Annotated in this window: 198 protein-coding genes, 1 tRNA gene and 2 pseudogenes (2 of these 201 running past the window's edge); 79 read left to right on the top strand and 122 right to left on the bottom strand. The window is 65.4% G+C overall.

The genetic code is table 11. From position 1 onward, the window contains the following. The 3 genes in view from AC1RHV_RS18285 to AC1RHV_RS18275 are tightly spaced (each overlapping or abutting the next) and all read left to right on the top strand, a layout consistent with a single transcriptional unit that may run on beyond the window. Positions 1–559, top strand: partial view of an ABC transporter ATP-binding protein gene (locus AC1RHV_RS18285; RefSeq protein ID WP_054451825.1) — the 3' portion only. It extends 512 nt beyond the left edge of the window; the window shows 559 of its 1,071 coding nt (coding positions 513–1,071); the start codon falls outside the window, past its left edge; its stop codon occupies positions 557–559. Then, positions 556–1,563: an ABC transporter ATP-binding protein gene (locus tag AC1RHV_RS18280; RefSeq protein WP_175160281.1), complete on the top strand. Its 1,008-nt coding sequence runs from the start codon at positions 556–558 to the stop codon at positions 1,561–1,563. The genes AC1RHV_RS18285 and AC1RHV_RS18280 overlap by 4 nt, the downstream gene beginning before the upstream one ends. Beyond that, positions 1,560–2,945: an amidase gene (locus AC1RHV_RS18275; RefSeq protein WP_492301597.1), complete on the top strand. Its 1,386-nt coding sequence runs from the start codon at positions 1,560–1,562 to the stop codon at positions 2,943–2,945. The genes AC1RHV_RS18280 and AC1RHV_RS18275 overlap by 4 nt, the downstream gene beginning before the upstream one ends. 31 nt (positions 2,946–2,976) lie before the next feature. Here the strand turns inward: AC1RHV_RS18275 and AC1RHV_RS18270 are convergent, their stop codons facing one another. Beyond that, entirely contained in the window at positions 2,977–3,852 is an 876-nt protein-coding gene (locus AC1RHV_RS18270; RefSeq protein WP_492301596.1) for a LysR substrate-binding domain-containing protein, read from the bottom strand. A gap of 119 nt (positions 3,853–3,971) precedes the next feature. Between AC1RHV_RS18270 and AC1RHV_RS18265 the strand changes: the two genes are divergently transcribed. The 3 genes from AC1RHV_RS18265 (at position 3,972) to AC1RHV_RS18255 (ending at position 6,923) form a co-directional block, all read left to right on the top strand. Next, complete coding sequence (locus AC1RHV_RS18265) at positions 3,972–4,595, top strand: glutathione S-transferase family protein (RefSeq protein ID WP_054451831.1); 624 nt, start codon at positions 3,972–3,974, stop codon at positions 4,593–4,595. A 98-nt stretch (positions 4,596–4,693) separates the two neighbouring features. Then, positions 4,694–5,653: an LLM class oxidoreductase gene (locus AC1RHV_RS18260; RefSeq protein WP_208949719.1), complete on the top strand. Its 960-nt coding sequence runs from the start codon at positions 4,694–4,696 to the stop codon at positions 5,651–5,653. 52 nt (positions 5,654–5,705) lie between these two features. Then, positions 5,706–6,923 (top strand): hypothetical protein, encoded by a 1,218-nt coding sequence (locus AC1RHV_RS18255; RefSeq protein WP_460360778.1) that lies wholly within the window; start codon positions 5,706–5,708, stop codon positions 6,921–6,923. A 12-nt stretch (positions 6,924–6,935) separates the two neighbouring features. Here the strand turns inward: AC1RHV_RS18255 and AC1RHV_RS18250 are convergent, their stop codons facing one another. After that, a complete protein-coding gene (locus tag AC1RHV_RS18250; RefSeq protein WP_492301594.1) occupies positions 6,936–8,156 on the bottom strand; it encodes a hypothetical protein in 1,221 nt (406 codons plus the stop codon). A gap of 198 nt (positions 8,157–8,354) precedes the next feature. Further along, entirely contained in the window at positions 8,355–9,404 is a 1,050-nt protein-coding gene (locus AC1RHV_RS18245; RefSeq protein ID WP_119451893.1) for a hypothetical protein, read from the bottom strand. A gap of 325 nt (positions 9,405–9,729) precedes the next feature. Between AC1RHV_RS18245 and AC1RHV_RS18240 the strand changes: the two genes are divergently transcribed. Next, positions 9,730–10,389, top strand: a complete 660-nt coding sequence (locus AC1RHV_RS18240; protein ID WP_310534714.1) for a glutathione S-transferase family protein — start codon at positions 9,730–9,732, stop codon at positions 10,387–10,389. A 20-nt stretch (positions 10,390–10,409) separates the two neighbouring features. Here the strand turns inward: AC1RHV_RS18240 and AC1RHV_RS18235 are convergent, their stop codons facing one another. The 7 genes from AC1RHV_RS18235 to AC1RHV_RS18205 are packed head-to-tail and all read right to left on the bottom strand — an operon-like array spanning position 10,410 to position 18,301. Then, on the bottom strand, positions 10,410–11,156 hold the full coding sequence (locus AC1RHV_RS18235; RefSeq protein WP_054451836.1) for a citryl-CoA lyase: 747 nt from the start codon (positions 11,154–11,156) through the stop codon (positions 10,410–10,412). Positions 11,157–11,208: 52 nt separating this feature from the next. Beyond that, positions 11,209–13,344 (bottom strand): acetate--CoA ligase family protein, encoded by a 2,136-nt coding sequence (locus tag AC1RHV_RS18230; RefSeq protein WP_492301593.1) that lies wholly within the window; start codon positions 13,342–13,344, stop codon positions 11,209–11,211. Next, positions 13,341–13,838, bottom strand: a complete 498-nt coding sequence (locus tag AC1RHV_RS18225; protein WP_054451838.1) for a MaoC family dehydratase — start codon at positions 13,836–13,838, stop codon at positions 13,341–13,343. The genes AC1RHV_RS18230 and AC1RHV_RS18225 overlap by 4 nt, the downstream gene beginning before the upstream one ends. Continuing rightward, the gene (locus AC1RHV_RS18220; RefSeq protein ID WP_054452294.1) at positions 13,835–14,584 is read right to left on the bottom strand and encodes an SDR family oxidoreductase; all 750 of its coding nucleotides are present in this window, start codon (positions 14,582–14,584) and stop codon (positions 13,835–13,837) included. Before AC1RHV_RS18220 ends, AC1RHV_RS18225 begins: the two co-directional genes overlap by 4 nt. A gap of 60 nt (positions 14,585–14,644) precedes the next feature. After that, the gene (locus AC1RHV_RS18215) at positions 14,645–15,610 is read right to left on the bottom strand and encodes a Bug family tripartite tricarboxylate transporter substrate binding protein (RefSeq protein ID WP_054451839.1); all 966 of its coding nucleotides are present in this window, start codon (positions 15,608–15,610) and stop codon (positions 14,645–14,647) included. Between the two features lie 22 nt (positions 15,611–15,632). After that, positions 15,633–17,096, bottom strand: coding sequence for an aldehyde dehydrogenase family protein (locus AC1RHV_RS18210; RefSeq protein ID WP_054451840.1), 1,464 nt, complete (start codon positions 17,094–17,096; stop codon positions 15,633–15,635). An 11-nt stretch (positions 17,097–17,107) separates the two neighbouring features. Further along, positions 17,108–18,301 carry an iron-containing alcohol dehydrogenase family protein gene (locus AC1RHV_RS18205; RefSeq protein ID WP_175160295.1) on the bottom strand — a complete coding sequence of 398 codons (1,194 nt, stop codon included), beginning with the start codon at positions 18,299–18,301 and terminating at the stop codon, positions 17,108–17,110. An 80-nt stretch (positions 18,302–18,381) separates the two neighbouring features. Here AC1RHV_RS18205 and AC1RHV_RS18200 point away from each other — a divergent pair, with 80 nt between their 5' ends. The 4 genes from AC1RHV_RS18200 (at position 18,382) to AC1RHV_RS18185 (ending at position 22,604) form a co-directional block, all read left to right on the top strand. Beyond that, entirely contained in the window at positions 18,382–19,203 is an 822-nt protein-coding gene (locus tag AC1RHV_RS18200) for an IclR family transcriptional regulator (protein ID WP_054451842.1), read from the top strand. After that, positions 19,200–20,219 (top strand): NAD(P)H-dependent flavin oxidoreductase, encoded by a 1,020-nt coding sequence (locus AC1RHV_RS18195; RefSeq protein WP_082400790.1) that lies wholly within the window; start codon positions 19,200–19,202, stop codon positions 20,217–20,219. The genes AC1RHV_RS18200 and AC1RHV_RS18195 overlap by 4 nt, the downstream gene beginning before the upstream one ends. 257 nt (positions 20,220–20,476) lie before the next feature. Beyond that, entirely contained in the window at positions 20,477–21,448 is a 972-nt protein-coding gene (locus tag AC1RHV_RS18190) for a Bug family tripartite tricarboxylate transporter substrate binding protein (protein WP_054451843.1), read from the top strand. A gap of 4 nt (positions 21,449–21,452) precedes the next feature. Further along, positions 21,453–22,604, top strand: coding sequence for an acyl-CoA dehydrogenase family protein (locus AC1RHV_RS18185; protein WP_492301591.1), 1,152 nt, complete (start codon positions 21,453–21,455; stop codon positions 22,602–22,604). A gap of 18 nt (positions 22,605–22,622) precedes the next feature. Here the strand turns inward: AC1RHV_RS18185 and AC1RHV_RS18180 are convergent, their stop codons facing one another. The 4 genes from AC1RHV_RS18180 to AC1RHV_RS18165 form a co-directional block, all read right to left on the bottom strand. Next, positions 22,623–23,561 carry a VOC family protein gene (locus AC1RHV_RS18180; protein ID WP_492301589.1) on the bottom strand — a complete coding sequence of 313 codons (939 nt, stop codon included), beginning with the start codon at positions 23,559–23,561 and terminating at the stop codon, positions 22,623–22,625. Between the two features lie 47 nt (positions 23,562–23,608). Continuing rightward, positions 23,609–24,595: a Bug family tripartite tricarboxylate transporter substrate binding protein gene (locus AC1RHV_RS18175; protein ID WP_492301587.1), complete on the bottom strand. Its 987-nt coding sequence runs from the start codon at positions 24,593–24,595 to the stop codon at positions 23,609–23,611. 69 nt (positions 24,596–24,664) lie between these two features. Further along, positions 24,665–25,684, bottom strand: a complete 1,020-nt coding sequence (locus tag AC1RHV_RS18170) for a Bug family tripartite tricarboxylate transporter substrate binding protein (protein WP_119451885.1) — start codon at positions 25,682–25,684, stop codon at positions 24,665–24,667. An 82-nt stretch (positions 25,685–25,766) separates the two neighbouring features. Continuing rightward, complete coding sequence (locus AC1RHV_RS18165) at positions 25,767–26,621, bottom strand: fumarylacetoacetate hydrolase family protein (RefSeq protein ID WP_054451848.1); 855 nt, start codon at positions 26,619–26,621, stop codon at positions 25,767–25,769. Between the two features lie 114 nt (positions 26,622–26,735). Here AC1RHV_RS18165 and AC1RHV_RS18160 point away from each other — a divergent pair, with 114 nt between their 5' ends. The 3 genes from AC1RHV_RS18160 (at position 26,736) to AC1RHV_RS18150 (ending at position 28,804) form a co-directional block, all read left to right on the top strand. Further along, on the top strand, positions 26,736–27,443 hold the full coding sequence (locus tag AC1RHV_RS18160) for a GntR family transcriptional regulator (RefSeq protein ID WP_175180658.1): 708 nt from the start codon (positions 26,736–26,738) through the stop codon (positions 27,441–27,443). A gap of 129 nt (positions 27,444–27,572) precedes the next feature. Next, positions 27,573–28,196: an NAD(P)H-dependent oxidoreductase gene (locus AC1RHV_RS18155; protein ID WP_119451884.1), complete on the top strand. Its 624-nt coding sequence runs from the start codon at positions 27,573–27,575 to the stop codon at positions 28,194–28,196. Next, entirely contained in the window at positions 28,193–28,804 is a 612-nt protein-coding gene (locus AC1RHV_RS18150) for a TetR/AcrR family transcriptional regulator (protein ID WP_192492385.1), read from the top strand. Before AC1RHV_RS18155 ends, AC1RHV_RS18150 begins: the two co-directional genes overlap by 4 nt. Before the next feature lies 1 nt (position 28,805). Here AC1RHV_RS18150 and AC1RHV_RS18145 read toward each other — a convergent pair whose 3' ends face one another. From AC1RHV_RS18145 to AC1RHV_RS18130, 4 genes are all read right to left on the bottom strand, one after another. Next, on the bottom strand, positions 28,806–29,819 hold the full coding sequence (locus AC1RHV_RS18145; protein ID WP_492301582.1) for a cyclase family protein: 1,014 nt from the start codon (positions 29,817–29,819) through the stop codon (positions 28,806–28,808). An 85-nt stretch (positions 29,820–29,904) separates the two neighbouring features. Next, positions 29,905–30,585, bottom strand: a complete 681-nt coding sequence (locus AC1RHV_RS18140) for a DsbA family oxidoreductase (RefSeq protein ID WP_217482922.1) — start codon at positions 30,583–30,585, stop codon at positions 29,905–29,907. An 80-nt stretch (positions 30,586–30,665) separates the two neighbouring features. After that, positions 30,666–31,574 (bottom strand): LysR family transcriptional regulator, encoded by a 909-nt coding sequence (locus AC1RHV_RS18135; RefSeq protein ID WP_054451853.1) that lies wholly within the window; start codon positions 31,572–31,574, stop codon positions 30,666–30,668. 6 nt (positions 31,575–31,580) lie between these two features. Next, entirely contained in the window at positions 31,581–32,045 is a 465-nt protein-coding gene (locus AC1RHV_RS18130; RefSeq protein ID WP_054451854.1) for a MarR family winged helix-turn-helix transcriptional regulator, read from the bottom strand. Positions 32,046–32,234: 189 nt separating this feature from the next. Here AC1RHV_RS18130 and AC1RHV_RS18125 point away from each other — a divergent pair, with 189 nt between their 5' ends. The 3 genes from AC1RHV_RS18125 to AC1RHV_RS18115 are packed head-to-tail and all read left to right on the top strand — an operon-like array spanning position 32,235 to position 34,583. Next, a complete protein-coding gene (locus tag AC1RHV_RS18125) occupies positions 32,235–32,687 on the top strand; it encodes an Ohr family peroxiredoxin (protein ID WP_054451855.1) in 453 nt (150 codons plus the stop codon). Positions 32,688–32,699: 12 nt separating this feature from the next. Further along, a complete protein-coding gene (locus AC1RHV_RS18120; RefSeq protein WP_492301576.1) occupies positions 32,700–32,831 on the top strand; it encodes a hypothetical protein in 132 nt (43 codons plus the stop codon). A 39-nt stretch (positions 32,832–32,870) separates the two neighbouring features. Next, positions 32,871–34,583, top strand: coding sequence for a redoxin domain-containing protein (locus AC1RHV_RS18115; protein WP_175160306.1), 1,713 nt, complete (start codon positions 32,871–32,873; stop codon positions 34,581–34,583). On the opposite strand, the gene AC1RHV_RS18110 is transcribed toward AC1RHV_RS18115, so the two are convergent. Then, positions 34,570–35,490, bottom strand: coding sequence for a LysR family transcriptional regulator (locus tag AC1RHV_RS18110; protein WP_175212563.1), 921 nt, complete (start codon positions 35,488–35,490; stop codon positions 34,570–34,572). The two genes, AC1RHV_RS18115 and AC1RHV_RS18110, sit on opposite strands and share 14 nt — an antisense overlap. Positions 35,491–35,582: 92 nt before the next feature. Next, a complete protein-coding gene (locus AC1RHV_RS18105) occupies positions 35,583–36,332 on the bottom strand; it encodes an SDR family oxidoreductase (RefSeq protein WP_054451858.1) in 750 nt (249 codons plus the stop codon). 179 nt (positions 36,333–36,511) lie between these two features. On the opposite strand from AC1RHV_RS18105, the gene AC1RHV_RS18100 reads away from it, so the two are divergent. Beyond that, positions 36,512–38,119, top strand: a complete 1,608-nt coding sequence (locus AC1RHV_RS18100) for a winged helix-turn-helix domain-containing tetratricopeptide repeat protein (protein ID WP_054451859.1) — start codon at positions 36,512–36,514, stop codon at positions 38,117–38,119. Positions 38,120–38,143: 24 nt separating this feature from the next. Here the strand turns inward: AC1RHV_RS18100 and AC1RHV_RS18095 are convergent, their stop codons facing one another. The 3 genes from AC1RHV_RS18095 to AC1RHV_RS18085 are packed head-to-tail and all read right to left on the bottom strand — an operon-like array spanning position 38,144 to position 42,204. After that, positions 38,144–39,178: an HlyD family secretion protein gene (locus AC1RHV_RS18095; protein WP_492301571.1), complete on the bottom strand. Its 1,035-nt coding sequence runs from the start codon at positions 39,176–39,178 to the stop codon at positions 38,144–38,146. A gap of 6 nt (positions 39,179–39,184) precedes the next feature. After that, complete coding sequence (locus tag AC1RHV_RS18090; RefSeq protein WP_217472145.1) at positions 39,185–40,747, bottom strand: MFS transporter; 1,563 nt, start codon at positions 40,745–40,747, stop codon at positions 39,185–39,187. Continuing rightward, positions 40,744–42,204 (bottom strand): efflux transporter outer membrane subunit, encoded by a 1,461-nt coding sequence (locus tag AC1RHV_RS18085; RefSeq protein ID WP_175180650.1) that lies wholly within the window; start codon positions 42,202–42,204, stop codon positions 40,744–40,746. Before AC1RHV_RS18085 ends, AC1RHV_RS18090 begins: the two co-directional genes overlap by 4 nt. A gap of 368 nt (positions 42,205–42,572) precedes the next feature. On the opposite strand from AC1RHV_RS18085, the gene AC1RHV_RS18080 reads away from it, so the two are divergent. From AC1RHV_RS18080 to AC1RHV_RS18065, 4 genes are read left to right on the top strand one after another with little or no spacing between them, the layout of a single operon-like run. Then, positions 42,573–43,094 carry a Csu type fimbrial protein gene (locus AC1RHV_RS18080; RefSeq protein WP_054451863.1) on the top strand — a complete coding sequence of 174 codons (522 nt, stop codon included), beginning with the start codon at positions 42,573–42,575 and terminating at the stop codon, positions 43,092–43,094. 12 nt (positions 43,095–43,106) lie between these two features. Then, entirely contained in the window at positions 43,107–43,835 is a 729-nt protein-coding gene (locus AC1RHV_RS18075; RefSeq protein ID WP_119451876.1) for a fimbrial biogenesis chaperone, read from the top strand. A 32-nt stretch (positions 43,836–43,867) separates the two neighbouring features. Further along, the gene (locus AC1RHV_RS18070) at positions 43,868–46,147 is read left to right on the top strand and encodes a fimbria/pilus outer membrane usher protein (RefSeq protein ID WP_492301777.1); all 2,280 of its coding nucleotides are present in this window, start codon (positions 43,868–43,870) and stop codon (positions 46,145–46,147) included. Further along, positions 46,144–47,112: a Csu type fimbrial protein gene (locus AC1RHV_RS18065; RefSeq protein WP_492301567.1), complete on the top strand. Its 969-nt coding sequence runs from the start codon at positions 46,144–46,146 to the stop codon at positions 47,110–47,112. Before AC1RHV_RS18070 ends, AC1RHV_RS18065 begins: the two co-directional genes overlap by 4 nt. Positions 47,113–47,115: 3 nt before the next feature. On the opposite strand, the gene AC1RHV_RS18060 is transcribed toward AC1RHV_RS18065, so the two are convergent. After that, positions 47,116–47,349 (bottom strand): hypothetical protein, encoded by a 234-nt coding sequence (locus tag AC1RHV_RS18060; protein ID WP_119451874.1) that lies wholly within the window; start codon positions 47,347–47,349, stop codon positions 47,116–47,118. A 230-nt stretch (positions 47,350–47,579) separates the two neighbouring features. On the opposite strand from AC1RHV_RS18060, the gene AC1RHV_RS18055 reads away from it, so the two are divergent. Together AC1RHV_RS18055 and AC1RHV_RS18050 are read left to right on the top strand one after the other, a co-directional pair. Next, on the top strand, positions 47,580–49,943 hold the full coding sequence (locus AC1RHV_RS18055; protein WP_054451867.1) for a mechanosensitive ion channel domain-containing protein: 2,364 nt from the start codon (positions 47,580–47,582) through the stop codon (positions 49,941–49,943). 209 nt (positions 49,944–50,152) lie between these two features. After that, positions 50,153–50,797, top strand: coding sequence for a response regulator (locus AC1RHV_RS18050; protein WP_054451868.1), 645 nt, complete (start codon positions 50,153–50,155; stop codon positions 50,795–50,797). 8 nt (positions 50,798–50,805) lie between these two features. Here AC1RHV_RS18050 and tssA read toward each other — a convergent pair whose 3' ends face one another. The 22 genes from tssA to AC1RHV_RS17940 all read right to left on the bottom strand — a co-directional run bounded on the left by tssA (position 50,806) and on the right by AC1RHV_RS17940 (position 76,684). Then, positions 50,806–51,960 carry a type VI secretion system protein TssA gene (gene tssA / locus AC1RHV_RS18045; protein WP_225590379.1) on the bottom strand — a complete coding sequence of 385 codons (1,155 nt, stop codon included), beginning with the start codon at positions 51,958–51,960 and terminating at the stop codon, positions 50,806–50,808. After that, positions 51,957–56,087, bottom strand: coding sequence for a type VI secretion protein IcmF/TssM N-terminal domain-containing protein (locus tag AC1RHV_RS18040; RefSeq protein ID WP_492301563.1), 4,131 nt, complete (start codon positions 56,085–56,087; stop codon positions 51,957–51,959). Before AC1RHV_RS18040 ends, tssA begins: the two co-directional genes overlap by 4 nt. A 42-nt stretch (positions 56,088–56,129) precedes the next feature. Next, positions 56,130–56,873 carry a DotU family type IV/VI secretion system protein gene (locus AC1RHV_RS18035; protein ID WP_054452301.1) on the bottom strand — a complete coding sequence of 248 codons (744 nt, stop codon included), beginning with the start codon at positions 56,871–56,873 and terminating at the stop codon, positions 56,130–56,132. A gap of 22 nt (positions 56,874–56,895) precedes the next feature. Continuing rightward, positions 56,896–58,227: a type VI secretion system baseplate subunit TssK gene (gene tssK, locus AC1RHV_RS18030; protein WP_192353939.1), complete on the bottom strand. Its 1,332-nt coding sequence runs from the start codon at positions 58,225–58,227 to the stop codon at positions 56,896–56,898. 58 nt (positions 58,228–58,285) lie between these two features. Then, the gene (locus AC1RHV_RS18025) at positions 58,286–58,726 is read right to left on the bottom strand and encodes a hypothetical protein (protein ID WP_125472444.1); all 441 of its coding nucleotides are present in this window, start codon (positions 58,724–58,726) and stop codon (positions 58,286–58,288) included. Between the two features lie 47 nt (positions 58,727–58,773). Then, complete coding sequence (locus tag AC1RHV_RS18020; RefSeq protein WP_054451873.1) at positions 58,774–60,201, bottom strand: dicarboxylate/amino acid:cation symporter; 1,428 nt, start codon at positions 60,199–60,201, stop codon at positions 58,774–58,776. After that, a complete protein-coding gene (gene cuyB, locus AC1RHV_RS18015) occupies positions 60,198–60,896 on the bottom strand; it encodes a cysteate racemase (RefSeq protein ID WP_492301560.1) in 699 nt (232 codons plus the stop codon). The genes AC1RHV_RS18020 and cuyB overlap by 4 nt, the downstream gene beginning before the upstream one ends. A 9-nt stretch (positions 60,897–60,905) precedes the next feature. After that, positions 60,906–62,180 carry a dicarboxylate/amino acid:cation symporter gene (locus AC1RHV_RS18010; protein WP_054451875.1) on the bottom strand — a complete coding sequence of 425 codons (1,275 nt, stop codon included), beginning with the start codon at positions 62,178–62,180 and terminating at the stop codon, positions 60,906–60,908. Between the two features lie 22 nt (positions 62,181–62,202). Then, positions 62,203–63,075 (bottom strand): ABC transporter substrate-binding protein, encoded by an 873-nt coding sequence (locus AC1RHV_RS18005; protein ID WP_225588892.1) that lies wholly within the window; start codon positions 63,073–63,075, stop codon positions 62,203–62,205. Between the two features lie 45 nt (positions 63,076–63,120). Beyond that, positions 63,121–63,321 carry a hypothetical protein gene (locus AC1RHV_RS18000; protein ID WP_119451867.1) on the bottom strand — a complete coding sequence of 67 codons (201 nt, stop codon included), beginning with the start codon at positions 63,319–63,321 and terminating at the stop codon, positions 63,121–63,123. A 12-nt stretch (positions 63,322–63,333) separates the two neighbouring features. After that, positions 63,334–63,720 (bottom strand): DUF4280 domain-containing protein, encoded by a 387-nt coding sequence (locus AC1RHV_RS17995; protein ID WP_492301558.1) that lies wholly within the window; start codon positions 63,718–63,720, stop codon positions 63,334–63,336. Positions 63,721–63,722: 2 nt separating this feature from the next. Next, entirely contained in the window at positions 63,723–64,412 is a 690-nt protein-coding gene (locus AC1RHV_RS17990) for a toxin-antitoxin system YwqK family antitoxin (protein WP_119451865.1), read from the bottom strand. 8 nt (positions 64,413–64,420) lie between these two features. Next, entirely contained in the window at positions 64,421–66,295 is a 1,875-nt protein-coding gene (locus AC1RHV_RS17985; RefSeq protein ID WP_192352747.1) for a type VI secretion system Vgr family protein, read from the bottom strand. A 4-nt stretch (positions 66,296–66,299) separates the two neighbouring features. Then, positions 66,300–68,996 (bottom strand): type VI secretion system ATPase TssH, encoded by a 2,697-nt coding sequence (gene tssH / locus AC1RHV_RS17980; protein WP_492301556.1) that lies wholly within the window; start codon positions 68,994–68,996, stop codon positions 66,300–66,302. 12 nt (positions 68,997–69,008) lie between these two features. Next, a complete protein-coding gene (tssG, locus tag AC1RHV_RS17975; protein WP_492301555.1) occupies positions 69,009–70,076 on the bottom strand; it encodes a type VI secretion system baseplate subunit TssG in 1,068 nt (355 codons plus the stop codon). Continuing rightward, positions 70,031–71,794 (bottom strand): type VI secretion system baseplate subunit TssF, encoded by a 1,764-nt coding sequence (gene tssF / locus AC1RHV_RS17970; RefSeq protein WP_254593273.1) that lies wholly within the window; start codon positions 71,792–71,794, stop codon positions 70,031–70,033. The genes tssG and tssF overlap by 46 nt, the downstream gene beginning before the upstream one ends. After that, positions 71,791–72,234: a type VI secretion system baseplate subunit TssE gene (tssE, locus tag AC1RHV_RS17965; protein ID WP_054451881.1), complete on the bottom strand. Its 444-nt coding sequence runs from the start codon at positions 72,232–72,234 to the stop codon at positions 71,791–71,793. Before tssE ends, tssF begins: the two co-directional genes overlap by 4 nt. A 63-nt stretch (positions 72,235–72,297) precedes the next feature. After that, on the bottom strand, positions 72,298–72,792 hold the full coding sequence (locus AC1RHV_RS17960; RefSeq protein WP_054451882.1) for an Hcp family type VI secretion system effector: 495 nt from the start codon (positions 72,790–72,792) through the stop codon (positions 72,298–72,300). Between the two features lie 67 nt (positions 72,793–72,859). Further along, positions 72,860–74,371, bottom strand: a complete 1,512-nt coding sequence (gene tssC, locus AC1RHV_RS17955) for a type VI secretion system contractile sheath large subunit (RefSeq protein WP_054451883.1) — start codon at positions 74,369–74,371, stop codon at positions 72,860–72,862. An 83-nt stretch (positions 74,372–74,454) separates the two neighbouring features. Then, complete coding sequence (gene tssB, locus AC1RHV_RS17950) at positions 74,455–74,997, bottom strand: type VI secretion system contractile sheath small subunit (RefSeq protein ID WP_054451884.1); 543 nt, start codon at positions 74,995–74,997, stop codon at positions 74,455–74,457. Positions 74,998–75,187: 190 nt separating this feature from the next. Next, positions 75,188–75,817, bottom strand: a complete 630-nt coding sequence (locus tag AC1RHV_RS17945) for a hypothetical protein (protein WP_492301551.1) — start codon at positions 75,815–75,817, stop codon at positions 75,188–75,190. 162 nt (positions 75,818–75,979) lie between these two features. After that, positions 75,980–76,684, bottom strand: coding sequence for a glutathione S-transferase family protein (locus tag AC1RHV_RS17940; RefSeq protein WP_054451886.1), 705 nt, complete (start codon positions 76,682–76,684; stop codon positions 75,980–75,982). Between the two features lie 104 nt (positions 76,685–76,788). On the opposite strand from AC1RHV_RS17940, the gene AC1RHV_RS17935 reads away from it, so the two are divergent. Further along, positions 76,789–77,118: a winged helix-turn-helix transcriptional regulator gene (locus tag AC1RHV_RS17935; RefSeq protein WP_054451887.1), complete on the top strand. Its 330-nt coding sequence runs from the start codon at positions 76,789–76,791 to the stop codon at positions 77,116–77,118. 27 nt (positions 77,119–77,145) lie between these two features. On the opposite strand, the gene fes is transcribed toward AC1RHV_RS17935, so the two are convergent. The 5 genes from fes to AC1RHV_RS17910 all read right to left on the bottom strand — a co-directional run bounded on the left by fes (position 77,146) and on the right by AC1RHV_RS17910 (position 83,258). Beyond that, positions 77,146–78,741, bottom strand: coding sequence for an enterochelin esterase (fes, locus tag AC1RHV_RS17930; protein WP_346547355.1), 1,596 nt, complete (start codon positions 78,739–78,741; stop codon positions 77,146–77,148). A 42-nt stretch (positions 78,742–78,783) separates the two neighbouring features. Next, positions 78,784–80,412 carry a PepSY-associated TM helix domain-containing protein gene (locus AC1RHV_RS17925; protein ID WP_492301548.1) on the bottom strand — a complete coding sequence of 543 codons (1,629 nt, stop codon included), beginning with the start codon at positions 80,410–80,412 and terminating at the stop codon, positions 78,784–78,786. Positions 80,413–80,427: 15 nt separating this feature from the next. Further along, complete coding sequence (locus tag AC1RHV_RS17920; RefSeq protein ID WP_054451890.1) at positions 80,428–80,718, bottom strand: hypothetical protein; 291 nt, start codon at positions 80,716–80,718, stop codon at positions 80,428–80,430. Then, positions 80,705–80,992, bottom strand: a complete 288-nt coding sequence (locus AC1RHV_RS17915; protein WP_175180636.1) for a hypothetical protein — start codon at positions 80,990–80,992, stop codon at positions 80,705–80,707. The genes AC1RHV_RS17920 and AC1RHV_RS17915 overlap by 14 nt, the downstream gene beginning before the upstream one ends. A 91-nt stretch (positions 80,993–81,083) precedes the next feature. Beyond that, entirely contained in the window at positions 81,084–83,258 is a 2,175-nt protein-coding gene (locus AC1RHV_RS17910) for a TonB-dependent receptor (RefSeq protein ID WP_175180635.1), read from the bottom strand. A 333-nt stretch (positions 83,259–83,591) separates the two neighbouring features. Between AC1RHV_RS17910 and AC1RHV_RS17905 the strand changes: the two genes are divergently transcribed. Continuing rightward, a complete protein-coding gene (locus AC1RHV_RS17905; RefSeq protein WP_175160400.1) occupies positions 83,592–84,263 on the top strand; it encodes a lysozyme inhibitor LprI family protein in 672 nt (223 codons plus the stop codon). Between the two features lie 61 nt (positions 84,264–84,324). Here AC1RHV_RS17905 and AC1RHV_RS17900 read toward each other — a convergent pair whose 3' ends face one another. Further along, positions 84,325–85,224, bottom strand: coding sequence for an arginase family protein (locus AC1RHV_RS17900; RefSeq protein WP_306652389.1), 900 nt, complete (start codon positions 85,222–85,224; stop codon positions 84,325–84,327). Positions 85,225–85,371: 147 nt separating this feature from the next. Beyond that, the gene (locus tag AC1RHV_RS17895) at positions 85,372–86,553 is read right to left on the bottom strand and encodes an MFS transporter (RefSeq protein WP_460360754.1); all 1,182 of its coding nucleotides are present in this window, start codon (positions 86,551–86,553) and stop codon (positions 85,372–85,374) included. Positions 86,554–86,884: 331 nt separating this feature from the next. Here AC1RHV_RS17895 and AC1RHV_RS17890 point away from each other — a divergent pair, with 331 nt between their 5' ends. Beyond that, on the top strand, positions 86,885–88,093 hold the full coding sequence (locus AC1RHV_RS17890; protein ID WP_492301545.1) for a GGDEF domain-containing protein: 1,209 nt from the start codon (positions 86,885–86,887) through the stop codon (positions 88,091–88,093). A 71-nt stretch (positions 88,094–88,164) separates the two neighbouring features. On the opposite strand, the gene AC1RHV_RS17885 is transcribed toward AC1RHV_RS17890, so the two are convergent. From AC1RHV_RS17885 to AC1RHV_RS17860, 6 genes are all read right to left on the bottom strand, one after another. Then, entirely contained in the window at positions 88,165–89,172 is a 1,008-nt protein-coding gene (locus AC1RHV_RS17885) for a hypothetical protein (RefSeq protein ID WP_460360752.1), read from the bottom strand. 10 nt (positions 89,173–89,182) lie between these two features. Next, positions 89,183–89,764: an SMI1/KNR4 family protein gene (locus tag AC1RHV_RS17880; RefSeq protein WP_119452014.1), complete on the bottom strand. Its 582-nt coding sequence runs from the start codon at positions 89,762–89,764 to the stop codon at positions 89,183–89,185. A 142-nt stretch (positions 89,765–89,906) separates the two neighbouring features. Further along, the gene (locus tag AC1RHV_RS17875) at positions 89,907–90,515 is read right to left on the bottom strand and encodes a hypothetical protein (protein WP_125472460.1); all 609 of its coding nucleotides are present in this window, start codon (positions 90,513–90,515) and stop codon (positions 89,907–89,909) included. Between the two features lie 137 nt (positions 90,516–90,652). Continuing rightward, positions 90,653–91,051 carry a hypothetical protein gene (locus AC1RHV_RS17870; RefSeq protein ID WP_492301542.1) on the bottom strand — a complete coding sequence of 133 codons (399 nt, stop codon included), beginning with the start codon at positions 91,049–91,051 and terminating at the stop codon, positions 90,653–90,655. A gap of 11 nt (positions 91,052–91,062) precedes the next feature. Next, on the bottom strand, positions 91,063–91,992 hold the full coding sequence (locus tag AC1RHV_RS17865) for a DMT family transporter (RefSeq protein WP_492301540.1): 930 nt from the start codon (positions 91,990–91,992) through the stop codon (positions 91,063–91,065). Positions 91,993–92,144: 152 nt separating this feature from the next. Continuing rightward, positions 92,145–93,122, bottom strand: coding sequence for an alpha/beta fold hydrolase (locus AC1RHV_RS17860; RefSeq protein ID WP_492301538.1), 978 nt, complete (start codon positions 93,120–93,122; stop codon positions 92,145–92,147). Between the two features lie 71 nt (positions 93,123–93,193). On the opposite strand from AC1RHV_RS17860, the gene AC1RHV_RS17855 reads away from it, so the two are divergent. After that, entirely contained in the window at positions 93,194–93,619 is a 426-nt protein-coding gene (locus AC1RHV_RS17855) for an RrF2 family transcriptional regulator (protein WP_054451902.1), read from the top strand. Positions 93,620–93,670: 51 nt separating this feature from the next. Here AC1RHV_RS17855 and AC1RHV_RS17850 read toward each other — a convergent pair whose 3' ends face one another. Together AC1RHV_RS17850 and AC1RHV_RS17845 are read right to left on the bottom strand one after the other, a co-directional pair. Continuing rightward, positions 93,671–94,654 carry a Bug family tripartite tricarboxylate transporter substrate binding protein gene (locus AC1RHV_RS17850; protein ID WP_492301536.1) on the bottom strand — a complete coding sequence of 328 codons (984 nt, stop codon included), beginning with the start codon at positions 94,652–94,654 and terminating at the stop codon, positions 93,671–93,673. Between the two features lie 182 nt (positions 94,655–94,836). Then, a complete protein-coding gene (locus tag AC1RHV_RS17845) occupies positions 94,837–95,187 on the bottom strand; it encodes a hypothetical protein (protein ID WP_119452007.1) in 351 nt (116 codons plus the stop codon). Between the two features lie 961 nt (positions 95,188–96,148). Here AC1RHV_RS17845 and AC1RHV_RS17840 point away from each other — a divergent pair. Then, positions 96,149–96,790 carry a hypothetical protein gene (locus AC1RHV_RS17840; RefSeq protein ID WP_492301534.1) on the top strand — a complete coding sequence of 214 codons (642 nt, stop codon included), beginning with the start codon at positions 96,149–96,151 and terminating at the stop codon, positions 96,788–96,790. Between the two features lie 414 nt (positions 96,791–97,204). Here the strand turns inward: AC1RHV_RS17840 and AC1RHV_RS17835 are convergent, their stop codons facing one another. Further along, entirely contained in the window at positions 97,205–98,239 is a 1,035-nt protein-coding gene (locus AC1RHV_RS17835) for a DUF4238 domain-containing protein (RefSeq protein WP_291379418.1), read from the bottom strand. Positions 98,240–98,696: 457 nt separating this feature from the next. After that, on the bottom strand, positions 98,697–104,756 hold the full coding sequence (locus AC1RHV_RS17830; RefSeq protein WP_492301532.1) for an ATP-binding protein: 6,060 nt from the start codon (positions 104,754–104,756) through the stop codon (positions 98,697–98,699). Positions 104,757–105,173: 417 nt separating this feature from the next. On the opposite strand from AC1RHV_RS17830, the gene AC1RHV_RS17825 reads away from it, so the two are divergent. Continuing rightward, on the top strand, positions 105,174–108,020 hold the full coding sequence (locus AC1RHV_RS17825) for an HD domain-containing protein (RefSeq protein WP_492301529.1): 2,847 nt from the start codon (positions 105,174–105,176) through the stop codon (positions 108,018–108,020). A 215-nt stretch (positions 108,021–108,235) separates the two neighbouring features. Here AC1RHV_RS17825 and AC1RHV_RS17820 read toward each other — a convergent pair. From AC1RHV_RS17820 to AC1RHV_RS17795, 6 genes and pseudogenes are all read right to left on the bottom strand, one after another. Then, positions 108,236–109,395: pseudogene (locus AC1RHV_RS17820) on the bottom strand (IS30 family transposase). A 564-nt stretch (positions 109,396–109,959) separates the two neighbouring features. Further along, positions 109,960–111,294, bottom strand: a complete 1,335-nt coding sequence (locus AC1RHV_RS17815) for a thymidylate synthase (RefSeq protein WP_492301528.1) — start codon at positions 111,292–111,294, stop codon at positions 109,960–109,962. Beyond that, positions 111,291–111,632, bottom strand: coding sequence for a MazG nucleotide pyrophosphohydrolase domain-containing protein (locus AC1RHV_RS17810; RefSeq protein WP_492301526.1), 342 nt, complete (start codon positions 111,630–111,632; stop codon positions 111,291–111,293). The genes AC1RHV_RS17815 and AC1RHV_RS17810 overlap by 4 nt, the downstream gene beginning before the upstream one ends. Positions 111,633–111,641: 9 nt before the next feature. After that, positions 111,642–112,544: a hypothetical protein gene (locus tag AC1RHV_RS17805; RefSeq protein ID WP_492301524.1), complete on the bottom strand. Its 903-nt coding sequence runs from the start codon at positions 112,542–112,544 to the stop codon at positions 111,642–111,644. After that, positions 112,544–113,164 (bottom strand): dTMP kinase, encoded by a 621-nt coding sequence (tmk, locus tag AC1RHV_RS17800; protein ID WP_492301522.1) that lies wholly within the window; start codon positions 113,162–113,164, stop codon positions 112,544–112,546. The genes AC1RHV_RS17805 and tmk overlap by 1 nt, the downstream gene beginning before the upstream one ends. 12 nt (positions 113,165–113,176) lie before the next feature. Then, entirely contained in the window at positions 113,177–114,001 is an 825-nt protein-coding gene (locus tag AC1RHV_RS17795) for a metallophosphoesterase family protein (protein ID WP_492301521.1), read from the bottom strand. 1,247 nt (positions 114,002–115,248) lie between these two features. On the opposite strand from AC1RHV_RS17795, the gene groES reads away from it, so the two are divergent. From groES to AC1RHV_RS17780, 3 genes are all read left to right on the top strand, one after another. Next, entirely contained in the window at positions 115,249–115,536 is a 288-nt protein-coding gene (gene groES, locus AC1RHV_RS17790; protein ID WP_006221616.1) for a co-chaperone GroES, read from the top strand. A gap of 37 nt (positions 115,537–115,573) precedes the next feature. Then, positions 115,574–117,214, top strand: coding sequence for a chaperonin GroEL (gene groL, locus AC1RHV_RS17785; RefSeq protein ID WP_054451905.1), 1,641 nt, complete (start codon positions 115,574–115,576; stop codon positions 117,212–117,214). A gap of 198 nt (positions 117,215–117,412) precedes the next feature. Then, positions 117,413–118,330: a YihY/virulence factor BrkB family protein gene (locus AC1RHV_RS17780; protein WP_492301520.1), complete on the top strand. Its 918-nt coding sequence runs from the start codon at positions 117,413–117,415 to the stop codon at positions 118,328–118,330. Between the two features lie 11 nt (positions 118,331–118,341). Here the strand turns inward: AC1RHV_RS17780 and AC1RHV_RS17775 are convergent, their stop codons facing one another. Then, the gene (locus AC1RHV_RS17775) at positions 118,342–118,833 is read right to left on the bottom strand and encodes a MarR family winged helix-turn-helix transcriptional regulator (protein ID WP_192329326.1); all 492 of its coding nucleotides are present in this window, start codon (positions 118,831–118,833) and stop codon (positions 118,342–118,344) included. Positions 118,834–118,915: 82 nt separating this feature from the next. Then, positions 118,916–119,752: a helix-turn-helix domain-containing protein gene (locus AC1RHV_RS17770; RefSeq protein ID WP_175212584.1), complete on the bottom strand. Its 837-nt coding sequence runs from the start codon at positions 119,750–119,752 to the stop codon at positions 118,916–118,918. A 148-nt stretch (positions 119,753–119,900) separates the two neighbouring features. Here AC1RHV_RS17770 and AC1RHV_RS17765 point away from each other — a divergent pair, with 148 nt between their 5' ends. The 6 genes from AC1RHV_RS17765 (at position 119,901) to AC1RHV_RS17740 (ending at position 125,208) form a co-directional block, all read left to right on the top strand. Beyond that, positions 119,901–120,455 carry a GNAT family N-acetyltransferase gene (locus AC1RHV_RS17765; RefSeq protein ID WP_492301517.1) on the top strand — a complete coding sequence of 185 codons (555 nt, stop codon included), beginning with the start codon at positions 119,901–119,903 and terminating at the stop codon, positions 120,453–120,455. Between the two features lie 78 nt (positions 120,456–120,533). Continuing rightward, positions 120,534–121,991 (top strand): 2-hydroxymuconic semialdehyde dehydrogenase, encoded by a 1,458-nt coding sequence (locus AC1RHV_RS17760; RefSeq protein WP_492301515.1) that lies wholly within the window; start codon positions 120,534–120,536, stop codon positions 121,989–121,991. Between the two features lie 25 nt (positions 121,992–122,016). Continuing rightward, entirely contained in the window at positions 122,017–122,472 is a 456-nt protein-coding gene (locus AC1RHV_RS17755; RefSeq protein WP_492301513.1) for a RidA family protein, read from the top strand. Between the two features lie 6 nt (positions 122,473–122,478). Next, positions 122,479–123,447, top strand: a complete 969-nt coding sequence (locus AC1RHV_RS17750; protein WP_175160369.1) for a LysR substrate-binding domain-containing protein — start codon at positions 122,479–122,481, stop codon at positions 123,445–123,447. 139 nt (positions 123,448–123,586) lie between these two features. Continuing rightward, positions 123,587–124,138, top strand: a complete 552-nt coding sequence (locus AC1RHV_RS17745) for a 3-hydroxyanthranilate 3,4-dioxygenase (RefSeq protein WP_119452003.1) — start codon at positions 123,587–123,589, stop codon at positions 124,136–124,138. Between the two features lie 68 nt (positions 124,139–124,206). Next, entirely contained in the window at positions 124,207–125,208 is a 1,002-nt protein-coding gene (locus tag AC1RHV_RS17740; RefSeq protein ID WP_125472468.1) for an amidohydrolase family protein, read from the top strand. A 28-nt stretch (positions 125,209–125,236) separates the two neighbouring features. Here the strand turns inward: AC1RHV_RS17740 and AC1RHV_RS17735 are convergent, their stop codons facing one another. The 11 genes from AC1RHV_RS17735 to AC1RHV_RS17685 form a co-directional block, all read right to left on the bottom strand. Next, positions 125,237–126,301 (bottom strand): Ldh family oxidoreductase, encoded by a 1,065-nt coding sequence (locus tag AC1RHV_RS17735; protein ID WP_492301510.1) that lies wholly within the window; start codon positions 126,299–126,301, stop codon positions 125,237–125,239. Positions 126,302–126,341: 40 nt separating this feature from the next. After that, positions 126,342–127,904, bottom strand: coding sequence for a mannitol dehydrogenase family protein (locus tag AC1RHV_RS17730; protein WP_492301508.1), 1,563 nt, complete (start codon positions 127,902–127,904; stop codon positions 126,342–126,344). A 3-nt stretch (positions 127,905–127,907) separates the two neighbouring features. Beyond that, positions 127,908–129,119, bottom strand: coding sequence for a D-mannonate dehydratase ManD (manD, locus tag AC1RHV_RS17725; RefSeq protein WP_054451915.1), 1,212 nt, complete (start codon positions 129,117–129,119; stop codon positions 127,908–127,910). Positions 129,120–129,165: 46 nt separating this feature from the next. Beyond that, the gene (locus tag AC1RHV_RS17720; protein WP_119451998.1) at positions 129,166–130,701 is read right to left on the bottom strand and encodes a UxaA family hydrolase; all 1,536 of its coding nucleotides are present in this window, start codon (positions 130,699–130,701) and stop codon (positions 129,166–129,168) included. Positions 130,702–130,727: 26 nt separating this feature from the next. Continuing rightward, positions 130,728–131,594: a fumarylacetoacetate hydrolase family protein gene (locus AC1RHV_RS17715; RefSeq protein ID WP_125472472.1), complete on the bottom strand. Its 867-nt coding sequence runs from the start codon at positions 131,592–131,594 to the stop codon at positions 130,728–130,730. 31 nt (positions 131,595–131,625) lie between these two features. Beyond that, a complete protein-coding gene (locus tag AC1RHV_RS17710) occupies positions 131,626–132,372 on the bottom strand; it encodes an SDR family oxidoreductase (RefSeq protein WP_175160379.1) in 747 nt (248 codons plus the stop codon). 13 nt (positions 132,373–132,385) lie between these two features. Next, a complete protein-coding gene (locus AC1RHV_RS17705; RefSeq protein ID WP_175160381.1) occupies positions 132,386–133,792 on the bottom strand; it encodes a TRAP transporter large permease in 1,407 nt (468 codons plus the stop codon). A 44-nt stretch (positions 133,793–133,836) separates the two neighbouring features. Beyond that, positions 133,837–134,463: a TRAP transporter small permease gene (locus tag AC1RHV_RS17700; protein WP_125472475.1), complete on the bottom strand. Its 627-nt coding sequence runs from the start codon at positions 134,461–134,463 to the stop codon at positions 133,837–133,839. 63 nt (positions 134,464–134,526) lie between these two features. Next, positions 134,527–135,501: a sialic acid TRAP transporter substrate-binding protein SiaP gene (locus tag AC1RHV_RS17695; RefSeq protein ID WP_054451920.1), complete on the bottom strand. Its 975-nt coding sequence runs from the start codon at positions 135,499–135,501 to the stop codon at positions 134,527–134,529. A 62-nt stretch (positions 135,502–135,563) separates the two neighbouring features. Continuing rightward, complete coding sequence (locus AC1RHV_RS17690; RefSeq protein ID WP_342357251.1) at positions 135,564–136,634, bottom strand: L-idonate 5-dehydrogenase; 1,071 nt, start codon at positions 136,632–136,634, stop codon at positions 135,564–135,566. Between the two features lie 13 nt (positions 136,635–136,647). Next, positions 136,648–137,385 (bottom strand): FadR/GntR family transcriptional regulator, encoded by a 738-nt coding sequence (locus AC1RHV_RS17685; RefSeq protein ID WP_175160383.1) that lies wholly within the window; start codon positions 137,383–137,385, stop codon positions 136,648–136,650. A 182-nt stretch (positions 137,386–137,567) separates the two neighbouring features. Between AC1RHV_RS17685 and AC1RHV_RS17680 the strand changes: the two genes are divergently transcribed. Genes AC1RHV_RS17680 through pyrF form a run of 3 tightly spaced genes read left to right on the top strand, consistent with a single transcriptional unit; the run spans position 137,568 to position 140,160 of the window. After that, on the top strand, positions 137,568–137,966 hold the full coding sequence (locus AC1RHV_RS17680) for a diacylglycerol kinase (protein ID WP_054451923.1): 399 nt from the start codon (positions 137,568–137,570) through the stop codon (positions 137,964–137,966). 49 nt (positions 137,967–138,015) lie between these two features. Further along, positions 138,016–139,335 (top strand): NAD(P)/FAD-dependent oxidoreductase, encoded by a 1,320-nt coding sequence (locus tag AC1RHV_RS17675; protein WP_492301503.1) that lies wholly within the window; start codon positions 138,016–138,018, stop codon positions 139,333–139,335. 6 nt (positions 139,336–139,341) lie between these two features. Next, positions 139,342–140,160: an orotidine-5'-phosphate decarboxylase gene (gene pyrF / locus AC1RHV_RS17670; protein WP_054451925.1), complete on the top strand. Its 819-nt coding sequence runs from the start codon at positions 139,342–139,344 to the stop codon at positions 140,158–140,160. Between the two features lie 45 nt (positions 140,161–140,205). Here the strand turns inward: pyrF and AC1RHV_RS17665 are convergent, their stop codons facing one another. The 6 genes from AC1RHV_RS17665 to ribBA all read right to left on the bottom strand — a co-directional run bounded on the left by AC1RHV_RS17665 (position 140,206) and on the right by ribBA (position 144,706). Further along, entirely contained in the window at positions 140,206–140,772 is a 567-nt protein-coding gene (locus AC1RHV_RS17665) for a CinA family protein (RefSeq protein WP_175212592.1), read from the bottom strand. Further along, positions 140,769–141,275, bottom strand: coding sequence for a phosphatidylglycerophosphatase A family protein (locus AC1RHV_RS17660; protein ID WP_054452311.1), 507 nt, complete (start codon positions 141,273–141,275; stop codon positions 140,769–140,771). Before AC1RHV_RS17660 ends, AC1RHV_RS17665 begins: the two co-directional genes overlap by 4 nt. 56 nt (positions 141,276–141,331) lie before the next feature. Next, the gene (thiL, locus tag AC1RHV_RS17655) at positions 141,332–142,297 is read right to left on the bottom strand and encodes a thiamine-phosphate kinase (RefSeq protein WP_119451993.1); all 966 of its coding nucleotides are present in this window, start codon (positions 142,295–142,297) and stop codon (positions 141,332–141,334) included. A 229-nt stretch (positions 142,298–142,526) separates the two neighbouring features. Then, on the bottom strand, positions 142,527–143,021 hold the full coding sequence (nusB, locus tag AC1RHV_RS17650; RefSeq protein WP_492301500.1) for a transcription antitermination factor NusB: 495 nt from the start codon (positions 143,019–143,021) through the stop codon (positions 142,527–142,529). Further along, entirely contained in the window at positions 142,990–143,520 is a 531-nt protein-coding gene (ribH, locus tag AC1RHV_RS17645; RefSeq protein ID WP_006391339.1) for a 6,7-dimethyl-8-ribityllumazine synthase, read from the bottom strand. Before ribH ends, nusB begins: the two co-directional genes overlap by 32 nt. 10 nt (positions 143,521–143,530) lie before the next feature. Continuing rightward, positions 143,531–144,706, bottom strand: a complete 1,176-nt coding sequence (gene ribBA, locus AC1RHV_RS17640; RefSeq protein WP_054451929.1) for a bifunctional 3,4-dihydroxy-2-butanone-4-phosphate synthase/GTP cyclohydrolase II — start codon at positions 144,704–144,706, stop codon at positions 143,531–143,533. A 151-nt stretch (positions 144,707–144,857) separates the two neighbouring features. Between ribBA and AC1RHV_RS17635 the strand changes: the two genes are divergently transcribed. From AC1RHV_RS17635 to phnE (AC1RHV_RS17610), 6 genes are all read left to right on the top strand, one after another. Further along, entirely contained in the window at positions 144,858–145,673 is an 816-nt protein-coding gene (locus tag AC1RHV_RS17635; protein WP_192352763.1) for an HAD-IIB family hydrolase, read from the top strand. Between the two features lie 12 nt (positions 145,674–145,685). Then, a complete protein-coding gene (locus AC1RHV_RS17630) occupies positions 145,686–146,504 on the top strand; it encodes an IclR family transcriptional regulator (RefSeq protein WP_054451931.1) in 819 nt (272 codons plus the stop codon). 165 nt (positions 146,505–146,669) lie between these two features. Beyond that, positions 146,670–147,668, top strand: a complete 999-nt coding sequence (phnD, locus tag AC1RHV_RS17625; protein WP_054451932.1) for a phosphate/phosphite/phosphonate ABC transporter substrate-binding protein — start codon at positions 146,670–146,672, stop codon at positions 147,666–147,668. A 6-nt stretch (positions 147,669–147,674) separates the two neighbouring features. Next, a complete protein-coding gene (phnC, locus tag AC1RHV_RS17620) occupies positions 147,675–148,445 on the top strand; it encodes a phosphonate ABC transporter ATP-binding protein (protein WP_054451933.1) in 771 nt (256 codons plus the stop codon). Further along, entirely contained in the window at positions 148,442–149,326 is an 885-nt protein-coding gene (gene phnE / locus AC1RHV_RS17615) for a phosphonate ABC transporter, permease protein PhnE (protein ID WP_054451934.1), read from the top strand. Before phnC ends, phnE (AC1RHV_RS17615) begins: the two co-directional genes overlap by 4 nt. Further along, positions 149,323–150,147: a phosphonate ABC transporter, permease protein PhnE gene (gene phnE / locus AC1RHV_RS17610; RefSeq protein ID WP_119449618.1), complete on the top strand. Its 825-nt coding sequence runs from the start codon at positions 149,323–149,325 to the stop codon at positions 150,145–150,147. Before phnE (AC1RHV_RS17615) ends, phnE (AC1RHV_RS17610) begins: the two co-directional genes overlap by 4 nt. 69 nt (positions 150,148–150,216) lie before the next feature. On the opposite strand, the gene AC1RHV_RS17605 is transcribed toward phnE (AC1RHV_RS17610), so the two are convergent. Further along, entirely contained in the window at positions 150,217–155,886 is a 5,670-nt protein-coding gene (locus tag AC1RHV_RS17605; protein ID WP_492301776.1) for an autotransporter domain-containing protein, read from the bottom strand. A gap of 153 nt (positions 155,887–156,039) precedes the next feature. Next, positions 156,040–156,168 (bottom strand): annotated as a pseudogene (locus AC1RHV_RS17600) (ESPR domain-containing protein); the annotation flags it as partial. Between the two features lie 331 nt (positions 156,169–156,499). Between AC1RHV_RS17600 and AC1RHV_RS17595 the strand changes: the two are divergent. Next, on the top strand, positions 156,500–158,158 hold the full coding sequence (locus AC1RHV_RS17595; RefSeq protein ID WP_119449619.1) for a CYTH and CHAD domain-containing protein: 1,659 nt from the start codon (positions 156,500–156,502) through the stop codon (positions 158,156–158,158). 78 nt (positions 158,159–158,236) lie between these two features. Here the strand turns inward: AC1RHV_RS17595 and ftsY are convergent, their stop codons facing one another. Beyond that, complete coding sequence (ftsY, locus tag AC1RHV_RS17590; protein ID WP_492301496.1) at positions 158,237–159,553, bottom strand: signal recognition particle-docking protein FtsY; 1,317 nt, start codon at positions 159,551–159,553, stop codon at positions 158,237–158,239. Here ftsY and rsmD point away from each other — a divergent pair. The 4 genes from rsmD (at position 159,552) to AC1RHV_RS17570 (ending at position 162,277) form a co-directional block, all read left to right on the top strand. Then, entirely contained in the window at positions 159,552–160,118 is a 567-nt protein-coding gene (gene rsmD, locus AC1RHV_RS17585; RefSeq protein ID WP_054451938.1) for a 16S rRNA (guanine(966)-N(2))-methyltransferase RsmD, read from the top strand. The two genes, ftsY and rsmD, sit on opposite strands and share 2 nt — an antisense overlap. A gap of 58 nt (positions 160,119–160,176) precedes the next feature. Further along, positions 160,177–160,680: a pantetheine-phosphate adenylyltransferase gene (gene coaD / locus AC1RHV_RS17580; RefSeq protein ID WP_013396175.1), complete on the top strand. Its 504-nt coding sequence runs from the start codon at positions 160,177–160,179 to the stop codon at positions 160,678–160,680. Between the two features lie 125 nt (positions 160,681–160,805). Further along, a complete protein-coding gene (locus AC1RHV_RS17575; RefSeq protein ID WP_042795127.1) occupies positions 160,806–161,057 on the top strand; it encodes a YfhL family 4Fe-4S dicluster ferredoxin in 252 nt (83 codons plus the stop codon). Then, a complete protein-coding gene (locus AC1RHV_RS17570; protein WP_054451939.1) occupies positions 161,054–162,277 on the top strand; it encodes a benzoate/H(+) symporter BenE family transporter in 1,224 nt (407 codons plus the stop codon). The genes AC1RHV_RS17575 and AC1RHV_RS17570 overlap by 4 nt, the downstream gene beginning before the upstream one ends. Positions 162,278–162,299: 22 nt before the next feature. Here AC1RHV_RS17570 and AC1RHV_RS17565 read toward each other — a convergent pair whose 3' ends face one another. Both AC1RHV_RS17565 and AC1RHV_RS17560 read right to left on the bottom strand, forming a co-directional pair. Further along, positions 162,300–162,686 carry an MOSC N-terminal beta barrel domain-containing protein gene (locus tag AC1RHV_RS17565; RefSeq protein WP_054451940.1) on the bottom strand — a complete coding sequence of 129 codons (387 nt, stop codon included), beginning with the start codon at positions 162,684–162,686 and terminating at the stop codon, positions 162,300–162,302. After that, positions 162,683–165,202, bottom strand: coding sequence for an AsmA family protein (locus AC1RHV_RS17560; protein ID WP_175161368.1), 2,520 nt, complete (start codon positions 165,200–165,202; stop codon positions 162,683–162,685). The genes AC1RHV_RS17565 and AC1RHV_RS17560 overlap by 4 nt, the downstream gene beginning before the upstream one ends. A gap of 393 nt (positions 165,203–165,595) precedes the next feature. Here AC1RHV_RS17560 and AC1RHV_RS17555 point away from each other — a divergent pair, with 393 nt between their 5' ends. The 4 genes from AC1RHV_RS17555 to AC1RHV_RS17540 all read left to right on the top strand — a co-directional run bounded on the left by AC1RHV_RS17555 (position 165,596) and on the right by AC1RHV_RS17540 (position 168,930). Then, positions 165,596–167,194, top strand: coding sequence for an MDR family MFS transporter (locus tag AC1RHV_RS17555; RefSeq protein WP_306653183.1), 1,599 nt, complete (start codon positions 165,596–165,598; stop codon positions 167,192–167,194). Between the two features lie 3 nt (positions 167,195–167,197). After that, the gene (locus AC1RHV_RS17550) at positions 167,198–167,641 is read left to right on the top strand and encodes a MarR family winged helix-turn-helix transcriptional regulator (protein WP_054451943.1); all 444 of its coding nucleotides are present in this window, start codon (positions 167,198–167,200) and stop codon (positions 167,639–167,641) included. A gap of 118 nt (positions 167,642–167,759) precedes the next feature. Next, complete coding sequence (locus AC1RHV_RS17545; RefSeq protein ID WP_175161364.1) at positions 167,760–168,515, top strand: sulfite exporter TauE/SafE family protein; 756 nt, start codon at positions 167,760–167,762, stop codon at positions 168,513–168,515. 37 nt (positions 168,516–168,552) lie between these two features. Beyond that, positions 168,553–168,930 carry an SH3 domain-containing protein gene (locus AC1RHV_RS17540; protein WP_125472711.1) on the top strand — a complete coding sequence of 126 codons (378 nt, stop codon included), beginning with the start codon at positions 168,553–168,555 and terminating at the stop codon, positions 168,928–168,930. A gap of 192 nt (positions 168,931–169,122) precedes the next feature. Here the strand turns inward: AC1RHV_RS17540 and ychF are convergent, their stop codons facing one another. The 9 genes from ychF to AC1RHV_RS17495 form a co-directional block, all read right to left on the bottom strand. Further along, positions 169,123–170,214: a redox-regulated ATPase YchF gene (gene ychF, locus AC1RHV_RS17535; protein WP_054451948.1), complete on the bottom strand. Its 1,092-nt coding sequence runs from the start codon at positions 170,212–170,214 to the stop codon at positions 169,123–169,125. A 97-nt stretch (positions 170,215–170,311) separates the two neighbouring features. Further along, a complete protein-coding gene (locus AC1RHV_RS17530) occupies positions 170,312–171,097 on the bottom strand; it encodes a CPBP family glutamic-type intramembrane protease (protein ID WP_054451949.1) in 786 nt (261 codons plus the stop codon). After that, the gene (pth, locus tag AC1RHV_RS17525) at positions 171,097–171,693 is read right to left on the bottom strand and encodes an aminoacyl-tRNA hydrolase (RefSeq protein WP_054451950.1); all 597 of its coding nucleotides are present in this window, start codon (positions 171,691–171,693) and stop codon (positions 171,097–171,099) included. The genes AC1RHV_RS17530 and pth overlap by 1 nt, the downstream gene beginning before the upstream one ends. 97 nt (positions 171,694–171,790) lie before the next feature. After that, positions 171,791–172,405, bottom strand: coding sequence for a 50S ribosomal protein L25/general stress protein Ctc (locus tag AC1RHV_RS17520; RefSeq protein WP_042797362.1), 615 nt, complete (start codon positions 172,403–172,405; stop codon positions 171,791–171,793). 147 nt (positions 172,406–172,552) lie between these two features. After that, positions 172,553–173,503 (bottom strand): ribose-phosphate pyrophosphokinase, encoded by a 951-nt coding sequence (locus tag AC1RHV_RS17515; protein WP_006227587.1) that lies wholly within the window; start codon positions 173,501–173,503, stop codon positions 172,553–172,555. A 140-nt stretch (positions 173,504–173,643) separates the two neighbouring features. Continuing rightward, positions 173,644–173,720: transfer RNA gene (locus AC1RHV_RS17510), tRNA-Gln, on the bottom strand. A 1-nt stretch (position 173,721) separates the two neighbouring features. Beyond that, positions 173,722–174,633 carry a 4-(cytidine 5'-diphospho)-2-C-methyl-D-erythritol kinase gene (ispE, locus tag AC1RHV_RS17505; RefSeq protein ID WP_082400801.1) on the bottom strand — a complete coding sequence of 304 codons (912 nt, stop codon included), beginning with the start codon at positions 174,631–174,633 and terminating at the stop codon, positions 173,722–173,724. A gap of 76 nt (positions 174,634–174,709) precedes the next feature. Continuing rightward, a complete protein-coding gene (gene lolB / locus AC1RHV_RS17500) occupies positions 174,710–175,252 on the bottom strand; it encodes a lipoprotein insertase outer membrane protein LolB (RefSeq protein ID WP_119449635.1) in 543 nt (180 codons plus the stop codon). 53 nt (positions 175,253–175,305) lie between these two features. Beyond that, entirely contained in the window at positions 175,306–177,192 is a 1,887-nt protein-coding gene (locus tag AC1RHV_RS17495) for a tetratricopeptide repeat protein (protein WP_054451952.1), read from the bottom strand. On the opposite strand from AC1RHV_RS17495, the gene mutM reads away from it, so the two are divergent. The 4 genes from mutM (at position 177,191) to AC1RHV_RS17475 (ending at position 181,105) form a co-directional block, all read left to right on the top strand. Next, positions 177,191–178,018, top strand: coding sequence for a bifunctional DNA-formamidopyrimidine glycosylase/DNA-(apurinic or apyrimidinic site) lyase (gene mutM / locus AC1RHV_RS17490; RefSeq protein ID WP_054451953.1), 828 nt, complete (start codon positions 177,191–177,193; stop codon positions 178,016–178,018). The two genes, AC1RHV_RS17495 and mutM, sit on opposite strands and share 2 nt — an antisense overlap. 139 nt (positions 178,019–178,157) lie before the next feature. Continuing rightward, on the top strand, positions 178,158–179,111 hold the full coding sequence (locus AC1RHV_RS17485) for an MBL fold metallo-hydrolase (protein ID WP_119449627.1): 954 nt from the start codon (positions 178,158–178,160) through the stop codon (positions 179,109–179,111). Between the two features lie 109 nt (positions 179,112–179,220). Then, the gene (locus tag AC1RHV_RS17480; protein WP_192329345.1) at positions 179,221–180,891 is read left to right on the top strand and encodes an FAD-dependent oxidoreductase; all 1,671 of its coding nucleotides are present in this window, start codon (positions 179,221–179,223) and stop codon (positions 180,889–180,891) included. A gap of 19 nt (positions 180,892–180,910) precedes the next feature. After that, positions 180,911–181,105: a DUF2783 domain-containing protein gene (locus AC1RHV_RS17475; RefSeq protein ID WP_054451956.1), complete on the top strand. Its 195-nt coding sequence runs from the start codon at positions 180,911–180,913 to the stop codon at positions 181,103–181,105. Between the two features lie 6 nt (positions 181,106–181,111). Here AC1RHV_RS17475 and AC1RHV_RS17470 read toward each other — a convergent pair whose 3' ends face one another. Beyond that, positions 181,112–182,020, bottom strand: a complete 909-nt coding sequence (locus AC1RHV_RS17470) for a LysR family transcriptional regulator (RefSeq protein WP_054451957.1) — start codon at positions 182,018–182,020, stop codon at positions 181,112–181,114. 164 nt (positions 182,021–182,184) lie between these two features. Between AC1RHV_RS17470 and hmgA the strand changes: the two genes are divergently transcribed. Together hmgA and fahA are read left to right on the top strand one after the other, a co-directional pair. Then, entirely contained in the window at positions 182,185–183,483 is a 1,299-nt protein-coding gene (hmgA, locus tag AC1RHV_RS17465; protein ID WP_054451958.1) for a homogentisate 1,2-dioxygenase, read from the top strand. A gap of 124 nt (positions 183,484–183,607) precedes the next feature. Further along, complete coding sequence (gene fahA / locus AC1RHV_RS17460) at positions 183,608–184,924, top strand: fumarylacetoacetase (RefSeq protein WP_175180606.1); 1,317 nt, start codon at positions 183,608–183,610, stop codon at positions 184,922–184,924. A gap of 7 nt (positions 184,925–184,931) precedes the next feature. Here the strand turns inward: fahA and yihG are convergent, their stop codons facing one another. From yihG to AC1RHV_RS17420, 8 genes are all read right to left on the bottom strand, one after another. Next, complete coding sequence (gene yihG / locus AC1RHV_RS17455; RefSeq protein WP_054452317.1) at positions 184,932–185,849, bottom strand: 1-acylglycerol-3-phosphate O-acyltransferase, YihG family; 918 nt, start codon at positions 185,847–185,849, stop codon at positions 184,932–184,934. A gap of 543 nt (positions 185,850–186,392) precedes the next feature. Beyond that, on the bottom strand, positions 186,393–188,288 hold the full coding sequence (locus AC1RHV_RS17450) for an LTA synthase family protein (protein ID WP_119450302.1): 1,896 nt from the start codon (positions 188,286–188,288) through the stop codon (positions 186,393–186,395). Between the two features lie 144 nt (positions 188,289–188,432). Next, entirely contained in the window at positions 188,433–189,161 is a 729-nt protein-coding gene (locus AC1RHV_RS17445) for a FadR/GntR family transcriptional regulator (protein ID WP_054451961.1), read from the bottom strand. 155 nt (positions 189,162–189,316) lie between these two features. After that, positions 189,317–190,051: a phosphatase PAP2 family protein gene (locus AC1RHV_RS17440; protein WP_492301486.1), complete on the bottom strand. Its 735-nt coding sequence runs from the start codon at positions 190,049–190,051 to the stop codon at positions 189,317–189,319. Between the two features lie 62 nt (positions 190,052–190,113). Then, a complete protein-coding gene (locus AC1RHV_RS17435; RefSeq protein WP_175161351.1) occupies positions 190,114–191,484 on the bottom strand; it encodes a sensor histidine kinase in 1,371 nt (456 codons plus the stop codon). Continuing rightward, positions 191,481–192,197 (bottom strand): response regulator transcription factor, encoded by a 717-nt coding sequence (locus tag AC1RHV_RS17430; RefSeq protein WP_492301484.1) that lies wholly within the window; start codon positions 192,195–192,197, stop codon positions 191,481–191,483. The genes AC1RHV_RS17435 and AC1RHV_RS17430 overlap by 4 nt, the downstream gene beginning before the upstream one ends. Before the next feature lie 29 nt (positions 192,198–192,226). After that, on the bottom strand, positions 192,227–193,642 hold the full coding sequence (locus tag AC1RHV_RS17425) for an FAD-binding oxidoreductase (RefSeq protein ID WP_125470097.1): 1,416 nt from the start codon (positions 193,640–193,642) through the stop codon (positions 192,227–192,229). A 116-nt stretch (positions 193,643–193,758) separates the two neighbouring features. Next, on the bottom strand, positions 193,759–194,388 hold the full coding sequence (locus AC1RHV_RS17420; protein ID WP_119450307.1) for a BPTD_3102 family carboxylase-like protein: 630 nt from the start codon (positions 194,386–194,388) through the stop codon (positions 193,759–193,761). A gap of 332 nt (positions 194,389–194,720) precedes the next feature. Between AC1RHV_RS17420 and AC1RHV_RS17415 the strand changes: the two genes are divergently transcribed. Then, positions 194,721–196,112: a phosphomannomutase/phosphoglucomutase gene (locus AC1RHV_RS17415; protein ID WP_054451967.1), complete on the top strand. Its 1,392-nt coding sequence runs from the start codon at positions 194,721–194,723 to the stop codon at positions 196,110–196,112. A gap of 8 nt (positions 196,113–196,120) precedes the next feature. Then, positions 196,121–197,674, top strand: a complete 1,554-nt coding sequence (pgi, locus tag AC1RHV_RS17410; protein ID WP_054451968.1) for a glucose-6-phosphate isomerase — start codon at positions 196,121–196,123, stop codon at positions 197,672–197,674. Positions 197,675–197,712: 38 nt separating this feature from the next. On the opposite strand, the gene AC1RHV_RS17405 is transcribed toward pgi, so the two are convergent. The 10 genes from AC1RHV_RS17405 to coq7 form a co-directional block, all read right to left on the bottom strand. Further along, on the bottom strand, positions 197,713–198,846 hold the full coding sequence (locus tag AC1RHV_RS17405) for a glycosyltransferase family 4 protein (protein WP_492301482.1): 1,134 nt from the start codon (positions 198,844–198,846) through the stop codon (positions 197,713–197,715). Then, positions 198,843–200,000 carry a glycosyltransferase family 4 protein gene (locus tag AC1RHV_RS17400; protein ID WP_492301480.1) on the bottom strand — a complete coding sequence of 386 codons (1,158 nt, stop codon included), beginning with the start codon at positions 199,998–200,000 and terminating at the stop codon, positions 198,843–198,845. The genes AC1RHV_RS17405 and AC1RHV_RS17400 overlap by 4 nt, the downstream gene beginning before the upstream one ends. Next, positions 199,997–201,112: a glycosyltransferase family 4 protein gene (locus AC1RHV_RS17395; protein WP_492301479.1), complete on the bottom strand. Its 1,116-nt coding sequence runs from the start codon at positions 201,110–201,112 to the stop codon at positions 199,997–199,999. The genes AC1RHV_RS17400 and AC1RHV_RS17395 overlap by 4 nt, the downstream gene beginning before the upstream one ends. A 3-nt stretch (positions 201,113–201,115) precedes the next feature. Beyond that, complete coding sequence (asnB, locus tag AC1RHV_RS17390) at positions 201,116–203,047, bottom strand: asparagine synthase (glutamine-hydrolyzing) (RefSeq protein WP_175212606.1); 1,932 nt, start codon at positions 203,045–203,047, stop codon at positions 201,116–201,118. 45 nt (positions 203,048–203,092) lie between these two features. Next, positions 203,093–204,235 (bottom strand): glycosyltransferase family 4 protein, encoded by a 1,143-nt coding sequence (locus AC1RHV_RS17385; protein ID WP_119450312.1) that lies wholly within the window; start codon positions 204,233–204,235, stop codon positions 203,093–203,095. Continuing rightward, the gene (gene murJ, locus AC1RHV_RS17380) at positions 204,236–205,585 is read right to left on the bottom strand and encodes a murein biosynthesis integral membrane protein MurJ (protein ID WP_306653206.1); all 1,350 of its coding nucleotides are present in this window, start codon (positions 205,583–205,585) and stop codon (positions 204,236–204,238) included. It lies immediately after the preceding gene. A gap of 1 nt (position 205,586) precedes the next feature. Then, positions 205,587–206,612 carry an SDR family oxidoreductase gene (locus AC1RHV_RS17375; RefSeq protein WP_054451975.1) on the bottom strand — a complete coding sequence of 342 codons (1,026 nt, stop codon included), beginning with the start codon at positions 206,610–206,612 and terminating at the stop codon, positions 205,587–205,589. Positions 206,613–206,621: 9 nt separating this feature from the next. Then, positions 206,622–207,899 carry a Vi polysaccharide biosynthesis UDP-N-acetylglucosamine C-6 dehydrogenase TviB gene (tviB, locus tag AC1RHV_RS17370; protein WP_054451976.1) on the bottom strand — a complete coding sequence of 426 codons (1,278 nt, stop codon included), beginning with the start codon at positions 207,897–207,899 and terminating at the stop codon, positions 206,622–206,624. Between the two features lie 102 nt (positions 207,900–208,001). Then, on the bottom strand, positions 208,002–209,108 hold the full coding sequence (locus AC1RHV_RS17365; RefSeq protein WP_013396215.1) for an MraY family glycosyltransferase: 1,107 nt from the start codon (positions 209,106–209,108) through the stop codon (positions 208,002–208,004). Between the two features lie 779 nt (positions 209,109–209,887). Further along, a complete protein-coding gene (gene coq7, locus AC1RHV_RS17360) occupies positions 209,888–210,565 on the bottom strand; it encodes a 2-polyprenyl-3-methyl-6-methoxy-1,4-benzoquinone monooxygenase (RefSeq protein WP_013396216.1) in 678 nt (225 codons plus the stop codon). 124 nt (positions 210,566–210,689) lie between these two features. Here coq7 and AC1RHV_RS17355 point away from each other — a divergent pair, with 124 nt between their 5' ends. The 4 genes from AC1RHV_RS17355 to AC1RHV_RS17340 all read left to right on the top strand — a co-directional run bounded on the left by AC1RHV_RS17355 (position 210,690) and on the right by AC1RHV_RS17340 (position 215,208). Continuing rightward, positions 210,690–211,133, top strand: a complete 444-nt coding sequence (locus AC1RHV_RS17355) for an OsmC family protein (RefSeq protein ID WP_119450316.1) — start codon at positions 210,690–210,692, stop codon at positions 211,131–211,133. Positions 211,134–211,243: 110 nt separating this feature from the next. Next, complete coding sequence (locus tag AC1RHV_RS17350; RefSeq protein WP_054451978.1) at positions 211,244–212,215, top strand: thymidylate synthase; 972 nt, start codon at positions 211,244–211,246, stop codon at positions 212,213–212,215. Positions 212,216–212,574: 359 nt separating this feature from the next. Then, positions 212,575–214,638 (top strand): putative bifunctional diguanylate cyclase/phosphodiesterase, encoded by a 2,064-nt coding sequence (locus AC1RHV_RS17345; RefSeq protein WP_054451979.1) that lies wholly within the window; start codon positions 212,575–212,577, stop codon positions 214,636–214,638. A gap of 84 nt (positions 214,639–214,722) precedes the next feature. Beyond that, positions 214,723–215,208, top strand: coding sequence for a dihydrofolate reductase (locus tag AC1RHV_RS17340; RefSeq protein ID WP_054451980.1), 486 nt, complete (start codon positions 214,723–214,725; stop codon positions 215,206–215,208). A gap of 1 nt (position 215,209) precedes the next feature. On the opposite strand, the gene AC1RHV_RS17335 is transcribed toward AC1RHV_RS17340, so the two are convergent. Then, positions 215,210–216,631, bottom strand: coding sequence for an aminotransferase-like domain-containing protein (locus AC1RHV_RS17335; RefSeq protein ID WP_054451981.1), 1,422 nt, complete (start codon positions 216,629–216,631; stop codon positions 215,210–215,212). 161 nt (positions 216,632–216,792) lie between these two features. Between AC1RHV_RS17335 and aptA the strand changes: the two genes are divergently transcribed. The 10 genes from aptA to AC1RHV_RS17285 form a co-directional block, all read left to right on the top strand. Continuing rightward, positions 216,793–218,118: an omega-aminotransferase AptA gene (gene aptA / locus AC1RHV_RS17330; protein WP_054451982.1), complete on the top strand. Its 1,326-nt coding sequence runs from the start codon at positions 216,793–216,795 to the stop codon at positions 218,116–218,118. A gap of 91 nt (positions 218,119–218,209) precedes the next feature. Beyond that, on the top strand, positions 218,210–219,703 hold the full coding sequence (locus AC1RHV_RS17325; RefSeq protein WP_054451983.1) for a CoA-acylating methylmalonate-semialdehyde dehydrogenase: 1,494 nt from the start codon (positions 218,210–218,212) through the stop codon (positions 219,701–219,703). A 205-nt stretch (positions 219,704–219,908) separates the two neighbouring features. Continuing rightward, positions 219,909–221,417, top strand: coding sequence for a M81 family metallopeptidase (locus tag AC1RHV_RS17320; RefSeq protein WP_492301474.1), 1,509 nt, complete (start codon positions 219,909–219,911; stop codon positions 221,415–221,417). 82 nt (positions 221,418–221,499) lie between these two features. Further along, positions 221,500–223,065 carry an ABC transporter substrate-binding protein gene (locus tag AC1RHV_RS17315; protein ID WP_054451985.1) on the top strand — a complete coding sequence of 522 codons (1,566 nt, stop codon included), beginning with the start codon at positions 221,500–221,502 and terminating at the stop codon, positions 223,063–223,065. A 26-nt stretch (positions 223,066–223,091) separates the two neighbouring features. Then, positions 223,092–224,033: an ABC transporter permease gene (locus tag AC1RHV_RS17310; RefSeq protein WP_054451986.1), complete on the top strand. Its 942-nt coding sequence runs from the start codon at positions 223,092–223,094 to the stop codon at positions 224,031–224,033. 4 nt (positions 224,034–224,037) lie between these two features. Beyond that, on the top strand, positions 224,038–224,943 hold the full coding sequence (locus AC1RHV_RS17305) for an ABC transporter permease (RefSeq protein ID WP_054451987.1): 906 nt from the start codon (positions 224,038–224,040) through the stop codon (positions 224,941–224,943). Positions 224,944–224,948: 5 nt separating this feature from the next. After that, positions 224,949–226,640, top strand: a complete 1,692-nt coding sequence (locus AC1RHV_RS17300; RefSeq protein WP_054451988.1) for an ABC transporter ATP-binding protein — start codon at positions 224,949–224,951, stop codon at positions 226,638–226,640. Positions 226,641–226,672: 32 nt separating this feature from the next. Further along, the gene (locus AC1RHV_RS17295; protein WP_492301472.1) at positions 226,673–228,082 is read left to right on the top strand and encodes an amidase; all 1,410 of its coding nucleotides are present in this window, start codon (positions 226,673–226,675) and stop codon (positions 228,080–228,082) included. A 33-nt stretch (positions 228,083–228,115) separates the two neighbouring features. Next, positions 228,116–229,591 (top strand): M81 family metallopeptidase, encoded by a 1,476-nt coding sequence (locus AC1RHV_RS17290; protein WP_119450320.1) that lies wholly within the window; start codon positions 228,116–228,118, stop codon positions 229,589–229,591. 238 nt (positions 229,592–229,829) lie between these two features. Next, on the top strand, positions 229,830–230,686 hold the beginning of the coding sequence (locus tag AC1RHV_RS17285; protein WP_175180589.1) for a DUF945 family protein. Its footprint extends 1,117 nt past the window's final position; the window shows 857 of its 1,974 coding nt (coding positions 1–857); its start codon is at positions 229,830–229,832; its stop codon lies beyond the right edge, outside the window.

Genomic DNA, 230,686 nt, shown 5'->3' with positions numbered 1-230,686 from the left:
GCAGCGCGTGATGATTGCGCTGGCCCTGGCCTGTAATCCCGAAGTGCTGATCGCCGACGAACCGACCACGGCGCTGGACGTGACCATCCAGGCGCAGATCGTGGACCTGCTGCGCAGCCTGCAGCAGAGCTTGGGCATGGGCATCGTGCTGATCACCCACGACCTGGGCGTGGTGGCCGAATGCTGCGACCGCGTGGCCGTGATGTACGCAGGCCGCAAGGTGGAAGAAGCGCCCGTCACCGAACTGTTCGACCGCCCCCTGCATCCGTACACGCGGGCGCTGATGGCGTCGATGCCGTCGATGAACGCGTCGACGCAACGCCTGGCCGAGATCCCCGGCATGGTGCCCGCGCCCAGCGAGCTGGGCAAAGGCTGCAGCTTCGCGCCGCGCTGCGCCTACGCCACCGACCGCTGCCGGGCCGAAGCGCCGCAATTGCTGGAACATGGCAGCGACCACGTGGTCGCCTGCCACGAAGCGGCGCGCGTCGCCGCGCAACCGGCCCCGCAGGCGGCCGCTTCGACGCCCCCCGGCGCCGCCCTGACTGGAGTCCAAGCATGAGCGCCCGCAACCAGCCCGCCGCCCCGGCCACGCCCTTGCTGGAAGTGCGCGACCTGAAGATGCACTATCCCGGCGCGGGCGGCTGGTTCAAGCCGCGCCGCAAGGTCATCCAGGCCGTGGACGGCGTTTCCTTCTCTGTCGCCCGCGGCGAGACCCTGGCGCTGGTGGGCGAATCCGGCTGCGGCAAGACCACCACCGGCAAGTCCGTGCTGCGCCTGATCCAGCCGACCTCGGGATCCGTGCGGCTGGAAGGCGAGGAAATCCTGGCGCTGTCGGCCGAGCAGATGCGCAGCCGCCGGCGCGACATGCAGATCATCTTCCAGGATCCGTACGCGTCGCTGAATCCACGGCTGACGGCAGGCGACATCGTCGGCGAACCGCTGCAGAACTTCCCGGCCTCGGGCGGCCGGTCACGCGCCGATGAGATCGCCTGGCTGTTCTCCAAGGTCGGCCTGCGTCCGGAGGCGATGAAGAAGTTCCCGCACGAGTTCTCCGGCGGCCAGCGGCAGCGCCTGGGCATCGCGCGGGCGCTGGCCCTGCGGCCCAAGCTGATCGTGTGCGACGAACCGGTGTCCGCGCTGGACGTGTCGGTGCAGGCGCAGGTGATCAACCTGCTGATGGACCTGCAGGAAGAGATGGGCATCGCCTACCTGTTCGTCGCGCATGACCTGGCGGTGGTGCGCCACATCAGCCATCGCGTGGCGGTGATGTATCTGGGCCGCATCGTCGAGGTCGCCGACCGCGACACGCTGTTCTCGCGCCCGCTGCACCCGTACACGGAAATCCTGCTGTCGGCCGTCCCGGTTCCCGATCCGCACAAGCCCGCGCAGCGCAAGCTGCTGCAGGGCGATCCGCCCAGCCCGGCGAATCCTCCCAGCGGCTGCCGCTTCCACACGCGCTGCCCGCTGGCGCAGCCAGTGTGCAAGGAGAAGCAACCGGTCCTGACCCAGCGGCCAGACGGCTCGGACGCCGGGCAGCACTGGGTGGCGTGCCACTTCCGATGAGCGCGCCACGCCTGCTGGCGGGTCCCCTGCCGGTCGGCGATCCGGTCTTTGGCCGCGGCATCGCCGAACTGCGGGCGGCCATGGCGGCAGGCGCGCTCAGCGCCACGGACCTGGTGCGCGCCTACCTGGCGCGCATCGCGGCGTACGACCAGGCCGGGCCAGCGCTCAACGCGGTCATCGCGCTGAACAGCCAGGCGCTGGCCGAGGCCGCCGATCGGGACAGGGAAAGACAGCGCGGGGCGGCGCTGGGGCCGCTGCACGGCATTCCCCTTCTGCTCAAGGACAACATCGATACCGTGGGCATGCCCGCCACCGCTGGCTCGCTCGCGCTGGCCGGCCGCCGCCCGCAGCGCGACGCCGACGTCGTGCGCCGGCTGCGCGAAGCCGGCGCCGTGGTGCTGGGCAAGACCACGATGCACGAACTGGCCAGCGGCATCACCAACGTTTCTTCACTATCCGGCCGCACGCGCAACGCCTACGACGCCGCCCGCGTTCCCGGCGGATCCAGCGGCGGTAGCGCCGTCGCGGTGGCGTCCAGCTTCGCGGCGGCCGCGATAGGCACCGACACCAGCGGCTCGATCCGCATCCCCGCGGCCTTCAACCAGGTCTGGGGCCTGCGGCCCACGGCCGGACGCTACAGCAACGCCGGCGTGGTGCCGCTGTCGCCGACGCTCGACACGGTCGGCCCGATGGCCCGCAGCCTTGCTGATATCTCAGCCCTGTGGTCGGTGATGGCGGGACAAGGCGAAGACGCGCGCGGCGCGGACCGGGCCTGGCGCATCGGCACGCTGGAAGCATTCTTCGGCCCAGCCGGCGCGGAACTGGAGGTGTCGCGCCACGTCCGCGCGGCGCTCGCCGGCTGGCAAGCCGAGGGCGCACAGATCCAGCCAGTCGCGCTGGCGCTGGAAGACGCGCGCCTGATCGCCGCCAACGTCACCGGCCATGAATTCCGCGACGCGCTGGCCCTGTGCCTGCGCGATGCGGGTCTGCCCGTGCGCAGCCTGACCGACATCCTGGACGGCGGCTATCCCCACCCGGAAGTCGCGCCGCTGCTGCGCGAGCGCGACGCGCTGCGCGATCCCGACGGCAGCGCGCGCCTCGCGGTGCTGGCCCGCGCCCAGGCGCTGCGCGACGAATTGTTGACTGCCATGGACCAAGGCCAGCTGGACCAGCTGGCCTATCCCAGCGTGCGTGGCGCGCCGGCACTGCTGGGCCAGGCCCAGCGCGGCGGCAATGGGCTGCTCGCGGCGGTGACCGGGCTGCCGGCCTTGAGCGTGCCCATCGGCTTCACGCCCAGCGGAATACCCGTCGGCCTGGAACTGCTGGGTCGCGCGGGCAGCGAGCGCCAGCTGTTTCAGGCTGCGCGGCGCTTCCAGGCTTGAAAACTCCTTGCCGCGTAAGCAGCCGTAGCGGTCACGCTCTGGCCTCCTCGACGATCCAGTCGATGAAGGCGCGGACTTCCGGACGCTGGACCGCGCCGGGCCTGCTGACGGCGTAGTAGGCGAACCTCGCGGGCCAGGGCTTGTCCAGCGCCTGGACCAGGCGTCCGGCCGCGATCTCTTCCTGCGCGTGCGCGGCGGGCACCAGCGCAAGTCCCTGGCCCGCTTCCGCCGCCCGGATCAGCAGGAAATCGTCATCGAACGCATTGCCGCGCTGCGCCCGGGCATCCTGGGCCACGCCATGCGCGCTTAGCCACAGCGGCCAATCGGCGCGGTCCGCATCGTGCAGCAGCGGGTAATCCAGGCAGTCCGCCGGTTCGGCCAGCGCCGCTGCGAAGCCTGGCGCGGCCACCGGCACGAGCACCGGCGCCATCAGCGGCACCACATCCAGTCCCGGATAGTCGCCCAGCCCGTGGCGCAGGGCGACATCGACGTGGTCGCGCCGCAGATCGACCAGGGCAGGCGTCGCCTCTACCCGGATTTCGATGTGCGGATACCGTTCCTTGAACCGCCCCAGGCGTGGAACCAGCCAAGACGCCGCGAACGTCGCCACGGTGCTGACGGTCAGGCTTTGCCGCGCCTGCTTCGCGGCCAGCATGTCCACTGCCTTGTCGATCTGCGCGAACGCCGCGCTAAGCATCGGATACGCCTCGGCGCCCGCCTCCGTCATGCGCATGCCGTGGCGTTCGCGCACCAGCAGGGCGATGCCGAGCCGGTCCTCCAGCAGCCGGATCTGCTGGCTGACGGCGCCCGGCGTGACATGCAAGGCCTGCGCCGCCGCGGTGATGCTGCCGCGCTGGCTTACCTCGACAAAAGTGCGCAGCGCCTGCAGGGGAAGCGTTGCCGTCATTTTAGATTTCCTAAATTTAAAAGTGAGAAATGATCGCTGTACCCGATCCCGCTCAAGAAAGAAAATTTCAATGCCGCCGCGGATCCTGAATATTTAGCTAATCTTAAATGAGCAAGCCCATGCTGAATCTATACACCGATAGTTCTCCCAATGGCTACAAGGCCACCATCGCGCTGGAAGAACTGGAACTGCCCTACCGCCTGCACCATGTGCGCATCGCGCAGGGCGAGCACCGCCAGCCGGATTTTCTGGCCCTGAATCCGCACGGCCGCATTCCGGTACTGACCGATGATGAAACCGGCGTGGCGCTGTTCGAATCGGCGGCCATACTGCTGTATCTCGCGGAAAAGACCGGGAGGCTGCTGCCCACGGACATCCAAGGCCGCTGGGAAGCGATCAAGTGGCTGCAATTCCATTCCAGCAGCGTCGGTCCCATCATCGGGCAACGCGTGAACTTCGAGGTGTTCGACAAGGCGCGCAACCCCGCCGCGCTCGAACGCTACCAGCGCCTGACCGAGGATGCGCTCGCGGTGCTGGACCGCAGGCTGGCCGATCAGCCCTACCTTGCCGGCGACGCCTACTCCATCGCCGATATCGCGCATTTCGGCTGGAGCCACATCGCACGGATCATCGATTTCGATTTCAGCCATCACCGGCACCTGAGCGCATGGCACGAACGCGTGGCAGCGCGGCCCGCGGTCGCCAAAGGCATCACCCTGCCCGCGCCGGCAACGGGCGCTTGAAGGAAACAAGGACAGTCGGAATGGACACCACCCTCTCTCTCCATGGCACGACGGGAGCGTCGTACTTCGCTTTTTCCGCGCACCCCGGCTATCGGCGGATGTTCGCGCCCGACCGCCTGACGCTGGGCATCTTCCTGCCGCTGCGCTTCTATGAAGGCAGCATGGCGGTCCTTGCGGGGCAGGCCGAACTTGTGCGGCAGATCGACCGGCAGGAGTTTGCCGCCGTCTGGGTGCGCGACGTACCCTTGTACTCCCCTTCGTTCGGCGATGCCGGCCAGGTCTTCGATCCGTTCACCTACCTGGCCTTTCTGGCGGCGCAAACGAAGAAGATTGCACTGGCCACGGGCAGCGCGATCTTTTCCCTGCGCCCCCCCATCGATCTGGCCAAGGCGGCGACAACCATCGACCAATTGTCGGGCGGCCGGCTGGTGCTGGGGATTGCGTCGGGAGACCGTCCGGTCGAGTTTCCTGCCTATGGGCTGAATCACGACGAACGCGCTGCGCGTTTCGCCGAGGCGGTTTCGTACTTCCGTCAGTTGATGCGCCCAGGACGCCTGGAGATCGATTCGCCGCTGGGGCGCTTCAGCAACGCGGAATTCCTGCCCAAGCCCGCCGCGGGCGTCATTCCGCTCATCGTCACCGGTTCGTCGGGGCAGTCGCTGCCGTGGATCGCCGAACACGCCGATGGCTGGCTGACCTATCCCGACGCCACCGATACATCGACAGGACCCAAGCGCCTGGGGGCCAAGATCCGCGCCTGGCGCGCCCAGATTCCCGACGGCGGCTTCCGGCCGCACATGACCAATGAATGGCTGGACCTGGCCGAAGACCCCGACCATCCCCGCACGCCCTTGCATAACGGCTTCGTGCTGCGCACGGGCAGGAAAGGCTTGATCGCGTTGCTGGAAGAATGGCAGGAGGCCGGCGTCAATCACGCCGCGCTGGGCATCCAGTTCTCGCAACGGCCCGCGGCGGACGTGCTGCAGGAACTGGCGGAGGAAGTGCTGCCGCATTTCCCCACGCATGAAGGGCCTGGGACTTTGCCGGACGCTTGGTAGCTCACGCAGGCGGCTACGCTATCCTTGACGGTTTTCATCCTCCAACCCCGTCATGGCGCAGCCCTCCGCCCGCATACTCGAAGGAACCATCGACCAGATCCGCCTCGCGGTGCCGCTCGTGCGGCACGATGCGTTCCTGCGCGTAGGAACAGAAAGCGTGATCGCCGCCGGGCTGGAAGCGCCGCAGATCAATCAATTGCAGCGCCTGCATCAGCAGGGCATGCCGGCGCGCCTGGGTGTGATGGACGGCGAAGAGGGGCCGGCCGTCTTCTCCTGGGCGGTTCCGGCGCGTGGCGATCCCATCCCGCCGCGCTACTACCAAACCCTGAAACGGCGCGGCTGGCGCGAGGTCGTCATCGGCGGCGCGGTCTGCGCGGCGTTCGTGTGGCTGGCTTGGCTGCTCGGCATCGCCAGCCTCACACGCGTGTTCCTGATGGTCTTCTCGCTGGTCGTCGCCCTGGTGGCGCTGGTGGTGGCGGGTTCGGCCATGCACGGCCTCTGGCACAACCGCCGCCACCGCCCGCTGATCCTGGCCACCGAAGCGCTTTTCGATCCCGAGCAAAAGCCGGTTGCCGGCATACCTGCCCCGCCGCCCGAGCCGCCACGCCTGGAGCCGCTATCGACGCAGGACGAGGGCGAACCACCCATCGGGTACGTGCGGGGCCGCCTTACCGGCCTCACGCATGAGATGCGCCAGGTTCACAAAGGGCCGAACTATGGCATCTACCGCTACACGGTCAACGGCGTGGACTACGCGATGATCGCCCAGGAAGCGTTCGGCGACGCGCTGCCCTTCCTGGCCGAGGACGACCGCGTCGAATTGGCAGTGCGCACGGCCTCCGCCCACCAGGATGGCCGGCGCGCCGTCTATGCGCTGCGCAATCTGGAAGATGGCCGCTGCTATATGTGCCACCGCTACTACGGCGGCGAGCTAGGCAGGGACACGCCTATCCGCGTGGGCATGAGCCAGCGCGCGCGCCTGCTCAAGCTGATAGGCGCGTTGATGCTGACGGCCTGGCTGTTCGTGGTCGGCCTGCAGTTTTTCGCCGGACCGGACGACGGTTCGTTCCGGGACTTTCCCGAACTGGCCGTCTTCCTGCTGGCGCTCTTCTTCATCGTGTGGCTGGGCTTCGCCCTGCCCCTGCTATGGCTGGACACGCGCTGGCGCATGGGCAGGCCCACGCGGCGGCAGCGTTTCACGCAGCGGATCTACGCCATGCTGGACCTCGGTACGCCCCTTGCACCCTCGCAGCGCATCGAAGACGTGTAGCGCGCGCAGGCCTCAGTTGCCCAGCAGCTTCACCGTCTGCGGGTTGTAGCCGGAATACGCGCCGCCGCAGCCCGTATAGGCTTGCGCTGCGGCGGGCAGGCCGGTAGCGCGGACGGAGAGTTCGCCGCGCGCGCGGATCTCCCTGTAGCGTTCGGCAGCCACCGTCTCATCCGGCAGGAAGTACAGCCGCACGCGCTGCAGGCCCTTGCCTGGGTCCTTGCCGCTCGCCGCGCTGAAGGCCGGGACGTTCACTGTCGCCTCGCGCCAGGTCCCGGGTTCTTCCAGCGTCTGCCAACGCACCCGCAAGGGCTGCTCCAGATCGAGCAGGACCGGGCTACCGCCACGCACCGGATCGCAAGGCTGCCGCAGCACGCTGCGCGCCGCCTGCGAGCCCATGTCATAGGCCTGGCCGTTGATCTCCACCCGGGCGATGGTCTGCGGCGTCAAGTTCTGCAGGCCGAATATCGCCACCCCGGGCATCCCGGCCGCCTCCATCCGGTCGTCGGTGGTGCCAGCGAAGCGCGCGATGCCCGGCGCCACCTCGACGTGATCGGCATAGTGGTAATAGTGATAAACCACCAGATCCGCTTCGCCCTGCGCGGACGCCGAGGGCAGCTTGCCCATATCCGGATACGGCTGGCGTTTCAGCGGCACGGACGCGCCTGGCGTTCCGTCCTGGCTGGAGTACACGTAGCGATCCACGCCGTCCTTCAGGCGCGCGCCGTCGTAGGGGAAATTCTCGCTGGCCGCGGCCCCCTGGTTCGGATAGCGGCGAAAGCGCGAAAACATGTATTGAGCCACCGACCCGGGCTCCAGGTACGGCGACGAGCCCGACGACACGCTCCCGCCGCGCCTGTCCGTCCAGATCGTGCGCCCGCTCAGATTGACATGCGCTTCCTCGATCGCTGGGTGCGACGCCTGGAAACGGTCCCACCTGCCCTGCTCGACGGAGTCGCTGACGGGCACGATGGCAAGTGCCAACACCGTGGGCAGGAACATCAACGCGTGGACGCGCCCCGGCACCTGGCCTTTATCGCGCACCATGTAGATGATCCAGCACAGCGCCAGCACCAGGGCCAGAGGCCCGCCGAACAACACGCCATAGCTCAACAGCGCCTGCGCGCCCCAGCCCAGATTGGGGCTGGAGACGAACACGATGCCCAGGAACGCCAGCAGTCCCGCCAGCAGGAAGGAGACGATGATGCCAAACAGGTAGTGCCGGATTTGCTTCAAGTGCGCAGTCCTCGCCGGTCGCGGCATCGGCGCCATCCCGGTAGGCATGGCAGCCGACGATCTAGTCTGGCGGCAGGATAACGCTAATTCCAGTTCCGCTCTGGATCGGGAAGCGGATTTTGCCTGTCAATCCGCCAGCGCCCGCCCTGTTCTCTACGATGACGGGCGGCCCTTCCAGCGCCCCCCGAGGCTCGTCGCCTACTTGCCCTTGCGCAGCGACAGCGGCACACCCCAGATCGGGTCTTCCATGCCCTGCTTGCCCAAGGGCGTGATCTGCATCGGTGTCATCTTGGCCAGAAGCTGACGGTGTTCCGCGCTTACGTTCTCAAGCCGCTCGATGTACTTCTGCGTGAACTCCATGGGCGCTGGACGCGTATAGACGGTCAGATCTTCGAGCGGGCATTCGATCATCTTCGGATCGACCGCGCGGCAGGCGGACTGCCGGTACTTGTAGCTCGGCGTCTTCAGGTGCATGCGCTGGCTCAGCACCAGTTGGCCGCCCTTGAGCGTGAAACTTGCCAGCGCCTGCTGCGGCGGGATGCGGGCCTGCACCTTGATCGCGGGGATATCGCGGGAATCGGTCTCTTCGCGATAGCCGGCCGCACCGAGCTGCGTGGTCTCGCTGTATTGCTGCTCGCCCCAGCTCACGCAGGCGCCCGAAGCCGCGTGCACGGCGGTGCAGACCGTGCGCGTCTTGGTCTCGGTGCCATAGGTAGCGTCGCGCCAGTTGGTTTCCCGGTAGAACTCGCGATAGAGCTCGGGCGACAGATAGGCGGTGCCGTTGGCGCCGCGGCCCGAACCCTCCTTGCCGCTCGCAGCGCCGACCTGGTCAAGCAAGGCATTCAGCTTGTAGTCGTCGCCACCGGTGAGCAGATATTTGCCCGGCGGCAGGATATGCACCTCGAAGGCCTGGAACAGATAGGTCGTCTTCTTGTCCCGTTGTAGCGAGTTGGTCTGAAAGCCGCGGCTGAAAGTTATGCGCGGATCCTTTTCGTACATCCAGATGACGCGCGAGGTCCATTTGGTCATTTCCAACGCGTCGCTCAGCGAACGATGCGGCATGATGTCGGCCACCAGCACCACGGCCATATCGTCCTTCAGCGCCGCGTCGATCAGGTCCAGCAGCTGGGCATAGCGCGGATCGTTCCTGGTGCCTTCGGCGCTCAGGAACGGATGAGGCGCGCAGCCAGACAGGGCCAGCGCGAGCGCCAGGGCGGACAGGGCAAGTCGCGGACGCGTCAGGGTCATGGATCAGTCCTTGGTATGAGCGGGATCGGTCGGTTGAGCGCGCATACTACTGGCTCGGGGCCAGATCGCAATCCTTGCATAGCGGCTGAAACACACGCCGGCCGGCTCCGATCCGGCGTTCATGCGGACCCGCGCAAGCGCCCGGCCATGCATCGCAGTCGCCAGGCCAATAACGGCGGGAGCCGCGGCCCCCCGTACTGCCGCGCCGCCTCGCATGGGCGCTCGGATCGCTGACACAAAAGGTTTGAAATTATTTGTTGCGATTGTTTCTCGTCTCGGCGACGCTAGGCGTCGTCCATCGCGATTCCGCCCGGAGACCCCCGCCATGTCGCTCGCCCTTTACGGCCATCCCTTCTCCTCCTACACGCAGAAGGTGCTGATCGCGCTGTACGAAAACGGCACTCCATTCGAGTTCCGCTGCATCGGCCCCGACACGCCAGAGCACGCGGCCGAATGGCTGCGCCGCTGGCCCCTGCACAAGTTCCCGCTGCTGGAAGACGGCGGCCGCAACATCGCCGAGACCAGCATCATCATCGAGCATCTGCAGCTGGATCATCCCGGGCCGCAGCGCCTGCTGCCCGCCGATCCCAGGGCGGCGCTGCAGGTGCGCTTCCTGGATCGGTTTTTCGACCTGCACGTCATGAACTGGACGCAGCATGCGGTAGGTGGCGCGCTCTCGGGCGACGAGAACAAGCGGCGGGAAACGCTGGCCCTGGCGGTGGAAAAGCTGGAAGTCGCCTATGCATGGCTCGAAACGCATCTGGCCGGCAAGACCTGGGCGGCTGGCGAGGACTTTACCCTGGCGGACTGCGCCGCCGCGCCCTCGCTGTTCTATGGCGACTGGACGCACCGCATCGCCGAATCGTATCCGGTGCTGCGCGCTTATCGGGCGCGGCTGCTTGCGCGTCCATCGTTCGCGCGGGCCGTGGAAGAAGCGCGGCCGTACCGGCCGCTGTTCCCGCTGGGCGCGCCGGACCGGGATTGACCCCGGGGCCGGCAGACGCGTCACTCGTTGCCAGCGGCCATGTCCCACACCTTCTGGGCGATGGGATTCTTCTGTTCCTCGATGATGTGCGCCATCAGGCCCACCGAACGGCCGATCATCGTCAAGGCCTTGCCCAACTCCGGCGTCAGGCCCATATCGAGCACGATGGCGCCCTTGGCCCCGGTGGCATTCAGCGGAATCTTGCGGCCCGACTGGCGGGCGGCCGCCGCGGCCAACTCGACGGCAAAGCGCGAGTAATTGCCGTAATAGCCGCAGTCCCTGGCGATCTCGAACATCTTTTCGCAACGGGGATCGCCGTCCACGTGTATGGGATGCCCCACGCCGGGAATCTTGCGCTTGGCCGCCTTGTTGGCCGCGACGCATTCCTCGGCATAGCGGCGCAGTTCCTCGTCCGTGTAGCTATCCTGCTTGGGCAGGGCGTCGCGCAGAAAGCGCGCGGCGTATTCGATCACGCCAAGAAAGCGGCTGCCTGCGCCCAGCAATCCCGCCGCCAGGGCGCCCTGCATGGCCTCGGGCGCGCCGTGCAGGGTCAGCCGCGCCGACAAGGCGCTGGGCGTGAGGCCATGGTCGGTCGCGCTCACCAGGAACAGGTTGAGCATGGTCTTGAGCTGCGGCGTGGGGAACTCGCCCAGCAGCTCCAGGGCCAGCACGTCGATGAAATCGCGCTGGAACAGGTCCTGCACCAGGTCATGGCCTCGCACCAGGATGGTATGGGCGTCGCCGCCTCCGATCTTGCTGTCGAACATCTCAAATCTCCGTGTTTTTTTCCGGGCAGCGGACGGCCGCTGCGCCGGCCTGCTATTCGATGACGGCATCCAGCGCCACCACGCCGCGCCCTTCGTCCAATACCACAAGCGGGTTGACCTCCAGCGATTGCACGTCGTCTCCCAGCGCCGTGAACAAGGCCGCGATGCGCAGCACGGCATCCACCAGGGCCGCCCTGTCGCGCGCCGGCAGGCCGCGATGGCTGGCCAGGCGGCGCGCGATGCGCGTTTGGTCCAGCGCGCGCTCGATCTGCTTGCGGCTGGCCGGCAGGTGGCAGCGCGCCACGTCGGCCTCGACCTCCACCCACACGCCGCCCGCGCCCACGCTCAGCACCGGGCCGAAGACCTCGTCGCGATGCAGGCCCACCAGCATTTCCACGCCGTCGACCACCATCTCCGACACCAGCACGCCGCGGATGGCCGCGACGGGTACCTGATGCCGCGCCGCGTTCGCGACAATGTTCTCGAAAGCCTGCCGCACTTCGGCTTCATCGCGCAGCCGCAGCTGCACGCCGCCGATCTCGCTCTTGTGCAGCACGCCGTCGGCCACCAGCTTGAGCGCCACCGGAAAACCGATGGCGCACGCGGCTGCCGCCGCCTCTTGCGCCGTGGCCGCCTGGGATTCGCGGGGCACGCGCACGCCGTACTGCGCCAGCAGCGCCTTGGCCTGCGCTTCATTGCAGGGCAGCGTTACGACAGGCGCGGCCGCCGGCAGGCCTGCGGGTGGAGCGTCCGGCGCCTCGTCGGCCCCCAGGTCCGCGTACGCGCTGACGCGCTTGAGCGCCTGCATGGCGTTGCGCAGGCTGTAGACCGGCGCGAATCCTTCCTGGATCAGAAGGTCGTGCGCCGGCCCGCGGCGGCTGCTCATCCAGACGGGCACGAAGGCCTTGGCGCCGCCCTGTGCGACCGCCAGCATGTTGCGCACCAGCCCTTCGGTGCTGGCCGAATAATTGGAGGTGATGGGATAGAGCACGGCGTCCACGCCCGGGTCCGCAAACAGCGGCGCCAGGCAGCGCCGCGCCAGATCCGGGTCGGTCAGCGCCTTGGTGGTCAGGTCCACGGGATTGGTCAGGGCCGCGTAGGCGGGCGCGTGCCGCGCCATCTCGGCCACGGTTTCATCCGCCAGCGCGGCCATGGCCAGCCCGGCTTCGCCCACCTTGTCGGCCGATAGCACGCCCGCGCCGCCCGACGATGAATACACGCAGATGTTGCGCAGGCGGCGCACGCCCACGCGCGATATCAGGCTGGCGACGTCCAGCAGTTCGTCCAGGTCTTCGACGCGGATGACGCCGTACTGCGAGAACACCGCGTCGTTGACGGCATCCTCGCCCGCCAGCGAGGCAGTATGCGATTGCGCCGCCTTCTTGCCGAAATCCGAGCGGCCGATCTTCAGCGCGATCAGCGGCTTGCCCGCGCGGCGCGCGGCCGCCGCCGCCGCAATGAAACGCGGGCCGCTGCGTATGCCTTCCATCACGGTGCAGATCAGGTCGGTTCCCGGGTCATGCGCCAGCCAGTTGATGAAGTCCGCGCTGTCCAGGTCCAGTTCGTTGCCGGTGGAGAACCAGCGCGAAAAGCACACGCCGCGCTCGTTGCCCTGCATGAGCGAACGGCCCAGGCCGCCACCCTGCGTCACCAGGCCGATGCGCGAAAGCTTTCCCGTCCTGCCGTCGTTGCGGAATTCGGTGGAAAAGGTCAGGCCCAGGCGCGGCGCCAGCATGGTCATGCCCGCGCAGTTGGGACCGTACAGGCGCATGCCGCTGCGCTGCGCCAGCGCCAGCATCTCGGCCTCGACCGTGCGCCCCGCTACGCCCAGCTCGGCGAAACCGCCCGTGAACACGATGACGTAGCGCACGCCCTTGGCGGCGCAGGCGCGCAGCGTGGCGACGGCGGATTCGGCCGGCACCAGCAGCAAGGCCACGTCGATGCCTTGCGCCGGCACCGCGTCCACGCTGGCATGCAAGGGTTTGCCGAAGAGTTCGCCGCCCTTGGGGTTGACCAGGTGCACCTCGCCGTCGAAATCCGAGTGCTCCAGCACGTTGACCACTGTGGTGTGGCCCAGCGTGCCAGGCTTGCTGGAGGCGCCCACGATCATGACCGAGCGCGGCCGCGTCAGCTCCACCAGATCGTCGAAGCGGACGTTGGGATCAAACTGGGAAGGACTGGCGCTCATGCGGCCTCCGGGCGGCATTTCATCAGGGTGGTCCATTCCGACTCCACCACGACCTCGCCGTTCTGGTTCTTCACCGTGCGCAGCATGGTCACGCGGCCCGTGCCGGGGCGCTTCTGCGACAGCGTCTTCTCGCCTATGCTCAATTCGACATGGATGGTGTCGCCGATGAGCACGGGCTTGCGCCACACGCAGCGCAGTTCGGTCAGCGCCAGCCGGGTGCCGTCCATCAGGCGGTACACCGGCATGCGGGTGGTCAGGCCCGACGCGATGGCCAGGGTCAGCATGCCGTGCGCGGCGCGCTGGCCGAAGGGATGGCTGGCGGCGAATACGGCATCCGTGTGCAGCGCGTTGTAGTCGCCGGACAGCCCGGCGAACTGCACCACATCCGCTTCGGTGACCGTGCGGCGCGGACTTTCCCAGGACTGCCCGGACGCCAGGTCCTCGAAGTACAGGCGGCGGCCCAGGTGTTCGTCCAGATCGAATGGCGTGCTCATGCGTAACGCCCTCCCGTCACGTGCACGGTCTCGCCCGTGGTGAAGCCGGCCAGGCGCGATGCGAGGAAGGCTACCGTCGCGGCCACATCGGCCGGGTCGCCCAGCCGGCCGACCGGCGTGTTGGTCTTGGCGCGTTCGGTCAGCTCTTGGTAGTCGGGGCGCTTCTGCATGCGCGGCGTCGAAATGACGCCCGGGGCGACCGCGTTGGCGGTGATGCCGAACTTGCCGGACTCCAGCGCCAACGAACGGGTAAAGCCGATCAGCCCGGCCTTGGCGGCCGAGTAGTTGGTCTGCCCGGGATTTCCCAGATGGGCGCGCGAGGCGATGTTGATGACGCGGCCGAAGCGCTGTTCCATCATCAGCGGCAGCACTGCGCGCGAGCAATGGAATGCCCCTTGCAGCGTCACGTCCAGCACCGCGTGCCAATCTTCCTCGGACATCTTGGTCAGATAACGGTCGCGCGCGAAGCCCGCGTTGTTGACCAGGATATCCACCTTCTTCCAGCGCTCGACCGCCTGCTGCACGGCGCGGCCGACCTCGTCCTTGTTGGTCACGTCGGCGCGCACGCCCAGGACGTTCCCGCCCAAGGCAGACAGTTCGGCGCAGGCGGATTCGATCGCCTCTTCATTGGCGTCGCACACCACCACATTGCAGCCTTCCTGCACGAAGCGCCTGGCCATTGCCATGCCCAGCGTGCCCGCGCCGCCCGTGATGAAAGCGGTGCAACCCTTCAGTTCCAGATCCATGATGCCATTCCATTCGAGTTTCAATGTTCCTGCCGCGCCGGGCCCGCCCGGGCCCGGCGTTCAATCGACCTGCAGCCGCGCCTTCTCCACCAGAGCCTGGGCGCCGGCCCTCTCCTTGGCCCAGAAGACCGCGAAGGCTTCGGGCGTGCTGCCCACCAGCGGCGTGTAGATGCGCGCGAAGCGTTCCTGCACTTCGGGCATCTGCAGGGTGTCGCGCAAGGCCTTGGAGAACTTGTCGACGATGGGTTGGGGCGTGCCCGCCGGCATGACCACGGCCTGCCAGGTCGTCACTTTGAAGCCGGGCACGCCGGACTCGGCCACCGTGGGCACGTCGGGCATGTCCGCCACGCGCTGGTCGCCGCTGACGGCAAGGGCGCGCAGCGCGCCTTCCTTGATGAAGGGCGCGGTGGTGGAGCGGCTGTCCACCATGAAGGACAGGCGCCCGGCGATCAGGTCCTGCAGCGCGGGCGCGCTGCCCTTGTAAGGCACGTGCGTCATGGGCGCGTTCAGGGCCAGCGACAGCGCGGCGCCCGCCACGTGCATGGAACTGCCGTGCCCGGCGGACCCGTACGACAGCCCCGCGTCGGGCTTCTTCGCCGCCTGCACCAGGTCCTGCATGGTCTGGAATGGCGAAGACTTCGGCACCACCACAACCAGCGGCGAATCGGTCAATTGCGTGACCGGCACAAAGGCCTTGCCCGGATCGACCTGCACGCCCTTGTAGAGATAAGTGTTGATGGCCAGCGGCCCGACGTTGGCCCACAGCGCCGTGTAGCCGTCGGGTTCGGCCGTGGCCACGGCCTGGTTGGCGATGTTGCCGTTGGCGCCGGGCTTGTAGATCGGCACCACGGGCTGGCCGAGCTTTTTGGACAGCTCGTCCTGCACCATCTTGAACGCGATATCCGAAGCGCCCCCGGGCGCGAAACCGATGACCATGCGCAGCGGACGGTCGGGCCATTCCGCGTGCGCGCCGGCCGCCAGCATGCAGGCGGCCAGGCCCGAGGCCAGCTTGACGATGAACTTCATGTTGTCTCCTGTGGGCGCCACGCTAGATCGTGGTGTCGTACTTGACGTTCTTGAGCTGGGTGTTTTCGTAGATGGCTTCCAGCCCGCGTTCCTTGCCGATGCCAGACTGCTTGTAGCCGCCAAACGGCGCATCGAACGACGTCCGCAGGCCGGTGTTGATGGCCACGCTGCCCGACTGCAGGCCGCGCGCCATGCGCAGGGCGCGGCCGCCGTCGCGCGTGTACAGCACCGCGGCCAGCCCGTAGCGCGTGTCGTTGGCGATGCGCAAGGCGTCGGCTTCGTCGCGAAAGCCGATCACGGATTGCACCGGGCCGAAGATCTCGTCCTGCGCGCTCTGCATGCGCGCGTGGGAGTTCAGCAGCAGCGTGGGCGGCACGAAGTAGCCCTTGGCCGTGTCGCCTTCCAGCTTCATGTTGCCGTAATGGACGGGCTGCGCGCCCTCTTCCCGCGCCAGCGCCACGTACTTCTCGACGCGCTGCTTCTGGGCCGAGCTGACCAGTGGGCCCATCTCGGTCGCTGGGTCCGCGGGCGAGCCGATGCGCACGGCGTCCAGGCGCTGCTGCAGCAGGCCAAGGAATTCCTCGCGCACGGAATCCTGCACCAGCAGGCGCGTGCAGGCGATGCAGACCTGGCCGGAATTCTTGATGATGTCGCCCGCGGCCACGGCCGCCGCCTTGTCCAGCGGCGCGTCCTCGAACACGATCAGCGGCGACTTGCCGCCCAGCTCCAGCGTGACGCGCTTGACGTCGGCGGCCGCGGACGCCTGGATACGCGCGCCGGTCACGGTGCCGCCGGTGAACGACACCCGTGATACCAGCGGATGAGTGACCAGCCGTTCGCCCACCGTGGCGCCGGGACCGTTGACCACGTTGATCACGCCGGGCGGAAAGCCGGCTTCCTCGAACAAGCGCGCCAGCGCCATGCTGGACAGCGGCGTCACTTCCGAGGGCTTGAGGATCACCGTATTGCCCGCGGCCAGCGCCGGACCGAGCTTGTTGACGGTCAGCGTCATCGGGTAATTCCACGGCATGATGAGCGCGCACACGCCCAGCGGCTCGCGTATCGTGAAATTGAGCACGTCGGCATTGCCCACCGGTATGGTCTCGCCGCGCAGGGCCGGAATGATGCCCGCGAAGTACTCCAGCGACGCCGGCATGCCCTTGAGCGAATCCAGCGAATGCGTAATGGGCTTGCCCACGTTCAGCGTTTCGATCCAGGCGAGCTTTTCGCGGTCGCGCTCGAACAGGTCGGCCAGGCGCCGCAGCAGCTTGCCGCGCTGCGCCGGCGTGGTCTTGCGCCAGTGCGTTTCAAAGGCGGTGTGCGCAGCCTGCACGGCGGCGTCCACATCTGCCGCCGAGGCTTCATGCACGCTGGCGAGCACCTGCGCCGTGGCCGGGTTGCAGGTATCGAACGTGCGGCCTTCGGCGCCAGCGCGCCAGTTTTCCCCGATCAGCAGTTCATAGGGGCGGGAATCGATGACATCCATGCGGGCGCTCCTTACGCGGCCATTTGCAGGTATAGGGATTGGATTTCTTCCGGCGCGAGTACGCGCGGATTGATGGGCATGGACGCGCTCAGCATGGCCTGGCTGGCCAGCTGAGCGGCGTCCTGCTCAGACAGCGCCAAGCCGGAAAAGCGCAGGGGAATGCCCGCCAGCCGCGCCAGCGACTCGACCGCCTCGATCAGGGCCAGGGCGTCCTGTTGTTCGTCGCCCGTCGCGGCTATGCCCAGCGCGCGGGCGGCCTCGGCGTAAGGCGCGGCGGCGGTCTGCGCCGTGTGGCGCGCCACCACGCTGAAGATCGGACCCAGCACTTCCGCATGCGCCATGTGGACGCGCGACTCCAGCGGCGTGCACATGGCGTGCACGGCGTCCACCTTGCTCATGCCGATGGCCAGGCCCGCCATATAAGCGCCCATCTGCATGTCGGCGCGCGCGCGCAGGCTGTCCGGCGCGCGCAGCACGTCGGGCAGCGCCCGCATGCACAGGCGCAGGGCCTGCAAGGCCATGGCCTTGCCGACAGGGGAAGGATCGGTATTGATCCAGGCGCCCAGCGCATGCAGCACGGCGTCGAAGCCGCCCTGCGCGGTGGGGCGCGGCGGCAGGCTGAGCGTGAGTTCCGGTTGCAGCGCCACCAGCGCCGGACGGGCGCGCAAGGAACGGTACAGGCGCTTGCGCCCGTCGTCGCCCTGGATCAGCGCGGCCGAGCTGCTTTCGCTGCCGGTGCCCGAAGTCGTGGGCACGGCGATGAAGAGCGGATCGGCGGGCTCGGCGGCGGCGTTCAGCCAGGCTTGCCCACACGGCGCCTGCAATTCGTCGGCATCGAACCCGCCCGCCAGGCAGGCGTAGACCGCCTTGGCCACGTCGATGGCGCTGCCCCCGCCCACCGCCAGCACGCTGGCGCAGCCCTGCTCGCGCGCCACGTGAAGCGCGGCCCGCACCTGGTCCATGGCGGGATTGGGCACCACGCCGTCATAGACATGCCATTGCAGTCCCGGCATGGCGGCAAGCGCCGCTTCGACAGCGGCGCCCGTAGCGCCCCAGGTGCCGGCATCGGTCACCACCAGCGGCAGGCGCAGGCGTGCGCCCGCGGCCGCCAAGGTTCTGGCCAGGGCCTTCCCGCCCCAATGGCAAACGCCAGGCCAGGACATCACGCCCTGGGCCTGTGGCGCACAATCCTGCTGACCGCTCATTTGTCCTCCTGATCTTGCATAATTTGCTATGCGAATTTATAATTCATTTAGTGAATTGATCATAAAAAAGGAGCTTGCCCATGTCAAGAGCCTCGCCTCGCGCGCCCAAGAACGACGCCACCGAAGATTCCGCGGAACCCGACCGCCAATTCGTCACCGCGCTGGCCCGCGGGCTGGACATCCTGCGCTGCTTCAGCGCCGAACGGCGCATGCTGGGCACGACGGAACTGGCCCATCTGACCGGCCTGGCCCAGCCCACGGTCTGGCGGCTGTGCCATACCCTGCAAAAGACGGGATTCCTGGCCGCCGTGCCAGGCAAGGACAAGCTGCAACTGGGCATCGCCGCCATCGCGCTGGGCGGCGCGGCGCTGGCGGGGCAGGAAGCGCTGGACATCATCCGGCCCATGTTGCAGGCGCTGGCCGACCGCTATCAGGTCGCGGTGGCGCTGGGACGGCGCGACGGCGACAGCATCGTCTACCTGCTGCGCTGCCAGGGAAATTCGCCGCTGCTGATGAATCTGCGCGTGGGTTCGCGCATACCGCTGTTCCATAGCGCGATCGGCTGGGCCTACCTGGCCTGCTGCTCGCCCGAGGAACGCGAGGCCCTGCTGCAAGAGGCCCGCGCATCCGGCAAGGCCGGCGATGCCACGGAGCAACAGGCCATTGCCGACGCTATCGCCCGGTATCCGGAGCGCGGCTTCGTCTATCACGAGCGCCCCGCCTATCAGATCAACACCGTCGCCGCCGCCATCGAGCTGCCCGCCGGCGAACGCTACGTGGTCAGCTGCGGCGGCCCGGCGGCGCTGCTGCCCCGGCAACTGATGCTCGATGAAGCTGGGCCCACGCTACGGCAGTTGGCGCATGAACTGCAGCCCATCCTGCTGATGGGGAGGCACGTGTGACCCAGCCTCTTGCTCCGGCCATTCCGCAACGCTGGCCCACCCGCATCACCGAACTGATGGGCATACGCTGGCCGTTGCTGCTGGGCGGCATGATGTGGCTGTCGGATGCGCGGCTGGTCGCCGCCATGGTGCGCGCAGGCGGCATGGGTTTCATGACCGCGCGCAGCTCACGCACGGACCAGGACTTCCGGCAGGCGCTGCGCGATTGCGGCGAACTGACGGGCGGCCTGCCGTTCGGCGTCAACCTCACGCTGTCGCGCCGCGCGGCCAATAACGAGTCCATGCTGACGCGGCTGCGCATCGCGCTCGACGCGGGCGTGCGCCTGTTCGAAACGGCGGGCCTGCCGCCCACGCCGCTGCTGCCCGCGCTGCGCGAGGCTGGCGCCATCGTCATCCACAAGTGCGCGCATGTGCGCCATGCCGTCGCGGCGCAGAACATGGGCGTGGACGCAGTCACGCTGGTCGGCATGGAAGAAGGCGGCCACCCCGGCAGCAACCAGCTGCCCACGTTCCTCAACGGCGCCTATGCCCTGGAACAGCTGCGCATTCCGCTGGCGCTGGGCGGCGGCATCGGCCACGGCCGGCAGATCGCCGCGGCGCTGGCCCTGGGCGCCGACGCCGTGGTGATGGGCAGCGTCTTCACGCCAGCGCAGGAGACCCCGGCGCACGCCGCGTACAAGCAGCGCGTGGTCGACACCAGCGAGCACGGTACCCGCGCCGTGCTCGGCAGCCTGGGCGACACCTGGCGCATCCTCGACAACGAAAACGCCCGCAAGGTCGCCGCGCTGGAACAGGCGGGCGCCAGCAGCTACGCGGACTTCGGCGAACTGATCAGCGGCGAACGCACCCAGGCCCTCGCCTATCAGGCGGGCCAGCATGAAGAAGGCATGCTGTCCATGGGTCCGGCGGTGGGCTTTGCCCGCGGCATAGAACCCGTGGAAAGCATCGTCCTGCGGCTGCAGCGGGAATGCGTGCAGGCCAGCGCGCGCTTCATGCGCATGGTCGATTCCGCCTGATTTCCCGCCCGTGCCAACGGGCCGTTCCACACCCCTCGCATCCCTGCCCCGCCCTGCGCGCGGCAGGGATTTTTCATGCGCCTGCGCGAACAGATCTGGCATCGGGCCGCAAGCCCGTTATTGCGGCGCTCCCGAGGCCGCAGTATCATCAATTCATTAAACGAATTATTAATTCGCAATGCGAATAACAAACGGATCGCCCAAGAATCCGTCCGCGCAACGCAAGCGCGCTCAACCCAGAAAAACAGGAGACAGGAATGAAGTTCAGCAAGATGGTTGCGGCAGCCCTGCTGGCCGCGGGATTCGCGACGGCGGCCTCGGCCGCGGAATGGCCGGACAAGCCGATACGCGCGGTGATCGGTTTTGCGCCCGGGGGGCCTTCCGACATCGCGTTCAAGATGATGCAGGACGAGCTGAGCAAGAAGCTCGGCCAGCCCGTCATCCCGGAATACAAGCCTGGCGCCAACGGCAATCTCTCGCTGCTGGCCGCGGCCAGCGCGCCCGCCGACGGCTACACCATCCTCTGGACCAATGCGGCCACCATCGCCGTCAACCAGTACCTGTACAAGGACCTGAAGATCGACCCGGCCCAGGCCTTCGCGCCCGTCGCGCAACTGACCGATTCGCCGCTGGTGGTGGTGGTGCCCAAGGATTCGCCCTACCAGACCATGGCGGACCTGATCAAGGCGATCAAGGCGGACAAGCAGGCAACGATCACCTACGGATCGCCGGGCTACGGCAGTTCGGCGCACACCGCTGCGTCCTCGCTCGCGCTGGCCTTGAACACCAAGCTCACGCACGTGCCGTACAAGGGCAGCGCGCCCGCGCTGCAGGACCTGGTCGCCGGACGGTTGACCTTCATGATCGACAGCCGCTCCAGTTCCCTGCCCTACATCAAGGACGGCATGCTGCGCCCCCTGGCGGTCAGCGGCGCCACCCGCGTCAAGGATCTGCCGGACCTGCCCACCATCGCCGAGTCCGGCGTCCCCGGCTTCAAGGTCACCACCTGGCAGGCCGTGGTCGTCCCCGCCGGCACGCCCAAGCCCATCATCGACAAGCTGGCCCGGGCGCTGGAAGAAACCGCCGCCATGCCCATCGTGCAGGAACGCTTCGAACGCATCGCCACCCCGCTGGTCAGCAGTTCGCCCGAAGCGTTCGCCAAATTCTGGGCGGAGCACCGCGAGGTCACCCGCGACCTGGTGGAACGCGCCAACCTGAAGCTGGAGTAAACGCATGAGCAACATCGACCTGACGCCCGAACAACAGGAGCTGCAGCACAGCATCCGCCGCTTCATGCTGGCGGAAGTGGCGCCCATCGTCGCGCAGCACGAAAAGGTGCGGACCTTTCCGTTCGAACTCATGCCCAAGCTGGCGGAGCTGGGCTACCTGGGCGGCAACCTGCCCGAAGACCAGGGCGGACACGGCATCGACATGCCAACCTGGGCCATGATGATGGAGGAGCTGGGCTACCACTGGCTGTCGCTGCGCACCATCGTCAACATCACCAACGGCTCCATCAAGCGCCTGGCCGCCCACGGTTCGCCGGCACAGAAAGAGAAGTACCTCAAGCCGCTGATGGCCGGCCGCCTCAAGGCCTGCACCGGCCTGACGGAGCCGAACACCGGCTCCAACATCGCCGGCATCCAGACGCGGGCCGACCTGGTCGGCGACGAGTGGGTGCTGAACGGCCGCAAGCTGTGGATCACCAACGGCTGCGAGGCCGACTTCGCCATGGTGGTGGCGCGCACCTACAGCCCCACCTGCGAGGGCAGGCTGTCGACCTTCATCGTCGAACGCGCCCTGGCCAACTATGACGTGCGCAAGCTCGACACCATGGTGCTGCGCTGCACCGGCACGGCCGAACTGGGCTTCGCCGACGTGCGCATCCCCAAGGAAAACCTGGTCGGCGTCGAAGGCGCGGCCCTCGCCGGCACGCTCAAGGGCCTGGACGCCGCGCGCCTGAACATCGCCATGGGCGCCGTCGGCGCCGCGCAGGCGGCCCTGGACATGTCCATCGACTACGCGAAACAGCGCGAACAGTTCGGCCGCCCCATCGGCAGCTTCCAGCTGGTGCAGAAGCACATCGTAGACATGACGGTCCGCGTCGAAGCGGCGCGCGCCCTGGGCATGCGCGCGGCCCATGCGCTGGAAGCGGGCAAGGACGTGCGCCAGGCCTGCTCCATCGCCAAGCTCTACGCCACCGAGGCCGCCCACGAAGTGGCCAACATGGCGCTGCAAGTGCATGGCGGGCTGGGCTACTCGGAGGAATATCCGATCGAGCGCATCTTCCGGGATACGCGCGGCGGCATGATTCCCGAAGGCACGACGGAGATCCAGACGCTGATCGCGGGACGGGAGATTCTGGGGATGAATGCGATAGCCTGACGGGCGGCGCGCCAGCCCTCAGCCATCCCGCTCATGATTGGTGATGAAGTCCGGCGGCAACGCCGGGCCCCACACATACAGCGAATCCTCCGGCGGATAATCCCCCGACGGCCACTTCTGCCCCTCGGCGATGAAGTCGATGTCGTACGAATACTCGGCGTAGCTGCCCCAGGGATCGCGCACATAGCGGAAGTAGTTCGAACCCAACACGTGACGGCCCACGCCCCAGCCGTCCGCATACCCTGCCGCGCCCATCTGCTCCATGCCCTGCCCCACCGCATCGATGGACGGCACGCACCAGCTGCTGTGATGCAGGCCCAGGCCATGCGACTTGGCCAGCGCGATCAGGTGATGATCGCTGCCGTGCGGACTGTGGATGAAGGCGATGGCATCGCCCGAGGTATCCGACACGCGCAGGCCAAGCGCGTCCACGTAGAAGCGCGTGGCCCGAACCACGTCGGCGCTGAACAACAGGATGTGCGACAGATACAGCGGCCGCACCTGCCGCACCTGGCTGCGCGCCGGCGCGCGGCCGGCGCCGCCGCTGGCTTGGGGCGGATCTTGCGGCGCGGGGGCCGACGGTGAAGACTTGGCTGCAATCCGCAATTGCAGGGCCAGCCCGTCGGGCGCCTCAATCCAGAGCCCTGCGGGGTCGGCGTCCTGCGGCGCGTCGCGGCGGGCGATACCCAGGCGGTCCAGATTCACGGCGAACCGTTCCAGGTCGTCCGCGTGGACCCCCATGCTCACCCACAGCAGACGCTTGCGTACGCCCTTCAAGATGCGCGCCCAGCGGTGCGGATGGCCATGGGTGTACAACGCCAGGCAGCCGCCTTCATCCCGCACATCCAGGCCGAAACTCGAATAAAAGCGCCTGGCCTCTTCGAGATCGGGAACGCTGAACACGAACTCGTCCACCGAGTGCACGGCGAGCGGCGCTGTCTGCGCATTGGATTGCATGTCTGTCTCCAAGAATCTTGTTCTGGTTGCGGCAGGCTGCCCTGCGCTCATTGCTCGACGGCGACCTTCTGCGCCAGACCCTGGTACAGCGCCGTCTCCGTCTGGTAAAAGTCCCGCATGTCCGCCACCGAGTTCTGCGCCACCAGCTCCATACCCGTGGAAACAACATACTCGCGAAACGCGGCATCTTCCATGGCCTGGACGATCGCGCGGTTCAGGCTGGCAACGGTCGCGTCCGGCGTCTTGGCCGGCACCAGAAAGGCGATCCACGTGCCGTACACGAAATCCCGCAACTTTTCGCTGGATGCGGACAAGGGCGGCACTTGGGGCAGCCTGGGACTAGGTGCGGCGCCGGTCGTTGCGTAGGCCCGTATGCGGCCGGACTCGATCAGGTCCAGCGTCGACCCGCCCAGCGGCAGGAAGCTCAGTTCTATCTGACCGCCCATCAGGTCCTGCGTGACGGGCGGAACGCCCCGGTAGACGACGTGGTTGAACTTGAACTGGCTTTGCCGCGCCCATTGCTCGCCCAATAGGTGGATCATCGAGCCCGGACCGATATGTCCGAAGTTCAGTCCCTTGTCTCCCTGGGCCTGCGCCAGTTGGGTCAGTTCGCCCAGGTTCTTGGCCGCGACCGCGTTGCCGCCGGTCAGGATGTAGGGAAGCCGCGCCACCACCGCCACCGCGCGCAGGTTCTCCGCCCGGTACTTCACATGCTGCATCGTGGCCGGGGTCAGGATGGGTTCGGTCTGGGACGCGATCAACAGCATGCGTCCGTCCGCTGGCGCATTCAGCACCCGTTGCGTGCCGATGGAACCGCCCGCCCCGGGTTGGTTCTCGACGATGATGGTCCTGCCCAGCGCGGCCTGCAGCAGCGGCTGCAGCTTGCGCGCCACGCCGTCGGTGGGATTGCCCACCGGCTGCGGAACGACGATGGAGACGGGCGGCGCGTCGGCCTGGGCTTGCGCGTTCGCGCACGCCAGGATGCCGATCAGGAACTGCAGACTCGCGGCCACGCCGCTACGCAGTGCTTTCATTGCAGGCCTTTCTGGTTGGACTCGTTGGAAAGCCAAAGCTGCCGGGGATCTGGAATCCCCGCCACGGCATCACTCAAGTTGCAGGCGCGACACCATGGGGCCGAACTGGACGAACTGACTTTTCAGCAAAGCACTCATCTGCTCGGGACTGGAACCGCTGGCCTCGGCGCCCAGTTCGGCAAGGCGCTGGCGGATGGCGGGCTGCTGGACGGCCTTGGACACCGCCTGGCCGATACGCGCCACGACGGCGTCGGGCGTCTGCGCCGGGGCGAGCAAGCCGTTCCAGCCCTCGGTATCGATGCCGGTAAAACCCAGTTCGCTGACAGTGGGCGTGTCCGGCAGGGACGGCGAGCGTTGCGGCGAGGTGACCGCCAGCGCGGTCAAGGATCCGGCCCGGATGTCGCTCAGCGACGAAGACAATTGGTCGCCGCCCATCTGGATGCGGCCCGCCAGCATTTCGCCCTTCAAGGGCGCAGCACCCTTGAAGGGCACGTGCGTCATCGACGCGCCCGTCTGTTCCTGGAACCACATGCCGAACACGTGGATGTACGAACCGGGTCCCGTGGAACCGTAGGCGTAGTGGGTCGAAGGATTCTTTTTGAGCAGTTCCGCGAATTCCTTCAGGTTGCGGGCCGGCACCGAAGGCGTGGAAGTGATGACCAGCGGCACGTTGGCCACCACGCTCACGCTGCGCAGGTCGGCCAAGGGATCGAAGTTCAGCCGCTTCGCGCCCTGCGCCACCAGGGCGGCCAACGGATAGGAGATGTTGGCCATCAATACGGTATAGCCGTCGGGCGCCGCCTTGGCGACGGCATCGGCGCCCAGCAGCCCGCCCACGCCCGGACGGTTCTCGACCACCACCGGCTGCCCCAGCTCTTGCGACATGGGCGTTGCGATCAGCCGCGCGATCAGGTCGGTGGTTCCTCCGGCGGCAAACGGCACCACGATCTTCACCGGCCGCGCCGGCCAATCCGCCGCGCTGGCCACGCCCAGGCTGGACGCCAGGCCTGCGGCCAGCAACAGCCTGGCCCAACGACGCCGGGCGGGATTGCTCACGGACGACTTCACAAAAGCAGTTGCGATTCGCATGTCTGGAGTTCCAAGAGTAGATCGTGGCCGTGCGCCCCGGCGCGCGGATGGCGCCGGGGCCGCTGGATGCGTGGTGAGAAACCTAGGCGGACGGCGCCTCGTCGCGGATGCGGTTGCGCAGCGTACCGATGCGCTCGATGTCTACCTCTACCGTGTCGCCGTCCTTCATGTAGAGCTTGGGCGTGCGCCCGAAGCCCACGCCGGCGGGGGTGCCGGAGAAAATGATGTCGCCGGCCTGCAAGGTAATGGCCTCGCTGACGGTCGAGATCACGGTAGCCACGTCGAACAGCATGTCGCTGGTGTTGGACGATTGCATGGTTTCGCCATTGAGGCGGGTCTCGATCCGCAACCCGCTACCGCCAGCCGGCAGTTCGTCAGCCGTGACCACGTATGGCCCCCAGGTGCCCGTGCCGTCGAAGTTCTTGCCCACGGTCCACTGCGGCGACTTGAACTGGTATTCGCGCACCGAGATTTCGTTGCCCACGGCGTAGCCGAACACGTGGTCCAGCGCCTGTTCCTTGGCGATCCGGCGTCCGCCCTTGCCCAGCACCACGACCATTTCGCCCTCGTAGTCCAGCGTATCGCTGATGGCCGGACGCTCCACCACCGCGTCATGCGCGCCCAGGCTGGTCGACACGCGCAGGAACAGCGTCGGGTAATCGGGCTGGTCGTACGGGCTTTCCTTGGTGTGGTCGGCATAGTTCAGGCCGACGCACAGGATCTTGGGAGGTTCGATCGACGGCGACAGAAAGGTCGCGGCAGCCGGATCGATGAACTGCGTGGCCGCGGCTGCCATGCGCTCCAGATCGGCCAGCGTCTTGCCCTGGCGCAGCAGCGTACCCAGATCGACGCCTGGAGCGGACAGCAGCGCCAGGCGGCCCTGCACGAGTGCGGCGGCGCGAGGCGCGCCGTCGATTTGTAGGGTGGCCAGTTTCACGTGATCTCCTGATGGATGAGGGTTGAACGAAGAATATTTAATTCATAAAAATATATATATTCTGGTTTTCCCTGGATAACTTGAGCTTCATAGATAAAAACCTTATCGTTTCGCATGACCTCCGTTTCCACACCTTTCCGGACTGCGGCATCGGCCCTGGCCAATGACATCCGCGCAGACATCATCACGGGCAACCTGCCCCCGGGGGCACGCCTGCGCATCAAGGATCTCTGCGAACGCTACGACAGCGGCGCGATCCCGCTGCGAGAGGCGCTTTCGCGCCTGGCCACCAGCGGATTCGTGGTCGCGGAAGACCAGCGCGGCTTCCGCGTGGCGGACGTGTCGGCGGAAGAACTGCTGGACATCACCGAAACCCGGATCCACATCGAATGCGAAGCGCTGCGCCGCGCTATCGCGCTCGGCAGTCTGGACTGGGAAGAGCGGCTGGCCGGCGCGCACTACCGTCTGAGCCGCCTGCCCCTGCACGCTACGGACGGCTCCGGCTTGTCGGCTGAATGGGAACAAGCGCATTCCGCTTTCCATTCGGCGCTGATCAGCGGCAGCGATTCAAAGTCGCTCATCGCCATCGCCGAGCTGCTGCGCGACCAGACCGCGCGCTACCGCTACCTGTCGGTGCAGCTGAATTCCGGGACCAAAGCCGCCTCCGGCTCGAAAAAGGGCAAGGAACGCAACGTCGCCGACGAACACCGCAAGCTGCTGGAAGCCGCGCTTGCCCGCGACGCCGATACCGCCGCCAAGTTGCTGGCCCAGCACCTGCGCCAGACCACGCAGCTGGTGCTGGCCCAAATCCCCAGCCATTAGAAAGCTCCCCGCCTTGCGCCGGGCTGTCGGTCTTCCCAGGGAGCCGCCTCGCTACTCACGTCAAAATCACAACCTACCAAAGGTAAGTTACTATCGGTAGGTTAATTATTTTGATGGAGTGTAGACGCCATGCATGCGCTAATCGTTGTTGCACATCCCGATCCCGCGTCGCTGACCCACGCGGTGGCGCGACAGGTCGCTGAAGGAATTTCCGCTGCCGATGCCGGGCATACGTTCGAAGTCGCAGACCTGGCCGCCGAAGGTTTTGACCCTAGGTTCACCCAGCCGGACGTCGCGCTGGCCATGGGCAAGGGGGAGCCCCTGCCGGAAGTCGCCGCGGAACATGCGCGGCTTGAACGCGCCGATGCTCTGGTGCTGGTCTACCCCGTGTACTGGTGGTCCTTCCCGGGCTTGCTCAAGGGCTGGATCGACCGGGTGTTCACCCAAGGCTGGGCCTACGAAGATGCGGACGGCAAGCTGGTCAAGAAGCTGCAACGCCTCAACGTGCATCTGGTCGCTCTGGGCGGCGCCAACCAGCGCACCTATGCGCGGCACGGCTACTTCGGCGCCATGAAGACGCAGATCGACCACGGCATCTTCGGCTACTGCGGCGCCAACGTCGCCACCTCGGAATTGCTGCTGCCCTCCGACGCGGGCTTTCCCGCCGCCCATCTCGACGCCGCCCGGACGATAGGCCAGAAGATTTTCTCCTCGCGTGCTGTAATCCACGAGGAGGAAGTCCAACAATCATGACCGCAAAGATGCCAAGCCCCGCCAGAGCCAACCCGCAGCGCCGCCTGTCGCGCGACGAGCGCCAACGCCAGTTGCTGGACGTCGCCTGGAAGCTGATCAGCGACGAAGGCACGGACGCCCTGACCCTGGGACGGCTGGCCACGGAAGCCGGCATCACCAAGCCCGTGGCCTATGACCACTTCGGCACGCGCAATGGGCTGCTGGTGGCGCTGTACCAGGACTTCGACGTCCGCCAGACCGCGCTCATCGACGCCGCGATCGCCGCCAGCAAGCCGGCCTTGAAGGAAAAGGCCCGGGTCATCGCAGCGGGCTACATCGAATGCGTCATGACGCAGGGCCGCGAGATTCCCGGCGTGCTGGCCGCGCTGGGCGGCTCCCCGGAACTGACTGCAGTAAAGCATCAATACCAGCAGGCCTTCATCAAGAAATGCCAATCCATACTTGCGCCTTACGCCGGATCCACGGGAATATCGCCGGCCAGCATGTGGGCGATGCTGGGCGCGGCTGACGGCCTGGCGCACGCGGCCGTGGCTCAGGACATCAGCGTGGATCAGGCGCGCGACGAGTTGATGGATACCATCATGGCGATGGTCAAACGCAGCAAGTAAATCAGCGCAGCGGCATCGCCACCGGACGCAGCGGCGCCGCATCGCCGCCGCGGATCTTCAGCGGCCCGCCGATGAAGGCGAATTCATAGACCTGGTCGCGCGACAGCTCGTCCAGCGCCACCAGCTCGATGATGGGCACGCCCTTCTGCGCCAGCAGATAGGTATGCAACGGCACATAGTCGTCGGACACCTCTGAAGGGAAGGTCTCGAAACTGAGGTTGTCCGCCCCCAGAATCATGGCGCCGCCCTCCTCGACCAGATAACGCGCCGCGTCCAGGCCCATGCCCGGCGGCTTGGCCATGTAGGCCGCCGGATCGTTGTACAGCTTCATGCGGCCAGTGCGGATCAGGACGATGTCGCCTTCGCGCAGCTCGGTCTTCTGGCGCGCCAGCGCGGCTTTCAAGTCCTGCCGGGTAATGCGGTACTGATCGGGAAGCATCTCCACGCCCTTGAGCGCGGCCACGTCGATCAGCACGCCACGCGCCACCAGCGGCGGGAATTTCTCGATGCCCGTGCGCTTCCAGCCGCGGTCGCCCAGATGCTCGTCGGCCCGGAAGCCGTTCCAGATCTTGCCATGGATGCCGAAGTGGTTGAGCGCATCGATATGCGTGCCGGTGTGGCTGTACATCGAGAACGCCGTGCCGGTGTAGCTGCGCATGGCGTTCATGTCGCGGCCCACGCCCATGGGATCGTCGACTTCGGTGCCGCGCGGCGTGTGCGTCATCCAGAACTGGTAGTGCGGATCGCCCGCGTCCTGCCAGCTGGGCATGCCCACGTAGTATTCCGTGGCCAGGTCATAGACCTTGCCGCCAGCCACGCGCGACATTACCGCGGCGCGCGATTCGGGCGTGATCAGGTTGAGGCGGCCGATCTCATCGTCCGGTCCCCAGGGGCTGATGCCCACCTCCTGTCCGGAGGCCGGCGCCCGGGCGGGCGCGCCGTGCGCGAGCGCGTTGAAGCTGAGGGCGGCGCCCAGCGCCAGGCCGAGCAATTTTTGGGTGTAACGGGTAGTCATGATGCACCTTGTGCGTTTGGCTTCCGTCCCGCGGACGGAAAAATGGAAAGAAGGAAGACGTGGGCGACGCGCCGATACCCGGCGATCAGGCCTCGACCGCGGCGGGCATCAGCGCCCGCAGCCTGTCCCGCAGATCGGCCGTGGACATGGTGTGCAGACGGGCCCGGTGCGGCCCGGCTATCAACGTGGGTATGGAGTCGATGGCCAGCCGCGCGGCGGCGGCGCGATCGGCCTGCACGCGTAGCAGGGCTTCGTCGCCCTGCATGAGGGCGGCGAATTGGGCCCGGTCATGGCCCAGCCCTGCTGCGATGTCCAACAGCACGGCGTGATCGCCGACATTACGATGCTCGCTCAGGTGGGCATGCTGAATCGCGTCGAACATGTCCCAATGGCCCGCGTCGCCGGCCAGCAGATGCGCGGCCTGGCAAGCCAGCGCGCCGGCCATCCCGCTGGGGTAATCGAATGATTCGGCGCGCATGCCCTCGACGTCGATGCGGGGCAGGTCTTCATGGCGGGCGCAGGCTTCCCAATGGCCCAGGATCACCTGCTTGGCGCGCGGCATCGAGCCGAACACCTGGCACATCTGTTCAGGCGATTCCTGCAGCACGAAGCTGCGCTGGCGCACGGCAATGCCCAGTTCGGCCGCGACCTGGCGCAGGCGGGGAGACATGACATAGCACCAGCCGCAAACCACGTCATGGAAGAAGTCCACGGTGAGCGGCGCGGCGGGTGCGTAATTGGAGGTCGAAGTCATGATGGCGTCCATCTCGTTTCAATGGACGCCAGCTTAAGGACGGGCCGGCGCGGGAGTAAGGTGTCCGCCGGCAGGACTTTATTCGCTGCGCGTCAACAATCGCCGCGCATGGCCGCCGGCAGATGGTCCGCCATGAAATCCACAAAGGCCTTGACCTTGGGCTGCAAGTGGCGGCTGGTCGGATAGACCGCGTAGACATGGCGAGGCGCGGCGGGCTGTTGGGGTAAAACGCGCACCAGCCTGCCGCTGGCGATGGCGGGCGCGGCCAGGAACGACGGCAAGGCGCCTATGCCCAGCCCCTCTTCCAGCAGGTCCCGCAGCATCAGGCTGTTGTTGACCTGCACCAGCGCGGGTCCGGCCAACGGATCCGCCTGCTGGCCTGCATCCTCGTCCGCAACCGCGCCAGGGCTTTCGGCCAAGGTATAGCTGAGGATGTCATGCCCGCGCAGCGCGTCCACGCTTTCCGGAGTGCCGCGGCTGTCGAGGTAGGACGGCGCCGCGCACAGCACCTGCGTCAGCGACGCCAGCCGGCGCGCAATCAGCGAAGAATCGTCCAGTTGCGCGCGCAGCCGTATGGACACGTCAAAGCCCTGTCCCACCGCATCGACCAGCCGGTCTTCCATCGCCAGGTCCAGGCGCAGTTCCGGATATTGGCGCAGAAAGCGCGCCAGCAGCGGCGTCAGCACGCTCAAGGCAAACGAGACCGGCGCGTTCACGCGCAGCCGCCCCGACACCAGGCGGGACTCGCGCCTGACGGATTTTTCCAGGGCGTCCAGTTCGTCCAGCAGCCGGCAGCATTCGGCGTAATAGGCCGCGCCCGTGTCGGTCAGGCTCATCTTGCGGGTGGTCCGCTGGATGAGCACGGCCCCCAGGTGGGCTTCCAGCGCCCGCAACTGCTTGCTGAGCCCGGCGGACGACATATCCAGCGCCTCGGCCGCCTTGGCCAGGCTGCCCAGTTCGACGATGCGCCGGAAGGCGCGCATGTAGTTGAAGGTGTCCACCTGCGTTCAACCGCCGTCCGGCCGCGCCGCCTCGACCAGGTTGTCGCGCAGCGCGACAACCTGCTCCCTCAACGCCGCGAACTGATCGCCCGTGAGACCGCAAGCATCGCTCAGGTTGATGCTTGCGGTCTTCTCGCGCAAGCGCCGCCCTTCGTCGGTCACGCGCACCCGGACCAGCCGCTCGTCCACCGAGTCGCGCACGCGTTCCAGATAGCCCATGCCTTCGAGCTTCTTGAGTATCGGCGTGAGGGTGTTGGACTCAAGAAAGAGCTTTTCGCCCAGGCTGCCGACCGTCTGATCGTCCTCTTCGAAGAGGGCAATCATCGTCACGTACTGCGTGTACGTGAGCCCGAGCGCGTCGAGGATGGGGCGGTACACGCGGCCGAACGCCAGGTTGGTCGAATAAACCGCGAAACAGAGGAATTCCGCCAGCTTTCTCTGGGATGGATCGTTTGGGGTCTTGGGCTTCATGTGCACCTCGGTATCTGGTCTGCCTGATGGCGCCACTTTACATCGCATGCGATGCAGTCGTAAACGATTTGATACGAATTTCCTCGCTTCAGCCTCTTGACGCCGGGACTCGCGCTTCTTACCATGCGCATCAATCGCATTCGATTTAATCGAATGCGATTTAAATTCCAACTGACAAGGAAGTTCCCCATGCCCGCCCGTATCCAGAAAGTCCTTTTGACCGGCAAGACCCATACGACCCTCTCTCGCAACTATGTCTCGCAGGGCGGCGAGGAACGGCTCGATATCCGTCTTTCGACTCCCAACAACCCGGGCCTGGTCCAGGCTTTCGAAGACATCCAGCCGCATCCGACCGCCGAGCAGCTTTTCGCGGGCGCCTGGTCCGCCTGCTACACCAGTGCGCTGGACGTCATTGCCAAACAGATGAAGGTGCAACTGCCGAACGATCGCGCGGTGGACGTGGAAGTGGATCTGGGCATGGCGGGCAGCGCCTACCTGCTCCAAGCCCGCTTCAACGTGTTCCTGCCCGGACTGGACCAGGCGCTGGCCGAGCAGATTGCCCACGCGGCCGATGAAATCTGCCCGTACTCGAAAGCCACGCGGGGCAACATCGATGTGACCCTCAACGTCCATGCGGCCTGAAGGGGAACCGACATGCGCAAGCTCCTGCTCGTACTCATCCTGTTTGCCGGCGGGCTGGCGCATGAGCTGCGCAACCCGCTGAGCTGCCAGACCATCACGGCGCGCAACGACAACGGCGCGCGCCGGCAAAAGCGCGAGTCCTGACTCTCGCGCCCCTCTCTCCTTGCGTCGCGGTGCCTACCCATGCTGATCATTCTTGTAGCTTTTCTTGGCGGCGTTCTCACCATCGTGAGCCCCTGCATCCTGCCCATCCTGCCCTTCGTGTTCGCACGCGGATCAGGTTCATTCCGGACCCATGCCTTGCCGCTGCTCGCGAGCATGGCCGTCGCATTCGCGGCGGTCGCCAGCCTGGCGGCGTTCGGTGGCGCCTGGGTCGTGACGCTCAATGAGGGCGCGCGCTACGCCGCGATGGCACTGTTGGCGCTCTTCGGACTTGCGCTGCTGCTGCCCGCCGTGGGCGACTGGATGAGCCGGCCGCTGGTTGCGCTGGGCAATCGCCTGGCAGGCGCGGCTCCCGGCTCGCCGCGCGCGGCCGGGCTGCTTTCCATCGGGCTGGGCCTGGGTACCGGCCTGCTATGGGCGCCGTGCGCCGGCCCCATCCTGGGACTGCTGCTTACCAGCGCGGCGCTCAACGGCGCGAACATCCAGACTTCCTTGCTGCTGCTGTCATTCGCCTGCGGCACGGCGGTGGCGCTGGCCGCGGCGCTCTGGCTCGGACGCGGCATGGCCGCGACGTTGCACCGCTTCCTGCCTGCGGCCCAAGGCCTCCGCAGGGTGGCCGGCGCCGCCGTCATGGCCGCAGTTGCCGTGTCCGCGCTCGGATGGAACCCGGCGCTTCTCTCCAGCGCCTCTGCCTCGGGCGCAGCGCGGCTGGAGCAGCAATTGGTCGAACAGCTACGCCCGAACAATCCGGCCAAGACGTTCGCAGCCGCGAACGGTCCGCTGGCATCCCTGCAGGATGCCAACGGCTGGCTGAATTCGGGACCGTTGGGCGCCGCCGATCTCGATGGCAAGATCGTGCTGGTCGACTTCTGGACCTATTCCTGCATCAACTGCCTGCGCACGCTCCCCTATCTGAAGGCCTGGCACGACAAGTACAAGGATGCCGGGTTGGAAGTGATAGGCGTGCATTCGCCCGAATTCGCTTTCGAGAAGAGCGCCTCCAATGTGCGCCGGGCGGTCGCGGACCTGGGCATTCAGTACCCCGTCGCCCTGGACAACGGGTTCCGGATTTGGCGAGCGTTCCGCAATCAGTCCTGGCCCGCCTTCTATCTGCTCGATGGCCAGGGCCGCGTGCGGTACACGGTCGCGGGCGAGCACGATTACCAGCAGACGGAACGCGTGATCCAGCGCCTGCTTGCGGAAGCGGGCCGGACACTGCCCGACGCCGATGCCGCCCGGCCCGCGGCGCGCGGCGTGGAAGCGCCGCCGCAGTGGTCGACGCTGCGTTCGGGCGAAAGCTACCTGGGCTATGGCAAGGCCACGAGCTACGCGCCGGGCGGCACGCCGATCAGGCAGCATAAGGACGCGGTATACCAGCCCGCGGGCGAACTGGGCGCCAACCAATGGACGCTGGCCGGATCATGGCGGCTGGAGCCGGAACTTGCGGTGGCCACAGGCGCCAACGGCCGCGTCATCCAGCGCTTTCATGCGCGCGACCTGCACATGGTGCTGGGCCCTGCGGCGGACGGCCGGCCGGTGCGATTCCGCGTCACGCTGGACGGCCGGCCGCCGCTGGCGGATCACGGGGCCGACATCAATGAGCAGGGAGAGGGCGTCATCGAGGGGCACAAGCTTTATCAGCTCGTGCGGCAACAGACGCCGGACCGCGACCGCGTCTTCCAGATCGAGTTCCTGGAGCCCGGCGTTGAAGCCTACGCCTTTACTTTCGGCTGATGGCGATCTGGGGTTGCTTCGGAACGCCCTGCAGCAACCCCTTGAACGTGTCCAGGAACGCCTGGGCGCGCGCGGAAACCACGCGCGTCTGAGAGAGCGCATACAGGGTCGTGGGAGGCAGTTCCCACTCCGGCAACACACGCTCCAGCGTGCGCCGCGCTCCCCTGTGGTCCAGCAGCAGATCACACGGCATCCATGCGATGCCCGCGCCTGCCATCGCCAGCTGCACATTGAGCAAGGCGCTCTCGGTCACCACCGTCGATGAAACCGGAATGCGGCAACTCTCGCCGTTTCGGCGCAGTTCCCAGTCCGTCTCGGTCGCGACCACAAGCAACTCATGGTTGTGCAAATCCGCCGGGTCCCTGGGGCGCCCCGCGGCGTTCAGGTAGGCGCGCGATGCGATCAGGACGCGCCTGAGCTCCAGCACCGGACGCTGGATAAGCAAAGAATCGCGCTGAGGACCGCCCCGGATCGACAATTCAAAAGGCATCGGATTGTGCCCCGTTTCCCCTCCCCCCACCACGATGTCGAGCCTGACCTTCGGATAATCCCGGCGCATCGCCGCGACCAGGATAGGCAGCAATGCAGTGAGACTGGAAGGAATCGAAACGCGCAGCGTTCCTTCGGGTCGGCCGACATACGATTGAATGACCTCGTGCGCATTGAGCGCGGCCTCGACGTGGCCGACGCATTCCTCGAAGTAGCGGACACCGGCCGTCGTGGTGGACACCTTGCGCGTCGTGCGTACCAATAGCTGAGCGCCCAGCTGGCTCTCCAGTATCGACAGCCGCCTGGACACCGTGGAAACAGGCATGTCCAGCATCGCAGCGGCGGATGTGAATCCGCCGTGCTTGACCACTTCCACGAAGATGAGAATGTCCTGCAGGGATATTCCGCGATTTTCCATGAGCGTCCTCGGCGGCCCTTGATTCGAACAGCCCGACGCGCTTCCCCAGTTCGATCCCGCCTGCCTTGCGCCGCAGCTCTTTGCAGCTGCTGTCATGCTGCGGGGCGAGTGAGCCAATTCTGGAAGCGCGTCGGTCCGATGTGCGCATGCGCGCCCGCGACCAGCGAACGGTCGTCCAGCTCGCTGCCGTAGTAGCGCGCATGCACGTCGGCAACAACGGTGCGGGCATCGCCGCGCGCGGCCAGGAACTTGCGGCCCAGCTCGTCAAGTGGAAAGCGGTCCGGCCCTCCCACTTCGACCGTGCCATTGACCGGAGTCGCGACGGCCAGGTCGGCCAGCACCGCCGATACGTCGTCGGCCGCGATGGGCTGGATCAGGGCGGGAGACAGCCGGATCATGCCATTTTGCGCACCCGCGCTCACGATGCCCTCTACGAACTGGAAGAACTGGGTTGCGCGCAGGATGGTGTAGGGAATCTTCGATTCCCGGATCAGCTTTTCCTGGGCCACCTTGGCGCGCATGTAGCCGCTGTCCGGCAATCGCTCAGCGCCGACCACGGATAGCGCCAGGTAATGTTCCACGCCAGCCCGGGTTGCCGCCGCCAACAGATTGCGCCCAGCGGTTTCGAAGAACGCCATCACTGCCTGATCCTCGAACGACGGAGAATTGGACACGTCCAGCACTGCCTGCGCCCCGGCCAGGGCCTCGGCCAATCCCGCGCCGGTCAAGGTGTCCACGCCCGTCCTGGGCGATGCCGCAACGGTTTCATGACCGTTTGCGCGCAGCCGTTGCACCACATTCGACCCGATCAGGCCGGTACCGCCGATAACCACGATTTTCATGTTCCGCTCCTTGCTTGATTGCCGTCCCGTCGCACATCCCGACCGGGTGCTTGCAGTATGCTTAGCACCCGGGCGGAAGGCTTTGCGGCCGCCTTGTTTTTCCCTTGGATTTGGCTTGCGCATTCGTCCAGCCGACTGACCTGAAGCCAGGCGCACAAGAACGGCACAAGGAGTACGGAATGCAATTCTCTTTTGACAACTGCGTGCTGGACCTGGACCGGCGCGAGCTGCTGCGCGCGTCCAGCGCCGTTGCCACGGCGCCCAAGGTTTTCGACGTACTCGCGTACCTGATGGAGCACCGCGACCGCGTCGTCAGCCGCGACGACCTGGTCAACGCCGTGTGGCAAGGCCGGATCGTGTCGGAGTCGACCTTGGCCACCCACATCAACGCGGTGCGCAAGGCTGTGGGCGACGACGGGCAACAACAGCGCGTGATTCGGACCGTCGCCCGCAAGGGCTTTCGCTTCGTCGCGGCAGTGACAAGCGAACAAGCGCCGCAGGCCGCAAGCCTTCCGACGGCTTCCGCCTCCGCGAGCCAGCCGGTAATGCACGCCACGCCTGCTGAAGTTTCCGCTTCCGCGCCGGCGGTTCTCGCCAAGCCCTCCATCGCCGTGCTGCCGTTCGTCAATCTCAGCGGCGACCCGGAACAGGACTATCTGTCGGACGGCGTGATCGAGGACATCATCTCGGCCTTGTCCCAATACCGCTGGCTTTTCGTCGTCGCCAGGAACTCGAGCTTCGCGTACAAGGGGCACGGCGTGGACGCCAAACAGGTGGGCCGCGAACTGGGGGTACGCTATGTGCTGGAAGGCAGCTGGCGCAAGTCGGCAAACCGCGTGCGCACCTCGGCGCAACTGATCGACGCGACCACGGGAATACTGCATTGGGCGGGCCGCTTCGAGGGCGTGCTGGGGGACATCTTCGAACTGCAGGACCAGATCACCGAAAGCGTGGTGGGCGCCATCGCGCCGCAGCTGGAGCGGGCCGAGATCGACCGCGCCCAGCGCAAGCCTACCGGCAACCTGGACGCCTACGACTACTATCTGCGCGGCATGACCAAACTGCACCAGGGCACCCGCGAATCCGTCGACCAGGCGCTGCAACTCTTCCATACCGCTATCGCGACCGATCCGGATTACGCGTCGGCGTATGCAATGGCGGCGTGGTGCCACTGCTGGCGCAGGGTCAACAACTGGATGACGGATGTCGGGAAGGAGACCGCGGAGGGTATACGCCTGGGTCGCAAGGCCGTCGACCTGGGGCCGGACGACGCGGTTGCGCTGACTCGGGGCGGCCACGCGCTGGGCCAGCTGGGCGGGGACACCTCGGGCGCCATCGCGCTGCTCGACAAGGCGCTCAGCCTCAATCCGAATCTGGCCGCGGCGTGGTTCCTGGGTGCGTTCCTCAGGCTTTGGCGGGGAGAAGTCGAGGACGCCGTGGAGTTCTTGAAGCATGCGATGCGGCTCAGTCCCCGTGACCCGGAGCTCTACCGCATGCAGGCAGGCATGGCCACCGCGCATCTCTTCCTGAAGGATTTTGACGCGGCGGCGTCATGGGCGGAGAAGGCCTACCAGAACCTGCCGAGCTTCCAGATGGCGGTCGCGATAGGCGCGGCCAGCCACGCGTTGGCCGGACGGACGACGGACGCGCAACGCGGGCTGCAGAACCTGCGGCAGCTCAATCCCAGCCTGCGTCTGTCCACGCTTGCGGAATGGGTGCCCATCTGCGCGCCGCAGCATCTCGCAACGTTGACGGAAGGCCTGCGCGCGGCGGGCCTGCCGCAATAGCGGCGGCCGTCCCCCTCGATTCCATCAGTCATCGACCAGGATTTCGGGCGTGACCGACATGCCCACCTTCAGATTGGCGGCTGCAGGCTGATCCGCATTGATGCGAATCCGCACCGGCAGCCGCTGGACGATCTTGGTGAAGTTACCGGTGGCATTGTGCGGCGCGACTGCGGAATAGCTCACGCCGCTGGCGGGCCCCAGGCTTTCCACCGTTCCCGCCAGCACCTCGCCCGCCAGCGCATCGACCTCGATAGCCACCGCCTGGCCCGGCCGCACGCGCGCCAGCTGCGTTTCCCGGAAGTTTGCCGACACATAGACAGCGTCCAGCGGGACTATCGCGAGCAAAGGCTTGCCGACAGTGACGAAGGCGCCGACACGCACCGATTTCTGCCCCACGGTGCCGTCCACGGGCGCGGTGATGCGGGTGTACGACAACTTGAGTTCCTCCGCGGCCTGCACCGCCTGCGCCTGGGCGAAGGCGGCGCGGGCCTTTTCCAGGTCCGCCTGCAGGACATCCACCTGCTGGCGGGCAGCCAGCAGGCTGGCCTGGGCCTTTTCCAGGCTGGCCTGTTGAACGCTGGCCTGCATTTCGGCCTGCTGGCGCGCCTGGACGGTTCCCGAGCCGTCCGTCGCCAGGTTCCGATAGCGCGTCTGGTTGGCACGGGCCAGCTTCAGCGCGGCCTCGTCCACCGCCACCGCCGCCTGCGCCTGGCGGATGGAGGACTCCTGCTGGACCAGCCGGGCTTGCAGGCCGGCGACGCTGGCCTGGGCGCTGGCCGCCTGGGCCCGGGCGGCATTGGCGGCGGTGACGAAATCACGGTCGTCCACGGTGGCGAGCAGTTGCCCCTGCCTGACGGGCTGGTTGTCCTCGACCAGCACCTTGTCGATCCGGCCCGCGACCTGCGGCGCCACCATCGTGAAATCCGCGTGCACGTAGGCGTCGTCGGTGGACTGGGTGGATGCCCGGGATTCGGAACGGTTGAGATACAGGCCGCCGCCGATCAGCAGCATGAGCAGCAGCGCCGTGGTCGTGATCTTTGCTTTCTTCGGTAATGCCATGATGGACTATCCCTGAATGGAAGATGGAACTGTGGAAGGACGCGAGACCGGGCGCAGATCGGGAGGGGGTATGTAGTTCAGCCTCAACACGATGGGAATTAGCAGCAACGCCAGGACGCCCAATACGCGGTAGGCATCGGCGATCGACAGCACCAGCGACTGCTGGCTGACGATGCGCATGAGCTGCCCGGGCTCCAGGCTGTCCGGGACGTAGTTGCCGACCAGCGCCGCCTGGCCCAGCAGCATTTCCGCATGGAAGCGGCCGCGCACGGTCAACAGCTGCCCGACCACGGCGGCGCCCAGCACCGAGCCCAGCGCGCGCAGCGTATTGATTGCCCCCGAGACATAAGGCCCTTCGTGCGGTTGCACCACGCTGGTGATCAGGAACAGCATGGACACCACGGCCATGGGCTGCCCCATGGCTTGCAATGCCTGTGCCAGCACGAACTGCTCGCGGTTCCATGTGACCGTCAACTGCGCGCCTGCCAGGCAGGCGAGCGCGATCAGGACCAGCCCCGCCGAAAACACCATCCGCGCATCCACCCATTTCCGATACAGCAGCAACGCCACCGCAAAGCCCAGGACCAACTGCGGCAGCGCCACGATCAGCCCGATGGATGCCATTTGCGCGGGTCTGTAGTCCTGGATCGGCGCCAGATAGCCGGCCGGCAGCAATGAGCCGGACAACAGCACCACCAGCAGGAAAACGAACAGCGTGAAACCCAACACCAGATTCCGGCGACCCAGAACCTGCAGCTTGATGAACGGCATGGGGTGATACCACTCCGTCAGCAGATAGACGACCAAAAGAATCACGCCCGCTGCCAGCGCAAAGGTGACCAGGGGCGAGTTGAACCAGTCCAGCCGGACGCCCTGGTCCAGCGCGACGGCGATCAATCCGAACGCCGGCACGCCGCAAGCCATGCCGAACCAATTGGCCCGACGAAAGCGCCCTGCGTCCACAGGCTCGCGGTGCAGCCCCCAGCCGACCAGCGCCGCGGCGATCACGGCCAGGGGGATGATCTGCCAATACACCCAACGCCAGTCGAAGAGCGCGTCGGTCCACAGGCCGGCCAGCCAGATGGAGAGATTGGGGGCAAAAGTGGCGGTCATCGCATACAACGCCAGGCCGTACAGCCTGATGGGCGGCGGCAGGAACTTCAGCGCCGCCATCATCAGCAGGGGAATCGTGGTGCCGCTGGCGAGACCCTGCAGGAACCGCAGGGCCAGCAGCAGATGCAGGTCCTGGACAGCAGGCAGGACCAAGGCCAGCGTCGTGCACGTGCCCAGCATCCAGAGTTCGAAGCGGCGCACCGACAGCGTGATGGCGAACCACGCCGCGAACGGCATGGCAATCAGTTCTCCCGCACTGTATGCCGTCGTGAGCCAGGAACCCCCGTCAAAGCCGGCGCCCAGCGCGCCGCGCAGGTCCGCCAGCGCCAATGCGCCGACACGGTTGTTCAAGCCAGCCATCATGGCCGCGAGAAAGATGCCCAGAAGTCCGGCCATGGCGCGCATCGAAGGCTTGGGCTGGCCGTGCGCCGCTTGAGCGGATGGCGTGGCGCTCATGGCGTGGCCTGCGCTTGCGAATTCCAGCCGCCGCCCAGCGACTTGTACAGATTGACCACCGTAAGCGTGCCGTCGGTGGCGCTGGCGTTCAGACGGGTCTGGCTGGCAAGCAGGTTGCGCTGCGCGGTGAGCACGGTGAGATAGTCGGACGCCCCCTGTTCATAGCCGCGCTCGGCGGCCCGCAGCGCCTGCAGGTTCTGCTCATACGACACCAGCAGTTCATCGTGTTCGCGTTGCTGCTCGGCCCAGGCATCCAGTGCATTGTCCACCTCATGCCAGGCCTGCAGGACCGTCTGCCTGTAGGCCAGCGCCGCCGCCTTCTGCCGCGCTTCGTTGAGCGCCAGGCGCTGCACCAGCCTGCCGCCCTGGAAAATGGGCAGGTAGACCGTCGGGCCGATCGAGAAAAAGCGGGAGTCCCAGCTGGCCAGGTCGCTGCCATCGAACGCTTCCACTCCAAGTTGGCCGACCAGGGCGATGCGCGGATAGAAGTCGGCCTTGGCCACTCCTATCGCCGCCGTGGCGGCATGGAGCCGGGCCTCGGCGCGCTGGATGTCGGGCCGCCTGTGCGCCAGCTGCGAAGATACGCCGACTGGCACGCTGGCGGGCAGGGAGGGCAGCGGCATCGTGCCGCGCAACGTTTCGTCCAATGCGCGCGGCCGCTCACCCAGTAGCAGCGCCAACGCATTCAGCAGCGCGTTGCGGCGCTTGTTCAGCTCGGGCAACAAGGCCCGCACCGTCGCCAGCTGCGCGCGGGCCGTGGCGGTTTCGAAACGGGTGGCCACGCCATTGCGTTCCCGGCTCTGCGTCAAGCCCAGAACCCGCTCGGCGACCGCCAGGTTCTGCCGGGCGATGTCGAGCTGGGCCTGGGTGCCGCGCAGTTGCAGGTATGCGCGGGCCACCTCGGCCGCCAACGCCACCTTTGCGGCCTCGCGGTCGTACACGGTGGCTTCCAGGGAAGCCTCGGCGCCTTCGCGCAGGCGCCGGGCGCGGCCCCACAGGTCTATCTCCCATCTGGCGTTGAACCCCAGCCGCCAGAAGTCGTCGGGGGTGCTGGACGCGCCCAACGCGACGAACTTGCCGTTTTCGCTGAGCGCTTCGCGCGCATAACTGGCGCCCGCGTCCAAGCTGGGCAAGAGTTCCGACGAGGCGATCCCCAACTGCGCCCGGCTTTGTTCGATGCGCGCGGCGGCCATCTGCAGATCGAGGTTGCCGGCGGCGGCCTGGGCCTGAAGCCGGGCAAGCACGGGATCTTCGAACAGCAGCCACCATTGCACCGGCACCTCGGCGTCGGACAGCCGCGCGTGGCCGGCAGGCTCCTGCCTCGGCGCGAGATCCACCTCGGCCAGTCCATCGGCCGGCCGGACGAAGTCGGGCCCGACCGCGCAGCCCGCCAGCATCGCGGCGCACAACGCCGCGCTGGCGCAACGCCATAGCGGCGAACGGATCGGTGTCAACATCACGGCAGTTCCTTGTAGGTGAGCAACGCATTCGTCGGGACAAGCGACGAGGCCAGTATGCTCAGCCCCTTACGGGAACGCTTCGCGTACACCTTGGATTTCCATTGAGTTTGGCTTGGGGATTCGTCCAATCCGCCCGCAATCCTGGACAACCGCTGTCGGCCCGAAGTTGTGTCTTTTCATTTCGGTTTTGGCTAGAGAACGGAACAAAGATCCGCTATGTCTCAGCAACGGCCCAAACCGGCTTGAGCTGGCGCCGAAAATTCGCGCCTGGGACAGCAACCGAAGAAGTTAGAAATAATGCGAAATAAATTGCACTGCCCCCTCCGCTAAGGTCGAGCTAGCCATTGACTTGGAGGAGAGCGAGCATGAAGGCCATCGGTTCTGCTGCGATTCTGTCCGCGACTATCGGCTTATCCCTGCCCGCCGCGGCCCCCGCTCAGGTCTACCAGAACGGGACCGCGACGGCGACTTTCAATGTTTCCCTTACGGTGCAGGCAAACTGCACGATTGCGGCCGATCCGCTGGTGTTTCCCTCTACCGGCCTCTTGAGCGCCGCGGTGAATCAGGAAACGACAGTCAGGGTCACCTGCACCAACACCACGCCCTACAACGTAGGCCTGGACGCCGGCACGGCGGCGGGCTCGACGATCGCGAATCGCCTGCTCGTGGGCACCGCGCCAGGCAACACCACCACCAGCGTGGGCTATCAGCTCTACCAGAATGCAGGCCGCACGACGATCTGGGGCAACACGCAAGGCACGGACACGGTGGGCGGCACCGGCACGGGCGCGGCCCAGACGCTGACCGTCTACGGCAGGGTGCCGCCCCAGGCCGCCCCCAAGCCGGATACGTACCAGTCGACGGTCACGGCCACCGTCTACTTCTGACCGCGGATCGACATGACGACGCTTGGGATCGTACGCCAGGCGGCGGGGGCCTGTTTGTTCGGCATGGCGCTGCAAGCGCATGCCGCCAGCCTGCAGATCTCGCCGGTAATCCTGAACCTGGACGGCGCGGAACGCGCCGCCAGCATGACCTTGCGCAACGAAGGCGCCGAACCGATCTATGGCCAGGTCCGCGTGTACGCATGGAGCCAGACCACGACCGAAGACGTGCTGCAGGAGACCTCGGACCTGGTGGCCAGCCCCCCGATGATCCAGATCGCGCCGGGCGGCACGCAAGTCGTGCGCCTCTTGCAGCCCGAGGCCGCCAAGCGGCCCGGCGAAGCGTCGTACCGCCTGATCATCGACGAAATCGCGCCACCCGATCCTTTGCGCGCAACGGGCGTGCAAGTGCGGCTGCGCTATTCGGTGCCTGTGTTCGTGGGCGCGGCCCCGCAAACTCCCGCGCAGCGGCACCTGGCCTGGACCCTGGTGCGCAACGGTCCCGACTGGGCCCTGCGCGTCGACAACAGCGGCACGCACCGCGCGCAGCTCAGCGACGTGGCACTGGTATTCAACGGCCAGCGCCGCAGCCTGCGGGACGGCCTGCTCGGCTACGTCCTGGGCGGCAGCGCGCGCCAGTGGCCCCTGCCCTTCCAGCCCGCCGTGCACGGGGCGGTCACGGTCAACGCGCGGGTGAACAGCGTTCCCGTCCAGGCCGACGTGCAAGCCGATACAGGGAAGTGAAACATTGCACGCGCGCCATGCAGTTGACTCTGATGCTCGCCGCCGCAGCGGTCCATGGCGGTGCGCGCGCGCAATCCGCCCCTGAGACGGCCGTGGGACTGGCGGCCATCGACGTCTATCTGAACGTCAGCATCGGCGGCCAGCCCAGCCATCGGATCGCGCGATTCGAAGACGAGCATGGCCGCCTGTCGGCTCGCGGCGCGGACTTGCGCAGCCTGGGGATCGATACCCATGCCTTGGGAATAGCAGACGATGCACGGATTCCCCTGGAAGAGATCCCCGGCCTGAAGTACCGCTACGACGCGGCCGCGCAAGACGTCGATCTCGACCTGCCGGACCGGTACCGCATCGCGAACCGTATCGATGCGCGGGGCTTGAATCCCGTCGCAGCGGCCACGGCGGATCGCGGCCTGCTCATCAATTACGATCTTTATGCGCGCACCGACCGCGACAATCCGCTGGCGATCTGGAGCGAACAACGCTATTTCGACCAATATGGGGTCTTCAGCAATACAGGCACGGCTTACCTGTATCGCGACCTGCGGCGCTATGTCCGCTTCGACTCCAGCTGGACCCACTCCGACCCCGCCACATTGACGGCCACCCAGGTGGGCGACACGATTTCCGGATCGCTGGCCTGGTCGCGCTCCATACGCATGGGCGGCCTGCAATGGCGGCGCAATTTCTCATTGCGGCCCGACCTGGTCACGTTCCCCATGCCGGACTTCGCCGGCAGCGCCGTGGTGCCGTCCTCCGTCGATGTCTATATCAACAACATCCGCCGCTATTCGGGTGACGTCCCCAGCGGCCCCTTCGTGGTCGACAACGTCGCGGGCATCACGGGTTTCGGGCAGGCAAACGTCATCACGCGCGACGCCCTGGGCCGGCCCGTGTCGCAGTCGGTGCCCATCTACATCGATACGCGGCTGCTGGCGCAAGGCATGTCCAGCTATTCGGTCGAAGCGGGCTTTCTGCGCCGCGCGTATGGCTGGCGCTCGTTCGACTACAAGGACGATCCCGCCCTCAGCGGCACCTGGCAATACGGCGTCTCGAACGCACTGACCGTTGAAGCGCATGGCGAAGCCAGCGCCGGCCTGTACAACGCGGGGGCCGGCATGCTGGCCAAGCTGGGCATGGCGGGCGTCGTCAACGCGTCGCTGGCCGGCAGCCTGGGCAGGAACAGCGGCCTGCAGGTGGGCCTGGGCTATCAGTACGTGGACGAGCGCTACTCCATCGACATACAGAGCCTGCGCGCGATTTCCGACTACGCCGATCTGGCGGCCAACGACGGCATCCCCGTATCGCGCGCCAGCGACAGGGCGACGCTGGCCGTGCCCCTGGGCGGCGGGCAGACCGTATCGCTGAGCTATATCGGCCAACGCTATCCGGGCGTCGACGCCGCCCACATCGGTTCAGTGGCCTACACCACGCGGCTGGGCAACCGCGCCACGTTGAGCGTGAGCGCCTACCAGGACTTCAACGACAGCGACAGCCGGGGCGCGTTCCTCAGCCTGGGCATCACCCTGGGCGAAACCTCGTTCAATGCCATGGCCGGACGCCAGGACGGCGGCTCATACACCAACGCCAGCGCAATCCGCAGCCCCGATTACGGCGGCGGATTCGGCTGGGGCGTGCAGGCCGGCACCTACGAGGCGGGCCGCTACGAGCAAGGCTGGGGCCGCTACCTGGGACGCTACGGCGAGATCACGCTGGGCGCGCAGCGCTACGACGGACGCACCACGGGAGAGCTCGACGTGAATGGCGCCTTCGTGTTCATGGATGGCGCGGCGCAAGCGTCCCGGCGCATCGACGACGGCTTCGCGCTGGTCTCCACCGGCGAACCCGGCCTGCCCATCCTGCATCAGAACCGGGTCATCGGCCATACGGGCTCGAACGGCCGCCTGGTGGTGCCGGACCTGAACAGCTACCAGACCAACACGCTGGAACTCGACGGCATGGACCTGCCACCCAACGCGCAGGTGTCGGCCTATGCGCTCGACGTCGTGCCCCAGTCCCGATCCGGCGTGCTGGCGGAGTTCGGCATCACCCACGAGGCCGCGGCCACCGTCGATCTCGTGGACGGCAACGGCAAGCCGCTGCCGGTGGGCGCGCGGGTCGTGCACAGGGAGAGCGGGTCCGAGGGCGTGGTGGGCTACGGCAGCCAGACCTTCGTGCGCAACCTGGGCAAGCGCAATCATCTGGACGTCCAAGGTCCGGATCTTGCCTGCACGGCGCGGCTCGACTTCCAGGCCCCCGCCGACGGCAGCCTGCCGCGCCTGGGGCCGGTGGCATGCGTGGAGGCCCGGCCATGAAAACACTGATGGCCGCATTGCTGCTGGCGGCCCTGTGGCTGGGCGGGAACGGCGCGCATGCGCAAACTTGCACCGTGTCCATGACACCCATCACGTTTCCGAACTTCAATCCGGTGCTCGGCGCATCGGTAACGCAGACCGGCACGCTGACGGCGACCTGCACCTGGGGCCTGCTTACCCCGGGATATGCCCGCGTGTGCGTGAATCTGGGCATCGGCGGCGGATCGACCGTGCAAGACCCGCGGCAGATGGCCAATGGCGTCAATCGCCTGCAATACCGGCTATCGCCGAACTCCTCCATGAGCCCGCTGTGGGGCTCGGCCGCCAACGGATCCACGCCCGTCATCATCGACCTCACCCAGCCCCTGCTAGGCAGCCAGGCCACCGTCAACCAGCCCATTACCGGGCAGATCCTGTCAGGCCAATACACGGTACCCACAGCCAACAACGCCACGACCGCGTACTCGGAAACTTTCACCGGCGTGGCAACCTTCGACTACGGATTCTCCATCCTGGTCCGGCCCGCCTGCTCGTCGCTGACCACTCGCGGCAGCTATAACTTCACGGTACGCGCCAACGTGACCAACAACTGCACCATTTCCGCCTCCCCGTTGAACTTCGGGTCGATGGCTGACTTTCGCTCGGCGCGCCTGGCGAATACGACGCTGGCGGTGCGCTGCACGAACAACGACGCCTACCGGATACGCCTGAATGGCGGCCAGAACGGCACCGTAAGCCAGCGCTACCTGCGAGACGCCACCGGCACGCGGCTGGTAAGGTATGACCTGCACACGTCGGCGGACCGCACGATCCCCTGGGGCGACGGCACCGCGGGCACCGCCTTCGTCACCGGCACGGGAACCGGCAACGTCCAGCAGGTGCAAGTCTATGGACGGGTGCCCGCGCAGACGGCGCCACCCCCCGGGCAATACAGCGACGTGGTGACCGCGACCATCGAATTCTGAGGGTCAGAACACCACTGTCCAGTATTGGTCGCCCCCCGCCCGCTGCGCATGCCAGGGAGTTCCCTGGGAACATCGCACCGCGGGACGAGCCGGTCCCTGGCTGACCGTGCAGAGGCTGGGAACCGTGAAGCGCACGAGCATCGGCGCAAGCGGCGCGGACTTTGCCTGCTGGGCCGCCAGCCCGATGCTGCCTGCAAGCAAGAGTCCCAACGCCGGGAAGACAAATTTGGAGGTCATGAAAAAGCTCCAGACCAGAGTTGAGCCATCTGCACTAACGGCGACGCGCCGGATTTCTTAAGCGCGGCACGACTTCGCCCCCAATTTTTTGCCCAGATCGCACAGGAGATTCACTAGTGGTTAGATCCGCAACGACAGCATCGGTTCATTTCCCGCCTGCCGTCCTGGCAGCCCCATTGCGGCGGCGCCGACGGCCCAGGCCCTGGCTGGCGGCCCTGCTGCTGGCGACAATGCTGTGTTGCCTTGCCCTTTCCTGGCAAGCCCAGGCCGCGGGGCTGCTACAGCCGCAAGCCGCGGCGGCGTCTTCCTCGGCGCTGACTCCGGCGGCCCTGGCGGACTTGCTGGAGAATCCCGAAGCGCGCAAGGCGCTGGTGGATGAGTTGCGCGCGCAGGCCACCGGCGCAAAGCCTGCCGCTTCCCGTCCCGCAGGCGCGGCCCCTGCGTCCGCGCAGCCCGCCGAACCCGGGTTGCAGGAACGCATGGCCGACAACGTCCAGCGCTTCCTGACCGGCCTTGCGACCGACATGGGCCAGGGCGTGGAAGACATGCGCGCACTGGCCTCGGGCAGCAGCCTGCGCATGGACGGCGACGCCGCGGGCCATGCCCTGAAGCCTCTCGCCCTGGCCGCGGCCGCCACCATCCTCGCCTTCATCCTGCTACGGATGATCGCCATGTACGTCTACGGACGCATCGACCGCTGGGTCGCCGAACAGCGCCACACTCCCGAAGCGCCGCCCAAACGCGGCGCGCCTGCCTCCATGCGGGTGCTGTACCGGCGCGCCGGAGCCATCGTGGGCGCGCTGGCCATCGATGCCGGCGTGGTGGTGCTTGCCGCCATGGCAGGCGGCGCCGCAGCCCTTTGGAGCACGCCTGGCCGCGGCACGCTGGACACGCTGGCCGCGGTATTCCTGCGCGCCTTCGTCTCGGTGGAAATCGTCAAGGTGCTGGTCCGCACGGTGTTCGCCGTCAAGCATCCGCACCTGCGCCTCTTGCCCATGACGGATGACAACGCCAGGTACTGGAATGCGTGGCTGCTGCGCATCGCCACCGCGGCCGGCTACGGCACGCTGCTGATCGATCCCGTGGTCTCGGCCTCGCTGTCGCCCGCGCTGGGGCGGCTGGCCAACCTGCTGATCATGCTGGCCGTGTACGTGTATGCGGTGCGCGTCATCTGGCGCAACCGCCAGACCGTGCGCGGGCACCTCGACCGGCGCGCCGCCAGCGCGACGACGTTCATGGGCTCGCGGCTGCACATTCTGGCGCGCGTGTGGCATGTGCTGGGCATAGGCTACTTCACCATCCTGCTGGTCGTCAGCCAGGTAGACCCGACCAACGCCCTGCCCTTCATGGCCCGCGCCACCGCGCAGACCCTGCTGGTCATCGGCGTGGGCAGCCTGCTGATCCTGCTGCTGAACACCGTGCTGGCCAAGCCCATCAGGCTGCCGGACGACCTGCGCAAGCGCCTGCCGCTGCTGGAGGCGCGCGTCAACGCCTATGTGCCCGCCACCTTGAAGCTGGTCGGCCTGATCATTCGCATCGTGCTGGTGCTGCTGGTCCTGGACGCGTGGCGCGCTTTCGACCTGTCGCGCTGGCTGGCCTCGGATGCCGGCGGCGCCGCCATCCGGATGACGGTGAACATCGTCATCGTGCTGCTGATCGCGGCGCTGGCCTGGACCGTGATCGCCAGCATCATCGAGCATCGCCTCAGCCAGAGCGAAGGTCGCGGCATGCCCAGCGCGCGCGAGCGCACCCTGCTGGCGCTGTTCCGCAACGCGGCGCTGATCGTCATCGTGACGATGACGTTGATGGTGCTGCTGTCGCAGATCGGCATCGACGTCGGACCGCTGATCGCCGGCGCCGGCGTGGTCGGCCTGGCCATCGGTTTCGGCGCGCAGAAGCTGGTCCAGGACATCATCACGGGCGTCTTCATCCAGCTTGAAAACGGCATGAACGAGAACGACGTGGTGCAGGTCGCGGGCGTATTCGGCACGGTGGAGAAGATGACGATACGCTCGGTGGGCATCCGCACGCTGGACGGGGGCTACCATCTGGTGCCATTCTCGTCCGTGGACGTCGTCGCCAACCACATGCGGGACTTCTCGTACCACCTGGGCGAATACACCATCGCGCATCGCGAGAGCGTGGACGACGCCATCGTGCATCTGCGCGCGGCCTTCGCCGAGCTGATGACCGACACGGTGCTTGGGCCCGAGATCCTGGAAGACATCACGGTCGCCGGGGTCACCGCGGTCAACGAGAAGGGCGTGACCATCCGGATCCTGATCAAGACCACGCCGGGCATGCAGTGGGCCGTGCAGCGCGGCTACAACCGCCTGCTGAAGAAGCACTTCGACGCCGCCGGCATCGAACTGCCCTACCCGCACACCGTGGTGTACTTCGGCCAGGACAAGCGGGGCTATGCGCCGCCGGCGAATGTCTTCGTGCAAGCCGAGCGGCCCGACGAAGGCGAGGACGCCCGCGCCGCCGGCCACACCCGGCGCCCGCTGGAACCCGCGCCGCGTGGCGAGGACTCGGCCGAGGTGCTGGGCAACGAGCTGGAGGCGCGCGAGGAAGGCGAAGCGCCGCGCACGTAGCCATACGCCAAGAGCATCCATGGGCCCGGCCAGGCAAGGAGCGTCCGCCCCTTGTCGCGGGCGCGCTTACGCATTGACCGCGACGTCATATTTTGATAATTTCTTAACAAATTATGTCATCGCCGAATTGCCCTGCGCAGGGTGCTCCGCGGCGCTCCGGAGCCAGCACCGCCCCCGCCGGCAGCTGGCCACCCTACCCGGAGATTCCCATGACGGCTGTGCTGATGGTCGACGACCACGCAATGTTTCGCGAGGGTCTGCAACTGACCATTGCACGGCTGGCGCCCTCCCTTGAAATCTGCCTGGCATCGAACGGCAACGAGGCCATCTCGATGCTTGCAGCCCGTGCGGATATCAGTTGCGTGATCATGGATTACTACCTGCCGGACATCGGCGGCAGCGCGCTGCTCAAGCGCCTGCGCCAATTGCGCCCCGGCATACGCATCCTGGTGATGTCCGCCTCCGAAGACCAGAACGACCGCGACCGCGCGCTGATGGCAGGCGCGCGCGGCTTCCTGCACAAGTCCGCAAGCAGCCAGATGCTGCTCGCAGCGCTGGAGGAAATGCAATCGCCGCAAGGAACAGGCGCGCAGCCGCCCACCGCCGCGGCCATACCGTGCGCGGCCATGACCGATGAAATTGCCTTGCTCAGCGAATTGACTCCCAGGCAAAGCGACGTGCTGCGCCTGATATGCGCCGGCATAGGCAACCGCGAGATTGCGCTGCAACTGGACGTGGCCGAGAAAACGGTCAAAACTCACATCACCGCCATCCTGTCTGCGCTCGGCGTGCAAAACCGCACGCAGGCCACACTATTGGCGCGCCGGGGCGGCTTGCTGGGCAAACCCAAGTAACCGTTCCGCTATTCGTTCAACAGCGACAGGTACCGCGCCATTCCCCCCTCTTCCTGCGCGACTTCCTGCATCAGGTCCGCCAATGACATGCCGCCCCAGGCCACTGCCTTTCGCAACAGGTAGGGCGTGGGGCTGTGCGGTTCGATCGCCGCCAGGTAATCGGCGATGCGCGATAGCTGGCGGTAGGCTTGCGCGCGATTGGTCAGCGGACCCAACGACGCCACGACACCGGCGTCCACAGGATCATGAATGGCCGCGGCCTCCTGATCCGCATGCGCCCGGCCGGGCATTGTCAGCGCCGGCGCTTTCCTGGCATCGCCGGCGATGGTTTCGCCCTTTCCCCCTGACCGGATGCTGTGTTCGGCCAGCAGGCCGCCGGCCACGCGCGCCAGCCGGGCCAATACATCGGGAGTACGGCGCAGCCCCGGCGCGTCGCGCCCCAGCCGTTCGTCCAATCTGCGTTCCAGCCCTTCCCATGCGGCTGCGGCCGCGTCGACGAACCTCACCATGGACTGAAGTCCCGCACGGTTGGCCGGTAGCGCCGCATACGGCATCAAGGCATCCCGGCTGAGCGCAGGCTCGGCAGGTTCAGATTCAGATTCCGCATCCGTTTCGATGCCGGAAATCGCACGGGACGTATTGCAGGCGCGCTCCCAATCGTAGAGATTGATCTCGGGCGGCTCCCTGTCTTCGGCGCGCAGCAACGGCAGATGCAGCGTGCAGGCCAGCGACAGGGTGGTGTCCAGCCAGATGAACGGCGCACAACGCGCGTCGGCCGCGTCTTCGTCTTCCATCCGCGGCCAGGCGGTTTCCCAATAACGCTGCAGCAGGCCGTCCAGCACACGGATCCCCGCCGCCAGGCCTTCCAGGCCATGCAAGCGCGTCCAGGCTTCGCATAACCATGCCGCCACCTGCAGGTCCTTGCCCTGCGTTGCCAGAGCCTCCTGGCACAACGCGGCAACCAGCGGCCAATCCGCTTTTTGCAACGGACGGTCCCAGTCGCCCATCGGCAGACTGGCGTCGTCATGCCGGCGCGCATCCTGGATCTGCTGGTACACGGGTGCATAGCGCAGCGCGGCACCCGCGCCGCCTTCCAGCGGCAACGGCGCCAGCAGGGCTTCCAGTACCGCCCCCTCCAGCGGCATTGCTTCGTGCTTGCTCATTGCGCGCTCCATTCCGGCGCGCGCGCCGGAAAACTGTTCGGCCATTGCAGCGGTGTCTTCCTGCCTGCCGGCATCAGGGCGATGCGCAGGAACACCCGCCCCTCTTCCAGGTCCGGCACCCGCGCCATTCCAGCCGCGTTGGCCATTCCCAATGGAAAATCGAAGCGCAGCAGCGGGCCTGCTCCGCGTGGCCCGGCGTCGGCGGCCTGGTGGCGCTGCATCATGGAGATCAAGGCCCAAGGATCGCTGAATTGCCACGTCAGGATTCGCCCGTCGGTCGTCAGGGCGGGCTGCCGCGGGTCCGCCATCGCGATCAGCGGCGAATCCTTGGCGAACCGCAGCGTCAGCGTGACCGGCGTGCCGTAATTCCAGTGCAGGGTCCTGGACGCGTCGCCCAGAGCCAGGCTCTGCCCCCCTATGTTCAGCGTCCAGTCGATCAATTGGTTGGCGGCCAATTCATCGCTGCGGTTGGCCCGGAACTCCACATTCAGGTCATAGCCGGCCACCCCGGCATCCTCGGACGGGTACAAGGGCGCGAACAGGGCGCGGACCTGCGCGAAATTGTCGATGAACCTCATGACCGATCCGGATGGAGTCGCGCCCCTGGCTTCGCCGTCCGCATCCCGGTATGTTCCGGCCACTCCGTCATAACGCTTCAAGGTCTGGCCAAGTTGCCCGTAATCCGCCGACGCCAGCCCCGCGGAGCCTTGTGCGGCAATGGCTCCCACGCTGGCATACCGCGCAACCGCACCCACCGCGCCCGGATTGAACGGCGCGCGGCCCGCCACCAGCACGTTGAAGGTCGCGGAGAAATCCTCCCACTGCTGGCGCAGGTCGGACACATACCGTTGATTGCAACGCCCCTGCAGCGCGCTGTACAGACGTGCATACACGGCGCCGAAGTAATCGTCGCCGCCGGCCGGCGGCGGACCCGCGGGGCGCGCCCTGCAGCCGCCCGAAGCCGGGTCCGCCACTGCCTGCACGAACTGTTCCAGGCGCAGCAAGCTGCTGTTTGGATTGCGCAACCGATACCGCTCCAGATCCTGATTGATGGCGCGCCACCGTTGAGCCAGCGGCGAGGCCGCGCTGATGGGATCCAGCGCCACCAGGTACACCCCGGCCTCGGCGCCCAAGGTCAGGGCGCGCGCCGACTGATGGTCCAGATAGGGTCCGAGGCCGGCGGCGTCAGCGACGCCGAACATCGCCAGCACGGAAGTGCGCACGGCCGGCGCGGCGGCTTCCGCATCGAACCGGGTCGCGTACAGCTCCGAACGCTGCAGGCGCCGATCCACCTGGCGCAAATGCTCCATCGCGTCGCGGGACACCAGGGCATCCAGCGTGTCCGACTGCCGCGTCGCGCCCAACTCGGCCAACAAGGCGCGGATCCGCAGCAAGCGATTGCGCGCCGCCGTGAAAGCAGCGCTGTCTTCTCCCGCATCGGCCTGCGCCGGCGTGGCCGCTGCCATGGTCTGGTCGAACACCAGCCTGCCGAACTGCACGTCCAGCGTCCGTTCCACCACCGGTGACAAGGTGGGCGGCACGCTCTTCATCCCGTCCGCGAGAAAGCGCTTGCGCACCTCGCCCAACGCCAGGGCCTGATCCAGCTGCACGCGGTTCCAGACGATGACCGCGCCGCCGTCCAGAACGGGCGGCTGCAGGTCGCGTGGCGGGGCCATGAAAGGCTGCGCCAGCAGGCCCGCGAACGCGTCGCGCAACGCCAACCGGGAAGGAGACAACACATAGCGCGCCTCCTTGTCCTGCCACAGCAGGCCGCTGTCCGGCCCGTCCAGACGCAGTGCTCTTTCGCTCTTGAATCCCTCGAAGTCCGCGCGGTCGCGCTCGCGCGCCGCCGCTGCGGCCTCCGGCCCCAGCAGACGGTTCTGGGCAGCGCGAGCCATCGCGCGGTCATAGGCGGCGCCTGGCGTGAACGCGGCCTGACGCATCCATCCTCCCTTGCCGGCCGCCAGCAGATCCTGTTGAGCGGTGATCGCGGTAACCAGCCTGCGATAGCTGCCGCTCACCTGCGCCGCGTCTTCCGCGTTCATGGCGGCGTCCGTGATCTGGCGCGTGGACTGCGCCACGGCGCGCTCCGTGAGCAGCAGCGGATTATTCGCAAACAGGCGCCGGTTCAGCTGCGCCGACGCCTTCTCGAACGCGCAGCCGAATGCCTGCTGCAAGCTGGCCAAGCCCTGCTCTGCCGTCGGCGTCATGCCGTAGAGCACGTTTCGATCGTGGCCGCGGCTGAAGTACGGAAGCACGTTACCCAGATCGCCTTGCAGATCGGCGCCTAGCGCGTAGCGGACCACCTGCCGCAGCGCGTCGGCGTTGCCGCCGCCCGGCTGGCGCAGATGCTGAAACGCCCGCAGCGCCGCATCGAACTGGTCGGCGCCCGCCACGTACCGTTGCAATGCACGCAGTTCGGGCTGTTCATCGATGCTCAGACTGCCGGCGCTGCTTTCATCGCCCTCCAGACTGGCGGACGGAGCGCATATGCCGTCCGACGCCAGCAAGCCGCTCACCGGGTCCAGTCCTACCCCCGTCAGCTGCGACGCGCGCGCGGCCAGCTCACGCTGGATAGCCGTCACGGCAATTTCGCCGAACTCTCGGGCAAAGCGCGCACGCACGCGGGGAGTCAGATCGTCGATGCGCGACCAGGATCCCGGCATGAAGACGGTCCACCCGGAATCCACCTGCAGCCCCTGATCCAGCGTCAGCAAGGCCAGGGCGCGCCGCCGGTACCATTCCGCCGGCAGCTCCTGGCCCTGTTGCAACGCCACGGCGCGCTCGCGCGCATCGCGCCGGGTATCTTCCAGCGCTGCGACCAGAGGCGCGTTGTGCCGTCCCAGTTCTACCGTGGCGATGATCAATCCCCCGCCCCACACCCCGAGCAAGGCGATGCCGCCCCAACGTACCGCCCGGTGCAGCACGGGCCGGGTCAGATGTTGCGAGCGCGAAGGCCGGGTCAGTCCGTACTCCTGGAAGATCTTGCGTTCGAAAAGGTCCCGCAGGAAGGCCGGTTGGCGCAACAGGTCCGCCAGCGCCGGATTCGCGGCCTCACGGCCGTCGCCCAGGTACGGTTCGGCGTCACCGGCATCCACTCGCGGCCCCGACTCGGCTTGCCGCCCGATCGTGCGCGCCGCCAGCTCTCCGCTGTCTCCGGTCAGATAAATGCCGCGAAAGAAAAAAGGCTCGTGATAAGCGCTGGGCCGCAACAGCTCGTCCACGTATAGCTGCAGCTGCGCCTGCATAGCCTGGATGCGCGCCGGCAGCAGCAGGAAGCCGCGCGCGTCCGCGACGCCCGCGTCGACCGCGAACAGTTCCGCGCTGGCGTCCGACACGGCGCCAGTGATGGAGCGCATCGCCGTCTCCACCCAATCCGATTGATATGTGGTGGACAGGTCGTAGGGGGAAGACCAGCCCAGCATGCTGGCCCGCAGCGGTTCCGGCAAAGCTCCCGCGAACTCGCTGAAGCCCTCCAGGGCTTCGCAGTCCGTCACCACCACATAAACGGCAAACCGCATGGCGAACCGGTTCTGCGCCAACCACAGCCGCCGATGCGCCAGCTTGGCCCGCCGGGCAAGTTCCAGCTGGGAGTCCGTGTCGGCGGTCAGCAGCATGCCAGCAGGCACCGTGATCACCACCGAGTCAAAGGGCCGCTGCGGACGATAATTCCGGCACAAACCCAGGAATTCGTCCCAGGGCTTTTCGTTGCTGTCCTGCCCCGGCGCGTCCAGATAGGCCGCCTTGATATCAATGACAATGCCGCGGTCGAAGAAATTCCATGAAATCCCCTGCGTCGACGTCGGCCCCGCGGCTTCCGAGCCCAGCACGCTGGGTACGCCCGCCTGGGCTATCGGCAGTCCGCCGCTGCCGTCCCCCTCGTTGAGCACCATGATCCACGGTATGCGGTAGCGTTCGCCGCGCGCGGCGATGTTGGCCTCGATCAGCTCGACCGCCTGGCGGAAGGCATTGCGCAAGGAATCGGAGCGCAGCCGCACGACCTTGCGGTCCTGCTCGGGTTTCTTGTGGGCGCCATGCCTGGCGAAGTACAGGACTATGCCCAGCACGGAAAACACAACCAGGGTCAGCACGACGACCGACAACAGGAACAGATTGCTCGTCAGCATGGCAAGGCTCCCTGGATCACGTCACGGATGATCTGCATGGCGTCAGTCCCGGGCAACATCGGCGTGCAGCGCCTGACGCACCGGCCATGACTGCCATAGCCAGGCGATCTCCGACACGGCCAGCAGCGACGCCATGCCCAGCAGAAAGATGAAGGTCCATCGACTGACCGTCGGCAGCTTGCGCGGCGCGACGTGCGACAGGATGTTGGAGTACGCCGCCGGCGCCAGGACCCGGTCCCGGCCTCCCAGGTCCGCCCGCCGCTGATAGACGAATTCGTACAATTCCTCGCGATAGCCGCGCAGCCGTTGCGCCGCATCCGCACCGCGATAGCGGCCCTGAAACCCCACCGCCAGCGCAAACAGGTACAGGCGGGCGATGCTGCGGCGCGATGGCTCGCGCCCCGACAACAATTGCTCGATGCGCTGGAAAACCAGATCGCCCGCCACGTTGGTGCGGAACAAGTTGGATTCGAGCAGATAGGCGGTCCAGCGGTCACGCCCCGCCCACTCGGCATTCAACAGGATCTCATCGGCCAGGACCGCCTTCAGGTAGCGCGCGTCGGCCAGGTTCTCGGCGTCGAACCGGGTGCTGTCACGGCGTGCCTGCAATGTCTGGATCTCAAGCAGGCTCAGCATGTGCCGGCTGAGCTCCTGCGCCGCAGCCTCGGCCGATGGCGCCTCGCCTGCCGACACCCGCATCCGCACTCTCTCCAGTTCGTCCAGAAACCCGCGGAACTGGCTGGTCACCAGGTCGTCTTCGTCCCCATCGGGCCGATTGCGTGTCAGATTCGCCATGATTTCCCTTCCCTCAGCCCTTCACGAACAACAGCATTTCCTGGGGCCGCTGCGCACTTTCGCCCTCGTTGGAATTGGCGATCAGCAATGGCTCATCGCCCTGCACCAGGCCCGAGGCGGCCTGGATCTCGAACAACAGGTATCCCGAGCCCGAACGCAGGCCCAGTTCTTCGGCGTACTCGACATTGCGCCGTACAGCCCCCAGCACGCGACGGCTGCGCAACGATGGATAGACAGGCTGGGACCCGATGACCGCCCCTGCCATCCACGCCAGCAGGTCGCGGTCCGATTGGCCCCGCACGCCGATCACGAGCCGCTCCCCTATCCATTCCGGGCGCAGCTTCAGCGCGAAGGCGCCGTGGTCGAAGTCGAACTTGTACTGGCGGAAATCCTCGTTGATCTCGGAGCTTGCTTCCCGCAGAAAGCGCAGCATGGGCGTAAAGACGGAAAGCGGATCCGCATGGTCGTAGTCGGGTGGCGGCGGCGATATCGCGCCAGGCTTGAGCAGGCATAGCGATCCCGCCAGGGACGCCAGCGCCAGATACAAGGTCCAGGGGTGCAGATGCGGCGTGCGCAGGACGGCCTCGGCCATGGGCAAGCCTGCGAGCAGGCTGCGCAACCTGTCCCTGAGCTCCAATTGGGTCAGCCGGTCATCCACCCGGGACGATGGATTGGCCGTCTGCCGGGCGATGAAGGCAGCCTTGCCGCGCAACTGGCCCAGCAACGCCGAGGCCGCGACCCAGAGCGGGTTGTCGTGTTGCACTTCCAGCAGCGGCGGCAGGCGTTCGCCAACCCTGACGACCTCATTGTCCTTGTAGAGCGATCCCAGGCGCAGCGCCACGAACTGCGCGGCAGGCACGTCCCCGGCGGACAACGCCAGGTTGGGCAGCAGGCGCGAGATATCCGCCGCAGGGGCGTCGGACACCTGGTCCTCTACCGGCGCCCCGGCCACGGAACGGAATCGGCGGACTTGCCCTTCGCGTCGGGCCAGGGTCGCGACGGGCAAGGTCACGTAAAAGTCGATCGGACCGTCGGCCAATTGCGCCGCATGGGAATCCAGCGCCAGTTCCAGTCTTTCCGACGTGTCCGTTCGCGCGGCATAGGCAATGGCAGTGCCGTCCGGCATGATCGCTTCCAGCTCCAGAACCCGCACGATGCCGGCGGGCAACAGTCCGCTGTCCAGCACCAGCCGGCGCACGCCCCAGCTGAAGGGCGCCGCCGCCAGCGTCTGCCACGCCACCAGCGTGTCGACGCGCGAGGCCAGCAACTGGAAGTGCTGGGGCGCCAGCAGCATGCCTTCATGCCATTCCACGGCATCCGTCACCACAGTTTGAAGGCGGGTCATGCGGCGGCCCTCCTGGCATGCGCACCGGGCGCGCCGGGCAAGAATCGAAACCTATTCATCATTGGCCCGCCGTCACGGTAAATCCCTTGTTCTCCAGGCGGATCAGCAGCCGGCCGCTGAACGCGTCCACCCGCGCCCGATGAGCGCCCGGCGCCGCATAGCGCGCAAACACGAATGCCCCCGCCACGCGCGGGCCTTCGAGTTTGTCTCCGGGTACGCTCAGATGCTGGCCCGGAACCACCTCCCAACCTTCATATCGCAATCCCTGCGGATAGGTGTTGAGCAGGTCGTCCTTCCCGGCGAACCACTTGGCTGCCGTCAGTTCGGCAAAGCGCGCCAAGAGGGTTTCGTCCCTGACCAGCACCAGGTCGACCGCCACCGGACTATCGCCATTCGCGTCCGTGGCCGCGGATACCACCACCTGCTTCCACGCCGGCTTTTCGCCCTTGAAATAGTCCAACCCCAACGCGGAACATCCCGTCAGGGCCGCCATCAGCATCAATACCCCGCCTCGCGCAGCGCGCCATGCCCACCCCGTCGCTCTCATCACCTGGCTCCCAACCCGATACCCAACAATACGATCAGCAATCCCGCCAGCACCATGCAACTTCCCATCAGCATCAGCTGCATGCCGGAAAAGGCCAGTTGCAAAGGAGCGCGCCCCGCCGTCCCGTCGCGCCCGGCCGCCCGTTCGGACGAAAGGCCGTCCGACACCCAGGCCACGACCACGCACACGCATAGCAGGCTGAGCACCGTCCGCAATCCGTCGCACAACAGGTCAATGGCCACGAACAACACGCCTGCAGCTTCCACCGGCAGCTCGAGCAGCCCCAGCGTCAAGCCCGCGAACGCCACGTTCGCCGCTCCGCCATGTCCTGCCGACACGAAGGCCGCCGCCATCGACCCGGCCGCCACCAGCACAAGCTCCGCGCCGCCCAAAGGCCTGCCGTAAAGATTCGCGACGAATAGCGTCACCAGCGCGAAATACAGCGCCGCCCCGCCCCTCAGGAATACCGCACCGAAGGGCAAGGCAAGCTCAGCCACGCCGCGGCTGAATCCCAGGCGCGCGCTCATGACTTCGATGGCGTGCGGAACTGGCGCTGTCGCGCTGCCGGAGGCCAGCCCGACCAGCAGCGGTCCTTTCATCTCCGCCAACACGGACAGGAACGGCAGGCCTGCGCGGGCCGATATGACGGCCATCGCCGCGATCGACAGCACGATCGCCGACAACATGAAGCACAACAGGAAGCCGCCCATGGCGCCCAGCGTGGCCGCCTGCGCGTTCGACGTCAGATACGCGCTGGCGCCAAACGCCAGGACCGGAATCAGCAGATTTGCCCGGTCGATGATGATCCCCAACGCCCGGTACGAGCTTTCAAAGATTCCATCGAGCAACGCGGTACGCTCGCGCGACAACGAAGCGAAGGCCAACCCGAACAGCAGCGTCGCCACGAGAATTCCCAGCGTGTTCCCCTGCGCCAGCACGCGAAAGAAGTTGTCGGGCAGCAGCCCACGCATCACGCTCTCCCGCCGCGATGCGCCATCGCCCATTGCCGCGCCGGCATCCGGCGATTCCATCAGGCTGACGCTGTTCTCGGACAGCGCATTGCCCTCGCTCCAGACCAGCTCGCCCAACTGGGCATGTTCCTGCGGGCTCAGGTGCTTGCCCGGCATGACGGCCGCGCCCAGCAGGGTGCCGCTCACGGCGCACGCGCCCACCAGCGCCACCGCCAGGGCCGCGGTCAGCGCAATCCGCCTGCCCGGGCGCGGCATATCCAGCACCTGGCGCAAACCGAAGAAGATCGCCACCACCAGCAAGGGCATGGCGGCCATGTTCACCACCACCAGGTAAAGCTTGCCGACCAGGTAGGCGGCGTGCCCCAACGGCTGCGCCATGACGCCCGCCAGCGCCCCGGTCGCCATGCAGAAGGCCAGCAATACGGTGCTGCCGGAGAGGCGGTTCAAGGCGCTCATGTGGACACGTTCCAACCGCGCGTCAACGCATAGCGGACGGTTGCCGCCGCCAGCTCCTGCGTGCTGTCGATCAGCGGCATGGGCGCGTGCGCGATCGCCCCCGCAGCCAGCGGAATCTCGGTGCACCCCATCACTGCCGCCGTCGCCCCGCCGGCTTCGAGCTGCCGCAACGCCAGTTCCAGCTGGCTCGCAGCCGCCGTCAGGTCTCCCGCCTTGACCTGCGCGATGCAGGCGGTGATCCGCGCCTGCTCCACGGCGCCCGGCACCAGGAAATCGATACCTCGTTCGCTCAGGCTCGCCTGGTAGAAGCCCGACACCAGCGTGCCGCGCGTGGCCAGCACCGCGACCTTGCCGCCTTGCGGCACGGCGTCGGCGCAAACCTCGCCGATATGCAGCATGGGCGCCGCGCTGCGCCGCTGCATTTGCGGGTACCAGTGGTGTGCCGAGTTGCACGGCACCACCAGCAATCCGACGCCGCTGCGATTGAGCAGGTCCACGCCCGCGTACAACGCCGGCAACGGATCCAGGCCATCCCCCAGGATCGCGGAAGAACGGTCTGGCGTATGCGGCAGGTTCGCCACCACCATGGGCAGATGATCCTGGTCGCGCGCGCCCTGTGTCAGGCGAACAATGCGTCCCATGAAGTCCACCGTCGCCAATGGCCCCATGCCCCCAAGCACTCCGATCATCGTCATCGCGGCCTCCTATACCCGCAGAGGCCGCGGGCAAATAACCGACACCGCCGCCGAGTTGCCGATCACCAGGATCAGGGTGCGCAACATGTCGCATAGCGGATCGATGGCCAGGAAGAGAATGAAGGCGGCCTCGAACGGCAACCCCAGATAGGCGCAGGTGATCCCGATGAGCGACACGGTCACCAAGCCCGTCATGCCGGCCGACGCAAAGCCGGCCAGCACCGACACCAGCAACACCGTGGCCACCTCGCCCACGCCCAGCGGGCGTCCATACAGCTGCGCAATGAACAGCGTGGCGCATACGTAATAGACCATCGGCCCGACCCGCAGCAACGACACGGCCAGAGGCACAAGCAGTTCCACCCGAGCCCGGGCGAATCCGAGCTTGTCGGCCAGGCTTTCGATCATGCTAGGCATGCAGGCCGCGCTGTTGCGCGTCGCCAGCGCCAGCGCGAACGGCGCGCGCAGGGCTTCCAGCGTCACGGACAGCGGCTGGTTCGAACGCTTCCAGATGACTACCACCGCCAGCGACAACAGCAGCACGGCCACCGCAAAAAAGGCCAGAACGAACTGTGTCATCGCCTGCAGCGGCTCGATGCCAGACTTGGCCATCTGCGAGGCGCTCATGCAGAACAGGATCAGAGGCAGGGGCAGGCTGAGCCAGTGCATCAGCTTCTGGCAAGCGCAATACACGGTCTCGAGCACCTGGCTCAAGCCTACCGAAATGCGCTCAGGCACATAGCCCACCGCGATCCCGAACAGCAACGCGAACACCAGCGACTTCAAGGCGTCGCCGCTGGCCAGCGCGGCGAAGATATTGGTCGGCACCAGGCTGCCGAGCAGGTCGGCCAGGGTCAACGTCTTGGCGGGCACATCGGCGCCGTACAGATTCATCACAGTGACGCTGGAGGCGGAATCGCTGCCGACGATGAGGCCGAATGCCTGCAATGTCGCGCTGGACAGGTCGGCGCCGGGGTTCAGGATGAGCAGCACGGCCGCCCCGACCAAGGCCACCAGCGCGGCGGTGCCGGCGAAGACCGCCAGCACGCGCAGAAAAAGACGCGATGCGCCGCCGTCGCGAAACAGGCGCTGCAGGCTGAATATCACCGCCGAGATCATGAACGGCAAGGTCGTCATCTTCAGGAAATCGACGTACACCTCGCCGATCAGCGACAGGCTGCGGGAAAATGCCGGCAGGTAAAGCCCGGCAAGGCCGCCCAGCACCAGGCTCCCCAGCACCAGCCAGGGATTGAGGACGATCGCGTAGAGTCGTTTCAGAGTCATGATGGTCCAGCTTGCGCCTGCCTCAGTGATTGGTGGCCTGCAAGACCACGTTGACGTCGAACCGCTCGCTGCGGTCCGCCAGGTACAGGTTGATAAAGCCCAGCAGCGCTTGATCCGACGCATTGACGGCCATGCCGAGCGTGTCCTCCAGATCCTGCAGCGTCACGACCCGCAACCGCAGCGAAGCCGTGGGATCGATCTTCAGCACGCGCTTGACCTCGAATTCGTCACGATAGGCGGCTGTGACCTCTCCGCTGTCCAGCGCGGCCAGCACGGCCTGCCAGGTGGGGTATTGCCGCACATCGGCCTGCGGAAAGTTGGCCGTCACGTAATCGGCATAAGAGGATTTGGCCACCACGCCGATCGTGCCGGTATAGGCGCGTATCACCTCCGGCACCGAGCGGCCCCGCGCCAGTTGCGCGAACTTGACGCGGTTGAGCAGCAGGGCGCGCTTGAGCGACAGGTATGGCGCGCTGAAGCTGACGACCCGCGCCCGCGATAGCGTGCGCGACAGCTTGCTGATGGCAAGGTCCGCCTGGCCTTCGGCCAGCAGGGTCACCACGCCGTCGAACGTCTGGGCCTGGCGGTTGAAGCGCACCCGCACTCCCAGCTTCTGCGCGATCTCCCGCGCGAAATCCACGTCAAAGCCACTCAGCTTTCCATTCCGTTCTTCGAAGAACGGCGGCTGGTCCACGCCCAGCAATGCGACCACCAGTTCCCCCCGGTTGATGATCCGGGCAAACTCAGGCGCCAGCAGGGCGCCGTTGTCCATCCGCACCACGCCGGTCTGCGCCTGAGCGGCCGCGCCCCAGGACATGGCCGATGCCGCGCAGAAGAACGTCGCCAGCACGGCGAGACGAACGGACCGGAACAGGGTTTTCAATAGGTGCAACATGCAAGGCTCCGGCCTGTCAGTAGCCAAAAGGAAGAAGCGGGGAACTCAGTCATGGCGGTCCGCCTTGGGCGCCGCGGCCTCTACCGTGGCGGGCGCGGCGGCGGCGATACCCGGCGGCGCGGCTGGCGGTTCCGACAGGCGGGCTCCGATCTGGAAGCCCAGCAGGAACAGCAGTACGCAGAGCAGGACGGCGCAGGCCAGCGTGACGGTCAACATGCGGGGAGTCAGGGAGAATACGTAAGACATGCGTTCACATCCTCAGGGAACCAAAGTCGTGACCTGCGCGGGCGCCGTGATCCGGATCAGTCCACCCCAGGTGCAGAGCAGCATCGACGCGTCCTGCAAGGCGGGCTTGCCACCGATCAGCACGGTGGGTGAACCGGGCAGCCAGGGGCCGGGCGTAGCGGGCATGCAGGGCATGGGCGTCAAGGCGCCCAAGGCCGCGGCGGTGGCCGCGGCAACCGCCGGATTGCCCAGGCAACTGCACATGCCGAAAGGCGCCACATTGGCGACTGGCGCATGGTCCATGATGGTGGCAGCTGGCAATGCCCCCGCCAGCACGCCCACAGGCATTACATTCAGCACGGACGGCGCCGCGCCAAAGCTGCACATCAGGGCCGAACCCGTGGTCACTTGCAGGGCCATGGCTATCCTCTGATCCACTTTTCCAGGCGCGCGCCGAAAGTGGGAGATGACGGTTCGGAGTCTGCCGGCTCCAAGCGGCGCCAAGGCTGCTCCGGCGCACCATTCACGTAACGGCGCTCGGCCAGCGCAGCGCCATCAGGCGCGTAACGGCGGGCGATGCCGTGCAATACCCCCGCGCGGTACGGAGACGCTGCCAACAGCGTGCCGTCCGCAGCGTAGTCACGCGTTTCGCCATCCAGGAGGCCCAGGCGATAGCTTTCGCGGCGGACCACGACACCATCTTGCAGGTATTCGGCCATGCCATCGAGCCTGCCCATCAGGTAGGTCTGCCGCAACGTCTCCAGGCCCGACTGCGCATATGCCACGCAGGGTCCGTGCAATAGCCCGAGCTCATACTGCTGGCGCGACGCCAGCTTGCCATCGCGATAGGACAGCGCTTCGCCATGCAACCTGCCCTCGGCGTAAGACGCTACACGCAGCAACGCGCCAAATTCGTCGTGTATCCGAAGTGAGCCGGACAGGCGGCCCTGCCGGAACTCCGCCTGCAGCAACACTTCTCCGTCAGCGCCATATCGCGTCATCGGGCCTTGCGCCACGCCGGCCTGCCAGGAACTGCGCGCCGAGAGGCGGCCGGCCTCGTCCAGCTCTTCCATGATCTGGATCTCGGGCAAGGAGGTATCGGAGCTATGCATGGCGCGCCTCAGTTGATCTTGACCAGGCCGCCCTTGAGCGCCAGCAGGCCGCCGCCATCGACGGTCTGCGTCGCCGTCGCCTTGTGTTCGATCGTCAGCGCCTTGTTGCTCAGCGTGGTTGCGGCTTGCGCGGTCAGCGTCGACGCGCTTTTGATGCTGATGGAGCCTGTGACGTCGATGACAAGATTGCCGCTGACTTTCAGCGTGTAATTGCCGGCCACGTCCTGAGTAAATGCCGCCCCGTTGGCGTGCGTTTCCTCGCCATGGACCTCGACGCTGCGCGCACCCTGCACCACATGCGATTCCTTACCCTTCTGTACCTCGATGCGGCGGTCTCCCCGCTTGACGATGCGGCTTTCATTACCGCCAACCTCCGTCTCAAGCGCGTCCTCGATGACGACCCGCATGTCCTTCTGCGCATGCAAGTACAGTTCTTCCGCATCGAGTTTGTCCTCCATGCGGATCTCATTGCCCGCCACGCCCCGCTTGGACGAGCGCGACCGCATGACGCTCTGCGTTTGCTCCGCCGGCAGCTGCACGGGCAAGGTCTGCTGCTTGTTGTAGACCGTACCCGTCACCAGCGGCCGGTCGGGGTCGCCGTCGACGTAACTCACCACCACCTCCTGGCCGACTCGGGGCAGGAACCAATGCCCCCACCCCTGCCCCGCCACACTCTGCGATACCCGTACCCAGCAGGAGCTGTCCTGGTCGCGCGCGGGGCCGTCATCCCAATGGAACTTCAGCTTCACCCGCCCATGCGCGTCGGTCCATATCTCTTCACCCGCCAGCCCTACCACCTGGGCGGTATGCGTCCCGGTGACCATGGGCCGGGGCGTCACAGGCCTGGGACGGAACGGCACGGCCTCCGGCAGCACGTCAAAGCGGTTCCGGTATCCCTCCTGGGTCGCGTCGTGCGTGACGGCCCGCAGAACGTAGGACACATTCAGAGCGCTGTCCGGGTGACCGGCCAGTTCAAAGCGGGAACCGGCCGACAGGCCATGGCATCCGCTGACGCCGCTGCCCACCTGCCCGTCGGCCTGTTGCGCGGCCAGCCTGATGGCGGCCTTGCGGTCGCCGTCCGCGGCGTCGGCGTACTTGCCGGGATAGACATAGTGCCGGGCGTCGGGCAACAGCGCCGGCTTGCGCGATGCGGCAAGGGAAGTGCTCGCCGTGAGATAGTCATAGTCCGCCAGCACATGCCCCGGCGCCACGATGCCGTGCGCCATCTCGAACGCATGCACGCGGTCCGGGTCCGCCCCATCGTCCTTGTCCAGCGCGCACTGCAGGCGGGCGGCATGCGCATTCACGGAATGCGCGGCGGGGCTGTCGGCCAGCACCAGCGTATGCCTGCCATCGGCGCCGTCGAAGAAATAGAAGATTCCCTCTTCTTCCATCAGGCGGGAAATAAAGTCGAATGGGCTTTCGTCGTACTGCACGCAATAGGGACGCCGCGGATAGGCGCCCGCTCCCAGCCGGGTCTCGAATGCCACCTCGTAGCGTCCCAGCGTTTCCTTGACGATGTCCAACGCGGTCTTGTTCTGGTGTATGGCACGGTCCCGCCCCAGCGTCAGCAGCCACAGGCGCGGCTGCAGTTCTGCCAGGTAGTAGGCATGCCCGCGGTCCGCGCCCAGGTGCACGAAGCGCGTGACGATTCCGTTGAAGTGCCGAGGCCGCTGACGCGGGCGCTGCAATGTCACCGTGACGGCCTTGCCGACGATCGCTCTCGCATCCAGCGCCTTGTTGGCCGACCTCATCCTGAGATCGAACCGGAACAGCTCTGACATCGCCTCGCGCCCGCTGAAGGATTCCAGCAACAGGACGTCCTTGCCGAACGGCGTGGATACCGAGGCAAACCAATGGGCTTGGGTCTGATCGGCGGCCATGGGCTTATCCGGTCTCCGCGTCGCGGAATCGGAAATCGATCGCACCCGCGGGCGTCAGGCCCAGATGGACGCCGCCGAACGGCGCGGCCACGGAAATACGTTCCAGCACCTGGCGCGCCAGCTCCGGCAACACCGCCTGCGTCAGGATATGGTCCACATTGCGCGCCCCGCTGTCCACTTCCTTGCAACGCGCCGCGATCGACTGCGCCACGGCGTCGTCCCAGCTCAGGTTCGCGTGGTGGTTGCGCGCGAAACGCCGGGCCAGGCGTTCCAGCTTCAGATTGACAATGGCATTGATCTGGCTATCCCCCAACGGGTAGTAGGGAACCATCACCAGGCGGCCCAGGAACGCCGGGCTGAACTGCCGCAACAACGGGGCGCGCAAACGCTCGGCCAGGGCCTCTGGAGGGGGCCGCGCCCCACCCCGGCAGGCATCGGTGATGACGTCCTGCGACGCATTCGACGTCAACAGGATCAGGGTGTTCTTGAAGTCGATGGAAACGCCCTCGCCGTCCTCCATGGTCCCTTTGTCGAACACCTGGAAAAAGAGCTCGAGCACGTCGGGATGCGCCTTCTCCATTTCGTCCAACAGCACGACGCTGTAGGGACGGCGCCGCACCGCTTCGGTCAGCACGCCCCCGCGGCCGTATCCCACATATCCTGGCGGCGCGCCTTTCAGGCCCGACACGCTATGCGCTTCCTGGAACTCCGACATATTGATGGTGATCATGTTGCGCTCGCCGCCGTACAAGGTATCGGCCAGCGCGCACGCGGTCTCGGTCTTGCCGACGCCGCTGGGACCCAGCAGCAGGAACACGCCCACCGGTTTGCCAGGATCGTCCAGGTCCGCGCGGAAAGTACGGATGCGCCGGGCGATGGCGTCCAGGGCTTCGTCCTGTCCCACGATGCGTCCGGACAGTTTCTCCTGCAGATACAGCACGGTGTGCAGCTCATCGGCCAGCATCCGGCCCACCGGAATGCCGGTCCAGCCGGAAATCACTTTCGCCACGACCGAAGAGTCCACGCACACCGGCACGATGGGCTCGTCGTTCTGCACTGCCTCAAGGCCTTTTTCCAGGCGGGTCAGATTGGCGGTCAACGCGTCCAGGTCCTCTTCGTCCGCCGCCTTGTCGCTGCCGGCCACGACGCGGTCGGCGATACGGCGGCGCCAAGTCAGGATTTCAGCCACCGCGCTGCGTTCGGCTGCCAACTTCTCTCCCAGTCGGCGGTGCTGTTCGCGTTGATCCTCTATCTGACGCTGCGTCGCCGCGATCGCGTCATGACGGTCCGTGCCCGTGGCGGCCTCGTGGCGCAGTATGCGCAGCTGGTTCTCGGCCGCCTCTATAGCGCGCCCAAGGGCCTCGATTTCTTCCGGCTCCGCGCTCTGGCCGATCGCCACCCTGGCGCAAGCCGTATCCAGCACGCTGATCGCCTTGTCCGGCAACTGCCGGCCGGAGATATAGCGGTGCGACAGCTTCACGGCGTCCCTGACCGCGGCATCCAGGATCTCGACGCCATGATGGGCCTCCAGCCGTTGCACCATGCCGCGCAGCATTTCGACGGCCGCCGCCTCGGTGGGTTCTTCCACCTTGACGACCTGAAAGCGCCTTGCCAACGCCGGATCCCGCTCGACGTAACGCTTGTATTCGGCCCAGGTCGTGGCGGCGATGGTGCGCAATTCGCCGCGCGCCAAGGCCGGCTTGAGCAGATTGGCGGCGTCGCCCTGCCCTTCGCTGCCGCCCGCGCCTATCAACTGGTGGGCCTCGTCGATGAACAGGATGACCGGCGTCGCCGACGCCTTCACTTCACTGATCACCGATTTCAGCCGGTTCTCGAATTCGCCGCGCACGCCCGCCCCGGCCTGCAGCAGCGCCAGGTCCAGGGAGCGGACCGATACATTGCACAAGGCCGGAGGCACGTCGCCTTGCACGATGCGCTGCGCAAAGCCCTCGACCACGGCGGTCTTGCCCACGCCGGCCTCGCCCGTAAGAATGGGATTGTTCTGCCGGCGGCGCAGCAGCACGTCGACCAACTGCCGGATTTCCGCATCCCTGCCACGCACCGGGTCGATCGCCCCTTCGCGCGCCAGGGCCGTCAAGTCGATCGTATACAGCTCCAGCGCCGATTGGCGCGTCCCGCCCTCGCCCGGCGTCGGCATGGCAGGCGCGCCGCCGGCGGGCAAGCCCGCGGCTCCCGGCCCGGACGGGGGAGACGAGGTTCCAGCGTCTTCCGCGCTGCCCGCCAGGATGGACGGCAATGCCGCTCGCAAGTCGGCCCGGGAGATGTTCAGCAATCCCGGCGCCGACTCCAGCAGCAATCCGCGCAGGCTGTCGACCTCCAGCAACGCCAGCAGCAGGGTGCCGGACCGGATCTGCTGCTGCCCCAGCAGCATCGAACTGAGCAGCCATGCCTCCTGGAACATGGGAGGGAAATTCGGCGACAAGGACGGAGTGCGGCCGTTGCCCCGCTTGAATTGCTCCTGCGCGCGCTGCAATTGCGCCGACACGTCTTCCGCCCGGATCTGGTAATGATCCAGCACCGCTTTCAGATCGGGAGCGGCGGTTTCCAGCAACGTCAGCAGCAGGTGCTCGACATCCACGTTGTAATGCGTCTGGCGCACGCACTGCTGCGCCGCCAGTTCCATCGCGTGCTTGCAGACCGGGTTGAGCCGGGCCAGCAGCGTGCGGATGTCGATATCCATGCCGGATTTGCCTTATGTACGGTTGGCCAATGGGGAAGCGGACGCCATGCGCGCCGTCAGGCGTACCGGCGCCGGAGCGAGGGTCTGCCGCGTAGCGGTGGCCCAGCTGGTCCACCCCAGCCGGGCTGCTGCCGCGCCGCCCAGCACGCACGCACCGGCGCGCGGCTGCGCGTGCAGCACGAAATCCACGTTCAGGTCTCTCCGGAGGTGACTGCGGATCAGCCACAGCGCCAGTTCGTGGTCCGCGCCCCCGGGTAACAGGCGCTCGAACCGGGCGGGACTCAAGTCCAGGAATTCGATACGGATCCCGGCCCCCTGGTCCCATACCCGGCGGCCCAGCGCCCGCGACGCATTCAACGCCAACCCCTTTCCGCCCAGGCGCGAATGATCCTTCGCGTCCAGCGTCCGCCATTGCCCGATGAATTGCCGGCCCAGCACCTTCAAGCCCAGACGGTCCGCCAGCAACGCCAGCAGCCCGGTCATCGATCGCGTCGCCACGCCCAGCAGACCGGCGTGCCTGACCCACAGGCGCTGGCCTTGCGGACCGGCCTCGTCGCGGGCATAGCCCAGGTCGCTCAGCGCATCCAGGCAGCCCACCAGCGCCGACGCATGCGGCGCGGACGCGTTAAGGCCCAGCGCGTGCTTCTTGCGGCTTCGGTAGAAGAAGGACAGGAAGCGGTGGTTGAAGATATCCAGGAAATCTGCGGTGGCGTGATCCCGCGACGCCCGCCGCTGCAGCACCAGTTCGGTGTACGCCAAGGGCAGCGGACTGCTGGCGCCGGCAAGTGTCATCACCGGCGTAGTCAAGGCGTAGCGTGTCTGCATGGCCTCGCCCCAACGCCCCGCATCCTGCTTCCGGGCGATGGCACGCACGTCGCTGGCCTCGAACGCGACCGACACATGCCCGTGCAGGCGCACAGCCTCGCCGTCGCCATTTCCGCGGCCCAGCGGCGCGGCCGCTGGCGTCGCGCGCTCCAGCAGGGCGATCGCCTGGAACAGGTTGTAGCGTTGCGGGCGGGAGAGCAGCCGGGCGATCATAGCGATTGCTGGTAGCCCGTCATGGGCTGCCACTGCTTCCATATTTCGTCGCCCCGGCGCACCGCCAGCCGCACGAACGAATTGACCGATGTATACATCGCAAAGAACCGCGCCAGCACTGCGCCCAGCAGCAGCGGCGATCCTCCCACGAACGCATCGGCGTCGAACTCCACCGTGACTTCCATGCCGTGGCAGAAGCCGCGCCAGGCCTCCTTGCCCACATGCGCCGTGACTGGGCGCGCACTGACGCCCTTGAGGCCGCGGATCAGATCCTGCTCACGCGTGCTGCCAGACGCGAACAACTGCAGGATCTGCTGCAGGCGTTTGTGTCCGGTCGATGACTCCACCAGCGACTGCTGATTCAACGTCAGCAGCGACACCAGGCGCCACAGCGCGTCGCCGCCCAAGGGCGGGTTGCGCTGCGCGGTGGGCTCGTACAGGCATTGCACCGATACGTTCTGCGCCACGCGCTCGAACACCATGCGGGCGCCCACTGGCACCTGCTCGGCAAGGCGCCGGTTGGTGCAAAGCAGATTGGCGTAGACCACGGGTTCAACGGGCCGGCGAATCTCGTTGCGGGCATCCACGAAGCTCAGGAACATGTCGGTGCCGCTTACGCGGTCACGCAGACTGTGTTCCCTTCGGGCAGACCAGAACAACGTACCGCGAGCGGCGTCCGCGTGCTCGACCTCCGCATAGCTGGGCACGGGAATCGAGCGCTCGGCCGCCGGATCAGACAGGATCACGGACAGCACCGAATGCACTTCCGTCGTCTCGTCACGGCGCTTGTCGGCCACCAGGCGATATTCGTAATGGCTATCGTCGATCGTGACCGGTTCGCTGGTCTGCGCGTACAGGTTGATCACCGGCGTGCAACCCAGGCGGAAATGCTGGGCGCCTATCGCGCCCAGGCCGCGAGCCTGCCTGTCCAGGTGCAGCGCGATCTGGCAACGGCGCCCCTTGAACGGCAGCCCCCGCGGCAAATCCAGGTCAAAGAAATGGAACTTGCGCGGAAATGCGAAGTACTCCTGCATCAGGCCGTGCGCCGGCAATCCATTCGGCGGCTGCGGCAATACGCTCTCTTCCGGCGCATATCCCACTTCGCGCCAGGCCGTCAACGGCAGCGGCACAACGCCGCCCCCTTCGGCATAGAGCGATATGCCGGCCACGCCCGCCGCCAGCAACTCGTACAGCGGCATCGTCACCATCCAGTCGCCCTGCAGGTGGATGCGCAGTGTGCGGATTTCCAGCTCCGACAGCTCCACGCCGGAATCGCTTTCCAGCTCCAGGCGCAAAGCCTGGTCTTCAGAGAAGCCGGCGCCTCCTATCCTCAAGGGCCACAGCGTGGCATCCCAGGCGGTGCGGAACCGGCAAAGTTCGCCGGCCTCGGTCCGCGCCGCCAGGCCGCTATGCCGCGGCACGGGCAGTCCGGCCGTCACTTTTCCCTGGCTGCCGTCCAGAGCCAGCTGCACCACGGTCATCGACGGGATGGGCTGCACAAGCGTCGGACAGACGTTGTCCAGCATCGCGGCGGCGATCTGGGGAAACTCCTGGTCCAGGTCGCGGTGCACCCGGGCCGCCAGGAACGCAGTGGCTTCTATCAGGCGTTCGGTATGCGGATCTGGCGATTCCGTGCCATGCAGCGCCAGCCTGGATGCCACCTTGGGATAGCGCAGCGCGAAGTCCGCCCCCTGATTGCGCAGATAGGACAGTTCGCGCTTGTAGTACTGCAGGATGCCATCGGACGCCAGATCGGTCATGACCCGCCCCCCGTCCCGCTCTGCGCGCCTGCCAGCAGTTCGAATGCCACGTGGTTCACCGCGCCGCCGATCCGCATGTCGGCCCGGATCTCCAGCCGGCATGGGCCTATCCCGTTCGCGGCGGGCGCCATGTCCACCGACACATTGGACAGGCGGGGTTCATAAAGGGCAATGGCCTGCTTGACTACAGCAGCGACGGCCTCGCGATCCGAAGCCGACACCGGCGACCGCGCCGAGTAGTCGGGCACGCCGTAGTCGACCACCGTTGCCGCCGAGCGTGAAAAGGCCTCGAAATCCAGGCGCGAACGCGTGTTCAGCAGGCGCTCCAGGTCCCTGGCCACCGCCAGTCTCTGCGCGTCGGCCCCCGCCAGTTGCGACTCCGCATCAGCCGCCAGGCGGTCAAACAAGGGCACGGGCGAATAAAGGGTATCGGTCGGCATGTTGCGGGCGTTCCTGTACGTGCACCGGCGCCGCTCCCGCCCATGCGGGAGCGGCGTCCGGCATTACTTCTTGGGCGCGGCGGTGGACTTGTTCGTCGCCAGGTCCCAGCCGAACGATGCCGTGCCAGCCTTGTTGCCGGCGGTGGCCTGCTGGGTGTATTCGATGGAGAGCTTGCTGAAGCACAACGTGAAGCTGTCGCTGCCGCCGCCCTCGCCCAGCGCGGAGTTGATGGACGAGACCATCGCATTGCCCAGTACGTACTTCACGTGCAACAGGAACGACCCGCTCTCGTTGCGGCCGATGAGTATGGTCGCGTCGTTCAGCTTGGCGCCGGACGCGCACGCGTTGTATAGCGCGGGCGTGGACTGGTCCATTACCTTGGTAAACGCCATTTCCGAGAAGCTGGGCCGGCCCAGGGCGCGCTCGGTGTTGGCCATGTCCATCGACATCGGCAACATCACGCCATGCGAGGCGCCCAAGAGGATGATCGCGTCGGCATGGCCGTCCAGAGTGGAGTTGCCTTTGATGTTGTTGATCTTGAGCAGGATGGTATCCATGGAATTCCGTGTTCGAAGAGGATTCGGTTGGCGTGCGCCGCCGGCTGGCGGCGCGCGGTTCGAAAGTTCAGGCAGCCGCGGCCGGCAGGTCTGCCACCAGGCGGATGGACGCGGTCAGCTCTTCCATCTGGAAATGAGGCTTGATGAAGCAGGTGGCGCGGTACGCGCCGGGCTTTCCGGGCACCTCCGTGACGTCGACGCGCGCCTCGCCCAGCGGATAGCTGGCCTTCTGTTCCTGCGAGGCCGAGGGGTTGATCAGCACGTAGTCCGCAATCCAGTTGTTCAGATAGTTCTCGACGTCCGTACGCGACTGGAAGCTGCCCACCTTGTCGCGCATCATCACCTTGATGTAATGCGCAAACCGCGACGCGGCCAGCACGAACGGCAGGCGTGATGACAGCTGCGCATTGGCATTGGCGGCATCCTTGTTGTAGACCTTGGGCTTGTTTGCCGTCTGGCTGCCGAAGAACGTGGCCTGGTTCGAGCCCTTGGCGTTCACGAACGCAATGAACCCCAGGTCGCTGAGTTCCTTTTCGCGGCGGTCCGTGATCGTCACTTCCGTCGGGCACTTGAGCGCGATGTCGCCTTCATCGGTCTTGTAGGCATGCGCGGCGATGCTCTCCACCTTGCCGCCGCCTTCCACCCCGCGGATCGCGGTCGACCAGCTGTACTTGGCGAACGCGTCGGTGATGCGCAGACCCAGCTGGTAGGCGGAATTCGCCCACAGATACTTGCTGTGATCCGAGCCGTCGACGTCCTCTTCGAAGTTGAACGTATCGACCGGCTTGGTCTTGGCGCCGTAGGGCAGGCGCGCCGCATAGGACGGCAGCACCAGCGCCACGTAGCGGGAATCTTCCGACTCGCGGAAGCTGCGCCACATGGCGAGCTCGGCGCTTTCGAAGACCTTGGAGAGATCGCGCGTGACGCCGAGGTCCGTGTACGATTTCAGGTCGAAGAGGCTGGGCGCGGCAGAGGCGATGAACGGCGCGTGCGCGGCGGCCGCGACCTTGGAGATGCGTTCCAGTAGCGCCAGATCCTGCGGATGCCGGCCAAATGCGTAATCGCCTATCAGCACGGAATACGGACTGCCGCCGAACGTGCCGTACTCGTCTTCATAGACCTTTTTGAAGAGCAGGCTCATGTCGTGATCGACGGCCGACTCCAGGTCTTTCAGCAATTCCTTCTTCTTGACGTTCAACAGCCGCAGCTTCAGCCGCGAGCTCGTCTCGGTGCCATGGACCATATCGTGCAAGCCGGTCCACGATGCTTCGAGCGCCTGGAAGTCCGGCGCATGCATGATGGCGTTCAGCTGATCCGTCAGCAGACGGTCGATTTCCGCCACGCGCTCATTGATCATCGCCACCACCGACTTGTCCGGGCTGGTGCGCATGCCTTCGTCCAGGATCTGGGACGCCAGCTGCCCGAGCAGTTTCTTCGCGTAGGAATTCTGCGACGGCTCCACCGCCATATTGCCTTCCTGCACGATGCGGTCCAGCAGGCTGAGTTCGCCCGCCTGCGCCGCTTCCTGCGTTGCGTTGCCTCCAACCGCCGCCGTATCGGCCGTCTGTTTGCTTGCCATGTTCGTCACCCTGAGAATTGAAATTGCCCGCGCGCGGCTTCGGCGCCAGGCCTGCCCTGCGCGCGCTGACGTTGCTGTCCGCGTTAGGCCGACGGCGCCGTTGCGGCCGGTTCGGCCACATCGCCGGCCGTCCCGCCAGCCTGCGCTTCGCTCTTGACGGCCTTGAGCTCCTCGGTGCTGCGCACGATGCGCTCAAGGATGGAGTCCAGCTCGTCATTGCCGTCCAGCTTGGCCAGCAGGTCGCGCAGTTGATGCCGCGCCTCCAGCAGCTTGGACAGCCGCGGCACCTGCTCGACCAGGGATTCGGGATGGAAGTCGGCGAACTTCTCGAAGTTCAGCTCAATGCGCAGATTGCCTTCGCCCTTGGCGGTGTCGGGCACGGACAGGTCCAGGCGCGGGCGGATCTTGCCCAGGATTTCGTCGAAATTGTCGCGGTCGATCTCGACGAAGCGGCGCTCTTTCAGCTTGGGCAGCGGCGTGGCCGGCTGACCCGAAAGATCCGCCAGCACGCCCACCACCATCGGCAATTCACGCTTCTCGATCGCGTCGCCGGTTTCAACGTCATACGTGATCTGAACCCGCGGCGGGCGGTTGCGGCCCACCCATTTCTGCAAGCTATTGGACATGACCCTCTCCGAAGAAACCACTCGTACCGCACAGCGAGCGCTGCGCTTTGCTGGTGCGAACAATAGCGCCGGCCTTCGGGGGCTACATCGGACTTTAGTCGTAGTATTTTGAAATTATCAGAAATTTCCATCCTGCTTTTGGATGAGAAATGACTTAGGCGCAACCTTGAAACTGCGGGCCCGACCCGCGTCAGCCCGGCTTCGCGGGGGAGCGTGTCCTTGCCAGAAAATTTCCCGAGGGCTGTGCTGACATCCACTGGATTTTCTCGACAATTTCCTTCGGGTTGCCCGTGGTGGAAACGAATTCATTGGCCTCTGGAGTGGCGGCTGCGGCATTGGCAACAGGTTCCCGCTTCGTCACGAGCAGGCAGGAGCGCGCCATGCCCATGTCCCTCGCAGGTCGTGCCTCGCGCAGAGCTCTCAAGTGGCTGGCCGGCAGAAACTCCCCACGGTGCACCAACTGGCGGCATTCGGCCACAAGCAGCCCGACGCTGGCGGCATAGCAGACTTTCGCCACGTTCTTCGCGCCATGCAGGGTCGCGTTCTCGGGCGCGCGCCGGTACTCGAAAAAGGTCGAAACGTAACGCTCTGTGCCCGGAACGGCCCCCAGACTGCCGGGACCGGCACTATCCATCCAGACCATCAAGCCCTGGAGGTTGTACGACCAGAGCAAGAGAGACTGGCCTGGCCTCAGCTTGCCTATGCGCCAACCTACCGGCGGGGCGGGTTTGGAAAAGAACTGCCCCAGCGTCTCCGGCTTGCTCCGCACCCGATTTGTCTCCACCTTGTCCAGTATTGTCCTACCCAGAATCAGACTCATGAGCCACCCCTTCCTGTGCTCTGCCCTTGGCAGCAAGCCCGCAGGATAGCTACCGTCCGCGGGCCGCGCATGGGACTTTGGTCTTACTGGGGCAAAGACCCGAGGACGGCGCACGGACAGCGGCGGGGCATTGCCGCCCGTGCGCCGGATGGGGCCGGCCGTCTACTTTCCATACGTCGCGATCAGCGTTTCCAGCGGCACATGGCCCTGGCACAGTCCCGGATAACCGGGGCTTGCGCCCTCTTCCAACGAGATCGCATATTTGACCGCCGGGTCGCTTTCCAGCCGCTGCCGCAGCGCCGCCAGCCTGGGCCAGCGGGACTGGGCAGCGACCTCATGGAAATCCAGCCAGCGCGCAACGCCCACCAGCACGGCGTCCGCCAGAGTCGGACGATCGCCCATCAGGAACGGAGTCTCGCCCAGCATCGCTTCGAGCTTGTCATGGCGTTCTATGACGCGTTGCGCCCCCCACTCCCGCAGCGTTTTCTGCAAGGCCGGATCAGGCGGATCCATTTCCAGGGCGACCCAATGCGGGGTGAAGGCGGCGGTGAAACCAGTGTTCAGAAAAGCCATGAACTGGTGCATGCGGTCGGATTCCGGCGACAGCGGGTCAAAGCTGATCCTGCGCTCGTCATCACGGTTTTCGATCCAGCGCGCAATCGCCATGGTTTCCGTGAAAACCGCGCCCTGTTCGCTGACGAATGCAGGCGTCTCGTGGCGCGCGTTGATCCGCGCATAGGAGGGCAGACGCATTTCGCTCAGCATGTCCACGCGGCACAGGCGATAGGGTTTGCCCAGCCACTCCAGCGCAGCGACGAGCCCCATGGAACTTCCCAGCGGAAAGCCATAAACAAGAATGGGTTCCAAGATTTCTTTCTCCGTAGATGAGGGTCACGCTGCGCAGCGGATTGAATTCTACGGATCTGCTAGGCTAAGTAAATTACGCACATTTTTGTCACCATGACCCGCCCATGAAAGACCTGGTTTCGCGTTGCCCCATCGAGGAAGTCATGCAGATACTGAGCGGCAGATGGCCGACGCTGCTGGTCTATTACCTCAAGGAAGGCACCAAGCGTTTCAGCGATCTGCGCCGCGACAATCCGACCATCTCGCATCGGATGCTGACGCTGGAGCTGCGCAAGCTGGAGTTGGCCGGGATCGTCCAGCGCACCGATTTCGATGGCTATCCGCGGCGCGTGGAGTACGCGCTCACGCCATCGGGAAAGACGCTGGTGCCGCTGCTGGATGCGCTGGGCGACTGGTGGGATGAGCACGGCGAGGCGTCCGAAGACGCCTCCTGAGCAGGCCTGCCAGCTTTCAAGCCGGGCTTATCCGCCCCCCTGCTTGCCAGTGCCGATCAGATCCAGCAGGCCATCCGACAAGGTCCCGCGCCAGACCAGGTAATCATGTCCGCCCGCCACCTCGCGGTGCGTCACCAGATAGCCCTTGGCACGCAGCACATCCCGCAGATGCCGGTTGGTCTCCAGGATGCCCGGCTGGCCGCCGCGTCCGGACTCGAACAGGCCGGCGCCAAGGAAGAAGCGCACCGGCAGCTTGCGCACCGCGACGAATTGCCGCGTCAGCCACTGGTCCTCCTCGCCCGCCGGCGACCACCAATAGGAACCTGATTGGCTGAGCACGTTGCCGAACACTTCGGGGTGGCGCAACGCCGCATAGGCCGACGCCAATCCGCCGTAGCTGGAACCGCCGATGACGGTGCGCGCGGCAGGCGCGCTGATGCCTTGCTTGCGCGCCCACGGCATCAGCTCTTTCGCCAGGAAGTCCGCAAAGTCCGGGTTGGGCGGCAATTCCTGGCTGCGGGATTCCGCCGTAGGGTTGTCGATGAGCAGCGCCGCCGTCGGAGGAATGACGCCGGCGGCGATCATGTTGTCCAGAATGGTGGGCGTGGGCACGCGGCCCAGATAGGCGCCGGCGTCGAACAGCACCAGCACGTGATTGTCCGCTGCGCCAGACTGCCAGCCAGCAGGACGGTACAGGTGGATCTTGCGCGTGTTGCGCATGAGATCGCTGCGCAGCTCCATGGTCTCCACCGTTCCCTGCCGCACGCCCGCGCGGGGCTCGACCCAGGGCTGCTGCGGCGCGTCCGCCAGTTCCAGCATGGAATAGGTCTGGTACGCGTCGACGCCGCGCACCGGGTATGCCTTGGGATTGTGCGGATCGGCCTGCGCCGTGGCCAGGATCGCGCGGCGCCGCGCCATGCCGGAGCCCGGAAGCTCGGGCACATCGGGCGCCAGGCGATATGACAGGCGCGTGGACCTGGGGACGACGAAGCTGGCATGCCAGACATCGGAGTTGCCCAGCCGCGCCAACTGAGCATGGTCCGACGACGGCCCGCCGAACAGGCGCACATTGCGTTCGGCGCCGCGCCACAGGAATGTGACGCGGTCATGCCCGGCGTCCACGGCCTCGACCAGCGGCGTGCCTTGCTGCGCCACCTCATCCCAAAAGGCATCCGTCGTGCCGCCCGCGGCCAGCGTCGCCGCCAGCGCGGTCAGGCGCGGGCTGTCGAGCGCCGCCGCGGGCGCACGTTGTTCCGCAAGGGGCAGGCGTTCCGTCACGGCCCAGCGGAACAGGCCCTGGCCCTGCGCGCGAACGGTGTAGAGGCCATCCTCCGGCGCCACCAGCATCAGGGCTCCGGCCGGCTTTTCGCCGTCGCTCAGCCGGCGTACGTGCTGCCCGGCGCTGTCCAGAAGATCCAGGGTCACGCCGGATTCGGCGGCCCAGGTGCCCGCGAGGAACTCTCCCTTCTGTAGCGAAATTCGTTCGTCCACATGGGCCTCGGGTGTGACGGCGCCCTGCCTGGACTGCGCCGCGGCCATGCCCGGCGCCACGCCTATCATCGACACCGCCAGCGCAGCCGACGACATCCAATCCCGCCATTCCAATCTGTTCTTTTTACGCATGTTCATCCATTCGTTTGTTCACGGCCCGTTCGCGGCGGTCCGCTATCCCTCGCGCGCGGCGAGCCTTCTGGGCGCCCATACGCTGTCCGCGTCGCCCCGTCCGATCCTGCGCGCGCTGGCCTTTGCCATCCAGGCAAATCCCAGCCCTGCCGCCAGGGCCGTCGCGTCCACTGCCAGCGCCGCGGCCGACGTGTGCGCCCAAAGCCCGGAGGCAGGAAACAGCCCGCCCACGAGCGAGGCCGCGGGTATCGCCAGCGTCAATGCTGCCGCGACCCATAGCAGATGCACCCCTGCCGCCGCGCCTCCGCGCAGGAAGGCCCAGGCCAGGCTGGCGAAGAACGCCATGTAGTACAGCGCCCGCAGCCAGGCATTCAGATCGCCGACGTGCCCGCTCAACCCTTTGGACGCGACCATCATCAACGAAATGCCACACACGCATCCCAGGCAGACGCCCACTGTCGCCGACGCCATCAGCCGCGTGTCCAAGCGCTGCACGGGAATCTCGCCCGTCTGCCGGTTGGCGCGCTTGCGGCGGGTTTCTATCCACAGCAGGTTGCCGCTATAGAACAGCCATGCGCCCGCCAGTCCAAGCAGGAAATAAAGCCACTGCACTGCCGCGCCGCCGAAGGAAGCCATGTGCAGCGCGAAGAAACTGCTGACCCAGAGGTTGGGCGCGTCCTGTCCGCCCGGCAGATAATCGCGGTTGAGCACCTTCCCGCTGTAGGGATCGAGCGCCACGAAGCCGCCTCGCGCCCGCGGCGATACCGCACTGTCGTCCTTGCCCCAGACGCGTACGATGGCGCGCGGGCTGGTGACCTGTTGATACTGCAACCCATAAGGCTCGAAGCCCGGGGCGAGGGCGCGCGCCTGGGCCAGCAGTTCCGCCGGCGTCAGCATGTCTGCAGGATTCCGGACCTCTCCAGCCGGCGCGCCGCCGCCGGACCGCTGGAAGACGGATTCCAGCTTGCCTTCGTACATGAGCTTGTCCTGCAGATCGTAGATTCCGTCGTGGAACGCGAACACGACGGAACTCAGCGCCATGACGATGTGAAATGGCAGCGAAACAATGCCCACCACGTTATGCGCATCCAGCCACATGCGCTTCAGGTTCTTCCCGACCCGCAACGCGAAAAAGTCCTTGACCAGCGACGGCAGCAGCACGATCACTCCCGACACCAGGGCAATTGCATAGAGCGATGCGACGATGCCCATGAACCAGCGGTTGGGATCGCTGTCGACAGGCAGGCCCACCACGCGGTGAAGCACATCGATGAACGGCATCAGCCCGCTGGGCGCGGCCTCCTCCAACCGCAGCTCGCCGCGCGCATCCAGATAGGCGACATGGTGGCGGATCGACGATTCATCGTGATCGTCGGCCTGCCCGTCACGGACTTCCCAGGACATACGGGCCGGCACGTGCTCGGCGTCCTGCAGATGGATGCTGAACCCCTTGGCCACATCCGGCCGCGCTTGCAGGGTTCTGGCGATAAGGTCGGGCGCTTCTTCCAGCGGCACGGGCGCGACGGCCGCGGGCGGCGTAGCCCAACGGGTCAGCGGCTCTTTGAATACGGTCAGCGCACCGGCGTAGAAGGCGATGAACAGCGCCATGCCGGTCAGGATGCCCGTCCAGGTATGGACGGATTTGTAGATGCGTATGTAGTCGGCTCTCATGATCGCGGACTCCCTTCAGATCGCCTTGACGACAAGCAGTCCGCCATAGAGCAGCACGCAGGCTCCGCCCAGCCAGATCCACGCGCGCAGGCCGCTGGCGAAAAAGTAGACGGTACTCGCGACGCCGAGCCAGACGGGCGGCACCAGCCACATGGCCAGCTGCGAACGCGTCGCCAACGGAATGCCGGCAGTCAATGCGGCCAGCGTTGCGCTGGCGCCCATGGCCAGCGCGAAGCCGAGCAATGCGCCCGCCAGGCTCTTCGATATCCAGTCGCGCCGGATCGGCGCGGGCTTAACGGGCTTCATGCGTATCGCTACCGCGCAGGCCCGCCAGTACGCCCAGGTACGGCATGAGGCTGAAGAACAACATCAAGGCGGTGCAGAAAACGAACACGGCCGCGACGGCAGAGAATGCGCGCAGGCAACCCCAGCCGCCCAGCGCGAGCAGCAGAATGCCAGCGACGCGGGCGGGCAGGACCGGCCAGGACGTGGCGCCCCATCGCTGGTTGGGCGAAGCGCGATAGATACAGAAGCTGCCCAGGAACAGGCTCGCCAGGCTGGAAAGAATCAGGACTTCCATGGTCACCCCAGGATGAAATGCCCGAGACCTGCCTGCCAATCCCTGCTCCGAATCGACTGTCCGGAACAGGGACCGGCAAAACATCCCGCATTCAGAAACTGATGCTGGCGGAGGCGGTTACGGTGCGCGCCGGCCCCAGCGTCACGATAGGCGTCGTGTCGCTGAAACTGCCGGCGTAATAGTGCTTGTCGAACACGTTGTTGACATTCAGCCGGTACACGACGTCCCGGCCGTTGATCTGCGTGGCGTAGCGGGCGCCCAGGTCCAGTTGGCCCCAGCCCGGGATCTGCAGTTTGTTGGCCGCATCCGCGTACTGGCTCGAAGTCGCCTGCACGCGCGCGCTCAGCGTCACGCCGGGCACCCACGGCGTGTCCCATTCCAGCCCGGCATTGGCCTGCCAGCGCGGCGCGCCCACCGCGGTATTGCCGTCATAGCGGCCATACGAGGTCTTGACCTGCGTGCCTTGCGTGTAAGTGACGCCGCCCAGCACGCGCACGCCCGCAGCCAACTCGCCGAAGGTATTCCACTCCACGCCGCGGACACGCTTCTCGCCGCCGTCCGCATACGTGGGCTTGGCCGTAGAGCCCTCCGTCACCAGCATGGGTTTGTCTATCTGGAAGAATGCCAGGGTATTGGTGAAAGTGCCGGCATTCCACTTGACGCCCAGCTCCTGCTGCTTGGTCTTGTAGGGCGCGAACACCTGGCCATAGTTGCTGGCGCTGGTGTCCGTGACGCTATCGCCCTTGCTCAGGCCCTGCACGTAGTTGGCATACAGCGAGACGTCCGGTCCCCAAGGTTTGACGACGATGGCGACAGCCGGTGTCACGGCGTCCTCGTCATAGCGGGCCGTCGTCTTGCCGGTCTTGTCGAAGTTCGTCGTCTTCACGCGCTGGTTGCGCAGGCCGCCGGTCAGGAGCAGCTTGTCGTCGAAGAAGGACATGGTATCCACCAGCGCCAGGCTGGACAGCGTGTTCTCCGCCGTCTTGGGCGCGCTGCCCGGCACCGCAGGCATGACCGGCGTGATCGGGTCGTAGATATTCGACTTGAAAGTCGATGCCGGCCCGGTGGCCGACCCGTCCTCCAGCTTCAGCAAGGAAGCCTGGAGCACCAGCTCGTGCCGTACGCTGCCCGTGTTGAACCGCGTGCGCAGCCCGCCCTCGGCCGAGGTGGCATCCGTGTAGGCGCGCTGGCCGATGATGGAGCCGGTGAAATTGCCATTGGCGTCGATCTGCCGCGCGTGGGTGCCATTGATCAGGCCCGATTGATGGCTGTCGCGCCTGCCCACACCGGCAAAGGCCGATACGCTGTCATTGAAGCGGTATTCAGCCCGCGCCATGACGGCGTTGCTCTGGATGCTGCCATAGCCGGTGCTGAACTGGTTGATGCGAGGATCGGGCGCTTCGGGCACGACCGAACCGCCGAACCAGAACATGGCCGGCGTGCCGCCCGAAAACGACTCCTGGCTATGGTAGGCGTCTATCGACGCGCTCAGGGCGCTGCCGCGATAGTCCAGGCCGGCGGACAGGAACTCGCGTTTTCTGGATTGGCCGTCCAGCGTGGTGGCGCCGTCGCTGAAGGAACCGTTGACGCGCGCGCCCCATTCATTGGCGGAGCCGAAACGGCGGCCGGCATCGATGGTCGTGCCCAGCTGGCCGTCGGCCTGCCAGTTCACGCCGAAGGTGGCATTGGGCGTGTCTTCCGCCCGCTTGGGCACCAGGTTGATCGTGCCGCCCACCGCGCCGCTGGGCGCCATGCCGCTGAACAAGGCGTTCGGGCCTTTCAGCACCTCCACCCGCTCGACGAACTCCAGCGGCGTGCGCCCCATGGGCGCCAGGCCATACATGCCGTTGATCGCCACGTCGTTCTGGTTGACGTCGAAACCGCGGATGCGGAAATTCTCGTAGGCGTGTCCGCTCGACGTCGTGAACCGCACGGAAGGATCGTTGGCCATCACGTCCGCCAACGTGCGCGCCTGCTGGTTCTGGATCAGCTCGGAGGTATAGCTGGTGACGTTGAATGGCGTATCCATCACGTCCTGATTGCCCATCAGGCCCAGGCGCGCGCCCTGCGCCACCTGCCCGCCGGCATAGGGCGCGGGCAAGTCTTCCTCCGAGACCGAACCCGCGGTCACGGTGACGGGCTGCAGCGTCGTGGTTTGCGCCGCGTTCTGGGCGGCGGCGCTGGCGGGAAGAATCAAGGACAGCGCGACTGCCGGGCTAAAGCACTGGACGCACAGCGAGATAGTCAACTGAGTTTTCTTGGCCACAATTCATCGTTCCGATGTCTAAATGCGAATGCTTATCAGATGAATTATATATTTAAGAAAGCACCGTTCGCCAAGAAATCAGGAGTCCGCAGCCAGAATCCGCTCGAATTGGCACGCAATTCAATAAGAATCAAAGGCTTATATTTTTTTGATTGACATCCCAACGCAAAATTCTGCGGCCTCGGTTTGGAAGTCGCCAGCGCGGGCGCGCTTGGCAGAAGCGACAAGGCCATCCCGGCATCCCCAAGCACAGTCCCCGCCGGTAAACTGCGCAGTCCTCTCGGCGCCGACAGGCCCATCGAACGCTTATATAACCCTGGAGAGCTACACAAGATGATCCGTCATCTGGTCCTTGCAGCATCGTTGGCCGTGGCAGGCAGCGCCGTGGCAGCCCCCTCTTTCAACTGCGCCAAGGCCGCGACTCCGGTCGAAAAAGCCATTTGCGCCCACCCGGCGCTGGCCGACCAGGACGCGGCCATCGCGCAGCAGTACAAGGCGGTACGCGGCAAGCTCGACGCCGAGGCAGTCAAATCACTGACCGCCGACCAACGTTATTTCCTGGGCGTGCGGGACAATATCTATGCCGAGCCCTTTTCGGGCAGCACGCCGGTCAAGGAGATCGGCACCAGCATGCGCTACCGCCTGAATTTTCTGAAGTCCATCGATCCGCAGCCGCCTGCCGGCTTTGTCGGCAAGTGGAAGAACGTCGAAGGTGAAATTGAAATCACCCGCGGCGCCGACGGCCAACTGCTCGTGGCCGCCAATTCGGCCCAGCCCTACAACGGCCGCTGGGTCTGCGATCTGAGCGGCAAGGCTGTCGCCGTAGGCGACAGCATCATCGTCACCTATCAGGACGGGCCGCCGTGGACGCTGGACCTGACGCGCCGCGGCGCTGTGCTGGTGGTGCGAGAAACGCCGCCCGCCGGGGTCGAGAAAGACGGCTTCGGTCCGCCGTTCTGCGGCATGAACGGCAGCCTGGAGGGAGACTGGTTCGCGGTGCGCTGATCAAAGGCATTCCGCAGCCGCACGCAAACTCGATGCGACTGCGTGCCGCCGGACACCACGATTACACCGATGACGCAGCCGTTCCGAGGGCTGCGGCCAGCAAATCGGCCAGGCCACGCCCGGCCCTGCCATCTTCATCAAGACGCGGATTGTAGATAGTGATCTCAAGGCCAACGGCCTTGCCGCTCGACAGGGCAATCCGCAGCGCGGCCGTCAGCTCTTCCCACGACAAGCCGCCAGGCACGCGGAAATCGACGGCCGGCATGATGGCGTCGTCAAGACAGTCTGCGTCGAGGTGGATAAAGAAACCATCCAGCTCTGCTCGCGTCAGATGATCGACTGCCTGCCGCGCAGCAGCCTCGATGCCCATCGAACGTACTGCGGGGAGATCAAGCGTCTTGAGCGCTTCAGGGAGCGGCTGGCTGCCGTACTCTTCCTGGTCCTCATGATCGCGATACGCGAACGCAACGGCGTCTTCAGGGCGGACCAACGGCCCGCGCCCTTCGATGTCGGCCAATAACGGCGGACCATGGCCGGTGACGAAGGCAAGATCCATCGAAGCGCCTTCGCCGTTGGGTTCCGCCTCCGGTTGGAAAAAGTCCGCGTTGCCGTCGATGAAGAGCAGACCGTAACGGCCGCGCCTGCGCAACGCGAGCATGGAACCCAGCAGGATTGTGCAATCGCCGCCTAGCAGCACCGGAAACTCGCCCGCATCAAGCAGCGCGCCCACCGCGTCGGCAAGCTTGGGCGACCACGCCGCAATGGCCTTGGCGTTCAGGGTGCCGGTCTCGGGATCCGGCGTCGGATTCTTGGGAGGCACGGCAAGTCGCCCGGCGCGGCGTGCATGGATGCGCTCAGCAAGGCCGTAGGCCAGGAGCTGATCAGGCAGGCATTCCACACCGTCGGTCGCCAAGCCTAGCGTGGAAGGGGCTTCGAGGATTGCATAGGAGAGAGTCGGCATCAGCGCCTCCGGGGCGGCCATTCCGCAAAAAATATGATGCCAGACTACAAATTGCGGCGCGAAAGCTCAATCCGACACCGTATCTTCCGTTTCCCTACGGAGACGCGCGCGGCTCCCATGACCCGTGCGAGCCCAGGAGCAAGGCCCTCAAGCCTGCGCGCGGCGCGGCAGCCAGCGCCAGAACACGCCGGCCGCCACCAGCCCCAGCGTGCCGACACCGAACGATGCGCCGCCGAGCGACACCAGGGCGGTCAGCACCGACAGCGCCACGGGTCCGCCGCTTGAGCCAAGGTCGGCCATGAAACGCCAGATGCCGAGGAACTGCGTGCGCGCGCCCGCTGGGGCGGCGTCGGCGCCCAACGTCATGACGATGCCCGATCCGATGCCGTTGCCGAAGCCCAGCAGCGCCGACACCAGGATGAAGCTCGCCACCCCGTCGGTAAGCGGGATCGCCATCAGGCTCAGCCCCATCAGCAGCGTGCAAGGCAATGCCACCCACAAGCGGCCGCACTGGTCCATCACTTTGCCCGCCGGATAGAACACCGACATATCGACTGCGGCGACCAGCCCGTAGATGAGCGAAGTGGTGGCGGCGTCGAGGCCCAGGTGGTCTGCCCACAGGGGAATCACCACCTGGCGCGACGCGCGCAGCGCGCTGATCAGCATCACGCCCACGCCGAGCGTGGCGTACACGCCGCGATGGTCGCGCGCAACCTCGCCCATGCGTGCGCGCGGCGCGCCCGCGCTCGCGCCCGCCGAAGGCTCGATGTCAGGCGCCTTGATGGCGATGAGTCCTGCGCCGAGCATGGCGCAGATGGCAATCCAATAGGCGCCATCCAGCCCCACGAAATGAATCAGGGCCGCACCCGCGAACGGGCCGAAGAAAGTACCGATCCGCGTCGTACCGCCGAGCGTGGACAGGGCGCGCGCCCTGTACGCCAGCGGCACGACCTCGATCATGTAGCTCTGGCGCGCCAGCTGAAACACCGACTGCGCGCACCCTTGCATCAGCATGGCCAACGCCAGCACCCAGAGGTTGGGCACGCCAATCACGAGCAGCAGGCCGACCACGCTCAACACCGCCGCGCCAGCCATGGCGCGCTTCTCGCCGAAGCGATGGGTGATCAGCGCGGACGGAATATTGGAAAGCAGCGAGCCAACCCCGATGAGGGCGGCTATCAGGCCGGCGGTGGCTATCGACGCTCCTTGATCGCGGGCGGTGAGCGCGATCACGGGAAGAATGGCGCCGTTGCTGATGCCATAGAGTAGCGACGGGCCGAACGCCGGCACGGCGATCTGCTTCAGATTGAACGAATCGGGTTGCGACATGGCGGGAGAATGGGAGACCGGCCGCCTGTCCGCCGCCTTGCCACAGGGCACGGGACCGGTCCGGCGGACATTGGCGCGGGATGCCGGAAGTGTAGCTGGCGCCCCTCGCGCCCGCCTGTCGGCCAGCTGACAGCCGCCGCGTCTCTCGCCAGCTGTTCAACGTCCGGCAGATACCGGCTTTCCCTTCCCGGCGAAGCTGGCCGCATCGCTTGACAATCCTTGACTGTTGAGTCCTGGCGATACATTGCAACACACTGTAATCTTTTTCCATGCAAATTGTGTCGGCCGAGCATGCGCTCGACTGTGTACCGTTCCACGCATTCGCCTGTCCATGCCCGCAACCCTTCTTGAATGGTCCGTGCCTGCAGCGATCCTGATGTGCGCCATCGGACTCTGTGCTGCACGCTTCATCGGCTTCAATACGCTCCGGTGGGGCTGCGCCCTGGCCAGCCTGGGCGCAGGCTACGCCATCATGCTGGTGCAGGCCAGCGCACTTTCCCCATATAAACAGGTCGTCGAGGACGCTTTCATTCTGGGCGGCGTCATCCTCGCCTGTCGCGCCCTCCAGAGCCGCAGGCGCAGCCAGGTTCCCCCCTACTTCGATGCTGCGGTCCTGCTTGCCTCGACGGCGATGGTAGTTGTCTCGGTAGTGCTGTTTGCCAGTGCGAAGCTGGAAACGTTCTTCGTGCAAGCCTGTTGCGCGCTCGTGACCTGGCGGGCCACGCTGTCCTTCGCCAGGCATGCCGTGACCACGTCGGACAGGGTGCTCACCGCCGCGTTCCTCTTCATCTCCCTCGTGTTGACGGGCCAGTGCATCCTGTACATTGCCGCCCCGATTCCGCCGCTCTCAACAGGCGAATGGAGAACGTCGGTCTGGGGCATCCTGATCCAATACACCGGACTGCTCGGGAGCATAGTCCTGACCTTCGCGGTCTTCATCGCGACGAGCTACGACGCCATAGAGAAGTACCGTCGCCACGCCCATACCGACGCCTTGACGGGCCTGCTGAACCGCCAAGGACTCGATAGTCTGCTTGCCTCCGGGCGCGCATTCTCGGATGCGGCAACGCCGACCGCGCTGATCATGGCCGATATCGACAACTTCAAGCGCATCAACGATGTCTTCGGCCACGCGTTTGGCGACATGGTGCTTGCCCGATTCGGCGCCCTGCTCAGGCCGATAGCGGACACCCGCATCCATGCGGCCCGGCTGGGAGGAGAAGAATTCCTGCTGCTGCTGCCCACGGCAAGCCTGGAAAGCGCCACCGCAATCGCCGAAGAGATCCGTGCCAGTTTCGTGGCGCAGCGCTGGACGCCACAGGTTCCAGATTCCTGCTTCACCGCAAGCATGGGAGTGACCGTCGTGCAGGCAGGAGAACCTTTCGCCAGCGCGTTGAAACGGGCAGACGACCTGCTTTACGAGGCGAAGCGACGAGGACGGAACTGCACGGTTGCGGGCATGGCGCCGGCCGAGGCCGGGCATGGCCGCCACGCGCCTGGCGACAACGCAAGCACTCAAGCGTGTTGCGCACAGGCATGAAGTCGCCGGCTCGGCCCGCGCCGCCCGCAGAGATCCCGGCAGGGTTCAATGCGGCGGGCAGCGCGCCGCGCTCATAGCGTCATGACCGGCTCGTCTTCGATTCGAAAGAACAAGGCGCTCGGCCCCATGATGCCCGTTCCGTCGAGATACTCGAAGGCAACGCGCTGGCCCGGCGCGGCAGCTTGCCCTAAATGCTCGACCCGGTACATCACGCCCCCGATGCGATAGTTGTGAACCAGCGTGGAAATGTTCGAGTTGGACGCGCGCACGCGATAGGTCACGACTTCCTCGACCAAGCCGCGTACCCCGTGCTTGTAGCGGGCCCGCTTCAGCCTGGGGCTGCGCATGCCCAGCACGAATCCCGTGAGAACGAAGAATGCGGCCAGCAGGATCAAGGGCCCCAGGAACAGGCTGCCGACCAGCGGGGCCAGGGCGAGCACGTAGAAGAACTTGCGCAGGCTCAATTCTTCCTTGCGCACGGCGTCGCGGTCGGCATTGCTGACTTCCTCGACCGAATTCCAGGCCTGCGCGCTCATCGGGTACTCGGCCAGCAACAGCACGGGTGGCGCGTCGGGGTCCACCGTCAGCAAGTGCAGGCGCACGGGTAGGTCCGTCAGCGCCACGGCCGTCACAGGCCGGAAACCTTCTCGAGTGTCCCTGGCGATCTCGTTCCAAAACGGCAGAGCTACGTCCACGCGCTGTTCGCCGAAGACGTAGCAGATGCCGGGACTCCCGGCCGGACCAAAACCGGTCAGGTGCCCGGAAACGATCTGCTTGGGTACACGCCCCTTCAACACCCGATTGAAGCGGCGCCAGGCTTGCGGCAGGCGCAGCAACCTGCGTCCAAGAAAGACCGCGAAGCAAGTCATCGCCACTGTGCACAACAGGATCACCACGCCGTCAGCGCCGCGGCGCAGGCTGCGATCGGACGCGCCAAGCACGACGAACATGATCGCGCTGCTCGCCAGCAGCAGGAACATCAGCCCCGCGAACACGGCCGTCAGGAATCTGCCGCGACGGCCACGGCGCAGCAGCACGATGTCCTCATCGGCCAGGGGTTCTTCCGTGACTTGCAGCATTGCGCTCATGCTAACCCGGCAGCTTGCGCTGCTTGCGCGCCGCGCGTTCGGCCAGCCGCCGCGCCATATCCTGCTGGCGCTGCAGCAGATCGGCTATCTGCTCGGCGTAGAGGTCGGTGAGGTCGCCGGCCAGCGGCTCCACATCGGTCAGGTCATCGATCGCCACGACCGTCCCCGCCTGATCCACGCCCCAGATCCGGCTGCCGTCACCCACGACCTTCAGCACGGGCAGGATGCCGGGCAAACCGGCCTCGGCAAGCTGGCGCTGCTGCGCCGAGATGCTGGCCCATTCGGGCAACTCCGGCGCATCGATGCCCAACAGCACCAGGCCGCGCCAGAAAGTCCAGGCGGGGCCGACTTCGAATTCCTTCGCATGCGGCCAGACTTCCTCGCGCGCCATCACGCACAGGCCGTTGGTACGCTGGCAGAAGGCCGCAAACGCCGAAGGCAGCGGGAAGCCTACAGCGGCTTCCAGCCCGGCGATCGCCTCCGCATCGGGCGCGGGCGCGGCCACGACCTCGAAATGCTCGGTGTCCACGGGATCCAGGATTTCCCACATGCGTTGATGAAACTGTTCGGCGGTCATGGTCATGCAAGCATCCTGAAGCTAAGAAAAGTCCTGGTTCGCCGCGAAAGCGGGAGCCTTGAAAGCGCACCACTATATCTTTGATTGCGGCGGCAAGCGCTTCCACGACCTGCGCACACACCTCGACCTGCCTGGCCGCCATGACCGTTCAGCCCCGCCGGCCAAACAGCATCGTCAATCCGAACAGCGCTCCCAGCCCGCCAACGATAGCCAGCGACATCGACGGTTCGCGCAAGCTCAGCGCCATCACCGCCACACCCGCCCCCAGCACGATGATCAACAGGCCCACCAGGCGTCCTGCCGTGGAACCATAGAAATGTGTGCGGCGCGCCGCCTGCGTACCGGCGGGCTGGCGCGTATGCCACGCCGCCAAGGCCTGCTCAAACTCGCGCAACAGACGTTCACGTGTGGGCCGGTCCACTGCACTGACCAGCAACGTCGGCAGGCCGGGACGGACCAGCTTGAGATAATCGTCGGTGCCCCAGCGGGACAATTGGGCGAAGGCGACGGCAGAGCGGCGCGAAAACTCCAGCCCTTCGGACGTCACCTTGACGGTATTGCGTGTGGGAAAGCCCTTGAACGCCACCAGCGGCGGCGCCAGCAACCCCAGCACCGCCAGCACAACCGCCAGAACAATCGGCCCACGGTTGAACACCACCAGCATGAAGCTGCCCGCCGCCAGGGCGAAGGCCAACGGCACCGACAACTGGTGCCAGCGGGTATAGACCGAGACCTGAATCCCGTCGTTGCTAGTCATGTTTGAGCCAATTGCATGTCGACTTCTCCGTGAATGACGCACGTGTCACGATCAGAGTGTAATCATGCGCCTGTGCGGAACCTGACGCGGCATTGCCTCCAAGCGCCAAGAGGCCGCTTTGGATACGGTGGCTCGGATCAGGATTCGCAGATCCAGTCCGCAGGCCGGTCATCCGCCGCGAAGCGTACGGCCGGCCAATAGCCATCCATGAACCAGGTCGCGTCGCGCGGCGCCAGGTGCAGCACGTAGCCCCCGTCGGCCGCGACGATCAGGTCGGATTGCGTGAAGTGTTCCAGGAACGTCACAGGGGGATCTTCGGGGTCGCCGGTGTCGCGTCCCGCCTGCCAGAGGAATTGCAACGCGGCGTCGCGGTGCGTCGCCAGCTCTTGAGCGATCGAGCGGGCCCGCGCCAGCAGCGGCGCCGCCGCCTGCGGATCGGCTGCGAGCAGCACCACGCGCAGCCGGCCTCCGTCGGCGGTCGCGCAGTCCAGCCAAGTCTCCTGGGCCGGCATGTTGTCGTGGGTATAGGGCTGCATGTAAGGTCCGCCTATCGGCGCTGTCGCGCCTCGGCGCGACGCCGGCCGACGTGCATGATGGCCATGCCCGAGATCGCAAGGGCGGCGCCGATGAACAGATTCGCGGGCGTGGCTTCGCCCAGCCAAAGGCTGGAGAACAGCACGCCGAAGACGGGCACCAGCGTGATGTAGCCCGACGCCGCGCCGGCGCCCAGCGCCTTCACGCCTTCGAAGTACCAGGCGTAGGCGATCGCGGTCGCCCCGAACGCCAAAGCCAGCAGGCTGCCCCAGGCGCTGGCCGGCGCCTGCCCCAGCTTCTGCCAGGCGGGAACGCCTTCCACGATCAGACTGGTGAGCAGCAGCATCAGCGCGCCAATCACGGTGGTCACCGTGGTGGTGGTCAGGGCGTCCACGCCTTTGAGCACCAGCCGGCCGATCAGGGTGTAGGCCACCCAGCAGGCCACGCAACCGAGCAGCAGCAGTTCGCCGATGCCTACGCCGGAGCCGACGGCTGCTTGTGAAACCCCGCCGCCGATGGCGATATACGCACCGATGGCCGAAAGAACCATGCCGGCCAGGATGGCTGGATTGAGATGTTCGCGGAACAGGATCGCCGCCAGCAACAGCGTCGCGCCTGGATTCAGCGTCACCACGATCGCGGCCTTGCCGGCCGGCACCAGCTGCAGGCTCAACATGAAGAAGCTGGAGTAGCCAAAGACGCCCGCCAACGCGGCGGCGGCCAGGCCAAGCCATTGGTTGCGCGTCAGGGACTTCAGGCCACGCAGCGCCGAGGCGCGATGCATCCACAGAACCAGCACCACGCTGGCGAACAGGAACCGCAGGCTGGCCGCGGCCAATGGAGCCATGGCCTGGGCGACGACCTTGCCCCAGGACCACGACGCGCCCCAGAGCGCGGCCATGCCGACCAGGCGCAGGTGCGTGGCCATCAGCGTATTTTTCATCTGTGCTTCGAAGGTGAGCTGCGGTGGTCGCGCGGGGCGACGGTGAAAAGCAATGCGTCGAGGTTGTCTATCCGTGACAGCCGTCAGCGCGCATGCGGGATTTTAGCTGGCGCAGTTTCAACGCGATATTGCAGTATGGCTTCTTCGCACGGTCAAAGGCTCCTCAGGAAATCGACGAGCGCCTTGTTGACTGCCTCGGGGGCTTCCTGTTGCAACCAATGCCCCGCGCCGGGAATGACTTCAGCAGCGCGCAGTTGGGGAACTAGGGCCGGCATGGCCGCGATGATCTGGTCCATGCCGGGAATCGCCAGGCCCGTATCCCTTTCCCCTACGAGATAAAGCGCAGGCACATCCACCGTCTTTCCCTCAAAGGCCCCCTGCAGCGCCCAATTGCGGTCCAGATTCCGGTAATAGTTGAGGCCGCCACGAAAACCGCTGGCGGTGTAGCTTTGGACAAAGGTCGCCAGATCCGATGGAGTAAGCCAGGCCGGCAACGTCTGGGGGACAGGCAGCGAATCGAGCAGGCCACGGCCAGCGGCTACCATGCCAAACGGATTGGGCGTGGCGGGGTCGTCACGCGGCCCGGCGTCGCCCGATGCCGCGAAGTAGATGGCGCGCAGGGTCGCGCTGATGTCGCGCTCGAACTCCTCTTCAGCAACTCCCGGCTCGTTGAAGTAATGCGTGTAAAACGCAGCGGACTCGGTTCTGGGGAAGAGGCGGCTGGGTGCAACCGGCGCTCTGCGCATCATGGGAACGCCCAGGGCGACGACGGCCCGAAAACGGTCCGGACGCAGTTGGGCTGCCTGCCATGCGATGCTGGCGCCCCAATCGCCCCCCGCGATCACCGCATCATCGGCCCCCTCGCTTTCGATAAGCGCGACCAGGTCGCCGATGACATCCAATGTTGTGAACGCCGCCACATCCGCCGGACTGTCGCTGGCGCCATAACCGCGCAAATCCGGGGCCACGGCGCGGAATCCCGCACGGGCCAGGGCGGGCAGCTGATGGCGCCAGGCATAAGCGGTCTCGGGAAAGCCATGGCACAGCACGACGAGTGGACCTTCGCCCTGGGCCGTGACATTGAGCGTGATGCCGTTGACGGCCACATCGCGTGTTTCAAGGTCAATCATCGGGCAAGCTCTCAAAAAGTATCCGGTGCAGCTATAATACCGTAACACCTGTAGTTACGGTAATTGATCCCATGGCCAATGACACCCGCCTTGCCCGTCTGCTGCACGTCTTGATCCACATGCATTTGCGCGGCGGCACGACCACTTCTGGAACGCTGGCCCAGATGCTGCATACGAATGAGGTGGTGGTGCGCCGATCCATGGCGGCGCTGCGTACCGCCGGCATGGTGACCTCCACGGGCGGGCGCAACGGCGGCTGGGTACTGGCCAGGGGACTGGAAACCATCACCGCGCGCGATGTCCATGAAGCCATCGCCCATGGCACGGTCTTTACCATCGGGCCAGCCGACGACAATCCTGCCTGCCCCGTGGAACGAGCCGCGAACCAATTGGTGGCGGATTCCCTGCGCGAAGGCGAGCATGCCTTGCTGCAACGCTTGGGCGCGGTATCGCTTTCCGAGCTTGCCGCGGAGATTGCCTCGCGCGAGGAAGGATGAAGCCGTAGAGTCGAATGAGCTGCGCAGGCAGAGCGTTTATCGTTGTTCTATCTACTGTTCCTTCAGCCCCAACGACTTCATCAACGGGGCGAACAATTTCTTTTCGTCCTGCACGCGCGCGGCATAGTCCGCCACACGCAGCGGTAGCGCCTCGGCGCCCGCATCGAGAAAGCGCGCCTGGATCTCCGGCCTCGCAAGCACTTTATTGATTTCGGCGTTCATGCGATCGACCACGTCATCGCGGGTGCCAGCGGCGGCATACACGCCAAACAGGCTGTCTGCGAAAACACCGTCGATGCCGACCTCGGAAAAGGTTCGTATGTCGGGCGCCACGGCAGCGCGTTGCCGGCTTGCCACCGCAAGTACCTTCAGTTTGCCCGCTTGCACCATGGGAAAGACCGTGGCGGGTCCAAACGCGAAGTCGATCTGGCCCGCTGCCAGGTCTTGTATCGCCGGCGCCACGCCGCGATAAGGCGCATGGGTAGCCTGCATGCCAGTAGCCTGCTTGAGCAGCTCGCCGGCCAGATGCGGCGTCGTGCCGTTTCCGGCCGAACCGTAATTGAGAGGAGCGGGCTGCTTGCGCGCGTATGCCACGAACTCTTCGAGCGTATCGACGCCAAGCGAGGACCGGACAAACAGGAACAACTGGCTATTGGCCAGCAAGGCAACCGGCCGCAGGTCCCGCTGCGGATCGAACGGCATGCTGGCGAACATCAGTGGATTGACCGATTCGGTCGTCGATGGATTGAGCAGGAAGGTATGGTTGTCTCCACCGTTGCGCACAACCTCGGCGCCCGCCAAGTTGCCGCCCGCACCGCCCCGATTCTCCACGATAACGGTCTGCTTCAATGCTTCGGCCAAGTGCGGCTGCACCGTGCGTGCCAGCACGTCGACCAGCCCTCCGGGCGCCAGCCCCACGACCAGGCGCACGGGCTTGACGGGCCAGGCCTGAGATGGTGTTTGCGCATGACTGCCCGTGGCCCAGCCAGTCAGCGCCAGCATCATCATGGCCAGGCAACGTCTACGCAACAGCATGCGATTCTCCTTTTGGGGGCTCACCCCGCGATCCCGCGTCCGGTGCGTCACATGCCGCACCACGGAGAACCGCCCCGATGCCTCATGCGGCGGCGGTCCTGCGTCTGCCGCTCATTCTTCATAAAAGTTTAGGCTTAAAGAATCCCGGATTACCCTAATTTTCCAGCGGCACGGGCGGCGTATCACGCTACCTCCCACAACGCCGCTGTCACACCCAGCAACAGCAGCATCGCCGACGTAATGAACCACCGCACGGTTTTCCGGTATTCATTCTCGGCTTCATCCTCCAGACGCAAGGCGCGGTAGAGAGCAATTATCTGCAGCAGGCTGGCCAGCAACAGGGACACGCCGGGCAGCACGGACAGCGCGCTCCAATCGCCCGGCGCGTCGAAGCCCCAGTAGCGCAGGAAACCCAGCGAAAACCCCAGCAATACCGTGATGGCCGTAATCAATCCAGCCCGAAAGCCCTGGGGCAGTGGCCCCTGGCTGCGGGTCCGTACCGCGTCGTCGCCTGGCGTTTCCGGTGTCATCATTGAGATATTCCGCACTGAGTACGCTACGGCCCACCCGCTACCGGTTTATGTGGGAGCCAAACCTGAACTCCTGCCTTCACTCGAGGCCAGGTTGAATTGATTATGGCTGCTATCACAGCGTACTGGGGCTGTTTCCCTCCCCGTGTTTGCACGCCCGTCCCTTGTCGCCGTGCTTGCCGGCTGCTCGTCTAACTTTGGTGTCGAAGTTCTGCTGACATGGAACTAGAATTCTTTAATAATCAGACACTTATCAAAACTCCATCATTGAGTTTGGAACCAAGGCGTCATTGAATTTGGAATTTTTCGGAGAAAACGCCACTCAGTTTGGAACTCCGCTGTTTCGCCGTCGCTGGCGCCGAACAGTTGACACACGCCAGTGCCTCCGCCCAGTGCAATAGTCAAATCTAGAATTACCTAAGCTCAACGATTCGGGCATTCGTGCTTATGCCTTTGGCCCCTCCCTAACGCAAACGCGTCGCCAGCCAGACGTGTCCCAGCCCAACTATGGCTTAGAAAAAGGCGCCGCTAAATGCGGCCCTTCTGTTTTATGGGAGCTGGGGGCCAACACGCGTGCGCTCAAGCAGCAGCAGCGGCGCTAGTAGCCAGCGGAGCAATCGAAATCATGGATCGAGCGCCCAAATAGGGAGGCCCCACCGAAGTGGGGCCATCGTTCGGACCTAGTTGCATCACCAGCATTCACATCTGGGAGTGGCATTTCTAGGGCAGCGAAACCAGTGTACCGTTTTTGATCGCCCAATTCAACCCAGATTTCGAGCCAAATTTCGGGATTCGGTTTCGAAGCACGTTTCGGGCATCTTTTTCGGTGGTCATTTTTGCACGCTCCCGACGACGAGCGGTATGCCGGCTCACCGCGCATCTCACGTATGATACCTATGATGTGACAAATTAAATGGGGACGCGCAAAGGGGGCGCGGCCTTCAAGACGGAGATCAGCATACCGATGGAATGGCAACTGCGAGAGACGGTGTTCTCCGTTCCCCGGATGGGGCGCTACCTGAACAAATATGCCGGGGACGCGGGGCGCGCTGGCGTCGCCTATGACCAGAACGTCCTGCTGGCCCAGGCATTGATGCCCGCTCTCCAGACGGTAGAAATTGCCCTCCGGAATGCCATTCACCACAGCCTGTCCAGGTCCATCGGACAGCCAGACTGGTGGACTGCCCTCCCCGCGCCCGAATTCGACTGGCTGCGCCTGGCCGTGAGCGAAGCACGCACCAAGATCTCAAGGCGCAAGGAGGGCGCCACGACTGACAAGATCGTCGCCGAGCTGACCTTCGGATCTTGGACACGGCTATTCAACGTTCAGCATGGGCCCACGCTATGGAGGAGTCTCATGTGGGCATTTCCCACCTGTCCTAAGAGAAAGCGTCAGCGCGCACCGATTAGCGCGGCGGTAAACCGCATTCGGGACCTTCGCAATCGGGTCATGCACCACGAACCGCTGCTATGGGTGAATCCTACCGTGGAGGAGTTACACGCCACTATTCTGGAGGTCCTTGACTGGATCGATCCCGGCATCAATCGTTGGCTCACCCAGCACGACTCGGTGCGGGTGAGGTGGGCCACTTGCACAGCTATATGAACCTGGTGGTAAAACGACCGCCTAACACCTCTTTAAGCGGCCTCGCATTGTCCGAAAGCTCTCCAGAGCGCCCCCACCGCTAAAGGTCTTCGGTCAATTCTTCGAACAACAGCGCACCATCCGCCACTCGGTACAGGTCCGCAATTGTGCGGGCGTCCTGCTCAAATCCGGCCAAGCGATGTTAGGCCACCGCATTCTCGGCTCTGCGGCGCAACTCCGTCAGTTCGATAGGGTTCAATGGTTTCGTCATACAACGATCCCAAAACGTGGCCACTTGGTTGTATACGATCTCTCTTGAAGAATCACAACCTAACTAGAATTTCGGCTGAAGCAATCGTCGTCAAAACGGCCGCGCGACTGAGATCGCAGCATTAGTCGCCCCCGCGTCCAAAAGGCGGCCGCCAGGCAGCAAAACTAGAATAGCTCTGCCTCAGCTGCACCTTGTTCCTTACCCCAGTTTTGCCAAATAGCCCGCTCCTCGTTGTAGGCCGCCAAATTCACAGTTCTCCCGCGAATCTTCTGCACGTCACTCTTGCTTATGTCGAACACGTAACGGTCTGCATGCTCAATGATGACCTTTCGTAGAAACTGTGCGGTCGCCTGGTCGAGCACCGTACCTCTAGGCCAGCTTCTCCGGCCTATGCAATTATGGAGCAGGTGTGTCGGGCTGATAGGCATCAGGATATCGACGTTGTCGACGCCCCACCCTCCGCCAAAGCTATAACTGGCCGGATCACGGTAGTTGAGTCTAATTAGAGGGTTATCTGAGGTCGGCCACGATACGCCCGCGGGGGCATGCACAATTGTCCATCGTTGATTGGTAATCTTTGTGATGGTTTCCGTCAACACATGCCGCACGCTCCACAGCCACAAACGCCGCCCTAGGACAGTCCTCGTTTCGATAGAGCCATCTCCTTCCGGGTTTCGAACAATTGAGATTTTGACCGGGAAGGACTCCCTAGGCTCCCGATCTGGCGCCCGCTCCGGCAACTTGATTCCGGCTTTGACTGCGGCTTCCAGGTATCTGACGGACGACTCCACCGTCTGATTCAAAAGCCCTTGCATCGAGTCGCGGTGTCTAGCAAGAAAAGCGCGCAGGCTCGCTGGCGTGCGGACATCTTGCGCAACCGCAAATCGAATCAATCTCCTCCAATGCTCTGGAGACATTCGTTCGTCATTGACCACAAGGCGAATAGCTTCTTGTGCTGGATCCTCGAACTCCTTGCTCAGCCAATGCTCAAGCTCATCTGTCTCCTCTTGACCGGCCACGTATGTGTACAAGTGCTGGTGATAGGCTATGCCTCGAAGGGAATGGTCCTTCCATAGAGGAGCCTCATTTTTCGGCACTAAGAGCCGATAGGTGGGGATCTTCCCATTCTTCGCCCATTGCTTCAGATAGAGCTGGGGCACGTAGTGATTGTCTACGCGAAGCTGAGCACTCGTTTTCATCGTCTGTACCAAACTCCAACTATTGTTCCCAAAGCCAAATGAAGAGCCTTTGTTCTGAAGTGCTTCTGTGGCCAGACATCAGGTTCAAGGCCGTATACCTATCGCTCCGATGGCAAGCAGAGCACTATACGCGTACTCCACTTCGTCACATCCCACGATCCAACGCGAGCTAACATATTCGCGGATGAGTGCGGGCTTCGAACCGTATCCAATGAATCGGCGTAGCGTATCCAGGCCAGGTCGCCCCCCCCGCGCAAAACCGTTGCACTGACCGTCTGAATACAAAACCGCCAACAATGAGTGAATTACCGGATCATCGGGCAGATCACCACTCAGAAGCTGGCCACGGTCGCGCAATCAGGACGCTAGGGGCGCTTTCGGGTAACCCAGTATGAGAGCGATAGGCCAGCGTCGGCCTGGGCTCTCTCGTCTGACATCGCAGCTGTATGAGGACAGCCTAAACCGAATAGCTGCTCTTCGCCGTCTTTAGGAGAGATTGCCCGTAGTGGCTGGGCTGATTGATCTGCCTGCTTGCAAATACGTTGATGGCCAGGTCCAGCTTCCCGCAGGTAGCTGCGAGCTGTTCGAGGCCTGCTGGCGTCAGAACTAGGTAGCAACCTTCGCCCCACATAGCCTCCGCATCGATGTCAACCGGGCCGGCGTCACGCCACCAATAGAGCTTTGCGACGACAGCCCCACCCGCGTTGAGGAAGACGCTCGGCTCTTCGTCGTGCGTGCGCCAACGAAGCCTCATCACCCAGTTCGGGCACAACGCGAACGGATAGGCCGCTACATCAAAGCCCATGTCCACGGAACAAACAACTCGTCTTACCAGCGTTGGAGCCAGCTCATCGTCGAGGGCGACGTGCTGACCCAGCCAGACCGCGAGGGGCAACGTTTCATAGCACTGGTCGAAGTCTTCCCCGTCAGTATGTGCCGATGGTGCTCGAAATCGATAGAGACGATGCTCTGACAAGCGTGGCTTGAAGATTTTGATACGCGACACCTCAGCCACAACTTGGCCGTCCGGGTGTGCCGGGAAAGACGCAACGTCGCTGTCGACCTCGTCAACCCACTTCTTCTCTCGCTCGGACCAACCGGCGTGTCGGTCGAACAGCGGCATGCGGATCCATTCGGGGCGCGCTTGCGGGAACGTCGAAGGCCGAGGCGGCAAGGGGCAACCCAAACGCTCCAACAGCGTCGGCCTGTCGCGGCCGTTTAGCTTACCCGCCAGCCGCAGTTCTCCCGCAACGTGACGAAGGGCGGCAATCGCAATATAGGCGTGAGGCTTCAGGTATGTGATCTGCATTTCGAGGGCGCGAAGCTGAGCCTCTAGCCTTTTGACACCAGAAGGCCCGAATGCCTCAAGTCCGCCCCAATCTTGGATGAACATCGCCGCGCGCTGGCGGATTGTCATCTCGTCGATACCTGCCGCCTGCGCAAGGTGCCTTGCTGTGGAGCGCAGCATCTCGGTCCAGCCAAGCGACGACTCGACTCGCATCGCACCAGTTCTCTCGTCCTTGAAGGCATTGTCGCCCTCCGAGGGGAACTCCAGTTCGAGGCTATAGAAGAGCGGCAGTGGCTTCGCGTCCATTGAGACTGTCACCCCCCACCGATGTGACAAGATCGCGGCTGACTCTGCTACACATACATCGCGGTGACTGACCAACGCAGCCACGGCAGTGCCCAGCTCGGATGTTAGGCCCGCGCTGTCAAAAGCCAGCAGCGTTCCGAGCGCGCGCAGGGGGGCATCGGAATCGCCGGTCAGAAGTCGCCGCATAAGAGACTTGAACAAAGCTTGACCATGTCCTGCTTGGCCTGCCAAGCGCAGAGTGCAGTTGCGTGCGTGTCGCTGAACCTCGGCAACGGGCAACTGATAGGCAAAGTGCAGCAAGTCCTCCAGAAGATCCGTCTCGCTGAGTGGGTGCTCGCTCGGCTGGAATGACCGTCCCAGTTGGAATTCGCGAGTGCAGGCCATCTGCTCCTCAAGCAGCGACCATATGGCCGGCCAGTCAGGCGTCGCGCTAATTACCGGCAATATCGAATCCAGCTCTGTCAGCAGAGACTGGATATTCTCCTCGCCCGCCGTCACCGAATCGACGATATTCTCGAAGGCGACAGCAGATGTGGATGGCCCGTCCAAGAGTTTCTTCGCCTCAAAATAGAGGAACTTGCCGCCCCCCATCCATTGGCTCCAGGCCCGCCAGGGGTCCTTGCTCGTCTCATAGCCCTGAATCAGCTTCTTGGCGTACTCAATTTCACCCGCCGCAGCCAACCGCTTCACCATCAGGAAGCGACAGCGCGCGTCGTCCCGCAAGACTTTCCAACGCTCAAACATCCTCCGCACCGCATAAAGTGGAGCTTTCTCGGCAAGATCTCTGAATCGGTACGCGGCGTTGTAGTTCAGTTCATCGCCATCCGCTTCAAACTCGAGTTCAAGCTCCTCAAGAGTAGCCGCAGAGTCGTACTTGCTGGGCGTAGACGAGTATCGTGGGTCCGGCGCTTCTGACTTCCATCGGGCGATAGCGGCATCAAGCTCCGCGGAAGAGAGCCCATGTCTTCCGGCCGCGGTGCGAAGACGCCGGAGCAGTCCGACCCTCTCATGTGCTCTGCTGACTACTTCGATCGCCCCCAATAGCATCAGTGTGAGCGGCTCAATCTGGCCGGGGCCTGCCGCGTCGGCGGCGACATCGATGAAGTCGCCCACGTGGTACGGATCCCGGTAGTGCGGTTCCATGTAGAACGGTAGGCAGAGCCCGCACCAGACGGTAGCGCAAGGCAAGACGAAGTCAGGGCTTCGCCGGGCCATCCCCTTCATGAGTAGATCGACGCGGTTCGGCCAGCCAATCAGATACCAATCTGCCAATGCCTTTGACACCTCGAAACCGAAGCGAGGCCCGACCTGCATCGCTTCCTCAATCAGCGACATTGTCAGGCGGTGCGCGGCCGAAGACCCTTCCGTTTCGGTCATGCCGCTGACCTGGCGTATCAAGCCTGAGAGCCGCTTGACACGGCCCTCCGGGTCAGCGGTGTTCGCAAGGACGAGGATGTCCCGCCAGATTGCGTACTGTGGATCTTTTTTGGGAGGTAGCGCGTAGCCAAGGCACTGTTCGGGAACTGTCGCCAGCAACTGTTTCGCCCGCTCTACGTCCCCTACCGCAGCCAACGCGATGGACAGATCCGCCAACCCGTCAATTTGTTCACTCGGCGTGCTTTCTTGAAGCTCCGTCACGAGGGCGTTGAGCCGGTCGACGGCCCCCGCACGGTCACCGTCAACCCGATACGCATCGACGGCCAACCGGCGCCGCAGGTATGCAGTACCCCCCAGCGTAGATGAGGCGATGGCTGCATCAACTGCTCGAAGTACGGCGCGGTACTCATCCTCGCCACATTTGGCGCCGAGCCTAAGTAGCACTTTCGCAAGCACAGGGATCGCTTTGAATGCCTGCTGAATGCGATATGACTCGCTACCGGCTTCTGAAGTCAGACGTAGCACGGACCCAAGGGCAACGCGGGCTTCGGCCTGGATGCTGCCAGCCTGTACTGCCGCGTTGTCGACAGCGGCGCGACCTAGGAGTACGCCTATCGTCGACGCGCGCTGCTGGAACGGATGAAGGAAGGAGTGCTTCGACGGCACCACACTCGGCAACGGTTTGTCAAGCATCGTACAAAGCCTCACGTGATGCATCACCGCGCCGACCAGATAACCCAGCCCAGCCAGGTCCGTCTCGTCGTCGCACATGGAGATCATCGGCGCTACCAACTTATCGAACAGCACCTCGGCTAGGTCACGACGGCCAGCTTGGCATGCAATCAGTGCCATACGGCGGCGGTCGCCATTGGGCACCTCTCCGAAGCCGGGAAGGACGACAGCGGCATCGAACAGAGAAAGCGCGTGCGCAATGGCGCCACGCCGACTTGCCAATAGCCCTGCGTGAACCATCACAGAAGGCTTGTCTTCGTCGGATACCCCGAGCTCGCTGCAGAGGTCTTGTGGATCGTCGTCAACCTTATGGAGGAGCGTCGCCTCTGCGGCTTCCGTCCGCAAATGCCGGCGCAGTGCGGCGACAGTTTCTGGATCCACCTTTTCGGCCTCGCGTAGCCCCTCCGCGGCGAGATGGTCAATCGCTGCCTGCATCTGCTCTGTATCTCGGAAATGGACGGCGCGCCTCGCCCACCTCTTGAATTCGTTGATGTTGTGTTCGTTCCCGTAGTTCTGGAACTTGGGCGTATGGAGCTGCGATAGTGGTTCTAGATTTTCAAATAGCTCCTTCGCGCGCTCGAAGTCGCCTCGCGCCAACAGGGCGTCGACTACCTCGTAGCCCTGGCTGGGAAAGTACTGCACGAAAGAGACGGCTGAATCGATGTTCCCGACTGCCAGCATCGCGAGCGGAAGCTGGTTGGCATATTCAAGGGCTGTTTCGCGCCTGCCCACTTCGTCACTACACAGCAACAGCTTTGTGAAGGCCGTCGCATCGTGCGTTTCACGCACTGCTAGCAGAGCTAGCCGGATATCAGCGTGGATCTCGGTGATAGAACGCCCATCGGCCAGGTGTTGCCTGAAGCGAGCGGGAATTGCCAACGCAAGTACATCGGCACCGTCCCCAGCACGGGCGCGGTAGCGCAACTCAAGCCACCGCTGCGCGGATTCTTGCGGCGCGTTCTTTGCCAGTTCGGCGAGGTCGCGGTATACGCGCCGGGAATATTCGTCGTCGACGCTACCGAGGCGAACTCGCGGTTGGGCGATGACGAACAGCCTGAAGCTGTTGTGGAACACCCTCCATCCCAGGGATGAGCTGCGGAGCAGGTGCCGTGCAACGACCAGTGCTCGCTCAATCGCAGACTCCTTGACCACCGTGGCCAACAACCGCAGGTCCATGGGTGCCTCGGCCCGGGCGATAAAGCCAAGCACGTCCATTGCATCGTTGTCGCTTGCGATTTCTCGCCAGGCGGCGGCATACACGGTCCCAATGTCACCGTCGAACGGCATCCCGCCACTGAGCAGGTGCGTGCGGCCGGCTTCATCCGCGTGCAACAGTGCCTGAATCAAGTAGCGCGTTGCTAGCGGGTGGCCATGCGTGAGCTTGCTCAACTCCAAGCGCGGAATGTCGACAGGCAGGCCAAGCGCATCCGCCATCCGAGCGACTTCCTCGCGACCTAGGGAGCTCATGAGGACCAGACGCTCGCTCTTCTCCGCTTGTTCCTTAACGGCGGGCTTCAGATTCGCAAGATCTAACCGCTGCGTGCCGAGGACGAACACAACCCCCTTCGGGATGGCCGCCGGAAGAGGTAGCTCCCCCAGCAGTGAATTGGTCGGCAGCTCTTCGCGGGGAACATGGTCGAGCCCGTCGACGACGACGATCGTTCGGATCCCGTCGCGGTCGAAGCGCTCCCCGGCCTGCCGCAACAGGATGCCGAACTGTTCGCGCCGCTCATGCAGCGAGTCATCGCGAAGACGCAGCCCGATCAAACCGCTATTGCGCAGTTGCGCGCCGACATCGGTCAAAAAGTTATCGGCCTCTCCGCGCCCGACGCCCTGGGCAGCGCCCGGCACATACGCCAGGTAGCGGACGAGCCGGGTATTTGCTTCGGTGGCCAGCGCCACCTGTAGGAGGGTGGATTTCCCGGAGCCAGGCGGACCTATGAGTGAGACATAGCCCTGGCTGGTGGCTTGCAGCGCGGCCAGTAGCTTGACCTCAGTGTCGCGGTTGCGCTGGACATAGGCGCCGACTGGGAACCGATGGATGAGCAACGTCTTGGCGGGATCGCGCCAGCCAAGCTCACGAAGCAGCTCGTCACGCGTCCACCTGTCCTTGTCCCGTGCGTCGACGACCAGCTTGGGCAGTACGCTGGCAATCTCAGATGCCTGTCTAGCCTGTTCGGCGTTCAGCTTGTGCGACTGGACGAAGTCCGCCGCAGCTCCGCACACCACACGGAGGTCCTGCAAGAACCGTTCGAAGTCACCATCACTAAGGCCAGCTTCCCGGCGCAGGAGATCGATCAGTCGGCTCCATTCCGACATGAACCAATCCGCTAGCGACCGATTTGCATGCTGCCGGAACTCTTCAAGGAATGCCGCGCTGTGAGCGGGCGCGCCGTCGCCTGGCTTGTCAGTAGTCGACGGAAAGTCGTTAACGACCAAGCGAATCTCGACGCGGCTTCCCAGGTTGTCCTTGCGCAGGGACTGCCAAGCATGAACCATGGGCTTCCAGAGGCCACTGGCGCCAGTAAACAGCGTCTCAACTGTGAAAGTTCCCGGAAATTTGGACGTCTTGAACTGGTGGCCGACCACCAATCCATCGAAACCGAGTACTAGGTCGTCAGCGATACCCGCGTTGCGGTCGGCGACGCCGATCCAGCGCAGCTCGTCGCGCTCGAGCGCTGCGTAGATGGCAGCGCCCGCTCGCTCATACTGGCCGATATATCCACGGAGTGCTCGGCGTTCGCCTTCCGCCGGGGCCGTTGCAGGAGCTGCGGGGGCGGAGGGGTTCGGCTTCTTTGGTTTTTTCGGGGCCATGGAATTGGAGTTGGATAGTTGGTGCCAACTTGAATCAAGGGAACGGCTTCAGCGTCAACCGGAGCGTCAAGCACCAGATGGTCATGCTGCTAACTCATCGAGCGCCGTTCTGCTGCAAAGTATGGGCCTGCGCGATGGACGCGGTCATTCGAGAGCTTGGTCGTGAATGACTCCGTTCAATCTGAAGCAGTCAGCCGAGAACGTGCTGTGATTATTCGATTGTGACCGGAAGCCGTCTTTGACGACAGAGCGCTGCCGCCCCCCCCCCACGGCCGCTCAGGGTGATGCCAATGCAATGGCGGTTGCAGGGCGCCCAACGGCCGCTCTCCACCACGTCCGACGACCTGAGATTCGCCCCCCAAACCGCAAAAGTAGCCCATCTGGTAGCCTACAACTCTTCACCGAAGGAGGCACATATTGGCCACTTTATTTGAGCAGCGATTAGATGAGTGCAGCGCCAAAGACCTCACTCTTGCACCGCTGGTAGCACAGTGGGGATTTGACAAACGATTAATAGGGAAAGCCTTGCAAAGTGTGGGCAATCTTTTCCCACATTACAGTCGTCATGATGAATCGCACTCAACACAAATTCTCGTCAACATTGAAAGAATTCTCGGGTCATCGCGGATATCTCAGTTGAGTGGCAGTGATGTCTGGCTCCTGCTAGAAGCTGCATATCTCCATGATATCGGAATGGTCGTAACTCAACAGGAAAAGGAGCTAGACTGGGAAAGCGAGGATTTCCGGTCGTTCGTCGCCTCCCAACAAAATACGTTCAATGGAAAATTCTCACTCGATGAATTACGACTTGGCATCGCCAATCCCATGGAATCTCTTGCTAGAAGCGAGAATCCCCTTGATTGGATCGCCAATGTTAGTCAATTACTAGCGGAATACTACCGTAGAAAACACGCCGACCGGTCCGCCCGAATTGCCATCCAACCAGTCACGACAATCGGCCTTAACTCCCCTAGAAATGAACTAATACCCAAACGAATGTTCTACTTACTTAGTGACATTTGTGCGATGCACGGAAAAGGTCATGCGGAGTTGATGCAGTTGCCCGCTGTCGCATCCGGATTGGGTAAGGATAAAATTCATCCTCGATTTGTTGCCTCTATGTTGCGTCTAGGGGACTTGCTCGATCTCGACGACAATAGATTCTGCCCGGTCATGCTGCAAGTGGCGGGACAACTGCCACCAGCTACTCACGCACACATCGATAAGCACCTCGCGATCCGACATCTCCGGATAGACATGGAACGGATTGAGGTGCATGCCGTTTGCTCGACCTATGATGGCTATGTCGAATCCGAGAAATGGTTCGATTATCTGAGGCGGGAAATTGCGTGGCAAATGGCTCATTGGGCTGATATATCTCCCGATAATCGCTTCGGATTGCTGCCAACGATCGGAAATATCACGACAGAGCTTAAGGGATACGAGCTCATTGAAAATTCCAGTCGCCCCCATTTTGAACTAGATCAGCCGAGAGTGATGGAGCTACTTCAGGGGGCCGGACTTTATACATCGCATAGGGACGCGCTTCGAGAGCTTTTGCAAAATGCCATCGACGCGACACTTCTATACGTATGGCTCAGGCACGGTGAGGGCGAGGCAAATGACCTACCACGTGACATGACAATTCGACAGGACGATAGCCCCTATGATCCAAGGATCGTTAAAATTCTTAACGAATATCCAATTGAAATAACGATCATACGATCGGCCTCGGAAATTACAGCAAGCCGGAGTTCGGTAAAGATCAAGATTCGAGATAGTGGCATTGGTATCAGTCGGGATGACCTTAAGGGGATGTGTAAGATAGGTAGATCAATTCAAGGAACCTGGAAGCATGCAGTCTACGCTCGCATGCCCACATGGATGCGCCCATCGGGCGCCTTCGGTATCGGTTTACAAAGTGCGTTTACGTTAACCGACGAGATTTTATATAAAACAAAAAGTATCACAAACGGAGAGGAGTTAATTATCCGCATGTCGAACCCGGTTGGGCCGGAAGAAGGCTCGATTTACGTACAGCGGGAAAATTCGTTCGCGGCGGCGAAGCGGTGCGGGACAACACTTGAACTCGATATTTCTCCGGAGAAAGAACGTACGTTCGGTATTCGTAGGCAGCCTTATGAATTCTTCGATCCCATAGTTGGCAGGCAGCCATCGTATTTCGAGGATATGCTCGATAATGTCCCTCTCCCCGTTTCTATCAATGGAGCTCCCCAGCCCCGAATGTGTTCCGAACTGACCTGGCGATACCACCCGGATGCGGGCGTTGCGGTTGCATTTAACCTTGAATCGCCAGCCAGTGGGTTGCATCTTTATTTTAAAGGACAAAGAGTAGGCTACCGCGAAAGAAGTCTGAGTATTCCTTGCGAAGTTCATGTGAATATTTTTGGTCAAGCGGATTCAATTCTAAAAGTAAATAGAAGTGAACTTCGCGACTTCAACGTAATTGGCGAATTAATTCCGTCGATAGTTTCCACTGCAAAAATTCTATTTGCGAGCAGTAAAGACGACGCACACAAAGCCATGCTATCGGCAACGCTGCTGGCACTGGATAATCCATATTCCGATGATTATCTAAATATGATGTGGGCGAATCACGGCAACTACGGCGGAAGACGCCTAATTTTCGCACCCAAGCAACAGAAACCTCCTTCTCCCACTATCGGGCTCATGCTTGAAGGTGGAATGGACTTATATCAAGCATTTGGCGACTATAGTCCGCGGTATGTCGTATTTGAGGGTGCGTATCGGTCATGTACGTACGATTCAATTTCTATTTTCTTTCAGGCTATAGTTCATCAAGGATACAGGGGGTATATCAAATCCGTTACGAAAAAGGGAGTGGTTATTGGAATAACCAAAAATAAGGAGGCATGGGATCGAACGGCCTTGGTCGATCTGCTGCTAGCGAATCTGACACCGGGGCTCAGGTTAGCGCTTCCGGTCACAGCACGATTCCACAAATTGGCATCCGTCAAGTGGTCCTCTTGGGTTGGTGAACTCTCTCGTGGCGTCTTGTGTCCCGGCAGGGGAAATATGTACTCTCCTTTCTTCGTAGAGAACGGATCTATAACGACCAGCAATCTTGATCAACTAATCGAATGGACGTTTAAGAACCGAGATGATCCTACGGTCAGCAAAGGGGATATAAGGGATTTATACGACGACTTCATCCAGTATGTGGACGATGCGATGCATGGTTGCGCGGAATGGTCGGCAGCGCGGTTGCCACCGTCTGCGTAGGCCCCAGTTTCGCGAAAGTGTCTCAGCCTAAGCATTCTGCGCTCTGAGTTGGCCGCGGTGGCCGCTTTACAGAATAACCGGCACTCGAATGTCTTTTTAATCGCGAGTATGGACGTCTGCGACTGGCCGCAATCCGCCGCTGTTGAAGGGCGGCTTGCGATCTGAAAACGACGTTTGGACTCGGTTCACTGCACCCACTGCACTTAAGTGTGCATTCAACCGGTCGTTGCAACAGCTTGGTTAAATCGCTCGGCTGGCGTTTCGTAGCCCAGAGTCTTTCGCGGACGCTCGTTCAAGCATCTAGCAATAGCATCTAGTCTGTTCTGCGAGTAGTCGCTGAGTTCGAGGCCCTTTGGCAGATATTGCCTGAGGAGGCCATTGGTGTTTTCGTTGGTTCCACGCTGCCAGGGACTCTGTGGATCGCAAAAGAACACTTGTATATCTGTGGCTAGAGTGAACCGGCTATGCGCAGCCATTTCCTTTCCTCGGTCCCACGTCAGAGATTTGTATAGCTCATGAGGCAACCTCCGAGCATGCCTGATCAGCGCATTTACGACCGTTTCGGTGTCCTTCGCTGCCACCTTGATCAGCATGAGGTAGCGCGTCTGCCTTTCGACCAGCGTGGCGATCTGACTATTACAACTTCCGAAGAGCAGGTCGCCTTCCCAGTGGCCTGGTACGGCTCGATCCTCCGCTGAGGCCGGGCGCTCGCTTATCGAGATCGCATCCACGATCCGCCCGTGGTCATCCGTCTTTTGTGTATGGTGGCGAGATCGGCGCATGGCTCGGGTACGTCGCAGATGCGCTACGAGCTCCTTTTTCAAGGCTTCGCGCGCTTGGATAAAGAGTGTCCGATAAATGGTCTCGTGCGACACTTGGCAGGCCTCGTCCCCGCAGTAGGCGCGCTTCAGCCAACCGGCGATTGCTCTGGCGACCATTGCAAAGCCAACTTCTCCGCCACTAACTGCGCCAAACGCCAATTGTCTGCCAGTTTGCAGGGTTTTGGGCGACGCGCCCTGTCCCACGTCGCTTGATCGGCCTGGCTGGCGCGGTATTCCGACTGCCCGCCATTGCGCTTGATCTCTCTGCTGACGGTTGAGGGCGCACGCCTGAGCCCTATGGCGATGGAGCGAATCGATTGACCGCGGACCAGGCCCCGAGAAATTTCTTCACGCTCTGCCAAAGACGGCGCAAGGCATGATCGACAGCGCGGCGCGGGTTGAATACCGCCCGTCTCAGCAAGAATCCTCTGAATTGACGAATGATTTCGGTCAAATAGTTGAGCAATCTGCTGAAGCGAGTCACCCTTTCGCCAGTGCTCCCACATCACGAGCTTCTGACTTTCGGTGTAGTAGATTCGAGGTCTCTGCTTCATTTGCAACACCTCTTCTGCTTGCGCAGCCTCTAGTGTGTTGCAACGACCGGTTGAATGCACAGCCAAAAGCTGTCCTTGAAATCCCGCTGCCAGTGACAGCTTCAGGCTGATTGCAGCCGTTCACGATCATCCGCCCGAACATCATGTCTCGCCAGCAGCCAACGTCCAAGCGACAGCTCTCACCGCCGCCTATTCGAAGTGAGGATGACGTAGATCTGTCCAGCAGGAACGCCGGGGTTGCACACGCTCAGCTGTGCCTGACTGGCGCTGTCGCGTTCAGCCAGTGGTCGAGCAGTACAAATCCACTGTCTTCGCCAAACGTCCTTGTAACTCGGACTGAACCACCGAATGCTCTGCCGGACCTTCGACATGGTCGCGAGTGCCTGAGCTGACACTAGTCCATCTTCTATTTTCCAACATAGCCCATGACCAAATGAGCAATGGCGCGGTTTCTTGCTGCCGTTGATTAGCCTAACTTCCCGCGGCGGGCGGTTCGCCAAGGAGAACAAGGTTTGCTCCTACGTTGCAGCCGCTATCATGGTTCGCCGAACAATGGCGCTACGCTCAAGCGAGTATTGCGCCAAACAAGTATTTCAATCGTTCGTCGCTGAGTTCACGGTGGCGAAGCGGTGACTGTGGCAAGCCGGCAGCGGTGGAGATTGTTGTGATACGGTCACGTACTTTATCTCCGATCGGCGATCTCACGAGGGCAGGATCGAGGGTTCCGAAGATCAGTTCCAGCACGAAGTGCATCGCCGCCCGGCGCTCCGACGCCGCATCTTCAAAATCGATGCGTAGCCCCTGGCCTAGTTCAGAACGCAACGCCTCGCGGAGCATAGGCATCGCCTCTTGAGCGACCACGTTAAGTCGCTCGATCACGGCGTCGACGGGAGTCGCGAACACCCATTGTTGAATCTGCAGCCCGGTTTCGGTCTCCGGGTTGTATGTGAGCGGTTGAGTCATGTTGTTGCCCCTTCTTAAGTGGCGGTCGAGATTCCATCGATCGAGGGATTCGGTCAGGATGTCCTCCGCAGGGGTTAGATCCGGACCTGTGAAGTTGGCGCTGCGATAAAATCGAAAGCGAGCGAAGAAGTCAATCAGTTGCGTGCTCGTCAAGGAGTTGAATGAAAGATCAGTCAAAGCGCTTGCGTCACGCAGCAACCCCAGCACATCCAACCCGCCGAGCGCCGCTTCTTTGCGCTCAAGATCGACCTTTCTGTTGATGGTGGCCACTCGGGCAGCAGCGATGAAGTCTGTCTCGTAAAGGTGGACATAGCTACTAACGTGGCGCTGAACGCCACATGCAACACCGAGTCTATCTGCGATGAGATGCTGCAGAACTCGAAAGACAAACCAGTTATAGGGTACTCCCAACCATAGATCGTTCGAACGATTGGACACCGTCATCTCCAGACGGCCACGCACGAGGCGCAGAGTCACCTGCGTATTACAGGGGATATCTTTCGAATTTAGGCCGAGGTCGTCCGGAGCGTACAAGGTCATCACGACTCGACGAGATGCAGGGCTTGAAGTCAACTCATCGATAGCCGCCTCGATCTGATCGCGCTTGAAATGATGGCGCAAGCGGTATCCATATGCGCCATGCAAGGTTTGACCGTCGTCCGAAAATCGGTCGTAGCTTCCGATGAACTGTTTAAGAGGCTTGACGTCGTTGCGCCCTGAGACAATCCACGCGGCCTCTACTATAGCGAAGGCCGGATTCCATCCGCGGCCGGATAGAAAGATCGTGCGACCGCCACCATCCAGTTCCACGGTGACCGCCCCCAGGTCCCTACATGGGCCTACACGCGAGGCTTCGAGCGGCCAATCGTGCTGTGTGGCGAGCGCAAGCAGCCGCCGATATGCCTCGTTCGGGGAAAGGCCACGAATGACAATCACGGCCCCTCCAAAAGCGGGAAGCGTTGCCGATTCTTCTCAAGCTTCTTCAGGTACTCGGATTCCAGATCGATACCTGTCTGCGCCGCAATCTTGATCAAGTAGATGAAGGTGTCCGTCAACTCTTCGGCGAGGGCGGCCTTGCGCTCCTCGTAGGGCGCATCGCCACGTACGACCTTCTTGAGTTCGTTAGCAAATTCGCCGACCTCACCAACCATGCACACCACAAGATGCTCAAGCTCCTGGAGGTTGTTCGAGGAGATGGGGACGAAGAAAGGTTTGGTCACCCCGTGACCCTTGTCGAAGTCACTCTGAAGCCGCACCAGGGTTGCGAAATCCATCGACAGCTCCTATTCCAGCAGTAGGGTTTCGCGAACACTGTTCACAGCGGCCTGGAATGCCCTGATCTTCTCCGCCGTACGAATGCCGCGAGACGCGCCTTTGCGAGCCGATGCCAAGTCCTTGCACGCGTGGACTGCTTGCGTCAACTGGGGCACCAGGAGCCCTCGCTTGCCTTCAATGCTGGCGTGCAGACGCGCCTTCTCTTCCATTTTGAAGATGCGAAGCATCGATGCAAGTCCCTCTTCCGACACCGCGGTCGTCGACTGCGCCACCTCCCCAAGCAGCTTGTCGAGCTCGCGCACGTCACCATCTTGCATCAAGATCAAAAGTTCAGGCTCGAACATTACATCAATCTTGGGTCGTCTCAGTGCCGCGCCTGAGACACTGCGAACGTATGCGTGGAAGGCAAATATGTGCAGACGGACTGTTTCGATCGCCGAAAGCTCTGTGCAGATCTCGACGAGATTCTGCCGAATCTCCTCCAGGTTGATTCTCAGAAAGTTGCTAACTTCGAGTGCTCGAAAGGTCGCAGTGCAATACAAAATCCCTTTCTCGATCGAGCACTGAAATGTCAGAAATGACGGTATCGGATTGTCGCCGGATTTGCTGATGTTATCTTGCGCCAGCAATGAATAGAGCGCTCGATTGCTGGTGGGCTTGTGTCTGAGTTCGTCAACGATGTGTCGGATGCCGTCGCCGTAGTACTCTGCATGCGTGAAGTGCATGTCGGCCGGGCGGATCGCTTGACGCCACTGCGCCGCCTCCTCGGTGACGTCTGTCATCCTCACACTATCCAGATCCGACGCGGGGATATCGACGGTCCAATGCCAGTTGAAGACTTCCTTGTTCGCGGTCTTTTCTACGCTGCCCAACATGTCGGCGTGCGCATCATAGAGTCCATTCTCGCCCATCACAGTTCCTTGGCGCTTTTCACGATTTCTTCGTGGATATCCTGTGGAGGTCGAGTTGCATCAAGCACGAGTTTGCGGCCGGGATATTCATCAATAATGCGCTCATAGTTGGCCGCGACCTGCACAAGTTTGTCAGGCGTTTCGTAGCTGTCCAGCGTCGTTCTGGACTGCAGCCGGCGCAACGACTCGGCGACAGGGTTGCGCAGGTAAACCAAGAGGTCCGGGTTTGGGAAATCTCGGTTCAGCCGCTCGACTAGCGTCCAGTCCTGTTCGCGAGTGCAATGATACGCGTAGGAGGAGAAGAAGTACCGCGTGCTGATCACGGTCGTTCCGCGCTCGAGCGTCGGCATCACGCCGTCCCATTCGTTATAGAGATGGTCGAAGCGGTCTGCGGAGAACAGATGGGCCATCTGCTGATCAAACCGCTCCGATGCCTGGGCGAAGCGGAGCCGCCCCTTGAAAGCTTGACGGATCATCTGACCGACGGGACCGGCGGACGGCTCGGAGGTCAGATGGCATCGATGACCCTCGTTAACGAGGCGCCTCTCGAGCAAATTTGCCTGAGTCGACGTGCCCGAGCCATCCAGGCCTTCGAAAACTATGAATTTCGCATTCTGCATTTTTTGTTCGACTCAACAGTCCTTGATGTATCTCAAAAGGTTGGGCGCGTCCTTGGAGATCGCGTAGTGTTCGGCGGTGACCCGCTTAGACTCGTCGATACGGTAAATGGTCGCGCCATTGACGAATCCCGGCGTGATATACCTGAACGAACTAACGCCGTGAACCTTCATCGAACCCGCTCCCATGCCGAGTTCGAGAAGTGCGTGCTGGTGCCCATGCAGGACAAGCGAAAAGCCGCACTCTGCCAAGCGAGTGAGAACTTTGTACGCGTTCCGGGTCGTGGAGATGTCTTCGCGCGAAAACGGAACCAAATGATGATGCAACACGGCGACTCTAGGTAAATCCTGAATGGGAGGGGCATCCATATCGGCAAGAACCGGTTCCATCTTTGTCAGGTCAACCAGGCCGAACTCAATGTCTCCGTGGAAGGCGCTGTTGATCAGCAAAAAGTCGACCTCGGGGAAAGTCAAACGGCGACACGACTGATTACTGAACGTGCAACCCTTGTCACGGCGCAAGCTCGCGCTCCAAGCGTCAAAGGGCTCGAAAAGGGAAATACCCGTTTCGCGCTTCACGACGTCGTGGTTTCCCGGGCACACGATGAGCCGATCTCGCCGAACTTTCGTCTCCTCAAAGACCTGAAACAGTGCGTCTCGTGCCTCCGCATAACCCTGGGCTTGACCCTTGAACGAGATATCGCCGGAAAGAACAACAAAGACGGCAGGGCCAGTCTTGTGGAGCAAAGCCAAGAGGACTTGGCTCACCTCCTGACGACTTAGAACACCTTTTGGATCTCCGAAATGCGGATCGGAGATGTGCAAAAGGGTGGTCGTCATGCGAACGCCTCATCGCCTTCCTCGGGGCAACGAGAAGGCATCGGGGTAGGAGATCCATTGGGGGAGGGCGTCATTGTCAAGGCGCGAAGAGGGGCAGCATAGGAAAAGCAATAGAGTAACGCATGTTCCGGGGTGTCCTCCGGCGCCTGGATCATATAAGGTAACCCCTGACTAGTGCTCCCAGCCCCTAGGAGGGTTTCGCGCCTGTGACGATCGAGGAAAACCGATTATCTGCCAACCAGTTAGCGAATCCTTGGAGCCGTCCGTAACGGCTCGCGAACGTTTTGCGGAGTTCACTCATGCGGCAGCTAGCGCTCATAAATGTGCAGCAGGCCCTTGTTTGCACGCACCTGCAGCAGCCGGTCATTTTTGAAGACGGTGCGCTGCCACGTACCAGGGCGAGCGGTTGCTGAAATTGGCGAAGAAATCGCACTCTGTCAACGGCGGCTTGCTCCCTAGGCGTCAAGCTCATTGTCGCTGAATACGAATCTTTCTAGTACGACTCTCGGAATGACAGCGAGCGTCGTATGAAGATGACAGAGTGCCGCACACAGGTCAGCACACTCGCAACAATGGCCTTCGCTGCGAACGCAGCGTCGGCAAGGTCGACCCACATCGCGCAGCACTACATGAGCAACGGCAAGCCGTCAAGCACCTATCGACGGGCAGACTGGGCATGATCGGCTGCAATCGCTGCAAAGCAGCCATGGGCCAGGCCGGCCCCAACGGCTGCGATGGGTCGGAATCGACCTGTCGTCCAATTGCAGAGCAGGTAGAGAGCAACGGTCGTTCGCCACCCGTATTTGGCGTACACGGCCAAAGCGGGGCCTGGCGGGCGTCGCACACAGGTCAGGCGCCTCGGGTTGCCAGCCACACGGAGGCTTCACCCCGAGGCTGACGGGCGGCATTGCCAGTGCATGACACACGAAATCGGACCTAGAGGGACGAAATCCGGCTGGAGGCCGCACCAGCGCTTGCATATCGAAAATTCTCGATTCCCAAACTGGATGACGTAAATCCCAAATTAGATGAATTTCGACAGTCGCCGTGCTTGCCGGCTGCTCGTCTAACTTCCGCCTCAATGAAGTTAGACGCCATACAGCTCCCCAATATGTAACAACCAGCCCCCTCCCCCTTGAACCCTAGAACATCATCCCTATAATTAGCACTCGACACCGGTGAGTGCTAACAAGCGTTCCCGGGCCTAACCGATCATTTCCTTCTCTTTTTTGCAACAGGAGTTCCTCATGGCCTTGCGTCCCCTGGGCGATCGCGTGATCGTCAAACGCCTCGAAAACGAGCGCAAGACTGCATCGGGCATCGTTATCCCCGACAGCGCCGCTGAAAAGCCCGACCAGGGTGAAGTCGTGGCCGTCGGCCCCGGCAAGAAGACCGAAGACGGCAAGATCCTGCCGGTCGACCTGAAGGCTGGCGACAAGGTGCTGTTCGGCAAGTACGCCGGCCAGTCCGTGAAGGTTGACGGCGAAGAGCTGCTCGTCATCCGCGAGGACGAAATCCTCGCCGTGGTCCAGTAAACCCCGCCTCAAACGAATTTTCGAAGGAAGCTAAGAAATGGCTGCCAAGCAAGTACTGTTCGGTGACGACGCCCGCGTGCGCATCGTCCGCGGCGTGAATGTTCTCGCCAACGCTGTCAAGACCACCCTGGGCCCCAAGGGTCGCAACGTCGTGCTGGAGCGCTCGTTCGGCGCCCCGACCGTGACCAAGGACGGCGTGTCCGTCGCCAAGGAAATCGAACTGAAGGACAAGTTCGAAAACATCGGCGCCCAGCTGGTCAAGGACGTTGCCTCCAAGACCTCCGACAACGCCGGTGACGGCACCACCACCGCCACCGTGCTGGCCCAGGCCATCGTCATGGAAGGCCTGAAGTACGTTGCCGCCGGTTTCAACCCGATCGACCTGAAGCGCGGCATCGACAAGGCTGTCGCCGCCGCCGTCGCTGAACTGAAGAAGCAATCCAAGCCGGTCACGACCAGCAAGGAAATCGCTCAGGTTGGCTCGATCTCCGCCAACAGCGACACCTCCATCGGCCAGATCATCGCTGACGCGATGGACAAGGTCGGCAAGGAAGGCGTCATCACCGTCGAAGACGGCAAGTCGCTGGAAAACGAGCTGGACGTCGTCGAAGGCATGCAATTCGACCGCGGCTACCTGTCGCCCTACTTCATCAACAACCCGGACAAGCAAGTTGCCGCTCTGGAAGATCCGTTTGTCCTGATTTTCGACAAGAAGATCAGCAACATCCGCGACCTGCTGCCCGTGCTGGAACAAGTTGCCAAGTCGAGCCGTCCGCTGCTGATCATCGCTGAAGACGTCGAAGGCGAAGCCCTGGCTACCCTGGTTGTGAACAACATCCGCGGCATCCTGAAGACGACCGCCGTCAAGGCTCCTGGCTTCGGCGACCGCCGCAAGGCCATGCTGGAAGACATCGCCATCCTGACGGGCGGCACGGTGATCTCCGAAGAAACCGGCATGTCGCTGGAGAAGGCCGGCCTGGCTGAACTGGGCCAAGCCAAGCGCATCGAAGTGGGCAAGGAAAACACGACCATCATCGACGGCGCTGGCGACAGCAAGTCGATCGAAGCTCGCGTCAAGCAAATCCGCGTCCAGATCGAAGAAGCCACGTCCGACTACGACCGTGAAAAGCTGCAAGAACGCGTGGCCAAGCTGGCCGGCGGCGTTGCCGTGATTCGCGTTGGCGCTGCCACCGAAGTCGAAATGAAGGAAAAGAAGGCTCGCGTCGAGGACGCCCTGCACGCCACCCGCGCTGCAGTGGAAGAAGGCGTTGTGGCTGGCGGCGGCGTTGCTCTGCTGCGCGCCAAGCAAGCCATCGCTGACTTGAAGGGCGACACGCCTGACCAGAACGCCGGCATCAAGCTGATCCTGCGTGCTGTGGAAGAGCCGCTGCGCACCATCGTCACCAACGCCGGCGAAGAAGCCAGCGTGGTCGTCAACACCGTGCTGAACGGCAAGGGTAACTACGGCTACAACGCCGCGACCGGCGAGTACACCGACCTGGTCGAGCAAGGCGTGCTGGATCCCACCAAGGTGACCCGCACCGCCCTGCAGAACGCCGCTTCCGTCGCCAGCCTGCTGCTGACCGCCGAAGCTGCCGTGGTCGAACTGGCCGAAGACAAGCCCGCTGCTCCGGCCATGCCCGGCGGCATGGGCGGCATGGGCGGCATGGACTTCTAAGTCCCGCCATCCTTGCAAGGCCTCCCCGGCTCCGGCCGGGGAATGCAGTATCCCGAAAAACCCCCGGTCCTTCGCCCCGGGGGTTTTTCTTTTTCCGCAACGCGGCCTCGCCAAAGAACACGTTGCGCACAATCTGCGGGTTTCGCCGCAGCGCATGCGTCCCTACAATGAAGGCTCCCCCAGAACGAGCCGAGTCCCATGCGTTTGCCCCCGACCCTGTTGCGCGCCCTGCGTCCGTCCGAAATCGGCGGGCTGCTGATGGACTCGGCCAAACAGTGGTCCACCCATCGCGCCTCCAGCAAGGGCGCGGCGCTGGCGCTGTACATGGTGTTTTCGCTTGCGCCCATGCTGATCCTGGTGATCGCGGTGGCGGGCGCGTTCTTCGGCGAAGACGCGGTGCGCTCGGAGTTGTTCTCACAACTGCGCGAGCTGACCGGCGAGCGCGGCGCTGAAGTCATCCAGACGGTGCTGGCCAGCGCCCATGAATCAGGCAAGGGCTGGATCGCGGCGCTGATCTCGATCTTCGTGCTGATCTTCAGCGCCACCACGGCCTTCGCGGAACTGAAGGCCAGCCTGGACGAACTGTGGGAAGTCTCCGCCAACCAGAAAGGCGGGCTGCACGGCATGGTCCGCAGCCGCATGCTGTCGTTCGGCCTGGTGCTGGTGCTGGCGCTGTTCCTCTTGATATCGCTGACGGTGAACGCCGCGCTTGGAGCCGCACGGGGTTATTACGGCGATCTCTGGACGGCTTCGTCCTTCGCCCTGGTGGCGGAGTGGATTTCCAGCCTGTTTTCCTTCTCCATCGTGGTGGCGCTGTTCGCGGTCATCTACAAGCTGCTGCCAAGCGCGAAGATCTCGTGGCCGGACGTGATCCCGGGCGCCATCGTGACCGCGGCGCTGTTCCTGGTGGGCAAGTGGGGCATCGGCGTCTATCTCAGCCGGGGCGCGGCGGTGTCGGCCTACGGCGCGGCGGGGTCGCTGATCGCGCTGCTGTTGTGGATCTACTATTCGGCGCAGATCTTCTTCTTCGGTGCGGTGTTCACGCGCCAGTTCGCGCTGCGCTTCGGCAGGAAGAGCACACCCGCGTCGGACTCGGCGCCTGCAGTGGACGCCTGAATCAGACGCGCTCAGGCATCGTCCTGCTGCTCCAGCCCCGCCATCAGGCGCAGGCATTTCAGGAACATGGGCCGCAAATCCTCAGGGATGGGCGCCAGGACCTCCGCCTCGACCGCGGCATCCTGCGGCAGAATGCGCGCCAACAGAGCAATGCCCTCTTCCGTGATCTCCAGCGCATAGGCGCGCCCGTCCTGGGCTGAGCGCTTACGGCGCACGTAGCCCTTTTTGGTCATGCGCGCGATCATCTCAGCGAAGGAATTGCGGTCCAGCGCGATCAGCTCGGCGATGCGGTTCTGGGTCGCGCCCGGATTCTGGTAGACGGTGATCAGCAGCGCCTTCTGCCGCGGGGTCAGGTCTTCGTCGGGAAAGGCCTGGGCGAACAGGGCTTCGGCCCGGAAATGGGCCCGGCGCAGCAGATGGGACGCGACCTGGGTCAGGTCGAACGCCTGCAAGGCCTGGGGAGCGGCCGGGTCGGGAGGGATACGTCGGGATCTAGCGGTCATCGGGCTTCCAAGGGATGGATGTCGGCGATCATGGCATTGCTGCGCGGGTCCATAAGATAGCTCACGCCCCTTTCAGACTTCATCATGCCCTGCCTTTCCGGTAGTCGGTCAAGCCCACGCCGGTATGGCGCTTGAAGAACTTGCCCAAATAGGAGGCGTCGGCGAAATGCAGTTCCTCGGCAATTTGCTGCACGGATTTCCTGGGCTGGGTAAGGCGCTTTTTTATCTCCAACACGACCTGCCTGTCGATCAGCGTTTTGGGCGCGTCGTTGAAGAACCTCCTGCTCAACTGCGACAGATAGTATGGAGTGATATGCAGCAGCCCTGCATAGAACGCCACCCCGCGCTGTTGTACGCAGTGCATCGAGATCAGCTCCCAGAATTTCCAGCAGACCGCTTCCGATCTGCTGAAGTCATTCCTCATGCCGGCCCCAAGGCCGTCTGTCTTTTCACAGATCCACAAGAACAGGTTCTGGACGTGGTTGACGATCATGGTCCGCTGGTAGGTGACGCACTGCTCATGGATCAGCGCCGCCTGGCCTTCCCAGGCCTTTGAATACCGCGGCGACAGCTTTTCGGCAGCGAAGAACGGCGAACGGCTCAAGAAGGAAAACAGGCTGTTGGGCAGGGCGTGCGCAATCTCCGCAGCGATGGACCGGTTCATCAAATAGCAGGCGCATGAATAGTCATCCGACTTGCGTTTGATGAGCGCGATGGAATCTTCCGCCAGGACCAGGAGATCATTTTTCTTCATCCGGTGCGGCTTGAAGTTCACTTCCCACTCGGCGCTGCCCTCACGGCAGATCAACACCACCACATACGCCAACGCCAAGGGGTGACCCACCTGTTCGTCAAAGCTGTTGAGGCCGATGGCCAGGTCTTCGATGCCTGTATCCGAGAGCTGAGAGAGCGTTTTCATTTACGCTGAAATTTTAAATCATCGCCCATGAATTCCCGCAATCTTGTTTTCAAAATTACCTAATCTGCTCAACCCTGTCTATTATCAGTTGCGCCCTCGGATCCTAGAATTGCGGCTGCTGTTTTCATTGCTGAAAGGAAGGGAAATCATGCTGCGCACCGAACGCCTCATTTTGCGGCCCTGGCACACCGACGACGCGCCGAGCCTGTTTGCGTATGCACGCGACGAACGGATCGGCCTCGCCGCGGGCTGGCCTGCTCATACAAGCGTCGAACATAGCCGGGAGATCATCCAGACGGTTTTTTCGCGGCCACTGGCCTATGCCTTGACACAGAAGGGAGACAACACCGTCATAGGCCTGGTGGCGTTGCTCATGGGGAAGGACAGCAATTTCGAAATTGCCGACGACGAAGCCGAAATCGCGTATTGGATCGGCGTACCGTTCTGGGGCCAGGGGTTGATTCCTGAAGCCGTCAGGGAACTGATGCGCCACGCGTTTGAAACGTTGAACTTCAACGCGCTATGGTGCGGCTATTTCGCCGACAACGAGAAATCGCGCAGAGCCCAGGAAAAGTGCGGCTTCAAGCACCATCACACCGAGGAGAACAAGTTCAATCAGTTCATGAACGACTACCGGACGGAGCATGTCAGCCGCATCGACAAGGAAGAATGGCAGACGCTGACGGCTTCGGAATCGCATTGACTTGAGACGGGGCGCTGTCTATGATCCAAAATATAGTACGTATACGTATTTATTTTGCATCCAGACCGAGCCCTGCACATGACGATCCGACAATTGCGCAATTACATCGACGGCCGCTTCGAAGACGGCGCGTCCACCTTCGACAAGCACAGCCCGGTGGACGGGCGCCTGATCGCCCAGGTCCACGAAGCCAGCCGCGACCAGATCGACCGCGCGGTGGCGGCGGCGCACCGCGCCCTGCCCGCCTGGGCGGGGCTGTCGGTGGCCGCGCGCACCGATCATCTGCTGGCCCTGGCCGACGGCATCGCGCGACGCTTCGACGATTTCCTGCAGGCCGAAATCGGCGACACCGGCAAGCCGGTGGGTTGGGCAGGCAAGATCGACATCCCGCGCGGCGCGGCCAATTTCCGCGCTTTCGCGGAACTGGCGCGCACGCTGGACATGGAAAGCTACATGACGGACACCCCGGACGGCAGGCAGGCGCTGAACTACGCCTACCGCAAGCCCTTGGGCGTGGTGGGCGTGATTTCGCCCTGGAACCTGCCGCTGCTGTTGCTGACCTGGAAGGTGGCGCCGGCGCTGGCATTCGGCAATACGGTGATCATGAAGCCGTCCGAAGTCACGCCGTCCACGGCCACGCTGCTGGCCGAGGTCGCGCATGAAACCGGGCTGCCGGCCGGCGTGCTGAACCTGGCGCATGGTTTCGGGCCGAACTCGGCGGGCGAATTCATGACCACGCATCCGGATATCGACGGCATCACCTTCACCGGCGAATCCGCCACGGGCGCGGCCATCATGCGGGCCGTGGCGCCGGGCGTGAAGCCGGTGTCGTTCGAGCTGGGCGGCAAGAACGCGGCGCTGGTGTTTGCCGATGCGGATTTCGATGCCGCGGTGGATGGCGTGACGCAATCGGTGTTCGCCAATTGCGGGCAGGTCTGCCTGTGCACCGAGCGCGTCTATGTCGAACGCCCGATCTATGAGCGCTTCGTCGCCGCGCTGGCGGCGCGCGCGGAAGCCCTGCGCATAGGCTGGCCCATGGATCCGGCCACCGAAATGGGACCGTTGGTGTCGCGCGAGCATCGCGAGAAGGTGCTGTCGTACTTCGCCCTGGCGCGCGAGGAAGGCGCGACGGTGGTGGCCGGCGGCGGCGTGCCGGTGTTCGGCGACGCGCGCGACGAAGGCGCCTACGTGCAACCCACGATCTGGACCGGCCTGCCCGAGACCGCCCGCTGCATCAAGGAGGAAGTCTTCGGTCCGGTCTGCCACGTGGCGCCCTTCGACACTGAAGAAGAAGCCATCCGCCTGGCCAACGACACGCGCTACGGCCTGGCCGCCGCGGTCTGGACGCAGAATCTCACGCGCGGCCACCGCGTGGCGCAGGCCATGAAGGTCGGCCTGGCCTGGGTCAACTGCTGGTTCCTGCGCGACCTGCGCACGCCGTTCGGCGGCAGCGGCCTGTCGGGCATCGGGCGCGAAGGCGGCCGCCATTCGCTGCATTTCTATACCGAACCCACCAATGTCTGCATTAAGCTCTGACCCACCCCACGCAAAGGAGGACGCGATGAACCAGTCCCAGACCAGTCAACCCGGCCAGCCCGGCGTCAGCGCCACCGTCGTCGCCGGCAAGGCCACGCCGCGCGGCAAGTATCCGCACATCAAGCGCGCCGGCGATTTCCTGTATGTCTCCGGCACCAGCTCGCGCCTGCCCGACAACCGCATCGCGGGCGCCGAGGTCGACGCCATGGGCACCGCCACGCTGGACATCCGGGTGCAGACGCGCGCCGTCATCGAGAACATTCGCGACATCCTGGCCACGGCCGATGCGACGCTGGCCGACGTGGTCGAGATCAGCACCTTCCTCGTCAACATGAATGATTTCGGCGGCTACAACCAGGTGTACGGCGAGTACTTCGACTCCGACGGTCCGGCCCGTACCACCGTCGCCGTGCATCAGCTGCCGCACCCGCAGCTGCTGATCGAGATCAAGGCGGTCGCCTACAAGCCGCAGGCGCGCTAGCGGCGCATGTCGGACTTCCGCATCACGCCCAACGCGCTCAGCCGCAAGCTGAAGCTGCACCAGTTGCAGGTGTTCGAGCGCGTGCTGGCGTGCCGTTCGCTGTCGCGCGCCGCCAGCGAGCTGCATCTGACCCAGCCCACCGTCACCAAGGCCATCCACGAACTGGAGACCTTCTTCGGCGCGTCACTGTTCGACCGTTCCAACCGCGGCGTCACGCCGACCGAGCTGGCCGTGGTGCTGGGCCGCCGGGTCCAGGCCATGATGGCCGAGATCCGCTACATGGCCGACGACATCGACGCGGTGCTGGGCGGGGCCAGCGGCCATGTGGTGGTGGGTACGCTCATCGCTGCGTCGGCCAAGCTGCTGCCCGAGGCGATTGCGCGCCTGATGACCGCGCACCCCGGCATCCAGGTCAGCGTGCGCGAAGGGCCGACCTCCCAGTTGCTGCCGGCGCTGGCCACGGGCGACCTGGACATCGTGGTGGGCCGCCTGCCCGGCGCCGACATGGCATCGATCTCCGGCGTGGCGGTGGACCATCACAAGCTGTACCGCGAGGAGCTGTGCCTGGTGGCGCGCGCCGCCCATCCCCTGGCCGGCGCGCCGTCCGCACCGCTGGCCGCGCTGACCGATCACATCTGGATCCTGCCCGCCGCCAGCTCGCCGCTGCGCGCTTCGATCGAGCGCAGCTTCCTGGACGCCGGCCTGCGCCTGCCGGCCCGGCATGTCGAATCGCTATCGCTCCTGACCAATATCGGCGTGCTCATGCACAGCGACGCGCTGGCGCTGCTGCCTTACGACGCGGCAGCGCCGTTCCTGGCCACGGGCATGCTCGCGCGCCTGCCCACCGACGCCTTCGGCGCATTCGGCGACGTGGGCTACTCGGTGCGCGCGGACCGCCCGCTGACGCCGGCCTGCCAGCGCCTGGTGGACCATCTGAAGCAGATCGCGGCGCAGCGCGCTGAAGCTGTCGGTTGACAGACAGGTCAGGGTTATCCCGCCATAGACAAGCCGCATACCCGGCGGCGTAATTTCTATTGTGCAGGCCCGCAAGGTCCCGCCTAGACTGCGGGCTATGGGGCAGCCCCGGTCCGCCCCCAGACTTCCGGAGATCCGCATGCCTGCCTATGGCCCGCCGTTGAACTTCCAGCGCTGGATAGACGACCACGCGCACCTGCTCAAGCCACCGGTCGGCAACCAGCAGATCTGGCAGGACGCCGACTTCATCGTCACCGTGGTCGGCGGCCCGAACCACCGCACCGACTACCACGACGACCCGCTGGAAGAGTTCTTCTACCAATTGCGCGGCAACGCCTGGCTGTCGCTGTGGGTGGACGGCAAGCCCGAGCGCGTGGATCTGAAGGAAGGCGATATTTTCCTTCTGCCGCCGCACGTGCGGCATTCGCCGCAACGACCCGAGACCGACAGCGCCTGCCTGGTCATCGAACGCCAGCGCCCTGAAGGCCTGCTGGACGGCTTCGAATGGTATTGCCCGCAATGCCGCAGCCTGGTGCACCGCGTGGAGGTACAGCTCAAGAGCATCGTGACCGACCTGCCGCCGCTGTTCCAGGCCTTTTATTCCAGCACCGAGAAACGCACCTGTCCCAGCTGCGGCGAGATCCATCCGGGCAAGGGGCATGCGCCCTCCGCGCAGGCGGCCCCGGCCTAGGGGCGTTTCCTTTTGCCCAATCTTGCTCCACACCGCCACGCGCCCGACCGACTTCTTTTCCTTTGCACATGACCCAGAAAATCGACATGCACGCGCACTTCTTCCCGCCGATCACCCGGCAGGAAGCGGCGGCGCTGGACCCCGTCAACGCGCCCTGGCTGCGGCTGGATGGCGACGGTTCGAGCGGCCAGATCATGGCGGGTGACCGCCCGTTCCGCCCGGTGGACGCCACCTTGTGGGACCCGGCCCTGCGCCTGGAACAGATGGACCGCAACGGCGTAGACCTGCAGATCCTCTGCGCGACGCCCATCATGTTCGGCTACTCCTATCCGGCCCGGGCCGCCGCCGACTGGGCGGCGCGCATGAACGACCTGGCGCTGGAACACTGCGCCCATGCGCCAGCGCGCCTGAAGGCGCTGGCGCAGGTGCCGCTGCAGGATCTGGAGCTGGCCTGCAAGGAAGCGTCGCGCGCCCGCGCCGCCGGCCACCTGGGCGTGCAGATCGGCAACCACGTCGGCCCGCGCGACCTGGACGACGAGACCCTGGTGCAGTTCCTGATCCACTGCGCCAACGATCACATCCCGGTGCTGGTGCATCCCTGGGACATGATGACCGACGGCCGCATGAAGAAATGGATGTTGCCGTGGCTGGTCTCCATGCCCGCTGAAACCCAGCTGGGCATCCTGTCGCTGATCCTGTCCGGCGCGTTCGAGCGCATCCCGCGCAGCCTGAAGCTCTGTTTCGCGCACGGCGGCGGCAGCTTCGCCTTCCTGCTGGGCCGCGTGGACAATGCCTGGCGCCATCGCGACATCATCCGCCAGGACTGTCCGCAGCTGCCCTCTTCGTACACCGACCGCTTCTACACCGACAGCGCGGTGTTCGACCCGCGCGCGCTGCGCCTGCTGATCGACGTAATGGGCGAAGACCGGGTGCTGCTGGGTTCCGACTACCCCTATCCCCTGGGCGAACAGGAAGTGGGCAAGCTGGTGACCCACGCTGGCCTGCTGCCGGACGTGCAGCAGAAGATTCTGAGCCGCAACACGATGGAGTTCTTCGGCCTGGTCCGCTGACGCTTCCTGCGTAGCGGGACGGCTGCGCTCAGGCCTGGCCGTCCAGCGGTGTGAACGGCGGCAGCGCAAGCCCCAACCTGGCGCTCCATTCGGCCATTTCGGCCTTCAAGGCCGGCGGCACCGGAATCCCCGCGGCCTGGCGCTGCGCCTGCGAGGCCAGTTCGGGATCGCCCGGCATGCATGGCGAACCGGGCTGCGCCACCAGTTCGGCCGCCATGCCCGCCACCACGGCGGCCAACGTCGCGCCGCCCGCGAACCGGGCGGGATCGATGACGATGAAGAACGCCCCGAGTTCGCGTGGACGATCCAGCTGCTCGTACATGGGACCGATGTGCGGTCCATGGGGATTGCCGTTGAGCGGCCCGCACAAGAGTTCGACCATCATCGCCAGGCCGTAGCCCTTGTGGCCGTAGTCGCCGCCCAAGGGCGTCAAGGCGCGGACACGCCGCGCGTCGGTCACGCTACGTCCCTCGGCGTCCAGCGCCACGCCTCCGGGCAGTTCTGTGCCGTCGCGGCGCGCGTTCATGACGCGATTCCATGGAATTGAGGTCGTCGCCATGTCCAGGCACAGCGGCTCGCCATCCTGTCTGGGGAAAGCGAAGGAAATGGGATTGGTGCCGAAATACGGTTGCCGGCCGCCGAACGGCGCGGCAATGGAATCGGAATGCGTGTAGGCCATGCCGATCAGCCCTTGCCGAGCGGCCGCGCGCGTGTACAGGCCGATGGCTCCGCAATGCGAAGAGTCGCTGACGCCGACGGCGCCCACGCCCGCCTCGCGCGCCAGCGCCATGGCTGTCTCGTTGGCCCGGTGCGCCACCACGATGCCATGCCCCCTGCCGCCATGCACCTGCGCGGTGGCCGGCCCGCTCTGCTCGATACGGATTTGCGGCCGCGCCAGGATCGAACCATGGACGACGCGGTTCAGATAGTGCGGCAGCCGCGCGATGCCATGGGAATCAATGCCCCACAAACTGGTCTGCGCCAGGCTGGCTGCCAGGCAGCGGGCATCGTCTTCGTTGAAGTCCAGACGCCTCAAGCACGCCTCGCCCCATTGCTGCCACTGCGCCGTGTCCACGCATTCCCGCCTTGCCATGCTGCGCTCCTTGTGGATGCTGGCGGCGCGCCGCCAGCGGTCAAGCGGCTGGCACGGGCTGCGCCGAGCCTTGCAGGGTCGCGTCCTGCTCCAGCGCCTCCAGCGCGCCCAGCACGCCGAGCGTCCGCAGGCGTTCCAGCTGCAGGGCCAGCGCCTCGACAAATACGGGCTTGCTGCCCAGGTCGCCGAAAACAGGCCGGAATCCCGCCATCACCGTGGCGCGCCGATGCGCTGCCTGGGAGGGAGCCGAAGCCGTTGCGGCCACCTCGGCGCGCGCCAGCAGTTTGGCAAGCGCGCCGGCCAGCGGATCCTGGATGGCATAAGTGTTGCCCTGCTCGTCGTATCCGCGCAGGTAATGCAGCCAGGCGGCTACGGACATGGCCAGCCGGCTGAAATCGTCGCCCCGTTGCTTGCGGTCGCGGATGGCGGCCAGCAGGCGCTGCGGCACCTTCTGCGAACCATCCATCGCGACCTGCCGGGTGAGGTGAGGCAGCGCCGGATTGGACACCCGCGCCAGGAAGCGCTGGCGATACTCATCCAGCCCTGATCCCGGAACGCCGCGCAGCGTGGGCGCAAGCTCCAGCCGCATCATGTCGTCCACATAGCGGCGCAGCGCCGGCGTCGCGGCGGCTTCGCTATTGGTGCGCAGACCCAGCATCGAGCCCAGGTACGCGAACGCGGAATGCGGCGCGTTGACCATGCGCAGCTTCAGGCGTTCGTACGGCGCCGCGTTGCGCACGAAGTTCGCGCCGGCCGCGTCCCAGGCAGGCCTGCCGGCCGCGAACTTGTCCTCGATGACCCAGTTGAGGAAGGGTTCACCCACCACCGGCCAGGCGTCCTCGAATCCCAGGCGCTCTGCCACGCGCGCGCGGTCTTCGTCCTGCGTGCCCGGCACGATGCGGTCCACCATGGAATTCGGAAAAGTGCAGTTGTTGTCGATCCATGCGGTCAGGCCCACGTCGACCCGCAAGGCGAAGGCCAGCACCAGGCTGCGCAGCGTGTCACCGTTGGCGTGCAGGTTGTCGCAGGACAGCAGCGTGACGGGGGGCAAGCTGCGTTCGCGCCGCAGCGCCAGGCCGTACACCAGGATGCCGATGGTGCTGCGCGGCCTGACCGGATGCGCAAGGTCGTGCACGATGTCCGGGTCATCCCAGCGCAGGTGGCCGGTGGACGGTTCGTGGCTGTAGCCCTTCTCGGTGACGGTCAGGCTGACGATGCGCGTCTGGGCGGACGCGATGCGCTCCAGCACCGCCTGGGGATCTTCCTCGGCCACCACGACCCGCAACACCGACCCGACCACCCGCAACTGTTCCCGCAACTGCCCATCCGGGCCGGCGTCGCGCAGCGCCAGGGTGTACAGGCCGTCTTGCGGCGTCAGCGCGTCGCGCGTGGCGGGGCTGCGCAGCGAAACGCCCACGATGCCCCAACTCAGGTCCCCGCTGGCGGCCATGGCCAGGTCCGTCACCACCGCCTGGTGGGCGCGGTGGAAAGCGCCTATGCCCAGATGCACAATGCCGGGCGTGACCCGGCTGCGGTCATAGGCGGGAGATTCCACGTCCTCGGGCAGATGCGCCAGGGACTCCGAATTCAAACGTTCGAGCATGGATTACCAGTGCCATAGTGCGCCATCATGCGCCTGCCGGTTGACCGGCAGGTAGGCGCGTTGGTAGGGATATCTGGCGGCGAGCTTTTCGTCGATGTCGACACCATGGCCCGGCGCGTCGCCAGGGTATAGCATGCCCTGATTGAAGCTGTAAGCATGGGGAAACACTGCGTCCGTTTCGTCCGTGTGCCGCATGTACTCCTGGATGCCGAAATTCGGCACCCACAGGTCGAAATGCAGAGCGGCTCCCATGCAGGCTGGCGACAGGTCGGTGGCGCCGTGGCAGCCGGTCCGGACCTGATAGAGCGCGGCCAGATCGGCAATGCGGCGCAGATGCGTTATGCCGCCCGCATGCACCACCGTGGCGCGGATGTAGTCGATCAGCTGGTTTTCGATCAGGTCCTTGCAGTCCCAGATGGTGTTGAAGACTTCGCCCACCGCGATCGGCGTGACCGTGTGCTGGCGGATCAGCCGGAAGGCTTCCTGGTTTTCCGCGGGCGTGGCGTCCTCCATCCAGAACAGGCGGTAGGGCTCCAGCGACTTGCCCAGGCGGCCGGCCTCGATGGGCGTGAGCCGGTGATGCACATCGTGCAGCAGATGGGTGTCCCAGCCCACTGCGTCGCGCACCCGCTGGAACAGGCGCGGCGCGTGGTCCAGATACTTTTCCGTGGACCAGTCATGCTCGGAGGGCAACGACCCGTCGGCGGGTTCGTAGAACATGCGGCCGCGCCCCACGCCATAGACCGAGTTCAGGCCCGGCACCCCGCTTTGCGCGCGGATGGCCAGATAGCCCATCTCGCGGTAGCGCAGCACCTCGTCCACGGTTTCGTCGATGTCGCGGCCATTGGCGTGACCGTAGACCATGACGCCCGAACGACTCTTGCCGCCCAGCAACTGGTACAGCGGCATGCCTGCGGCCTTGGCCTTGATGTCCCACAAGGCCGTGTCCACGGCGGCGATCGCAGACATGGTGACCGGACCGCGCCGCCAATATGCGCCGCGGTACAGGTACTGCCAGATATCCTCGATCTGCTGCGGATCGCGGCCGATGAGGCAGGGAATCACGTGCTCGGTCAGGTAGGCCGCCACGGCCAGCTCACGGCCATTGAGCGTGGCATCGCCGATGCCGTACAGGCCTTCATCGGTTTCGATCTTCAAGGTAACGAAATTGCGGCCGGGGCTGCAGACGATGACGCGCGCTTGGGTAATCTTCATGGATGGTCCTGTGGAATGCTGGAAACCCCTGGCCGACGCCGGGCGCCTACATCACCGCGCCCAACTGCCAAGGCACGAACTCGTTCTGGCCGTAGCCATGTTCCTCGCTGCGCGTGCGCCGGCCCGAGGCTGTTTCCAGCATCAGACGGAATATGCGCTCGCCCATGCCGGCCACGCTTTGCGCGCCGTCAACCACTTCGCCGCAATTGATGTCGATGTCGTCGGACTGCCGTTGCCACAGCGCCGTGTTGGTCGACAGCTTCAAGGACGGCGCGGGCGCACAGCCGTAGGCCGAGCCGCGGCCGGTGGTGAAGCAGATCAGGTTGGCGCCGCCCGCGACCTGGCCGGTGGCGGACACCGGGTCGTAGCCCGGCGTATCCATGAACACCAACCCGCGCGCCCTCACCGTTTCGGCGTATTCGTACACGTCGGCCAGGCGGGTCGTGCCGCTCTTGGCGATGGCGCCCAGGGATTTCTCCAGGATGGTGGTCAGCCCGCCCGCCTTGTTGCCGGCCGAGGGGTTGTTGTCCATTTCCGCATCGTTGCGGGCGCAGTAGTCCTCCCACCAGCGCAGCCGGGCCAGCAGCTTGGCCGCGACTTCGGGCGTGGCGGCGCGCCGGGTCAGCAGGTGCTCGCCGCCATAGATCTCCGGCGTCTCCGACAGGATGGCGCTGCCGCCATGGCGTACCAGCAGGTCCACGGCGGCGCCCAGCGCCGGATTGGCGCTGATGCCCGAATAGCCGTCGGACCCGCCGCATTGCAGGCCCACGGTCAACATGCTTGCAGGCACTGGCTGGCGCTGGACGCGGTCGGCCTGCGCCAGCATGGCGCGCACCAGTTCAATGCCATGCTCCACGGTCTTGCGCGTGCCGCCGGTCTCCTGGATGTTGAAGGTATGCAGCAAGCCGCTCTCGCGCAGCCCCTCTTGCTCCATCAGGCCGCCGATCTGGTTGGTTTCGCAGCCCAGGCCCAGCACCAGCAGGCCCGCGAAATTGGGATGGCGGGCGTAGCCGCCCAGCGTGCGGCGCAAGAGGCGCAGCGGTTCGCCCTCGCTGCCCGTGGCGCAGCCGGCGCCATGCGTCAGCGCCACCACTCCGTCCACGTTGGGATAGGCCGCCAGCGCGTCCGGATGGATATCGCGACGGAAATGGTCGGCGATCGCGCGCGCGGCGGTGGCCGAACAGTTCACGCTGGTGAGAATGCCGATGTAGTTGCGCGTGGCGACGCGGCCGTCGGCGCGCACGATGCCGTCGAACTGCGCGGGCGCGTCGACGTAATCGGTGGCGCGCGCGTCGACGCCCACGGCGTAATCGCGCTCGAAGTCGGAGAACTCCAGGTTGTGCGTGTGGACATGCGCGCCGGGCGCGATGTCGCAGCGCGCGACACCGATGATCTGGTTGTAGCGGCGCACCGGCTCGCCCGCGGCGATGGCGCGCGTTGCCACCTTGTGCCCTGGCGGCACCAGGCCGCGCACGACGACGTCTTCGCCAGCCAGGCGCGTGCCGCCGGCCAGCTGGCGCCTGGCGATCACCACATTGTCCGCCGGGTGGATGCGTATGACGGCGGTATCGGTTTCAGACATGAATGCCTCCTGGCGTTCTCGCGCCGCTAACCGTCGATCAGCGCAGGATCCCAGGCGTGGACGCGCTGCTGCTGTTCGCCCAGGCCGGCAATGCCCAGCCGCATCTCGTCGCCGGCCTTCAGGTACACGGGCGCCGGCTTCTGGCCCATGCCCACGCCCGGCGGCGTGCCGGTGCTGATCAGGTCTCCCGGGTACAGGGTCATGAAGCGGCTGACGTAGGACACCAGTTGCGCCACGCCGAACACCATGGTGCGGGTGCTGCCGTTCTGATAGCGCTTGCCATTGACGTCCAGCCACATGTCCAGCGCCTGCGGGTCGGCGATCTCGTCGGCGGTGACCAGCCACGGGCCGACCGGGCCGAAGGTATCGCAGCCCTTGCCCTTGTCCCAGGTACCGCCGCGCTCGATCTGGTATTCACGCTCGGACACGTCGTTGACCACGCAATAACCGGCCACGTGCTTCATGGCGTCCGCCTCGCTGACGTAGCGGGCCCGCTCGCCGATCACCACGCCCAGCTCGACTTCCCAGTCGGTCTTGACGGAGTCCTGCGGCAGCACCACAGGATCGTTGCAGCCGACCACGGCCGAGGTTGGCTTCATGAAGACCACAGGCTCGGCCGGCACCGGCAGGCCCGACTCCGCTGCGTGGTCGGCGTAGTTCAGACCGATGCAGATGAACTTGCCCATGCCGCTCCAGGGCGGAGCCAGGCGGCCCGGGCGATCCACCAGCGGCAGGCTGGCCGGGTCCAGCGCGCGCAGCGGCGCAAGGCCGGCGCGCGTGAGCATGGCGGCGCCTATGTCCGGCAGGACCGCCGACAGGTCCCGCACCTGCCCGCGGGCGTCCAGCATTCCGGGCTTCTCCGCGCCTTTCGCACCATAGCGCAACAGTTTCATCGCATGTTCCTCATTTGTATGTGGTGAATGTTCAGTTGGACCAGCCGCCGTCGATGACCTGGGCGGTGCCGGTGGTAAAGGCGGACTCGTCGCTGGCAAGGTACACCGCCAGCAGGGCGATTTCCTCGGCGCTGCCGATGCGGCCCATGGGCTGGCGGGCGACGAAGGCGGCCTCCACCACGGCCAGCGTCTGCCCGCCGGCGCTGGCCTGCGCTTCGATGCGCTGGCGCAGCGAAGGCGATTCCACCGTGCCCGGGCAGATGGCGTTGCAGCGTATGCCCTGCCCGACGTAATCCGCGGCCACGGACTTGGTCAGCCCGATCACCGCTGCCTTGGTGGCGCCGTAGACGCAGCGGTTGGGCGCGCCCTTGATGCTGGACGCCACCGAGGCCATGTTGACGATGGAGCCCCCGCCCCGCGCCAGCATGCCGGGCAGGCAGGCGCGGATCATGCGGTACATGGACTTCACGTTCAGTTCGAACGAGAAGTCCCAGGCTTTTTCATCGCAGTCCAGGATGGTTCCGGCATGCACGAAGCCGGCGCCGTTGAACAATACGTCCACCGGCCCCGCCTCGGCGACCAGCGCGCCGATGGCGGCGGCGTCGGTCACGTCCAGCACGCGGCGCCGGCATCCCGCCAGCGTCTCCAGCGCCCCGCCGTTGATGTCCAGCGCCAGCACGTCGGCGCCTTCGCGGGCATAGGCCTCGGCCACGGCGCGGCCTATGCCTTGCCCCGCGGCGGTGACGACGGCGGTCTTGCCTTGCAGCCTTCCAGTCATGACGTCTTCCTTTTTACTTGGCCATGCCCATGGCGGTGGGCAGCCAGAGCGTGATCTGGGGGATATAGGTAATGGCGATCAGCGCCACGAACAGGGGCACCAGCCATGGCAGGATCGCGACCGTGGTCCGTTCCACCGACAGCTTGGACACGCGCGCCAGCACGAACAGCACCATGCCCATGGGCGGATGCAGCAGGCCGATCATCAGGTTCAGCGTCATGATCAGGCCGAAATGGATCGGATCGATGCCGAGCTTGAGCACGATGGGCAGCAGGATAGGCACCAGGATGGTGATGGCGGCGATAGTGTCGATGAAGCAGCCCACGATCAGGATCAGGACGTTGGCCATCAGCAGGAACACCCATTTGTTCTGGGTCACGCTGAGTATGCCGTCGGTCAGCGCCTGGGCCGCCTGGGTGGTGGTCAGCAACCAGGCGAACACCGAGGCTGCGGTGACGATGAACAGCACCGACGCCGTGGTCTCGATGGTGTCGAAAGTCGCCTTGGCCAAGGTCCGCAAGGTCATGGAGCGATAGCGCACCAGTCCCAGGAACAAAGCCCATATCACCGCGGCCACCGCGGCCTCCGTGGGCGTGAACCAGCCCAGCGTCATGCCGCCGATCAGGATGACGGGCGCCATCAGCGCCATCACCGCCGAAAAGTTGTAGCGCCAGTCCAGCGCCAGCAACACGGCAAAGGCGATGCCTGCGGCCAGGTTCGCCGACATGCCGGCCTCGGTCATGAGCCAGATCGCCAGCGGGAACGCCAGCACGATGCCGACTTCCAGCCCGGCGGCGCCCAGGCGCTTCCAGTCGAAGGACACGTCGCCGCCCCAGTTGTTGCGGCGCGCGTAATAGGCCACGGTCAGCATCATCAGCACGGTCAGGACCGCGCCGGGAATCAGGCCGGCCAGGAACAGCGAGCCGATCGACACGTTGGCCATCATGCCGTAGATGACGAAGGGCAGCGACGGCGGAATGATGGGACCCAGCGTGGCCGAGGCGGCCGTCACCCCCACCGCGAACTCGGTTTCGTAGCCGTGGTCCTTCATGGCCTTGATTTCGATGGTGCCCAGGCCCGCGGCGTCGGCAATGGCCGTACCCGACATGCCGGCGAACACCACCGAACCGATGATGTTCACCTGCCCCAGTCCGCCGCGCATCCAGCCCACCAGCGCAACGGCGAAGTTATAGATGCGGCCGGTGATGCCCGCGATGTTCATCAGGTTGCCGGCCAGGATGAAGAACGGCACGGCCAGCAGGGGGAAGGACTCCACCCCCGCGATCATGCGCTGCGCCACCACCACGTCGGGCACGCTGCCAGAAATCAGCACGAACAGCAGCGATGCGCCTGCCATGGCCACCGCCACCGGCAGGCCGAAGATCATCAACAGCAGAAAGGTTCCGATCAGTATGCCCATGTCTCGCTTCCGGTTGTCGTTGTCGGATTCCGGGGCCGCCCCGGCTAGTCCTGCGACTCGTAGGCCGCGGGGTTTTCCAGGATGGAGTAGCCCTGGCGCCAATTGCAGATCGACACCTGCACCGAGCGCAGGAACATCAGGACGAATCCCGCCAGCGCCATCCAGTAGACATAGGCCTTGTTCCAGAACAGCGTGGTCATGGGCTCGTCGCCCACCAGCGCGATGTAGCGGTAGGTGAGCCACACCGCATAACCGAAGAACGCCGTGCGCAGCAGGTCGATGACGGTGGCCAGCGTGCGACCGACGGGGCGCGGCAGGTAGCGGTACAGGAAATCCACCTGGATGTGGCGGCAGGCGCGCACGCACATGGCCGAGCCGATGAACACCACGCCGATCAGGCAATAGACGGCCAGTTCCTCGGTCCAGGCGTAGGAGTCGTTAAGCACATAGCGCGAAAAGAACTGCAGGAAGACCAGCAGCGCCATGGTCCAGAAAATACCCAGGCAGATCCAGTCCTCGGGCTGGTAGCCCGCCAGGCTGACCTCGTGATGATCGGCTTCCTCGAAACTCTGGACGATCTCCTGCGCCGTGGCGGGCGGCTGGTGCCCCGCGGGATGGACAGGGTTGTTGCTGGCGGCCGCCATCACGGCGGCCTTGGCATCGGAATGCATGGCGTTCCCCTTGTGCGGAGTCGGACGGGTCGATGCGGGGCCGCGGGGCGGCCCCGGGCGCGCTTACTTCACGGCCTGAATCCGTTCCCAATCCGATTTTTCGTAGCCGTACTGCTTGAACGGCACTTTCTCCAGCACGGTGTCGCGGAAGTCCTGGACGTTCACCTCCGCCACGTTCAGGCCGCGCTTGCGAAACACCTCGACCATCTTCTTCTCGCTTTCGGCGACCTCGGCGGAAGCCTTCTCGGCCGCCTGCTGCGCCACTTCGGCAAAGATCTTCTTGTCCTCGTCGGACAGGCTCTTCCACAGCTTGCCCGAGATCACCGTGTTCAGGTGATCGACGATATGGCCGGTGAGGATGATGTTCTTCTGCACTTCGTAGAACTTCTTGGCCTCGATGGTGGTGAGCGGGTTCTCCTGCGCCTCAACGGTGCCGTTCTGCAAAGCCAGGTAGACCTCGGCGAAGGCGATCGGCGCGGTGTTGGCCCCGCAGGCGCGCGGCATGGCCAGATAGGCGGCCACGTCAGGCACGCGGATCTTCAGGCCCTTCATTTCGGAACACTTGGTGAATGGTCGGTTGGACGTGGTCTGGCGCGTGCCGTAGTAGGTGGTGGCGACGATGTGGTTGCCGCTTTTCTCGTCGTAGCCGCGCGTGAGTTCCTTGTAGATATCGCTCTTCGTGTAGGCGATCAGGTGCTCGGGATTGCGAAAGATGTAGGGGTAGTAGGTGACGCCGATACGGGGAAAGCTCTTGGCCGCGAAGCTGGAGCCGGAGATGATCATGTCCACCGTACCGAGGGTCAGGCCCTGGTTGATGTCGTTTTCCTTGCCCAGCTGCGAGGCCGGGTATACGTCGATCTGGTAACGGCCGTTGGTGCGCTTGCCGATTTCCTGCGCCGCCCAGACGGAGGCGGTATGGAAGGGTTCGGATGTTTCGTACACGTGGGCCCACTTGAGCTTGGTTTGCGCCACTACGCTGCCGCTGGCGGCGAGCGCCAGGGCGGCAACCAGCGCCTTGACGGCGTTGCCTAGGTTCATGTCGTCTCCTCGTTGTTTTTTGAATGCCCGGCGTGGCGGCCCATGGTGAGCCGCCAGCGGGGTCACGCTTCAACTACAAGTTGCACCTTGGTACTGCGACTGCGATCCGCCGCCAGCTCGAAGGCCTCGAACGCCTGCGACAACGGCAACTGCGCGCTCATCAGGGGCCGCACGTCCACCTTGCGCGTACGCAGGTAGGACACGGCCCAATCGAACTCCACGCCCGCGCGGAACGCGCCGACGTAGTCGAGCTCCCGCGCCATGATGTTGTTGGCCGGAAACGCAATGCCCTCGGCGGGCAACGTTCCCACTTGCACGATGCGGCCGCCGCGCCGCGTCGCCGTCAGGCAGGTCGCCAGCGCCGCCGGGCTGCCGGCGGCCTCGATGCTGATGTCGGCGATATCGGTCAGATCGGCGGGCGCGAGCTGGTCGCTGCGCACGGCCAGGTCGGCGCCGACCTGGCGCGCCATGTCCAGCGGCCGGTCGGCCACGTCCGCCACGGTCACGTGGGCCGCGCCCGCCAGCCTGGCGGCGAGCACGGTCATGCAACCTATGGTGCCGCCGCCCGTCACCAGCACGCGCTTGCCCATCATGGGACCCGCCCGGTTGACGCCATGCAGGCCGATGGACAGCGGCTCGGCACAGGCGATCTCGCCCAGCGTAACGTCTGCTTCCGGCACCGGCGTGAGTTGGCGTTCGCCCATGACGAAGCGCTCGCGGAACATGCCTTGCACGTGCGGATAGATGCTGGCGCTGCCGAGAAAGCGCATGTTGCGGCAAAGATTGTCGCGGCCGGCGCGGCAGTAATCGCAGCCGCCGCAAGGATGGGAAGGATTGATGGCGACCTTCATGCCCGGCGCCACCGACCGCACGGCATCGCCCGTGCGCAGCACGACGCCCGACGCCTCATGACCGGGGATGAGGGGTTCGCGGATGACGAAGGCCCCCACGCGGCCATGCAGGAAATAGTGCAGGTCGGATCCGCAGATGCCCGCGGCGCCCAGCCTCAGCTCCACCTCGTGCGGCGCCAGCGGCGCGACTTCGTCCGGTTCCAGGCGCAAGTCGCGCGCCCCGTGGATGCGGCAGGCCAGCGTCATGGCGACTTGCTCCTTGGCGTTCCGAACATCGGGCATCTGCGTGCGATGCTCATGATTCCGTCTGCTCCCGGCTATCCAAGAGCTGACCGGACGCGTCCGCGCCGGGCCAGCTTGCGGTAAGACGGTCGTGCGAGCAGGCCAGATGGTGGTGCATGGCGGCGCGCGCGCCGCGGTCGTCGCCAGCGCGGATGGCGTCGATCACCTTGCGGTGTTCAGCGATGGCGGCAGCCCAGCTGGACGGATTCTCGAAGTAGTCGCCCAGCTTCACAGACAGCGGATTGTGGCGCTCGTCGAACAGTTCGCTCACCACGCGCACCAGCACGGCGTTGTTCGCCATCTCGGCCACGCGCAGATGGAACAGGCGGTCTCCGCGGATCGGCACGTTGCCGGCCAGCGCCTCGTCTTCCATGGTACCGACGGCTTCGGCCAGCCCATCCACCAGCGCGGGCGTATTGCGCAACGCGGCCTGCGCGGCCAGCTCGCCCTCGATCACCTGGCGGGCCCGTATGGTTTCCAGAGGGCTCTCTGCCGTCAAGCTGGCGCGCGGTCCGCCGGCCAGGCTTTGCACATACACGCCCGAACCCATGCGGACTTCCACCCAGCCTTCGACCTCCAGCGCGATCAGCGCCTCGCGCACGGACGGACGCGACACGCCCAGCTTGAGCGCGAGATCGCGCTCGGGCGGCAGGCGCGCCCCAACCGGAAATTCGCCCGACTCGATCAGCAGGCGCAGCTGGTCGGCGATCTGGCGATACAGGCGGCGGGGTTCGATGGTCTGGATGGGCATGGACTGCGGGTGTACCGGTGGATAAGTCAGGCCAAAAGGTAAAGTGGCCTTACCAATTGACCAAATCTTGCGCCGGTGCGGGATACGTCACAATTAGGGTTTGCCCAAAGATGCGTGCGATGGCTTCGCGGGCAATGCATATCTGTTAAAAAGCCGCCACACCCAGCCCATTTTCCGCACCCATGTCACAGAATCCGCATCATTCGCCCTACAAAAGCACCGGGGGCCTGCGCCGCATCCTGAATGCGCTGCGCTACTCCCTGCAGGGTCTGCAGGCCGCGATCAAGTACGAGGCGGCTTTCCGCCAGGAGCTGGCGCTGGCCGTCCTGATGATCCCGGCCGCATTCTTCCTTGGCCGCACGACGGTTGAAGTGTTTTTCCTGGTGGGCACGGTCATCATGGTGCTGGCGGCGGAGCTGCTGAATTCCGCCATCGAGGCGCTGGCCGACGCGCTTTCCGTCGAATCGCACCCGCTCCTGGGGCGGGCCAAGGACCTGGGCAGCGCCGCCGTGATGCTGCTGCTGATCTTCGCCGGGACAGTCTGGGTAGGCGTGGCCATCAGCCGTTTCGTCATGCATTGACACCGCTAGTCATCTCCCGGGAGATGCGCCGCTATTTATACTGGAAGCCATGATGCCTAGATCGACGCCCGACTCCTCTGAGCGCATTGTCATCGTCGGCGGCGGCGCCGGCGGCCTGGAATTGGCGGCCAAGCTGGGCCGCGTGCATGGCCGGCAGCACATCACGCTGGTCGACAGCCGCCCCTTCCATATCTGGAAGCCCTCGCTGCACGAAGCGGCCGCCGGCACACTGGACATCCACCAGGAAGGCCTGTCCTACCTGATGCTGGCCCACATGAACGGGTTTTCGTTCGCGCAGGGCCGCCTGGAACACATCGACCGCGAGCAGCGCCGCATCACCGTGGACGCGGTGAACGACGCGCAAGGCCAGGAAGTCCTGCCACGCCGCGAGCTCGCCTACGACACGCTGGTCCTGGCTCTGGGCAGCACGTCCAACTTCTTCAATACACCCGGCGCGGCCGAACATGCGGTCACGCTGGATTCCACCGAAAACGCGGAGCAGTTCCGCCTGACCATGCTCAAGGCCATGGCCCTGGTGGATCAGGCCAAGGTGCGCAATCCCTCGGCCCGCCTGGATCTGGTGATCGTGGGCGGCGGGGCCACCGGCGTCGAGCTGGCCGTGGAGCTGGTCGAGGCCAGCCACGTGGTCAGCGCCTACGGCCTGCCGAATTTCCGCGCCGAACGCGATCTGGCCATCACCCTGGTGGAAGGCGCCCCGCGCATCCTGTCGGCCCTGCCCGAGAAGATCTCGGTCGCGGCCACCAACCGCCTGACGGAACTGGGCATCCGGGTGGAAGCGTCCTGCCGGGTCTCGGAAGTCACCGCCGACAGCGTCAAGACGGCCGACGGCCGCGAGTTCCCGGCCCAGCTCTGCATGTGGGCGGCAGGCATCCAGGGCCCGGCCCTGCTGGCCGGCCTGGACCTGCCGCTGAACAGGGTGGGCCAGGTGGAGGTGAACGAACGGCTGGAAACCGCCGATCCGCACATCCTGGCGCTGGGCGACTGCTGCGCCGCGCCGTGGCGCGACGGCCGCAGCGTGCCGGCCCGCGCGCAAGCCGCGCACCAGCAGGCCGACTATCTGGCCAAGAAACTCACCCCGCGCCTGCGCCATACGCCCGAGCCCACCACGCCCTATGTCTACGAGGACCACGGCTCGCTGGTGTCGCTGGGCCAGGACGCCGGCGTCGGCAGCCTGATGGGCAAGCTGGCCGGACGGGGACTGTTCGTAAGCGGTACACTGGCACGCCTGATGTACATGAGCCTGCACCTGATGCACCACAAAGCGGTGCTCGGCATCTCGCGTACCGCCTCCCTTGCCCTGGCCCGCCTGCTCATGCGGCGCACGCGCCCGCGGGTCAAACTGCACTGAACTCCCATGAATTTCCTGCAAAAACTCGAACACGCCTGGACCACCAGCAACTCGCTCCTGCAAGTCGGGCTGGATCCCGACCCGCAGCGCTTCCCCCGCGAACTGCAGGACAAGCCCGACGCCATCTTCCAGTTCTGCCGCGACATCGTGGACGCCACCGCGCCCTATGCCTGCAGCTTCAAGCCGCAGATCGCCTACTTCGCCGCCCATCGCGCCGAAGACCAGCTGGAAGCGCTGTGCCAGCACATCCGCGAAAAACACCCTGACCTGCCCATCGTGCTGGACGCCAAGCGCGGCGACATCGGCTCCACCGCCGAGAACTACGCCCGCGAAGCCTACGAACGCTACCAGGCGCACGCGCTGACGGTCAGCCCCTACATGGGCCTGGACTCGGTCGAGCCCTATCTGGCGTGGCGCGACCGCGGCGTGATCGTGCTGTGCCGCACCTCCAACCCCGGCGGTTCGGACCTGCAATTCCTGAAGATGGACAATGGCGAGCCGCTGTACCTGCACGTCGCGGGCCTGGTCGCCGACAAGTGGAACGCCAATGGCCAGTGCGGCCTGGTGGTGGGCGCGACCTTCCCGAATGAGCTGGCCGCGGTGCGCGCACGCATCGGCGACGCGGTGCCCCTGCTGGTGCCAGGTATCGGCGCCCAGGGCGGCGACATCACCGCCACCGTGAACGCCGGCGCCAACGCGGCCCGCAGCGGCATGATGATCAACTCGTCCCGCGCCATCATCTACGCCAGCGGCGGCGACGACTGGCGCGAGGCCGCCGGCACGGCGGCCAAGGGCCTGCGCGACGCGATCAACGCTGTGCGCTGATCCGGGGCATGGGGGCCGGCAGCCCCCTGCCGCGCAATCCGTTTCTCAGCGCCGGTTGACCGGCGCGCCCAACAATTCCAGCAACCCGCGCAGCGCGTAGTCCACCGCCGCCTGGCGCACCTGCGCACGGTCGCCGGGGAACACGTGCGTGACGGCGCGACTGCTGATGCCTTCGCCCGAACGCTGCGCAAAGCCGAAGCACACCATGCCCACCGGCTTGCCCGGCGTCGCGCCGCCCGGCCCGGCGATGCCGGTCGTGGACACCGCCACATGCGCGGCGGGAGACGCCAGCAGCACGCCGTTGGCCATCTCCAGCGCCACCGGTTCGCTGACGGCGCCGAAGTGGTGCAAGGCGTCGGGCGATACGTCCAGTTCAGCAACCTTGGCCTCGTTGCTGTAGGTCACGAAGCCGCGCTCGAACCAGTCGCTGGAACCGGCCACCGCCGTCATCGCGCCGGCCAGGAGGCCTCCGGTGCAGGATTCGGCCGTGCCCAGCATCCAGCCCTTGCGCCGCAGCGTTTCGCCCAGCCGTTCAACCAGCGCCAGCGAAGTGGCTTGCGCCAGTTGTTCGGCCGACAGATTGGGCCGGGTGCCTTCTTGTTGTCCGCTCATCCCAAGACTCCTGTGCGCACGACCAGCGCCATGACCAGCAGGGCGTATCCAGCCGCCACGATATCGTCCCACATCACGCCGAAACCGCCTTTGATATGGGCGTCAAAGAACTTGATGGGAGGCGGCTTGACGATGTCGAACGTGCGGAACAGCACGAACGCCAGCGCCTGCGGCAACCAGCCCGCGGGCGTCAGCCAGAGCACCAGCCAGAACGCCACCATCTCGTCCCAGACCATTCCGACATGATCCGACTGCTGGAGTTCACGCCCGACGCGATGGCAGGCCCAGCAGCCATACAAAAAAGCCAGCGCCAGGAATGCGCCGATCGCCCAATCCGAGGCTGCGGGCGCGGCGGCGACCCAGATCGCCCAGGCCAGCAGCGTGCCCCAGGTACCGGAGGCCGGCCGGATCAGGCCGCTGCCAAAGCCAAAGGCGATGAGCCGGCCCGGATCGCGGCAGACCCAGGACAGCGGCGGGTATGCGGTCCGGGCTCGGTCGCGCATGGAGGTGGGACGGTTGTCGGTCGACGGCATGGGTATGCGGGTTGGGACGCGGCGGATCAGGCCGCGGGAAAGTGATCGAAACCGGCCGGCAGCTCGGCGAGAGGCTGGCCCTGGCCGTCCAGCACGGACAGGCCCGGCTGCGCCTGGATCTGCCCCACGCGGGTCACGCGCGCGCCGGCCGCAGCCGCCGCCGCAAGCACGGCCTCGCGCCGGGAGGCGGGCGCGGTGAAGCATAGCTGGTAGACGTCGCCGCCGCCCAGCACCGCGCGGCGCAGCGGCGCTTCTTGCAAGCCAGCCAGGGCGGGCGACACAGGCATCGCGGCGTAATGCAGCATGGCGCCCACGCTGCTGGCAGCCAGGATATGACCCAGGTCCTGCAGCAGTCCGTCGGAAATGTCGATGGCGGCATGGGCGATGCCGCGCAAGGCCAGGCCCAGCGCGACCTGAGGCTCCGGCCATTCCAGCGCGCCGCGCGTCGCCGCCAGCAGCGCCGCGTCAGAGGGGTATTGCCCGTCCAGCAGGCGGTAGGCCACGTCGGCCGCCCCCAGCTCGCCGGACACCCAGATGTCGTCGCCAGCCCGGGCGCCATCGCGGCGCAAGGCCTGCCCGGCCGGCACGGCGCCGAACACAGTGACGCTGATGGCAAGGTCATGCGCGCTGCGCGTCGTATCGCCGCCGATCAGCGGGCAACCGTGAGCCGCAGCCAGCGCATGGAAGCCTGCGGCAAAAGCCGCAAGCCAGGGCTCGTCCAGCCGCGGCAAGGCCAGGCCCAGCACGCAGCCGATGGGGCGTGCGCCCATTGCAGCAAGGTCGGAAAGGTTCACCGCCAGGGCCTTATGCCCCAGCGCTTGCGGATCCACATCGGGAAAGAAATGGCGGCCTTCCAGCAGCAGGTCCGTGCTGGTGGCCACCTGTTCGCCGGGCGGGACCGGGAACAGGGCGCAATCATCGCCCACGCCCAGCAGGCCGGCAGGGGCCGCGCGGGTGAAATAGCGCGCGATCAGATCAAATTCGGACGCCAAGGCAACTCCGCAGTCCGGCACGGCAGGCCGGCATTGAAACCTACGGGGGCTTGCCGCCCCCACAAATCATGCGGCGCCCCGCACAACCAGGAAGAAACCCCAACCCACTCCTCACGCGGCAAGAAACAGGTGCCCCCCAAATCCGGGCCGCGCGGATCCGGCTCTGCCGGTCCGCAGCGGCGCCCCCCTGGGGGGGAAGCGCGCAGCGCTTCGGGGGGGGGAGAGGAAGCTACCTCTTGTTGACTTCGTGGGCGCGGACGTCGGCCGCCAGCTTGTCGAGCACGCCGTTGACGAACTTGAAGCCGTCGGTGCCGCCGAACGACTTGGCCAGTTCGACGGCTTCATTGATGGCGACCTTGTACGGCACTTCGACGTGATGAATCAGTTCGAAGCTGCCGATCAGCAGGATGCCATGCTCGACAGGCGACAGTTCGGCCAGCGGACGGTCGACGTAGGGCGTGAAACGCTCACGCAGCGAGGGCGCTTCGCGCAGCACGCCATGCAGCAAGGTCTTGAACCACTGCGCGTCGGCCTCGGAAAAATCCTCGGTGTCGCGCAGATGGGCGTCGATCTCGCCGGCGTCCTGCGTGCCTTCGCCGCCGCGCAGCAGCCACGCGTACACGCCCTGCAGGGCGAATTCGCGTGCGCGGCGGCGCGCGCTGCGCGCGTTGGCGCGGGCCTGCGCCGCGCTATCAGCGCTGGTCGTCGTCTTCTTCGTCGTCAAAATCTTCGTCCTCGTCTTCGTCGTCTTCGTCTTCTTCCTCGGGTTCCAGGGCCGCCACCAGGTTGGCCATTTCAACGGCCACCTGGGCGCAATCGCGGCCCTTGCCGGCCGCGCGCGCCTGCGCCTGCTCGTCGGTGTCGACGGTCAGCACGCCGTTGGCGACGGGGATGCCGGTTTCCAGGGAAATACGGGTGATTGCAGTGGCCATTTCATTGCTGACCACTTCAAAGTGATAGGTCTCGCCGCGGATGACCGCGCCCAGCGCGATCAGGGCGTCGAATTCAAACGTTTCGGCCATATGGGACAAGGCCACGCCCAGTTCCAGGGCGCCAGGAACGGTGGCGACCATCACGTCGCGCTCGTCCACGCCCAGTTCGGCCAGTTCCTTCAGGCACGCTTCGAGTTCGGCCTGGCCGATTTCTTCATTGAAGCGGGCGCGTACGATGCCGATGTGCAGCCCTTCGCCGTTCAGGTCGGGGGTAAGGATGTAAGGGTTCATAGGTCGGCCTTCAGTGTGTTGCGGGAGTATTCGGAGGGTCGCAATCGTAACCCGTAATGGTGAGCGAGAAGCCCGCCATGCTGGGCATCTTGCGCGGCCGGGCCAGCAGCTTCATCTGGCCCACGTTCAGGTCACGCAGAATCTGGGCGCCAATCCCGTAGGTACGCAGGCCGTAGCGGTCGGCGTTGCCGGGGTTGGCCTGGGCCTTGGAGTCGTTCCAACCGGCGATCTGGCCAAACAGGTGTTCCGTGGACGACTGGCAGTTCATCAGCACCAGCACGCCGGCGGGCGAGGCCGCGATGGCCTGCAAGGCCTGCGCCACGCCCCAGCTGTGCGGGCTGGCGCCGGTGTCCAGCACGTCCAGCACGGAGGCCGGCTCGTGCACGCGCACCAGCGTCTCGGCGTCGGGAGTCACGTTACCATGCACCAGCGCCAAATGGGCGGAGCCGGTGGCGGCGTCTTCATAGGCCACGGCCTCGAATTCGCCCCAGGCGGTCTGCATGGTGCGCTTGCCCACGCGCTTGACGATGGATTCGTGTTCGCTACGGTACTGGATCAGGTCGGCGATGGTGCCGATCTTCAGGCCGTGTTCGCGGGCGAACTGCACCAGGTCCGGCAGGCGGGCCATGGTGCCGTCCGGCTTGAGGATTTCACAGATCACGGCGGCGGGCGTCAGGCCGGCCATGGCGGTCAGGTCGCAGCCCGCCTCGGTGTGGCCGGCACGGACCAGCACGCCACCGGGCACGGCGCGCACCGGGAAGATGTGGCCGGGCTGGACCAGGTCCGCGGGCTTGGCGTCGCGCGCCACCGCCACCTGGATGGTGCGGGCGCGGTCGGCGGCCGAAATGCCGGTCTCGACGCCTTCGGCGGCCTCGATCGACTGGGTGAAGTTGGTGCCGTAGCGCGTGCCGTTGCGGGCCGCCATCAGGGGCAGGTCCAGTTGGCGGCAGCGCTCTTCGGTCAAGGTCAGGCACACCAGGCCGCGGCCGTGCGTCACCATGAAGTTGATGGCTTCGGGCGTGACGAATTCGGCGGCCATGACCAGGTCGCCCTCGTTTTCACGGTCTTCTTCGTCAACCAGGATGACGATGCGGCCGGCGCGCAGCTCGGCGATGATTTCGGCAACAGAGGCGATGCCGAAGGATTCCGGCTCGGAGCCGGGCAAAGGGGACAACTGGACGGACATGGCGGGCACGTAAACCAGGCGGGAAAGCCCGGATTTTACCGCCCCTGGAGGCGGAACCCCTATCCGGCCCTGCCAGCCCCGCCGGCCGGGGGTGTCCGGTAAACTTTCGCCCGGAGACCACCCCTAAAAAACCGAGCCAAGGAAACCCCACATGCAAGCCCTTGCGGCCATGCCTTTGACCGTCGCGGCGGCCGTCCGCGTCGTGCTGACCGACATCGACGACACGCTGACCACCGAGGGCCGCCTGCCGGCGGACGCCTATGCGGCGCTGGAGCGCCTGGAACAGGCCGGCATCCAGGTCGTGCCCATTACCGGCCGTCCCGCCGGCTGGTGCGACCACATCGCCCGCATGTGGCCGGTGCGCGCCGTGGTCGGCGAAAACGGCGCCTTCTATTACGCCTATGACCGCCAGGCCCGCCGCATGACCACCCACTACTGGACCGACGCCGCCTCGCGCCAGGCCAGCCGCCGGAAGCTGGACGCCATCCGCGACCGCGTCCTGGCCGAAGTGCCCGGCGCCGCCGTGGCCAGCGACCAGGACTACCGCGTGGCCGACCTGGCCATCGATTTCTGCGAGGACGTGCCCGCCCTGCCCGATACAGCGATCACCCGGATTGTCCAGATCTTCGAGGAAGCCGGCGCCCAGGCCAAGGTCAGCTCCATCCACGTCAACGGCTGGTTCGGCGACTACGACAAACTCACCATGACGCGCACCATGTTCCAGCGCGAGTTCGGCGCGGACGTGGCCGGCGCCCTGGACAGCACCCTGTTCATCGGCGACTCGCCCAACGACGAACCCATGTTCGCCTACTTCCCGATTTCGGTCGGCGTGGCCAACATCCAGGCCCAGCTGCATCGCCTGACGCACCGTCCCGCCTTCGTCGCCGCCTACCATGGCGGCGCGGGCTTCGTGGAAATGGCCGACCGGCTGCTGGCCGCGCGGTCCACCCAAGCACAGCCGGCCTGAGGTCCGCATACCGTGGCGACATCCCCTTCCGCTTCCTCTCCGGCCGCCAACGACGGCCGCCGCAGCATCCAGTCGATCGAGGTGGGCGTGCCCCTGCTGGCCGCCCTGGTCGACGCCGGCAAGCCCCTGACCCTGCGCGACCTGGCCGCGGGCGCCGGCATGACCTCGGCCAAGGCGCACCCCTACCTGGTCAGCTTCATCCGCGTCGGCCTGGTGCAGCAGGACGCCATCACCGGCCAGTACGAACTGGGCCCCTTCGCTCTGCAGATGGGCCTGGTCAGCCTGCAGCGCCTGGACCCCGTGCGCGTCGCCATGCCGGAAATCGCCAAGCTGCAATCGGAAATCGGCCACACGCTGGGCATTGCCGTGCTCGGTTCGCACGGCCCCACCATGATCCACATGACCGAAGCCAGCTACCCGGTCCACGTGAACATGCGCAAGGGCACGGTGATGTCCATGCTGCACACGGCCACCGGCCTGGTGTTCGCGGCCTGGCTGCCGCCCAAGGTCAGCGAGCACTACATCGCGCGCGAGGAAGGCGACACGGCCGTCATCGCCAGCATGCCACCGCCGCGCAAGGCGTCCCGCGCCAACATCGAGGCGCAACTGGCCGACATCCGCGTGCACGGCATGGCGCGCGCCCTGGGCAACCCGCTGCCAGGCGTGGACGCGCTGTCGGTGCCGGTCTTCGACAACACCGGCAATATCGCCCTGGCCCTGACCAGCCTGGGCCCCACGGGACTGTTCGATGTGGCCTGGGACGGCGCCATCGCCCGGCCGCTGCTGGCCTGCGCGCAGGAAATCTCGCGCAAGCTCGGTTACCGGAGCTGAGCCAAACGGCGAATTTCGCGCAAAAACGAACATAAATCGAACAAAGCGAACAAAAGCCGAAAAGAAACACAGGGACTTTCCCGAGTGCGTCCCCTCCTCTTCCATGTTTGAATTCAGGTTGAATTAAGTGACACGTCACACAAACAAAGAAAGAGGAGACACAAGATGCAAGCTCTGCGCCTGCTTCAAGCGGCCACGCTGGCCGCCTTCGCCCTGGGCACGTCCGCCGCGCAAGCCGCCGACGCCTGCACCAACCGCGGCGACCTGGACCAGATGTACTGCGACGCCAACAAGGACCTGGTGGCCGACACGCCCACCGATCCGGCCAAGCTGAAGACCCCGTCCACCCTGGTATTCACCTACACCCCGGTGGAAGACCCGGCGGTCTACGAAGACATCTTCAAGCCCTTCACCAAGCACCTGTCCGAATGCACGGGCAAGCGCGTGGTGTTCTATCAGGTGCAGAGCAATGCCGCGGAAATCGAGGCCATGCGCTCGGGCCGCCTGCACGTGGGCGGCTTCTCGACCGGCCCCACTGCCTTCGCCGTGAACATCGCGGGCGCCGTGCCGTTCGCGGTCAAGGGCTATGCCGACGGCTTCCAGGGCTACAACCTGATCGTCATCGTCAAGAAGGACAGCCCCTACCAGAAGCTGACCGACCTGAAGGGCAAGAAGCTCGCGCACACTGCCCCCTCGTCGAACTCGGGCCACATGGCGCCGGTCGCGCTGTTCCCCAAGGAAGGCCTGACTCCCGACAAGGACTACAAGGTCATCTTCTCCGGCAAGCACGACCAGTCCGTCATGGGCGTGAACTCCGGCGACTACGACGCCGCTGCCGTGGCCTCGGACGTGTTCAAGCGCATGGTCGAGCGCGGCCAGGTCAAGGAAGCCGACTTCCGCGTGATCTACAAGAGCGAGAAATTCCCGACCTCGTCGTTCGCCTACGCGCATGACCTGGAGCCCAAGTTCCGCGACCAGATGCTCAAGTGCTTCTACGACTACCGCTTCCCCGCGGAAATGTCCAAGGCCTTCGACGGCGCCGACCGCTTCTACCCGGTGACCTACGAGAAGGACTGGGCCATCGTGCGCCAGGTCGCCGAATCCGGCGGCGAAAGTTTCAACCGCGCTGCCTACGACCGCGAATCCGCCAAGAGCAAGAAGTAATTCCGTATGACGACGTCGCTACGCATTTCCGGCCTGGTGAAGGAATACCGGGCCGGCCGGCCGGTACTCAACGGCATCGACCTGCAGATCGCGGGACAGGGGCTTACAGCCATCATCGGCCCCTCGGGCACCGGTAAAAGCACGCTACTGCGTTGCATCAACCGGCTGATCGAACCCACCAAGGGCGAGATCGTGCTGCAGTCGAAGGACGGGTCCGTGGACCTGGCCCGCGTGCGCGGCGCGTCGCTGCGCCGCGCACGCCGCCGCATCGGCATGGTGTTCCAGGAATACAACCTGGTCGAACGCCTGACGGTCATGGAAAACCTCCTGACCGGACGGTTGGGCTACACCTCCGCCGTGAAGGCCTGGATGCGCCGCTTCGAGCCCGAGGACATCCAGCACGCCTACAAGCTGCTGGACACCGTGGGCCTGGCGGGTTTCGCCGACCAGCGCGCCGATGCGCTGTCGGGCGGCCAGCGCCAGCGCGTAGGCATTGCCCGCGCGCTGATGCAGCGCCCGCAGCTGCTGCTGGCCGACGAGCCCACGTCCTCGCTCGACCCCAAGACCTCCGTCGAGATCATGGAACTGCTGTCCGAACAGGGCAGCGCCACGGGCATTCCCGTCATTGTCAACATCCACGACGTCGAACTCGCCCGCCGCTACGCCACCCGCATCGTCGGCATGTCCGGCGGCCACGTGGTCTATGACGGCGACGGCCAGGGGCTGGACGCCGCCATGCTCAAGACCATCTACGGAGGCGAGTCTTGGCTGGAATGATCCCACCCAAGGGCGCCCGCCCCTTCGCCATGTCCGGGCGCGCCAAGGCCGGCGTGCTGCTGCTGCTGGCCTACACGCTGTATGCCGGCGCGCAGCTGGACTTCAGCTGGGCGCGTTTCGAAACCGGCATGGGGCACGCGTCCACGTTCCTGGCGCGCATGTTTCCGCCCAACTTCGAAAAGCCCGCCACCTTGTGGAAGGGCATCGCGGAAAGCCTGGAGATCGCGGTGCTGGCCTCGGTGCTTGGCATCATCATCGCGCTGCCCATCGGTTTGCTGGGCGCGCGCAACATGATGCCCACCTGGGTATCGTGGCCCGCCCGCGCCATCGTGGCCCTGTGCCGCGCGCTGCATCCCGTCATCGTCGCCATCCTGTTCGTCAAGGCCGTGGGCTTTGGCGCGCTGGCCGGCATCCTGGCGCTGACGGTCGCCTCGGTCGGCTTCATCGGCAAGCTGTTCACCGAGGCCATCGAAGAGATTTCGTTAAAGCAGGTGGAAGCCGTGCGCGCCACGGGCGCCTCGTTCGCCAACGTCATCATCTTCGGCGTGCTGCCGCAGGTATTCGCCCGCTTCATCGGCTTTGCCACCTACCAGTTCGACTCCAACCTGCGCAACTCCACCATGGTGGGGATCGTGGGCGCGGGCGGCGTGGGCGGCACGCTGTTCTCGGCGTTCCAGCGCTTTGACTACGATTTCGTCAGCGCCATCCTGCTGACCCTGATCGCCATCATCATGCTGGGTGAAATCCTGGCCGGCTTCGTGCGCGCCGTGTTCCTGGACAACCTGGGATTCGAACGCATCCTGCAAGGCCGCTTCGCGGGAGCGCGCGGCATCGGCAGCGGCGCAACTCCGGTCAAGCGCCGTGCGGAGGTGGACGAATGAACGCCCACGCATCCACCTTCAATCCACCGGGTTCGCCGCGCGTCTGGCAACGCTACAGCATGGGCCAGCGCCTGCTGCGCTTCGCGCTCTACCTGCTGGTGGTCGCGGCCATCGTGCAGGCGATCCGCGGCGTCGAGATCATTCCGGAGTTCCTGTACGACGCGCCCGAGCAGATGGCCGATCTGTTCCAGCGCATGTGGCCGATAGACTGGGCCTACTACCCGGAAGGCGTGCACGGCGCGCTGATCGAAACGCTGCACATCGCCACGCTGGGCACCATCCTGTCCGTGGTGATGGCGGTGCCGGTGGGCCTGCTGGCGGCCAACAACCTCACGCCCAGCAAGACCGTCAACATGCTGGCCAGGCTGATCCTGGTGTCCAGCCGTTCGGTCAATTCGCTGGTGTGGGCGCTGCTGTTCATCGCCATCTTCGGGCCCGGCGCGCTGGCCGGCACGCTGGCCATTGCGTTCCGCTCCATCGGCTTCGTCGGCAAGCTGGTGGGCGAAGCCATCGAGGAAGCGCAGCGCGGCCCGATCGAGGCCGTCACCGCCACCGGCGCCAGCAAGGCATCCGTGATCTGGTACGCCTACTGGCCGCAGATCCGCCCCGCCTTCTGGTCCATCGTGCTGCTGCGCTGGGACATCAACGTGCGCGAATCGGCGGTACTTGGCCTGGTGGGCGCGGGCGGCATCGGCATGGCACTGGACACGGCGCTGAACCTGTTCCAGTGGGACCGCGTGGCCCTGGTGCTGGCTGCCATCTTCGCGGTGGTGGTCGTGGCCGAAATCATCATCACCCAGGTCCGCAAACGCATCCTCTGACGCGTCCGCGGATCCCTACAGCGTTCCTTTGCTCCGCCCGGAAACGGGCGGTTTTTTTTCGCCCACATATCAGAACCGCACGCTAACCCCTGCCCTGACGCCGTGATCTTGCGCCCCGCTGGCGAGCTGTCCTTGGTAGGACAGATCGAACGACACCTTGCGCGACACCTGCACGTCCAGCCCCGCTTCCAGCACCGCGCTGTTCTTCGCGATGGGCACGCCGGCCACGGTAAAGGCATCGCCCGCCGCGAAAGCCTGGGTGGCGGCGGGCTTCAAGTCGCCGAAGGCGTAGCGCCAGCCCAGCGATCCGCGAGCCGTGGCTTGCGCGCCGCCCAGTTCGAAGCTGGACATGAGCCGCGAACCCAGTGTCGTGTACGTGGTCTCGGTGGTCTGGCTGTTTGCACGCAGGGCGGCTGCGCCGCCGCTCTCGCTGTAGCCGTCGGTCTTGAGGTTGACGTAGGCCAGGTTGGCGAACGGCTCCAGCGCAGCAACGCGCGTGTCGATGCGATAGCTGAGGTCGGCAAACGCCTGGACGGTGCGGCCGTCGTAGTTGGCCTTGAGGCTGTCGGAGTAGCCGGGCATGGATACCGAGCGCCGAGTCGCGATGTCGTGCCAGCTGTAGGCCAGCCCGCCGCGCAGGCCCACCGCGCCCCACTGGCCGCCGCCGTAGGCCCCGAGATGGTAGTTGTCGCTGTCGCCCGATGACGCGCGATCGCGCACGTCGAAATCCGTGCGGGTGTAGCCCGCCATCAGGCCCAGCCGCCAGGCATCGGACACCGGCGCATCCACGCCCAGCAGAAAGCCGCCGGTCGAGCTCTTGACCTGGGCAGCATTGCCGTCGCCGTCGGTCTGGCGCCAGGAACCCAGGCCCTGTATCCAGCTGGCGGGCCCCGTCGCCGTTGCCGGAACCAGGCGGGCGCCGCCCCCTGCGGACGCCAGCACCGGCGTCGCCGACGCGCCGACCGCGCCCGCGGCCGAGCGCAGGCGCTCGCTGGCGGCGTCGCGCACATAGCGGCTGTCTTCGAGCAGCACGGTCTTGGCCGACGCGTGGATTTCGCCGGATAGCTGGTCGAAGCTGGAACGCAGCAAGCCCTTGTCGTCCGGTAGCACGGCGAACGCGTCGTAAAGCCCATTGCCCGCCGCCATGCCGATGCTGTCGATGGCGCCCGCCGCCGCGCGCTGGTTGCGCGTGTCGGCGGCCGTGGCCATCGCGGTGCCGTTGCGCGCCAATTCCAGCGACACTCGGCCCGCGCCGTAGTCGTAGCCGAGTTTCGGCGTCAGGAAGGCATAGTCGGACGTCACCGTATCGAACCGGCCGGACAAGGCGCCGTCGGCCGCCAGTATCGTGTAGACGGAACGCAGCCCGTAGTCGCCGCCGATACCGATATGCGCGACCGAGCCGCCATTGATCGTGGCATTGCCCGTGACATGGATGAGGTCGGCATCGGCGCCCTGCGGATTGGTTTCCACGGCGTAGCGCGCGCCGCTCTCGATGACGAGATCGCCGTCGACGGTCAGCGTGCCGATGGAATTCCCTGGCGCCAGCGTGCCGCCGGCCGCCACGGTCACCACCGAGCCAGCGCCCGAGCCCACTGTGCCGCGGCCTCCGAGCACGCCGCCCTGGCCGATATTGAGCGCGCCGCCAAGTTTGCCGTTCAAGGCCAGCCGGCCGCCCTGAATCGTGGTGCTGCCGGTAAAGCCCGAGCTGTCGCCGCTCAGCGCCAGCGTCCCCGCGCCGCTCTTGACCAGCGCGCCGCCACCGGAGATGGCGCCGCCGAACGTTGCGTTCGCGCCTTGTTCGAACACCAAGGAGCCATTGTTGTCGACATTGCCCCGGATCGACCCGACATCGCCGATCAGCATGCCTTCCTGGATGACGGTATTGCCGTAGGCGTTGCCCGCGTTGTCCAGTCGCAGCGTGCCGGCTCCGGTCTTGATCAGGTCGGCGTTGCCCAAGACTGTGCCGACCAGCCCCAGCGTTGCGCCGCCAGCCACCTCGAAGCGCCCGGCCTGGGTCAGCGTCATGGCACGCGCGGTATCGAAGGACGCCGATGCCGCCAGCGTGCCGCCATTGAATGCCACGCCGCCAGAAGCCGCGCCCAGGTTCGCATCGCTTGCAACCTGCAACGTGCCCCCGGCTATCGTGGTGCCGCCGCTATAGGTGTTGTTGCCGCTCAGGACCAACGTGCCGGCGCCGGCCTTGAGCAGCGATCGTCCGCTCCAGCCCGTCGCGGCGTTGGCCGCCTGGTCTGCCAGATCCGCGCCGACTACGAACCGGTTGGCGGCATCGCTCAACGTGAACGTGCCGTGCGCCAGATTGTTGTTGGCGGTCCAGCTCAGGTCGTAGCTGGCGAGATATTGCAGGCCGTCGGCCGACTTGCGCGTGTTGACCGTGAGGTAGTCCACCGCGCCGCTGAAGCCGCCCACGCGCACCGATCCGAAGTCGCCGCGAATGCCGCCGCGGGTGTCGATCAGCACCTTGTCGAGCTGGCTGGCGTTGCCTATGCCGCTGAGGGTGAAGGCGACGCCCTCGCCCAGCGCCAGCCCACCCGCCTGCAAGGATGGGCCGCCCGCGCCGGCTGCGATATCCAGGGCTGTGCCATCCGCCAGATTGACATTGCCCGCCACCGCCAGCGACGCCGGCCCCTGCACCGACAAGGCGCTGCCCGCTGCGCCGACGTTCAAGTCCCCTGTCAGACTATTGGCTGCGCCGGCTGCGCCGTCGCCATATTGCAGGACGCCGCCCGTGACTTCGGCCGAGCCGCCCAGCGAACCTTGCACCACGAGCCTTCCGCCGGACACCGTGGTCTTGCCGAAGTAGGAGGAACTGTTGCCAGCCAGGCTCAGCGTGCCCGCGTCCTTCTTTACGAGCGCGCCGTCGCCCGAGATGGCGCCGGCAAAGCGCGCATCGGCGGTCTGCTCGAACACCAGCCTGCCGATGCTGTTGATGTCGACGTTGCCCGAGATCGAACCGGCATGGCCGACCAGCGTGCCAGCGCGCACCCAGGTATTGCCGTAGGCGTTGGCCCCGTTGTCCAGACGCAGCGTGCCGGCGCCGGACATGAACAGATCGCCGCTGCCCGTGACGGCGCCGACCAGCCCCAGCGTCGTGCCGGCGGCCACGTCAAAACTGTTTGCCTGCGTCAGCGCGACCGCCCGCGCGGTATCGAAGCTGCCCATGGTCGCCAAGGTGCCGCCGTTCAAACTCAGGCCGCCGGACGCGGCGCCGAGATTCGCATCGCTCGACACCTGCAAGCGGCCGCCCGAAATCTGCGTGCCGCCGCCATAGCTGTTGTTGCCGCTCAAGACCAGCGTGCCGCCGCCGCTCTTGGCCAGCGCGCCTGCGCCCGACACCGAGCCGGCCAGGCCCAGCGTGGCGCCCGTGGTCACCTCGAATCGCCCCGACTGCGCCAGGGCGACCCCGCGCGCGATGTCGAAGGTGGTCGTCACCGCAAGCGTGCCGTCGCCGAAGGCCAGGCCGCCGGCCGTCGCTCCCAGGTTGGCATCGCGGTCGATCTGCAGCGTGCCGCTGGCGATCATCGTCCCCCCGCCGTGGCTATTGCTGCCGCTCAACACCATCGTGCCCGCGCCGCTCTTGACCAGGGCTCCCGCACCCGACACCGCGCCGGTCAGGCCCAGCGTGGTGTCTGCCGCCACGTCGAAACGTCCGCTCTGCGCCAGCGTGACGGCGCGCGCGGTGTCGAAGCTTGCGGTGGTCGCCAACGTGCCGTCGCCAAAATGCAGGCCTCCGACAGCTGCGCCCAGGTTGGCATCGCTATCGACCTGCAACGTGCCGCCCAGGATGGCCGTGCCGCCGCTGTACGTGTTGGCGCCTTGCAGCACCAGCGTTCCGGCGCCGGCCTTGGTCAAGCTCTTGCCGTCCCAACCGGCGGCGGCATTGGCTGCCTGGTCGGAAAGCGGCACCCCCAGCGTGAACCGGTTCGACGCATCGGCCAGCGTGAAAGTGCCATGGGCCAGGTTGTTGTTGGCGGTCCAGCTCAGGCCGTAGGTGGCGAGGTACTGCTTGTTGTCCGCGGACTTGCGTGTGTTGACGGTGAGATAGTCGACCTCTCCGGTAAAGCCGCCCACGTTGACGGCGCCGAAATCGCCGTCGATGCCGCCTGTGGGCGCCTCGATCAACACGGTATTGAGCCCGCTCTTGTCGGCGATGCCGCTCAGCCTGAACACCACGCCATCGCCCAGCGTGACCTTGTTTGCCTGCAACAGCGGGCTGCCCGTGCCGGCCATCAAGTCCAGCACGGTGCCATCGGCCATTTCCATGTCGCCCGTGACCGCCAGCGTGGCGCCCCGATGCACCGCCAGCGTGCTGCCGGTGCCTGAGACATTCAGGTTGCCGCTCAGGGTGTTGGCCGCGCCCGTGGCGCCGTCTCCGTACTGCAAGACCCCGCCCGTGACGGCGGCCGAACCTCCCAACTGGCCCAGCACCACCAGCTTGCCGCCCGACACCGTGGTCCTGCCCCGGAATGAGCTATTGGCGCCCGTCAGCAACGTGGTGCCGGCGATCTGGTTCAGACTATGTGAACCGGCGCCTGTGCTCAACAGCGGCGTCGAAAACGTGTAGGCGGACTCGGTATGGTTGAAGTTCACGGTGGCAATGCCGGCGCCGAACTGGATTGCGCTGGCGTTGAGCGTGCCGGCGCCTACGGCCGGCTGCCCCGCCGCCGCGCCGATATTGATCGTGCCGGTGGTGGGAAAGAAAAGAAACCGGTCCTGCGCCAGGGACACGGCCCCTCCGCCGCTCGCGCCAACGTTCACTGTGCCGCCTTGCGCGATCGTCAGGCTGCCCGCCCCCGTTCCCACGCCAAATCCCAGGGTCATCGCGCCGCTGTTGTCCCAGATGGAGCCGGCGCCGCGGACAACAACGTTGCCGCTACCGCTCATGCTGCCCACATAGCTGTCTTTGTTCGAGACGAAGCCCCCCGATTCGATGGTCAGTGTGCCCTGACCGGACACATCGCCCACCCTGAGCTCGCCGTTATTGATCCAGGTTGAACCGCGCCCCGACACCAGGAAGGCGCCATTGCCGTTCTGCATGCGCCCGACAACGCCATCGACGCTGGTCGCATATCCCCCCGCCAGGATCGACACGCTGCCCCTCCCGCCTTCCGAACCAACCAGCAGCACCGCGCGATTGCTCCAGAGCGACCCGACATCGGAAACCGTCACTTTCGCCGCGTCATTCTGCCGGGCATCCACCGTCGCAAACTGGTTCGAGACCGTGCCGCTACTGAAGATGCTCAGCTCTCCGGGTCCGGCGCCGCCGACAAAAAGGTTGTCCGTCAGCGCCCAGGTCGAGCCGGGGCTGAACACGCTGACCCGGGCCGTGGCGCCGGGAGCTTGCCCGGCATCGATACGTCCTTCCGCGGTACCCAGAACGTTGAGGATCTGCAGGTTCCCGCCCGTGACGGTGGTGTTGCCGACGAAGCCTGAACTATTACCGGACAGCCGCGTGGAGCCGGCATAGTGATTGAGCTGGTGCGTGCCCGCCGCGCTGCTGACCAGCGCCGCGCCGAAGTCGTAGAGGTTGTTGGTGTTGAAATTCAGCGTGCCGGTACCCGCGCCGAACGCGAGTCGCTGCGTTACCAGGAAACCAGCGCCCGCGGGCGCGGCGCCGGGAGCCGCGCCGATGTTGATCGTGCCGTCCGCCGAGGCCGAGTCGGCCAGAGACACTGTGTTGCCGAGCGACATCAACAGCTCGCCGCCATCGGCGATAGTCACTGTTCCCACGCCGAATATACCCACGGAGAGCGGGACGAAGACCGTAATCTTCGGGCTTGACATGGATCCGACCGTGGTATCGCCCGTGAAGGAGACCAGCGGCCCCGCTTGTGTTTCGCTGGCCGTGCCCGGGGCAACCAGCAACATCGCCATCAACGGCAGGCTTCCGCGCGCGGATCGCCCCCTGCGGCAACCGCCCTTGCCCTGCCCGCGAGCATTTTCACTTACCACTTTCCACAAGCCTGCGCTGCGGTTGAAGACGATGCGATACGTATGATTCATTGGGCTCTTATGTAATCGGGGCCCGCACGAACAGTTGCCGGGCAGACGCGGGTAGAAGCCGGGGCCGCGAAGCGCGTTACCCGCCAATTACAATTAGAAAAGCGATTCGTAACATTGCATATCACTGAAACTTGGTAATTGAACGAAGCCGGCCAACGCTTCGGCATGCGGCTGCCAGCGTCTCCCCCTGGCTTGCGGGCAAGGCTGCTCACCGGGTTGTTGATGCGCCGCAAACACGTTTATGCTCCATGTGAAATAAATATGACCGGTCATCAAATCGCCCGCCCCGTTTGATTAAGATCTCGGCTTTTGCCGTTGGACGCCCGCCGCCATGTCGGAACAGGAATTGAAACTGCACGTGCCTGCGGCCTCGCGCCAGGCGGTGCTCCGAGAGGTCAAGCAGCGCGAGGCGACCCGCATCCGCCTGCACGCCATGTATTTCGATACGCCGGAACGCGAACTTGCGCGGGCGCGCATCGCCATCCGGCTGCGCCAGGAAGGCCGCGACTGGGTGCAGACGCTGAAGATGCCTGGCATCAATGCCATCACGCGCATCGAACTCAATCACCCGCGGCCGGGCCCGGTGCTGGACCTGTCGGTGTATGCCGGCACCGAGGTCGAAGCCGCGCTGGCAGCCATCAAGGGCGAACTGGGCCTGCGTTATGAAACCGATGTGCAGCGGCTCCTGCGCAAGGTCCGCACGCGCTACGGCACGGTGGAACTGGCCTATGACACCGGCATCCTGCGCGCCGGCGCGCTGGAGCTGCCCATCTCCGAACTGGAATTCGAACTGGTGTCGGGCCGCCCCGCCGCTATCTTCGCGGCGGCTCGCGGCTGGCAGCAGCGCCACAGCCTGGTGCTGGACCCGCGCAGCAAGTCCGAACGCGGCGATGCGCTGGCCCAGTTGGCTCAGCGCCTGGCAGATGCAGACGCCATTCCGGGCGATGACCTCGAAGCCCGCCGCGCCCAAGCCATCGCCCAGTTCTGGGCGCCGCGCGGCGCCGCATCGGTCAAGCTGCGCGAAGACATGACGGCGCCCCAGGCCATGGCGCGCATCGCGGCGGAATGCCTGGACCAGATCGCGCGCAACGCCTCGGTGCTGGCCGAGGTCGACACCGAGGGCGTCTACCGCGCCGGCAACTCCGAACACGTGCATCAGCTGCGCGTGGGCGTGCGCCGGCTGCGTTCGGCCTGGAAGCTGTTCGACGGCTGGATCGCGCCGATTCCAGACACTCTGCTGCAAGGCGTGCGCACGCACTTCGCCGCCTTCGGCGCCAACCGCGACCAGGACGTGCTGAACGAAACCGTGGCGCCCGCGCTGATGCGCGCAGGCATGCCGGTCATCCCTATGGAAGCCGCGCCCCCGGAACAGGACGCGCGCAGCATCGCCGGCGGCAAGGCCTTCCAGGCCTGGATGCTGGAGCTGCTGGAATGGAGCCTGGACGTGCCGCCGGCCCTGCCGTCCGCGGAAGGCCAGACGATAGCCAACGGCACCCCCAGCGACGCCGCGCCCGAGCCCGCCATCCGGCTGGAAGGCGGCGTGGCGGCGCCCAGCGTCAAACCCACCATCATTCCGATGCTGGCGCCCGAACCCGATCCGCAGCGCCTGCACAAGCAGCTTGCGCGGCGCCTGCACCGCTGGCATAGCAAGGTGGCTGACCAGGGCACGCAATTCGCGACGCTCGACATTCCCACGCGCCACGAACTGCGCAAGCGCGGCAAACGGCTGCGGTACAGCCTGGCATTCGCCGAATCGCTGCTGCCCGCGGGCAAACTGCGCGGCTATCGCAAGCTGCTGTCGCGCGTGCAGGACGTGCTGGGCGAAATCAACGACCTGGCAGTGGCCAAGGACTACTACGAGTCGTGTACCGCCACCCATCCGCAAGCCTGGTTCGCCCTGGGCTGGATCAGCGCGCGCCTGGAAGAACTGGCGGACGACGCGCAGCAAGCGTTCGACGATCTGGCCGCCAGCAAGCCATTCTGGAAGTGACGCGGGCTTGAACGCAAAAGGGACGGCATGCGCCGTCCCTTTGTTTTCTCCGGCGCATGCGCGCCGGACCCACGGACCTCAATCCGCCAGCAAAGCCCCGGCGAACTCGTCGGCCACGAAGGGCTGCAGGTCTTCCAGGCTTTCGCCCACGCCGATCCAGTACACCGGGATCGGGCGCACGCCCTGGCTGCCCGCGGCCACGGCTGCCAGCGTGCCGCCCTTGGCGGTGCCGTCCAGCTTGGTCACGACCAGGCCCGTCAGATTGATGGCGGCATCGAAGGCGCGGATCTGCGCCAGGGCGTTCTGGCCGGTATTGCCGTCCACCACCAGCAGCACTTCGTGCGGCGCGGCGGCATCCGCCTTGCCGATGACGCGGCGGATCTTCTTCAGCTCTTCCATCAGGTGCAACTGCGTGGGCAGGCGGCCCGCGGTATCCACCATCACCACGCCCATGCCGCGCGCGCGGCCGGCGTTGACCGCATCGAACGCCACAGCCGCCGGATCGCCGCCGTCCTGCGAGATCACCGTCACGTTGTTGCGGCTGCCCCATTCGATGAGCTGCTCGCGCGCAGCGGCGCGGAACGTGTCGCCCGCGGCCAGCAGCACGCTGGCGCCCTGGCGCTGGAAGGTGTGGGCCAGCTTGCCGATGGAAGTGGTCTTGCCGGCGCCGTTGACGCCAGCGATCATGACGACCAGGGGTTGCGTGCGCTTCAGGTCGAAGGCGCGCTCCAGCGGGCGCAGGTGGTCGGCCAGCAGTTGGCGCAAGGCCGCCTTGACCTTGGCGGGGTCCTCGATGCGTTCCTTCTTGACCCGCGCGCGCAGCGCCGTCAGGAGCTTTTCCGTGGCCTCCAGGCCCGCATCGGCCATAATGAGCGCCGATTCGAGTTCCTCGAACAGGTTCTCGTCGACCTTCACGCCGATGAAGATCCCGCCGATGCTCTGGCCCGTACGCGACAGGCCTTGCTTCAAGCGGGACAGCCAGGAAGCCTTCTTGGGGGCTTCGGCGGCGGGCTCGGGGGCTGGGGCCGGCGCCGCAGCCGGAGCCACCGGAGCCGCAACCGGCGCGGGAGCGGCGATCGGAGCTTGCGTTGCCACCACCGGCGCGGGCGCCGCGACAGGAGCGGGGGCCAATGCCGGGGCCGGCGCTGGCGCCGGAACAGGCGCTGGCGCCGATACCGTAGCGGGTGTCGGCGCAACCGGCGCGGGCGTCACGGCCGGCGCCTCATGCGGCGCAGCAACAGGCGCCACAACGGGCGGTGCCGCCGGCGCGGGAGTGACCGGGACGGCGGCGGGCTCGGCAGGCGCGGCTACGGCGTCTGCAGCCTCCGGCGGCGGCGCGGGTTGAACCGGCGCGGCGGGCGGAGGGGATTTTTTCTTGAAGAAGCGGCTAAACATGGGTAACAAGTATATTCGTATCGTCGGGGGCCAATACAGACGCACCCCCATTGCCGTGCCCGACGTGGAGACGCTGCGCCCCACGCCCGACCGGGTGCGCGAGACGCTGTTCAACTGGCTCAATCACCTGTGGGGCGGCGAGTTCGCCGACAAGCAGGTGCTGGATCTATTCGCCGGCAGCGGCGCCTTGGGCTTCGAGGCGGCCTCGCGCGGCGTGGCGCATGTACAGATGGTCGAGCGGGACAAGACCGCCGCGTCCGCGCTGCGGACACTGCGCGACAAGCTCAAAGCCGACATGATACGCATCCACGTGGGCGACGCCATGCAGGTCGCCGAGCGCATGGATGCGTCCCGATTTGACCTGATCCTGCTGGATCCGCCTTTCGGCCAAGGCTGGCTGCCGCGCCTGTGGCCGATTCTGCCAGGCATTCTGACCGAGCATGGGCTAGTCTACGTAGAGGCGGAAAGCCCCATCGAAGCCCCCGAAGGATTCACGATCTTGCGGCAGGACAAGGCAGGCGCGGTCCACTACCACCTGCTGGAATTTGCTGCATTGCGCAAATAGGTCAATAATCCGAGCTTCGGAGGATGGTGTAAACCACAAATAACGGTACGGAGCTCGTATGATCACCGCTGTATATCCCGGCACTTTCGACCCGCTGACCAGAGGCCACGAGGATCTGGTCCGCCGTGCCGCCACGCTTTTCGACAAAGTCGTGGTCGGGATCGCCATTAGCCGCAACAAGAAGCCCTTCTTCAGCATCGACGAGCGCGTGGAAATCGCGCGCGAAGTGCTGGGACACTATCCCAACGTGGAAGTGCAAAGCTTCGGCGGCCTGCTCAAGGACTTTGTGCGCGACCAGGGCGGGCGCGTGATCGTGCGCGGCCTGCGAGCCGTGTCCGACTTCGAGTACGAATTCCAGATGGCCGGCATGAACCGCCATCTGCTGCCCGATGTCGAAACGCTGTTCATGACGCCCTCGGACCAGTACCAATTCATCTCCGGCACCATCGTGCGCGAGATCGCGCAGTTGGGCGGCGACGTGAGCAAGTTCGTGTTCCCGTCCGTCGAGCGCTGGCTCCAGGAAAAAGCCAAGGAACGCCGCGAACAGTCCTGGCCGGGCTGAGCCCCGCCGCAGGTATTGCTCCACCCTCGAAGGGCGCGCAAAGCGCCCTTCTTGCGCTGCGCGGCCCGGGCGCGCGGCGGCGGTACAATGCGCTTAGCCCTACCCGCCCCATACCGCAGCCCGCCATGGCCCTGACCATCACCGAAGAATGCATCAATTGCGACGTTTGCGAGCCCCAGTGCCCGAACGAAGCAATCTCCATGGGCGAGGACTATTACGTCATCGACCCTGACCGGTGCACCGAATGCGTGGGCCATCACGACGAGCCGCAATGCAAGGTCGTGTGCCCCGTGGAGTGCATCGAGCTGCACCCGCAATGGAATGAAGGCCAGGAACAGCTCATGGCCAAATACCGTCGCCTGACCGGTGCCGCATGAGCGACGCCGCGCAGTCCAGCATCAACCTCCCTCCTTCCCGCCACCACGCCCGCCGCGACCTGTCCGCATCGGCCATCGCCGCCGGCCTCGTCGCCGTGCTGGTCAGCTTCGGCGGCACCGCCGTGCTGATGGTGCAGGCAGGCCATACCGCGGGCCTGGATTCGGCGCACATCGGCTCCTGGATCGGCTCGCTCAGCCTGGCGTTCGGCCTGGGCGGCGCCTTGTACAGCCTGCGCACGGGCCTGCCCATCGTCATGGCCTGGTCCACGCCTGGCGCGGCGCTGCTGGTCACCGCGCTGGCCGGCGTTCCCTTCAATGAGGCAATCGGCGCCTTCATCCTGGCCGCCGCGCTGACGTTGGCCTGCGGCCTGTTCGGCTGGATCGATCCCATCCTGCGCCGCATCCCCGGCGAAATCGCCGCGGCCATGCTGGCGGGCGTGCTGCTCAACTTCGGCATGGGCGTCTTCAGCAACATCAAGCAGCAGCCCGCGCTGGTGCTGGCGATGTGCGTCGCCTATCTGCTGTGCCGGCGCTGGGCGCCGCGCTACGCGGTGCTGGTCGTCATGCTGGTGGCCATCGCCATCGCCTTCGGCCTGAACCTGATCCAGCTGGACCTGCTGGACTGGCGCCTCACCGAATTCGTCTGGACCACGCCCGCCTTCAGCGCGCAGGCCGCGGTCAGCCTGGGCATTCCGCTTTTCGTGGTCGCGATGGCCTCGCAGAACCTTCCCGGCCTGGCCATCCTGCAAGCGGCGGGCTACCAGCCGCCCGCCTCGCGCCTGGTGGCAGCCACCGGCCTGCTGGGCCTGCTGGCCGCGCCCTTCGGCGCGCACAGCGTCACGATGGGCGCCATCAGCGCAGCCATCTGCACCGGTCCCGAAGCGCATCCGGACCCGTCCAGGCGCTACATCGCCGCGGCCACCTACGGCCTGGGCTACGTCGTGCTGAGCGTCGTGGCCGGCGCCGTGGCCGTGTTCTTCCAGGCCTTGCCCGCCGCCCTGCTGGCCGCGCTGGCCGGGCTGGCGCTGCTGGGCACCATCATGGGCGGCATGGCCGCGGCCATGGCCAACCCGCAACGCCGCGAAGCCGCGCTCATCACGCTGCTGGCCACGGCATCTGGCTTCAGTTTCTGGGGTATCGGATCGGCCTTCTGGGGCCTTCTGGCAGGCCTGCTGGCCCACGCGGCTTTCGAATTCAAGCGCTCTGGCGCTCAGGCTTGAACGGCCCTTGCGCCCGGCCCGCTCAGGCCGGCCAGGCGGCCACGGGCGTATCGGGATGCACCTTCATGATGCGGCAAGGCACCTGGACGAAGTTGGAAATCCAGGCCGCGGCCAGTTCCCCTTCGTCGATCACGTCCACCACCTGCTCGCCCACCTTCATGCTGTAGCGCACGCTGTCGTCGTCTTCGATGACGTCCAGCGGAATGTCCATGCGCAGCATGCCAGGCGCCTTCAGCACCAGGTAGCCCAGCCGCAGCTCGACCGAAACGTCGGCCAGCCGCGGACACAGGCTGCGGTTCAGCCACTGCCCGGAATCGTTGGCGACCAGCCATTGCCGGTGATAGCCCGCGGCCTCGGCCTGCGTGGTGACGCCGCACTCGGCCACGGGTTGGAAGTTCTCGGCGTTCATTTGCCCAGCAGTCCCTTCAAAGCCTTGTCGACGGCAGCGCCGCCCTTGCCCTTGCCCGTCACCGCTTCGCGAAGCTTGTTTTCCAGGCTGCGCTGGAGAATGCCGCCGATGGCGTCCTTCCAGAGCACGGTATAGGTCGGCTTGTCGAACGGTCCCTTGACGTGCACGGGGATGGTCACGTCCTTCAGGTCTAGCAGTTCCTTGCCTTCCGGATCGGCTGCCGGATTGACGACGCGGGCTCGCGCCACCAGGTCCAATTCGCTCTTGACGAAGTCAATGGTGGCCGGATCGCCCTGCGTCACGCGCAACAGGGGCGACACCACGTTCAGGCGCTTGACCGCGGCCACGCCCTTGGTGAAGGCCAGGTCGGCGTCCATCTCGGAGAATTCCGTCTGCTTGCTGGTGTCGGACGCGACGGTTTCATTCTGCGATTCCGGTTTGAAGGCGGCCTTCAGTTCGCGCAGCGTCTGCGTCAGGTTGATGCCCTTGACCGCGCCATCGCGCAGGCGCAATTGCATGGTGCCGCCCAGGCCGCTCTTCATGGCGTAGGCATTGGCGCCGGCTGTCTTCAGGTCCAGCGCAAGGCTGCCCGTACCGCTCAGCACGTTCTGGCGCGCCAGGTCCATCAGGAACGGTTCGATGGCGATACCGGCCAGCGACATCTTGGTGGCCAGCTGGTTACCCTGCGCGGCGTCCACCGACAAAGTGCCCGCCAGCTTGCCGCCGTACAGGCCGGCAGTCAGGCTGGAGATATCCAGCTTGCCCTTGTCCAGCTTGACCGCGGCGCCGACGTCGTCGGCCTTCAGGCCGCGCACGACCAGCTTGCCAACCTTGATCGTGCCATTGACGCTGGGACCGATCAGCGCAGACAGGTCGATCGTGTCGTCGGCAGGTTTGGCAGGCGCCGCAGGGGCTGCAGGCTGCGCGGGCTTGCCGTCTTCCTTCTTGGCTTCGGCCGGCTGCTTGGGCGCCGGCTGCGCGGGCGTTGCCGCAACCGGCGGCACCAGCTTGTCCAGGTCCAGCGTATCCACCACCAGCGCGAAATTCACCTTGGGCGCATCGCTCAGCTTGGTAATGTCCGCGCTCAAATCGAACTTGCCGCCTTCCAGCACGGCGTTGATCTTGCTCGTGGCCTGATCCTTCAGCAGATCCGCGGTCACGCTGCCGATCACGGGGATCTGCAGGCTGCCCTTGGGCAGTCCGGGATCGGTGATGTTGACGTCGCCCCGCAAGCCAGACAGGCCGCCGCTGCGCTGCAACAGGTTCAAGGACAGCGGCGAGGCGAAGTTCAGCTTGACGATCCGTTCGCCATTCTTGGACGTGCTGTCCAGCTTGGCTTCCTTGATCTCCAGCTCACCGGCGTTGCCGCTGATGCCGTTCAAGCCGAAACTCGCGTCCAGGCCGCTGATGCGCACGCGGCCCGTCAGCGCCTCACCCGTGGCCGACGCCGGAGAGATATTGAGCGCGGGCGCGTCCACGGCGAATTCGAAGGGACCATCGGCCACGCCGCCCTTGGCGCGTATCGCCAGTTTCTCGATCTGCAGCTGGCTCTTATGCGGGTCGATCGCCAGCTTGGGGATGGCCACGCTGGCATCCACATTGGTCGCGCGCGCAGCGGGATCGGTGACGTCGCCCTGGAACACGACTTCCAGGCCGGCGATGTCCAACGCCGACTTCTGGCCGTTGAAGGCCAGATTGCCGCGCATGGCCAGGCTCTTGGCTTCGGCCCCCGGCAGCTTGCCGTCCATGCGCAGGTCCAGCTTCTGCGCAGCGTAGCGCTTGGCCGACGGATCCAGCGTAAGCAGGGCCTGGCCGGTCAAATTGGCGTCCACGCGCGGATCGCCACCCTCGACGCGTGCGGTCATGCGCACATCGAACGGTTGATTGAAGGTGACGCGGCCGGTGTTGGCGTTGATCTTGGTGACCGCCACCGCCATGCCCGTGATCTCGTCCTGCAGCTGCACCTGGCCGTCCTTCAGGTCCAGCCCGGCGATGTCGATCTGCATGTTGTTGCGCGGCTGCGGCAGGTTGCCGTTGGCGATGGCCTGCACCGCGCTCTGCGCCGCGCCCGCCAAGGCTTCAGCCGGATTGGCCGGCGCCGCCGTGATCGGCGCGGTGCCGCCCACGAGATTGCTGAAATTGAAATGGCCCTGCTTGTCCCGCACCACACGGGCCTTGAAACCGGTGATCGCGACGTGGTCCACCACGAAGCTGTTGGACAGCAGCGGCCACACCGCGACCGCCAGACGGGTGCTATCGATGGAGGCGAAGGTTTCGGAGCTGTCCGGCTCGGACAGCGACACGCCCTGCACCGACAGCCCGATGCGCGGGAAGAGCGACAGCTCGATCTCGCCGTCTATCGTCAGCGTGCGTTGGTAGCGTTGCTGGACAAGCTCTTCCAGCTTGTACTTGTACGCGTTGGGGTCGAATGTCAGCAAGAAGATGGCCAGGCCAACGACGGCCACGACAACCAACACTACCAGGCCTATCAAAATGCGCTTGAACCACGTTTTCATTGCTGCCCCGTCGGTACCTCGACTGGAAATCCTTGAATGCCGTCCGCTGCGCCGGGCGCGCGGAAGGTGCTTTAGCTGCGGAAAAACCGCCAGGCCCATGTAGCCACGGCCTTTCAGGGCGTGCCCGCTCTCTTGCCGAGCCTGGGGCTGCGGCGCCGAAAATGGAATCTGCCAAGGAAAGCCTGATGAAGACGCCAGCCGAGCCAGCGTACAGATAGCGCTATCGTAACAAATCGGGCCGACTTCGCGCGGATGGCCGGGCGCGGCCGCGCAAAATCAACACTATCGGTATCGATGCGGCGTCTCGAAATCCGGCCTCGGACCTGACAACTTTCTGTCTCGCGGATTGTAGGGCTAGAATGATTGATACATCAATCATTGATAGATCCAACAATGTCCGCCCCCGCTACAGGCACCCCGCACTCGCCCGGCCAAGTGCTTCCTTTCCGCCAAACCCTGCTTGCCATGCTGGGCATGTGCTTCGTCATGATGATGGTCGCCATCGATCAGACCGTGGTCGGCACCGCGCTGCCGACCATTGTGGCCGAACTCAAAGGCTTCGAACTGTATGCATGGGTAGCGACGTCTTACCTGCTTACCTCCGTCATCACCGTGCCTATCTTCGGCCGCCTGGGCGACTACTACGGGCGCAAGCCGTTCGTAGTGGCAGCCATCGTATTGTTCACCCTGGCCTCGGCGCTATGCGGCGCGGCCGACAGCATGTTCACGCTGGTCCTGGCGCGGGCGCTGCAAGGCATAGGCGGCGGCATGCTGGTAGGCACGGCGTTCGCGTCCATCCCCGACCTGTTTCCCGATCCCCACGTGCGGTTGCGGTGGCAAGTCATGCTCAGTTCCGCCTTCGGCATCGCCAACGCCATCGGCCCGACCCTGGGCGGCGCGCTGACCGAGCACTATGGCTGGCGCTCGGTGTTCTACGTCAACCTGCCCATTGGCCTCCTCGGACTCTGGTTCGTCGCCCGCTATCTGCCGCATCTGCGCAACCACACGACCGGCCGCGTGCGGCTGGACTGGCAGGGTGCGCTGCTCATCGCCGTGGCGCTGGGCAGCCTGCAACTGCTGGTCGAACTGTTGCCCAAGGAAGGGCTTAGCGCATCCATCCTGCTGCTGGGCGCGGGCAGCGCAGTAGCCTTCGCCCTGCTGTTCTGGTGGGAACGGCGCTGCCCCCACCCGCTGCTGCCGCTGGACATGTTCCGCAACCGCGGCCTCGCCATGCTCTTCACGCTGGCCCTGCTGGTGGGCGTGACCATGTACTCGCTGCTGTTCTACGCGCCGCTGCTGCTGCAAGGCGGCTTCGGGCTGTCGCCCCAGGACGCCGGCCTGCTGATCACGCCAATGGTGGTTTTCATCACGGTGGGCAGCATCGTCAACGGCCGCATCATCACCCGCATCCGCAATCCCAACCGCATGCTGTATGCGGGCTTCATCCTGATGGCGCTCTCGTGCCTGGGCATTGTTACCACCCATAGCTATACGTCACATGCGCTCATCGCTGCATACATGCTGATGGCCGGGCTGGGCATGGGTTTCATCATGCCCAACCTGACGGTCTTCGCGCAGCAGACCGCCGGCCGCAGCCACCTGGGCATCGCCACGGCGCTGCTGCAATCCCTGCGCATGATCGGCGGCATGTTGGGCACGGCGATCGTCGGCACCATGATCAACCACAGCTATTTCAGCGGCGTCGAATCCACGCTGCGCGGCGCTTCCGCCCGCTGGCTGCCAGAGCTGAATGATCCCCAGATGCTCGTCAATCCCGAGGCCCAGACGCAGTTCCTGGCACAATTGGCGCATCAAGGCCAGGACGGAACCTCGCTGATCGAGATCGCGCGCGTCGCGCTCGTCGGCGCCATCCACGAAGGGCAACTCATAGCCCTGGCGGTTGCGGTGTTCGCGCTCTGGTGCGTGCGGCGCGTGCCGCCGGTCCAGTTGATCCGCCCTTCCAAACCAGAGCCGGCCGGCGTCGGAGAATAGCTTTTGCCCAAACAACAACAAGGCTTGCAGGTCATCCAGCACATGGGACAGGCCTACCGCGGCATGCAGAGCGCGTTCAGCAGCACCGTCGGCCACGCCCTGCCCCGTTGGCGCATTTTGCTGGCGCTGCATGAGTGCGGCCAATGTTCGCAGAAGCATCTGGCTGAACGCTGCCGGCTCGATCCCGCGTCGCTCACACGGCAGTTGCAGGCCATGGAAAAAATGGGCTGGATCGCGCGCGCAGTGGATCCGCAGGACAACCGCCTGACCAACGCCAGTCTCACGCCCGTCGGCCAGGCCGTGGTGGATGAAGCCCTGCCCAAGCGGGCGGCGTTCTTCGAGGAGTCGCTCAAGGGGTTGTCGGCCGCGGATATCGACACTTTGAATCGCGTGCTGAGCGTGCTGGAAGCGAATTTCCTGCGGGCGGCGGACAAGGCGCCAAGCTAGCACAGGCTCCGCCGCCATAAGAAGCACGGTATCGACCCATAGCAAAACACGATTCGCGAGCCATAAGGATCATCCAGAATACAAACCGACTCCCCCACATAAGAACAAAGAGGCGGCAATGGATTCGGTGTATTTGGTGGTGACGCTGGGTGCGGTCATCGCGGGCTTCGTGCAGGGCCTGTCAGGCTTTGCCTTCGGCCTGGTGGCGATGTCGTTCTGGGCCTGGGTGCTGGACCCGCGCCTGGCCGCGACGCTCGCGGTCTTCGGCGCCCTGGTCGGGCAGATCCTCGCCGCCATCACCGTGCGCCGCGGCTTCGATCTGCGGCGATTGCTGCCCTTCGTGATCGGCGGCCTGTTCGGCATTCCGCTGGGCGTGGCGCTGCTGCCGCGCCTGGACATGGACTGGTTCAAGACCATACTCGGCATCCTGCTTGTGATCTGGTGTCCCGCCATGTTGTTGGCCAAGAACCTGCCGAAGATAGCCGCAGGCGGGCGCGCCGCCGATGCGGCCGTCGGCATGGCCGGCGGCGTGCTGGGCGGCATAGGCGGCTTCACAGGCACGCTGCCCACCTTGTGGTGCACCCTGCGCGGATTCGACAAGGACGCGCAACGCGCCATCATCCAGAACTTCAACCTGTCCATGCTGCTGGTGACCATGGGCACGTATCTGGCCAGCGGCATCGTCACGCGCGCCATGCTGCCCATGTTCGCCATCGTCGCCGCCGCCATGCTGGTGCCGGTGTTGCTGGGCGCGAAGCTTTACATAGGCATCAGCGAGGCGCGCTTCCGGCAGATCGTGCTGGGCCTGCTGACGGCTTCCGGAGTCGCGTTGCTGGCATCGGCGGTGCCGCGGCTGCTGGAGCGCATGGCATAGTTCCGTCCGTGACCGCAATACGGACCCAGCAATGCCCATGAATTCCGACCGCCGCTACCTCGTCATCCAGGCCCACGCCAGCGAGTTCCCCGAACCCATGCTGGTGCGCAAGGGAGATCGCGTCACCGTCGGCGAACGGTACGATGGCCCCGAGGGCTGGCCCGACTGGTATCTGTGCACGCCAGCAGGCCAACAAGCCGGCTTCGTGCCGGCGCAATTCCTGGACCGCCACGCCGACGGCAGCGCCACGATGCTGGAGGCTTTCACCAACAAGGAGCTGGATGTCGCGCAAGGCGAAATGCTGCGCGGAGAGCGCGAACTGAATGGGTGGGTGTGGGCGGTCAGGCTTGGGGATGGAGAGACGGGCTGGGTGCCGCTTGAAAACCTGCGTCTGTGCGATCACACCATCTGCTGATGCGGTCCAACTCGGCCGCTGCCAGTCATCCCGCTATTCGCCGCAACCGATTGTTTCTCATCCCTCATACCGTTCTCGCAAAGCCCTTCCTGGAGCGGCGCGCATCGCTGTTGACGCCTCACCAAAAAAAACACCCCAAAGATCGGACACAGGTCTGATCTTTGGGGTGCTTCGCGGGATGTGCTGTTTCGCTTAGACGTTGAACAAGAAGTTCATCACGTCCCCATCCTGCACGATGTATTCCTTGCCTTCCGCGCGCATCTTGCCCGCTTCCTTGGCGCCCTGCTCACCCTTGTAGGTGATGTAGTCGTCATAGGAGATGGTCTGGGCGCGGATGAAGCCGCGTTCGAAGTCGGTGTGGATGACGCCGGCGGCCTGGGGCGCGGTGGCGCCGATCGGCACGGTCCAGGCGCGCACTTCCTTCACGCCTGCGGTGAAGTAGGTCTGCAGGCCCAACAGCTTGAAGGCGGCGCGGATCAGGCGGTTCAGGCCGGGCTCTTCCATGCCCATGTCCGACAGGAAAGCCTGGCGGTCGGCGTCGTCGAGGTCGACGATCTCGGATTCAATGGCGGCGCAGATGGCGACCACGGGCGCGTTGCGCGCGGCGGCGAATTCGGTCAGGCGGTCGAGCAGCGGATTGTTGGTGAAGCCGTCGTCCGCCACGTTGCCCACGTACATCGCGCGCTTGGCGGTGATGAAGCAGAGCTGGGCGATGTCGGCCTTTTCCTCGGTGGAGAGGTCCAGCGCACGGATCGGCTTGGCTTCGTTCAGCTGGGCCACGCACTTTTCCAGCACGGCCACGATGCGCTGCGATTCCTTGTCGCCCGAACGCGCGGTCTTCTGGTGGCGTTGCAGGGCCTTTTCAGCGGTCTGCAGGTCGGCCAGGGCCAGTTCGGTTTCGATGACTTCGATGTCGGCGATGGGATCGACCTTGCCGGCCACGTGGATCACGTTGGGATCTTCGAAGCAGCGCACCACGTTGACGATGGCGTCGGTTTCGCGGATGTGCGAGAGGAACTGGTTGCCCAGGCCTTCGCCCTTGCTCGCGCCGGCGACCAGGCCCGCGATGTCGACGAATTCGACGGTGGCGGAAAGGATGCGTTCGGGCTTGACGATTTCAGCCAGCTTCTGCAGACGCTGATCCGGCACTTCGACCACACCGACGTTGGGTTCGATGGTGCAGAACGGATAGTTCTCGGCGGCGATGCCGGCGCGGGTCAGAGCGTTGAAGAGGGTCGATTTGCCTACGTTGGGCAGGCCGACGATGCCGCATTGCAGAGCCATGGGAATCCTGTGTAAGTACGGTATTGATCGTTAACGTTCTAGTTTACCCCGGCTGGGCGCTCAGGCCCCGCCGGCCGGGCCGCCGTTGCGGCCCCGGTCAGGCTGCGGCGGCGGGAACCCAGCGCATGATGATCCAGATCATCAAAATGGGGCCAGCGTTGAAAGCGGAATGCAGCAATATGGCTGCGCCGATTCCGCGACGCACGCGCATCCAGCCCAGCACGAGGCCCGTGAGCCATTGCGGCAGCACCAGCAGGGGCAGCAGCCAGTATGGCGTCTTGCCGTAGACGAAGTTGGTCAGGTGCACCGCGGCAAAGGTCAGCGCGACCAGGTGGAACACCAGGCCGAAATGCTGCAAGTAATAGCGCCGCCAGGTGGTGTCCCAGCCTCGTAGCGGTTCGGGGCGCTGGCGCGCGCCCCAGCAGGCCAGGATGACGAATGCAGCCAGCAGCAGGCCGGTCCAGACCTTGGGCCCCCACAGCACCACGGGCACCATCGCCGGGATCAGCCATAGCGCCTGTCTTGGACGGCGCAGGCCATAGCGGAACAGTATCTCTTCCACCAGCGGCGCCCAGATGACGGCGGTCAGCCAGGGGATGTTGGCGGGATCGAGCCGATGCGTAACGCCGCCGAGCCCGGCGGCGGCCACCGCCACCGGCCCCAGTGCGAACAGGTTCACGGCCCACAGCAGCGCGGCCCAGGCCAGCAGGCGTCCAGGCCCCAGGCCCGGCCACCAGTCGGCCACCAGCCCGCTCGCGGACGCGCGGCCCGGCAGGCGCGAAGCCGGATGCGGGTGCCGGATGAAGCGCCAGAAATCCGCAACTTCGCTGCGAAAGCGAAGTTTTCCGCCAGATAGCGAAGCCGATTGCCGCTGGTCCGTCATCAGGCCTCGTTGCCGCTGTGGAGCTGGCGTGTCGCCAGGGGAAAATCTCCGGCCAGCATCGCCGGCACGACCGCGCGACACCGGTCGATCACCGCTTCGATCTCTTTCTGTTCCTCGCGGCGCGGCGGATGCAGCACGAAGTCCGCCACCTGCTGGGCCAGGCCCAGCGTGCGGGGATGGCCGATGCCGATGCGCAGGCGCCAGAAGTTGGGGCTGCCCAAGGCCGCCTGGATGTCCTTCAAGCCATTGTGGCCGGCGTGCCCGCCGCCCTGCTTCAGTTTCACCTGACCGGGCATCAGGTCCAACTCGTCGTGCAGCACCAGCACCTGCTCGGGCACAAGCTTGTAGAAACGAGCCAACGCGCCCACCGCCTGGCCGGAACGATTCATGTAGGTATTGGGCTTCAACAGCAGCACGTTGTCGGCGCCCAGACGGGACTTGGCCACCATTCCGAAAAAGGACTTCTCCAGCGCAAAAGAAGCGCGCAAGTCGTCCGCCAGATGGTCGGCCAGCCAGAAGCCGGCGTTATGCCGGGTCGTTTCGTAGTCAGGGCCGGGATTACCCAGTCCGACGATGAGGCGTATAGGAGTAGACATGATGGGGGTGTTTAAACCAAAAAACCCTGCGCATGCAAATGCACACGCAGGGTTTCGGGTACCAGCCGTGGAAAGCCCGCGGGCTTTCCGGCGGAACTTAGGCGGCCGGAGCTTCGGCAGCGCCTTCGTCGGCGGCAGCGCCGCCCTTGACCACGGCCGTGGCGGCCAGCAGCGGGTTGGCGTCACCGCCGTGGGGCACGTACGTCACGCCCTTGGGCAGCTTGATGTCGGCCAGGTGGACCGAAGCGCCAGGCAGCAGATCCTTCAGGTCCACTTCGATGAACTGGGGCAGCGCTGCCGGCAGGCAGGTGATTTCCAGTTCGGTCAGGACGTGGCTGATGATGGCGCCGCCCAGCTTCACGGCCGGCGAGACTTCAGCGTTGATGAAGTGGAACGGGACCTTGGTATGCAGGGCCTGGTTGGCGTCCACGCGCTGGAAGTCCACGTGCAGGACTTGCGGCTTGTAGGCGTGCCATTGAACCGAACGCAGCAGGACTTGCTCTTCCTTGGCTGCGCCTTCCAGCGCCATTTGCAGGATCGACGCGTGGAATTCTTCCTTGCGCAGGGCGTGGTAGATCTCGTTGTGGTCGAGTTCGATGTTCAGGGGGGCAGCCGTACCGCCATAAACGATGGCGGGAACGCGGCCCGCGCGGCGCAGGCGGCGGCTCGCACTCGAACCCTGGACGCTACGCGCAGTGGCATTGAATTTCATGGAAAACTCCAAAAACAATAAATGGCGAAGAGACTTCGCCGATTAGTGCACGGCACGCGAAATGCGCGCCGTGTTTGTTGCGCCTTGCCGCGACCAGCAAGGCGCAAAACTCTGTATCCGGACTACCCGTCCGAGGGCCGCTACGTCTTAATCGACGAACAGCGAGCTGACCGATTCCGCGTTCGAGATACGCAGGATGGTCTCGCCCAGCAGCGCGGCGCACGACAGCTGGCGGATCTTGCCGCTGGCCTGGCCTTGCTCGGAGAGCGGAATGGTGTCGGTGACGACCAGTTCGTCCAGTTCCGACGCTTCGATGCGGTCGATGGCGCCGCCCGACAGCACGGGGTGCGTGCAATAGGCGTAAACGGCGCCGGCGCCGCGGTCCTTCAGGGCCTGGGCCGCCTTGCACAGCGTGCCGGCGGTGTCGACCATGTCGTCCATGATGATGCAGGTGCGGCCGTCGACTTCACCGATGATGTTCATCACTTCCGACACGTTGGCGCGCGGACGGCGCTTGTCGATGATGGCCAGATCGGCTTCCAGCTGTTTGGCCAGCGCGCGGGCCCGCACCACGCCGCCGATGTCCGGGGACACGACGACCAGGTTCGAGAAATTGCGGCGCCAGATGTCGCCCAGCAGGATCGGACCCGCGTAGATGTTGTCCACGGGGATATCGAAGAAACCCTGGATCTGGTCGGCGTGCAGGTCCATCGTCAGGACGCGGTCGACGCCAGCCACTTGCAGCATGTTGGCCACGACCTTCGCCGAGATGGCCACGCGCGCCGAGCGCGGGCGGCGGTCCTGGCGGGCATAGCCGAAATAGGGAATGGCGGCGGTGATGCGGCCAGCGGAAGCGCGGCGCAAGGCATCGACCATCACCATGATTTCCATCAGGTTGTCGTTGGTGGGGGCACAGGTGGGCTGCAGGACGAAGACGTCCTTGCCGCGCACATTCTCGTTGATCTCGACCATCACTTCGCCGTCCGAGAAGCGACCGACGGTCATCTTGCCCAGGGACATATCGAGGTGGTTGACTACGTCCACGGCCAGCCGAGTATTGGCGGTGCCCGTGAAAATCATGAAGCTATCGTTTGCCATGATGGATGATGCGATGGTCGTTTTAAGACACTAACGAGATGATGCGAGGTAATGCACCAGCGGACCCGGAAAATAAAAAAGCTGCTGAACCCGGGCCAGTGTCTTACAGGCGTGTTCAACAGCTTTTTTATGTATTCGGTTGGCTGGGGAGGAAGGATTCGAACCTTCGCATGCCGGAATCAAAATCCGGTGCCTTAACCAGCTTGGCGACTCCCCAACTATCTTGCAATCCAATTCCGCAACGGATGTTCAGCTAACCCAGTACATGCCTGCACTAACCGAAACCGTGGATGCGTTTGGCTGAATGTTTTATCAGCGCCGCGCATTATAGCGGATATTTCTGCTTCTGCCAAAACGGCTTCGGAGAGTTCGGAAAATTCGGCGAATAAACACGCACCAGATCCCGACATGCGAACTGGAGTTCCACGAAGGACCTCCTGCTCAGCAAGCCACCGCGATGCCCCAAGTACTTCTGGGTAAAGGCGGTAGACCACCGGCTCCAAATCATTCCTGCCGAAGCGGGAAGTAGGCGAAGCAAGAAAGACCGCTATTGTGATGGAAGAAGAATCTCTTGTCAAATCAGGTGCGGAAAATATTTGTGGCGTGGGCACGCTGGCGTCCGGTTGCGCCACCAGATATGCACGATCCGGCAGCGTCACCGCCGTCAGGTCTTCGCCTACACCCTGGGCGAATGCGGATTGACCGAAGACAAACACGGGCACATCGGCGCCCAGAGGCAAGGCCAGCTCCATGAGTTCGCGCCGCGACAGCCCGGTATTCCACAACTTGTTCAGCGCGATCAGCACCGATGCCGCATCGCTGGAGCCGCCGCCCAGGCCGCCGCCTTGCGGGATGCGCTTTTCCAGGCCGATCTGCACGCCCTGCTTCGTACCCGTGGCCCGCTGCAGCGCATGCGCCGCGCGCAGGGTCAGGTCCTGCTCTTCGGGCACGCCAGGCAGCTCCGTGGCGCGGCTGATGACGCCGTCGGCGCGCACATCGAAATGCAAGGTGTCGCACAGGTCGATAAAGCGGAAGGCGGTTTGCAGCAGGTGATAGCCGTCGGCGCGCCGGCCTACGACGTGCAGGAACAGATTGAGCTTGGCGGGAGCGGGTACGTCGTAGAGAGTCACGGCTGAACAAACAAAAAAAAGCGGTCACCCGATTTTACCGGGCGACCGCTGATTCCGGGCCAAGACGGCCCGCCATTCAAGGCTGATTGACGACCAGACGCAGCATGATGCGCCGGCCCGGCTCCTGGCGTTCCAACACCAGCAATTGGGGACCTAGCGTGTCGTAACGTGAGAGCCGCGCGCGCCAGCCGCCCTGCTCAAAAGCCGCCAGGCGACCCAGTTCGTCGCGCGACACTTCGGTCGCTTCGGGCGTGGCCGCCAGCTTGCCCCGCAGCCAGTCACGCAGCCCGGACACGGGCATGCTGCTGCCCAGCGCTTCCGCGGCCAGGGCATCGGGATTGTCGGCGACCAGGCGGGTGCCGTCGGCCTTGGTCAGGCTGGCCGCGCCGGGCCGTCCTTCCACCCGAGCCTCGGTCGAACCCAGCGGGTTGGTCAGGTCCAGCACATACTGGCGGCCATCGTCCGACCACGAGAAGCCGCCCTGCACGGCGTTCTGCTTGCCGCTTTCCTCGTTGACGGTAATGGCGAAGCGGCCGATGCGCGAAAACGCGTCGGCGCTGGCGCCTTCGATCGGTTTGGGCGTGGTGCAGGCCGCCAGCGTCGCCGCCAGCATTGCCATCAGGAACCAGCGCAGCGGCGCGGCGGCGCCGAGCGCACGTTGAAACACTGCGGTCACAGGCTGATCCCCAGGCGCTTGGCCACGTCCTGAACAGTCTTGTTCTTGGGATCCTTGGCCACCGCGGCGCGCAGCAACTCGACGGCCTGGTCGCGCTTGCCCTGGGTCCAGAGAACCTCGGCCAGGTGGGCTGCGATATCTGCTTCCGGACGCACGCTGTAGGCGCGCCGCAGGTAGTCGGCGGCAGCTGCGGAATCGCCCATGCGGTACTTGACCCAGCCCATGCTGTCGAGGATGAACGGATCGTTGGGCGCGAGCTCCAGCGCTTGCGTGATCAGATCCAGGGCCTCGGGCAGGCGCTGGTTGTGATCGGCCAGCGTGTAGCCCAGCGCGTTGTAGGCATGCGCATGATCAGGGTCCAGCGCGATGACCTGGCGCAGCATGCGTTCGAGGTCGGCCAGACGGTTCTGGCGTTCGTACAGCATGGCCAGTTCGTACTTGATCTCGACCGTGTCGGGCAGCGCCTGATCGGCCGCTTCCAATACCGACACCGCCTGCTGCACGCGGTCGGCGTCGCGCAGGATTTGGGCCTTGGTCAATACGCCCAGCGTACGCTCTTCCTCGTCCTGCGGGCCGGCGGCGTCGATCATGGCCAGCGCGTCGTCAATGCGACCGCTCTTGGCGCGCAAGGCGGCCTGGCGCATGCGCACCGAGTAGCGCAGCGTCGGATCGTCGATACGGCCCAGTTCAGCAATGGCGTCGTCGTAATGGCCCTGGTCTTCGGCGATACGGGCCAGCAAGACATGGGCGTCGGCCGCGGCGGCGCCGGCATCGGTTGCGCCCGGGACGGTCGCGCGCTGGCGTTGCTGCTGCACGTCCAGATACTGTTGCAACAGGCTCTTGGCCTGCGGCAATTGCCCGGCCTTGTAGGCCAGTTGCGCCTGCATGAACAGAAGGTCGAAATCTTCCGGCGAACGGCGCGACATGGCCTGCAATTCAGCCAGCGCGCCGTTGTAGTCGCCGCTGTCGGCCAACTGGCCGGCCAGCATCAGGCGCACCTTGCGGGCGTTGGGATTGCGGGCGATATAGGCGCGCGCCTCGGTCTGCGCGCGCTGCGGGTCCACTTTGTAGCCGTATTCCAGCACGCGCAGGGCCGCGGGTTCCGACTTGGGATCCGCCGCCAGGGCCGCGCGCGACTCCTGCGCGGCACGGGTGTAGTCGCCCGAGGCGGAAGCCACGTCAGCCAGCGCCAGGTGCGCTGCCGGCAGCTTGCGCACGCTGTCGCTCAGGGATTCGTCGAGGATGCGCAGGGCCAGGCGGCGGTCGTTCAGGCGGCTCAGCACGGCCAGGGCCTGGCCGATGGCGGCCGGCTTGTCGCGCGAGGAATCGATGCGGTTGCGCAGGGCCTGCGACAGGCCCTTGGTCTGGCCGTTGGCGGCGGCCAGCGCCAGCTCGGTGGAACTGGCCTCGACGTCGTTGGGAGACAGGCGCGCCCAGACCCGCGCGGCGTCCAGGGCGCCGGGCAGGTTGCCGCCGGCCAGTTGGAATTCGAGGGCGCGGCGAGCCAGGCGTGGATCGCCGGTATCCCGCGCCAGGCCCAGCATGGTGGTAGCCGCGGAACCGTACATGCCGCGCTGCGCGGCGATCTCGGAGGCGAGCACGCGATAAAAAATGTCCGCGGTCAGCGAGACATAGGGCAACTGCCCGGGGCGCAGCCGTATGACTTCGGTTTCAGGGTGGCGGCTCTGGGGCGCCATCCTGGGCCCGGTCGCATCGCGCGTCCGGCTGTCGGCGGCCTGGGCCGGCGGGGTCAGTATTGCTGCCAGCGCAAGCGCTAGCGCGGCGATCCCGATGTTTATAGGTTTGAAAGACGACTTCACGCGGCCCGTCCGGTTGATGGCACAATCTTCGTACACGCAATTAATGATCTTACACTGGCTCATGCCGGAACTGCCTGAAGTCGAAACCACGCGTCGGGGAATCGACGCCGTCATCACCGGCCGGACGCTCACGCGCCTGGTCATCCACGAATCCCGCATGCGCTGGCCGATCCCGCAGGATCTGCCGTCGCTGGTCGCTGGCCGCGCCGTGCTGGAATGCGCGCGCCGCGGCAAGTACCTGCTGCTGCGATTCGAACACGGCACCCAGATCGTGCATCTGGGCATGTCGGGGTCGCTGCGCAGCGTCGCGCCTGGTGAATTCCTGCGCAAGCACGACCATGTCGAATGGATCTTCGAACAGGCCGTGCTGCGCCTGCATGACCCGCGGCGCTTTGGCGCGGTGCTGTGGCACCCCGAATCCGACGGCCCCATCGAAGCCCACCCCCTGCTGGCCAAGCTGGGCATCGAACCCTTCGATCCACGGTTCGACGGCGCCTGGCTGCACCGCCATTTCAAGAACCACAGCGCCGCCATCAAGCAGGTGCTGCTGGCCGGCATGGCGGTGGTGGGCGTGGGCAATATCTATGCGTCGGAAAGCCTGTTCCGCGCCCGAATCAATCCCAAGACGCCAGCCAACAAACTGTCGCCCGCCCGCTGCGAGCGCCTGGCCGACATGGTGCGCGCCACCCTGGCCGATGCCCTGACCTCCGGCGGCAGCACACTGCGGGACTACGTCGGAGCCACCGGCGAACCAGGCGCCTACTTCGAGATCCACGCCGCCGTCTACGAACGCGAGGGTCTGCCCTGCCGCGTCTGCGCCACCCCGATACGGCGCATCGTCCAAGGCCAGCGCGCCACCTACTATTGCCCGAAATGCCAAAGGAATTGACCGCTGCCGCCCCGGAAATCCACGGGAAATCCCTGTAAAAACAAGACCATTTGTCTATAGCAAACGTATTGCACGAAAACTAACGTCAAGCTATATTCCTTCCACACACCCTATTCCTATAAAAGTGGAAGGAGCCTCCATGAGCAAGCAATTCGCCTCGCACGCCGACCTGGACGACAAGGTCGTCTCGTTCGAAAAACTGTCCGACAACGCCTATGCCTACACGGCCGAAGGCGATCCCAACACGGGCGTGATCATCGGCGACGAGGCCGTCATGGTGGTCGACACCCAGGCCACCCCTGTCATGGCACAGGACGTGATCCGCCGCATCCGCGAAGTCACGGACAAGCCCATCAAGTACATCCTGCTGTCGCATTACCACGCCGTGCGCGTGTTCGGCGCGTCGGCCTACAACGCCCAGGAAATCCTGGCCAGCCGCGACACCTACGACCTGATCGCCGAACGCGGCGAACAGGACAAGGCCAGCGAAATCGGCCGCTTCCCCCGCCTGTTCCGCAATGCCGAATCGATTCCGCCGGGCCTGGTCTGGCCGACGATGACGTTCAAGGGCGAAATGACGGTCAACCTGGGCAACCTGGAAGTCAAGCTGCTGCAAGTGGGCCGCGGCCACACCAAGGGCGACACCATCGCCTGGTTGCCCGAGCAGAAGATCCTGTTCGCTGGCGACCTGGTCGAATACCAGTCCACCCCCTACTGCGGCGACGCCTACTTCCGCGACTGGCCCAGCACGCTGGACGCGCTGTCTGGCTTCGAAGCCGAGAAAATGGTCCCGGGCCGCGGCCCCGCGCTGAAGAACGCCACCGAAGTCCGCCAGGGCCTGGCCGGCACGCGCGCCTTCCTGACCGACCTGTACGGCGCGGTGAACCGCGGCGTGGCCGAGGGCAAGGACCTGAAGACCATCTACCGCGAGGTCTACGACTTCATGAAGCCGCGCTACAGCGACTGGGTAATCTTCGACCACTGCATGCCGTTCGACGTGTCGCGCGCCTATGACGAGGCCACCGGCTACACCCACCCGCGCATCTGGACCGACAAGCGCGATCTGGAGATGTGGGCGCAGCTGGAAGGCTGATCCCGGCGGGCCGCCAATGGCCCATCCGAGCACCAACCGGAATCGCGCGCCGCAAGGCGGCGCGCGGCTTCGTGACATAAAAACAATATGACCCACACAGGAGACAACCGTGGGAGACATCGACTTTCAGGCGATGGAATTCGCCTATGAAAAACACGCCGACCAGGCCGCCAGCGAGCTGGCGCGCCATCAGGTGGTGGTGGTGGGAGCCGGCCCGGTCGGTCTGACCACGGCGCTGGACCTGGCGCGCCAGGGCGTGCGCGTGGTGGTGCTGGACGACGACTTCCGCCTGTCGACCGGCTCCCGCGCCATCTGTTTCTCCAAGCGCACGCTGGAGATCTGGGACCGCCTGGGCGTGGGTCAACGCATGATCGACAAGGGCGTGTCCTGGAACGTGGGCAAGGTCTTCTTCCGTGAGCAGGAAGTCTGGCGGTTCGACCTGCTGCCCGAACCCGGCCATCGCCGCCCGGCCTTCATCAACCTGCAGCAGTACTACGCCGAAGGCTATCTGTACGAGCAGGCGCGCCAGGAACCCAACATCGATCTGCGCTGGAAGAACAAAGTTGTCGGCCTGGAGCAGCGCGATGACGGCGTGGTCCTGAACGTGGAAACCCCGGACGGCGCGTATGCCCTGCATGCCGACTGGCTGATCGCCTGCGACGGCGCGCGTTCGCCGGTGCGCAAGCTGATCGGCCAGGAAAGCCACGGCCGCATCTTCCGCGACCGCTTCCTCATCGCCGACGTCAAGATGCAGGCGGACTTCCCGACCGAGCGCTGGTTCTGGTTCGACCCGCCCTTCCATCCCAACCAGTCCGTGCTCTTGCACCGCCAGCCCGACAATGTCTGGCGCATCGACTTCCAGCTGGGCTGGAACGCCGACCCGGTCGAGGCCGTCAAGCCTGAAAACGTGCTGCCGCGCATCCGCGCACTGCTGGGCCCCGACGCGCGCTTCGAGCTGGAATGGGTCAGCGTCTATACCTTCGCGTGCGAACGCATGGACAAGTTCCGCCACGGCCGTGTCGTCTTCGCCGGCGACTCCGCGCACCGCGTATCGCCGTTCGGCGCCCGCGGCGCCAACAGCGGCGTGCAGGACGCGGAGAACCTGGCCTGGAAACTGAAGCTGGTGCTGGCCGGCCAGGCGCCCGAGACACTGATCGACAGCTACGCCGTCGAACGCGAATACGCCGCCGACGAGAACATCCTGAATTCATCGCGCGCCACCGACTTCATCACGCCCAAGAGCGACATCAGCCGCAATTTCCGCAACGCGGTGCTGAACCTGGCCAAGACCCATCCGTTTGCGCGCTCGCTGGTCAACAGCGGCCGCCTGTCGCTGCCCGCGACCTACACCGGTTCGCCGCTGAACACGCCGGACACCGACGCCTTCAGCGGCCGCATGGTGCCGGGCGCGGTGGCGCTGGACGCGCCCGTGAACGCGCAAGATTGGTGGCTGGCGCAATTGGACGGTGAATTCGTGCTGGCGTTCTTCTGTGGCGACGCCCTGCCCGACCGCAACACGCTGCTTGCCCTCCAGGCGCTGCGCATGGCGCCTGTGCCGGTCAAGGCCGTGCTGGTCGCCAGCCCGCAATGCGATCTGTCCGCGCTGCCCAAGGAGCTGGCGTCCGTCACGGACCGCGAAGGCTGCCTGGGCAAGCGCTATGACGCGCAAGCCGGCACGGCCTACCTGATCCGCCCCGACCAGCACATTACCGCCCGCTGGCGCGCCTTCGACGCCGGCGCCGTCACCGCGGCCGTCAGCCGCGCCACGGGCCGGGCCTGAACTTCGAGATCACTCCATCATGCTGATTACCGAAACCAACCTGGTCTCGCCTGACGACTTCTACGAAGCGCTGATCGAGACCCACCGCGACCTCACCAACGAGCAAAGCCAGGAGCTCAACGCGGCGCTGATCCTGTTGCTGGCCAACCACCTGGGCGACATGGAAGTGCTGCGCGAGGCGCTGCGGCAAGCGCGGGCGTCCGTGGCGCCGTAGTTCCCTTCACGCCCCGACCGCGAACGCATTGACGATCAACGCGCGCAGCCACTGGTTGCCGCTGTCGCGGTCCACCCGGCGCTGCCAGTACATGTTGGTCTGCAGCGCCGGCACTCTTATCGGCGGCGTCATGTAGCGCAGGCCGAATGGCGGCGCGGCGCTGGCGGCAAGTTTTTCGGGCACGGTGGCCAGCAGGTCGGTCGCGCTGACGATGTAGGGCACGGCCGAAAAATGCGGCACGCTGAAATGCTCGGCCAGATCGACGCCGGCGCGTTCCATGGACTGGTTGACCTGCCCGTAGGGCGCCGCGCGCGACACGATGAGGTGGCGCTCGGCCCGGAAGGCCTTGAGGCTCATGCCGGCGTGCGCCGTCGGATGCGCCTGCCGGAACAGGGTCGCATAGCCCTGGCGGAACAGCATGCGCTGTAGCGTACCCGCCCCCATTTCATCGAATGCGCCGATCGCCAGATCCACCCGCCCCGCCTCCATTTCCCGCGGCAGATCCGGTCCCTGCACCCGCACCGAATCGATGCGCACCTGCGGCGCCACCTGCACGCAGACTTCCATCAGGCGCGGCATGAAGTGGATCTCGCCCACGTCCGTCATCGCCACCCGGAAGCGGCGGGTGCTGGTGGCGGCATCGAAGACGTCCTGGTCTTTCAGGGCCTGCGACAACATGGTCAACGCCTCGCTGACTGGGCCCGCCAGGCGCTGCGCGCGCGGCGTGGGCAGCATGCCCTGCGCCGTGCGCACGAACAGATCGTCGCCGAATGCTTCGCGCAGGCGGCGCAGCGCGTTGCTGACCGCGGGTTGCGACAGGTCCATGCGCCGCGCCACGGCCGACAGATTGCGGTCCTCCAGCAGATGCTGGAACAACAGCAGCAGATTCAGATCGACATCGCGCAGCTCGGCCATACGTCCCCTACTATTCACAAAATTTATAGTCTCTATTTTTGCATTCCCATAGCCGTAGCGGGGATTTTTTCCGACAATGCCATATGGGCTCCGGAAACCTTCCGCACGAGCCACCCGCACCAGGCCGCGCGGCCAAGCACCGCGCCGCCGCTCAGGAGGAATCCATGGAACTGCAATACCAGACCGGCTTCGGCAACAGTTGCGCTACCGAAGCCCTGCCCGGCGCGCTGCCGCTGGGCCGCAACTCGCCGCAGCAATGCCCCTACGGCCTGTACGCCGAGCAGTTGTCCGGCACCGCCTTCACCGCGCCGCGCAGCGAAAACCGCCGCTCCTGGCTCTACCGCATCCGTCCCGGCGCGCAGCACAAGCCGTTCGAGGCCTTTGACGGCGCCGCCGGCTGGCAAAGCACCTTCGGCCAAGGTCCCGTCACGCCCAATCAGTTGCGCTGGAGCCCGTTGCCCATCCCCGCCGCCCCCACCGACTTCCTGGAAGGCGTGAAGACCTGGGGCGGCAACGGCGGCCCCGACGAACTCAGCGGCGTAGGCATCCACCTGTATGCGGCCAACCGTTCGATGCAAGGGCGCTACTTCTACAACGCCGACGGCGAACTGCTGCTGGTGCCGCAGGAAGGCCGCCTGCGCCTGGCCACGGAGCTGGGCCTGATCGACCTGGAACCGCTGGAAATCGCCGTCATCCCGCGCGGTGTGCGCTTCCGCGTTGAACTGCTGGACGGCAACGCGCGCGGCTACATGCTGGAAAACTTCGGCGCGGCCATGCGCCTGCCGGAGCTGGGCCCCATCGGCTCGAACTGCCTGGCCAATGCCCGCGACTTCAAGACCCCGGTGGCCTGGTACGAAGACCTCGAAGGCGACTTCGAACTCATCGCCAAGTTCACGGGCGGCTTCTGGCGCGCTTCCATCGACCATTCGCCGTTGAACGTGGTGGCCTGGCACGGCACGCATGCGCCGTACAAGTACGACCTGCGCAACTTCAACACCGTCGGCTCCATCAGCTACGACCATCCGGATCCCTCGATCTTCACGGTGCTGACCGCGCCGTCGGACACCCCGGGAACGGCCAACATGGATTTCGCGATCTTCCCGCCGCGCATCCTGGCCATGGAGAACACCTTCCGTCCGCCCTGGTTCCACCGCAACATCGCCAGCGAATTCATGGGTCTGATCCAGGGCGTCTACGACGCCAAGGCCGACGGTTTCGCGCCGGGCGGCGCCAGCCTGCACAACTGCATGAGCGGCCACGGCCCCGACGCCGAGACTTTCGAAAAGGCCTCGCACGCCGATACCAGCAAGGCCCACTACATCCGCGATACGATGGCCTTCATGTTCGAGACGCGGCGCGTCATCCGCCCCACGGAGCAGGCGCTGGCCTCGGTAGAATTGCAAGGCGACTACTACCGGTGCTGGCAGGGCATCGCCAAGCATTTCGACCCCAGCAAGGCGTGACGCGCAGGCCTTCTGCCATCCACGCCCGCGGCGATGAGCGCAAGCTCATCGCCGCTTGGCATTTGTAATTTCCGGCGCCTGACGCCCGGCCACCGCATAACCACACTGAAAGAGACACGCAGCCATGACCACCATCAACGAAACCCACGACCCGTCCCTGAAGAGCTGGATCGCCAGCGCCAACACCGGCGAGTCGGATTTCCCGGTGCAGAACCTGCCCTATGCCACCTTCCGCCGCAAGGGTTCGACGGAGTCGTTCCGCCCCGGCGTGGCCATCGGCGACCAGATCCTGGACCTGGCCGCGCTGGCCGCCAAACAGCCCTTCGAGGGCCTGGCAGCGGAAGCCCTGGCCGCGTGCGCCACGGACAGCCTGAACGACCTGATGGCCCTGGGCCAGGCCCACTGGAGCGCCCTGCGCCTGGCGCTGTCGCGCGCACTGCGCGAAGGCGCTGCCCTGCGCGGCACGGTCGAGCCCCTGCTCGTCGCGCAAGCCGACGCCGAATACACCACGCCCGCCCGCATCGGCGACTACACCGACTTCTACATCTCGGTGCACCACGCCACCGCCGTGGGCAAGCAATTCCGCCCCGACAATCCCCTGTTGCCGAACTACAAGTGGGTGCCCATCGGCTACCACGGCCGCGCCTCCAGCATCGGCGTGGACCAGAAGTTCCCCCGCCCCGTCGGCCAGACCCGTCCCGCCAATGAAGGCGAAGCGCCGCAGTTCGGCCCCTGCGCCCGCCTGGACTACGAACTGGAACTGGGCATCTTCGTCGGCACCGGCAACGCCCAGGGCGACCGCATCCCCCTGGCCGACGCCGAATCGCACGTGTTCGGCCTGTGCATCCTGAACGACTGGTCGGCGCGCGACATCCAGGCCTGGGAATACCAGCCCCTGGGCCCCTTCCTGGCCAAGAACTTCGCCTCCACGATCTCGCCCTGGGTCGTCACCATGGAAGCGCTGGAACCGTTCCGCACGCAGTGGATGCGCGGCCCGTCCGAACCGCAGCCCCTGCCCTACCTGGCATCCGATGCGAACCGCGCCAAGGGCGCCTTCGACGTACAGATGGAAGTCCTGCTGACCACCGAAAAATCGCGCGCCGACAAGCAGCCGCCGGCCTTCCTGTCGCGCAGCAACTTCCGCGATGCCTACTGGAACGTGGCGCAGCTGATCACCCACCACACCGTCAACGGCTGCAACCTGCAACCCGGCGACATGCTGGGCACCGGCACCCTGTCCGGCCCGCAACCCTCGGAAGCCGGCTCGCTGCTGGAACTGTGCAACGGCGGCAAGAACCCCATCGACCTGCCTTGGGGCGAAAAGCGCACCTTCCTGCAGGACGGCGACCAGGTCATCATCCGCGCCGAATGCGTGAAGGCAGGCTATCCGCGCATCGGCTTCGGCGCCTGCTCCGGCACCGTGCTGCCCGCCCGCGCCTGATCCGCGCCTAGTCCGCGCCGGCGCCCGCCCTGGCGGGCGCCGTCAACGCCTCGATCTCATCGTCCTTGGCCTGCCACTGCTGGCCCAGCCAGTGGTGAAAGGTCGTACGGAACGCCTTGTCCCCGGAGTAGTTGCCTTCGCAAAACTCCGGCGGCACCGGCAACTGCCGCATGCGCACCAGCACCTGCCCCGCACGACCGCAGGCCAGATCCCAGAAGCTGGGCGCACCATCCGGATAGACGATCGTCACGTCTATCATCGAACGAAACCGCTTGCCCATCGCATTCAACGCCACCGCCAGTCCACCCGCCTTGGGCTTGAGCAGATGCCGATACGGCGATCCTTGCGCATCGCGCTTGGCAGGACTGAAACGCGTCCCTTCAGCAAATACCATCACGCTGGTCGGCACCAGCGAGAACTTCGCGCAGGCCCGCCGCGCAGTCTCCTGATCCTGCCGCCCCAAGTCCGGATTGCGGCGCAACGCCGCCTTGCCGTGGCGCTTCATGAACGGAAAATCCAGCGCCCACCACGCCAGCCCGATCACCGGCACATAGATCAGCTGCTGCTTCAGGAAGAACTTCAGCAACGGAATACGCCGGTTCAGCGACTGCTGCAACACGAAGATATCCACCCAGGACTGGTGATTGCAGTTCACCAGATACCAGTCCGCATAGCGCAGGCCGTCATTGCCCTGTACATCCCAGGGCACATCCTGGATCCGCGCCAGCCATCCGGCGTTGCAGGACACCCAGGCCGTGGCAATGCCGTTGAGCACGGGATCGACACCCCGCCTGACCGCCGCGAATGGCAGCAGCAGCTTCAACAAGGCCAGCGGGAACAGCAGCAGGCACCAGAACACCGTGTTGAGCGCCAGCCAGACGGTGCTGATAACGCCCGTCACCCAGGCGAAACGTCCACGCGGCAATGGCAACACGCGACGGCGCGCAGGCGCGCGAGCACTGGATTTGTTTGATTGGGCAGGCGCAGCGCGGCCAGCCCCGGAAGACGATTCAGGAAAAGTCATGCGCCAGTTTCCTACCTTCAGCAAAAACTCGACTTGCGCAGAATCAAGCCACGATCAGCGCACAGCGCACAGCGCCACCACCCACGGCAACACAGCGCAAGACACCGCGTATGCTCGATCAGGCCGCCCGGGCGGCCTGATCGAGCGGGCACCGCAAAATCTTCCACCGCCCCGCCGCCCGCGGCAAGCACGCCAAGCAAACCACCCACCCCCGCGACGGTAAAGTTTCATAAACCGAAGCTTGGGGCGTTGGGGGCCTGGGGCGCGCGGGGCGTCGATAAGCCCGAGGGAACCTGAAGGAAAGGCCGAAGGCCTTGACGAAGATGACGACGGGGAAGTCCGGAGCGAAGGCTCCGGACCGCAATCGTTGCCCCGCGCGCCCCAGGCCCCCAACGCCCCAAGCGTCTTAAGAACCAGCAGCATCCCGCACAAACCACGCCGCCATCAAGGCAACCGATACCGCTCTTCCCGATAAGCCCAACTAGCCCACAAAGCATGCGCCAAAGCCTCTTCCGAGAGCCGAGGATCCAAAGGTTCCACCGGCGCATAAACCTCATCCCGCCCCACAGGCGCAGCCTCATACCTGAACTGCCGCGGCGCCTTCGAAGGCTCCAGCACCAGCAGCTGATCCCCCCGCAAATACCCGAAATTATCCGCGTACTGCATCATCGCCCGATCAGGATCCCGCTGCGTCAGGTCCACGCCCAGCATCGGATTCACATTGTCCAGGCCCATCAAGGACAGCATGGTAGGCGCCATATCGATCTGGCTGACCAACCGTTCATCCTGCCGAGGCGCAATCCCCGCCCCCAGAATCAGCGCAGGAATCTGGAAATGCCGCACCGGCACCGGAATGGAACCGTAAACACGCGAATCGTGATCTGCAATCACCAGGAACACCGTGTTGTCCCAGTACGGCGCCTTGCGCGCCTTGTCGAAGAACTGCCCCAGCGCCCAGTCCGCATAGCGCACAGTGTTATCCACCGTCGCCGGATCGCCCACCGGCTTGATGCGCCCTTCCGGATACTCCCACGGCGAATGGTTCGTCACCGAGAATGCCAGCGTGAACACCGGCTTGTCGCCATCCGCGCGCAGCAGCCGGTCCACCTGATTGAACATGTCCTCGTCCGACGCTCCCCACGACCCCTCGAACACCGGATTCACGAACTTGGGACGATCCACGATTTCGTCGAAACCGTTGCCCAGGAAAAAGGCCCGCATATTGTCGAAGTGCGACTCGCCCCCGTACACGAAACGCGAATGGTAGCCATGCTTGCCCAACACCTGCGCCAGCGTGAAGAAACCCGTCTGCGAACGCGGCAGCTTCACCACCGCGTCGGCCACGCTGGGCAGGAACCCCGCCGTCACCGCCTCGATGCCCCGCACCGAACGCGTGCCCGTCGCATAGGCACGGTGGAACATCCAGCCTTCCTTGCCCAGCCGGTCGATATTGGGCGTCAGGTCACGCCCGCCCAGGCTGCCCACATACTGCGCGCCCAGGCTTTCCTGCAGGATGATGACCAGATTCAGCGGCTTGTCCCGGCGCACCGTCGCCTTCTGCTCATGCAGGCTGGGATAGCGCGCATCCAGCGGCGCCCCCGTCAGTCCCGCCTTCTCTCGCACAATGGCATTCATTTCGTCCACAGCCATCCTGGGATACATCGCGGCCGAGGAACGCTCATCGCGCATGCGGTAGGCGGCATCGAACACGCTATACAGCGAATTCAGCGCCAGCGCGTTGACCATGGCGTCCGAACTGTAGGCAACCTTGGCCGGATTGATCGGACGATGCTCCAGCGTGCCGCGCGCGCCCAGGAACACCAGCGCCAGGATCACGAATGAAGCCACCGGCCGTTTCCACCACGACATGAAGGGGTCGCGCGTGCGGGTCGGAAACAGGCGGACCGACAGCCAGGCCGCCAGCACCAGCACCACAAAGGCCGCCAGCAGCACGCCCTTGTAGCCCTGCCACAGCATCGAACCGACTTCCTTCGGATTGAGCAGATAGATGAAATAAAGCCGGTTTGGCCGCGTATCGTATTCCGCGATGAACTGCGGCGTGGAAACCTCCAGCAGCACGAACAGCATCCACCAGGCGCGGAACCACCAGGCGGTGATGCGGGCGGCCAGCGGCCGATGCCCGAACCAGGGCGAAAACACCGCCGGCAGCGCGATCACCATGGACATCAGGCAGACGTCGATGCGCAGGCCGCCCAGCAGCAGCGGCCCCAGCCCCCCTGCCGCCTCCACCCGGTCCCACATCCAGAAGGCCAGCCCCAGCCGCGACAGCGTCAGCAGCGCCAGGACCGCAATGATGAACCGCAGAGTCAGACGGCGCATGCGAGCACCTCCCCCTGGCGCCGCAACGCCTGCTCAGATGAAAGAATGCCGCTGTATATGCCGAGCAGAGCCATGCCGCCTCGTGGTTCGAAATTGGAAAACGCGCAAAGGTTAACGCGGTTTGGGACGATTCCGCGGCCGCTCTTACTGGGCGCGCCGCAGCCGCTCGCGGCTGTTGCTCAGATGCGTGCGCATGGCTGCGCGCGCGGCCTCCGCGTCCTGGCGCTGGATCGCACTGTAGATGTCTTCGTGCTCGAGGTTCACACGCGCCAGGTAGGCGGCGCGGTCCTCGTGTGCGAACTTTGCCGAATTGATCCGCGTGCGTGGAATGATGGCCGAACCCAGATGCGACATCAGATCCGCGAAATAGCGGTTGTCCGTGGCTTGCGCGACCAGCAGATGGAACTGGAAGTCCGGCGTGACGGTGTCCCCGTCGTTTTCCAGCGCGCTCTTGAAGGCCTCCAGCGCGCGCCGCATCTCATGCAACTGCTCCGGGCTGCGCCTGGCCGCAGCCAGGCCGGCAGCCTCGCTTTCCAGGCAGATGCGCAGCTCCAACAGCACCAGCACATCGCGCACCGTGGCGATGTCGGCAGGATCCACGCGGAAATCCCCGCCGCCGCTGGGCTCCAGCGCATATGTCCCCACGCCGTGATGCGTCTCTACCAGGCCCGAAGCCTGCAGTCGCGACAGGGCTTCGCGCACCACCGTACGGCTGACGCCGAACTGGCGCATGATCTCGGATTCCGTCGGCAATTTTTCGCCGGGCCGGATGTCCCCGCCACGGATGCGTTCCGTGATGCTCTCGACCAGCCCCTGAGCCAGGTTCCGGGGACGACGCCGCGGCGTGACGGGAGTATCGGCGGGAACATTCATTGGCTAGGATCCGAAAACAGTTGAGCGCGGCCGGGGACCGAGCGTCGCCGCTCATTGTACTTTGGGCCGGTATCGAGTCCGCGCGCCAGAATGGCGCCGGCGACGCGCAGCATGCCGCCGTTTCGCCCGGAGCAACCGTCCCGGGAGTCCCACGGCTAATGGTTCAAGCCCGAGACGGCCGGACGCGCAACGATGAGGGGATAGAAAAACAGGGCCGCCAGGAACCACATCAAGGTAGCGGACCAGAGCGTCTGACTGAGAAAATGGGCGCCCTGCAAGATACGCACCGTGGAAAAACCCACTCCTCCCGCGATACCCGCTGCCAGCCCCCACCTGCGCCATGCCGGACGCCCCAACGCCCAGCCCAGGAAATACAGGGTCAACATCGAATAGCCCGCGCCCGCATGACCGCTGGGCAAAGCGCCGCCCCCTCCTGCCCGCACCCAGGTCCACCAGTACGACGGATAAGGGGTGTAGCCGCCCAGGGAGTCCAGATCATAGGGACGGGGCAGCGTCGTGTAGTGCTTCAGTTGGTTCACCAGCACCTGCCCGGTCAGGCAAGTTGCCGCCAGCACCAGCGCCGGTCCGCGCCACGGCCGCCAGGCCGGAATGCGATAGCTTGCCGCCGCCACGCCCACCGCGGCCAGTCCTATCCCGATAGGCAGGGCCAACACCATGCGATGCCCGATCAGATCCAGCCAACGGTTCAGACGCAGCGGAAAATCGTCCAGCGCCGGATCGAACAGCGCTCGGGCGATGCGCATATCCAATCCTGAGACATTGGCCCACCAAGCCAGGCAGGCCAGCGCAAGCGTGATCGCAAAAACATGGATCGACAGATACGATGCCGGCGTCGGCTTGCGCAACGCGGGCGGCGATAAAGGCGGCATGGTGGCGACAGGATGTCCGTCAGGCAAACGGGCAGCTTAGGCCGCCGACAGTCAAACTTTCGTCAAATTTGACCTTGCGCCCCGCCGGCCGCCGCCATCGCATGCCCCTCAGCGGCCTCAAAACGCAGCGTGAAGCAGGTGCCGCGCTGCTCGCCCTGGCGCGAAGAATCGACCGTCAGCGACCAGCCCTGCATATCGCAGACGCGCTTGGCGATCGCCAGTCCCAGACCGCGCGCCGTCTCGTCGGGGCCGCCCGCGCCCGAATCCCGCATGCGGCCGCTGTAATAGCGGCGGAACAGGAAGGGCAGATCGTCGGCGGCAATGCCTTTGCCATCGTCGCGCAGCTCCAGCGCGCCGTCGGCCGCCATGCTGGCGGTCAGCGTCGCGGGCGCGGCGTGTTCCACCGCGTTGCGGATCAGGTTGCGCAACACGGTCAACAAGGCATAGCGATCCAGCATGCGAACCTGACCGGCGGCGATCCGGTTTTCGAAACCGAGCCCGGTCAACCCCGCCTGGGTTTCGTACCCGCGCCAGGCGTTGTCCATGCATTCGCCGAGATCGACGGACTCCGCCGGGCGCAGTTCGTCCCGCGCCATGGAGCGTGCGCTCTCCAGCGACACGATGACATCGTCCACGTTGTCCACCACGCGAGTCAGCCGCTGGCGTTGGTCCGGAGTCAATACCTGGGTCAGCAGCATCAACTCGCTGTCCGAGCGGATCGCGGCCAAGGGCGTGCGCACCTCGTGGCTGAGATTGCCCGCGAATTCGCGCTCGCGCGCAATCGACCTGTCCACCTGGTTCTGCACCCGGTTGAAGGCCTCTATCAGCCGGCCCGCCTCGTCGTCGCGCGTCACTGCCATATCGGGCGACCCCGGCGCCCAGGTGGCCAGCCGGTCGGTCAGGTCCAGCAACGGACCGACCGCGATGGCCGCCACGCGCCGTGACAACGCATAGGCGCCCACCACGCAAATGGCGCCCACGCCCAGCACGATCAGGCCGAAGTCATGCACCCGCCCTTCGTTCTCGGTGGCGTCGTACAGCAGGTACACCTTGGCCCGTCCTGTTTCGGCCACCATCACGTGCCAGGTGTAGGCGCCCGGCTCCACCAAATGCAGGCCGCTATCCAGAGACTCGATTTCCGGCGGCATGTCGGCGGGCCGATTGCCGTCCAAGCTGACCCAGGCGCGCATCGAACCGCCCAGTTCGCGCACACCTTCGCGCGGCAGGAAACCGTCGCTGACCCGGGCGTGCTGCACCAGCCGGTCCATTTCGGTGTTGAGGATGTCGTTGACCAGATCGTCTTCCATCTGATCGAAGGTCAGGTAGGCCAGCAGGGCCAGCGCCGTCACGAACAACGCCACGGTTCCGGTCAACGCCCAGACCACGCGCTGGGTCAGCGTACCCCCCGCAGACGCCGACGAAATGCCGCTCATCTTGTCGCCCCGGCTTCCAGCGTGAGGCGCCAGCCGGTGCCGTGAATGGTTTCGATACCGTCGAAACCGGCATCGGCCAGCGCACGCCGCAACAAGTGGACCTGGCTGCGCAAAGCATCGGACGAAGGCGGCTCGTTGCCCCACAGCGTGGACTCCAGCTCCTCGCGCGACACCACCCTGCCGGGATCGCGCAGCAGCGCCTCGATGATGAGGCTGGCCTTGCGTGTGAGGTGCACGGGGCTGCCGTTGACCGACACCGCACGGTTGCGGGTATCGTAGGACAGGGAGCCAAAGGCCCGCACCGAGTCCACTGTCGCGCCCTTGGCGCGCTGGATAAGCGCCACCAGGCGCGCTTCCACTTCCAGCAGCGCGAAAGGCTTGGTCAGGTAGTCGTCCGCGCCATGCGAGAACCCGGCCAGCTTGTCTTCCAGGCTGTCGCGCGCCGTCAGCATCAGCACCGGAACATCCGCGCGCATGTCGTTTCGCAGCGTGTGCAGCACTGCGTTTCCGTCCATGCCCGGCAGGCCGATATCCAGGATCAGGGCGTCGAAGCGCTGCTCCTTCAGCCGCTCCAGCGCGGCCGGCCCCGAGTAGGCGGCATCGGGCAGAAAGCCGCGCGCTTCCAGGAAGGTGTACAGATTGCCCGAGATGACCGGATCATCCTCGACGATCAATACCCTGTAATTCGCGCCCGCCGCGGGACTGGTTGCCATGGTTGCGATTCCCTTTCGTGCGCGCCACCTCAGGCCCGCAGTACCTTGCCCGGATTCATCAGCCCTTGCGGGTCCAACGCTCGCTTTATTCTGCGCATCAGATCCAGTTCGATGGCGCTCTTGTAGCGCGGCAGTTCGTCGATCTTGAGCTGCCCGACGCCATGTTCCGCGCTGATCGAACCATGGTGCGCGTGCACGCTGTCGTGCACCACGCCGTAGATGTCGCCTTGCAGCGCCAGCAGCTCGGCCTCGGTCTGCCCCGGCGCATGGGCCACGTTGTAGTGCAGATTGCCGTCGCCCAGGTGCCCGAAGATCACATGGCGCACGCCAGGAAATCGCGCCTGCAGCAAGGCGTTGGTCTTGTGCACGAAGCCGGCGATGGCAGAGATCGGGATCGACACGTCATGCTTGACCGACTTGCCCAGCTCCGCTTCGGCCAGCGGAATACTTTCGCGCAAGTGCCACAGCGCCTTGCTTTGCGCCACATTCGCGGCAATGGCTGCATCGTTCACGAGCCCGCTTTCGATGGCCTCGCCTAATACGGTCTCGAAGCGTTCGCGCGCGTGCGCCTCGCTTTCGCTGTCGGACAGCTCAAGCAGGGCGAACCATGGCGATGCGGCGGAATCCCCCTCGAAGGGCAGGCGCTGCTGCGGGAATAGTCGAACGACCGACTGCAGGCAGGCACCGCTCATCAGTTCAAAGCCGGTCAGCGCCGCGCCAAAGCCCGCCCGGGCGCGCGACAGCAGCTCGACGGCCTGATCGATGCCGTCCAGGGTCAGCAATGCCGTGCATGAAGCCACGGGCCTGGGAAACAGTTTCAGCGTGGCTGCGGTGATGATACCCAGCGTGCCTTCGCTGCCGATGTACAGGTCGCGCAAATCGTAGCCGGTGTTGTCCTTGCGCAGGCCGCGCAGGCCGTGCCAGATCTCGCCTTCGGCGGTCACGACCTCCAGGCCAAGAGTCAGTTCACGCGTGTTGCCGTAGCGCAGCACCTGGGTGCCGCCGGCATTGGTCGCCAGGTTGCCGCCTATGGTGCAGCTGCCTTCGGCGGCCAGGCTCAGTGGAAACAGCCGGCCCGCCGCGGCTGCGGCCTCCTGTACGGCCTGCAGCACGCAGCCCGCTTCCACGGTGATCGTGTCGTTGTCGGTATCCAGTGCGCGCACCGCTGTCAGGCGGGTGGTGGACAGGATCACCGCGCTGCCGGACAGGTCAGGCGTGGCGCCTCCGCACAGGCCCGTGTTTCCGCCTTGCGGCACCACCGGCACCCCATGGGTAGCGCACAGTTTGACGGCCGCCGCCACTTCTCCGGTCGAGCCGGGACGGATAACCGCCAGCGCGGCGCCTCGATAACGGCGGCGCCAATCCAGCACATACGTGTCGGCGTCCGTGCCCGTCAGCACGTGGGATGCGCCCAGAAGGGACTGTAGATCGCTCAGCAAGGTCATAGCGCGGCACAAGTAGCGCCTGGGGCGAGCCCAGGCTGGGAGTGTGCGGTCTATTGTAGGGGGTGAGCGCCCGGGTGACAGCACGGCGGGCATGCCGCACCCGCCGGCAGAGCCTTTCAGCCGACGGCCTGATCCAGCCGCGTACCCGTCAGGCCCGAACAATAGGCCCGCGAGGCGATGCGGTTCATCAGGAAGGCCCGGTCCACGCCCGCGGGGCCGGGCATTTCCGACAGCGCGCGGTAGGCGCGGCGCAGCACCTCGCCCCGGGTCGCGCCGCACACCAGCAGCCGCGTGCACGGCAGGCGGCGGTCCACGCAACCATCGATGCGCAGTTCCAGCGCATGGGCAGCGACCGGTTCGCAGTCATGCACGGCCGTGCCCGCATGTGCCTGCGCCTGGGCGTCGATCACGCGGAACACGCCGCTGCGATCGTCCAGCGCGAAAGCGACAGTACCCATGCCCTGCCAGCCGCGATCTCGCGCCACGTCGGCGGCGACGGCGCGCAACGCGCTTTCCACGGAGGCCGGCAGATGAGGCGCCGGACACTCGGCGATCAGCACGCGGGCGTCGCGCCATACGCAGCGTTCCCAGGCCCGGCCCGTGGCCAGGCCGCCCGCCTCGGAAACGAACACGTGAATGTCGAGCCGGCGCTCGCGGCCTGCGGCCGGCCCGGCGTGATCCGTGGGCGGGCCCCGCCGGTTTGAGGCGCCCCTGGATGACATGACAGTAGAAACTTTGGCGCCCATGGCCCCTCCCGGTCTTTCTGCTTGCATAGCAAGCGTATCACCTTCGGAGGACGAGCAAGTTTTGTGCCATGCCCAGCCCACTGGGCAAACCCCGTAGCGCGGCCTGCCGCCGCACCGGAAACACGCGTGGGAGCCCGTGGGCGCACCAGATCAGGGCGGACGTCCCGCCACGGTGCAAGAAGGGAAAAAGCCCTACGCCGTCTGCCGGATGAAGGGGGAGCGCCAATGGGGGATAATTCCGGTTTAATCCCTAGCCAGGCGCGTTTTGATATGCGGGTTTACCAGAATCCGCTTCAGAACCCGAGCTGGAACCCAACATCCAAGGAACCGTCGTGGGCAACAACACGCAATTTCCGGGCTCGGTCTTCAAGGCCTATGACATCCGTGGCACCGTGCCCGACCTGATCGACGCCCGCTTCGCCCGCGCCTTGGGCGTGGCGCTGGCAGCCCGCGCGCGCGAACAAGGCGTGCAGACCCTGGTCGTCGGCCGCGACGGCCGCCTGAGCAGCGAGATGCTGTCGGTGGCGCTGCAGGAAGGCATGCTGGAAGGCGGAGTGGACACGCTGGACATCGGCATGGTGCCCACGCCGCTGGTCTATTTCGCCGCCAACGTCATGCAAACGGGATCGGGCGTCGCCATCACCGGCAGCCACAACCCGCCCAAGTACAACGGCTTCAAGATGATGATGGGTGGCCGCGCGCTCTACGGCGAGGACGTTCAGGCGCTGGCTGCCAGCATGAACGGCCCTGCCAGCGCCCCGGCGGCCCGGCCCGGCGTGCGCCGCCAGCTGGACCTGGTGGCGTCCTACATCGCGCGCGTCGCGTCCGGCATCAAGCTGGCGCGGCCCATGAAAATCGCCATCGACTGCGGCAACGGCGTGGCCGGCGCGGTCGCCCCGGCGCTGTTCCGCGCCCTGGGCTGCGAGGTCACCGAGCTGTTCTGCGAAGTGGACGGCACCTTCCCCAACCACCATCCCGATCCCGCCGAACCCAAGAACCTGCAGGACCTGATCAAGTGCGTGGCCGAGACCGACTGCGAACTGGGCCTGGCTTTTGACGGCGACGGCGACCGCCTGGGCGTGGTGACGAAATCGGGCCAGATTGTCTGGCCGGACCGCCAACTGGTGCTGTTCGCCCGCGACGTGCTGGACCGCAATCCGGGCGCCACCATCATCTATGACGTGAAGTGCAGCCGCCACGTGGGCCTGTCGGTCGAAGCCGCCGGCGGCGTGCCGCTGATGTGGAAGACCGGCCATTCGCTGGTGAAGGCGAAGCTGGCCGAGACCGGCGCCCCGCTGGCCGGCGAGATGAGCGGCCACATCTTCTTCAAGGAGCGCTGGTACGGCTTCGATGACGGGCTCTATACTGGCGCGCGCCTGCTCGAGATCGTGTCGCGCGACGCCGATCCCTGCGCCGTGCTGGAAGCCCTGCCGCAAGACGTTTCCACCCCCGAACTGAAGCTGGAAATGGAGGAAGGCCAGCCCTTCACCCTGGTCCAGGCCTTGCAGGAGCAAGGGCAATTCCCCGGCGCGAATCGCGTGATCACGATTGATGGCGTGCGCGCGGAATATCCTGACGGCTTCGGCCTGGCGCGCCCCTCGAACACTACGCCGGTGGTCGTGCTGCGTTTCGAAGCGCAAACGCCCGCCGCGCTGGAACGCATACAAGCCGACTTCCGCCGCGAACTGAGCAAACTCGCGCCGCAAGCCGATCTGCCTTTCTAGTTTTGCCTATGTCCTTATCGAACAGCCCAGCCTGGCAACAGTTCCTCGCGGCCACAAACGCCGCGCCGCGCAGCGGCGAACAATTGCGTGTCCTCAATGCCCCCGGCCTACGCCTGGACCTGAGCGCGCAGGCGTATTCACCGGACCTGCAAAAGGCCGAGGCAGCCCTACTTGAACAACAGGGTTTCGACGCTGCCCGGTCCTGCCTGTTCGACGGCGGCAACGCAAACTGGACCGAACAACGCGCCGCCTGGCACACCGCGCTACGCGCCCCCCAGCCGCCCGCCAGGGTGGCCAAGTCCGTCCTCGGCGAACGCGAGCGCATGCGCGAATTCGTGCGCCAGGCCGACGCGGCCGGGCGCTATGGCAGCGTGCTGCACCTGGGCATAGGCGGCAGCGACTGGGGGCCCCGGCTGGTCACGCGCGCCCTGCGCCACGGCGGCGCGCGGCGCGAAGTGCGTTTCGCCTCCAACGTGGATTCGCATTCGGTCGCGGACGCGATGAGCCGCCTGGATCCGCACGACACCTTGGTCATTGTCGCCTCCAAGTCGTTCACCACCACTGAGCCGCTGGCCAATGCCGAGGTCGCCATGAACTGGCTGCGCGATGCCGGCGTGGCGGATCCGATCAGACAGGTCGTGGCGGTCACCGCCAACGTCGAGGCGGCCTTGAACCTGGGCATCCTGCCCGATCACATTTTCCAGATCTGGGATTGGGTGGGCGGACGCTATTCGCTATGGTCGGCGATCAGCCTGCCGGTCGCACTGGCGCTGGGCACAGACTCCTTTGACCAACTACTGGCGGGCGCCGCCGCCATGGACGAGCATTTCCGCACCGCGCCCATCGAGGAAAACGCGCCCGTCCAGCTGGCGCTGGCCGGCGTCGTAAACCGCAGCGTGCTGGGCTACGATTCACTGGTGATTGCACCCTACGATTCGCGGCTCTATCACATCGTGCCCTGGGCCCAGCAGCTGGAAATGGAATCGCTGGGCAAGGTCGCCACCGCCGACGGCAGCCCGGCCGGCGTGCCCACCGGCCCGGCCGTCTGGGGCATGTCGGGCACCGATTGCCAGCACACCTTCTTCCAGTGGCTGCACCAGGACACCCGGGGCGCTCCCGTCGACTTCATCCTGTGCGAAAAACCCGACCACGCCTACGCGCGCCACCACGAGCTGCTGATCGCCAACTGCCTGGCACAGCGTTCCGCGCTGCTGCGTGGCAAGTCCTTCGAGGAAGCGCTGGCCGAAACCTCGGCGATTGAAAGCGATCCCGACCGCGCCCGGCTGTTGGCGCAGCACCGCGTCCATCCGGGCGGACGGCCCTCCTCGCTCATCGTGCTGCCCCACCTGGAGGCCTATACCCTGGGTGCGCTGCTGGCGCTGTACGAGCACAAGGTGTTCACCCAGGGCGTAGTATGGGGCATCAACCCCTTCGACCAATGGGGCGTTGAATTCGGCAAGGCCTTGGCCAAGGGCATCATGCACGAGTTGAATTCGCAGCAAGCCAGCCAGCAGGATCCCTCCACCCGCTACTGGATCGACGCGATCACGCGCCGTCCTTAAGCGCGAACCGGCGCCTTGCCGGCGCCGGCGCTTCCATTTCAGGCGCTGAGCGCGTCGTAGATTTCCACGTGGATGCGCGCCACGCGATCGATGTTGAACTCGCGCTCGGCCAGCGCCCTGCCGGCGGCGCCCATGGACTGCCGCAAGGCCGGATCCTCGGCCAGACGGGCAATGGCGTCCGCCAGCGCCTGCGCATCGCGCACCGGCACCAGCAGTCCGGTTTCGCCCGGTTCGATCGCATCGCGGCAACCCGGCACGTCGGTGGTCACGACCGCGCGCGCGCAGGCCGCGGCCTCGATCAGCGACTTGGGCAGGCCTTCGCGATAGGAAGGCAGCACGGCGATATGCGAGGCGGCGTACAACGCGGCCACGTCGGAACGTTCGCCTAGTGCGCGCACGCAGCCTTCCTGCTGCCAGGCGTCCACCTCGTCCTGCGTCGCCGAGGCCGGATTGCCAGCGTCCACGCCGCCGACCAACTGCATCGTGACAGGCAAGCCGCGCTCGCGCAGCAGCCTGGCCGCCTGCACGAATTCCTGCACGCCCTTGTCGCGCAGCAATCGAGCCACCATGGTGACCACGACCGGCGGCGCCGGCGGTTCCGGCTGGGCCCGATACGCATTCAAGTCCACGCCGGCGCCCCGGATCATGACGACCTGGGCATCGCGCACCGCACCCAACGACTTGAGCAAATCGCGGTCGCTGGCGTTCTGGAAGATCACGCGGCTATTGGGATGGCCCAGCGCCAGTCGATACAGGCGCGCCACCACGGCGCGCACCAGCTTCATCTTCAGCGAATTGGACAGGAACACGAAGCCCAGGCCGGAAATCGCCGCTACCATGCCCGGCACGTGCGTCAGACGGGCAGCGATGCCGCCATAGAGCACGGGCTTGATCGTGACCAGATGCACGATCTGCGGCCGCAGATGCCGGAACAGCCGTATCAGGGCCAGCAGCGTACCCAGCTCCTGCAAGGGATGCTTGCCGCTGCGCGTCATCGGTATGGCGTGATGCGTCATGCCCAACGCCTGGATGTCGGCCACGGCCGGACCGTCCATGGTGGCGACATGCACCTCGTAGCCCGCCTGTTGCGCGGCCAGCGCCACGGGCACGCGGTGCGACATGAAGAAGGCCGGATTGTTGACGACAAACAGCAGGCGGCGCCCTGCGCTCATGCTTTGACTCCCGAGATGCGGCGCCACACCGCGATATAGCTTTGCACCATGCGAGCCAGGTCGAAATTTTCCAGCACGCGGGCGCGGCCCGCTTCGCCCGCGCGCATGCGGCCGCGCGAGGCCACTTCGCACAGGGCCGTCTCAATGCCGCGGGCCAGAGCCTCGGGCTGCTCCGGCGGCACAACCACGCCGGCATCGCCCACGATAAAGGCCGCGTCGCCCACGTCCGTCACGACGCAGTAGACGCCGCAGGCCATGGCTTCGGCCACCACGTTGGGAAAGCCTTCCGCGCAGCTGGACAGGACATGCAGGTCCAGCCCGTTCATTGCGGCGGGCACGTCGTCGCTTGGACCCGCCAGCACCAGCCGGTCGCGCAGGCCCAGCCTGTCGATCAAGGACGCCAGCTCGGTGTTTGCGGGATCCATGCCGCGGCCAATCAGCACGCAGCGCAGTCCCGCGTCGCGCCCGTCGCGCACCAGCGCGGCGACGGCGCGCAGCAGGTTGGCGTGGTCCTTGAGCGGATCCCAGCGGGCCACGCAACCAATGGCCGGCAGGTCCTGCGGCAAACCCCATTGCGCGCGCACCCGCTGCCGGGCTTCATCATTCGGCGCATAGCGCGACAGGTCATAGCCATTGGCGATGACCACCATGCGTTCGCGGTCATAGCCTTTGTCGGCATGACGCTGCGCCGACTTCTGGGCGGCGCACACGATGGCCTTCGGTATGCGGCCCGACAGCAGCGCGCAGGCCCGCAGCACCAGGCGAGCCGAGCGGCTGCTGCGCTCCAGGTGTTCGCCCGAATTGCGGATGCCCCAGGCGATGGCGCGCACGCCCGCCAGGCGCGCCGCCAGGCCGCCGATCAAATCGGCGTGGTACATCCAGGTCTGCACCGCATCGGGACGCGTCGTCGCGATCAGCGAGCGCAGCGCCAGGAAGCCGCCCAGGCTGACTCGTCCGCGCTTCATGGCCAGCGTATGCACGGCGACGCCTGCCGCGCGCAGACGCTCGCCATAGATGCCTTCGTCCGTCAGCGACACGACGACATGCTCCACGTCAGCCCCGGGATAGGTCGCCAGGCGGAACAGCACGGATTCGGCCCCGCCCTGCCCCAGGCCGGTGATGATGTGCAGGACACGCAGCCGCCGGGCGCTCATCGTCCCTCCCGCACGGCATCGAACAGTTCATCCCATTCCGCCAGGACGCTGGCCAGCGCATAACGCTGGCGCACCGCGGCAGCGCCGCGCATGCCCAGTTGCTGACGCAGGGAGGCATCGCCCAACAAGCGGCGCAAGGCCTCGCGCAGGGCATCGCGATTGCCGGCGGGCACCAACAGGGCATCCTCGCCGTTGCGCGTCATCTCGCGCGGTCCGCTGGGACAATCGAACGCCACGCAGGGCAGGCCCAACGACATGGCTTCCAGCAGCACATTGGGGAAGCCTTCCACCAACGAACTCAGCACGAAGGCCTGGCCTCGCGCCAGTTCATCCCAAGGCGCCTCGGTGCGGCCGGGCAGGCTGATGCGCGACTGCAGGCCCAGGCGCGCGACCTGCTGCTCCAGCGCGCCGCGCTCGGGGCCTTCGCCCCAGATGCGCAGATTCCAGTCCGGGAAGTCGGGCGCCAATTGCGCGAATACATCGATCAGCAGGTCGAACTGCTTATCGGTGACCAGGCGTCCCATTGCGAGCAGTTCACGGGGAGCGCCATCTTCACGCTGCGGCACCAGCGGCGCATCCAGCAAGGGCGCGGGCAAAGGATTGGGAATCACGGCCAGACGCTTGATGCCCGGCACCTGCCGCGCGAACGGGCCGGCGGTATCCTCCGCCTGCACCGTCACCATGTCGGCGCGGGGATACAGGATGCGGCGCAGCTTGCGCCACACCGTTCCCGTCGTGGTTTCGGCCACCGGATTGGTGCGCTCGCAAACGATGAGCGGCGCCTTCAATCCCAGGGAAGCCAGTATGGCGGCCACATTGACGTTGGTCAGGAAGGACACCACCACGTCCGGTTTTGAATCGCGGATGTGTTTGCGCAGCGCGAGCAAACGCTTGAATGCGGCCATGGCTCCCGACGCACGCGTGCCTGCCAGATCCGCAAGCCAGGCCAGTTCGACCTTGTCCGACAGCGGATAGAAGCAGCTGCCCTTGGACGAGTAGGTGGGTGTCAGAATGACGGAATCCCCGCGTTCGGCCCATGCGTTGACCAGCGTGGCGGCGACCCGTTCGGCGCCGCCCGCGTGCATGGAACTGACCAGCATCAAGATTTTCATGCGTCAAAGACTCCCAACCGATCCTCCCTGTTCCTTGCCGCCGCGGTAGCGGTCAAGCCAGGCCTGCATCATCAACACGCCCCACAGATGGCTGTCCCAATTGCGATGGCCCGAGCTGTGCTCGCGCCATTTGCGCAGGATGGGCTCGGGCTCGAACCAGCCCTCCTGGCGCAGGCGCGCCGGGTCCAGCAGCGCATCGGCCCATTCACGCAGCGGGCCGCGCAACCACGCGGCCAGCGGCACGGCGAAGCCGCGCTTGGGACGGTCCACCAGCGCTTGCGGCACATGACGGTGCAGCACCTGGCGCAGCAGCCACTTGCCCGTGTTGCCGCGCACCTTGTATTGGTGCGGCAGGCTCCAGGCGAACTCATACACCCGGTGATCGATCAGCGGCACGCGCGTTTCCAGGCTGACGGCCATGGCGGCGCGGTCCACCTTGACCAGGATGTCGTCCGGCAGGTAGGTCACCGTGTCCAGCTTCATCATGGCTTCGAAAGTGGAACCCTGCATCGCCCGGGCGAATTCGGACACCGGCTCCACCCCGCCCTTCACCACGCTGGAAGGATCGGCCCAGTACGACACGAAATGGCGGTAGAACTCGCCGCGCGTATCGGTGCGCAGCAGCTCGCCCAGCTTGCCGACCTTGCCGCGCCAGGCGCCGCGCCCGGGCAGATGGGTGGACGCACTCAACAACGCGCCGGCGGGCTTGCGCAGCAGCGCCGGGACGCGTTCGCATTGCTGCCACCAGTTGTTCACACGGAAATAGCGCGAATAGCCGCCGAAGAGTTCATCGCCGCCATCGCCGGACAGCGCCACGGTGACGTGCTGGCGCGCCATGCGGGTGACCAGCGAGGTCGGGATCTGCGACGAATCCGCGAACGGCTCGTCGTACATGTCGGCCAGCGTGGGCACCACGGCCAGCGCGTCCTCTGCCGTCACGTACAGTTCGGTGTGGTCGGTGCCAAGATGCGTGGCCACCGCCTTGGCATGCTGCGCCTCGTCGTAGCCCTTCTCGTGAAAGCCGATGGCAAAAGTGCGCACGGGCTGCGAGCTTTGCGCCTGCATCAGAGCCACGATGGTGGACGAGTCGATGCCGCCGGACAGGAAGGCGCCCAGGCTCACGTCCGACAGCATCTGGCCGCCGACCGCCTTGGACAGCACGCCTTCCAGCGCGTCAGTGGCCTGCGCGTCGGATTCGAAAGACAGTAGCGATTGCGCGGAAGTGTCCGCGGCTTCGCGGGCCGACCAGTACACGCGCGGCTCGGGCATGCGGCGGCTGCGGGTGTCATCGGCCGTGAATTCGACCCAGGCGCCCGGGGGCAACTTGGCGATACCCTGGTAAATCGACTGCGGCGCTGGAATGTAGTTGTGCCGCATGAACGACGCCAGCGCGTTGCGGTTGAGCTCGCGGCCGAAGCCCGGAATCGGCATCAGGCCCTTGAGTTCGGACGCGAACACCAGCTCGGCGCCTGAATAGCCGTAGTACAGCGGCTTTTCACCCATGCGGTCGCGCGCCAGCATCAGCTTGCGCGAGGCGCGGTCCCACAACGCGATGGCGAACATGCCCACCGCGGCCTGCAAGGTGGCCTCGATGCCCAGGGCGGTAAAGCCCGCCAGCAGCGTTTCCGTATCGGAATGGCCGCGCCACGACGGCGCCAGCGCAGATTGTTCGAGCTGCTTGCGGATGTCGAGGTGGTTGTAGATTTCACCGTTGAACACCATGACATAGCGGCCGCAGGCCGACGTCATGGGTTGATGGCCGGCCTCGGTCAGGTCGAGAATCGCCAGGCGCACATGCGCCAGCGCCAGCTCGGCCTCGGGATCCTCCCAGAAACCATTGCTGTCCGGCCCGCGGTGGCGGATGCGGCGGCAGCTTTCCGCCAACACCCGCTCCTTGTTCCCGACAGGGCCCCAAATCCCGACTATTCCGCACATGATGAAGTTCTCGTTGTCACTGTAGCAACGGCGCGACGCGCGGCCTCAACGGCCGGTTCCGCGCACACCGTCAAAAAGTTCTTGCCATTTCTGCAGCACGCGCGCGGCCGAAAAACGGTCGCGCACGTCGGTCGCGGCCTGCGCCATGCGTACACGGTCCGCGTCATTGCGCATGACGGCGTCCAGCGCCTTGCATAGCGCGGGCACGTCGCCATTGGGGCGCACCAGCACGCCGTCCACGCCCTCGCGGATGATCTCGCGCGGCCCCGTGTCGCAATCGAACGACACGGCGGCCAGCCCGCTTGCCATGGATTCGAGCAGGGTATTGGACAGCCCTTCGAAGCGCGACGTCAGTACGTACAGATCGGCGCTGTCATACCAGTCGCCGACGTTGCCTGCGCGCCCCGGCATGAAAATCCGCGACGCCAGGCCGGCCTCTAGGGCCTGCGCCTCCAAGGCGCGGCGCTCGTCGCCCTCGCCCAGGATAACCAGATCCCAGCCAGGATGCGACGCCGCCAATTTCGCGTAGGCCTGGATCAGCAGGTCGAAACCCTTGTCGGCGTGCAGGCGCCCCACCGCCAGCAGGCGCTTGCGGCCGTCGCCCGACACCGGCGTCAAGACCGGTTCAGCGCGAGGCAGGGGAAAGTGTACAGGGTTGGGAATGACGGCCAGCTTGCTGCCCGGCACGTGCTGCGCCAGCCAGTCGGCCGTGCCGCGGGTCAGCGCCACCACGCTGGCTGCGCGCGGATATGTGAGGCGGCGCAGGCGCTGCCAGAAGCCCGACAGGGTCTGCGAAGGCGGATGGGTATGCTCGGTGGCGATCACCCGGCAGGACAGGCCCGCGCAGGCCAGTACCGACAGTACCGACGCCGTCGTCATCATGCCCAGCACGATGTCCGGGCGAAACGACTTGACCACGCGGCGCAAGGCGCGCACCCGTTGCACATTGCTCCAGATGCCGCGCAGGCCACCGCCCTCGCCCGCCGTATGCAGGACCTCGCGGCGCACCTTGGGGTGCAGCGTGTAGACGTCGCCCTCGGCGCTGGCCTGCGTCACGACCATGACCTCGCGGCCCATGCCCGCCCAGTGCGCGCTCAGGTCCGCGGCCACGCGCTCCGCGCCGCCGCCATGCAGGGAGTGGATGAACAGCAGGACGCGCGGCGCCGGGCCGGTATCGGTCACGGGCATTCAATCGGCCTCTTTGGGTTCAGGCTTGCGCATTGCCACCAGCAGGTAGCACGCGAAGGACAACAGATACATGAGGCTGGTCGCCAGCATGATGCCGGCCGCTCCCATCCTGGGCGCCAGCACGGTATTCAACACCGCCTTCAGGGCGAAATTGCCGACGGCAATGGCCGCCATCACGCGGTAGCGGTTCTGGCTGGCCAGCAATTGCACCAGGATCAGCACGCCGAAGTAGAACGGCAGTTGCAGCAGCCCCCAGCGAAACACATGCGCCACGGCCTGGGTATTCTCGGCGGTGAAGGCGCCACGCTGGAAAAGCACGGAAACGCCCCACGGCGCCAGTATCCAACCCACGGCGACGGCGACGGCGCCTGCGGCCACCATCAGCACCGACCATTTAAGCGCCATGCCTCGCGCACGAGCGGTGTCGCCGCGCGCCTGAACATCGGCCAGCACCGGCAAGGCCGCGCGCCCCACCGACACGGCGCCAATCCCCAGCACCAGCGACAGCAGCCGGCTGGCATAGCCCAGCGTGGCGTTGGCGTTCGCGCCCAGATTGGCGGCGGCGTACTGGTCCAGCGGACCGACGAAACTCATGGCCACCTGGCCGATCAGCATCACGCCCGCGGCGCCCAGCAGTTCGGGCCAGTGCGGCGATTGCAGCGTCAGCCGGGGCGCGCCCCAAAAGCCGCCATCGGCGCGCGCAGCCAGCCACGCGAGCCAGACGGTCTGGATCGCGTAACCCACCAGCGTGCCCCACAGCAGCGGCCCGACGCCGTCGGCGCTGGCGGCCAGCATCACCCAGGCCAGCGTCGCCACGGCCGGCACGCTGTCCAGCAGGGTATTGACGTGTCTTTCCTGCGCCCGCAGCCGCGCGGCGCTGATGCCGGCAACCAGCAGCAGCGCCGACACCGGCGCGAAGGCGACAAGCAGCTGGCCCGTCATGTCGCCCACGCGGGCCGACAAACCCTGGCCCAGCACGCCGACGACCTGCGGCCAGGCGAACCAGGTCAGCAGCGCCAGCGCAATGCCCGCGGCGGCCACCCAGCCCTGCAGCTCGCGGATGAACAGATTTCTTTCGGCGACATCGGCGCGGCGCAGCCGCACCAGCACCGGGATCAGGACTACCGACAGCACGCCCACGATGGTGACCGGCAGCCAGGTGGCCATGGTCATCGTGAACTGGTAGGCGTCCACGGCGTCGCTGACGCCGTAGCGGTACGCCACCGCCATCTCCTTGATGGCGCCGGCGGCCTTGCCCAGCAGCAGGAACACCGCCACCCGGAAGGCGCCCTTGAAGATGCGCTGGTGGTCCGGGTGGATGCTGCCGAGTTTTCTGACGAGTGCTTTCAAATCAACGCAGGAATTGCGTGTACCAGGGCATGGCCACTTCCAGGCCTTGCAGCACGGTGTGCGTAGGCTCGTAGCCCAGCAACCGGCCTGCCTTGCTGACATCCGCCTGCGAATGACGCACGTCGCCCGCGCGGAAGTCGGCGTAGACCGGCTTCTTGCCATAAACCACGTTTTGGTTGCCCAGGGCTTGCACCAGGAAGCCGAACAGCTGGTTCAAGGTGCTGCGGCCGCTGACCGCCACGTTGTAGACCTGGTTGCGGCCTTCCGGCGCGGCCATGGCCGCGAGGATGTTGGCCTGCACGGCATTTTCCACGAAGCAGAAATCGCGGCTGGTCTCGCCGTCGCCGTTGATGGTGACGTCCTCGTTCTGGATCATCGCGGCCGTCCACTTGGGGATCACGGCCGCATAGGCGCCGTTGGGATCCTGCCGCTTGCCGAACACGTTGAAGTAGCGCAGGCCGACCGACTCGAAGCCGTAGGAACGCGCGAAGACGTCCGCGTAAAGCTCATTGACGTACTTGGTGACCGCATACGGCGACAGGGGGTTGCCGATGTTTTCCTCGACCTTGGGCAACGCCGGGTGGTCGCCGTAGGTCGAGCTGGAGGCCGCGTAGACGAAGGATTTGACTTCGGCGTCGCGCGCCGCCACCAGCATGTTCAGGAAGCCGCCGATGTTCACCTCGTTGGTGGTGATCGGATCCTTCAGCGAGCGGGGTACCGAGCCCAGCGCGGCCTGGTGCAACACGAAATCCACGCCCTGAGCCGCGCGGCGGCAGGCTTCCAGGTCACGGATGTCGCCTTCGATGAAGGTAAAGCGCGCCCACTGCTCGGGCGTGACCGAGTCGCGCACTTCATCCAGATTGTGCTGATGGCCGGTGGCGAAGTTGTCCAGGCCGGTCACGGTCTGGCCCAGCTTCAGCAGGGTTTCCAGCAGGTTCGAACCGATGAAGCCGGCGCAGCCGGTCACCAGCCACTTGCGCGGCGCGGCCGACAGTTCCTTCTTGATGGTCTCAAAGCGGGTGGTCATGGGCAGTCCTTACAGGCGCAGATCGGATTCGGAAGGCGAAAGCACGTACTTCAGGTCATACAGGATGTGCTGCGGCTTGCCGAGCTTGCGGATGCCTTCCGCACCCAACGCCTTGAACTGATTGTGCGCCACGCCCAGGATCACGGCGTCATACTTGCCTTCCTCGGGCTTGGCCACCGGGGTCAGGCCGTATTCGTGCATGGCTTCTTCGGAATCGACCCACGGGTCGTACACGTCGACATCGACGTTGTAGTCGCCCAGTTCCTTCACGATGTCCACGATGCGGGTGTTGCGCAGGTCAGGGCAGTTTTCCTTGAAGGCCAGGCCCATGACCAGCACACGGGCGCCCTGCACGTGGATGCGGCGCTTGGTCATGGCCTTGACCAGTTGCGACACCACGTAGCTGCCCATCGAGTCGTTCAGGCGGCGGCCCGCCAGGATGATCTCGGGGTGATAGCCGATGGATTGCGCCTTGTGAGTCAGGTAATAGGGATCAACGCCGATGCAGTGGCCGCCGACCAGACCCGGGCGGAACGGCAGGAAGTTCCACTTGGTGCCGGCCGCCTGCAGCACGGCTTCGGTGTCGATGCCCATCTTGTTGAAGATCAGGGCCAGCTCGTTGATCAACGCGATGTTCACGTCGCGCTGCGTGTTTTCGATGACCTTGGCGGCCTCGGCCACGCGGATGCTGGAGGCCTTGTGGGTGCCAGCGGTGATGATCTGCTTGTAAAGCTGGTCGACCAGTTCGGCCACTTCGGGCGTCGAACCGGAGGTCACCTTCTTGATCGTGCTGACGCGGTGGTCCTTGTCGCCCGGATTGATGCGCTCGGGGCTGTAGCCGGCAAAGAAGTCCACGTTGAACTTCAGGCCCGACACGCGCTCCAGCACCGGCACGCAGTCTTCTTCGGTGGCGCCAGGGTAGACGGTGGATTCGTAGATGACGATGTCGCCACGCTTGAGCACGGCGCCGATGGTCTCGCTGGCCTTGACCAGCGGGGTCAGGTCCGGCTGCTTGTACTCGTCGATGGGGGTCGGCACGGTCACGATGAACACGTTGGCCTGGCCAAGCACGGCGCGGTCCGCCGTGTAGCTCAACTGGGTTGCTTCCTTCAGCTCTTCATCGCTGACTTCCAGCGTATGGTCGTGGCCCGCCTTGAGCGCGTCGATGCGGCGCGTATTGATATCGAACCCGATGACCGAACGCTTCTTGCCGAACTCCACAGCCAGCGGCAGGCCGACATAGCCCAGGCCGACAACAGCGAGTTTCACATCCTGAATTCGCAACATAACTCTCCCTTCACCGTAGAACGATTACGGCATTTCAAATATGGTCGGGTAATTAGAAAAAGATTACCGAGCCCCCGGCGGCAGCCGCCGGGGCGCCCAAAACTAATCGGAAGTCCGCAAAACGGATGGCAGCAGCAGCCAGCCTGGACGACGCCAGGACACAAGCCGCGAATACAGCCAGATATAGACGGCGGCGAACACCACCAGGCTGGCGCACAGCGCCCAGGCGTTGTCCCACCAGATGGTCGCGGGCACCAGGCCGATCAGGGCCAGCACCCACATGTAAGGCGAGGCCAGCGCATTGCACAGCGCCGGCACCGCATGCCGTCGGCCGCGGCTGAACGTGACACGCACCAGACGGCGGAACACCAGCTGGTGCAGGTGCAGCGCATCCGGCTGGTCCACCGGCACGCCGCGCTTGAAGCGGCGGCGCCAGATCGAAAAACCGGTTTCGAAGACGGGATAGAACAACACCGCCAGCGCGTAGAACGGCGACACCGAAGGATTGCGCACTACCAGCAGCACGGCCAGCTCGGCCAGCATGAAGCCCAGGAAGTACGCGCCGCCATCGCCCAGGAACACGCGCCCGAACGGGAAGTTCCAGACCAGGAAGCCCAGCGTGGCCGAGGCCAGCGCCGCCGCCACCAGGAAAATCGGCACGTCGCCCACTTGCAGCGCCACCAGGCTGATCGAGACGGCCATCAGCGTGGCCACCATGCCGGCCAGGCCGTTCATGCCGTCAACGATATTAAGCGCGTGCGTACAGCCGCCCACCGCGAACATGGTGAACAGCAGCGACACCGGCCAGAAGGAAAGCACGTAATCCACCGGCGCCATGCCCACGCGGCTGACGCCGCCCAGCAGCCACCAGGCGATCGCGGCCGACAGGAAGGCCGCCAGCAGGCGCTTGCTGGCGCCGATGTCCTTGGTGATGTCTTCCAGCAGGCCGGCCACGAACACGGGCAGCGCCGCGACGAATAGCGCGGGCCACAGCCAGGTCAGCGTCATGTTGCTGGGTCCAAGAACCAGCAGGCCCGCCAGCGTGCCCGCGAGCACTGCCAGCCCGCCGACGCGGGGCGTGGCGCGGGAATGGTTGGCTTGGGGCTTGTTGAGGTCGCTGTCGCCGGTGAAGGCGCCATGCCAGCGCTCCGACGCCACGATGAGTCCCCCCACCATGAATGCGACCACGCAAATGTACAGCCAGGTCACCGAGTCACCTCTGGTTGGTCTATCGAGACAGGCCCGCCATTATCGGAGGCAGGTGTAACGCCCATATATGGGAGGAATAAGGAAGTGCAATTCACCGGCACAGAACGTAACGCATTGCGCCATACCGGCAGCACCAGCTTGGAACTGCCATTTGGCTCGATCGCCAAGGCGAAACCGCGCAGGCGCGGAAATAGGGATTTCATGGAACGATTGTAGAACTTTCCGCCCTGGCGCACGCGAAATATCCAAGGGAAAACGCGCAGACCGCCCCCTGGCATAAGTGCCATGAAGGGCTACGGTCGATGCTCTGTTCCAGTTAAATGGGGACACATTTAAAACATCGAAAAAAAAGCCCGAGATCGTGAGATCTCGGGCTAAATCCACCAAAGGAGGAGGGTGGAGGAGACAACCGTGGCATGTTGGGAGCTGGCCTTCTGCTCGCTACGCTTTCGGGGTTTTGCACCGCGCCGACTGCGTTTCAACATCCGATGAATGAATAGTACCGAGGTTTTTTGTGCGATGCAAGAATTTTTTTAGTCTGCCGCACAAGAGATTTTTTGCGTTGCAAATTTGCCGCAACACCCCAAGCATCCCTCTGGAAACCCGCGCCAATCAATGCCTGTTCCAAAAACAGGGTTTTTGCCGAATGGGTAAACCCACCCGGGGCTTACCCTAGCCATCATCGGGTTATCCCGCTCTGGATTTCGCACCAGAACAGTGCGCCTGGCACCAAGTTGCAGCTATTTTTGCGCATTGCAACATTTCGCTTTCCAACTGCTTCAGACCCAGTAAGCGGTAGTCGTCATGACCTTGGACATCGCCCGCATCGCGGCCTTCACTGGCGCCGGCAAGGGCACGCCGCCCGCCGCTTCCGCGCTGGCGCGATGCTGCGCCTCGTCCTCTTTCATCTTCTGCACGATCTGGCGCGACCGCTCGTCTTGCACCGGCAAGGTGCGCAGATGTTCTTCCAGATGCGCTTCGACCTGTTTTTCGGTTTCCGCCATGAAACCCAGATTGCGCGGCACGCCGGCGTAGCTGGCCAGCACGCCGAGCGCAAACGAACCCGCGTACCAAACCGGATTCAGCAGGCTGGGGCGGCTGCCCAGTTCCGTCAGCCTTTGATTGCACCAGGCCAGATGATCCACTTCCTCGGAAGCCGCGTTCAGCAGCAATGCCCGCGGCGCGGGTTCGCGGCATACCGAAGCCTGGCCCCGGTACAGCGCCTGGGCGCAGACCTCGCCGACATGATTCACCCGCATCAAGCCGGCCGCGTGGCGCTTTTCCTGGGCCGACAGGGCTTGCGGCGCCTCATCGGCGGTGGCCGGATACGGACGGCCGGCCGTGGCGCTGCCGGACAGCACCCGCAACGCGCGGTCGGCCTCGGCCAGCAGGGCATCCACGGGGCTGATGCGGCGCAGGAAGGAAACGGGGCTGGGGCGTGACAGAGCGGTGGACATAGGGCAACTCCTCGGCAAGGCTGGCGCACACACCCCTGATGCGGGGCGGGGCTCTCATGCCCGGAATTGTACGCAACAGGTATCATCAGCCATTGACAGCGCTCAAGCTCAAGGACACGACAATATGGAATGCACGATCGACTGGGGCGGCCCGAACGGCATGCTCTTCACCGCCAGCACCGGCAGCGGCCACGTGGCCGTGATGGACGGCGCCGTGGACGGCGGCGGGCACAATCTGGCCCCCCGTCCCATGGAAATGCTGCTGGCCGGCACCGGCGGCTGCACCGCCTATGACGTGGTGCTGATCCTCAAGCGCGGGCGCCATGCCGTCAGCGGCTGCAGCGTCAAGCTCCAGGCCGACCGCGCCGATACCGACCCCAAGGTCTTCACCCGCATCCATTTCGCCTTCACCGTTACCGGCCACAACCTGCCGCGCGCCGCGGTCGAGCGCGCGGTGCAGCTGTCGCACGAAAAATACTGCTCGGCCTCGGCCATGCTGGAGAAGACTGCGGCGCTGACCTTCTCGGTCGAGATCGTCGACACGCAGGAAACGCCGGCCGCCGCCTGAACCGCGCCCGCGTGGTGTAATTCATCTATTCCTAACTTATAAGAGCCGCCGCGATCCGTTCGCGGCGGCTGTCTGCGTCACCCGCCGGGCGAGCGTGCGCAAGGACCGCCATGAAACAATACCTGGACCTCGTTCAATCCATCCTGGACACCGGCGCGTGGCAGGAGAACCGCACGGGCATACGCACCCTGAGCATGCCGGGCGCATCGCTGCGCTTCGACCTGCAAAAAGGGTTCCCCGCAGTGACCACGAAGAAGCTGGCCTTCAAGTCCGCCATCGGCGAAATGGTGGGTTTTCTGCGCGCCTCGCGCAGCGCAGCGGAATTCCGCGAGCTTGGCTGCAAGGTCTGGGACCAGAATGCCAACGAGAACAGCCAGTGGCTGGCCAACCCGTACCGTGAAGGACCCGACGACCTGGGCCCGGTCTACGGCGTGCAATGGCGCCAGTGGCCGGCCTACAAGATGCTGGACGCCAGCCGCTCGGCGCAGATCGCCGACGCCCTGTCGCGCGGCTACGCCAAGGTCTCCGATCTGGAGGAAGGCGGCGTGCCCAAGGTGCTGCTCTACAAGGCGGTGGACCAGCTGCGGCAATGCCTGGACACCATCCATGAGCGGCCCGGCGACCGCCGCATCCTGTTCCACGGCTGGAACTGGGCGCAGATCGAGGAAATGGCGCTGCCGCCGTGTCACCTGCTCTACCAATTCCTGCCGAACGCGACGACCCGCGAGATATCGCTGTGCCTGTACATCCGTTCCAACGACGTCGGTTTGGGCACGCCATTCAATCTCACCGAAGGTGCGGCCCTGCTACATCTGGTCGGCCGACTGACTGGCTACACGCCGCGCTGGTTCACCTATTTCATCGGCGACGCGCACATTTACGAAAACCACCTGCCGATGCTGCGTGAGCAACTCACGCGCGAGCCCTACGAAGCGCCCACGCTGGTGCTGTCGGACCGCATTCCCGATTTCGCGGTCACCGGACGCTATGAGCCCGAATGGCTGGAGAAGGTGGAACCCAGCGACTTTTCATTGTCGGGCTACACCCACCACGCCCCCCTCACCGCCGCCATGGCCGTATAGACCGTGGCAGCCTGCGTGCTCATGGCCGCAGGTGAAGATTGGTGAGCATCTGGAAGCGTGTTTTCGGTATAACCCATCCCTTAGCCATGGACGCGCGTCCAGAAATGCCCGCGCGCCATTGCTTCCGACCGGCACCTGCCGCGCCGTGCCTGTCGCTCGCCGCGACCCGGGCAGTCCGCCCGGCAGCGCCGTCCGCAGGCGTTGCTCAGCCGCACTCCCCTTCCCAAAAAGAGAGCACGTGTATCACCAGCGTCGACCGCCGAATTCTGTCTTGCGACCGACTTGCAACCATAGACTACCAATTGAATTGATATGAAGCCCGCGCGGCGGCAGCATGCGCCAAGGACAGGACCCTACAAATGCTCGTCGGAACTTATAACCCTTCGCTCGTCCTCGTATCTCTAGGAGTCGCCATCCTGGCGTCGTACACGGCGTTGGGCATGGCCAACCGCGTCAGGGCCTCGCACGGGTTGCCCAGCGCGCGCTACTGGTTGGCGGGCGGCGCGTTCGCGATGGGCGTGGGCATCTGGTCCATGCACTTCGTGGGCATGCTGGCCTTCAGCCTGCCCATTGCCATGGGTTACGACCTGCCCCTGACCGTCCTGTCGCTGGTCATTGCCATCGGCTGCTCCGCCTTCGCGCTATGGACTGTAAGCAAGGATGAGCTGCCGCGGCGACGGCTGATGATCGGCGCCCTGCTCATGGGAGCCGGCATCGCGGCGATGCACTACCTCGGCATGGCCGCCATGCTCATGGAACCCGGCATCGTCTACGACGCCAAATGGTTCGCGCTGTCCATCGTGATTGCCGTGGCCGCCTCCGGCGCGGCGCTGTGGATCACCTACCGGCTGCGCCACGGCGGCCCCCGCGTGGTCTGGTCGCGGCCGCTGGCGGCAGTGATCATGGGCATCGCCATCGTCGGCATGCACTACACCGGCATGGCCGCCGCCGGATTCCCCGCGGGCAGTATCTGCATGGCGGCCAACAGCGGCATTTCGGCCGGCTGGCTGGCCATCGCCGTGACCGCGGTGACCCTGAGCGTGCTGGCCATCGCCCTGCTGGTCGCGGTGCTGGACAACCGGCTGGAGGCGCGCACCTCGGCCCTGGCTTCTTCGTTGGCCGAGGCCAACGAAGAACTGGTGCAACTGGCGTTGCACGACACGCTGACCAAGCTGCCCAACCGCATCCTGCTGGAAGACCGGCTGGAGCAGGCGATCGAAAGCGCCAGCCGCCGCAAGGGCTACTTCGCAGTCCTGTTCTTCGACCTGGACGGCTTCAAGGCGGTCAATGACGCCTACGGACACCACACCGGCGACGCTTTGCTGATCGACCTGGCGCAGCGCATCCGCCAGGCCCTGCGCACGCAGGACACCGTGGCGCGCCTGGGCGGCGACGAGTTCATCGTGCTGAGCGAAGTGATCGAACCCACCGACGCAGCCAACGTCGCCGACCGCCTCATCGACGCCATCGCGCGACCCGTCACTGTCTACGGGCATGAGGTGATGGTGACCTCGAGCGTGGGCATCGCCATCTATCCCAACGACGGCCAGGACACCCACGCCCTGCTGACCAACGCCGATGCGGCGATGTACCACGCCAAGCGCCTGGGCGGCACTGGCTACAGCTTCTTCGAACCGTCCATGAATGCGGACGCGCACGAGCAGATCGAACTGCTGCACGACCTGCGCCTGGCGCAGGAGCGCAACCAGCTCGTCCTGCACTACCAACCCAAGTACGAAGCGCCCGCCGGCCCCATCATCGGCGCCGAGGCGCTGCTGCGCTGGAACCACCCGACCCGCGGCCTGGTGGGCCCGGACCAGTTCATCCCCACGGCGGAAAAGACCGGCCTGATCCTGTCCATCGGCGAATGGGTGATCAACGAGGCCTGCCGCCAGATGCGGGAATGGATCAACGCCGGCCAGGGCCACTGGACCGTCGCCGTCAATATCTCGGCCCTGCAGTTCGCCCACGCCAGCCTGGTGGAAACGGTACGCTCGGCCCTGGACCGCCATGGCGTGCCGCCGGCCTGCCTGACCCTGGAAGTGACCGAGTCCACCGCCATGCGCGACGCCGAGGCCAGCCTGGCGGTGCTCAAGCGCCTGTCGAACCTGGGCGTGACGATTTCGATCGACGACTTCGGCACCGGCTATTCCAGCCTGCTCTATCTGAAGCGGCTCCCGGCCACCGAGCTGAAGATCGACCGCGGCTTCGTCAACCAGCTGGAGAACGACAACGAGGACGCCGCCATCGTCTCGGCCATCGTCGCGCTGGCGCAGCAACTCAACCTGCGCATCGTCGCCGAGGGCGTGGAAACGCCGGCGCAACAGAAGTTCCTGACGGGCCTGGGCTGCGATTCGCTGCAGGGCTTCCTGCTGGGCAAACCCATGCCCGCCACCGAATTCCTGGAACACGCGGTCGACTGAGCGGCCCGCGCGGCGCAAGCCGCCGCGCAAATTTGCTACGCTTGCCGTAGCCAACCGGCCGAACCCCTACCGTCCCGACCCCGCATGCCCGCCAGCCTTACCCTCATCGTCGCCTACTCCACCAATCGCGCCATCGGACGCGACAATGCCCTGCCCTGGAAACTGCCGGGCGATCTGGCGCATTTCAAGCGCAGCACCCTGGGCCACCCCATCATCATGGGCCGCAAGACCTGGGACTCGCTGGGTCGGCCGTTGCCCGGCCGCAGCAACATCGTGATCAGCCGCAACCCCGATTTCAGCGCTGCGGGCGCCATCGTGGTGCCGTCGCTCGAAGCAGCGATCCAGGCCTGCGGCGACATCGATGCGGCCTATGTGATCGGCGGCGCGCAGATCTACGCGCAAGCCCTGCCGCTGGCCCAGCGCGTGCTGGCCACTGAAGTCCGCGCCGAGGTTGAAGGCGACGCCTTCTTCCCCCTGCTGCCCGCCTTCCAATGGAAGGAAACGGCGCGCGAAGCGCAGCCGGCCGAAAACGGCTACGAATACGATTTCGTGACTTACGAGCGCCAGTGACTCAGGCCGCCGCCCCGGCATTTCGCATGAAGCGCCAGAGCGCTGGCGCCTCCGAGTAAGCGACGTTGAAACGCACCCAGGGCGTATCGGCCTCGTCCGCCTCGAAATAGGAACCGGGCGCCAGCCAGATCCCGTCCTTCAGCGCCAGTTCCGCGAGTCCGTTGGCGCCGCGTTCGCGCCACTGCCCGGCCACCTTGGCCCACAGGAAAAGGCCGCCTTGCGGCCTCCCATAGATCTCGAAGCCATGCTGCGCCATCAGCTCGCCCACGCCGGCATGGGCCTCTGCCAGCCGTTCGCGGGTGCGGGCGATGTGGGCACGGTAGCGGCCTTCGCGGATGACCTGGTGGACGATGCGCTCCATGATCTCCGGCGAGGTCAGGCCCACCGCCATCTTGGTGCGCGCGATGTCGCGCGCCAGATCGCGATGCGCCACCACGTAGCCCACCCGCACCGATGGACTGATGACCTTGGAGTAGCCGCCCAGGTAGACCACGCGCCGCGCCCCGTCCAGGGCGGCCAGCATGGGCGTTACGCCGGGCGCAAGTTCGCGCGAGATATCGTCTTCCACCACCCACAGGCCATGCCGCTCGGCCGCCTGCAGGATGCGGAAGGCATTGGCCATGCTGATGCTGGCGCCCGACGGGTTCTGCAAGGCGGTGTTGACGACCAGCGCTCTCGGCCGGTGGCGAGCCACCACCGCTTCCAGCGCCTCGCAGTCCAGCCCGTCCGGCGTGCGGGGCACGGACACCGCGCGCAAGCCAGCCAGGCGCAGCATCTGCAGCAGGTTGGCGTAGGCGGGCTGTTCCACCACCACCGTGTCGCCCGGCCGCAGCAGGGTGCGTATCACCATGTCCAGCCCGTGCGTCACGCCCTGGGTCAGCACGACCTGCGAGGCTTCGACCTCCATGCCCTGCGCGCTCAGGCTGGCCGCGATGGTCTCGCGCAGCGGCGCGTAGCCGTAGGGATGGCCGTAGTTCGCGATACGCATGGCCGGCACCCGCCCCATATGGCGCAGGGCCATGTGCAGCCCCTCTTCGTTCAACCATTCGCCCGGCAGCCAGCCGCAGCCCGATTTGATGGGGATGGAATGGTCCGCGAAGATATCCGACAGCAGCCAGCCGGCGTTCAGGCGCGGCGGCTCCCAGGATGGCGGCTGGGCGGGGCGCGCCGGCGCGTCCGGCGTCGCGACCCGATAGCCCGCGCCCGGCCGCGCCGCCAGCCAGCCCAGCGATACCAGCCGGCTGTAGGCGCTGGCCACCGTGAAGGTGCTGACGTCATACAGGCGAGCAAACTCCCGCACCGAGGGTAGGGACATACCCGGACGCAGTGTCTGTTCTTCGATGGCGCGCAGGATGGCGGCGACCAGCTGCTCGACCAGGGTCGGCGCCTGGCCGCGAGCGCGGTTGGGCTGGAAATCGATCACGGAGATAACTGTACAGTTGTGTCGTTCATAACTATACAGTTAGCCGCATTTGCGCGGATCGTATATTTTCATTCCTATCCGGACGCACCAGAATCGTTTCAATCCCGCTGGCTGCACAACCGTCGCCCAAGTCCAGCGCTTGTCCGTCCCCTGGAGCCGCCATGAACGCCCCCGACAAACTGCCCGACCTGTCCCACCTCTGGATGCCCTTCACTGCCAACAAGCAGTTCAAGGCCCACCCGCGCATGCTGGCGACCGCCAAGGGCATGTATTACACCTCGACCGACGGCCGCCAGATCCTGGACGGCACGGCCGGCCTGTGGTGCGTCAACGCCGGCCACGGCCGCGAGGAAATCGTCGCCGCGATCTCCAAGCAGGCAGGCGTGATGGACTACGCGCCGGGCTTCCAGCTGGGCCACCCGCTGGCCTTCGAGGCCGCGACCGCAGTCGCGAGCATGATGCCGCAGGGCCTGGACCGGGTTTTCTTCACGAACTCGGGCTCCGAATCCGTCGACACCTGCCTGAAGATCGCCCTGGCCTATCACCGCGCCCGCGGCGAAGGCCAGCGCACCCGCCTGATCGGCCGCGAGCGCGGCTACCACGGCGTAGGCTTCGGCGGCATCTCGGTCGGCGGCATCTCGACCAACCGCAAGACCTTCTCCGGCGCGCTGCTGCCCGCCGTGGATCATCTGCCGCACACCCACAACATCGAGCAGAACGCCTATTCCAAGGGCCAGCCGGCCTGGGGCGCGCACCTTGCCGACGAACTGGAGCGCATCGTCGCCCTGCACGACCCGTCCACCATCGCCGCGGTCATCGTCGAACCCATGGCGGGTTCGACCGGCGTGCTGATCCCGCCCAAGGGCTATCTGGAAAAGCTGCGCGAGATCACCTCCAAGCACGGCATCCTGCTGATATTCGACGAAGTCATCACCGCGTACGGCCGCCTGGGCGCCGCCACGGCCTCCGAGTTCTTCGGCGTCACGCCGGACATCATCGCCATGGCCAAGGGCGTGAGCAACGCCGCCGTGCCGGCTGGCGCGGTCGCGGTCAAGCGCGAAGTGCATGACGCCATCGTCAACGGCCCGGCCGGCGGCATCGAGTTCTTCCACGGCTACACCTATTCGGCGCACCCGCTGGCCGCCGCCGCCATCCTGGCCACGCTGGACATCTACCGCCGCGAAGACCTGTTCGGCCGCGCCCGCAAGCTGTCCGGCGCCTTCCAGGAAGCCGCCCACAGCCTGAAGGGCGCGCCGCACGTCATCGACGTGCGCAACCTGGGTCTGGTCTGCGGCATTGAGCTCGCGCCGCGCGCGGGCGCTCCCGGCGCGCGCGCCGCCGAAGTCTTCCAGAAGTGCTTCGACAGCGGCCTGATGGTGCGGTACACCGGCGACATCATCGCGATCTCGCCCCCGCTCATCATCGAAGAGGCGCAGATCGGCCAGATCTTCGAACAGATCGGCCGCATCCTGAAAGAAGTCGCCTGATCGTCCGCCGCCCCGCGAGGGGCGGTTTTTCGCCTGGGCGGCCGACGGCCGCCCTGTGGCATTTTTCAAAGCCCCAGATTCGAGCGTTCCCATGAAGAAGATCCCGCATTTCATCAATGGCCAGCACTACGACGGCCGCAGCAACCGCTACGCCGACGGCTTCAACCCCGCCACCGGCGAAGTCACCGCGTCCATTCCGCTGGCGTCGAATGACGAAGTCGCGCTGGCCGTGGCCGCTGCCAAGGCCGCGTTTCCGGCCTGGTCCGAAACGCCCGCGCTCAAGCGCGCACGCATCCTGTTCAATTTCAAGGCGCTGCTGGACAAGCATCAGGACGAACTGGCAGAACTGATCACCCGCGAACATGGCAAGGTCTTCTCCGACGCCAAGGGCGAGGTCACGCGTGGCATCGAAATCGTCGAATTCGCCTGCGGCATTCCGCAGTTGATGAAGGGCCAGTACTCCGACCAGATCGGCGGCGGCATCGACAACTGGAGCATGCGCCAGGCCCTGGGCGTAGTGGCCGGCATCACGCCGTTCAACTTCCCCATGATGGTGCCGTGCTGGATGTTCCCGGTGGCCATCGCCTGCGGCAACACCTTCGTGCTCAAGCCTTCCGAGCGCGACCCGTCGGCGTCCGTGCGCCTGGCCGAACTGCTGGCCGAAGCCGGCCTGCCCGAAGGCGTGTTCAACGTCGTGCACGGCGACAAGCAGGCGGTGGACGCGCTGATCGCGCATCCCGACGTCGAGGCCCTGTCCTTCGTCGGCTCGACGCCGATTGCCGAATACATCTACGCCGAAGGCACCCGCCGCGGCAAGCGCGTGCAGGCGCTGGGCGGCGCGAAGAACCACATGGTGGTCATGCCCGATGCCGACCTGGACCAGGTCACCGACGCGCTGATGGGCGCGGCCTATGGCTCGGCCGGCGAACGCTGCATGGCCATCTCGGTGGCGGTGGCGGTGGGCGACGTGGCCGACAAGGTGGTCGAACGCCTGACGCCGCGCGTCAAGGCGCTGGTGGTCAAGGACGGCATGCAAGGCGATGCAGAGATGGGCCCGCTCGTCACCTCGCAGCATCGCGGCAAGGTCGTGGGCTATATCGAAGACGGCATCGCCGCCGGCGCCACGCTGGTGGTCGACGGCCGCGGCTTGAAGGTACCTGGCAACGAAAAGGGCTTCTTCCTCGGCGGCACGCTGTTCGACAACGTCAAGCCTGCCATGAACATCTACCGCGAAGAAATCTTCGGGCCTGTGCTGTGCGTGGTGCGCGTGCCGGACTTCGCCTCGGCAGTCGAACTGATCAACGCCCATGAATTCGGCAATGGCGTGGCCTGCTTCACGTCCGACGGCGGCGTGGCGCGCGCCTTCGCGCGCCAGATCAAGGTCGGCATGGTCGGCATCAACGTGCCGATCCCGGTACCCATGGCCTGGCATTCGTTCGGCGGCTGGAAGCGCTCGCTGTTCGGCGACCATCACGCCTACGGCGAAGAAGGCATCCGCTTCTATTCGCGCTACAAGAGCGTGATGCAGCGCTGGCCCGACAGCATCGCCAAGGGCGCCGAGTTCACCATGCCTGTAGCGAAGTGAGCCCACCCCCGAAGCGCTGCGCGCTTCCCCCTCAGGCGGGCCCCCCTCAAGGGGGCGTCGCTGCGGACCGGCAAAGCCGGATCCGCGCGACCCCGCTTGGGACGATCTTGCCAGTTAGTTGCGTTGTGCCCGTTTGCAGCGGGAACTGAAATGGGCGCGGCGTAGCCGCGCCTTCCTCATATCAAAAACGACAAGGGGAATCCTGATGCGCATCGGGATAGGCGGCTTTCAGCATGAGACCAATACGTTCGCGCCTTCGCGCGCGGCGTGGGAAGATTTTGCCGAGAAAGGCGGGGGCTGGCCCAAGCTGGTCAGCGGGCCCGCCATGTTCCAGGCGGTGGCTGGCGCCAACATACCGGTGGCGGGCTTCATCGAAGCCATGGGACGGCACACCTTGCTACCTACTACCTGGGCGGCGGCCAGCCCCTCGGGTCCGGTCACCAAGGATGCGTTCGAACGCATCAGCGCGATGATCCTGCAAGGGCTGTCGCAGGCGCTGCCGCTGGATGGCGTCTATCTGGACCTGCACGGCGCCATGGTCACGGAACACCTGGACGACGGCGAAGGCGAACTGCTCAAGCGCGTGCGCGAGCTGGTGGGTCCGGACGTGCCTGTCGTGGCCAGCCTGGACCTGCATGCCAACGTCACCCGCGCCATGGTGCGCCACGCGGACGCGCTGGTCTGCTATCGCACCTATCCTCACATCGACATGGCCGAAACCGGGCAGCGCGCAGCCGAACTGCTGGCCGCGCGGCTGGCGGGCGCGCCGCGTCCCTGCGTGGCCCTGCGTGCGCTGCCCTACCTGATTTCGCTGTGCTGGCAGTCCACCGACATCGAACCCTCGCGCAGCCTGTACCAGATGGTGGGTGACATCGAAGCGCGTGGCGCCCTCAGCCTGTCGTTCGCCACGGGTTTTCCCGCAGCCGATTTCCCCGAGTGCGCGCCCACCGTTTGGGCTTATGGCGCCACCCAAGCCGACGCCGACGCCGCTGCCGACGAAATGGCGCGCGCCGTGCTCAACGCCGAACGCGACTTCGGCGGCAGGCTCTACACGCCCGACGAAGCCGTGCAGGAAGCCATGCGCCTGGCGCGCGACGCGCACAAACCCGTGGTCATCGCCGACGCGCAGGACAACCCGGGCGCGGGCGGCAGCTCGGACACCACCGGCGTCTTGCGCGCCCTGATCCGGCACGATGCGCGCGACACCGCCATCGGCCTCATCGTCGACCCCGCGGCCGCGCTGGCGGCCCATCGCGCGGGCGCTGGAAACAAGGTACGTATTGCATTGGGTGGACACTCGGGTATTCCCGACGATGAACCGCTGGACACCGAGTTCATCGTCGGGAAAACTTCAGATGGACGCTTCGATACGCACGGCGCCTTCTATCGCGGCTTCCATATGGACCTGGGCCCCAGCGCCTGCCTGCGCGTAGGCGGCGTACGCATCATCGTCGCCTCCAACAAGGTGCAGATGGCCGACCAGGAGATGTTCCGCTTCGCCGGCGTGGAACCGCAACGCGCAGCGATCCTGGTGGTCAAGAGCTCCGCCCACTTCCGCGCGGATTTCACCGGCATCGCGGAAAAGATCCTGGTATGCGCGGCCCCGGGTTCCATGCTGATGGATGCGGCAAAACAACCATGGACACGGTTGCGTCCCGGCATCAGAATGGCGCCTTGCGGACCTGTCTTTTCGGGCGGGCCCGCTACCGCCTGAAGCTCGCACGCCGCCACCGCGCGGCGGACCAACGACGCAGCGGCGCGATGGCGCCGCTCACCACGCATCAAGGGGAACATTCATGCTGAAGTACGTCCGAGCGGCCGCGCTGGCCGGCGCCACCATGATGATGGCTCACGGCGCCTACGCCGAGACCGTCATCAAGTCGGTGATGCACTCGCCTCTGCGCCTGACCGACCCGCATGCCACCACCGCGTACATCACGACGTGGCACGGCTACATGATTTACGACACCCTGCTGGCCACCGACGCCGACAACAAGATCCAGCCGCAGATGCTGGAAAAGTGGGAAGTCTCCCCCGATGGCAAGACCTACACCATGACCTTGCGCGACGGCCAGAAATGGCATGACGGCAAGCCGGTGACGTCCGAGGATTGCGTCGCTTCGATCAAGCGCTGGGCCGCCGGCGACGGCATGGGCCGCACGCTGCTGAAGTTCACCGACAAGATCGAAGTCATCGACGACAAGAATTTCCGCATCGTCATGAAGGAACCCACGGACCTGGCGCTGCGCGCCCTGTCCAAGCCCACCGGCACCGCGCCGTTCATGATGCCCAAGCGCATCGCCGAACAGGCCATCGGTCAGCCCATCACCGACATGACCGGCTCGGGTCCGTTCAAGGTCATCGAATTCAAGCCGGGCGTGAAGACCGTCTACGCCAAGAACGCCGACTACGTGCCGCGCAAGGAACCCGCAAGCGGCCTGGCCGGCGGCAAGGTCGTCAACGTCGACAAGGTCGAATGGGACGTCATGCCGGATGCGCTGACCACCGCCAACGCGCTGCTGGGCGGCGAGATCGACTTCGTCGAACAGTTCCCGTATGACCTGCTGCCGATGATCGAAGGCAACAAGGATCTGAAGGAAGAGTCGCTCAGCCCGGTCGGCTACTTCACGATGTACCGCTTCAACTTCAAGTACCCGCCCTTCAACAACAAGAAGGTGCGCCAGGCCGCGATGTACGCCATCGGCCAGGAAGACGTGATGAAGGCGCTGGTCGGCAATCCGAAGTACTGGAAGACCTGCGCCTCGCTGTGGGGTTGCGGCACGCCGCTGGAAAGCGACATCGGCAAGGACATGGTGGTGCCGTCCAACATCGAGAAGGCCAAGGCGCTGCTGAAGGAAGCGGGCTACGACAACACGCCCATCCTGGTCATGCACGCGACCGACGTCGGTACGCTGTCGGCGCAGCCGGTGGTGATGGCGCAGGCGCTGCGCAAGGCCGGCTTCAACGTCAACCTGGCCGCGATGGACTGGCAAAGCGTCGCAACGCGCCGCGCCTCGAAGGCTGCGCCCGCGGAAGGCGGCTGGAACATCCACAACACCAACTGGTATGCCACCGACGTGATGGACCCGGTCCGTTCCGCCCCGGCCGCGGCCAACGGCGACAACGCCTGGTTCGGCTGGCCCGACTTCCCGCAGATCGAAGAGCTGCGCACCAAGATGGCGCTGACCTCCGACCCCGCGGAACAGAAGAAGATCGCCGAGGAAGTGCAGCGCATCGGCATCGATGAAGGCCTGTACGTGCCGCTGGGCCAGATGTCCGTGCCCACCGTCTACTCGACCAAGCTCTCGGGCCTGGTGCACGCGCCGGTGTTCGCGTTCTGGAACGTCAAGAAAGCCCCTTGATGGGCAAGTAGTTCAGGGGGAAATACATGCTGGCATTTGTCTCACGCCGGCTCCTCGCGACCATCCCCGTTCTGGTGATGGTCGCGGTGGTGGTCTTCGCGATATTGCGTTTCAGCCCGGGAGATCCGGCCATCATCATGGCGGGCGACGGCGCCACGCCCGAGCGCATCGTCCAGATACGCCAGACGATGGGCCTGGACCAGCCGGTCATCAAGCAGTTCTTCATCTGGGGCGGCAAGCTCCTGCAAGGCGACCTGGGCACTTCGCTCATGTCGGGCGTGCCGGTCACCAAGCTGATCGGCCAGCGCCTGGAACCGTCGCTCAGCCTGGCGGTGCTGACCCTGGTGTTCACCCTGCTCGTCGCCATTCCGCTGGGCGTGCTGGCTGCATGGCGCCAAGGCAAGCTGCTGGACCGCGCCGTGATGGGCTTCTCGGTGCTGGGATTCTCGGTGCCGGTCTTCGTCACGGGCTACCTGCTGATCTGGCTCTTCGCCATCAAGCTGGGCTGGTTCAACGTGCAGGGCTACGCGCCGCTGGCCAAGGGCTTCTGGCCGTACCTGCACCGCCTCATCCTGCCGTCGCTGGCCCTGTCCACGGTCTACGTGGCACTGATCGCGCGCATCACGCGCACCAGCGTCATCGAGGTCATGGGCGAGGACTTCATCCGCACGGCGCGCTCCAAGGGCCTGGGCGAAACCGGCGTGCTGCTGGGCCACGCCCTGCGCAACGCCGCCGTGCCCATCGCCACGGTGGTGGGCCTGGGCATCGCGCTGCTGATCAGCGGCGTGGTCGTGACCGAATCGGTGTTCAACATCCCCGGCCTGGGCCGGCTGGTGGTGGAAGCCGTGCTCGCGCGCGATTACCCCGTCATCCAGGGCCTGACGCTCTTCTTCGCGTTCGTCTACGTGTTCATCAATCTTGTTGTCGATTGCGCCTACACGGTGTTCGACCCTCGGATCAGGTACTAACACCATGCAAACGCCAACCGATGCCGCCGCGCAAGCGGCCGCAGATCTCCCCGGCGGCGGCACGCCCCAAGCCACCGCCTGGCGCCAGATCCGCCAGGGCCTCAAAAGCTGGCCCGTGATGCTGGCGCTGATCGTGCTGGTGGCCGTCGTCGCCATCGCGCTGTTCGCACCGCTGCTGGGTACCGTCGACCCCACCTCGATCAACCCCGGCGCGCGCCTGAAGCCGCCCTTCTCCGATTACCTGCTGGGCACCGACGCCTTCGGCCGCGACGTCTGGTCGCGCGTGGCCTACGGCGCGCGCGTCTCGCTGATCGCGGGCCTGGGCGCGGCGCTGGTCAGCGTCGCCATCGGCCTGGTCATCGGCGTGATCGCGGGCTGGTTCCGTTCACTGGACGGGCTGATCATGCGCACCATGGACGCCATCATGGCCATCCCCGGCATCCTGCTGGCGATCGCCCTGGTATCGGTCACTGGCGCCAGCATCACGACCGTTCTGGTCGCCATCACCATCCCCGAAATTCCGCGCGTGGTGCGGCTGGTGCGCGGCCAGATCCTGACCGTGCGCGGCGAACCCTATGTCGAAGCCGCGCTGGCCCTGGGCACGCCGCTGCCGCTGCTGCTGTGGCGCCACATGGTGCCCAGCACCATCGCGCCGCTGACGGTACAGGGCACCTATGTGTTCGCGTCCGCCATGCTCACCGAAGCCATCCTGAGCTTCCTGGGCGCGGGCATCCCGCCCGAGATCGCCTCCTGGGGCAACATCATGTCCGAAGGACGCATGTACTTCCGCATGCTGCCCGGCCTGATCCTGTTCCCCGGCCTGTTCCTGTCGCTGACCGTGCTCAGCGTGAACATCCTGGGCGACGCCTTGCGCGACGCGCTGGACCCGAAAATGGTGCGCAGGATCTGATGCCGATGACCTATTCCCCCACTCCTCCCGCGGGCGATACTTCGACCGCCATCCTGGCCATCCGCAACCTCTCGGTGGAAGTCGCCGGCGCCGGCAACCGCGTCGTGCGCAACCTGAGCCTGGACGTGCATGCCGGCGAAACCGTGTGCGTGGTCGGCGAATCCGGCTCCGGCAAATCCGTCACCTCGCTGGCCGTCATGGGCCTGCTGCCTCCCGGCGTGCTGGGCGTCAGCGCGGGTTCGATCCGCGTGGAAGGCGAAGACGTGGTCACGGCCACGCAGCGCCGCCTGCGCGAGATGCGCGCCACGCGCATGGCCATGGTGTTCCAGGAACCCATGACCGCGCTGAACCCCGTGCACACCGTGGGCAAGCAGGTCGACGAAGTGCTGCGCCTGCACCGCAAGCAGATGTCGGCCGCGGAACGCCGCGCCAAGGTGCTGGACATGTTCCGGTCGGTGCACCTGCCAGACGTCGAACGCATCTTCGAAGCCTATCCGCACCAATTGTCGGGCGGCCAGCGCCAGCGCATCGTGATCGCCATGGCGCTGATCCTGGAGCCCAAGCTGCTGATCGCGGACGAGCCGACCACGGCGCTGGACGTCACCACGCAGAAGCAGATTCTGGCGCTCATCAAGGAACTGCAGGTCAAGCACCAGACCGCGGTGCTGTTCATCACCCACGACTTCGGCGTGGTGGCCGAGATCTCCGACCGCATCGTGGTGATGAACCGCGGCGACCTGATCGAAAGCGGCACGCGCAACGAGATCCTGGCCGAGCCCAAGCAGTCCTATACCCGTCGCCTGGTGTCGTCCGTACCCAGCCTGGTGCCCTCGCGCCGCGAGGCGCCGGCGGGCATGCCGGTGCTGCACGTCAAGGGCCTGGGCCGCACCTACGGCACCAAGAGTTCGCTGTTCTCGCGCCAGGCCGCGCGCAACGTGATCGCGGCCGCCGACGTCAACCTGACGCTGCGCAAGGGCGAGATCCTGGGCATCGTGGGCGAGTCCGGTTCAGGCAAGTCGACCGTGGCGCGCTGCATCGTGCGCCTGATCGAACCCACCGCCGGCCACATGATGATGGGCGGCGAAGACCTCAGCACCCTGTCCGGCTCGGCGCTGCGCCCGGTGCGCCGCCGCATCCAGATCGTGTTCCAGGATCCGTACCGTTCGCTGAATCCGCGACGCACCGTCGGTGAGTCCATCATCGAAGGCCTCTTGAACTTCGGCGTTGCCCGCGAGCAGGCATTGAAGCGCGCCGGCGAAACGCTGAGCGTGGTGGGCCTGAGTCCGGACGCAATGAACCGCTACCCGCACCAGTTCTCCGGCGGCCAGCGCCAGCGCATCTGCATCGCGCGCGCCCTGGTCATGGACCCCGAGGTCCTGGTGGCCGACGAAGCCGTGTCCGCATTGGACGTGTCGGTGCAGGCGCAGGTGCTGGAACTGCTGGAACAGGTGCGCCAGCGCACCGGCGTGGGCGTGCTGTTCATCACCCACGACCTGCGCGTGGCGGCGCAGATCTGCGACACCATCATGGTCATGCAGCGAGGCAAGGTCGTCGAAACCGGCTCCGCCGAAACCGTGCTGACCGAACCGCGCCACGAATACACGCGGGCCCTGATCGACGCCGCCCCCGGACGCGACTGGGACTTCCGCAACTTCCGGCCGGTCGCCGCCGGCCTGGGCCACGCGGCCGCGCCCTGAAACTCGCAGCCTGTACACACACTGGAACCGAAATGCCGCAACCGCATGAACTGTCCGCCGTGGAGCTGCTCCAGGCCTACCGCGACAAGACGCTCTCGCCCGTCGAAGTCACCCGCTCGGTGCTGGAGCATATCGCCCGCTGGGAACCCCAGCTGAAGGCCACCTACGCGCTGGATGCGGACGGCGCGCTGGCGCAGGCCCGCGCCTCCGAGGCTCGCTGGATGAAGGGCGAACCGCTGGCGACCGGCGGGCACACGCTGGACGGCGTGCCCGCCACCATCAAGGAAAACATCGCCACGCGCGGCGTGCCGGTGCCGCTGGGCACGGCAGCAACGGAATTGAAGCCTGCCGCCGCCGATGCACCGCCGGCCGCCCGCATGCGCGAGGCGGGCGCCGTGCTGCTGGGCAAGACCACCATGCCCGACTTCGGCATGCTGTCCTCGGGACTGTCCAGCTTCCATGAACTGACCCGCAATCCCTGGGACCTTTCCAAGAACCCCGGAGGCTCCAGCGCCGGCGCGGGCGCCGCGGCAGCCGCAGGCTACGGCCCGCTGCATATCGGCACCGACATCGGCGGTTCCGTGCGTCTGCCGGCGGCCTGGTGCGGCATTGCCACGCTCAAGCCCAGCCTGGGCCGCATTCCCATCGACCCGCCGTTCATGGGCCGCTGCGCCGGCCCCATGACGCGCACCGTCGCCGACTCGGCGCTCATGATGGGCGTGCTGTCGCAGCCCGACGCGCGCGACCACATGAGCCTGCCCTACCAGGACTTCGACTGGCTGGACCTGGAACTCGACCTGCGCGGCCTGCGCATCGGCTTGCTCATGGATGCGGGCTGCGGCCTGCCCCTGGACCCGGAAATCCGCGCCGCGGTCGAGGCCGCTGCCCGCGCCTTCGAGGCCGCCGGCGCCATCGTGACGCCGATGCAGCCCTGGATGACGCCCGACATGCTGGAGGGCGTGGACCGCTTCTGGCGCACGCGCTCGGCCATCGATCTGTCGGCCTTGCCGCAGGCCCGCCGCGACAAGATCCTGCCCTTCATCCGCACCTGGGCGGAAAGCGGCGGCGGCCAGTCCGGCGAAGCCGTATTCCGCAGCTACTACGAGACCATGAACGTGCGCGCCACGACGGTCGCGGCCTGCGCGCCCTACGACTACGTGCTCTCGCCCGTGGCCCCGGTGGTCGCCTACAACGCCGAATGGCCGTCGCCCACCAACGAGGTCGCGACCACCATGCACCACATCGGATTCACGCTTCCGTACAACATGAGCGAGCAGCCCGCGGCGTCCGTCAATTGCGGCTACACCAAGGCCGGCCTGCCCATCGGCCTGCAGATCGCCGGCGCGCGCTTTGACGACCTGGGGGTGCTGCGCATGGCGCGCGCCTGGGAAGCCATGCGACCCGAACAACACCCCTGGCCCCAGCCGCCCCGGGCGGCCTGACCGATCCTCAACAGCAAACCCACAGGAATTCCCATGCGTTGGCTTTTGGCAATGATCAAGCACGAGACGAATACGTTTTCGCCCGTGCCTACCCCGCTTGAGCGCTTCTTTCGCGGCAACCCGGAGGTCCTGGCCGGCGACCGCGCCATCAAGGCCTACGAGAACACCGACAGCGGGCTGGGCGGCTATATCGAAGTGGCGCGCCGCGAAGGCGCCGAGATGGTCGTGCCCGTGGCGGCCGAATCCTGGCCCAGCGGCCCCGCCAGCGCCGAAACCCATGAACGGCTATGCAAGCTGGTCCTGGACGAGGTCCAGCGCGGCGGCTACGACGCCATCCTGCTCGACCTGCACGGCGCCATGGTCGCCGAAGGCGTGGAGGACGCCGAGGGCGACCTGCTGCGCCGCCTGCGCGAGATCGATCCGCACACGCCCGTGGCGGTGACGCTGGACATGCACGCCAATATCTACGACGACATCGTCAAGCATGCCACGGTCATCACCGGCTTCCATACCTATCCGCACGTGGACATCCGCGCGGCCGGCCTGCGCGCCGCGAACGTGATCGCGCGCACCCTGAAGGGCGAGATCAAGCCGGTCATGTCCTGGGCCAACAAGCCCATGCTGCCGCACATCATGTGCCAAGGCACCCACGCGGCGCCCAACAAGCCGCTGCAGGAACGCTGCAAGGAACTGGAAGCCGGCGGCGTCCTGGCCGCCTCCGTCTTCGTGGGATTCCCCCACGCCGACATCCGCGAAGCCGGCCTGAGCGCCGTGGTCTGTACCGACGGCAACCTGGCCCAGGCGCAGCGCCACCGCGACGAACTGCTGGACCAGGCCTGGAACGGCCGCGCCGACTGGGTATTCCACCCGGAGCCGCTGGCGCCCACCATAGCCCGCGCCAAGGCCATCGAACAAGGCCCGGTCGTGCTGCTGGACCATTACGACAATACCGGTTCCGGCGGCACCATGGACACCACCGCCGTGCTGGCCGAGGTGCTGCGCCAGGAACTGGAGAACGTGGTCTTCTATGCCATTTGCGACCCGCAGGCCGCACTCGACGCGGCCGCGGCAGGCGTGGGCCAGACGATCACGATCCAGCTCGGCGGCAAGCTCGCCATGCCCGCCATCAAGGAGCCCAGCGAGCCGCTGGAGGTTACCGGCCGCGTCAAGCTGGTGTTCGACGGCGTCTACCTGAACCGCGGCCCCATGTACCGCGGCGTGCGCAACGACACCGGCCTGACGGTCGTGATCGACACAGGCCGCGTGGAAATCGTGGTGGTGTCCCGTCACCAGGAGCCGTTCGACATCAACTGCCTGCTGTCGGCCGGCATCGATCCGCTGCAAAAACGCTATGTCGTGCTCAAGAGCCGCGTGCATTGGCGCGCGGGCTTTTCCGACATGGCAACGCAGGTCATCGAATGCACCGGCGTGGGGGTGACCACCTCGGACTACGGCCAGCTTGATTTCAAGCACGTGCGCCGCCCCATCTATCCCCTCGATCCGATGTAAACCGGACCGCCGTCGCTGTACCCCGGAAAGCCGGCGCAACTGCGCCGGCTTTCATTTTGAAATCTTCTGTAACGGCGAGCGCCCTCAGATGACCATCGGCCTCGGTATACTCGCCGCGGGCCTTACAGGCCGATGAATACGCGTATTCCGATGGCGGGCGTCAGTAACGGCGTCCGGCGGCCAGAAGCAGCCGCCGTTCACCGGATATGACTCGATAATCAACGATACAAGCAGAACGATGAAAAAGAGCGTAGCGATCACCCTGGGCGTGGTCATAGTGGGAGCGGGAAGCTGGGTCGGGGCCACGTGGTACACCGGCAAGCGCATCGAGGAAAGCTCGCAGCGCCACCTGGCGGAAGCCAATGAAAAGCTGGCCAAGATCACGCCCCTGTTCGGTCTGCGCATCGATCAGCTGAAGTACGAGCGTGGCCTGTTCTCGACGCAGGCGCGCTACGGCGTGTCGCTGGTCAAGGGCGACAAAGTCGCCGAAGACATGCCCAAGGGCATGATCGAGTTCGATGCGTCCATCGAACACGGCCCCTTCCCCAAGAGCGCCCTGGCGCGCGGCGCCATCGCGCCCAAGCTGGCGTTCACGCACGCCGAGCTCGCCAAGACCGACAACATCAAGGAACTGTTCGAGCTGACCAAGGGCGTCGCGCCCCTGAGCGCCGACACGGTCATCAGTTTCGGCGGCTTCGCCACCTCCACCGCCAATATTGCCCCCGTGCAGATCACGCACGAAGGCAACGCCGTCAATTTCAGCGGCATGGCGATCAACGGCACCTTCGACCGCGCGCTGCAGGCCGTCACGGCGCACGCCCTGGTCGAAACGCTGTCGGTGGACGGCGAAAAGTCGGATGATCCCGTCAAGATGCTGATGTCCGGCCTGACCATGGACGTAGACAGCCGCATGGGCAAGTTCGGCCTCTCCATCGGAGATTCCAGCGTCAAGCTCAAGCGCCTCGACGTGACCCGCGCCGGCGACGACATCAAGGTCTCGGTGGACAATCTGGGCTACGGCGTCAAGCTGGCCGAAGACGACAAGAACGTCAACGTCGAAGCCACCTACCAGACCGGCACCATCACGCTCAACGA

Source organism: Achromobacter sp. GW823-FHT04E03 (assembly GCF_058796095.1).
This window is presented reverse-complemented; position numbering and strand designations above follow the sequence as displayed.

Excerpts from the sequence above, each read along its gene's own strand:
- AC1RHV_RS17485 (WP_119449627.1), top strand. The coding sequence starts at position 178,158 with ATGAGCAAGCAATTCGCCTCGCACGCCGACCTGGACGACAAGGTCGTC.
- AC1RHV_RS18245 (WP_119451893.1), bottom strand. The coding sequence starts at position 9,404 with ATGACCCTGACGCGTCCGCGACTTGCCCTGTCCGCCCTGGCGCTCGCG.
- AC1RHV_RS17305 (WP_054451987.1), top strand. The coding sequence starts at position 224,038 with ATGCAAACGCCAACCGATGCCGCCGCGCAAGCGGCCGCAGATCTCCCC.
- AC1RHV_RS18230 (WP_492301593.1), bottom strand. The coding sequence starts at position 13,344 with ATGAGCGCCAGTCCTTCCCAGTTTGATCCCAACGTCCGCTTCGACGAT.
- AC1RHV_RS18280 (WP_175160281.1), top strand. The coding sequence starts at position 556 with ATGAGCGCCCGCAACCAGCCCGCCGCCCCGGCCACGCCCTTGCTGGAA.
- AC1RHV_RS17675 (WP_492301503.1), top strand. The coding sequence starts at position 138,016 with ATGATGCCTAGATCGACGCCCGACTCCTCTGAGCGCATTGTCATCGTC.
- AC1RHV_RS18010 (WP_054451875.1), bottom strand. The coding sequence starts at position 62,180 with ATGACTCTGAAACGACTCTACGCGATCGTCCTCAATCCCTGGCTGGTG.
- AC1RHV_RS18265 (WP_054451831.1), top strand. The coding sequence starts at position 3,972 with ATGCTGAATCTATACACCGATAGTTCTCCCAATGGCTACAAGGCCACC.
- AC1RHV_RS18120 (WP_492301576.1), top strand. The coding sequence starts at position 32,700 with ATGCGCAAGCTCCTGCTCGTACTCATCCTGTTTGCCGGCGGGCTGGCG.
- AC1RHV_RS17450 (WP_119450302.1), bottom strand. The coding sequence starts at position 188,288 with ATGCGCCGTCTGACTCTGCGGTTCATCATTGCGGTCCTGGCGCTGCTG.
- AC1RHV_RS17720 (WP_119451998.1), bottom strand. The coding sequence starts at position 130,701 with ATGTCTGAAACCGATACCGCCGTCATACGCATCCACCCGGCGGACAAT.
- AC1RHV_RS17830 (WP_492301532.1), bottom strand. The coding sequence starts at position 104,756 with ATGGCCCCGAAAAAACCAAAGAAGCCGAACCCCTCCGCCCCCGCAGCT.
- AC1RHV_RS17890 (WP_492301545.1), top strand. The coding sequence starts at position 86,885 with ATGCCCGCAACCCTTCTTGAATGGTCCGTGCCTGCAGCGATCCTGATG.
- AC1RHV_RS17475 (WP_054451956.1), top strand. The coding sequence starts at position 180,911 with ATGCTGATTACCGAAACCAACCTGGTCTCGCCTGACGACTTCTACGAA.
- AC1RHV_RS17855 (WP_054451902.1), top strand. The coding sequence starts at position 93,194 with ATGGCCAATGACACCCGCCTTGCCCGTCTGCTGCACGTCTTGATCCAC.
- AC1RHV_RS17740 (WP_125472468.1), top strand. The coding sequence starts at position 124,207 with ATGACCCAGAAAATCGACATGCACGCGCACTTCTTCCCGCCGATCACC.
- AC1RHV_RS18000 (WP_119451867.1), bottom strand. The coding sequence starts at position 63,321 with ATGTCTTACGTATTCTCCCTGACTCCCCGCATGTTGACCGTCACGCTG.
- AC1RHV_RS17735 (WP_492301510.1), bottom strand. The coding sequence starts at position 126,301 with ATGGCAAGGCGGGAATGCGTGGACACGGCGCAGTGGCAGCAATGGGGC.
- fes (WP_346547355.1), bottom strand. The coding sequence starts at position 78,741 with ATGCGTAAAAAGAACAGATTGGAATGGCGGGATTGGATGTCGTCGGCT.
- AC1RHV_RS17375 (WP_054451975.1), bottom strand. The coding sequence starts at position 206,612 with ATGACCACCCGCTTTGAGACCATCAAGAAGGAACTGTCGGCCGCGCCG.
- AC1RHV_RS18140 (WP_217482922.1), bottom strand. The coding sequence starts at position 30,585 with ATGGACGCCATCATGACTTCGACCTCCAATTACGCACCCGCCGCGCCG.
- AC1RHV_RS18220 (WP_054452294.1), bottom strand. The coding sequence starts at position 14,584 with ATGGATCTGGAACTGAAGGGTTGCACCGCTTTCATCACGGGCGGCGCG.
- AC1RHV_RS17850 (WP_492301536.1), bottom strand. The coding sequence starts at position 94,654 with ATGCTGTTGCGTAGACGTTGCCTGGCCATGATGATGCTGGCGCTGACT.
- phnE (WP_119449618.1), top strand. The coding sequence starts at position 149,323 with ATGAACGCCCACGCATCCACCTTCAATCCACCGGGTTCGCCGCGCGTC.
- ftsY (WP_492301496.1), bottom strand. The coding sequence starts at position 159,553 with ATGTTTAGCCGCTTCTTCAAGAAAAAATCCCCTCCGCCCGCCGCGCCG.
- AC1RHV_RS18260 (WP_208949719.1), top strand. The coding sequence starts at position 4,694 with ATGTTCGCGCCCGACCGCCTGACGCTGGGCATCTTCCTGCCGCTGCGC.
- AC1RHV_RS18065 (WP_492301567.1), top strand. The coding sequence starts at position 46,144 with ATGAAAACACTGATGGCCGCATTGCTGCTGGCGGCCCTGTGGCTGGGC.
- hmgA (WP_054451958.1), top strand. The coding sequence starts at position 182,185 with ATGGAACTGCAATACCAGACCGGCTTCGGCAACAGTTGCGCTACCGAA.
- AC1RHV_RS17695 (WP_054451920.1), bottom strand. The coding sequence starts at position 135,501 with ATGAACCTAGGCAACGCCGTCAAGGCGCTGGTTGCCGCCCTGGCGCTC.
- coq7 (WP_013396216.1), bottom strand. The coding sequence starts at position 210,565 with ATGTCCACCGCTCTGTCACGCCCCAGCCCCGTTTCCTTCCTGCGCCGC.
- tssK (WP_192353939.1), bottom strand. The coding sequence starts at position 58,227 with ATGACCCGCCTTCAAACTGTGGTGACGGATGCCGTGGAATGGCATGAA.
- AC1RHV_RS18095 (WP_492301571.1), bottom strand. The coding sequence starts at position 39,178 with ATGGCATTACCGAAGAAAGCAAAGATCACGACCACGGCGCTGCTGCTC.
- AC1RHV_RS18200 (WP_054451842.1), top strand. The coding sequence starts at position 18,382 with ATGTCAAGAGCCTCGCCTCGCGCGCCCAAGAACGACGCCACCGAAGAT.
- tssA (WP_225590379.1), bottom strand. The coding sequence starts at position 51,960 with ATGAGCAAGCACGAAGCAATGCCGCTGGAGGGGGCGGTACTGGAAGCC.
- AC1RHV_RS17325 (WP_054451983.1), top strand. The coding sequence starts at position 218,210 with ATGAAGAAGATCCCGCATTTCATCAATGGCCAGCACTACGACGGCCGC.
- AC1RHV_RS17295 (WP_492301472.1), top strand. The coding sequence starts at position 226,673 with ATGCCGCAACCGCATGAACTGTCCGCCGTGGAGCTGCTCCAGGCCTAC.
- AC1RHV_RS18205 (WP_175160295.1), bottom strand. The coding sequence starts at position 18,301 with ATGAGCGGTCAGCAGGATTGTGCGCCACAGGCCCAGGGCGTGATGTCC.
- fahA (WP_175180606.1), top strand. The coding sequence starts at position 183,608 with ATGACCACCATCAACGAAACCCACGACCCGTCCCTGAAGAGCTGGATC.
- AC1RHV_RS18145 (WP_492301582.1), bottom strand. The coding sequence starts at position 29,819 with ATGACTACCCGTTACACCCAAAAATTGCTCGGCCTGGCGCTGGGCGCC.
- AC1RHV_RS17945 (WP_492301551.1), bottom strand. The coding sequence starts at position 75,817 with ATGAGTCTGATTCTGGGTAGGACAATACTGGACAAGGTGGAGACAAAT.
- asnB (WP_175212606.1), bottom strand. The coding sequence starts at position 203,047 with ATGTGCGGAATAGTCGGGATTTGGGGCCCTGTCGGGAACAAGGAGCGG.
- AC1RHV_RS17565 (WP_054451940.1), bottom strand. The coding sequence starts at position 162,686 with ATGAACGCCGAGAACTTCCAACCCGTGGCCGAGTGCGGCGTCACCACG.
- AC1RHV_RS17905 (WP_175160400.1), top strand. The coding sequence starts at position 83,592 with ATGATCCGTCATCTGGTCCTTGCAGCATCGTTGGCCGTGGCAGGCAGC.
- AC1RHV_RS17560 (WP_175161368.1), bottom strand. The coding sequence starts at position 165,202 with ATGAAAACGTGGTTCAAGCGCATTTTGATAGGCCTGGTAGTGTTGGTT.
- AC1RHV_RS17575 (WP_042795127.1), top strand. The coding sequence starts at position 160,806 with ATGGCCCTGACCATCACCGAAGAATGCATCAATTGCGACGTTTGCGAG.
- AC1RHV_RS17805 (WP_492301524.1), bottom strand. The coding sequence starts at position 112,544 with ATGGGCGAGAATGGACTCTATGATGCGCACGCCGACATGTTGGGCAGC.
- AC1RHV_RS17520 (WP_042797362.1), bottom strand. The coding sequence starts at position 172,405 with ATGAAATTCAATGCCACTGCGCGTAGCGTCCAGGGTTCGAGTGCGAGC.
- AC1RHV_RS17865 (WP_492301540.1), bottom strand. The coding sequence starts at position 91,992 with ATGAAAAATACGCTGATGGCCACGCACCTGCGCCTGGTCGGCATGGCC.
- AC1RHV_RS17685 (WP_175160383.1), bottom strand. The coding sequence starts at position 137,385 with ATGCCCATCCAGACCATCGAACCCCGCCGCCTGTATCGCCAGATCGCC.
- AC1RHV_RS17400 (WP_492301480.1), bottom strand. The coding sequence starts at position 200,000 with ATGAGCGCCCGGCGGCTGCGTGTCCTGCACATCATCACCGGCCTGGGG.
- groL (WP_054451905.1), top strand. The coding sequence starts at position 115,574 with ATGGCTGCCAAGCAAGTACTGTTCGGTGACGACGCCCGCGTGCGCATC.
- ychF (WP_054451948.1), bottom strand. The coding sequence starts at position 170,214 with ATGGCTCTGCAATGCGGCATCGTCGGCCTGCCCAACGTAGGCAAATCG.
- tmk (WP_492301522.1), bottom strand. The coding sequence starts at position 113,164 with ATGCAGAATGCGAAATTCATAGTTTTCGAAGGCCTGGATGGCTCGGGC.
- AC1RHV_RS17875 (WP_125472460.1), bottom strand. The coding sequence starts at position 90,515 with ATGACTAGCAACGACGGGATTCAGGTCTCGGTCTATACCCGCTGGCAC.
- AC1RHV_RS17755 (WP_492301513.1), top strand. The coding sequence starts at position 122,017 with ATGAACCAGTCCCAGACCAGTCAACCCGGCCAGCCCGGCGTCAGCGCC.
- AC1RHV_RS18075 (WP_119451876.1), top strand. The coding sequence starts at position 43,107 with ATGACGACGCTTGGGATCGTACGCCAGGCGGCGGGGGCCTGTTTGTTC.
- AC1RHV_RS18185 (WP_492301591.1), top strand. The coding sequence starts at position 21,453 with ATGAGCAACATCGACCTGACGCCCGAACAACAGGAGCTGCAGCACAGC.
- AC1RHV_RS17350 (WP_054451978.1), top strand. The coding sequence starts at position 211,244 with ATGAAACAATACCTGGACCTCGTTCAATCCATCCTGGACACCGGCGCG.
- AC1RHV_RS17310 (WP_054451986.1), top strand. The coding sequence starts at position 223,092 with ATGCTGGCATTTGTCTCACGCCGGCTCCTCGCGACCATCCCCGTTCTG.
- AC1RHV_RS17290 (WP_119450320.1), top strand. The coding sequence starts at position 228,116 with ATGCGTTGGCTTTTGGCAATGATCAAGCACGAGACGAATACGTTTTCG.
- manD (WP_054451915.1), bottom strand. The coding sequence starts at position 129,119 with ATGAAGATTACCCAAGCGCGCGTCATCGTCTGCAGCCCCGGCCGCAAT.
- AC1RHV_RS17795 (WP_492301521.1), bottom strand. The coding sequence starts at position 114,001 with ATGACGACCACCCTTTTGCACATCTCCGATCCGCATTTCGGAGATCCA.
- AC1RHV_RS18155 (WP_119451884.1), top strand. The coding sequence starts at position 27,573 with ATGCATGCGCTAATCGTTGTTGCACATCCCGATCCCGCGTCGCTGACC.
- AC1RHV_RS17995 (WP_492301558.1), bottom strand. The coding sequence starts at position 63,720 with ATGGCCCTGCAAGTGACCACGGGTTCGGCCCTGATGTGCAGCTTTGGC.
- AC1RHV_RS17715 (WP_125472472.1), bottom strand. The coding sequence starts at position 131,594 with ATGAAACTGTTGCGCTATGGTGCGAAAGGCGCGGAGAAGCCCGGAATG.
- AC1RHV_RS18085 (WP_175180650.1), bottom strand. The coding sequence starts at position 42,204 with ATGTTGACACCGATCCGTTCGCCGCTATGGCGTTGCGCCAGCGCGGCG.
- AC1RHV_RS18170 (WP_119451885.1), bottom strand. The coding sequence starts at position 25,684 with ATGCGAATCGCAACTGCTTTTGTGAAGTCGTCCGTGAGCAATCCCGCC.
- AC1RHV_RS17595 (WP_119449619.1), top strand. The coding sequence starts at position 156,500 with ATGTCGGAACAGGAATTGAAACTGCACGTGCCTGCGGCCTCGCGCCAG.
- AC1RHV_RS18055 (WP_054451867.1), top strand. The coding sequence starts at position 47,580 with ATGCTGTGTTGCCTTGCCCTTTCCTGGCAAGCCCAGGCCGCGGGGCTG.
- lolB (WP_119449635.1), bottom strand. The coding sequence starts at position 175,252 with ATGGCAATGCTGGCGGCGACGCTGGCGGCCTGCACCACGCCCAAACCG.
- AC1RHV_RS18160 (WP_175180658.1), top strand. The coding sequence starts at position 26,736 with ATGACCTCCGTTTCCACACCTTTCCGGACTGCGGCATCGGCCCTGGCC.
- AC1RHV_RS17430 (WP_492301484.1), bottom strand. The coding sequence starts at position 192,197 with ATGGCAACCAGTCCCGCGGCGGGCGCGAATTACAGGGTATTGATCGTC.
- AC1RHV_RS18060 (WP_119451874.1), bottom strand. The coding sequence starts at position 47,349 with ATGACCTCCAAATTTGTCTTCCCGGCGTTGGGACTCTTGCTTGCAGGC.
- AC1RHV_RS17440 (WP_492301486.1), bottom strand. The coding sequence starts at position 190,051 with ATGCCGCCTTTATCGCCGCCCGCGTTGCGCAAGCCGACGCCGGCATCG.
- mutM (WP_054451953.1), top strand. The coding sequence starts at position 177,191 with ATGCCGGAACTGCCTGAAGTCGAAACCACGCGTCGGGGAATCGACGCC.
- AC1RHV_RS18040 (WP_492301563.1), bottom strand. The coding sequence starts at position 56,087 with ATGCTGACGAGCAATCTGTTCCTGTTGTCGGTCGTCGTGCTGACCCTG.
- AC1RHV_RS18130 (WP_054451854.1), bottom strand. The coding sequence starts at position 32,045 with ATGAAGCCCAAGACCCCAAACGATCCATCCCAGAGAAAGCTGGCGGAA.
- AC1RHV_RS18090 (WP_217472145.1), bottom strand. The coding sequence starts at position 40,747 with ATGAGCGCCACGCCATCCGCTCAAGCGGCGCACGGCCAGCCCAAGCCT.
- AC1RHV_RS17320 (WP_492301474.1), top strand. The coding sequence starts at position 219,909 with ATGCGCATCGGGATAGGCGGCTTTCAGCATGAGACCAATACGTTCGCG.
- cuyB (WP_492301560.1), bottom strand. The coding sequence starts at position 60,896 with ATGACGATGATCGGAGTGCTTGGGGGCATGGGGCCATTGGCGACGGTG.
- AC1RHV_RS17385 (WP_119450312.1), bottom strand. The coding sequence starts at position 204,235 with ATGCCCGTGACCGATACCGGCCCGGCGCCGCGCGTCCTGCTGTTCATC.
- AC1RHV_RS18005 (WP_225588892.1), bottom strand. The coding sequence starts at position 63,075 with ATGTTGCACCTATTGAAAACCCTGTTCCGGTCCGTTCGTCTCGCCGTG.
- AC1RHV_RS17355 (WP_119450316.1), top strand. The coding sequence starts at position 210,690 with ATGGAATGCACGATCGACTGGGGCGGCCCGAACGGCATGCTCTTCACC.
- AC1RHV_RS17770 (WP_175212584.1), bottom strand. The coding sequence starts at position 119,752 with ATGAAAACGCTCTCTCAGCTCTCGGATACAGGCATCGAAGACCTGGCC.
- AC1RHV_RS17765 (WP_492301517.1), top strand. The coding sequence starts at position 119,901 with ATGCTGCGCACCGAACGCCTCATTTTGCGGCCCTGGCACACCGACGAC.
- coaD (WP_013396175.1), top strand. The coding sequence starts at position 160,177 with ATGATCACCGCTGTATATCCCGGCACTTTCGACCCGCTGACCAGAGGC.
- AC1RHV_RS17840 (WP_492301534.1), top strand. The coding sequence starts at position 96,149 with ATGGAATGGCAACTGCGAGAGACGGTGTTCTCCGTTCCCCGGATGGGG.
- pyrF (WP_054451925.1), top strand. The coding sequence starts at position 139,342 with ATGAATTTCCTGCAAAAACTCGAACACGCCTGGACCACCAGCAACTCG.
- AC1RHV_RS17515 (WP_006227587.1), bottom strand. The coding sequence starts at position 173,503 with ATGGCAAACGATAGCTTCATGATTTTCACGGGCACCGCCAATACTCGG.
- AC1RHV_RS18275 (WP_492301597.1), top strand. The coding sequence starts at position 1,560 with ATGAGCGCGCCACGCCTGCTGGCGGGTCCCCTGCCGGTCGGCGATCCG.
- AC1RHV_RS17395 (WP_492301479.1), bottom strand. The coding sequence starts at position 201,112 with ATGAAAATCTTGATGCTGGTCAGTTCCATGCACGCGGGCGGCGCCGAA.
- tssB (WP_054451884.1), bottom strand. The coding sequence starts at position 74,997 with ATGTCCAATAGCTTGCAGAAATGGGTGGGCCGCAACCGCCCGCCGCGG.
- AC1RHV_RS17810 (WP_492301526.1), bottom strand. The coding sequence starts at position 111,632 with ATGGATTTCGCAACCCTGGTGCGGCTTCAGAGTGACTTCGACAAGGGT.
- AC1RHV_RS18240 (WP_310534714.1), top strand. The coding sequence starts at position 9,730 with ATGTCGCTCGCCCTTTACGGCCATCCCTTCTCCTCCTACACGCAGAAG.
- tssF (WP_254593273.1), bottom strand. The coding sequence starts at position 71,794 with ATGACCGATCTGGCGTCCGATGGCATCCTGCAGTACTACAAGCGCGAA.
- AC1RHV_RS17420 (WP_119450307.1), bottom strand. The coding sequence starts at position 194,388 with ATGGGCGCCAAAGTTTCTACTGTCATGTCATCCAGGGGCGCCTCAAAC.
- AC1RHV_RS17340 (WP_054451980.1), top strand. The coding sequence starts at position 214,723 with ATGCCCGCCAGCCTTACCCTCATCGTCGCCTACTCCACCAATCGCGCC.
- AC1RHV_RS17960 (WP_054451882.1), bottom strand. The coding sequence starts at position 72,792 with ATGGATACCATCCTGCTCAAGATCAACAACATCAAAGGCAACTCCACT.
- AC1RHV_RS17555 (WP_306653183.1), top strand. The coding sequence starts at position 165,596 with ATGTCCGCCCCCGCTACAGGCACCCCGCACTCGCCCGGCCAAGTGCTT.
- AC1RHV_RS17880 (WP_119452014.1), bottom strand. The coding sequence starts at position 89,764 with ATGACCATGACCGCCGAACAGTTTCATCAACGCATGTGGGAAATCCTG.
- AC1RHV_RS17730 (WP_492301508.1), bottom strand. The coding sequence starts at position 127,904 with ATGCTCGAACGTTTGAATTCGGAGTCCCTGGCGCATCTGCCCGAGGAC.
- ribBA (WP_054451929.1), bottom strand. The coding sequence starts at position 144,706 with ATGTCCGTCCAGTTGTCCCCTTTGCCCGGCTCCGAGCCGGAATCCTTC.
- AC1RHV_RS18080 (WP_054451863.1), top strand. The coding sequence starts at position 42,573 with ATGAAGGCCATCGGTTCTGCTGCGATTCTGTCCGCGACTATCGGCTTA.
- tssH (WP_492301556.1), bottom strand. The coding sequence starts at position 68,996 with ATGGATATCGACATCCGCACGCTGCTGGCCCGGCTCAACCCGGTCTGC.
- AC1RHV_RS17990 (WP_119451865.1), bottom strand. The coding sequence starts at position 64,412 with ATGCATAGCTCCGATACCTCCTTGCCCGAGATCCAGATCATGGAAGAG.
- AC1RHV_RS17925 (WP_492301548.1), bottom strand. The coding sequence starts at position 80,412 with ATGAGAGCCGACTACATACGCATCTACAAATCCGTCCATACCTGGACG.
- rsmD (WP_054451938.1), top strand. The coding sequence starts at position 159,552 with ATGGGTAACAAGTATATTCGTATCGTCGGGGGCCAATACAGACGCACC.
- AC1RHV_RS17530 (WP_054451949.1), bottom strand. The coding sequence starts at position 171,097 with ATGACGGACCAGCGGCAATCGGCTTCGCTATCTGGCGGAAAACTTCGC.
- AC1RHV_RS18025 (WP_125472444.1), bottom strand. The coding sequence starts at position 58,726 with ATGCTGATGGCGGCCCTGACGGGATGTTCCGCGTTGGGGTTGGACTAT.
- AC1RHV_RS18100 (WP_054451859.1), top strand. The coding sequence starts at position 36,512 with ATGCAATTCTCTTTTGACAACTGCGTGCTGGACCTGGACCGGCGCGAG.
- AC1RHV_RS17665 (WP_175212592.1), bottom strand. The coding sequence starts at position 140,772 with ATGAGCGGACAACAAGAAGGCACCCGGCCCAATCTGTCGGCCGAACAA.
- AC1RHV_RS17895 (WP_460360754.1), bottom strand. The coding sequence starts at position 86,553 with ATGTCGCAACCCGATTCGTTCAATCTGAAGCAGATCGCCGTGCCGGCG.
- AC1RHV_RS17845 (WP_119452007.1), bottom strand. The coding sequence starts at position 95,187 with ATGATGACACCGGAAACGCCAGGCGACGACGCGGTACGGACCCGCAGC.
- AC1RHV_RS17545 (WP_175161364.1), top strand. The coding sequence starts at position 167,760 with ATGGATTCGGTGTATTTGGTGGTGACGCTGGGTGCGGTCATCGCGGGC.
- AC1RHV_RS17300 (WP_054451988.1), top strand. The coding sequence starts at position 224,949 with ATGACCTATTCCCCCACTCCTCCCGCGGGCGATACTTCGACCGCCATC.
- AC1RHV_RS17345 (WP_054451979.1), top strand. The coding sequence starts at position 212,575 with ATGCTCGTCGGAACTTATAACCCTTCGCTCGTCCTCGTATCTCTAGGA.
- AC1RHV_RS17985 (WP_192352747.1), bottom strand. The coding sequence starts at position 66,295 with ATGGCCGCCGATCAGACCCAAGCCCATTGGTTTGCCTCGGTATCCACG.
- AC1RHV_RS17775 (WP_192329326.1), bottom strand. The coding sequence starts at position 118,833 with ATGACCGCTAGATCCCGACGTATCCCTCCCGACCCGGCCGCTCCCCAG.
- AC1RHV_RS17405 (WP_492301482.1), bottom strand. The coding sequence starts at position 198,846 with ATGAGCGCAGGGCGCCGCCTGCTGTTTGTCGTCAACAATCCGGCCTTC.
- AC1RHV_RS18255 (WP_460360778.1), top strand. The coding sequence starts at position 5,706 with ATGGCGCAGCCCTCCGCCCGCATACTCGAAGGAACCATCGACCAGATC.
- AC1RHV_RS17935 (WP_054451887.1), top strand. The coding sequence starts at position 76,789 with ATGAAAGACCTGGTTTCGCGTTGCCCCATCGAGGAAGTCATGCAGATA.
- AC1RHV_RS17445 (WP_054451961.1), bottom strand. The coding sequence starts at position 189,161 with ATGAATGTTCCCGCCGATACTCCCGTCACGCCGCGGCGTCGTCCCCGG.
- AC1RHV_RS17680 (WP_054451923.1), top strand. The coding sequence starts at position 137,568 with ATGTCACAGAATCCGCATCATTCGCCCTACAAAAGCACCGGGGGCCTG.
- AC1RHV_RS18215 (WP_054451839.1), bottom strand. The coding sequence starts at position 15,610 with ATGAAGTTCATCGTCAAGCTGGCCTCGGGCCTGGCCGCCTGCATGCTG.
- AC1RHV_RS17920 (WP_054451890.1), bottom strand. The coding sequence starts at position 80,718 with ATGAAGCCCGTTAAGCCCGCGCCGATCCGGCGCGACTGGATATCGAAG.
- tssE (WP_054451881.1), bottom strand. The coding sequence starts at position 72,234 with ATGCCGACCGATACCCTTTATTCGCCCGTGCCCTTGTTTGACCGCCTG.
- AC1RHV_RS18105 (WP_054451858.1), bottom strand. The coding sequence starts at position 36,332 with ATGAAAATCGTGGTTATCGGCGGTACCGGCCTGATCGGGTCGAATGTG.
- AC1RHV_RS17425 (WP_125470097.1), bottom strand. The coding sequence starts at position 193,642 with ATGACCTTGCTGAGCGATCTACAGTCCCTTCTGGGCGCATCCCACGTG.
- AC1RHV_RS18270 (WP_492301596.1), bottom strand. The coding sequence starts at position 3,852 with ATGACGGCAACGCTTCCCCTGCAGGCGCTGCGCACTTTTGTCGAGGTA.
- phnC (WP_054451933.1), top strand. The coding sequence starts at position 147,675 with ATGACGACGTCGCTACGCATTTCCGGCCTGGTGAAGGAATACCGGGCC.
- AC1RHV_RS18210 (WP_054451840.1), bottom strand. The coding sequence starts at position 17,096 with ATGGATGTCATCGATTCCCGCCCCTATGAACTGCTGATCGGGGAAAAC.
- tviB (WP_054451976.1), bottom strand. The coding sequence starts at position 207,899 with ATGTTGCGAATTCAGGATGTGAAACTCGCTGTTGTCGGCCTGGGCTAT.
- AC1RHV_RS18110 (WP_175212563.1), bottom strand. The coding sequence starts at position 35,490 with ATGGAAAATCGCGGAATATCCCTGCAGGACATTCTCATCTTCGTGGAA.
- AC1RHV_RS17470 (WP_054451957.1), bottom strand. The coding sequence starts at position 182,020 with ATGGCCGAGCTGCGCGATGTCGATCTGAATCTGCTGCTGTTGTTCCAG.
- AC1RHV_RS18225 (WP_054451838.1), bottom strand. The coding sequence starts at position 13,838 with ATGAGCACGCCATTCGATCTGGACGAACACCTGGGCCGCCGCCTGTAC.
- AC1RHV_RS17660 (WP_054452311.1), bottom strand. The coding sequence starts at position 141,275 with ATGCGCGACCGAGCCCGGACCGCATACCCGCCGCTGTCCTGGGTCTGC.
- AC1RHV_RS18125 (WP_054451855.1), top strand. The coding sequence starts at position 32,235 with ATGCCCGCCCGTATCCAGAAAGTCCTTTTGACCGGCAAGACCCATACG.
- AC1RHV_RS17635 (WP_192352763.1), top strand. The coding sequence starts at position 144,858 with ATGCAAGCCCTTGCGGCCATGCCTTTGACCGTCGCGGCGGCCGTCCGC.
- AC1RHV_RS17885 (WP_460360752.1), bottom strand. The coding sequence starts at position 89,172 with ATGCTGCAAGTCACGGAAGAACCCCTGGCCGATGAGGACATCGTGCTG.
- AC1RHV_RS17750 (WP_175160369.1), top strand. The coding sequence starts at position 122,479 with ATGTCGGACTTCCGCATCACGCCCAACGCGCTCAGCCGCAAGCTGAAG.
- pth (WP_054451950.1), bottom strand. The coding sequence starts at position 171,693 with ATGTCTACTCCTATACGCCTCATCGTCGGACTGGGTAATCCCGGCCCT.
- AC1RHV_RS18190 (WP_054451843.1), top strand. The coding sequence starts at position 20,477 with ATGAAGTTCAGCAAGATGGTTGCGGCAGCCCTGCTGGCCGCGGGATTC.
- AC1RHV_RS18115 (WP_175160306.1), top strand. The coding sequence starts at position 32,871 with ATGCTGATCATTCTTGTAGCTTTTCTTGGCGGCGTTCTCACCATCGTG.
- AC1RHV_RS17900 (WP_306652389.1), bottom strand. The coding sequence starts at position 85,224 with ATGCCGACTCTCTCCTATGCAATCCTCGAAGCCCCTTCCACGCTAGGC.
- AC1RHV_RS18175 (WP_492301587.1), bottom strand. The coding sequence starts at position 24,595 with ATGAAAGCACTGCGTAGCGGCGTGGCCGCGAGTCTGCAGTTCCTGATC.
- pgi (WP_054451968.1), top strand. The coding sequence starts at position 196,121 with ATGTCCTTATCGAACAGCCCAGCCTGGCAACAGTTCCTCGCGGCCACA.
- AC1RHV_RS18235 (WP_054451836.1), bottom strand. The coding sequence starts at position 11,156 with ATGTTCGACAGCAAGATCGGAGGCGGCGACGCCCATACCATCCTGGTG.
- AC1RHV_RS17705 (WP_175160381.1), bottom strand. The coding sequence starts at position 133,792 with ATGGGCATACTGATCGGAACCTTTCTGCTGTTGATGATCTTCGGCCTG.
- AC1RHV_RS18050 (WP_054451868.1), top strand. The coding sequence starts at position 50,153 with ATGACGGCTGTGCTGATGGTCGACGACCACGCAATGTTTCGCGAGGGT.
- AC1RHV_RS17710 (WP_175160379.1), bottom strand. The coding sequence starts at position 132,372 with ATGACTGGAAGGCTGCAAGGCAAGACCGCCGTCGTCACCGCCGCGGGG.
- phnD (WP_054451932.1), top strand. The coding sequence starts at position 146,670 with ATGCAAGCTCTGCGCCTGCTTCAAGCGGCCACGCTGGCCGCCTTCGCC.
- AC1RHV_RS17495 (WP_054451952.1), bottom strand. The coding sequence starts at position 177,192 with ATGAGCCAGTGTAAGATCATTAATTGCGTGTACGAAGATTGTGCCATC.
- AC1RHV_RS17690 (WP_342357251.1), bottom strand. The coding sequence starts at position 136,634 with ATGCCCGATGTTCGGAACGCCAAGGAGCAAGTCGCCATGACGCTGGCC.
- AC1RHV_RS18020 (WP_054451873.1), bottom strand. The coding sequence starts at position 60,201 with ATGAGCGCCTTGAACCGCCTCTCCGGCAGCACCGTATTGCTGGCCTTC.
- AC1RHV_RS17860 (WP_492301538.1), bottom strand. The coding sequence starts at position 93,122 with ATGATTGACCTTGAAACACGCGATGTGGCCGTCAACGGCATCACGCTC.
- aptA (WP_054451982.1), top strand. The coding sequence starts at position 216,793 with ATGAACGCCCCCGACAAACTGCCCGACCTGTCCCACCTCTGGATGCCC.
- tssG (WP_492301555.1), bottom strand. The coding sequence starts at position 70,076 with ATGGAAGCAGTGGCAGCCCATGACGGGCTACCAGCAATCGCTATGATC.
- AC1RHV_RS17540 (WP_125472711.1), top strand. The coding sequence starts at position 168,553 with ATGAATTCCGACCGCCGCTACCTCGTCATCCAGGCCCACGCCAGCGAG.
- AC1RHV_RS17780 (WP_492301520.1), top strand. The coding sequence starts at position 117,413 with ATGCGTTTGCCCCCGACCCTGTTGCGCGCCCTGCGTCCGTCCGAAATC.
- AC1RHV_RS17915 (WP_175180636.1), bottom strand. The coding sequence starts at position 80,992 with ATGGAAGTCCTGATTCTTTCCAGCCTGGCGAGCCTGTTCCTGGGCAGC.
- AC1RHV_RS18070 (WP_492301777.1), top strand. The coding sequence starts at position 43,868 with ATGCTCGCCGCCGCAGCGGTCCATGGCGGTGCGCGCGCGCAATCCGCC.
- AC1RHV_RS17760 (WP_492301515.1), top strand. The coding sequence starts at position 120,534 with ATGACGATCCGACAATTGCGCAATTACATCGACGGCCGCTTCGAAGAC.
- AC1RHV_RS17745 (WP_119452003.1), top strand. The coding sequence starts at position 123,587 with ATGCCTGCCTATGGCCCGCCGTTGAACTTCCAGCGCTGGATAGACGAC.
- AC1RHV_RS17570 (WP_054451939.1), top strand. The coding sequence starts at position 161,054 with ATGAGCGACGCCGCGCAGTCCAGCATCAACCTCCCTCCTTCCCGCCAC.
- AC1RHV_RS17315 (WP_054451985.1), top strand. The coding sequence starts at position 221,500 with ATGCTGAAGTACGTCCGAGCGGCCGCGCTGGCCGGCGCCACCATGATG.
- AC1RHV_RS18180 (WP_492301589.1), bottom strand. The coding sequence starts at position 23,561 with ATGCAATCCAATGCGCAGACAGCGCCGCTCGCCGTGCACTCGGTGGAC.
- AC1RHV_RS17835 (WP_291379418.1), bottom strand. The coding sequence starts at position 98,239 with ATGAAAACGAGTGCTCAGCTTCGCGTAGACAATCACTACGTGCCCCAG.
- ribH (WP_006391339.1), bottom strand. The coding sequence starts at position 143,520 with ATGAACCCTTACATCCTTACCCCCGACCTGAACGGCGAAGGGCTGCAC.
- AC1RHV_RS17700 (WP_125472475.1), bottom strand. The coding sequence starts at position 134,463 with ATGCATTCCGATGCCAAGGCCGCCGTGATGGCGGCCGCCAGCAACAAC.
- AC1RHV_RS17870 (WP_492301542.1), bottom strand. The coding sequence starts at position 91,051 with ATGCAGCCCTATACCCACGACAACATGCCGGCCCAGGAGACTTGGCTG.
- tssC (WP_054451883.1), bottom strand. The coding sequence starts at position 74,371 with ATGGCAAGCAAACAGACGGCCGATACGGCGGCGGTTGGAGGCAACGCA.
- phnE (WP_054451934.1), top strand. The coding sequence starts at position 148,442 with ATGATCCCACCCAAGGGCGCCCGCCCCTTCGCCATGTCCGGGCGCGCC.
- groES (WP_006221616.1), top strand. The coding sequence starts at position 115,249 with ATGGCCTTGCGTCCCCTGGGCGATCGCGTGATCGTCAAACGCCTCGAA.
- AC1RHV_RS17435 (WP_175161351.1), bottom strand. The coding sequence starts at position 191,484 with ATGAGCGGCATTTCGTCGGCGTCTGCGGGGGGTACGCTGACCCAGCGC.
- AC1RHV_RS18150 (WP_192492385.1), top strand. The coding sequence starts at position 28,193 with ATGACCGCAAAGATGCCAAGCCCCGCCAGAGCCAACCCGCAGCGCCGC.